The sequence below is a fragment of the Enterococcus sp. DIV0546 genome, from assembly GCF_051712785.1.
Lineage (GTDB): Bacteria > Bacillota > Bacilli > Lactobacillales > Enterococcaceae > Enterococcus > Enterococcus faecalis.
Genome location: NZ_JBIOPO010000001.1, coordinates 623,701 through 832,500, shown reverse-complemented (window position 1 = coordinate 832,500; position 208,800 = coordinate 623,701). Strand labels below are relative to the sequence as shown.

The window sequence follows — 208,800 nt, the reverse complement described above, 5'->3', positions numbered from 1 at the left end:
GTGTGACGGGCGGTGTGTACAAGGCCCGGGAACGTATTCACCGCGGCGTGCTGATCCGCGATTACTAGCGATTCCGGCTTCATGCAGGCGAGTTGCAGCCTGCAATCCGAACTGAGAGAAGCTTTAAGAGATTTGCATGACCTCGCGGTCTAGCGACTCGTTGTACTTCCCATTGTAGCACGTGTGTAGCCCAGGTCATAAGGGGCATGATGATTTGACGTCATCCCCACCTTCCTCCGGTTTGTCACCGGCAGTCTCGCTAGAGTGCCCAACTAAATGATGGCAACTAACAATAAGGGTTGCGCTCGTTGCGGGACTTAACCCAACATCTCACGACACGAGCTGACGACAACCATGCACCACCTGTCACTTTGTCCCCGAAGGGAAAGCTCTATCTCTAGAGTGGTCAAAGGATGTCAAGACCTGGTAAGGTTCTTCGCGTTGCTTCGAATTAAACCACATGCTCCACCGCTTGTGCGGGCCCCCGTCAATTCCTTTGAGTTTCAACCTTGCGGTCGTACTCCCCAGGCGGAGTGCTTAATGCGTTTGCTGCAGCACTGAAGGGCGGAAACCCTCCAACACTTAGCACTCATCGTTTACGGCGTGGACTACCAGGGTATCTAATCCTGTTTGCTCCCCACGCTTTCGAGCCTCAGCGTCAGTTACAGACCAGAGAGCCGCCTTCGCCACTGGTGTTCCTCCATATATCTACGCATTTCACCGCTACACATGGAATTCCACTCTCCTCTTCTGCACTCAAGTCTCCCAGTTTCCAATGACCCTCCCCGGTTGAGCCGGGGGCTTTCACATCAGACTTAAGAAACCGCCTGCGCTCGCTTTACGCCCAATAAATCCGGACAACGCTTGCCACCTACGTATTACCGCGGCTGCTGGCACGTAGTTAGCCGTGGCTTTCTGGTTAGATACCGTCAGGGGACGTTCAGTTACTAACGTCCTTGTTCTTCTCTAACAACAGAGTTTTACGATCCGAAAACCTTCTTCACTCACGCGGCGTTGCTCGGTCAGACTTTCGTCCATTGCCGAAGATTCCCTACTGCTGCCTCCCGTAGGAGTCTGGGCCGTGTCTCAGTCCCAGTGTGGCCGATCACCCTCTCAGGTCGGCTATGCATCGTGGCCTTGGTGAGCCGTTACCTCACCAACTAGCTAATGCACCGCGGGTCCATCCATCAGCGACACCCGAAAGCGCCTTTCACTCTTATGCCATGCGGCATAAACTGTTATGCGGTATTAGCACCTGTTTCCAAGTGTTATCCCCCTCTGATGGGTAGGTTACCCACGTGTTACTCACCCGTCCGCCACTCCTCTTTCCAATTGAGTGCAAGCACTCGGGAGGAAAGAAGCGTTCGACTTGCATGTATTAGGCACGCCGCCAGCGTTCGTCCTGAGCCAGGATCAAACTCTCATAATAAAAGTTAGAACAATCTTGCGATTGTTAAGCTCAATTTGTTTGCTAGCATATTGCTTGCTTGTTAAAAATGTTTGTTGTCTTGAATTGAATCAAGACGCCCTACACATTTGGTTCGTCTATTCTTTGTTCAGTTTTCAAAGGTCTACGTTACCTCGCAGCAACTTTTATATCATAACAAACTTTCGTTTGAATGTCAAGAACTTTTTTGAAAAAGTTTTTTTAAGTTGTTTCGCTCGGTCGTTGTCGTCTGTTGTGACAACTTCTATATCTTATCATTATCTCAGTTGTTTGTCAACAACTTTTTAAAACTTTTTTGTTATTTTATAACAAGTTTTTTCGATCAAACGATTGATTTAAAAGCAATCTCTTTAACGACTTTGTTATTCTAACATGTTATTTATCTTTTCGTCAAGAAAAATTTTTAACTTTTTAAAACTTTTTTCTTAACGAACTGTTTGTCAGAACAGATATTAATATACCAAGGATTTTTCTAAAACGCAACTATTATTTTGCAGAAAAATAACATTTTTTTCAATTTCGAACGATGAATATTTTCTGCAAAGAAAACATTCGTTTCTTTATCTTATAATCCCTTTTCTCTTACTGAAATGTTCGTTAATCATTCGTAAAAAAAGCAACGTACTTTATTGTACGTTGCTCTCTTCTTTTATTCCAGCGATTGGAATAAAAATTCTAAAGATCGTTCCTTGATGCAATACGCTTTCTGCATCAATACGTCCTTTATAGTTTTCGACTAATTGTTTTGCAATCGATAGACCTAAGCCATTACCACCTTTATTTCTTGCACGGGCTTTATCTACTCGATAGAATCGATCAAATATTTTCTCCAAGTCTTCTTCAGTGATTCCTTCACCAAAATCTTGCACAGCTATTTCAAATTCATTCATCGTTCGAGAAATGGAAATATGCACTTCTTTTCGATCGGTTGAATATTTAATCGCATTATCTAATAGAATAATTAGCAATTGTTCAAAGTGATTACGATAGATTTTCAGCTCAACTTCGGTTGGTAAATCGTCATCTAATGTGATATGAAACTCAGGATAAACCAATTGGAAGTTATTAAATACTTGGTAGACTACTTGTTTAGCATCTGTTCGTTCATTTGCATATTGGGTGTCCACTTGTTCAGCGCGTGAAAGGTCAAGCATTTCTTGGACCAAACTCTTCATACGACTAATTTCTTGTAAACTGGCCTTTAATGATTCATCTAAAATTTCAGGATCGTCTTTCCCCCAACGATTTAAAAGGTTTAAATGGCCTTCCATAATCGCAACGGGCGTTCTTAATTCATGGGAAACATCTTCAACAAACTGCTCTTGTTGTTCGATATAGCGTCTCATACGATCTAACATTTCATTAAATATTTCCGAAATATCTGCTAACTCATCTCTCGTATTAATCTCCGGCATGTGGACATCTGATTGCGGGTCTTTGCGGATTGTATCCATCGTGTCTCTCAATACTTTTAATGGTTTTAAGAAATAAGAAGAGAGGATAAAGCCTAAGACACTACTTACAATCAGAGAAATCACTTCTAAAACTACAAGTGTTAATAATAAATGATTACGAATTTCATAAAAAGAAGAAAGTTCATAAAACGCTTGAATATAGCCAATCTTTTCTCGTGTTTCTTTTGAAAAAATAGGTTCCACGGAATAAAAACCGGTTTTATCAAAAACGGTTCGAACAACAGGTAATTGTCGATCCAATTGTAATAACTTATCATATTCATTTTGTGTTTTAAAAACTAGTTTTTGGTTTGTGTCATACACAGATAAATAAAGTTCTGGTTGTCCTAGTTCAGATATGAAACTGTCCATTTCCATAAACGAACCTTCTACTGCTGTATGCTTATTATAGTAGTTTTCATCTCTTTCACTCGGCGTTTTTAAATAGTCAAAAACGTCTGTTACCGTTAAATTTTCATTGGCATTAGCTAATCGATTTGTTACTTCTGCAATCGTTGCTTCGACATTTTCCTTTTCTTTGGCAACAATAAGACTGACAGAAGACTTATAGGTAATCACCGCAAAAATGGTAAAAACTACAAATATAAAGAAAGAACTTGCGAAAGCCCACTTTATAGTTAAAGATGGGCCTTCCAGTTCTTTTTTAATCGTTCTTTTCATTAATTAGTTCTCACGAACGCATAACGTAGCCAGTTCCACGGACAGTTTGGATGTAGCTTTCTTCTCCAGGTACGTCAATTTTATTTCGCAAGTAGCGGATATACACATCCACAACGTTTGTTTCTACTTCTGTTTCATAGCCCCAAACTTTATTTAGTAACACATCACGTGCCAAGACAACGTTCACGTTTTCCATTAGCGTTAATAGTAATTCGTATTCGCGTTTTGTTAATTCAATCATTTCAGAATTACGACGAACGACACGATTTTCTTTTTCAATTGTTAAGTCACGATATGTAATCGTTGTTTGTTTTGCAACGTTTTTATCGCCCTCAATATCAATACGACGAAGTAACGCACGTAAACGAGCTAACAATTCTTCAATTGCAAATGGTTTAACAATATAATCATCCGCTCCATGGTCTAAGCCAGAAACACGGTCAATTACTGAATCACGCGCAGTCATCATAATAATTGGTGTATTTTTCACTTGGCGAACACGGCGACATACTTCTAATCCATTTAATTCTGGTAACATCAAATCAAGAAGGATAGCATCCCATTCGTTGTTAAGAGCGGCTTCCAATCCTGTACGACCATTGTAGTGTACTTCTGTCGTATACCCCTCATGTTTTAATTCAAGCTCAACGAATCTCGCTAAGTTCTTTTCATCTTCAATAATTAAAATGTTGCTCATTTGATTAATTGTCCTTTCTCTTTAAAAGCTATACTCAAGCTCAACCTTTTTATTCCTTACTACTTATTAGAGAATTACTACTCAATCTATCTGGTTCTTTTTTAAGCCACAGTAAAACCATGAGCATGGTGAGCCACACTCATGGTCTCCAGCGTGTTTATTCTTCGTTGTACCAGCTGTAATGGTAGATTCCTTCTTTGTCTGTGCGTTCGTACGTATGAGCACCGAAGTAATCACGTTGTGCTTGAATTAAATTCGCTGGTAAGCGATCTGAACGATAAGAATCGTAATAAGCAATTGCAGATGAGAATGTTGGTACAGGAACACCTGCTTGAACAGCAATCGCAACAACTTCACGAACGGCTTGTTGATATTTTTTCGTAATTTCTACGAAGTATTCATCTAACAACAAGTTTTCAAGTGCTGGATTTTTTTCATATGCATCGGTAATTTTTTGTAAGAATTGTGCACGGATAATACAACCTGCTCGCCAGATTTTTGCAATTTCACCAAATGGTAAATCCCATCCGTATTCTTCAGAAGCTGCACGGAGTTGTGCAAACCCTTGCGCATAACTCATTAATTTACTAAAGTATAATGCTTCGCGAATTTTTTCAATCAATTCTTTTTTATCGCCTGCAAAGTTAAAGGCTGCAGGTTTTGATAAAATGCCACTTGCTTTTACGCGTTCTTCTTTGTAAGCCGAAATAAAACGTGCAAATACTGATTCTGTAATTAATGGTAATGGTACGCCAAGATCTAACGCACTTTGGCTTGTCCATTTACCTGTTCCTTTGTTGCCTGCTGCATCAAGAATAACATCAACGATTGGTTGGTCGGTTCCTTCATCATCTTTACGTGTCAAAATGTCAGCCGTGATCTCGATAAGGTAACTGTCTAATTCGCCTTCGTTCCATTCTTTGAAAATCTCTGCCATTTCATCAACAGATAAACCTAAGATTTGTTTCATTAAATCGTAGGATTCAGCAATTAATTGCATGTCCCCATATTCAATCCCATTATGAACCATTTTTACATAATGTCCAGCACCATTTGGGCCAATGTAAGTCACACATGGTTCACCGTCTTCTGCTTTAGCTGAAATTTTTTCAAGAATTGGCGCAACTAACTCATACGCTTCTTTTTGTCCGCCAGGCATGATAGATGGTCCTTTCAAGGCTCCTTCTTCTCCGCCAGAAACGCCAGTACCAATAAAGTTAATTCCTGAGTTTGCTAGTTCTTCATTACGTCGCATTGTGTCTTTGAAGAACGTATTACCGCCATCAATTAAGATGTCGCCTTTATCAAGGTGTGGTAACAATTCTTGGATTGTCGCATCTGTTGCAGGTCCAGCTTTAACCATCAACATAATTCGACGAGGTTTTTCAATTGCATTCACAAATTCCTCAATTGAGTATGTTGCTTGAAAGTTTTTGTCAGGATGTTCTTCAACCACTTCTGTTGTTTTTGATCCTGTACGGTTATACAGCGCAACTGTATAGCCTCTGCTTTCAATGTTTAAAGCAAGATTTTTTCCCATGACAGCCATGCCGACTACGCCAAATTGTTGTTTTGTCATTTTATGACCTCCTATATTATAATCAACGAAAATTCTATGAGCATTCTCTTATAATCCTCACTATTATAACGCACTATCTTTCATATGAAAACAATATAGTGCCAATAAATTTCCAATTTCTTCATATTTTCTTAAAAAAATACAAATCCCCTAGGCTCCATGGTTAGCCTAGGGGATTCAACATTTCAAAAAATGTTTTTATGCTTATGCTTCTTTAGACATTACGTCTTTTCCATCGTAGTGACCACATGCTGGACATACGTGATGGCTTTTTTTCATTTCACCACAGTTTGAGCATGCATTTAAGCCTTTGATTGTTAATTTGTAGTGTGTGCGACGTTTTGCTTTTTTCGCTTTAGAAGTTCTTCTAGCTGGTACTGCCATTGTTGTTCCACCTCCTTGTAAAGATGCGTGTATTTACATACACAATATATTCCAACCTAGCTGTTATCTTCCTCTTCAGCATTATCGCTGAGTAATTCTGATAGTTTAGCCAGACGAGGATCCACTGTTTGTTCTGCTGCTTTCTGCTTACTTTCCAAATATGCTTCTTCTGAAATCACTTCCCAGTCATTGCCACTTGGCATTTCTTGACTGTTTTGTTCTTCTTCTGTAAGCACTTGAATTGGAATGGACAATAGAATGTTGTCTTCGACAGATTCATCTAAATCAATTGTTGGCTTGTCCAATAAAATAATCTCTTCATCTGCAAATCGTTCATCCCTTGTATCCATTTGTTCTTTTGTCATAAAGACTTCATCGACCGTGATTTGCATTGGCAAAGCCACAGGTTCTAAAGAACGGGATGAAGGAACGGTTACAGTTACCTGAATAGTGTAATGAAGTAAATATTCTGATTTATTGACTGCTAATAAGCCTTCTACTTTGATTGGACTAACATCCAACAAGGTATCATCTCGTTGAAGAAGCTCTTCTTTAAGATGCAATGTTTCTGAAAACACTAGCGGCTCTTCTTTGTATTTATTTAATTCTAACAAAGACCACTTCATAATTATCACTCCTAAGCAACAAAAGCTATTATACAGGGGTATGAAAGCTTTGTCAATGAAATTTTCTTGACAGCCCTTTCTTATTCCCTGTTTTTCTTTCGTTTTTTTTATAATTGTTTTTCTGTTGAAGATAACTTAGCGCTTATTTAATTAAATAACAAAATTTTTGTGTGAAATAACATAAATAATTTAAAACTCAGACATAATTTTACTATTTGCGCCCAACTCTTTATTTACTGAATACGTGTTTCTGAACATTTCATACTACTGTCTTCCTTGTAAAAAAAGCTGAGACAAACTGACGAATCGGTTTGTCCCAGCTTTGCGTCCGAGTACATATTGCTTAAAATCAAATGATTGAATTAATTAGACTTAGATAGCTGTTGTTGCTCCGCGGTAAACAATACCACGACGAGGATCAACAGTAATCACTTCGTCATTATTAATTAATGATGTTGCATCTGCAGCACCTACGATAACTGGAATATTTTGTGCAATCGCTACAACAGCTGCATGAGAAGTTAAACCACCTTCTTCAACAACTAATGCTGATGCTTTTTCAATTGCAGGCATGTATTCTTTATCTGTTGTTTTTGTAACTAAAATAGCTCCTTCAGTCGCTTTAGCAACTGCTTCTTCAGCAGTTCCTGCCACAACGGCTTTTGCAATAATTGCTTCTTCGCCGACACCTTGACCTTGAACTAATTTAGAACCGATCATTTGAATTTTCATTAAGTTTGTTGTGCCTTTTTCGCCAACTGGAACACCAGCAGTGATAATGATTAAATCACCTTCTGAAGCATAACCTTCTTCTTGTGATACTTTTGAAGCTAAATTAAACATTTCATCTGTGCTTGATGGTTTGTCAGCAACTGTTGCGTAAACACCCCATGATAATGATAAGCTACGTGCTTTTTGTTCTGAGAACGTAATTGCAACGATATGTGCTTTTGGACGGTATTTAGAGATCATACGTGCTGTATGGCCTGATTCTGTTGCCGCAACGATTGTTTGGATACCCAAGTTACGTGCTGTATGGCCAACAGATTGTCCGATTGCTTCAGTCATATCTGTTTTGCTATATAATTTCAATGCGAATGAATCTTGGTTAACTAATGTTTCTTCTGTACGAACTGCAATACGAGCCATTGTTTGAACAGCTTCTAATGGGTAATCCCCTGCTGCAGTTTCGCCTGATAACATTACTGCATCTGTTCCATCGTAGATTGCGTTTGCTACGTCATTTGCTTCCGCACGTGTTGGACGTGGGTTACGTTGCATTGAATCTAACATTTGTGTTGCAGTGATAACTGGTTTACCTAAAGCATTACATTTTTTAATTAAAGCTTTTTGGACAACTGGAACATCTTCTGTTGGAATTTCAACACCCATGTCACCACGAGCAACCATTAAACCATCAGAAACTTTTAAGATTTCATCGATATTATCGATACCTTCTTGGTTTTCGATTTTAGGAATGATTTGGATGTGTGTTGCGTTTTCTTCTTCTAAAATTTTAGTGATTTCTAAAACGTCAGAAGCACGACGAACGAAGCTAGCTGCGATAAAGTCAATTCCTTGACCAATTCCGAAACGGATATCGTTAGCATCTTTTTCAGTGATCCCTGGTAAGTTTACAGAAACGCCTGGTACGTTAACGCCTTTTTTGTTTTTCAAGACGCCTTCGTTTTTAACAACTGTTACGATTTCGTTTGCATCACGGTCGATATCAGTTACTTCTAAATCGATTAAACCATCATCTAAAAGAATGTGTGAACCTACGTTTACATCATTGATTAATTCTGGATAAGTGATTGAGAATTTTTCATTTGTTCCTAAAACTTCTGTCATAGAAATACGTACTGAGTCACCAATTTTCATTGTGATTGCGCCATTTTCCATGTCATTTGTGCGGATTTCAGGACCTTTTGTATCTAGTAAGATCGCTACGCGTTTCCCTGTAATTTTTACAGCTTCACGAATGTTTTTAATACGAGCACCATGCTCTTCGTAGTCACCATGTGAAAAGTTCAAACGGCAAACATTCATACCTGCATTAATTAAGTTTACTAGCATATCAACGGATTCACTAGCTGGTCCAATCGTACATACGATTTTCGTTTTTTTCATTACTAAAACGCTCCTATTCCAAATTTGTTTATACAAAGCTAATAAGATTAGCTAATATACAAGATTAAAAAGAAATTTCATGATTTAACTCATAAAGAGATAAATCTGGTTTGTGTTTATTGTTTTCTAACGTGTCAATAATATCAGCTGCAACTACTTGGTTATCTAACATACCGATACATAAACCGCCTTTACCTTCTTTTAGAAGTTCAACAGCATATGACCCAAATTTACTTGCTAATACACGGTCACGAGCACTTGGGGAGCCCCCACGAACCACGTGTCCTAAAATTGATACACGCGTATGGAAATCACCGTATTCAGAAAGTTTATCAGCAAATTCATTTCCGCCCATTACGCCTTCTGCTAAAATGATTAAGCAATGTTTTTTCCCGCGGTCGCGGCCTTCTTGAATACGTTTGGCAACGTTTTTCATATCAAAATCATGTTCAGGAATAATGATTTCATCTGCTCCGCCTGCCACGCCTGACCACAATGCGATATCACCAGCGTTACGTCCCATTACTTCGATAACGAATGTACGAACATGAGAAGTCGCTGTATCACGAATTCGGTCAATTGATTCCAAAACAGTGTTAATCGCTGTATCAAAACCGATTGTGAAATCTGTTCCAGGAATATCATTATCAATCGTTCCAGGAATTCCAACAGCGGGGAAACCACGTTTTGTCAAAGCCATTGCGCCATGATAAGAACCGTCTCCACCAATAACAACTAAGCCTTCAATACCGAATTTTTTCAATTGTTCGATTCCTTTTAATTGCCCTTCTTCAGTAGCAAATTCAGGATAACGAGCAGAGTACAAGAATGTTCCACCACGTTGAATCTTATCGCCAACGTCAGCAACATCTAAACGACGGATGTCGCCTGCGACTAAACCGGCAAATCCATAGTTAATACCGTAAACTTCGATTCCATCAAAAATACTTTTGCGTACGACTGCACGAATTGCAGCGTTCATTCCAGGGGCATCTCCCCCGCTGGTTAAAATACCAATGCGTTTCATTCGCTATTTCACCTCATATAATATACTTTCAACTGCCAAAAGAAACCTTTTCGCAAAAATTGATATACAAAAATATTACGTCATTCATTTTACCATTAAAGAACCAAAATGTCTTGAGTTAAGAAGAAAAAAATGAAAAAAGTTGAAAACAACTAGTATTTTTTACCGTAAATCATTTGAAAATGACGTTTTGCTCGCCTAAAACGTAAGCTAATTGTTGCTGACTAGCGCTTGTATGAGCGACCCAATTTTCTTCATTTAATACTATTTTCTTTCCTGTTTTTTCAAAATAGACAATCACTGGAATGTGTCCAGCATGACGACTAAGTACCTCTTTCATTTTCTGAAAAACGTCCGTTTGTTCGACATCTTTTGTAATTCTGATAAAACACGTTTCGTCACTAATTGATGTTTCTACTTGTTGCGCTTTTTCTATTCGTTGAACCAATATTTGCAATTCTTGATTGTACGTACTGCGTTCCACTTTTCCTTCCACATAATAAACTTGCCCTTTCTCGACACTCTGTCTTAACTGGCGAAAAACGGTTGGGAACAACGTTAGTGAAATACTTCCTGTTGTATCATCCCCATCAACAAAGGCCATTTGTTCTCCCTTTTTGGTCCGAATCGTCCGAATGTTTTTGACATAAATCAATAATTTCGTGGGCTGATTTTCAACAAGTTCATGAACAAGTTGCGTTTGCTTGGCTAAGCGTGTTTTTTTGAACTCTTCTGTCGGATGTCCTGATAAATAGACCCCTAAATATTGTTCTTCTTGTTCTAGTCGCTCTTCTAGCGGATAATCGGCAATTTCTTCTTCCTTTGGCTTCAATGTTTCTAACAAATCCATACTACCACCGCTGAGAAGAATACTTTGGATATTACTCTCTAAACCTACTGCTAATTGACGGCGATTAGGCGCAATTTCGTCAAATGCACCGATGGCAATCAATGGTTCGATATTTTCAACTTTCAACCACTTACGGTCAATTCGCAAAAGAAACTCATCGAACGTTTTGTACGGTCCATTTTCTCGGCGTTCATTTAAAATATTTTGAATGAAGTCTCGGCGGATTCCTTTTAAAGAACTAAAACCAAATAAAATTTGCTGTTGCTGATTTAGGTAAAAGCTGTAGTGACTTTGGTTAATTGACGGCTGCAAAATCGTCTGCTTGTTTTTTCTAGCTTCGCCAATATATTCTTTAATTTTTGTTGGATTATGACGAACAGAATGCAACAATGCGACATAAAAAGCACTCGGATAATGAACCTTCAAGTAAGCCATTTGAAAACCAATAAAGGAATAGGCAAATGCATGCGAGCGGTTAAAGCCATAATTAGCAAAGCGCTCAATATAATCGTACACTTGGTTAGCTGTTTCTTGAGGATAGCCTTGTTGTAACGCACCATTAACAAAATGATTCCGTTCTTCATCTAGCACATCTTTTTTCTTTTTACTAATGGCCCGACGTAAAATGTCAGCTTGCCCTAAAGAGAAGCCAGCCATTTTCGCAGCAACTTGCATAATCTGCTCTTGATAAACAATAATTCCGTACGTATTTTCTAAAATGGGGGCGAGACTAGGCTCTGGATAACTAATTTGTTCCAAGCCTTTTTTTCGGCGGATGAAAACATCAATATTTTGCATCGGACCAGGACGATACAGGGCATTGACAGCAGCAATATCTTCAATGCTAGTTGGCCCTAATTTTCTTAATACATTCCGAATTCCAGCAGATTCAAACTGGAAAATGCCACTTGTTTCCCCTTTTCTAAATAAAGCCAGCGTTGTTTCGTCATCTAATGGAATCTGATTCAAACGAATGGTTTGATTATAGACGCGTTTAACAGCTGTGAGGGTATCATCAATGATGGATAAATTTCTTAAGCCCAAGAAATCCATTTTCAGAAGACCAATTTTTTCAACATCATTCATAGTAAATTGGGTCAATAAAATTTCATTCGATCCTGGTTGTAACGGAACCAAATTCAAAAGATTTTCATCACTAATTACCACACCTGCTGCGTGCGTAGAAACATGACGAGGCAATCCTTCTAGCTGAACAGCTGTTTTATAGAGCAATTGATTATTTGGTGAAAAATTGACCAATTCTTGCATCCGTTTTGACTCTTGGTATGCTTCTTCTAACGTAATTTTTAGCTTGTTAGGAACAGCTGACGACCAACGATTCGCTTCACTCTGGGACAACCCGAAAACACGTGCAACGTCCCGTAAAACCATTTTCGCAGCCATCGTACCAAACGTGGCAATTTGCGCCATGTGATAATGACCATATTTTTGACTGACATAAGCTAAAACTTCCTCCCGCCGATTATCAGGAATATCTAAATCAATATCGGGCATCGTGTAGCGTTCTGGATTCAAAAAACGTTCAAAAAGCAAATCATATTTGATTGGATCTACATCTGTAATTGATAGCACATAGGACACTAAAGAGCCTGCAGCTGAACCTCGGCCAGCGCCTGTAACAATTTGATTGTTATGACAGAAGTCCATCACATCCCAAACGATTAAAAAGTAATCATCAAAGCCCATATTGTGAATGATGGTTAACTCTTTTTCTAATCGTTTTTGGTAAACTTCATTTAGATGAGGCACTCTTTCTGGTAATTTTTCTAAACACAATGTGCGTAAATAAGAACCAGCCGTTTGATTATCAGGCACAGGAAAATGCGGTAATAATTTTTGATGTAAAGGAATGTCAACTCGGCAATTTTCAGCTAGCTGAATCGTATTCTGGACCACTTCTGAACCAGCTATTTGAAGCATTTGTTCCATCGTCGTCTCTGCTTCGCGCAAGTAATTCAGACCTTCTATTTCCGGTGTTTGGCTTGTAATATTCAATTGATTATTTTCTTTGATGCTCTCAAGAACAGTAACGGCAAAGCCTTCTTCCCTTGTTAAATGACGTACCTCTTGCAAAGCCACGCCAGGTAATTGTTCTCTTTGGTAAAAAGAAAAGAGCGCTGGATTGCGTTGTTGATTCATTGAAAAAGAATGTTCAACAAATAACGACTGGGGATCAAAATATGAAGCAAGTTGTTGGAAAGCGTGAACCGCTTGTTGTTCATCTTCAAAAAATGTTTGGGCGACTTCTCCTTTGGCTGACAAAGTCACGGCAAATAAATCACTTAATAAGGATTGATGTTCCGCTAAGTAAAAGGGACCCTCTGTTGTCATTTTGCTGCTAGATAGTTGCATTAATTGCTGATACCCTTTTAAATTTTTAGCAAATAAAAGCAACTCGGAATGCCCTTCTTTTTCTGCTGGGGTATATTCTAATCTTAAACCGATAATTGGTTGAATTCCCGCTTCTTGGCATGCTTCATAAAATTCAACCGCCCCATGCAAGACATTGATATCGGTAATCGCTAATGTTTGATAACCTAACGCTTTCGCTTGTTTTACATAGGAACGAATCCTAACCGTACTAGATAAAAGCGAATAGGAAGTAACGGTATGTAATTGTGGAAATGACATTGGACAGCTCCTTTTTGAATCCTTGCTATTTTTTTCCTCTTCTCTTATTTTCCTATCGCGGATTCTTTACTTTTAAAGAAAATATGCTAAACTAAGAGCTAGAAAAGAGGTGCTCATATGCGTTATCTTGTTGTATTTTTCTGGACCTTCGCATTAGGCCAAGTCGTTGGATATATCGGCGGTGCATTATCTGGTGGTTCATACGACTTTAAAATGACAACGATTCTATCGTTGGCAACAGCCGTTATTATTTTATTAATTGCACACTTTGCAGTACCGAAAGAAACCAAACCTGTTAAATAAGAAAAAACCAGTTACTAAAGTTATTGTAACTGGTTTTTTTATCTTTTCAACTGTTTAGAGCTTTTTATTTAAAACTTTTCGGAAATTAAAGAAGGACAACCCAATGTTTCCTAAAACGAAACAAGCGGTTACCAGAAAAACAGAAGAATAGCCAAAACCATGGGCAACTGTTGACCCTACCATCGGCCCTAAAACTTGACCGAAATTACTACACATCTGATTGTAACTATAAACTCTACTTACGCCCTCCGTTGGCGTTATTTTACTAATTAACGTATTAATCGATGGCATTAATGCGCCTGTTGAAAAACCTAAAAGGAATCGTAAAACACCTAACTGAAAAGGTGTTTGCACAAACGCCATGGGAATGTAACAAATAAAAGAAAGAATTAATCCGCCTAATAAAACTTTTTGGTTCCCAATGCGGTCCCCAATTTTTCCCAAAGTTGGAGAAGAAATAATTGCTGAAACGCCGGCAATCGAAACAATCAAACCACTAACAAATAATACATTCTCTGTATCGCCACTTAAAGATCGAATATATAGCGTTAAGATTGGGCTGATACTTGTAATTCCTAATTGTAAAATTAACGTAGTCACAAACAAACCAATCAATACTGAAACATGATCCATCTTACTAAAAATTTCTTTCGTCGTTAATAAATCCTTTTTCTCAACTGGTTGAAAATCTTCTTTAACTAAAAAGATAGTCAACAACGTTGTAATGAATAAAATAACGCCGGTAATAATAAAGACATTTTCCATTCCAAACCACTGTGCCAACGCACCGCCAATCGATGGCGCAATTAACGTCCCAGCAATTGCACCTGTTGATAATGTTCCTAGAGCCCAGCCATTTTTCTCTTTTGGCGCCTGCGACGCAATCATCGCTGTTGCGTTAGGAATATAGCCGGATAAAATCCCGTTCATAAAACGCATAATCAACAGCCAGTATACATTAGGGACAAATGCTAACGCCCCCATTGTGATCGTCATTCCTGCTGCAGCGCGAATCATCATAATTTTCCGACCTTTTCGATCAGCTAAATTTCCCCAAATCGGTGCAACAATCGCAGCAGCAAACGCCGTGACAGAAATTGCCAATCCAGAAAACAACTCTACTTGACTCTTAGGCGTCCCTAATTGTTCAACATATACTGGAATAAACGGCATAACTAAGCTAATACTCGCCCCTGTAAAAAAGCAACCAATCCATGCGACTAACAAATTCTGCTTCCATTTTATTTTCATACTTTTATCCACCTTATCACCTCTTCACCTACCACTATACTCTAAAAGAGTGAATCTCTCAAAAGAAAATTCTTTTAAAAAAAGTCTGGCAGACCGGCCAAAACGACCAATCTGCCAGACTTCTTAACACTTGGGCTTAAGATAAATAGCTGAACAAATGCAACACCTTCGAAGCTAACCGCTGTTATCTCAGCCTCACTTCTGTTTACTATAAAATAGCTAAGATTACAAAGTTTAAGATAAACAACGCATCAATGACCCAAATAATTGGTGAAACTTCTTTGGCTTTTCCTTTGACTACTTTCACCACTGCATAAAAGATGAACCCAGCAGCAATCCCATAAGAGATGCTATAACATAATCCCATGAAAATTGAAGCAAAAAATGCTGGAATCGCATCTTCTAAATCCGTCCAATTGATGTCTTTGAAAGAAGCTAACATCATAATTCCCACTAAAATTAACGCTGGAGCCGTAGCTTGTGCTGGCACAATAGCAATAAGTGGTGAAAAAAGACTACTTAGGGCAAATAGAATTGCTACCACTACCGATGTCAAACCTGTTCGACCACCCGCACCGATTCCTGCTGCACTTTCTACATAAGTTGTCGTATTCGATGTACCAAAAATCGCACCGATAGATGTTGCAATAGCATCTGCAAATAGAGCTTTGTCCATTTTAGTGCTGAAGCCCTTACTATCTTCTAAAGCTAATTCATCTTCTTTAGAGAAAATCCCTGTTCGACGTCCCGTACCGATAAATGTTCCAATTGTATCAAACGTATCTGATAAACTGAAGGCAATAATGGTCATTAAAACTTGAGGAATTTTTGAAGAATCGCTAAACAATGACTGTAAGCCCTCAGCACCAAAAGCAGCGCCAAAAGTTGTACCTAATTCTTTAAATGAATTGCCCAACGAATTAGCATGCCAATCAACCGAAGCAGTGTCTACCACCCCCATTGGAATTGCGACTAACGTAGTAACCACAATGCCAATTAAAATAGCCCCACGAACATTCGTGACAACTAAAATCGTTGTTAAAACTAGCCCAATTACCGCCAAAATAATAGCTGGATTATCAAAATTTCCTAAAGCGGGCACGATACTCGAACCATTCACAACACCATTTTGAGGTTCTGCTTGTACTGTGAAACTTAGTAAGCCAGCATTTTTCAACCCTACATAAGCGACAAAAATTCCAATCCCACCACCAATAGCATGTTGCAAACTCTCTGGAATTGCTTTAATAATCATTTTGCGAATTTTTGTCACTGTAATCAAAATATTAATCAAACCACAAATAAAAACCATTGCTAATGCTTGTTGCCATGTATACCCCATCCCAAAAACGACCGTAAACGTGAAGAAAGCATTGAGTCCCATCCCCGGTGCTTGAGCGTAAGGTACATTAGCAAACAGCCCCATAATTAATGTACCGATGATTGAAGCAATAATGGTCGCTAAAAAAACAGCCTGAAAAGGCATCCCTGTTTCTGAAAGAATGGACGGATTAACAAATAAAATATAACTCATTGCAAAAAAGGTCGTAACCCCTGCCATTATTTCAGTTGATACCGTTGTCTTGTTTTCCTTTAATTTGAAAAACGTATTCATAATTGCACTTCTCTCCCTTAAAATCCATGTTTTCGAATAATTACTCTTTGATTATAAGAGAATCGCTATCTTTTTACAACAAAATATTAACTATTATATATATTTTTCTATATAATGTTCGTGTTTTGTAGATATAAAAAAAAGAAAAAGCTTTACATTGCTTCTTCTTTTCCTAATAATTGGATTAGCCCAAACAACAGCATCTGTAGAAACATCATTAATAAAATAAACATTAATTTTTGAAGGGACCAGTCAAAAAAGATAATTTTCACTGTTTCAATTGGACTCATAAAAAGATAGACACTGTGTAATCGATCAAAACGTCCAACATAAATCGCCAAAGCAGACAAGAAATGAAGGCTGGCTTGAAAGACTACAATTGTTCTATAGTCACAATAACTTTGCAATTTCTGACTAACAGTTGTTACTGTTTTCATCCCTAAAAGTCCATATATAACAATCCCGCTAGTTAAGCAAACAAACGCCCACCAATCACCAATTTGGTTTGCAAAAATCGTATTAAAGCCTCGATAAATAGATAGCGTTTCTAAATGAAAAAAATCCGTAAATAGGTACGGCGCATTAGGATAAAAAATTAACCAAGCAAAACCTATCAACCAATCCCTTTTACGTTTTTCTGCGTTTAAAAGATAACTAAGTTCAATTGGAATATAGGCTAACAACACGTTCAACGCCATAAAATGAAAATGCGTAGCAAATAACCACATATAGATACAATAGATTAAGGTGATCACTCGTAAATAATTTCTAGAATTTTTCAAGATGCTCTGCGCTCCTTTTTCAAACGGTTTATTTTAGTGTAGCATACTTCTTAAGCTTTTTTTTAAACCTTATAAATGAACATGCTTCTCCCCTTGATAATCTTCGGTTTTATGCTAGACTGAGTAAAAGGCATTTAGGAGGAATTTTTACTTGAAAAAATTAATTGCTATTGATTTAGACGGCACAACATTAAATGCACAGTCTTTAATCAGTCCAAAAACCGAACAAACACTAAAAAAAGCGATTGACAACGGTCATTACGTCAGTATTGCCACTGGACGTCCCTATAGAATGAGTCATCAATTTTACCAACAACTTGGCCTAACGACCCCTATGGTTAACTTTAATGGCGCTTTAGTCCACATTCCAGAGAAAAAATGGGACTTGGAAAGCGAAGCCAATATTGAACGTGACCTAGTCTTTGATATTTTGGCACAGAAAAAAGAATTACAATTAGATTTTGTTGCTGCTGAAAACAAAGAAACATTTTATATCGATACGTTAGATGGGTTCGATCCGAAATTTTTTGCTTCCAAAGCAACCTTAGATAATTTACTTACTGCTAAAAATTTACGAACAAATCCTACCTCAATGATGGTTCGGACCACACCAAACCAAGCTGAAAAAGTTGCTGATACATTGACAAAACAATATGGTGATTATATTGATGTCCGCACTTGGGGCGGTCCAATGCCTATTTTAGAAATGGTCGCAAAAGGAATTCAAAAAGCCCATGGCGTTGATCAAGTGGCGAACTTTTTATCTGTCAAACCAGCTGATATCATTGCTTTTGGCGATGAACATAATGACGAAGAAATGTTAAGTTATGCTGGTTGGGGTGTTGCTATGAACAATGCCACGGATAAAATTAAATCCGTAGCCAACGATGTCACTGAAAAAACAAATGATCAAGATGGTTTAGCAGATTACTTAGAAAATTATTTAGATCTATAAAAGGCTAAGATAAAAGTATTTCTTTAAAAAGAACTTGCTTTGGTTTAGCTGATAATCTTAAGATTACGAAAGTAGGGCATAAGTCGAAACGACTTATGCCCTACTTTCGTTTTTTTTATTCCTTCAATGAATTTTGAAACGTGCTGATTTTTTCAGCCAATCTTTGATAAGTAGTAAAAGACGGATGCTGTAGCTCTTGTTCTTCGTTAACGGATAAAGTTTGTTGTGTCGTAATGGCCTTTGTTAGTGCATCTACAAAATGAATAAAAGAATTGTTGGTTTGTTTATTGTATCCTGGTGAATAATATTTCGATTGACGATAAAAAGGCCGCAGAGCTGTTTCTGTGATTTTTTCCTGTTCATCTGAAAAGTATTCATCATAGCTGACATGTTTTATTTTCTGCTCTTCTGTTATCACTTGAAGTCGACCGATTAGGCCATTGCCTAAATCTTCTGCGTAACCGATATACGTTTCTTTCGCTGGCTCTTTTAGCCAAGTGTCCATCTCTGCTGCTAAAGGCATTAATCCTTCACGCGCAGAAGTTGATGAACCGCGTACCGTATAAAAATTACCTGTGACACGATTTTCGTCACGCATTTGTTTTTCTACATAAGTAATACCATTAACAACGGTGACTAACGTATCGTCTGTGCGCGTGTTGCTTGCTTGAAATTCAGGATAATCTGACAGGCGTTTGTTGACACCCGAATAGCGTGTATCATAATAAGGATCACTAGCAAACTCTGTAAACTCAACATTCAGAATCCGTTGCGTTTCAGGTTCCGTAATAATCTCTACAATGCCGTAATTTCCGCCAGTAAATACACCTTCATTTTTATAATAGTTACCCGTCATTAATCCCAAAGGCGGTTGATTGGACCAAAACATTTTTTTCTTTTTTTCTTCTGGTGTATATTTTGCTGGTGGGGTTGTCCCAAATGTCGTTTGCGTGGCCCCTGTAACCACTTCGTACGTGTATTCATGAGAATCAAAAGTCAATTGATTAGCAATCAGTTCGTCATTTTTAGTCGGCGCTTGTTTTTCCACCGCAGAAGTCGTTTGATTGGTGACGGTAACTTGCTTCACTTGCTTTGTCTCTTGCGGACCACTTGTTGTTTGTTTCGTTGCCTCTTGATCTGGCGCACAACCAATCAAAATAAATAATCCGATAAAAACCAACATTCCTTTAATATGTTTCATTCACTTCTCTCCTTTTTATAAACGCTTAATTTCCTCTTATCTCCAGTGTAGCAAACATTTATAAACCAAAACTGACGGAAAAATGAATAAATAATAAACAAAAACGCTAAGCCTCCTGCAGATTGAGAGACCTAGCGTTTTTTTATTTAATTGCTTGGCGCTTTTGGCGCAACCACTCTTCTTTAATGTGTTCAGATAGGCGAATCATTCGTTTACCAACTTCACTATATTGGTTAGTAGCTAAATTGGCTAAAGAAATTCGAACTGACCATTTGTCACTCCCGAAAGCATCCGCTTTTAAAAGCATTAATTTTTCTTTTTCTGCTAAAGAGGTTAATACTTTTGTGATCGTCCACGATTTCGTTAAATAACTTGAAAATTCTGGGCCATAACGTTTTTCTGTCCAATCTCTAAAGTTAATTTCACAATAGTATGCTGTATTTAAACTTGCTAAAGGCTCTTCAATGCCTAAGGTGCGGAACAAGAGCTTTTCACGCGTATGACAAATATCCATCACTTCGTCTTTATATGCTTGACCGTCTTTTAACAAAGCATACAAACTAAATAAAGCCATCATCGCTTGCTGAATAGAAGAAAGTCCCGCTGCATGGTTCAACGCAATATCGCGGCTGTCTGCGACTAAGCGGCTGGTAAAGTTAATTTGGCTTGTGTCTGCATTCAATGTAGCATAACGTGCCTGTAATTCCATTTTTTGAGCCACTGGCAATTCTTTTAATAATTGGTCAAAGATGTTCTCTTGGCTGACCGCAATGGTCCCCACACGCCAACCGGTAGCGCCAAAGTATTTAGAATAAGAATAGATACAAGCTGTATTGTAAGGTAACTCCGTAAATAGTGAACGGAAAGCTGGCACAAAGGTTCCGTAAACGTCATCTGTTAAAATCATTAACTTAGGGTTATCCACTGCAACGATTTGTTTGATTTGTTCAATGGTAGGTTTTCCCATAGCATTGGCAGTTGGATTGCTGGGATTTACGACAAAAACCGCTTTGATGGACGGGTCTTTTAGTTTATCAATTTCCTTGTTTGAGTATTGATACGTCGTTTTTCCATCAATAATCATTTGCTCTGCTTTGATTTTAACCACGTCAAAATCATAACGTGGTAGTTCTGGAATTTCTAGATAAGGAGCAAACGTTGGTAATAACAACGCAATACGATCACCTTTTTCTAGTAAATAATTATTTGCCAACGTATCAAACAAGTAACAAATCCCTGCTGTACCACCTTCAACGGCAAAAATATCAAACGGTTGTGCTTCGCTGGAAAATAATTCTTGATTTAAATATGCTTTAATCGGTTGTTCACACGCCTTCAAGCAACGAACAGGATTCGGATAATTATCCCCAATCACATAGTCTAACATGGCATCTAACCACATTTCCTTATCCATCCCAAAATAGTTATGCTCTGCTGTCCAAATTTCTTGTAAGAAAGTTGCCCCTTTGCTAGGATTTTCTGCTAAAAAGTTTAAGAAGCGTTGCGTTCTACCAAAGCTTGGCTGAATCATACCAGCCGTTTGTTCGCTCCCCTCTCTTAAGGTTTCTTTTGTAGCAAATTGACCTAATAAAAAAAAGGCTTCCCTTGGTGTTGGCGCCGTCCAATTAGGATTGCCTCGCCCTGCATTTAGCAATGTTTCTAAATTATGATTTTCTTCATGTAATTTCTTCTCTAAAAATAGACTTAATTCAAACGGACTAAGGTTTTCTGTCAATTCATCACTTGTTATCATTTTATCCTCCTGAAGCACACGCAGTCATTTAGTATTTAGTATGTAGTCTATACTACTCTTCTACCTCCAGATGTCAACCATTTAAGCGGAATATTCTGACAATTAATAAAAAAGAAACAATCCTTTATAAAAAATAAAGGATTGCTTCTTTTTCGCTGATTAACCAAAGAACCGTTGCATCTCAATTTTTGCTGATTGAACAGAATCAGAAGCATGGATTAAATTTTTGGTGACAGACAACCCATAATCCGCTCGTAAGGTGCCACTTTCAGCATCTAACGGATTCGTTGCTCCAACTAATTTACGCACTTTTTTAACCACATTGTCCCCTACAACGACCATCACAACCACTGGGCCACTTGTCATATAGGCTAATAATTCAGGGAAAAATAGTTCATCTTTTAAATGCTCATAGTGTTCCTTCACTGTTTCTACTGTTAGTCGTTCGAATTTAAGGTGCAATAAGTCAATACCTTTATCTTCAAAACGTTGAATGATTTTGCCAACTAACTTCCGTTCAACGCCATCTGGCTTAATAATTACTAAACTTGTTTCCTTCATTTTTTCCATCCCTTTCAAAACTTCCTTTTGCCCTTTCCCAAGGGGTAGCTACAGAATAAAATGAAAGCGGATACTTTGTCAATGATAAATTTTCTTTTCCTTTTGATTAAATAAAAAATTAAAGATTATTCACAAGGTTTGTGAATTGTTCTTTCAGTTCTGTATTGCTTGTTTCTTTTAAAAACAAATAAGGTTGCTCCTCTACTGGCTGTTCTTTACTCACATAGACTTTGGCTTCACCATTCACTAAAGTAAATAAATAGACATGCTTCTGGGCAACTTGTGTCGCACTGTCAGAGTATACTGCCACCAGACAATAACCCCCTTCGCTGCCTGTTTCTGACCAATTTAACCAAATGGGATTGTTCCCAATAGCTGGTTGTATTTTAGGTTCATAACTCAATAAATCATCAGGCACTTGAATCGTGTAAAAAGCTACAGAGTGACCTGGTTGGTACGCTTGATAGTTCTGATTGCGTTCTTGACCCCAGGTTTCCATGTATTGTCCTAACTGTTTTGCTTTTTGCTGATTCCAAATCGTCCCTTCTTCTGTAACTAATTCAGTTAATTCTTGTGTTTGCGTTGTTTGCTCTAATTCCAACGCCGTGGTTTGACTAACTTCGGTTGCTGAAATTGCTCTTGTTTCTTCAGTATTTACATTGTTTGTTTGTACGGTTTGTACTTTTTGTGATTCCTCTTTCGATTTTTGCCAACCACAGCCAGATAAAACGCTTCCAACAACCGCTATCATAATAATCCCGTTTAGTTTCATTCCTTAAACTCCTGTTTTTATTTTTATTCTATCGAAATAAACCTAAAATCTCAATCCCTTTCTTTGAATAGTTGAAAACCATTTGGGAACTAGTAATTCTCCACAATTATAGTCCTCTAGTAATTGTTGGTATTGCTGTTCCATAGTCCTGATTTCTTTTTCACCAAAGCTCAGTGCCCAAACTAAAGAATAGAGTCCTGCGTGAAAAGTATAAAGCTTTTGAAACTGCCAAAATAAGGTAGGAACTTTCCCAGCAAAATAACCTTGTAATTGACCATAAGCAAACCATGGCGAAACATTTCTTGAAAAAAATTGTAACTTGTAAAATTCTTCATAAGGATCCCCAAAATCCCATCGATTAAAATCAATCACACCGACCTGCCTAGTTGGCAAATAAATAAAATTTCCCACATGGAAATCTCCATGCTGATAAACTACAGGCCGTTGTTGCAATAAAGGTAATTGTTTTTCTAAATATGAAATTATTGGCTGTTGGTACGGCATACAAAATTGAGATTCCTTATACTTATTTAGTTGGCTCTGCTTTTTTTCGTATAAATTTCGCGCAATCTCTCTTTGACTAATCCTTTCAGGCAACAAAAGCTTATGGATTTTGTTTAAATAGCGGCCTGCCTCTACGCCTAAGTTCAGTTGTCTTTTAGGAGAAATAGCGGGTAAAACATCGCTTAAGTCTTCACCTTCTAGATACGTTAATAACATGTATCCTTGTTCACTTTCAGGAATAGGTGCACATAAAAAAGGTTTAGAACTGGGAAATCCTAACGCCGCTACTTTTTTGATAAATTGATATTCTTGTTGTTTGGCTAATAACTCTTCTTGTTGAAAAATTCGCAATAAAAAGGTTTCTTGATTTTTGGTAACTTTAAACTTTAAATCAGTTGACCAACCACGGTGAATAGCTTCAACTTTTTGCCATTGCTGAAACTCTGGAATCTTCTCAAACGCCCTCATTACTTTCGCCTCCATTTCCCTATTGGTTTTAGTATACCAAAGAAAAAAGGCTGGAGACAATTGGGGATAAATTGTCTCTAGCCTTCACTGGTTATTGTTTTCTAGTTTTCCTTATATAAATCGTTCCACTCGTTACTAAGAAAGCTCCTCCTAAAACAATCCAGAAAGTACTAGGTACTTCTGCACCTGCTTTTGGTAATACTTTTTTGGGAAGCTGTTCTTGTTTCCCAATCATATTTTTATCAGAAAAAGCATGTGTACTTCCTGTTGATTTGGTTCCCTGATTTGCTGATGAATTCAGCGAATTAGCTAAGGATGACTCACTAGTAGTTTTTCCAGATTTGTCTGGGTTTTGGTTTTGGTTTTGGTTTTGGTTTTGATCTTTTCCTTCGATTGGTCCTTCACTTGTTTTTGTTTCTTTGCCTTTATCTGGTTCGCCGCTTGCATTTGGCTCTTTGTCTTTGTCTGGTTCGCCGCTTGCATTTGGCTCTTTGTCTTTCTCTGGTTCGCCACTTGCATCTGGCTCTTTGTCTTTTTCTGGTTCGCCGCTTGCATTTGGCTCTTTGTCTTTCTCTGGCTCGCCGCTTGCATCTGGCTCTTTGTCTTTGTCTGCTTCGCCACTTGCATCTGGTTCTTTGTCTTTTTCTGGTTCGCCGCTTGCATTTGGTTCTTTGTCTTTGTCTGGTTCGCCGCTTGCATTTGGTTCTTTGTCTTTGTCTGGTTCGCCGCTTGCATCTGGCTCTTTGTCTTTGTCTGGTTCGCCACTTGCATTTGGCTCTTTGTCTTTTTCTGGTTCGCCGCTTGCATTTGGCTCTTTGTCTTTTTCTGGTTCGCCGCTTGCATCTGGCTCTTTGTCTTTGTCTGGTTCTTCTACATGTGGTTGATTTATCTTGTGGTTATTTTCAAATAAAGCACCTAATTGTAGCAATGTTCGGTCTTCATTTAATGCACTATTAAATTGAATCCCCAAAGGCAGTCCTTCTTTTGAAACGTAAGTTGGTACACTTAATGCTGGATGTCCAAATAAATTTGCTTGTTGTGTAAACGGTGTATATGTGAACGCCGTCAGCCATTGGTCATAAATCAATTGTTTTTGTTCTGCTGGTGACAATTGATCAATTTTTTCCATCTGTGCCGCATGTTCTGGTTTTAGTAACGGATTATCAATACTAGGTGCCGTGGCAGCCGTCGTTGGTGTTAATAAGATAGGATACTGTTGATAAAATTCGTCCATCGCTTGTGCTTGTAAAGCAATATCTGTCCAAGCCGCAGTTGTCTCTTCACTCGTTATATTTTTTCCTGTTTGAAAAAGCGCCCATGTTAACAGTTCTACATCATTTCGTTCAAGCGGTCTTTTCAATTTCTGCCGCGCCATAAAATCGGCAATTCCTGCTGAGCCAGCAGCTACAGTATAATAATTTTTCATTAGACGTTCCCCATCAACAGGGTGCTTCACTTCAACCAATGTGTACCCTTGGTCTTTTAAAAAAGCAACAGCTTCAGCGACCGCCTCTTTTGCTTCGGCACTTACAGGCGTTCCGGCAGGAGATTCTGTTGTATAAGCAATGGGTTGCGCTTGACTTAAATGTCCCGCAGGAAGATCTTTTTTGGTTAATAAGGTTTCAAATAATGCATTTGTATCCGCCACGGTTCGACTTAAACCAAAGTGAACAGTTTGACCTTTTGCACTATTAGAATTACCAATGATTACTCCTCTAGAAGGTTTCAAGCCTACGGTGCCTGTCCAAGAAGCAGGGATACGGATAGAGCCACCAGCATCACTTCCAGAGGCAATAGGAACAAATGCCGCGGCGATACTAGCACCCGCTCCGCCTGAAGAACCGCCTGAATAATGGTTAGGATTCCATGGATTGACGGAAACGCCATATAACTTTGAATCTGAAATATTCTTCCAACCTAATTCTGGATAATTCGTTTGACCAATGATTATGAATCCGGCATTTTGTAGTGCTTTGACAAAGGTCGATGTCCCACCAGCTACTTGATCTTGGAGAAAACCAAAACCGTTCGTGTTGCTTTCACCTTTCAAGGATTGTCCTAACCCTTTTAGTAAGAGCGGCACACCTAGAAATGGTTGACCTGTATCTTGTAAAGCTTTTGCTTCTGTCAAAGCCGCTTCTTCTCGTAAAGTAATGACCGCATTTAATGTAGGATTTTCACGTTTAGTGATGGCCAACGCAATTTTTACTAATTCTTCGCTCGTCACCTTTTTTTCTCTTACTAAAGTTGCTAACTCCAGTGCAGTTGCTTGTTTATAATCTGCTTCTGAAAAAACACTCTCTGCAGAAACAGCTTTTCCATCTGTATCACTATTTTGTATCTCATTTGTGGTTTCAGTAGTTACTGCAACCACATTTCCGCTACTGCTTTCGGCGATTGCCGAAGAGGATTCTTTTTCCTGCATCACCGTTTGGCTAGTAGTTTCAGATTCCAAGTTAGCTACAGTCTGACTGGTTTCTGTTGTTACTGATTCCGTCTCTGTTTGAACGGTTGTTTCTAGTATACTTTCTTGTGCCAACATTGGTACCCCTACCAGTGTTTGGCTAATTAATAAAATAATCCCTAACTTTTTGAACAAAATCGACTTCTTCATAAGTCACATCCTTTATCTATTAATACAGTCAAAAAATCTGTATTACTTATAGCATAAATGAAAGCGATTAAAAAGTAAAGTTCTCTTGAAAATTCCAATGTTCAACTTTTAGGCTAGGTTCTTTTTATATGCTAAAATAGAATAGAAACGGAGGTTTTTTAATGGAATGGATTGAAATTAAGCACGCAACACAAAATAATTTGAAGAATATCTCTGTCAATATCCCTAAAAAGCAACTAACTGTTGTTACTGGACTTTCGGGTTCAGGAAAGTCCTCCTTAGTATTTGACACATTAGCCGCTGAATCACGTCGTGAACTAAATGATACATTTAGTTCATTTGTTCAAAATTACTTACCCAAATATGGTCGTCCAGAAGTTGAAAAAATCGAGAATCTTCCTGTTGCAATTGTCATTGACCAGAAAAAAGTAGCAGGTAATTCTCGTTCGACAGTGGGAACGTACACAGATATTTATACGTTTTTACGTTTGCTGTTTTCACGAGCAGGTTCTCCATTTGTTGGTTATTCAGATACTTTTTCGTTTAATCATCCGGATGGAAAATGTCCAACATGCGATGGCTTAGGAAAGATTACCGAAATCAATCTTCATCAGCTAGTTGATTATGACAAATCATTAAACGAAGGGCCTATCGATTTCCCCACATTTACAGTTGGCAACTGGCGGTGGAAGCGTTATGCCCATAGTGGTCTATTTGATTTGGATAAAAAAATCAAGGACTATTCTCCTGAAGAGTTAGCATTATTTTTATATGCTCCACAACAAAAACTAGCTAATCCACCCAAAGAGTGGCCTCATACAGCTTTGTATGAAGGAATCGTCCCGCGCATGCAACGTAGCATATTGCATACAGACGAAGGTAAACGTCATCAAAAATACCTTAATCACTTTGTTACCGTAAAAAGATGTCCTGATTGTTTAGGAAGTAGAGTCAATGAACGTGTTCGTAGCTGCAAAATTAATCAGAAAAGTATTGCTGATGCTGTTGACATGCCACTCACTGAATTACATTCTTTTATTCGTTCGATGGACCTTTCCTTAATAAAAAATATTCAAGAAGAGCTACTTGTACGTCTAGAAGCATTAATTAATATCGGTCTCTCCTACCTCACATTAGGACGAGCAACTGAAACACTTTCTGGTGGTGAAGCACAGCGGATTAAAATTGCTAAGTATGTAAACAGCGCCTTAAACGATATTATGTATATTTTAGATGAACCAAGTGCTGGCTTACATCCAAAGGACATCGAACGAATCAGTCGTGCGTTGCTCAATTTAAAAAATAAAGGAAACACCGTGGTTCTCGTGGAACACAATCCACAATTAATTAGAGAAGCTGATTTTATCATCGATATAGGACCTTTCGCAGGCGAAAATGGTGGCCATGTCCAGTTTTCAGGAACGTATGAAGCATTTTTAGCCTCCAAAACCTTGACTAGTCAAGCGCTTCAAGAGCCGCTCCCTTTAAACGACCAACCAAGAAAAGCAAGGAAGTCTTTATCAATCGAACATGCGACACTGCATAATTTAAACAATCTATCTGTCGAAGTTCCGTTAGGAGTTTTGACTGTTATTTGTGGGGTCGCCGGTTCAGGTAAATCATCATTAGCGGAAGAAATTTATCAAAAAGCCCAAGCTGATAACCAAGAAATTATTCATCTTTCACAAAAAAGCATTACCGCAAATTTACGATCCACACCAATGACCTATCTCAATATTTTTGATAAGGTCCGCAAACTGTTTGCGGAAGAAAATCATGTTAGCCCAGCTTTATTTAGCTATAATTCCAAAGGCGCCTGTCCTACTTGCAAGGGGAAAGGAATAATTGTCTCCGATATGTCTTTTATGGAGGATGTTACTAGTGTTTGCGAAACCTGTCACGGAACGCGTTACAAAGAAGAGGTGCTTCATTATCTGTATAACGGAAAAAATATCGTTGAAGTACTAGCTTTAAGCGTTAAAGATGGCTATGATTTTTTCAAAGACCAGCCTTTTGCTCTTTCATTAAAAAATTTACTAGAAGTTGGCTTAAGCTACCTTAAACTCAATCAATCGCTCTCAACATTATCCGGTGGCGAATTGCAAAGGGTAAAATTAGCAGACACACTTCACCAAAAAAAAGCTATCTATTTAATGGATGAACCTACAGATGGCTTACACTTAATTGATATCCAACAAAGTCTTCAACTTTTCAATCGAATGGTAGAAGAAGGAAACAGCTTAATTTTATTAGAACATCACATTGACGTGATTAAAAGTGCTGACTGGTTGATTGAACTAGGTCCCGAAGGTGGAGAAAAAGGCGGACAGCTTCTTTTTACAGGAACACCAACAAATATGCTAAATTCCACTCATTCTATTACTAAAGGCTATCTATAAAATAAAAAGTACAAACGGTGCAAGCAACAAGCACCGTTTGTACTTTTTCTATTTCAACCCAACTTCCATCTTCACAGGTTGGTGATCTGTATATTTAAATTGTTCATCCTTTGTTTTCACGCTATGAACAGCCACATTATCAGAAACAATAAAACCATCAATTACATACACTTGGGATGTTTCATAAGAGCCAGTGTATGGCTTATTAAGCACCCGCACAGTCGGCTGTTGATCATCATAAGCAAGTGAAAAATGTTTAGGTAAGTCTGCTGGATCAATTTCTCCTGGTGCCCAACCAGCTTCCCCTAGGTCAGGATACCGATGACTGCCTTTGAAAACTTGATTAAAGTCACCTCCAGCAATTACATAGTTTCCTTTAGCGTATTCTTGGGATAATACGTCAGCTAACTTTTTGCTTTGAGCAATCTTCCCTTCCCCATTGTCATAGGCTTCCAAATGTAAGTTAAAAACCACTAATTCTTTGTCTGTGCCTTTAATTGGAAAGCGCGTTTCTAGAAGCGCTCGTTTTAAGTTACTAATGCTAACGGGCCAACGAAAGGGATTGGGTAAAGCAATGCGTTTGGCCTCTGTTATTTTTTCATTTGATAATGTTAATAAACCACTTTCTACTCGTCCAATCGGCGGCCAAGGAATGGGCACATAATCTACCTTAAAATTATAAGCAAATGCGCTGTTCAGCTGTAGCTGTTTTTGTAATTCTTCCTCTTGATTGACTTCATAAGAACGTTGCGAGCGACGATCGACTTCTTGGAATAAGTAAATCATCGCTGGTAATTCTTTCAAGGTTTCTTCAATGCCTGTTAAATTCTGTTGAACCATTGCCTTATTAACTGGTTGGACAGTTTTGCCACCGTCCATAAAAAAATCTTCTGTTTGTCCTAGGCCAGCATAGCCTATGTTATACGTGACTAAAGAAATGGATTGCTTTTTTTCGATGGTTTGCTCTGAAAATTGTTTATTTATAGCAACTGGTTCAACCGCTCGTGGTCGAAACTCTCGGAAGGTTAAATATCCTATCAAAATTAAAGCTATGCTTAGAAGAAGGACCATCAAGCTACCGAGATATTTAAAAAACTTTTTCATTGATTCCGATGTTCCTTTCACATTATGTCAAACCAAAAGTAGCAATTATCTTCGTTGCTACTTCTTCTGGTGTCATGTTTGAATTATTTATTTTCGTTATTTTTACATTTGGAAATGTACTTTCTAGTTCACCTTCGTGGCTTACTAATCGATGTTCTTTAAAGGTATTGAGTAATTCTTTTCGAGAAAAATCGACATCGCGTTTTGAAGGTTTTGCCTCTAGCCGCTCTGGATGAACATTTCGTTCTAGGCGGATTGATGTTGAAGAGACGAGTTCGACGAAATAAACGGCCTCATGTTTATTAAGAAAAATTTCTGATATTTCTTCTAAAAATTGAAAATCCTGTTCTTGATCAAAAGCAATCACCACTGTAAAAATAATGTTTTTTGTTGTATTTGTGGCTGGATTTTCTACAAAGGCATGAAAAAGTTCCTTTCTAACGGAATCAGACAATTGAAATGCACGTTCCGTATACCCAAGATAGTTTGCAAATAAGTCAATGGTTTGATGATTAAATAGTAATTTAGCATCTAACTGCTTTTCTAAAGCCTTGCCAACGGTCATTTTCCCGACAGCTTGGGCACCAATTAAAACGATTAAAGACATCAACTTTCCCTCCTCTAGTCTAATTTTTAGGTGGCTATCTTCTACTATATCACACTATATTACAACACCTTACAAAACTGTTCGGAAAATTTTCTGTTTTTTATTACAAAAAAAAGACAAAAGACTCTATAATGAGAGAGGACTCGATTGATTATAGATGAGATAGGTGACGGAGAATGGCAATAGAAAAATATTTTCAAACAATAGATGGCAGTCAAATTTTTTATCAAATTTTTGGCAAAGAAACAAATTACCCCCTTGTGTTACTTCATGGTAATGGCAATGATCATACTTTTTTTAATTATCAAATTTCTTATTTCTCCAAGGAGTATCAAGTTATTGCGGTGGATACCCGCGGACATGGACGTTCCACCAATACACAAAGTCAATTAACTTTTCCGCTTTTGGCAGAAGATTTAGCTGGTATTATACAACAAGAACACTTAACAAAAATTAATTTATTGGGTTTTAGTGACGGAGCAAATATTGCCATGGTTTTTACCCATTTATATCCTGATTTCGTCAACAAACTCGTCTTGAATTCTGGAAATGTCACCATGTCTGGTCTGAAAAAATATGTAACGATTGCCACTTATTTTCAATATTGGTTTTGTCGTATTGGCGCCTTTTTTTCAAAAAAATTGCGCGCACGGCTCCCTATCGTGGCTCTGTTATTTGAAGATACTGGACTGACAAAACAAGATTTAGAACACATCCCCTGTCCTACTCTTGTTATTACTGGCAGTCGAGATTTAATTGCGCTTTCCCATTCACGGGCGATTGCTGATGCCATTCCTGCTGGCAAATTGGTCTTGGTAAATAAACAAGGTCATTTATTTGCCAAAAACTCACCAGATATTTTTAATAAAACAATCGAAAAATTCTTAAAGGAAATGAAGGTGTCTAAATGAAACAAATTATTCATTGGATCAAAACGCATACAGGATTACTAAAAACACTGTTTGTTATTGCGGTCTCAATTATTGTTGTTGCCCAACTTTTATCAATTGGTAAAACGATCTCATTTGAACAGTTAAAACAGATTTTTGATGAGATTCCGCTATGGAAATTGTTATTGATGATGGTTATCGGTTTAGTTTCCGTTACTCCGATGCTAAATTATGACTTAACATTAAATCGCATTTTAAACTTGAAAGTCTCAAAACGGGAACTCCTTGAATCTAGCTGGATTGTCAATACAATCAATAATATTGGTGGATTCGGTGGTTTGGTCAGCATGGGACTTCGTTCTGAATTTTATGGAAATAAAACAGAGGAAAAGAAAATTTTACCTGCGTTAACCCATATTTTACTTTTTGTGTTATCCGGTCTATCTATTTATAGTATTCTTTGCTTTTTCCTTGTTCAGTTTGATCCAAAGATGGCTTATTTACAGCAATATTGGATTTGGTTATTAGGTGGCGGTCTTTATTTCCCATTACTTTATCTTATTTTACATTTCCAAAAAAATAGTTCCTTTGGTAACCTCGATGCAAAAAATCGCTTATCTTTAGTTGTTTCTTCGTTTTTAGAATGGACAGGTGTTTTAATTACCTTTATCAGTATTGGTTACTTATTAGATGTACCGATTCCTTTAATTGATATTGTTCCTTTATATGTAGCAGCTTCGATTATTGGGATTGCTTCGATGATTCCAGGGGCTTTAGGTAGTTTTGATGTCATGATGATTTTAGGACTAAGCAACTTAGGTGTTGATCGTGAAATTATTGTTTTGTGGTTATTGCTCTATCGTTTATTCTATTATATTATTCCTTTCTTAATTGGCTGTTTGTTCTTTACAAAACACTTAAGCCAAAAGTTGGATACTCACTATCGTCAATTGCTAAAACAAATTACTTTGGAAATTGCCCACAAGCTGGAAGTGGTTTTACTTTATTTTTCAGGAATTATGATGGTGCTCCTAGCCACTATTCCAGAAGCCTTCACTCAAGTGCATTGGTTAAGAGATATTAACCCCTTCCGTTCACATATTATTATTCAAATTCCGAGTATTGTTTTAGGCTTTGCATTATTAATTATGGGACGTGGGATTGCTGATCGTGTTAAAAGGGCCTATTATCCAACGATTATTTTATTAATTGGTGCTATCTTGTATTCATTTGTTGTTGACTTTAGTATGTTTTCCATTTTCTATTTAGCTATTTTATTATTTATCGTTATTTTTTCAAAATCAGAATTGTACCGTGAACAACTGGTTTACTCTTGGGAGTGGATGACGATTGATGGGTTTATCTTTGGCTTATTGACTTTGTTATACCTGGTAATTGGTGTTTATAATTTACCGAACTTCCCACACCATCGTCATCATTTTGTGGAATTTTTCTTGTTCCCTTCCGAACGGATCTGGTTGTCAGGATTTATCGCTATCCTCTTAGTTATGAGTTTTAACTTTCTATTTGTTCGCTACCTCCAAGGGAAAAAACACCAAGTTGGTGAGTTTCCAGAAGATAGTATCTTGCATAATATCTTAACAACTTATGGCGGGAATATTGACAGTGAACTTGTCTTTCTTCATGATAAACAGGTTTTCTTATATCCCAAAGAAGAACCGACTGTCTTTTTACAATTCAACACCATTAATAATAAATGCGTTGTGATGGGCAACCCTTCTGGGAACAAAGAAGATTTTCCTGCGGCGATCGATGCATTCCTTAAAGAAACAGATCGTTTCGGCTATGTACCCGTCTTTTACGAAACCAATGAGGACAGCGTGATGTTACTACACGAATACGGCTACGAATTTATCAAAATGGGCGAAGAGGCCTTAGTTAATCTAGAAACATTTACGATGTCTGGGAAAAAATTCAAAGGTACCCGCGCAGTGTTTAATAAAATTACCAAAGCCGGCTATTCATTTGACGTACTCCAACCTCCTTTTAGTGCCGAACAAATGCACGAATTAAAAGCTATTTCGGATAGTTGGTTAGACAATCGAAAAGAAAAAGGCTTTTCACTAGGATTTTTCGATGAAGCGTATCTTCAAAGAAACCCAATTGCTGTTGTCCGAAATGCTGAAGGAGAAATGGTCTCTTTCGCTAATATCATTCCTAGTTACACAAATGAAGTTGGTACCATCGACTTGATGCGTCACCATAAAGAAAAAGCCCCTTCTGGAAGTATGGATTTCTTATTTATTCATTTATTTGAATATATGAAAACAGAAAATATTCATTATTTCAATTTAGGGATGGCTCCGTTAGCCAACGTTGGTCAATCAAGAAAAAGTTTTATTCAAGAACGGATTGCTGCGTTAATTTATGAATTTGGTTCAGAAATTTACTCCTTCCAAGGATTACGCGAATACAAGGAAAAATTTGCTAGCAAATGGCAACCCCGCTATACACTTTATTCTAAAAGCAGCTGGATTGTCTACGTGATGATCGCTTTACTCATTGTCGATCAAAAAAATATTGACTAACAAAAAGAAGCCCAATTAAGTATAAAAAACTTGGCAACTCCACTGAAATTTAGTGAGGTTGCCAAGTTTTTTTTTAATTTCTTTCATCTAGTTTTTCTTTAATTAAAAAGGCTGTTTCTTCGACAGATTTTGCGGTTACATCAATCACTGGGATGCCATACTTCGCAAAAATTTCTTCAGCATAAGCTAATTCTTGTTCAATCCGTTCAACATTGGTATAACTGGTCTCATTACCTAAACCTAAGGAAGCCAACCGACTGCTACGAATCTGACCTAATGTTTCTGGCGAACAAACTAAACCAATCATTTTTTGTGGATCCATTTCTTCCAAAATTGGCGGCAATGGAACTTCTGGAATTAATGGTAAGTTAGAAACGCGGTAGCCTTGATTTGCTAAATACATACTGACTGGCGTTTTTGAGGTCCGTGAAACGCCTAACAACAATATATCAGAATCAAGAAACCCTTGAGGATTTTTGCCATCATCATATTTTACAGCAAATTCAATCGCTGAGATTTTATCAAAGTAAGCACGATCTAGTTGGTGGCGTCGTCCAGGCTCTTCAATAGGATCTACTCCGGCTTTCGCTTGAATTAATTCAAAAAATGGCGCCATTAAATCTAAATATAACAACCCTGTTCGTTCACTAAATTCTTTCGCCGCTGTGATTAGTTGTTTACTGACTAATGTACTGACAACTAAGGCTTTATCTTTTAAGGCATCTTTTAAAATCTCTAATAATTCTTCTTCTGTTGTGACAAAAGAAAAATTGTATCGATTAAGAAAAGAAATATCTGGATATTGTGCGCTTGCTGCAGCTAACAATTTTTGTGATGTTTCTCCAAGTGAATCGGAAATAGTATAAACAATGATCTCTTTTTTCATAATTAAGCTCCCTTATCTATTTTGTGCGGCTTCTTTCGCTTGTTGCGTAATATAGGTTAAAATTTTCGTTTTCGTAATTTTTCCAATAACTTTTTTAGGATTTTCTTTTTCAACGACTGGCAAAGAATCCACTTCGTATTTTTGCAAAGTGTCAGCAGCTTCAAGAATAGTAAATTCTGGTGTGCAGGTTTTCACATGTGGCACTCTTGTCATACAAACAGCAACAGGTGTGCCATCAATATTTGTATTTAAAGAGGCCCGTAATAAATCTTTTCGTGACAAAACCCCTAATAATTCTTTTGCTTCATCCATGACATAAAGAGAACCGACATCATACATAAACAAGTTGGTAATCGCATCTCGAATTGAGGTTTCTTGGGCAACCATCAATGGTGGACTCATGATCTCCTGAACTTTTGTTTGAAAAACATCAAAAAAGAAAAAAGCCTCCATATTATCACTTTCGTAAGTATAACCAACTTTCGGACTTGCTTTTAAAATTCCTGAAAGTGTTAAAAAAGACAAATCAGAACGCAATGTCGCACGTGAAACGGCTAGTATGTCCGAAATGCGTTCACCACTAACTGGCTGATGCTCTTTTACAACAGCGATAATTTGCTCTTGTCGTTTACTTAATTTCATCATTTCCTCCTCAATTCCTCTTAAACAAATTGTACATTCGCTTACAATTATACACATATTTATTGTTTTTTCAACATATTGATAAGAATTTTTTTCTATTGACAAACTTATTTCCGTCTATTATGATGTTTATTGAACATATAAGACACATATTAAACGGAGGTCACGCATGAAAAAGTTTATTTATTCTTTTAACGAAACACACAATGAAGGTAAAGAGACTCTTGGTGGTAAAGGGGCAAACTTGGCAGAAATGACACGCTTAGGTTTGCCGATTCCGCAAGGATTCACGATTACAACCCGTTGCTGTATGGACTATTTGGCAGATGCTACTTTCTTTGAAGAACACTTACAATCAGAAATTTTGAAAGCGGTTAAAAATCTAGAAACTGAAACAGGCAAATCTTTTACCGCGGACAATGAGATTCTCTTAGTTTCCGTTCGCAGCGGTGCTGCCTTCTCGATGCCTGGTATGATGGATACTATTTTAAATTTAGGTTTAAATGATCAACGTGTGAAAAAATTTGCGACCTTAACCTCTCCTGGTTTTGCTTTTGACTGTTATCGCCGACTTATTCAAATGTTTGGAGACGTCGTCTATCACATTCCCAAAGAATTATTTGACCAACAAAAAGAGCGCTTGGAACAAGAGCTAAACAAAAAAATCACCGCTTTTCAAGAAGAAGATCATTTTGCCTTGATTGTCCGCTACCAAGAAGTTTTTGAACAACATCAGGTGGTCTTCCCGCAAGACCCTGTCGCACAACTTTTTGAAGCAATCAAAGCTGTTTTTGATTCATGGAATAATCAACGTGCGGTGGTTTATCGAAACTTACATCATATTGCACATGATTTAGGTACAGCTGTCAACATTCAAGAAATGGTTTTCGGCAATCGTGGACTAGACAGTGGCACTGGCGTTGTTTTCACTAGAAATCCGGTCACAGGGGAAAATCAATTGTTTGGAGAGTTTCTTTTGAACGCACAAGGAGAAGATGTAGTGGCTGGTATTCGGACACCAGAACCTATTCGTCGTTTACGTTTGACTATGCCAAAAGTTTATCAAGATTTTCGCCATTACGCAGAACTTTTAGAATATCATTATCGTGACATGCAAGATATTGAATTTACCATTGAAAATGAAAAATTATATATTTTACAAACAAGAAACGGGAAACGAACCGCCGCAGCTACGGTTAAAATTGCTTTAGACTTAGCCAAAGAAAATCGTATTACTAAACAAGAAGCACTGTTGCGTGTGACACCTGATACGATTGATCAATTAATTCATCCCGTGTTTGATCAAGAGAAACGACAACACATGGAACGCTTAGCTATGGGACTTCCTGCTAGTCCTGGTGCAGCAAGTGGCCAAATTGTTTTTACAGCAGAAAAAGCCAAAGAACTAACCAATCTAGGAAAGAAAGTCATTCTTGTTCGTCAAGAAACTTCACCAGAAGATATTGAAGGCATGGTTGTAAGCGAAGCAATTGTGACCAGTCGTGGCGGAATGACTTCTCATGCCGCTGTGGTTGCACGAGGAATGGGAACTTGCTGTGTGACTGGTTGTGAAAGTTTAACCGTTAATGAAGAAACCAAGCAACTACACTGCGGGCCACAAGTCATCTTAGAAGGAACAATCATTTCCGTCGATGGCTCAACGGGGGAAATTTATCTTGGCGAAATTCCTACAATTTCTGCTGATAATAACGATGACCTTCAAGAGCTCTTGTCTTGGGCAGATGCGTATGCTGATTTAACTGTTCGTGCCAATGCAGAAACTACACAAGATTTAGAGACTGCTATCCGTTTTGGCGCAGCGGGGATTGGTTTAGCGCGAACAGAGCATATGTTTTTCGGTGAAGAGCGTGTCTTGGAAATGCGTCGCCTGATTTTAGCAGAGTCTGAAAAGGAAGCAACCTATGCGTTGGAGCAACTTCTTCATTTTCAACAGGAAGACTTTTATCAAATGCTGAAAGTAGTTCAAGACAAGCCCATGGTGGTCCGCTTGTTAGATCCGCCGATGCATGAGTTTTTACCTCATGAAAAGAATGATATTCAATTATTGGCGAAGCAACTACAACGGTTCCCAGTGACCATCGCCAAACAAATTGAACGGTTACAAGAAACCAATCCAATGTTGGGCCATCGTGGTTGTCGCTTAGGTGTGACCCAACCACAAATATACAAAATGCAAGTTACAGCCTTATTTACTAGTGCCATTCGATTAGTCAAAGAAGGAATTACTGTTTATCCAGAAGTGATGATTCCTCTAATCGCCGAAAAAGAAGAACTTCTCTATCTCAAACGCATTTTAAAAGAAACGATTGACGGTCTCTTTGAAGAACATAAAATGACTCCTTTCCCTTACGAAATCGGGACAATGATTGAACTACCTAGAGCTTGTCTGATTGCGGATCAGTTAGCAGAAGAAGCAGACTTTTTCAGCTTTGGAACAAATGATTTAACACAAATGACCTATGGTTTTTCTCGTGATGATATCGGTAAATTCATTAATACGTATCGGGAAAAGAAAATCATTACCCAAGATCCGTTTCAATCACTAGATCAAACAGGTGTTGGTCAACTGATTCAATTAGCTGTAGAGAAAGCGCGTCGCACTAAACCAAACATGAGTATTGGCGTATGTGGAGAAGTCGGTGGTGATCCGCAATCCATCACATTTTTCCAAACACTTGGCCTAAACTACATCTCTTGCTCACCTTATCGGGTACCTATTGCGAAACTCGCAGCTGCCCAAGCCAAAATTTTAACCGAACCGGCTGTGACTGAAGAACAAATGGTCCTTCTTTAATTTAACGTGTGTAACAAATGATTCATCCTTACAAGATAAAAAGTGCTAGGAACATCAGTCGAAACGGCTGATGTTCCTAGCACTAAATTTTAAGATCAATGATTGCACTCTGGTTATTTTCTTATAAACGCAGCATCTTTTATCAAGGGGTCTGTTACATCTGATACATATCTTTCTACTTTCATATGCAAATCATATTTTTCTCTAAGTTCCGTAATACGGGTCATCATTGGAGAAGCGTGGTGTTTGTCTAATGCTTCCTGATCTGTCCAACTATCAATCAGCAGAACTGTTTCTTCATCGTCCATTGGAAAAAAGTATTCATAGCGACTATTCCCTTTTTCTGCACGAATTGCCTCTACAATTCCGCTGGCAATCATTTCTTTGGCAAATTCTCTTGCACCCCCATTTGTCCCACTATAATAAATATTTATAGTAATCGCCATCTGTCTTCCCCCCTAAATTTACTTGCCTTTTTACGTTCCCGACTGGAATTGAACCAGCGACCTACCGCTTAGGAGGCGGTTGCTCTATCCTACTGAGCTACGAGAACAATCTGTTTTAATTTTAGAAGTCTTCACTACATCTGTCAATAGACAAAAAGAAAGTATCCTGCATAAACAATTATGCGAGATACTTTCTTTCAGTGAAACACGTCGTTCTTTTATCTATTATTTTTTTTGCCGCCGATCAAGAATCATTTTTCCTAAATAATAAAGTCCTGTCGCAATAGCTATATATTGCCCAATTTTATTATTGCGTGCAACTTTTTCTTGTTTCGTTTTCGCCATTGTCCCCATCACCTTTCTAAAATAATTCTTTTTACATTTTTATTATAGTAGGTTCTGTCATTTTTTGCGAATAAACACACTTTTAAAAATAATCTTCTAAAATTGGCATACCTTTGACTAAACGTTGGCCTAAACGTTGAACTGTCGTTGCGTCTCCTTGCAAGCGTTCATAAAAAGATAACGTCTCTGCTGAACGATAGCCCAAGAATAATTGCGTCCACGTTTGGATATCTGCTTTCAAAGCAGCAGTCCCTTCCTTTTCCACAGCACCTTTAGTCACTGTCGCTTTTCCTTGTTCGTCAATTGTGATTGTCCAAATACCTTCATTCCATGGCCCATAGGAATCTTCAATCTCTAAAGAATACGTTTCTTTTTCTCCTGATTGAAATGGATACTTTTCCAGAAATGTTTGTAACTCAACAATTCGTGCCATCATGTAAGGTAAAATTTTTACAGAAGCTGCTGGCGTTGGCATTAAATCATTTAAATCTTTTCCAGCAAAACCATTAATCCAATGGAACGATTGAACGGAACCACTATGTGAGCCAATAAACCCAGCTAAAGCTTTAAAAGCTGTATTAGTTAAATAGTTCCATTCTACGATTTCAAAGGTGCCAGCAGCTATCCGATAAATCACATAGCCTTCTGCTTTCCCTTCTGACGAATAATATATCGCTTGATTATTTGGTTTACTGGCACGATTCAGCGTATAATCCAGCCACCAAGTTTCACGGATCACACCACCAGAGTGCGCTCTTTGATTTTCAAGGTATACGTCTTTAATGACCTCTTTACCGTCAGCCCAAGAAACTCGTTTAATGGTACCTGGAACTCGTTTAACACGTGGCCAATCTTCCGTTTTAATTGTATACTCCGCTTGTTCAAATGTTTGTTCATAGCCATATTGACGATAAAATGGATATGAAAACGGTGCTAAGTAAGAAAGGGCAACCTTTTGTTTCGCTAAATCAGCCAACATTTCTTTCATAATAGCAGAGATGCCGCCTTCACCACGATATTCTGGATAAGAAGCCACATAGCCAATTCCAGCCATGGGATAGCGGACACCATGGAAATTCACTTGAAAAGGTGTCGCCATCACTTGACTTGTTAATTGCTCATCAATTAGGAAGCCATAGCTTTGCGTATGTGACAACAATTTTTCAAAACGTTCTTGGCGTTCCGCCGTGGGTTCCTGATTAAAAGCATAGATGACAAGATCAAACATCTCTTTCATTTCTTCTTTGCCCATTTTTTTGACTCTTTTAGTTGTCATTTTCTTTCCTCCTCGCACATTGTATCAATTCATTTTATCACAGAAACGGTTCTCTTTCTAAAAGCCGTTATTTGCTGTCATTTCTTTGAACCAACGACCGCTTTTCTTAATGGTCCGTTTCGCATCATCATCTAAATCCACAGCGATGAAGCCGTAACGATTTTTATAGGCATTGAGCCAAGACCAGTTATCCATACACGTCCACATATGATATCCTTGAACGTTACTACCTTCTTGAATCGCTTGATGCACCCATTTCAAGTGATCCTGCACGAATTCAATCCGATAATCATCTTCAATGACTCCTTGTTCATTGACAAAGCGTTCTTCTCCTTCTACGCCCATGCCATTTTCTGAAATGTAGCAGCGAATGTTGCCATAATTTTCTTTTAAATTCATTAATGTATCATAAATACCTTTTTCGTAGATTTCCCAGCCACGGTAAGGATTCATTTTTTTGCCAGGCATATCGTAGACATCATAAAAATCTTCTGGAAGTAAGCCTTCTGGTCGTGTTTCAACAGGTGTTTCTTTTGCTTTGGCACGACGTGGTTGATAGTAGTTTACTCCTAATAAGTCCACAGTATTTTCAGCAATTATTGCTAAATCTTCTGGCGTTGTTTCTGGCAACAAGTCATTTGCTTTCGCCCAAGCAACCATATCTTCTGGAAAATGACCTTTAACAGCCGGGTCTAAAAACGAACGGTTAAAGAAACCATCGACAAATTTAGCCGCATTTACATCGGCTTCGTTGTGCTCATCACGAGGATAAGTCGGCGTTAAGTTTAAAATAATGCCAATTTCACCTGATAAGTTCATAGAGTGATAGACGGCAATCGCTTTGGCACTAGCTAAAGCTTCATGATAGAGTACTTGAATCCCTTCTTTTAGATTCACTTTATCAGGATAATGCCAGCCATAGAGATAACCACCTTCAACTGGTACAATTGGTTCATTGTGCGTAAACCATTTTTTCACGCGATCGCCAAACAATTCAAAACAGGTTTTGGCAAAGTCAACATACAAATCAACCACTTCACGGCTTTCCCAACCGCCTTTTTCTTGAAGTACCATCGGCATATCAAAATGATACAAGTTCATAAAGGGCTCAATCCCGTGTTCTAATAAATCATCAATGACTTGATTATAAAAATCAACTGCTGTTTGATTGACTTTTCCTGTTGTAGGATCTGGAATTAAACGGCTCCATTGAATGGATGTTCGAAAAGAGTTATGTCCCGTTTCTTTCATTAACTGAATATCTTCTTGGTATTTTTTATAAAATTGTGAGGTCTTATCTGGACCGACTTGTTGAAAAAATTTTTCTGGCGCTTCTTGATACCAAAAATCCCAAATATTTTGACCTTTACCATCACCTTCAAAAACGCCTTCTGTTTGAGGACCGCTGGCTGCAGAACCCCACCAAAAATTTTCTGGAAATTGATATTTCATGTTGTTTGCTCCTTTACGATTTAATCATTAAAAAAAGGATTGAACCCTCCGTAAGAGTCCGGACGATTCAATCCTTCGATTTTTTACTCAGCTGCTTCTGCGGCTGCTTCTTGTTTCAAGTATTGATCTGTTGCTACTTTTACGAAAGGCATGTAGATCAAAATAGAAATCAATAAGTTAACAGCTGCTAAAACTCCGCCGGCGATACTCTTCGTTGCTAAAAATCCGCCAATAATTGGTGGTGTTACCCAAGGTGGCATAAAGGTTGCAGCTGGTACTAAACCAGTTGCTGTCGCCACATACGCAACAGTTACAAGAACCATTGGGACTAAAATGAATGGGATAAACATGATTGGGTTTAAAACAATTGGTAAACCGAACATGACTGGTTCATTAATATTAAATAGTCCTGGTGCTAAACTTAAGTTTGTAATGACTTTGTATGGTTTGTTACGACGACCTACGATAAAGATAGCAATTAACAGACCTAATGTTGCTCCTGTTCCACCTAAGTTTACAAATGAATCAAAGAAAGGTTTGTTTACAATGTAAGGAATTGCTTTACCTGCTTCTAAAGCTTTAATGTTCGCATCAATCGCTGGTACGTTGATTGTTTGCATTAATGGGTCAACCATGTTGGCACCATGTAAACCAAAGAACCATAAGAATGGTGTAATGAAAGCTAACAATAATGCTGATGGGTAGCTGTTTGCAAGTCCCATAAATGGTTGTTGAACTGCTTCATAGAATGAAATAACGATATTGTCAATTCCTAAAGCAAATAGAATTGATGTAATTAAACTAAATAAACTGATTGTAATCATTGCTGGTAATAATGCCGCAAATGATTTTGCTACTGCTGGTGGTACACCATCAGGCATTTTGATAACTAATTTAGGATTGCCAGATAAACGTTGGAATAGTTCTCCTGAAATAAGTGCAATAATCAAAGCAATAAATAATCCAGTTGCGCCCATGCCTTCTAAGCCGCCAACTGCGAAGAATGAAGCTACAGAAACTGTACCGGCTGCAATGCCGTCTTTTCCATAAGATTTAACTAAATTGTGTGCTACTAAAAAGGCTACTAAAACGGCAAAGATTGCGAATGTACCGTTCCAAATGTTGCCACCAAAGCTTTTCCAAATTGGTGCATCGTTATACATCATTGGGAAAATTTTGTTTAAAAAGTCCTCATATCCTGGAATTGGAATATTATTAATTAATACCGCCAAAGCCCCTAAAATCATTAATGGCATCGTTACGACAAACGCGTCACGAATTGCTACCAAGTGCCGTTGCGCTGCGATTACTGACGCTTTCGGCATAAAGTGTTTCTCCATCCATTGAACAAATCCGTCCATTGTTATTCCTCCTAATTAACGCTTTCTCAAGCGCGTTTTTCTTATAAGACGTATTGACAACGAGATTACTCGTTATCAATACGGCGATAAAGATCGATAATTTCTTTTGCTAAATCTGTAAATGCAATCGCAGTCATTAAATGATCTTGACTGTGCACTGTTAACAATGTTACTTGCATGTTATTGCCTTTTGCTTCTTCTGTTAACATTCCTGTTTGCGAATGATGTGCATGTACAAGTGATTCTTCTGCATCTGCAATTTTTTTGTCTGCTAATTCAAAATCCCCCGATTTTGCTGCGGCAATCGCTTCCATTGCATCGCTTTTAGCATTTCCGCCATACATGATTAAACCCATGATTGCTTCTAAGTTCTGTTGTCCGTCCATTACCTCTACCCCATTTTCTGCTCTAGTTTGATGATCCCATTAATGAAATTGCTTGATCTAAAACTTTTTCGCCATTCATCATGCCATAGTCCGCCATGTTAATTACATCTAAAGGAATCCCTTTTGGTTGTAATTTTTGTTCAAATTGTCCTTTCATGAAACGAACTTGTGGGCCTAATAATAAAACATTTACCTCTTTATTTTCCAAGTTTGTATCTGCTTCAGAAGCCGATACTGCAAAGATGTCTGCTTCCATGCCACGATCTTCTGCTGCTTTTTGCATTTTTGTTACTAATAAACTTGTGCTCATTCCTGCGGAACAAACTAACATAATTGTTTTTTTGGCCATTTTCCTTCATCTCCTAAATTCTCTTTGTTTTGCTTTACACCTTTATATAAGCAAGAAGCGTGCCAAGTTTTAACACATTGAAAACCTTGATATGACAACGTTTTTCAACATAGAAAGCGTGTACACACTAAAAATAAAACGATTACACACAGCTTTTTTGTGTGCGTTTCCAAAATAATAGGGCAACAAAAGAAAGTGAGCGATAAGTCGAAACGACTCATCGCTCACTTTCTAAAGCTGAAGAGAATCAACTGGACAAAAGCCGCTTTTTCCCTTTAAGCAGTTTCCATCATTTTAAGCATTTTATAAAACTGTTTCTTTTTAAAATAACTTAAAAAGATACCTAATACTGCATCATTCAGTTTTTGTAACGCCCCATAAGAAACCATTGTTTCTGTATAACGCAGTTCACAGCTTTTTTCATCAATTGGCTGGAGCTCATACCGCACCGAGAAATCATTTTTAGTTGTGGATGTTCGAAATTGATAGGTCTTATTTTCTACAGCTTCTTCAATAACTATTTTCGCGCGACTATTTTTACTATATTCTTTGATATATTCAAACTTACGTAACTGCTTTCTTGTAAGAGTTTTGCCTGTTTGCTTACGGATATCAAAAATAACAGAATTCATTAATTGCGTGTAAAATTCATCTGCTGAAATAGTTAATGTTTTCGTAATTTCCATTACCGTTTCACCTCATCCTTTGTCGCCTCTTCTTCAGCAACTTTTTTTCCTTTAAAAAACAGGTAACCACCAAGTCCAATGAAAAAAATTCCCGTTGTCAGACTTAATAAATCATAGTTTAAGGAGCTGGGATTCAACGAATACAAAACAATCAAGAAGCCAATACTACATAAAAATAATCCATTTCTAATCATTTTCATCCATCCTATCTTTTTAGACTACCGTTGCTTGGAAGTATAAAACGCCACCCCAAGGTTGTTCCTTAATCAGCTGTTTTGCAACTTGTGCAGCAGTTTCAGGGTCTCCTTCAACTTCAAAAAATAACTTAATACCATTCTTTTCTTTAAAAGTAAATGTTTCATTTTCCCCTTGATATGCCTCTAATAAAGTAATAATTTCCTCTTGCTTCATTGCACTTGCAATCGAAATCATGCCGCTCGCTCCTTTCTATACAAGTAATTGCTGTTTTTATTGCCTATTGCTCACTTTCGCCTAATGCAGGATCCATTTTGTTAGCAGCGATAACAAACGGTGTCCAAATCAAGAAAGTGACTACCATACATACCAACGCTACGATTGGTGCGCGCCAGTCGGCACCTGTCGCTAAGAAAGATAATAGCAACGGCGGTGTCACCCATGCGACTTGTTGAGAAACTGGGGCGACTAGCCCAAGATACGTTGCAACCCAGCCAATTGTAGTAGCAACTAATGGCGCAATTACAAATGGAATAAACATAATTGGATTCAGAACAACTGGTAAACCAAACATAATCGGTTCATTGATATTAAAGATCCCAGGTCCTAATGATAATTTACCGACTGTTAAATAATCTGCTCGTTTGGAGAATAACAAGATTGCAATAATTAGGACGATTGTACCGCCTGAACCACCAAACCAAGCAAAAGCATCAAACGAACCACGGACCCACATGTAGGCTTTACCGTCGTCAATAGCGGCTAAAACCGCAGCTGTTCCTGTTTTTCCTTCATAACCTTTTTGGAAAATATCAATATTGATTAATTGTGCTTGTCCCCAAATTCCTTCAAGAACTGGTGCCAAAACGTTTGGACCGTGAATACCAAAGAACCAGAAAATTTGAACAAAAACCGTTACGATTAACACAGCGCCTAGTCCTTGTGATAACCCAAGGAACGGTTCCGCGATATATTTTTGAATTAAGTCAATTAATAATTGACCGCCTGAAAGTTTTGACACCGTAAAGTTAATAATTGCTACGACATACAATGCGATTGTTGCTGGTAAAATTGCCGCAAACGCTTTTGAAACTGCTGGTGGAACAGAATCAGGCATTTTTATTGTTAAATCCGCTTGCATTAATTTACAAAAAATAATGGTTGATAAAGCGCCCATAATCATCACTGTAAAGAAAGCGTTACCATTTAAATGATTGAGATTTAACCAACCCCATGGATTGACAGTCAATTGATTATTAGCAATTGACGCACCAATTTCTGCCCCATTAATTGCGTTGGCAATCTTTTCTGGCACTTTTACAGCTAATTCAGCTGTGTTATTTGGTGCAAAAGCAACACCTGAAATTAAGGTAGCTAAACTCACAATCCCACCAGCTAGCTCATTCACATTGTATGCTTTCGCTAAGTTATAGCCCCAAGAAAAAGCGAAAATCAAACCAGCGATAGCCAATGTACCATTCCAAACAAAACCATTAATCCCAATGATGACATTCAATACTGCAAAAATACCTTTGTCTGCTTCCAAACTTGCCGCATAAGTTGAGACAAACTCTTGGGGAAGATCTCGAATAATTGCGTTAATCATTACGGCGACTGATCCAGCCATTGTCGCAGGTAATGTACCAATAAAAGCATCCCTTAGTGCCACCAGATGTTTCTGTGCACCAATTTTTGCGGCAGTTGGTAAGATATATTTTTCCATCCATGCCATTAATCCGTTCATTTTTATTCCTCCTGTATCCATTTATATTTATTAAAAAGGCAGTAGCCTCATTAAACGAATGAATCGAGCGTACAAAATAAAACCTTTGGTAACATGCACTATCCTTATTTGCTATTCACTTTTCTTAAACCTTTTAATTCCTTATCCCATTAATGAGATTGCTTGATCTAAAACTTTTTCGCCATTCATCATGCCATAGTCTGCCATGTTAATTACGTCTAAAGGAATCCTTTTGGCTGTAATTTTTGTTCAAATTGCCCTTTCATGAAACGAACTTGTGGACCTAAAAGTAAAACATTCACCTCTTTATTTTCCAAGTTTGTATCTGCTTCAGAAGCCGATACTGCAAAGATGTCTGCTTCCATACCACGATCTTCCGCTGCTTTTTGCATTTTTGTTACTAATAAACTCGTGCTCATTCCTGCGGAACAAACTAACATAATTGTTTTTTTTGCCATTTTTTCTTCATCCCCTTAAAAGTTATGACGTTATACACTTTATTTATAGCAATAATTGTGCCAAGTTTTTTCTTCATTAAAATGCTGATATAACAGCTTTCATCATCAAAAAAAGCGTGCACACACTAAAAGAAAACGCTTACACACATGAAATTGTGTGTAATTTACAAAAAGAAAACATCAAGAAAAAAGAGAGCGTTTTCTCATTTCTTGATGTTTTTTATTTATTATTGTTTACTTTTAATTTCATTTTCTAAAAACATTTGGGTAACATGCGCAACTTCCGCTTCTGGAATCGTCACACGATACGCCCGTTCAATTAACATAAAATTCGTGCGTACGACATCGATTTCTAAACGATGTGTTTTAACATATTCCGCTAAGTTTGGAAAAGTTCTTGCTTCTTCTCCTTTAATTAAAGCATCTACCAGAAAAGCCAAATGAATCATGATTCCGGCATCCACCCCTGGTTCAACAATAATATGCATGTCTGTTTGTATTTGATGAACTGTTTTTTGTAACATGAGAATTAATTTTTGTAAGGAGTCCACAGAAGTAATGACGCCACTTAGTGAATGAACAATTGTATCAATCGCCACTTCATCACTAGCAATCCGTTTCAGTACATTTAATTTTTCATCATCAAAAATATCATAGACGGAAAAGAAAGGAATATTTTGATATTCAACATCCACAGTGCCCGCAATGGCCTTAATTTCATATTCTTCCATCAAGTTGTCGATATGCTTTTTGAACGTTTCTCGTTCAATAAATTGCATTTGAATCAGTTCCACTTTTGTTTCATCAATAACTGGTAAGATTCGTTGGTATAGTTTTGCGGCAACCCCTTCTCCTGTAAAGCACGTCACGATTACTGCTTTTTTTACGTTTTGACGTTTTTGCAGACTAGAGCGAAATTGTTCTCTCACAACGCTTTCAAAAGAAAGTTGAATATTTTGGTAAATGTCCTCTAAACTTCGTCCCACGCTTGCCATTCGAATAGCTTCTAAGACAATCATTGTACTCGTCATTGTAATCGCCTTCGTTCGGATACCTGTTTCTTCAAACAACATATTTCCAAACGAATTTAATGAACCCATATCCGTCAGTAACAAAATCCCATTATTTAACGATTCTTTTTGCGTAATTACTTGGTTTCGTAATTGTTCATACATTGTTTGAACTTCCATCGTTAACGGCATATTCATCGCTGTTCCGATTGATGTTCCTAAAAGTTCTTGGGCGGTTTTCAACATACTTGAGGCAGTAGAATCCCCATGCATTAAGACGAACACACCAACATTATTTTCTGGAGTTCTTTCTTCTTTACCGACATTAATAGATAAAAACATACTAATAAAGCCAATTTCATCGAAAGGAATCTCTATGTTGTTCTCTTCTTCAATAATAGAAGATAAATCTAAGGCTACTTGAAATTCTTTTTTCATGTTTTTACGGACATTATTTAAATCAGGATGGACAATCACGTGACCTTCTTTGACACGTTCAATCGTACTTTGTAAATGAAGCGCAAAGGCAAAGCGTGCTGTTTCATTGTACGTGTGTTCCAAACGCTCTTCTGCGATATCATAAAGACGATTCGTTAAGTCCCAAATAGCTTCTGGTAATAACTCCTTATGTAAAGAATGTTGGGTTAATTCTTCGACATAATTTTTAAAATACGCATTCATATCTTTAGAAATCAATTCTTCTAAATCAACATTTTCTAAGTCTGCTTCGGACAAATCAGCGACTTTTTCTTCGATTTCATTGTAAACTTGCATGTCTCTAGCTGGATCTTGCGACCAAACAATTTTGTTGGTACCTGGCTGGAAAGATAAATAATTACTTTTACTATCGACAAATTGATCCAAGCGCTCAGGCACTTCTTTAATTTTTAATAATCCTTTTTGGACAGGTAACGACAAATCCCGTTTACGGATAACCAAGTGTTCTAAATTGTGCGTCCGATAATAAAGAAATGACTTAGCACAAACTAATTTTAAGTCCCGCTTCACCTGACCAATATTTCCTTCTGCATCGTATAACATGAACGCCAAAACTGCTTCGCGTTCGATATCAATTTGTTGGCCCAAACGTGTTGCCTCTTGCTGAATAAATAACGAAATGATGGCATAACGCTCATCTAGCGTCCGTGCATCTAAAGATGGTAATGTAATCGACATCGGAATCCGCCGATTAAAAGTGGTTAAAAAGTTTTCTGAGGATTCCGTTGTCGCACCAATAATTTGAACAGAGGCTTCATAGGTTTGACCACTTTCTCCTAATGGACGGTACACGCCTTTATCAATAAACGTAAAGAGCATTTCTTGACCTTCTGGCGGTAAGCGATGAATTTCATCTAAAAAGAGAATCCCGCCATCTGCTTTTGCCATTAAGCCTGGACTATCTTCATTCGCACCAGTATAGGCGCCTTTTTTTACGCCAAAGATATGACCAAATAATAATTGTGGGTTTTGTGCATAATCAGCACAATTAAAAGAGACAAAAGGGGCATCTTCATCTAAGGTTTTTGAATCAATGGCAAAACGGTACATACATTCAGCAAAAAGAGATTTCCCTGTTCCTGTTTTCCCAAAAATAATCGTATGCAAACCTCTTGGTGGATATAAAATAGCCGCCTTGGCCTGCTGAATACTCACTTTTAAAGAATCATTGGCACCTACTAATGTGTCAAAACTAACAGAGGTGGACTCATCTACATGGACTTGTTCTCCTTCATTGATTATTGGCACTGAATAGATAACAGGACGTCCAGTACTTCTAGTAATTTTCTTTTCTTTGAATAATTCATTTAAATAACGGCTGGCATTACTGCGATCAATCATTAACTGTTCTGCTACCGCTCCTGCCGTTAAGCCAGTTTCATTTTTTTGAAGTAACGCTAAGATTTCTTCCTTCCGAGATTTCATGGAATCCTCCTCGATACAACGTTCTGCTTGAAGCTCGTAAAGCGTTATTTCTTCGCTTTACGAGCTCCTTTGTTTTTCGTGTTTTTCTTTTTGTTTTTCTTCTTTTTGCGTGTTTCTTGTGGTTCTTTGACAACAGAATTTACTGTTTCTGGTTTTCTTTCTTTCGTACTCTTTTTTTCTGAATACGTATCTTTGGCTACATTCTTTTTTTCTAGTTCATCTTTGGCTTTTGGCTGCTCATGAAGTGCACCATCATATAAAAAGATTTCCTGATAAGGAATGGCCAATTGTTTCATCAAACGTTGATAATCCCTTTTGGTGCCATCGTTGATAAACGTAATCACTGCCCCTTGTGCACCCATCCGGCCAACGCGACCAGAACGATGAATATAGCTCTCTTCGGTTAAAGGAACATCTACGTTTACGACGTAAGGGACCCCTGTGAAATCTAAGCCCCGTGCCGCAATATCCGTGGTTAATAACAACTTCACTCGTTCTGCTTTAAATTGATCGATCGCCAATTTACGCAACTGTTTACTTTGATCTGAAGCCAGACCAATAGCTGGCACATTCTCATAAACTAATTTTTCTTCTGCTGCACCTAAATCAGCAACTTGATTGAAAAAGACCATGCTTCTGAATGCTTCTGTATGGGCCAAACGACGTAAGTAATCAGCTTTTTTTCTTGGTGCTAACCGAATAAAGTAGTGGGCGACTTGACCTGCTGAAGTATCTTCTTCCGTCACATCAATCACCTGTAATTTTTGGCTTAAAGATTGCGCTTGATTCACGACACGATCAGCAGTCGCTGAATAAAAAACAAGTTGGTATTCGGTTGGTGTGTGTGTCAAAATTTGCTTGGTTAAACTTAGCTCTTCCTCTTGGAAAAGTTGATCAACTTCATCCATTACGATTGTTTTTAACAACTGAGCTTTGACTTTTTTATTCTTCATTAACTCTAAAATTCGACCTGGTGTTCCGATTAACACTTCGGGACGTTTTTTTAACTTGTCAATCTGGCGTGAAACATTTGCCCCACCGATTAACGTTTGAACCGTTAATTGAAGTGGCTTAGCCCAAGTCCGAGCAACTTCAGCAATTTGCATAGCTAATTCTTGAGACGGAGCAATAATCAACAATTGATTTCCCTGTCCTTTTTCAACAGTTAAGAGTAAAGGCAGCATGTAAGCAAGTGTTTTTCCAGTTCCTGTCGGCGAAATTCCTAAAACATTTTCTCCTTCGCGAAGGGGCGTAAAACTTTTTTCTTGAATTGTTGATGGTTCGTTAAAGCCAGAAGCTTGCCACTGTTCTTGCCAAGCCTCTGGAAGTTGTTCTAAAAATCTCATATTGTTCCTTTCCTATCGCTTAATTCTTATTTATCAGCATCAAAAATAATGCCGGCACTATGACGTAAATCAGTGACTACTTTATTGACATTTCGAGCAAGCTCAACCCATTCTTCATACTTGGTGCCCCAATACTTATCTGTTGGGTTATTTAAAACTGCTGCAAAATCACGGGCTTCTTCAATCATTGGATTATCGGCTACTTGAATATCTAAGACATCACGTTCTTCATGTGCGCGATCATGGTACTCAGCCGAAGAAATAGCATTGACACTATCTAAAATCAAGGTCCCATTTTCAAAGTAAATTTCGGATGGCGCAAAAGAATCACTAATTTTCCCAGTGTTTAACGTCACGTCAAACTGATCATATCGTAAAATAATTGTTCCTAAGCCATCGACACCTGTCGCAATTTTACTAGCAAAATAATGGCTTTCGTTTGGTACGCCAAACCAGCCCAAGGCTGCATAAACTAAATAAACGCCTAAATCTGCTAAGGCTCCCCCAGAAAAATGAGGAGAAAAAATATTTGGCTCTTTGCCTTCTAATACTTGATCATAGCGAGAAGAATATTTCATATACGTAAAATTCGCACCTAAAATTTGGTTTTTTAATGGCAATAATTCAGCAATTTTTTGGAAACTTTGCTCATGAATATTACGGGCCGCTTCAAAGAAATACACACGATTTTTATTCGCTAATTCAATAATTTCTGCCATCTCATCAGGTGTTGAAAAAGCTGGTTTTTCAACAATTACATTTTTTTTCGCTAAAATTGCTTGTTTCGCTTGTTCAAAATGTAATGAATTTGGTGAGGCAATATAAACCGTATCCATATGTGCAATACCAAAAAACGTCTCTAAATCAATTGCATATTCCACATCCCCATAGCGAGAACCAAATTCTTGTGCCGTTGCTAGTTTCCGAGAATAAACAGCCGTTAAATCGTACGCACCCGTTTCTAAAGCTGCTGCAACAAATTGATGACTAATCCAATTGGTACCAATTACGCCTAAATGTATCATAATCAAAAACCTCCATTTTTTGTTTATTTACTCTCTTTATAATAGTAATCTCTCGTACAAAAGTCACGTAATTACCCTGCCTTAAAGCGCTAGGAGTTCTTCAAGTTATTTATTAGGATCATCAAATGCCTGTAATAAATCAAAGGTTACCTGTGACTTAAGTTCAATCGTTGCTGGTGTTACGTGGCAATTGTAAGCAAGGACTTGCACACCTTGATCAATTGCAGCACCCAGATTTTCAGCAAAGGCAGGTTGCATCTCTTGGTGAATCGTTGCTTGCTTAATTTCTTCAAATTGGACCACAAACAAAATGTAACAGCGGTAACCCGCTTTAGTTGCAGCCATTAGTTCAGTGACATGCTTCAAGCCACGAAGTGTTGGCGCGTCAGGAAAAGCACCGATGCCTTTATTTTCTAAAGTCATGCCTTTCACTTCGACAAAAGCTTGTTCGTCCGCATCCGTTTCCACTAGAAAATCAAATTTTGAATGTGCAAATCGTTGCTCACGTTTAACAGTTTGGATCGTACCAACTAAACCAGGAAGCACAATTTGACCATTTTTTAACGCTTCATTGACTAATGTATTCGGTACTTGGCTATCAATATTAATCCAAAAAGAACCTTTTTTTACTGCAATCAAATCGTAATCTGTTTTTCTTTTAGGCGATGGTTGATAACTAAGCGCCACAACAGCACCTGGTAAAAAAACTTCTTTCCCTCTGCCAGTATTTTTGACATGTGTGACCACTTCTTCATTTGTTTCCATTAAACGACAGTGTGCAATAAACCGATTGGGTCGTTCGATAAAATAAGCAAGTTGGACATTCGGGTACTTCATACACAGACTTCCTTTCTTACACACTATACCATAAAAAAACAAGGAAAAGTATAGACCAAAACCAACAATTTTACTATCTTGTGTCAATCATTAAATATTTGTCAATTCTCAGCGATTTAGTCGAATATTTTAGACAAGTTCTATATAATAAAGGTAACGAAGACGAATAAATGAAAATGAAGGTTAGGAGGAATTTCTTTGAAAAAACATTGGACTTTCTTGGTTGGTGCATCTTTACTTACTGGATTAGCAGGCTCTATCCTCTGGAAAAAAAATAAACAGCTCCCTGCCCCACAGGAGCTTCAACACAATTATACTGGGCATTGGTGGTTTGTAGACGTGAAAAAAGCCACGCAACACACCTTAGAAATCACCTCATCTTTCAATGTTTTCATTGATGGCAAACAAACGCATGCCTTGCTTGTTGAATTAACCCCTAAACGCTTAGTTATCTTAGACAAGTTAGGTTACCATTTAATCATTCAATGTGAAAATGGTGTCCCTGCGACGCTTTACGATGAAGCCGACGATGAAACCTACACACTAGAACGGGCCATTTACAATTAATAAATCACCCACGACACATAAAACGAAGTATGTGCGGTGGGTGATTTATTTTTTACATCCCTTGCAAAAGCATTCAGAAAGTTTTCTTACAACTTGAATATTATTAAATAGTCAAATGCGCCTTTTTCTGATAAACTTAGGATGATGTTTTTTTGAAAGGATGAGCCCCTATGACACCAAATCGCGAAGACTATTTAAAATTAATTTTTGAACTAGGTGGCGACGAAGTTAAAGTGAATAATAAACAAATTGTTTCTGGACTCGATGTTTCGGCAGCTTCGGTTAGTGAGATGATTTCAAAGTTAGTAAAAGAAGATTTGGTTGAGCATTCTCCTTATCAAGGGGTACAATTAACTGAAAAAGGCTTAAAAAAAGCGAGTACGTTAATTCGCAAACACCGAATCTGGGAAGTCTTTTTAGTAGAGCACTTAAATTACACTTGGAATGATGTGCACGAAGAGGCAGAAGTTTTAGAACATGTTACTTCACAGACGCTTGTGAACCGTTTAGCGGATTATTTAAATCATCCAGAATTTTGTCCACACGGTGGTGTTATTCCCGAAGATAATCAACCCATTCATGAGGAGAAACGCCAAACGTTAACAGACTACCCTGTTGGCACAAAAGTTCGGATTGCACGTGTCTTAGACGAAAAAGAATTACTGGATTATTTAGTTTCCATTGATTTAAATATTCAAGAAGAATATACGATTAAAGAAATTGCTGCATATGAAGGACCTATCACCATTTATAATGAAAACAAAGAATTATCCGTCAGCTTTAAAGCAGCAAACACAATTTTTGTTGAGCCGTTGATTAGAGAAAGTGAGGAAAACTAATGAATGAAAAAGTAGCATTATTTACTATTTTCGGGGGGACAGGTGATCTTGCCAAACGTAAATTGTATCCTTCCCTGTTCCGCTTATATAAAAAAGGATTATTAGCTGAGCGTTTTGCGGTGATTGGTACCGCACGTCGGGAATGGACAGACGAATACTATCGGGAAATCGTTCGTGAAACCATTCAAGACTTAAATCCCACGGCCGAAGAGGCGACTGAATTTTCTAGTCATTTCTATTACCAATCACATAATGTGAATGATACGGAACATTATAATACCTTAAAAGAATTATCTGATCGTCTAAATGAACAATACCACTTAGAAGGTAATCATGTTTACTATCTAGCTATGGCCCCTCAATTCTTTGGAACCATTGTTAATCACTTGAAATCACAACATATTATTTCGGAAGAAGGCTTTGATCGACTAATTATCGAAAAGCCATTTGGTTCTGATTATGAATCTGCCTACGAATTAAATGAAGAAATTCGTGCTGCATTTCCTGAACAAGATATTTTCCGAATTGACCATTACTTAGGCAAAGAAATGATCCAAAATATTTCAGCCATTCGTTTTGCCAATAATATTTTTGAATCACAATGGAACAATCGTTACATTGATAATGTCCAAATCACCTTCGCTGAAAGCTTAGGTGTCGAGGATCGTGGCGGCTATTATGACCACAGTGGCGCACTAAAAGATATGGTTCAAAATCATATTTTACAAGTCGTTGCATTGCTTTCTATGGAGCCTCCTGTTGCTTTTTCTGAAAAAGAAATTCGGACTGAAAAAGTAAAAGCTTTACGTGCCATCCGCCTTTATTCTGAAGAAGAAGCCCTTCAAAATTTCGTGCGTGGACAATACGGCGAAGGTCAGCTAGCTGATCAAACATTTGCAGCCTATCGTGATGAACCGAATGTGGCAGAAACTTCATCCACTGAAACTTTTGTTGCTGGTAAATTTTTAATTGATAATTTCCGTTGGTCTGGCGTCCCTTTCTATGTTCGCACAGGTAAACGATTAACTGAAAAAGGCACACGTATTAACATCGTCTTTAAACAAGTACCTATTAATGTCTTCAAAGATGATACGTGTGAAGAATGCGATAAAACCGATTTACCACCGAATGTTTTAACTATCTATATCCAACCAACTGAAGGATTTTCATTAACCTTAAATGGAAAAGAAATCGGTCAAGGGTTCAATACAACTCCAGTGAAACTTGATTTCCGTCAAAGTGCTGAAATGACTGAAAATAGTCCAGAAGCATATGAAAAACTTCTATTAGACTGCCTAAATGGCGATAGTACAAACTTCTCTCATTGGGACGAAGTTGCCCAATCTTGGCGCATTGTTGACATTATTCGACATGCTTGGGATAAAACAGACGTTTCTTTCCCTAATTATGCCGCTGGCACAATGGGCCCGCAAGCTGCCTTCGACTTATTAGAAAAAGATGGCTTTACTTGGGAATGGCAACCAGATAACTGGTACCGTGACCGCGGTCAACTTGATCAATAAATAAGCCAAAAAAGATCCGCTAGTTAACGACTAGCGGATCTTTTTTCTTGTTTATTCGAATCCTTCAGCAACCGCTTCTGGATAATTTTCTTCAACAATGTGTGCACAACGGCCACAAAGTGTTGGTAATTTTTCATCTGAGCCGACATCTTGACGAACGGAACGACAACGGTCACACGTTTCGCCTTCTGCTTTTTCAACTAAAATAGCCATGTCTTCAAATTGAACAGCTTCACTAGGTGCTACTTCTTTTGATACTTCAAAGTCGGAAACAATTAGTAATTGAGCAATATCTGCATCAACAGCTGTCATTAATTGACGAATTTGTTCATTTGGATAAACGGTCACTTTGGCTTCTAACGATTTACCGATTAATTTAGAATGACGAGCTTCTTCCAACGCTTTTAAGACATTGTCACGGAAATCCATAAAGGCTGCCCATGTATCCATCAATTCTTCTTCATTAGTAAACGTTTCGTAACCTGGGAATTCAGCTAATTGCACATACTCTTCTTCTTCTTGTAAGAAACTCCAAATTTCTTCCGCTGTATGTGGAATAATTGGTGTCAATAATTTTGTTAATGAAACCAATGTTTGATAGAAAACAGTCTGCATACAACGACGTTGATAATCGTTTTCAGCTTCAATATAAACGACATCTTTCGCAAAGTCTAAATAGAAAGAAGATAAATCTACAGTTAAGAAGTTCATAACTGTCCGATAAATATGCATGAAATTATATTTTTCATAACCATTTTCACGGATTTCTTGAATGACTTGATTTAAACGAACCGTCATGTATTTATCTACAGAACGTAAATCAGCATAAGCTACAGTATGCTCAGCTGGATTAAAATCACTCGTATTCGCTAACAAGAAACGCATAGTATTACGGATTTTCCGGTACACTTCAGATACTTGGTTTAAGATATCCATTGAGACACGCACATCGGCTTCCGCGTCAACACTACTTACCCACAAGCGTAAGATATCTGCCCCCATTTGGTTGATAACTTTTTCAGGTAAGATGGTATTGCCTAACGATTTACTCATCTTACGGCCTTCGCCATCGAGAACCATCCCTTGAGAAATGATTGATTTATAAGGCGCTACCCCATTGATAGCAACACTTGTTGTAATACTTGAGTTAAACCAACCACGATATTGGTCAGAACCTTCTAAATACATATCTGCTGGGAAAGTTAACTCTTCTCTTTCTCGTAAAACTCCTTCATGTGAAGAACCTGAGTCAAACCAAACGTCCATGATATCTGTTTCTTTGGTAAACTCGCCATTTGGTGAACCTGGATGTGTAAAGCCTGCTGGTAGTAACTCTTTTGCTTCACGCATAAACCAGATATTTGATCCATGTTCTGCAAATAAATTCGCTACATGTTCAATTGTTTCTGGCGTAATGATGGCTTCCCCGTTTTCAGCATAGAAGATCGGTAATGGCACACCCCACGCTCTTTGGCGAGAGATTACCCAATCACCACGGTCACGAATCATATTATACAAACGTGTTTTTCCCCAAGGAATTAGCCAGTCAACTTTCTCAACTTCATCTAAAATATCTTGACGGAATTTAGAGATTGAAGCAAACCATTGTGGCGTTGCACGGTAAATAACTGGTTTTTTGGTACGCCAGTCATGTGGATAACTATGCGTAAAGAAATCTAATTTTAATAACGCGCCTTTTTCTTCTAATAACTCAGTAATCATTGGATTCGCTTTGTCATAGAAAATTCCTTCAAAACCAGGTGCTTCATCTGTAAAGACCCCACGGCTGTCAACAGGAGAAATAACAGGTAAATCATATTTACGGCTAACGATATAGTCATCTTCACCATGCCCTGGTGCGGTATGAACTAAGCCAGTCCCGGCATCTAGCGTCACGTGGTCGCCTAGCATAACAAGTGATGTTCGATCATAGAATGGATGTTGAGCTGTCATACGATCTAATTTTTCACCAGAAAATTCTCGCAAGACTTCTACTTCTTCCCAACCAATCGCTTCTTTAACTGTTGTTAATAAATCTTTAGCAATTACAAATTTACGACCGTCTGCCTTCACTTCAACATACGTAAAATCAGGATTAACTGAAATACCTAAGTTGGCTGGTAATGTCCAAGGGGTTGTCGTCCAGATGACGAAGGCTGTCTCGTTATCTAAAAGACCTTTACCATCGGCCACATTAAAAGCTACGTAAATAGAAGGTGATTTTACATCTTTGTATTCAATTTCTGCTTCTGCTAAAGAAGATTCACTTGAAGGAGACCAATAAATTGGTTTTAAGCCTTTATAAATATAGCCTTTTTCTGCCATCTTACCAAAAACACGAATTTCTGCTGCTTCATACTCTGGATCTAACGTAATATATGGATGTTCCCAATCGCCTGACACACCTAAACGTTTAAAATCGTTACGTTGTTTATCGACTTGTGATAAGGCATACTCTTTACATTTTTCGCGATACTCAGCGACAGTCATTTCTTTACGTTTAACCCCTTTATTGGTTAACACTTGCTCAATTGGTAAACCATGGGTATCCCAACCAGGCACATAAGGAGAACGGAAACCAGACATTGATTTTGAACGAATAATAATATCTTTACTGATTTTATTCAAAGAATGTCCTAAATGAATATTTCCGTTTGCATATGGAGGGCCATCATGTAAAACAAAGGTTGGTTTTCCTTCGTTTAATTTTTGACGTTGTTCATATAAGCCTTTTTCTTCCCAGTCTTTTTGCCATTCTGCTTCACGGTTTGGCAAGTTCCCACGCATTGGAAAAGCTGTTTTTCCTAATTGCAATGTTTCTTTCATTTTCATATGCATTTGCCTCGCTTTCATTTTATCGATTTAATTGTGTTAGTTCATACTAAAGATGAACGATAGCTGATAAAAGTAGATAAAAAAAGAGTACTCCATCCCAAGGGACGAAGTACTCGTGTTACCACCCAAATTCAAAGTAGAGTTGCCCCTACTTTCTCTGAAATTGATAACGGTAATTATCCGGCAGTTCCTACTCAAGTGTTCAGAACTGCATCTAGGATAGAGGATCTGTTTAATGCCAGTGTCTGTCAAACTTTCACTATCATTGACTCGCTGCTAAGAATAAACATTAAACGTTCTGTTCTATCTATTTTGATTCTTCTTCAATTGTTTCTTCAGTGACTTCAATTACAGGCTTTTTTTCTACTACAGCATCTGTGTTCTCTTCAGAGTTTACAACAGTTTCATTTTCGTTGTCAAGGTCTTGTTCATCAAGAATTTCCTTAACTGCTGTATGTTTGTCTCCGACATAACTAGAAAAAGGCTTTAAAATCTCTTCCCACTCTTCACTCTTCACTTGCTCTAATTGAGTTTCAAGCATTAAGCTTAAGCGTTGATGGAAGACACGTGTTTTCTTCTTCAAGTCTTCTGTTTCCCCAGCTAATTGACGGGCACGTTCAATTGCTTCTGCTAAGATTTGTGTTGATTTCGCTTCAGCATCTGCAATCATTGCATTTGATTTACGTTCAGCTTCTACCAAGGTTTCTTTGGCTTGGTTATCTGCCGAAGTGATAATCATTTCTGATTCTTTATTGGCACTTGATTTCACTTTATCAGCGGTATCTTGTGCAACAATAATTGATTGGTTCAATGCATCTTTCAATTCATTGAAGTATTGTAATTTTTCTTCTGCGTGTTTTAATGATTTCTCAAGTTCACGATTTTTTTGTAATGCATCTTCATAATCACGTGTGACTTGATCTAAAAAGTCATCTACATCGTCTTGGTTATAGCCTCTCATTTTTGTTGAGAAGTCTTTGTTTTGAATATCTAATGGAGTTAATGCCATATTCCTTCACCTCTTTGGATTATTTTTGTAAAACCCCTTATGAACACATTCTCATACTAATCCTGAAATAGCAAATATCTTACTTTTTTTATTATACACAACTTCGTCTGAATGAACAGCCAAAATGGTTTTCTTAAACAAAAGTTCGAGATTATTTTCTCAATACCCCTAAGAGGACACGAAATTTTTCTTTCTTTGTTTTTCCTTCTAATTCTTGAATCTGAAGGCGCCCAAATCCTCGTATCGAAACAATATCTAATAAGTCTAAAGCAAAATCTGGTCGTGTCGTTTCTGTCCAATTGACTTTTACTTTACCAGATTCGATCAATTGTTTTGATCGCTGCCTTGAAATATTAAATACGGCGGAAATTACACTATCCAGCCGCAAAGAGCTCATAGTCGTTCGCTCTTCTTGCCAACCATCCTTCGGTATCAAAATTTGTGTATAATCCCGCTCTTCTAAGCGAACAGTAATTTTACCAATTTTGTCGACTTGGTTAACAACGAAGCCAGCTACTTCTTGTGCTATAAAAACCTGCCACTTATCACCATCGGAAATAATATCTCCAAAGGCTTCCCTACGAACCCCAACATTCATCAAGGTGCCTAAAATTTTCCCATGAGATAATGTCGCAAATTTAGATGGATAAATAATTTCAAATAATACAACACCAAAATCTGTCTCTTCTGGTATGTAATACGCTGGATAAATCAAGCAGCGTTTTCGTTCTGCTTGCTCATAACCACCATAAAAAGTAAACGATAAATCACTGTTTTGTCGAATCAACGTTTCCAAAATATACGCCTGTCTAGGATCAAGAAAGTCTGTCAAATAAGGCGCGTATTGCATCTCCACTTGCTCTAGCCAATCCCCGACAGTGTCAATAAAAGGATGTTCATCTTTGCGGAAATGTTGATACACATTTGCGTTCATAGATAAATCATCCTTTCTAAAAGTTATTAATAAACAATAGCTCGTAAAATGACTGCTAAGCCACCCGCTGCTAGGTTAAGGACAATAATCCCTACCATTACGTTAAATCCAACCATTCCAATCCTTAAATTCAAACGGTCAAACAAACTTAAGTATGGTTCACAAATTCTAGAGAGCAAACGCCCGAAAGCAGAATCATATGCTCCTGGAAACCATGAAAGTAGCGCGTAAATCACTAGTAATCCTGAATAGATTTGAACGCCTTTGTATAATAGAGTAATCAGTGTTGCGATAATAACACCTCCCTAAGGCTTAGAAATCAAAGAATTGTTTGTTGGCTAAAGATTGTGCTGTCGCACTATCAATTTCCATATTCGCTGGTGTGCATAAGAAGATTTCATTGCCAACGCGCTGAATATCTCCGTCTAAAGCATACACAGTACCAGTTAAGAAATCAACGATGCGTCGTGCTTGGTCTTCTTCTACTAATGTAAAATTAACTAGCACAGCTTCTTCAGCAAATAAATGTTTCGCAATGCTCATTGCTTCTGAATACACACGTGGTTCAATAATAGTAATTTTATGTGTTTTTGCATTGGCGGTGCTTTCTTGTGCTCGTCTTGTATTCGTAGTCGCTGATTGATTAGAACTACGCATAGAAACCACTTTTTTCTCTGTGTAAGCAGCTTGTTGTGTGTCTCTTTCTTGATGCGCTTCAGCAGAACGATAGCGTGCAGAAGGCTTTTCAACTACAGGCTCACTTTGTTGTGTATAAGCTGGCTGACTGTAACTTTCCTGTTGTTGAACAGGGCGTTGTGGTTTAGGCCGAGCTGCACGACGCGGTGGTTCATTAACTGCTTTGCGCTCTTCATATTCTTCGTAGTTATCATAATAATCATCTTCTTCGCCAGATAAGCCAAAAAAGCTCGATAACGCATCCTTGTTAAAAATTGACATAAATTCCTCTCCTTTACGCATCTCTGAATAACGCTGTTCCGATTCGTATAAAAGTTGCACCTTCTTCAACTGCGATTGGGAAATCGTTACTCATTCCCATGCTAAGTTCTGTACAAGGAGCAAAAGATAAATGTTTCTCATTTACGGTCATTTGCAGCTCTTTTAATTCTCTAAATGTTGCATGTAATACTTCTTCACTTGCCCCAAAAGGTGCCATAGTCATTAGACCGACGATTTGAATTTTGTCCAAATCAGCAAGTTCTTGAATGAAAGGTAAGACGTCTTCTTTACGAAAGCCGTGCTTGCTTTCTTCCCCAGTTATATTCACTTCAACAAAACAACGAATAACTTTCGTTGCTCTTTTTTGAATTTCTTTGGCTAGACTCAGACTATCTAATGCATGAAAATAATCTATCTCATTAATAATTAATTTTACCTTCCTACGTTGTAAATTACCAATTAAATGCCACTGAATATCATTAAATTTTTCCAATCCAGCTTTCTTTTCTAGTAACTTATCTACTCGGTTTTCAGCTAAATTCTGGACACCAAGCTGAACAAGCTCTGCTGCTTCCTCAATTCCTACTGATTTAGTGACGCCAATCATTGTCACATCAGCAACAGAGCGCTGTGAGCTTTTGCATGCTAGCTGAAGTTGATTATTAATATTTGTTAAGTTTTCAGCTATCATTTCTAATCGATGCTCCTTATCGTTTTCTGCGGAAAAATGGTGGCGTACTTAATTCGTCATCATTGTGATTTGGTTCTTCACGGTGGAATGTGTCAAATTCTTTTTTGTCTACTTGTTCTAATGAAGATTCATCAACTTTTGGACGTGTATTTTGTTCTCTGCGAATATCCCAATCGCCAAAAGCACTTGCTTCTTCTTGTGATTTTGGTTGATCCATTTCCACAGATTGAGTTGTTTGTTGCATTGATTGAACCGCTTGTCTTGTTTGACGGTGCGGTTTTCTATCCTTTTTTGATTCATCAATACCTGTAGCGATTACTGTTACACGAATTTCGTCGCCTAAATCTTCATTGATTGATGTACCTAGGATGATGTTCACATCACCTGAAGCAGCATTTGTAACGATATCTGAAGCATCTTGCGCTTCAAACAAGGTCATGTCTAAGCCACCAGTAATGTTTAATAAGACTTGTTCCGCACCATCGATTGATGTTTCTAACAATGGTGAAGAAATAGCTTTTTTCGTTGCTTCAATTACGCGTTCTTCGCCGCTCGCTACACCAATTCCCATTAAAGCTGTTCCTTGGTTTTCCATCACTGTTTTCACGTCAGCAAAGTCCAAGTTTACGTAACCTGGCGCAGTGATTAAATCTGAAATCCCTTGAACACCTTGACGTAATACATTATCAGCTTCTCTAAATGCTTCAAGCATTGGCGTTTTCTTATCAACAACTTCTAATAAGCGGTTGTTTGAGATAATTAATAGTGTATCAACGTTTTCTTTTAATAAAGCAATTCCTTCAGCGGCAAAACGACCACGTTTTGGACCTTCAAAACTAAATGGACGTGTTACTACACCAACTGTTAAAGCGCCTAATTCTTTAGCGATTTTTGCAACTACTGGGGCAGCACCTGTACCAGTTCCGCCACCCATACCAGCAGTAATGAAAATCATATCCGCGCCTTGTAATGATTCTGAAATCACTTGTTCACTTTCTTCTGCAGCTTTTTGGCCAACTTCAGGTTGTGAACCGGCACCTAAACCTCGAGTGTATTTAGGGCCTAATTGAATCACTGTTTCTGCTTTTGAATGTTTTAATGCTTGAACGTCTGTATTAGCTGTGATAAATTCCACGCCTTTAACGTTTTCTTCGATCATACGGTTTACAGCGTTTCCGCCGCCGCCACCTACACCGATAACTTTAATGACTGCACCGTTGTTAATGTTATTGTCTAATGAAAATTCCATGATATCGTATCCTCCTGTTTGTGTGATTAGTCGAAAATGTTCGAGAAGAAGTCTTTGATTTTGCCTGTCACTTTTTCACCAGACTCACGTTCGTTGAATTCTTCGTATTCTTCTTGAGGCTGTTCAGCATATGTGTCATAGCGAACTTCTTGTTGGACAGCGACTGATTGTGCTGGTTTCGATTTTTCACCAGGGATTGCATATTTGGCAATGTGATAAATATCGTTTAGTTGCGCTGAATATTCCACAATGCTAATGACATTAGCAAAGACTGGGTTACGTAAGCCCATGTGATTTGGTACGTATAGTTTTACGTTGGCTTCAAAAATTTCTTGCGCCAAATCGACAATACCTGGCATACTAGCGGCGCCACCAGTTAATACAACGCCTCCAGGTAATTCAAACGCATCAATTTCATCCAGAACTTCTTTTGATTTTCTCAAAATTTGTTCCACACGCGCTTCAATAATTTCTGAAAGGTAACGTTCGTCCACTCTTACAGGCTCTGACTTACCGATAACATCAACAGGAAACTCTTCGTTTGCTGAAGTTCTTTCTGGATAAGCATCCCCATAATTAATTTTTAAGGCTTCGGCGTTGTTAAAAGAAGTATTCAATACGATTGAGATATCTTTCGTGATGAACTCGCCGCCTTCTTGGTTAACATGAGTAAATTTCAATTGTTTGTCGTGGATAACAGATGTCGTTGTTTGACCGCCACCCATATCAATGACAATTGTTCCAAAGTCTTTTTCGCCATCTGTTAAAATTGTTTCTGTTAAAGCAAGCGGTGTAATCACTAATTCGTTAATTCCTAAGCCAGCTTTTTCAACACATTTACGGATGTTATGGATGATTGTTTTTGGTCCAGTATAGACAACGCCAAACATCTCCATGCGAACGCCAAGCATTCCACGTGGGTCTTTGATGCCTTCAAAGCCGTCGACGGTAAAGTCTTGCGGTAAGATTGCAACAATTTGACGTTCAGGAGGAGTTGAACGAACCAAAGCTGCAGATGCGACGTTGCGCACATCCTCATCTGTAATTTCTTTTGATTCACTGCTAACAGCTATCATTCCTTGACAGCTTTCTACTTCTAATAAATTCGCTGGTAATCCAACATTTACGCTTTTAATTTGAATGCCGGCTTTTTCTTCGGCTTGTCGAACGGCCCGTTGGATTGCTTGAACTGTTTGATCAATATCGACGACAATCCCTCGATTCAAACCGTCTGATTTTGCATTTCCAACGCCGATGATGTTCATTTGACCTTCAATATATTCAGCGACAACTACTTTGACAGAAGTTGTACCAATATCGAGGCCTACATACATTCCTGTTTTTGCCATGAACGGAATTCCTCCTCCTATTAATTCCAATATCTAAGCGGACAAAGGCGTCCGTTTAACTATCTCTTTTTTAGTATTATTCACTTCTTCCAATTTTACCATAAAAATGGGGGTTTTAGAAAGCAGATTATACGAATTTGTTCGTTAATTTTTGAAACATTTTTGTAAAAAACTTATTCTGCTTGTTGCACTTCTTGATTTTCTCCATTTGTCGGCGTACCATTATTCGCTTCATCCGTTGCTGCGCCTGCATTTGGGTCCACAACTTCTTGATTTTCAACCGCTGAATCTTCGGAAACTTCACTGCCCGTTTCTTCACTTTCTTTTTCATACGGATAAGAAAAAATGCCGACTTCCATATCAACGATTCCAGGTTTGTCCATTTGCTCGGCTACTTGTGAATAATAAGCCATTTTTTCACTTAAATCAGAAATATTAACAATCACTCGATTGCCATCATTCATATAGACATTAATCAAGTCTTTATTGGTTTTGGATGGTGCATATTTAATTTCTGAAATTCCTTGTTTAATTTCTTGAGGTAATTTGTTGTAAGAGGCCATTAATTCAGGGATTAATTTATCCTCTTTGAAATTTTCAAAAATTGGTTTGCCACTTTCAGCAGCTTTGGTGGTTTCCGCCAAAGTTTTACCATTCTCTAAAATCGGATGATAGCCGCCTTTAGTCGCAGCAAGAGCGACAATTTGATACTCTTGAATATCAATTTTAAATGAATTAATACCATTTAACTTAATGTTCGCCTTTTTTATAATTGGAAACTTTTTCTGAATATTTGCAGAAAAATAATTTCTATTTGAATACTGCTCCCATAAGCCACTACCCGTTTCAAGTTTTGACTGCTGAATAATCGCTTGACTCTCCACACTTTTGTTGCCTGAAACTGTTACTTCACTCAATCGACTAAGAGGCGAAACAAAATACAATGCCACTAAAATGGCTGTCCCTAAACAAGTTAAAATAAAGGCTAAACGCCTGTATAAGCGCTTGTTCCGTGTTTTCTTAACGTTCGGTAAACGATCTGCAAAATGCTCCTCTTCTTCCACTGTTTCTTGTGGAAGATGTTGTTGAGGCTCTTCTTGACTTTGTTCTTGTAAAGTGATGGTGACTTCTGCTTGTTCGTTTTCACCTTTTGAAGCAGCTTCTTCCGCTTGCTTCTTCAAATATTCTTGGTTTTGTTTTTGCCAAGGTGTCAGTTCAGGTTGAGACTCTTCCGATTTTTTTGGAGGTAATGGTTTTCTTTTTTTGAATATATCGTTCTCGTTACTAATCTTCCACACCTCCTATCTCAGACTAACGTTTTCACAACTTGATACAAACGATCACTTGCATCTGGGATGCCTTCCCCTTTGGACGCCGTTGCCATCTGTTGTCTTTTTTCATTGTTTAATAAAATATCATCAATTGCCGCAACTAAACGAGCGCCGGTCAATTCTGCATCTGGAATCATTTCAACAGCACCAACTTTTACTAAGCTTTGCGCGTTTTTCGTTTGATGATCATTCGTGACGTAAGGACTCGGAATTAAAATTGCTGGTAATCCTAATGCGGTGAACTCCGCAATTGAGGTTGCTCCTGCTCGTCCCACCATTAAATCGGTATTAGCCATCACTTCAACCATTTTATCAATATACGGTTGCACACTTATGTTTGTCAATTTCTTTTCAGAAAGCTTTAGACTTTCTTGAAGTTCCTGATAATATCTTTCTCCTGAAGCGTATAAAACTTGATACTCTCTCTCTTCAAACAAAGGAAAGGCCTGTTCAAACGCTTGATTGATTTTCAAGGCGCCACGACTTCCGCCAAATAAAACCACCGTTTTCTTTGCTGGATCCAAGCCAAACTCTGATAAAATAGCTGACTTTTCCACCGTTACGACTTCTTGTCCCCGCGGGTTCCCTGTTAAAATTGTTTTTTCTTTCGGGAAAAAACTAGCGACATCTGGAAAACAAATCGCAATTTTATCCACATAACGACTTAAAAATTTATTTGTCATTCCGGGGATACTATTTTGTTCATGAATAATTGTCGGTATTTTTAATTGGTGGGCCGCATAAACTACTGCACCAGAAACATAACCGCCTGTACCAATGACCACATCTGGTTGAAATTCACGAATAATTTTTTTTGCTTTATTAATGCTTGTTAAAAATAAATAAATTGTTTTAAAATTTTGAGGACTTAGCGAACGCTTAAATCCTTGAATTTTAATCGTTTTAAATGGAATTTTCGCCTTTGGCACAATTTGACTTTCTAGACCATTTTCTGTTCCCACATACAAGAATTCTGTTGCAGGTGCTTCTTTTTTGACGTGTTCGACGAAGGATAACGCAGGATAGATATGCCCACCTGTGCCACCACCAGTTACTAGTATCTTCATTTTCTCACATTTCACTTTCTTTTAATTGTTGAACAGCTTGCATAAAGGCTTCCCCGCGTACTTCAAAATTCGGGTATTGGTCCCAACTTGCGCAAGCAGGTGATAGTAAAATAGTATCATCTTTTTCCGAATAATCAAAGGCAATGGTAACCGCCGTTTGAACATTTTCAGCAAATAAAATTGTTTCAATGTTCGCTTTTTTAGCAGCTTCCGCCAATTTTTCTTTGGTTTCTCCAAACAAAACAATTGCTTTGAGTCCCAACAGGGCAGGAACCAATTCATCAAATGAGTTACCGCGATCCAAGCCACCCGCAAGTAAAAGTAGCTTTTGGTTGTCAAACCCACTTAACGCCATCTCTGTAGCTAAAATATTGGTTGCTTTTGAATCGTTATAAAAACGTCTTTGCTGAACTTCGCCAACAAATTGCGTTCGATGGGGAACGCCCGAAAAGTTTTTCAAAGTTTGTCTAATCTGAACATTCGATACATTTTTTAATTTAGCTACACAAATCGCTGCGAGTGCATTTTCAATATTGTGACTGCCAGGAATACCTAACTCATCGGCGGGCATAATATATTCTTCATTAAAATATAATTTCCCATCTAAAAGATAAGCCCCTTCTACTGCTTCTTTCGTTGAAAAAGGCAATACGTTGGCCGCTGTGGTTTTGGCTAACGTTTGAAGCTCTACTTGATTCCAATTTAAAATCAAGGTGTCCTCTGCGGTCATGTTTTTTTGAATGGCCCATTTTGCAGCAACATATTCTTTCCGCGAACCATGATAATCCAAGTGTGCTTCAAAAATATTTGTAATTACTGCAATTTGTGGGTGAAACGTCTCAATTCCCATTAACTGAAAACTAGAAAGTTCCATCACAAGATCATCCTTGGCCGTTGCTTCTTGAGCCACCGTACTCGCTGGAAAACCAATATTTCCCGCCAAACGTGCCTCACCAGCCGTTCTGTCAGCATTTAGCAGTAAACCAATCATCGTGGTCGTGGTTGTTTTACCATTGGTGCCCGTAATGCCGACAATTGGACATTCGGCAATTTGACCTGCTAATTCCACCTCAGTTATGATAGGAATTTTCCGAGTTAGTGCTTCTGCCACAAGTGGATTTGTATAAGGAATACCAGGATTTTTAACGATTAGTTCAAATTCTTCATCCAACAATTCAATTGGATGCCCCCCTGTAACAACACGAATACCCAAGGTTAATAAATCTTGGGCGTCAGGGTTTTGATCAAATTGTTTCGCGTCATTAACGGTAACGAGCGCACCTAACTCATGTAAGAGTTTCGCTGCGCTGACACCACTTTTAGCTAGTCCTAAAACCAACACTTTTTTGTTTTGATAGGTTGTTATTTTTTTCATTGTCAATTTCCCCTTTGATAGATTAGAAAAGAATCCATAATGTGATTCCTGAACAGATTAAACCGACAGACCAAAAGACAAAATCAATTTTCCATTCAGACCAACCACACATTTCAAAATGGTGATGAATTGGTGACATTTTAAAAATCCGTCGACCAAATAATTTAAATGAAGCAACTTGTAAAATAACACTTGCTGTTTCACAAACGTAGACAAGTCCAATTAAAAGTAGCGTCCATTCTTGATGCAAAATAATTGAAATTGCTGCTAACAATCCACCTAATGCTAATGAACCAACATCACCCATGAAAATTTTTGCTGGTTTTCTATTATAAGGGAAAAAGCCAATCAGCCCACCAATCACACTTAGGCAGATAATCACAACATCAAATTGTTGTTGTTTCCAAGCAATAATTGCATAAGTACCAAATGAAATTGTTCCTAAACCAGCAACTAAGCCATCAATTCCATCTGTCAAATTCACGGCATTAGAAAAACCGACTAACCAAAAAATAATAAACACGCCATAAAAAATACCTAACGGAACTTCTGCTACTCCAAACAAATCTAAGGTGTCTGAAAAGCCTTCACTTCGATAAACAAAGTAGAAAACCAACCCACCAAAAATTTGACCAATTAATTTTTGACGAGAATTCAAGCCCATATTCCGTTTTTTAAAGACTTTAATGAAATCATCCAAATAACCTAGCAAACCGTATAACACTAAAATAAATAGAATAATTAGTAGAGACGGCGTAAATTGGTGGAAAAATAACCCCATTGCTAGCGAAGTAATCAAGCTGGCTACAAGGAAAACGACTCCACCCATTGTAGGGGTACCTGTTTTCACGCTATGCCAAGTTGGGCCATCTTCACGAGTAACCTGCCCTTGTTTTTTCATTTGAAAATAGCCAATGAATAGTGGCATTACGCTCACTGTAATGGCAAAACTCACCACTATGGGAATAAAAATCTGTGTCCACTCCATGTTATCTCTCCTAATTATTCTACGTTATTATTCTGTGCCTTCTAAAGTCACGGTTAATTTTTTCTCCGTAATTTCAGTTTCAGCAGCGATACTTTGTTTCGTCACATAGCCTTCACCTTTAAACTCGACAGTCAAACCTAATAGATCGCCAAACTTGGTAACATCGCTCTTCGACCAGCCGGTTAAATCAGGCATATAGTTCGTTCCATTTGTGATCAAAATCAATTTTTGATTAGGCATTAATGTTTGACCAGACGGCGTTGATTGTTTCTTGATTTTTTCACCATCGCCGATAATCACAGGATCCACCCCGTTCACTTTGGCATTGGCCAACGCTTCCGCTGGTGTCATATTTTTATAATCAGCAACTGTGACTTTATCAGAAGCTACTTTCGTTGTTTCCGGATCTGCCTCTTTAATGTCTAACGCTAATTTCATTAATGGGTTTGCAATTGCCGCCATTGCTTCTGAAGGCGAACCTGATTTTGCTTGTCTAAGTGTAATATACAAAACATATTCAGGATTATCCGCTGGGACCATTTCCACTACAGAAGACAAGACTTGACTTGCTCCATCAACGTACCCTTTACCATCTGAAATCTGGGCAGTTCCTGTTTTGGCAGCAACATGATAGCCTGGTACTTTATAAATATCATACGCAATCCCGTAAGTCGGGTCTTCAACAGTATCAATCATGTACGTACGAATCTGTTGAGCTGTTTGCGCTTTGATTGGGGTTCCTACGATTTGTGGTTCCGTAATCGTTTCTTTTCCTGTATTTTTGTCAACAATTTTGCTGATGTAATGAGGTTGCAACATTGAACCGTCATTTGCAATAGCTGAGAAACCTTTCATCATTTGGAAATTAGTAACCGTAATTGCTTGACCAAATGCCGACATTGCTCTATCTACAAAGTTTGTTCCTGGCAATTTACCAGCAGATTCACCACTTAAACCTGAATGCGTGCTCGTACCAAAACCAAATTTTTTCAAATATTCCATCCATTTTTCATCACCCATTTTTTGTTCTAGTTTTACCATACCAATATTACTAGACCAAGAAATGGCTTGACGATAATTCAAATATTCTTTGCCGTTCAACCGAGTGTAGTCATGGTCATTCACAGTTACATCCCCAACTTGAATTCCACCAACACGATTGAATAATTCATTAGGATTAAACTGTCCTTGTTCCATAGAAGCAGCTGTTGTAAATAATTTGATTGTTGAGCCTGGTTCATAAGGACTTTCAACTAATAGGTTCTGCCACGTGCCATTATCGTCTAACCCTTGTTTCGTTTCAGGATTAAATGTTGGCCGTTGAGACATGGCAACAATTTCGCCTGTTTTTGCTTCCATTAACATGGCAGTCATAGAAACTGGTTCATATTTTTCATTAACTTGCGTCATTAAATCTTCTAAGGTATTTTGCAAGCGACTATCTAGCGTCGTGTAAATATCTTGACCATCCACTGCTTTTTTCTCTTCCGCCACAGTTCCTGGTAAGGCATTGCCATAAATATCTTTTTCAAAATACACACGGCCATCGGTTCCACTTAAAATATCATTATAGGTCTGTTCTAGTCCCATTGCGCCTACTAAGCCTTCTTTATCATCATCTGGATTGGCTGCTTTTGTATAGCCAATAAAGTGAGAAGCAAACTGACCATTGGGATATAATCTGGCTGGATGTTCATTGAAATAAACACCTGAAATTTTTTTCTTTTTCAAATCTGCTTCAATTTTTTGGCGTGTTTCCAAGGTGATGTTTTGACCACCCGTACCAAATTCCACTTGATATTGTGTTGACCCATCTTCATGGATCCCATTATTCAAGTATTTCAATGCTGTTTTTTTGTCTAGTTTGGTATATTTCGCTAAAATTTCAGCAATATCATCGAAGTCTTTTTTCTCCGCATATAGCTTTTCATTATTTTGTCCCGTATATTTTTTTGATAATACGACATATAACGAATAGGAAGTAGCATCTTCTGCAATTGGATTACCATATCGATCTAAAATTGATCCTCGCTTAGCTTTTACCACTTGGCTTCCTTCATATAGAGAAGCTGTTTTTTCCTTTAGTGATACACCGGCTACTTTGCCTGTTGCCACAATGTATGTCGTTCTAAAGGCAAATAAAAAGAACAATCCAATACTCGTAGCGAATAAAATGATGCCTACTTTTTTACGATTGTTCATCGGATTTAAGTTTTTCTTTTTCATGAATTGTTTAAATTTATGTCTTTTACTCATTATTTAACAGTCCTAACATTGTCGCCGTTATTTTCTAGTCCTTGTTTTTTAGCGACATCTTTGATTCGATCTGATTTAGAAAGTTCGCTTCTTTCTTGTTCCAATTTCAAAGCGTTATCTTCCTTTTCTTTAATGACTGCTTGTGTTTCTGTAATATCGTTCATGGTTTGGACAATTGTCGTTCTTACTTGAATTGTCGCAATTGCAATACCAATCGTTGCACAAACTAATACAACACCGATTAATTTTTCTAGTAAAGAGACATTTTTTAGTTTCTTTTTGGGTAATAGAGTGGGGACAGGTAGTGTTTCCTCTTGCATTTTTCTGTCTTGCTCTGTTGCCACAGTTGGCTGATCCATTTCTGGTGCTTCATAATGGAAATCATTTACTTTCTTCAATTCAGCCATGTGTCTACCCCTCTCTCTATCTAGATTTTATTTTTTCGGCAATGCGTAACTTCGCACTTCGTGAACGATTATTCTCAGATAACTCACTGTCACTTGGTAAAATTGGTTTTCTAGTAATTACTTTTAATTCTGGTTGAAATTCTTCTGGTACCACTGGAATGCCTGGTGGCAAATCTTGTACCGTACTGTATTCTTTAAACATTGTTTTAACGATACGATCTTCTAACGAATGGAACGTAATCACACTGATTCTGCCATTTTTCGCTAGCAAATCAATTGCTTGTTCTAGCGACTCTTCAACTGCCCCTAATTCATCATTAACGGCAATGCGAATTGCTTGGAAAATTCGTTTTGCAGGATGTCCACCTTTGCGTCTTGCTGGAGCTGGAATCGCCGTCTTAATAATCTCAACGAGTTCACCTGTTGTTTCAATTGGTTGCTTTTCGCGAACACGTTCAATTTCTCGAGCAATCTGTTTCGAAAATTTCTCTTCCCCATAACGAAAGAAAATTTTTACCAACTCACTATAACTATACGTATTCACCACTTCGCGAGCCGTCAAGGGTGCGTCTTGATCCATGCGCATATCTAAGGGCGCGTCTTGATGATAGCTAAAACCACGTTCTGCTTCATCTAATTGTGGTGAAGAAACACCTAGATCGTATAGAATCCCATCAACGTGGAACACCCCGTGTTCTGCCAATTCTTCTTTAATATTTCTAAAATTTGATTTGATGAAGGTCACTTGACCTTTGTCTACATATTTCTGCAAACGAGTCTTAGCATGTGCCAACGCTTTTTGGTCTTGATCAAAGGCATATAAATGACCGTGCTCATTCAATTGTGTCAGTAAGTATTCACTATGTCCGGCACCACCGAGTGTGCAATCTACGTATACGCCATCCGGCTTCACTTGTAATCCATCCACTGTTTCTTTTAAAAGAACGGTGTAATGGCGAAATTCTTCAGTCATCATTTGCCTCATTCCTAAAATCCAAAATCAATCATTGTTTCTGCTAATTCATCAAAGTTTTCTTCAGCTTCATCAGAGAATGCATGCCAACGTTCGTCACTCCAAATTTCAATTCGGTTAGAGACGCCAATAACAACACAGCCTTTTTCTAAACTGGCATGTGTTCGTAAATTCGCCGGAATATTGATACGACCTTGCTTATCAATCTCACATTCTGTTGCAGCGGAATAAAAGAATCGTACAAAGGTACGTGCATCTTTCTTAGCTAAGGGCATTTCTTGAAGTTTTGCTTCAAGTTGTGACCATTCATTTAAAGGATAACCAAATAAACAGCCATCCATCCCTCTCGTTACCACAAATTTTTCACCAAGTTCCTCACGAAACTTTGATGGAACGATTAGGCGGCCTTTGGCATCGATATTATGTTGGTATTCACCCATAAGCATAGCCAATACACCCGCTTTTCCACTTGATAGAACAAGTCTACCACATCCCACCACTTTCTACCACTATAAATCTAAAAACTTCTATTTTTTAACTGTTATTTAAAATTTCTGTAATATTTACAGGGTTTTATGTAACAAGCATCACCCAACAAAAAATGTTATTATAACAAGGTTTTTACTATGTTTTTTATAAAATAACCCCACAAATAACAAAAAAACCCCACGGAGTGGGGAGTTGTGGGGGACATTTTCCCACAGCGTATTTCCCCTATCGTCTCCACGCTTTATTACAGTAGATAATGACTGATATTTAGCAAGATAAGCAACACATACAACACAAACGTTAGTAAAAACGTCAACCGCCAAAACATCTTGAAATATCGTCTATATAAAATCTCTCCATAATAATAAGCTTGAAACAGGGCAACAGCGACTCCTAATAACAAAATAGAAATCACAAAATACGGCATAATCGATTCATCATAACTATCTTTGGATAACTCATGGATCCCTATGAATAAAAACGGAATGGCCAAATCCGGTGCTTTTATTTTCCAACGTTCCGTTAGGGAAAAAGTGGACACGAGAAAATTGCACGCAAAGAGCACAATTACCGGAAAAATATACCAAAATAACATTATTGCCGAAAACGACACCATTCTCTCAACAAATCCTTTCATTCCACCTGCTATAACTATACTTCATCAACGTTACACAGATGTTTCATTTCGTTTAAATATATGTGCTAAAAGCCCTTTTTGCTCGCTTTTTCATATAAAAAACGGATTACTTATCAAACCATTTTCAAAACGAGGCCTCACCTATTGCGGCCACTTATTTTTGAATGTTTTTTATAAGCTTTTCTTCTCGTATTGTGTCATACTTCTATTATAATGGATTTAGAACAAAAAATGTTGATTCGGGGTGAATCTTTTGATTAATTATTTATTATTGAAAAATGACTATTTTGAACCTTGTTCACCAGACGATGAAGCCCTAAGTTGGATTTCGGTAGAATCTCCTACAGAAGAAGAAATCGAGCGTCTCGTCAATCAATACCACTTACCAACAGATTATCTTACCGGCGTTTTAGATGATGAAGAAAATGCTCGAGTGGAAGGTTTCCGCCACGAAAAATTACAAACGCCTACGTTACTTTTATTTCGTTATCCCAAAGCTAGTATCAGCCCTAGTGGCTATCTGCAAGTAGAAACGGTGCCGATTGCTTTAATCGCAACCGTCGATAACAAACTAATTACTGTTAGCAATGGGCCTAACGACATCGTTCATGGGATCCAAAAAGAGGCGTTCACGCATCAAGATCTTTCTATTGAGAAGGCCTTAATTTTAGCCCTTTCATGGAAGATGGCCCTTTCCTTCAATAAAAACTTACAAGCACTTATCCAACAAACCAACAAACTTGAAGGAGAGCTCCAAGTAGCCACAGAAAATAGTCAATTGTATCAGATTATGGACATTCAAAAAAGTCTAGTTTATTTCGAAGCAGCTTTAACGGATAATTTAAAAGTATTAAAACGTTTATATAGCGCTGAAATTTTTAATCATCCAGAAAAACATTTGCCATTTTTAAGGGATATTTTGATTGAACTAGAACAAGGACTGAATACGACTAAAATACAACTAAAATTAGTTGATAACATTAGTAATACTTTTTCAGCAATCGTCTCAAATAACTTAAATAATGTCATGAAAATTTTAACATCCTTAACAATTGTCCTAACCATCCCGACCATCATCGGGGGAATCTACGGCATGAATGTGAAACTCCCTTTTGCAGAGCATGAATATTCTTTTTGGATTATTTTTGCTATCACTACCTTAATCTGCGTAATTAGTATTCGAATTTTAAAGAAAAAGAATCTCTTATAACTTTAGGTTGCTGTTTTCAGGAAAAGGTTGTACACTATTAGCAGAAATTAAAAAGGACGTGTCATTTATGAACGACAAAGAACAAAGTCGCTTTTCAAAAATCACGAAAGTCGTGGTTTGGCTAATGCTGATCGCAATTGTAGGTTCAACTGTTTTAACAGCAATTCTTAGTCTTTAAACTGGAGAACTTTTTCACACATTAAAAGTAAAAAAACAGTCCCTTCTATCAATTGAAGGGGCTGTTTTTTTACTTGCTCAAATAGAGCGGCTATTTTTTCGCCATCGCCAACAGCTCTTGTGCATGTTCAATGGTTAATTTCGTAATTTCACTTCCTGCGAGCATACGCGCAATTTCGTTTACTCGCTCTTTTTCAGATAAAATTCGGACGCTTGTTTCTGTCCGACCCGCCACGATTTCTTTTTCAATAAAATAATGTTCATCGGCAACGGCCGCCACTTGTGGCAAGTGCGTGATACACAACACCTGCGAATTTTCTGAAATTTGATAAATTTTATCGGCAATCGCCTGTGCTACTCGGCCACTGACTCCTGTATCTACTTCATCAAAAACAATACTAGTGATCCCTTGCGTTTGAGAAAAGATTGTTTTCATAGCCAGCATCACTCGCGAAAGTTCTCCGCCAGAAGCCACCCGAACTAACGGTTTTAATGGTTCCCCTGGGTTAGTAGTAATATAAAATTCTACTCCGTCTAAGCCATTTTCTTGTAAATGCTCAAGTTCTGTAAAGCGGACTTCAAATTCAGTTCGCTCCAAATATAGTTCTTTTAATTCGGTTAAAATTTGTTGTTCGAGCTCTTTGGCTAGACGCTTTCGTTCTTTTCGTAAAGCTAACGCTTGTTGATGAGCCGCTTGTTGTTTCTCTGCAAGCAACGCTTCTAAGTCACCTGTACCACCTTCCAAAAAATCAGCCTCTGCTAACTCTTTGGTGATTTCTTCATAGTAAGATAAAATCGTTTCGATTGAATCGCCATATTTACGTTTCATTTGACGGATTAATTCCAAACGATTTTCTACTTCATTCAAGCGGCCTTCATCTAGTTCTAAGCCATCAATCAACCTAGAAAGATCTCCACTAGCTTCTTGTAGTAAGTAGTAAGCATTTTGAACAGTATCTGACAATGATTTATATTCTGGATCAAGGGATTCAATCGAAGCGAGTTCATTCATACTTGTTCCGATTTTATCCAAACTACTATCGTCTTCACCATTTAGCGCGGCATAACTAATCGTCAGTGCATCAGCAATCTTTTGAAAATTGTTCAGTTTATTGCGTTCTTCTAGCAATTGTTCTTCTTCGCCAGCGACTAACTGTGCACTAGCAATTTCATCACTTTGAAAATGAAGCATGTCCATTCTTTGGGCAAATTCTTTTTCATTTTTTTGTCGCTTTCTGACTTTGGCTTCGAGTGCGCGATACTCTTGATACGCCTGTGTATATTTTTCTTTGACTGCTAAAAGTTTTTTTCCACCAAATTCATCTAACATATCAATGTGGCGTTCACTTTGCATCAATTCTTGATGTTCGTTTTGGCCATGAATATCTACTAAATATTCCCCAATTCTTTTTAAATTAGTAATGTTGACAATCCGTCCGTTGACACGGCAAACATTTTTACCAGAAGCGGAAATATCTCGTTGAATCACTAAAGAATCTTCTTCTGTTTCAATACCTAATTCTTCTAATAATTGCTTTAATTCTTGACTTTTCGGCATTGAAAAAAGTCCTTCTAAGGTGCATTTATTTGCTCCTTGACGAATATAGTCACTGGAGCCGCGTCCGCCTGTGAGTAATCCCATTGCATCAATAATGATGGATTTCCCCGCACCCGTTTCTCCCGTTAAAACGGTCATACCCATTTGAAACTCTAATTGTAACGAAGAGATAATCGCAAAATTTTTCACGGAAAGTTCTTGTAACATCTTGTTCACCTCATTCTTTATAGATAGCTTAACAGCTCTTTATGAAGTTTTTCTGCCGCCTCCTCAGTTCGTGCAATCATGAGAACACTATCATCATCGTTGATGACGGCAAAAAGTTTCTCTTGGTAATTCTTTTCGATTAAACTACCACACGCCGCCGCATTGCCAGGAATGGTTCGTAATACGACATATTTTTCCATTTGTTCTGCAGCTACAAAGGCATCTTTTAAAAGCTTTGCAAGTTTAGCACTCGTATTAGCTTGTGTTTCTAATGGAAGGCTATATCGATAACCCCCTTCTGCAGATGGAACTTTGATCAGTTTCATATCTTTAATGTCGCGAGAAATTGTTGCTTGTGTTACAGCTACGCCCTTTTCTTGTAAGTAGTTGACAAAATCTTCTTGCTTTTGAATATTTTTTTCAGTCAATAAACGTGTAATTAAACGGTGTCTATCTTGCTTTCTCATGGCGCCGCTCTCCTTTTCAGTTTACTCTTGCCCTCATCATAGCTTATTTTTATGCATTTTAAAAGATGAATTACTAGATTTATACAAAAAAGAAGCTTTCACCCGTAGGCGTCCACTTCTTTCTTCTAACTTTTCTCATCATTCCGCTAATTTTTGATGCGCATGCGCGACAACTTCTTCAATGGATTCTGTTGCTTGATAGGATCCTTCTCCTTCAACAGAAACTAAGTGTGCCAAAAATTCAATGTTTCCTTCGCCACCAGTGATTGGTGAAAAATCTAAGTTTTTCACATCATAACCGTTATTCATGGCAAAGCGTGTAATTTCCTCCACAACCATTTGATGGGTTTCTGGATCACGCACGATTCCTTTTTTCCCAACAAACTCTTTGCCAGCTTCGAATTGCGGCTTAATTAACGCCACCACACTACCGCCTTTTTTCAAAATATCATGAAGAGGTGGCAAAATTAAGCGTAACGAAATAAAGGAAACATCAATCGTTGCAATATTCGGCACCCCTTCGGTGAAATCTTCGGGTTTACTATAGCGAAAATTGGTACGTTCCATTACCACCACGCGTTCATCTTGCCGAATTTTCCATGCTAGTTGGTTATAGCCAACATCTAAAGCGTAACTCAAACGAGCCCCATTTTGTAAAGCAACATCGGTAAAACCACCTGTGGAGGAACCAATATCTAGCATTGTTTTGCCTTGAACGTTGATTGCAAAAACATTTAGTGCCTTCTCTAGTTTTAAGCCCCCACGAGAAACATAAGGCATTACTTGGCCCTTAGTATGTAAGGGTGTCTCCACAGAAATTTTTTCCCCTGGTTTATCTAAACGTTCATTTTTATCATTGTAAACCAAACCAGCCATCACGCTGCGTTTGGCTTTTTCTCGTGTTTCAAATAGTCCTTGATTAAACGCCAAGACATCGACGCGTTCTTTTTTCATAAGTGCCTTCTTTCTATCTCAATTGTAACTGAGTTAACAAGTTTGCTAAATGTTCTTCTGAAAAATTGGGAACATTTGCTTTGATTTTTTCTAAAACAGCGCTGCCTTCTGCTAATTGATGTGTTAGCGCATCTTTCGCGCCAGCAATCCCTAGAAGAGCTGGATACGTACTTTTATTCAACGCTTCATCTCGGCCTACTTTTTTACCTAAATCTGCTTCTGTACTTGTGGCATCTAATAAGTCATCACGAATTTGAAAAGCCAAGCCATAGTGATGCGCAAACTGTGTCAGTAAACCAATGACTTCTTCTGTTTGATTGGCTAATACGCCCCCAGCAATTAAGGCGAATTCAATTAGCGCTCCGGTTTTCTTTTCATGAACAGCCGCTAACTCTTCTAAAGTCAAGCTGACTTTTTCTCCTTCAATATCACCCATTTGGCCGGCAACCATGCCTTGATTCCCCGCTGCCTTTGCCAGTTGTTGCATCAGTAAAACTTTTTCACTTAAGCCTAATTGACTCAAAGAAAGTAACTGAAATGCACCTGTTAATAAGCCGTCCCCTGCTAAAATAGCAGTCGCTTCACCAAACACTTTATGATTGGTTGGTTTGCCACGACGTAAATCATCATCATCCATTGCTGGTAAATCATCATGAATTAATGAATACGTATGAATCATCTCTAAAGAGGCAGCCACTTGGTAGTCTTGTGTTTCCATCTCTTTTTGAAAAGCGGCCACTGTTGTTAACACTAATAGCGGGCGTAATCGTTTGCCACCTGCGTGTATTGAGTAGAGCATTGCTTCTTTCAAACGCTCATTTTCAGTATATTCTGCGATAAAATCGACCATGACTTTTTCAACCAACGGTAAATGCTGTTGACTAAAATTCGTCATTACGCTTCCTCGCTCTCTTCAAAAACAATTTCTTCATTGTTTTCTGTCATCATTTTCGTTAAAGTTTTTTCCGCTTTTTCCAATGTATCTTGACATTGTTTACTTAATGCCATGCCCTCTTGAAAGGCAGCTAAGGCTTCTTCCAAAGGAACATCTCCTCGTTCTAAGCGCTGAACGATTTCTTCTAAGGCATTTAATGATTCTTCAAACGTTTTTTCTTTTGCTGGCATGTTAAAACTCCTCTTTTTTCGCTGTTATTGTTTCGACGTTTGCTTGAACTGTACCGTCAGCATAATGAATCGTTAATTGATCTGCTGGCTGTAACTCGGTAACAGTTTTAACGACACGGTCCTCTTTTGTAGTATAACTATATCCTCGACCCATAATTTTGAGTGGGCTGAGTAAGTCTAATTGTTGAACAGCAGACGTGAATTGCTTTTGTTTGTTTAGGAACAATTGTGTCATTTGTGTTTGCAAGTTTCGTTGTAAAAATGCCAATTGTTGCTGACTTTCTCTTAATTGTCCCTTTGGTGTCTGTTGTTGCAATTGAGCGATAATTCCTTGGGCTTGACGTTGTTTTTGGTGATGAATTGTTGTCATTGCTTGGAAAAGACGTTGCGTCATTCGATCTAATTTAATCGTTTGACCTTCATAAAGTCGCTCAGGTTGCTTAAACACATAAGAATTTTGTAGTCGTTGGAAACGTTCTGTTCGTTGTTGTAAGAGATATAAAAAGCTTTGTTCTAAACGACTACGCCGTTCACTAATTCTTAATAGTTCTTCATTTAAAACTGGTACCGCTAGTTCCGCTGCTGCCGTTGGCGTTGCTGCACGAACATCTGCTACCATATCGGCAATTGTCACATCTGTTTCGTGACCAACCGATGAAATAATCGGTGTGGTGGCAGCATGAATGGCTCGAGCCACTTTTTCTTCATTAAATGGCCATAAATCCTCGATTGAACCACCGCCACGGCCGATGATCATCGTATCAAAATCGCCTTGCGCATCGGCTCGCTGAATGTTCCGCACAATGTCATCCGCCGCCTGCTCGCCTTGGACCAAGGTTGGAAAAAGGACCAGTTGTGCAATTGGGTAGCGTCTTTTGACTGTCGTAATGATATCCCGAATGACAGCACCACTAGGACTTGTAACCACAGCGATTCGTTTGGGATAACGAGGCAACTGTTGTTTAGGCCCTTCAAAAAGTCCTTCTTTTCCTAGTTTTTCTCTTAATTCTGCCAATGCTTGATAAAGTGCACCTACACCATCTGGTTCCATATGTTCAATATAAATTTGATAGGAGCCGCTGTTTTCATAAAGCGAAATCCGCCCCACCACCATGACTTTCATGCCTTCTTTTGGTTGAAACTTCAATTTTTGAAAGGCTGATTTAAACATAATTGCAGAAATCTTCGCATGGTCATCTTTTAAACTGAAGTACTGATGCGCGTTCGCTCGGAAGCGAAAGTTCGAAATTTCACCTGTTAAATAGACACGTCCTAAGTAAGGGTCTGCATCAAATTTACGTTTTAAATACTTCGTTAAGGCTGTTACTGTTAAATACTGTTGCGTCATTTTTTCACCTTACTTTTGTTTTTTTGCTGCCTCGACTGTTTGATACATTAACATGGTAATCGTCATTGGGCCAACACCTTTGGGAACTGGTGTGATATAGCTTGCAATTTCAGAAACTTCATCGAATGCTACATCACCAATCAGTTTTCCTTCTTGATTGCGATTCATACCCACATCAATCACTACCGCACCTGGTTTCACGAACTCTTTGGTGACAAAATGCCCGCGTCCAATTGCTACAACTAAAATATCCGCTTCTTTTGCAACTTCTGCTAAATGTTCAGTTTTAGAATGGGCAATCGTCACGGTCGCATTTTTCATTAACAATAATTGTCCCATTGGCTTGCCAACAATATTACTTCGACCAATAACCACCGCACGTTTACCTGTTAAATCAATATCATAGGCTTCAAACATCTTCATAATTCCATACGGCGTGCAAGGAATCATTTCAGGTTTGCCTACAAACAAACGGCCTAAATTCATTGGATGGAACCCATCTACATCTTTTTTGGGATCAATCGCTAATAAAATCTTTTCTTCATCAATATGTTTTGGCAAAGGTAGTTGTACAAGAATGCCATGAAAGCGTGAATCTTGATTATATTTGTCAATCTCAGCCAATAATTCTTCTTCTGAAATAGTTTCTGGCAGTTTTTCGACCTTTGACAGAATGCCAATTTTGGCTGCTGCACGTTCTTTATTTCTCACATACGTTTGGCTGGCAGGATTTTCCCCAACTAATAAAACAACTAATCCTGGTTGGATGCCTTGTTGTGTCATCTTTTCTACATCTTTTTGAATCTCTGCTTGCATTTGATCTGCTAATTCACGACCGTTAATTACTGTACTCATTCCTTCGCTCCCTCTATTGTTTCTTTACTTCTTTAATAGTATTTATTTTAGCATATAACCCAGTATCTTAACACCAGTTAGATAGTAAAAAAAGATTCAGAGCTTACGCCTCTGAATCAATTTCTTTCATTACATTTGATAACACACCATTAACAAATTTACGTGAACGGTCGTCGCTGTATTTTTTACTTAACTCAACGGCTTCATTTAATGCCACAATGTTTGGCACATCTGAAACGTATAGCATTTCAAAAATAGCTAAGCGTAAAATAACAATATCTATTTTGGCTAAGCGTTGCATAGACCAGTTATTACCTAAATGGTTCGTAATCACTTCGTCTAGTTCTGCTTTGCGGCTACACACACCGCCGACAAGTAAATCTAAATACGTAGGGACTAGGTCTTCGCCATCTTCACTGACGATTTCCCGATTATCATAAGCCAATGCATAATCAATGGCATCTTGTTTGGTTAAATCAGCATTAAAATCTAAAGGAAAAAGGGCTTGGAGCGCTTTTTCACGAATCTCGTGACGGGTTAATTCTGTTTTACTCATTCTCTTCTCCATCTTCATCTTCTGGGAATAATTCATTTAAGTCTGGTTGAGGGATTTTTTCAGGTACTACCGCTACAACATGAATATTCACTTCAACTAAATCAATATCTGTCATAAATAAGACTTGTTGTTTCACACGGTCTTGCATTTCTAATGCAACTTTTGGCACAGAAACACCGTAGTTCAAGTAACAATAGATATCGACTTTTAAGCCTTCTTCTTCTGTTCGTAAATATACACCTTTGCCGTGTGCTGCACGGCCTAATAATTCATTCACATTATTGGCAAACGTGCCGCGCATCCCATAAACGCCCTCTACTTTTGAAGCAACGATTCCGATAATTACTTCAATGACTTCAGGAGCGATCACGATTTCTCCTAAAGAATCGTTTGCATTGATTACAAGATTTTTTTCTTCTGACATTTGGTTGTCCTCCTTATCTATTACGCACAAAATCGTTAAATAAACGATTTATTTGATGAATCACTAAGTCTCTTAAGGATTCTCTTTTAAGCAACGGATGATTCTTAAAAATTAAAACAACACTGGTTTCTTCAGTTAGTTGTGAAAGAACGTCCAAATTTTGCTTATCAATACTCGTTCTTAGTTTATCATTAATTAGCCTATTTCGCTACCAGAAAAGCTAAGTTCTGACTAAAAGAACAGATAATTTCTTGTCATAAATTTCTAATTCAAGCCTTTAGACGTAAAAATAAGAAAGACCAAGTAATTTTGGCTTTCTTATTTTTACGTCTTTATTCTTCAGGATAACGTTCCATTAGTTTCGTCCGATGCTTTTGCATAATCATTTCTAAAGAGATGTCATATTTATCCGCTAGAATAAATAAATTATCCAACACATCGCCTAACTCTTCCGTTAAGTTTTCCAGATTCTCTTCATCCGCCAAAACTGTTTCATCCGGTCGATCACGGCCAATTTCAATTGTCCGAATGGCTCGACACACTTCGCCGACTTCTTCTGTTAAAAAGTTGGAACGAATAAACGGATCATATTGATACCAGTTACGTTTTTTATAAAACGCGCTAATAAACCGCTGATACTCTTGGATATCCATGTTCTCCCAACCTTTATAAAATGATTAATTCTTTTGGCGCATGTGTTAATACACGATTACCTTCAGCAGTAATTAATAAATCGTCCTCAATACGCACGCCACCAATTCCTGGCAAATAAATTCCAGGTTCGTCCGTAATCACATTCCCTGGTACAAACTGTTTATCTGCTCGGAATGAAACATTTGGTCCTTCATGAATTTCTAATCCAATGCCATGACCAGTACTGTGGCCAAACGCATCGCCATAGCCATAGGAAGCAATATGATCCCGTGCAATCGCATCTAATTGAATGCCCGTCAACCCAGGTTTAGCTTCTGCTAACACTTTTAATTGTGCTTCTAAAACAATATCATAAATTTCTTTTAGTTTTGGCTGAATACTACCAATAGCAAATGTCCGTGTCATATCAGAAACATAGCCTTCATAATAACAACCGAAATCTAAAGTGATTAACTCACCTTTTTCGATGACTTTATGGCTAGCAACGCCATGTGGCATCGCCGAACGTAGACCGCTGGCCACAATTGTCTCAAAAGAAACACCACTGGCTCCTTTTGAACGCATGAAGAAATCTAATTGATTAGCCACTTCAATCTCTGTCATTCCAGGTTTAATCATCTCTAAGACAAAGGCAAATCCTTGATCCGCGATGGCACACGCTTTTTCAATAATCGCTACTTCTTCTTCATCTTTCACTTCTCTTAATTCTTCAATCAAACCCATTACAGGAACTAATTCACATGGTAAAATTTCTTCCAATAAGCTATAATCAGCGAAACTAACTTGCGTTTCTTCAAAAGCTAAATTATCTAATTGCAAACGTTCAGCTAAATCTGCTACTTCGTCAAAAATATGTCCTGTGTTTTTAACGATAGTAAAACCAGTTGCTTGTTCCGCAGCTTGTTCCGTATAACGAAAATCCGTTACAAAAAAAGCTTTATCTAATGTAATCATTGCCAAGCCTGTTGTCCCAGTAAAATTGGTTAAATAACGTAAATTATACGGACTTGTCACTAAAAATCCTTGTAAATTATTTTCTTTCATTAACTCCCGTAGCTTTTCGACTCTTGCCATCATTGGTTCGACCTTCTTTCTTTTTTCTCATTTTTCATTATAGCAAATTTGCTTCAGAAAAGCATGAATCACCAAAAAACTTCATCGAGAAAGTTTACTGAAAATTTTACCTTTCCTTATTTTTTGCTTAACACTTTTGTAGTAAACTAATTTAGCGACTTCAAGGAGGAAATTATGAACGTTTATTTATTTCTGGCACTATTTTTCATTATTATCGGCATTTTAAGCTATAGTTTTTTTATTGAACCTAAATGCTTAGTCATACACAAAAATCAAATTAAAGTAACAGAATCAGGGAAAACCTTACGGATTGTTCAACTCTCTGATATTCATTTAAAAAAGAATTATTCTGTGAAGGCCTTAAAACAGATTGTTGAAAAAACAAATACATTACAACCAGACATAGTCGTTTTTACAGGAGACTTATTTGATGATTATGCCCGTTTCGGTATCGAAATTCAGGATGAAGTGAGTCAACTTTTCCGTAAAATTAACGCCCCTTATGGCAAATTCGCTATTTATGGCAACCACGAGTATAGCGGGTTAGATACCAATTTTTACGAAACAATCTTAGAAGCTGCCGACTTTACCGTACTAAAAAACACGGGCAAATTACTGCCTGTCTCACACCGCATCTCCTTGTACGTCGCTGGTTTAGAAGATTCGTTATATGGACAAACCGACTTAGCTGCAGCTTTAGTCAACCGCCCTACTGGAACGCCCACTCTGCTACTAACCCATGAGCCAGATGTCGCAGACTCAGCAGTCAACAAAAACATTGACCTCATTTTAGCAGGACATAGTCACGGCGGACAGATTCGCTTGCCTTTTTTCACTTACAAAAATCAGCTTGCCAAAAAATATACACATGGGCTTTATCATTTAGAAGATGAAACGCCGCTAATTGTTCACCCAGGAATCGGAACCACTAAAATCAGCGCACGCTTTGGTGTCTTACCAACAATTGAACTGATTGAGTTAACTATTTAACTATGCATTAAAAAGACCGCCCCACGTTAGAGAAAAATTCTCACGTTGGACGGTCTTTGATTATGTTCGATTAATGATGAAAATCTTGCTCGTGATCTTCTTCTACTTTCGCTTTTCCTAGCGTATAAAATTTGCTGCCATTTAACCCGAGAATAAATAGCACAACCACTAGTAAAAGAATTGATAAAGATAACAATAAGGTCTGCAAGCCATCGCCATGTGCAACCATTAATTGACGTAAAATTGCGGTTAAACAAATTAAAATCAAATAACGAATCGGAATATGGTGTCCTTCTTGAATATAGCGAAGAATCATCATAATAAACTCAAATAACATAAAGAATGAAATAATTTCTTGCATGATAACTGAAAAATTATCCGGCGTCATTGGCTTCATGAGATATGTAGCGAGGTCAACTAAATAACTAGCCATAAATACTAATAAGAAAACTCCTAAAATCCCTAATACAATATCCAAAATCAAATTCACGTACTTCTTTACTACACTAAAATTCTTCTGCATAATACCCTTCTTTCTTTTGACTCAATTATTTTATAACATGCTTGTTATTACATTAAATATATCATCAATTAACCTTGTCAGACAAGCAGTTAAACCCAATGTGAGATTTTTTTTATTTTGAGATCTTCATTTATTTCCGTCTAACCCTTTCCTTTATGCAAGACAAAAAAAGCTGAATCCGGAGATTCAGCTTTTTAATCGTATTAGTTAGCTACTGGATAAACTGATACTTGTTTTTTGTCGCGGCCTTTACGTTCGAAACGTACCACACCGTCAACTTTTGCAAATAACGTATCGTCGCCACCGATTCCAACGTTTACACCTGGATAAATTTTAGTTCCGCGTTGACGGTATAAAATTGAACCACCTGTAACTGTTTGGCCATCAGCACTTTTAGCGCCTAATCGTTTAGATTCAGAGTCACGGCCGTTTGATGTAGAACCGCCACCTTTTTTATGGGCAAATAATTGTAAATTCATAGTCAATAACATAGTCTGCACCTCCTATTTCTCAGTGATTGTTTTTATTTGAATAAATTCAGTATTTTCGTTCTCTATTGATTGTAAACCTAATAAAAGATTTTCTAATAGAATTTGGGCAATATTTTTTTGTTCCTGATTGACAGTAGTTAACATCTCGACATAAAGGTAGCCACCTTCTACATCATCAACTTCCACAATCGGTTCAAAACCTGCTAAGGCATCAATCCCATTGACTGTGCTGATTGCTAAGGCAGAAACTGCCGCGCAAACCACATCGCTGCCATAAGGACCCGCTTCAGCATGCCCGGTTAATTCGAATGAAACGATTCGGCCGGAGCCTGTTCGTTTAAAAGAACCTTTAATCATTGATAGGCCTTCTTTCCTGTCAACAAGAGAGATTAAGCGTTGATTGCTTCGATCATAACTTTTGTATACGGTTGACGGTGACCTTGTTTACGGTGAGAGTGTTTTTTAGGTTTGTATTGGAAAGTCACGACTTTCTTTTGTTTGCCGTGTTTTTCAACAGTTCCTTCAACAGTTGCGCCTGCAACAGTTGGCGCACCAACTTTTGTAGATTCGCCACCTACTAAGATAACTTCGTCAAAAACAACTTTCTCGCCAGCCTCAACGTTTAATTTTTCAACGTAGATTGCTTGACCTACTTCAACTTTCACTTGTTTACCACCAGTTTTGATAATTGCGTACATGCTATACAGCACCTCCTTCTTCTAGACTTAGACTCGCCATCCCAAGTGATGATTACTCATGCTTAAAAACTTGTTCTGTGCGGTTGTAGCTGTGGAGACCACAATTACAACACTAACTATAATAACAGAACCAGAAAACCTCGTCAATATAAACTCTCTATTTTCTTCACTTTCTCTCTCCAAAAAAACTTCTTCTGTTATTTAAATTTCCGATTGACTTTCTAACACTACTTCCATTATAATTAGCTTTGTTGTGTTACAACTATTGTCATAGTAGCTCAGCAGGATAGAGCATCCGCCTTCTAAGCGGACGGTCGGGGGTTCGAATCCCTCCTGTGACGTAACGATAACAAAAGCGCCTCTTAGAAACAAGGGTTTCTAAGAGGCGCTTTTGTTATTCCAAGTTCATCCTAACCTAGTTTAACTTTCTACCAACTTGAAGTACCTCCACCTCCACCAAAACTACCACCTCCGAAACTGTCACTGTAGCCATCATCAGAAGAACCCTCGTTGCTTGTAACCCACCAATCATGACGATTCGCATACATACTAGTCTTTTTTAGTTGCCTGTCAGAACGTGAACTTGCTAGAAATTTAGCAATAGACACATTTCCATAAGCAAAACGCATATCATAGTATTCAGGATACGTAGTCTTAATAAATCTTATCGGGTAGAAGGATTTTGAAGCTTTTTTGTTGGTAATCTTTTTTTCTCTAATTTTTTTCCGCAATAATTTTTTTTCAATTTTATATTGCTGGTTGTCTAAATCGTTTGCTAATTGTTTTAATGATTTTGATTTTTCTGAACTTACTTGCTGGATATCTTTTAAAAACCTACGGATCATAGAATCCAGGTGCAATCTATTTTGTAAGCCAACACCTATTGATTTTATATAACCAAATAAGAAAAAGACCGGAATCAAAAAATAGACCAGACTAACCATGGGTACTAAAGAGTCTTCGTCTTCTAAAAATGTCAGAATCTCTGTGATTAGTGTGAAAACTGTCGAAGGAAACGACTGCTCTGATAAACTAACTTGAACATAAATAATCAGAGTCGCCGATACCAAAAAAGGATGTTTTAATAAAATCGAAAGAGGAAACAAAATAATTTTTAGGCAAGCAGGTATTAAGTTATCATTAATTCCACTAATCCGACACGCAGGCAGTTTCGTTTCTGGAACTTTTTCCCAATACACTTCACCTATTACTAAGTTCTTGATTAATTTTTTGTACATTATTAATGACTTCTTCGTTCAAAATTTGTGCATTATCTGAAACAAAAAGATGATTTTGATTAATTTTTACTACGACATCGTCTGTTGGAGCTGAATAAGTCCTTTCAAATCGTTTTAAGAAACTCATTCACAAATAGATCCCTATTAAAAGAACAGCTAGATAAACTAAATTCTTCATTACAATACTTTTTACTTTTATTTTTCGATACTCCCCCACGCTCATTTGTAATTCTATCCCTACTTTATTTTTCCCATACACTGATTTTTTCTCCCTTCCACTCCTACCGAATGTTCTAGCTCTGATTTTCCACAGAGCTAAATAAATTTTTTTGTATTAAAAATTTATTTTCTTAATAGTTAGTATACCGAATATAGACGTTCAAATCTCTATCTTTTTAACTAATTTCTGTTAACACGCATAAAAAAGAACGTAACGCTTAGTTGACAAACGTTACGTTCTTTTCAGATAACTAGTTAAACAAACACAAGAATATTGATTTTTACAGCTCGTTTTCTAAAATCTCAATCCGCTCATCAAAACTCAACTCTTGATAGATTTGGTGGAGCATCCACATGTACCCATACGGATCAATAAACAATGAATTTTTGAGCGCTCCTTCCATCATTTCAGTAATAGGCTGTACTTCTTGACAACCGTTTTCCATTGCCAGTTGATGTGTCTCTTCAATATTTTCTACTGTTATATTAAACCAGATAGTATTGGGATGTTCTTGGGTTGGTGATTTTAAACCATATTCTTCATTGGCATCTAACATGTGAAACCTCGTGCCATAAAGTTGAAAAACCGCTTCATTCATTCCGATAGGGTATTCGGTTGCTTCCACTACCTCTATTTCAAACACCTTTTTATATAAGGCAAGCGCCTTAAGGCTATCACTAACAATAAAATCGATTTCTGTCCCTTTAATCATTTGTTTTTCCTCCTTCAAAGCTACTAACTGTTGATTAATTTTTTTAATCTTTTGCTCCTCCATTTGAATTAAATGTCGCGATTGATCTCGTTTTCTTAACAAAATAGTTTCCAAAAAAGAAGCATCCTTAAGTTTTCTCAAAGTTTCTGCCATCTCTTCAACTTTAAACCCTGAATCTCTTAACAGTAAAATTTGTTTCAATAAAGGAATTTGATGTGCGCTATAATAGCGATATCCTGTTTTTTTATCAATTTCATTTGGAACAAAAATTCCTGCTTTTTCATAATGACGCAGCATCCGTGGGGAAATATCCATTAACTTGGCAAATTGCCCAATTTGATACATAGAGTCTCCTTTTCATTCAATTGATATTCTTATCATAAACCTTGACACCATGTGAAAGTCAATGAAAAAGTTTCTATACCATATATTCTATATATTTACACTAGCTATAACCGTAAATTAAACAAACTTATCATTATGGAGCTAAGATATTTGAAGTCTTCTTTTAAGCATTAATTTCTACTTCACCACTTATTATATTTTAATATCATTTTATATTTATGTTTTTTATATGAATTAAAAAATATAAACTAAAAATATATAAATTAATAAATATGTTTTTTAGAAAAACGGTTTAATCTCTATTTTAAAAGCAAATTCACCTTTACATATCAAAAAAAATTTGCTAACATTTAAATACCACTTATGTGGAATAATTATAAAGGAGATATTATTATGAAAGAATTGGAAATGAAAGAATTGGTTGAAAAATCTGAAAAATTAGCAAAAATCAATGACTTATGGTATTTTGTGAAATCCAAAGGTGGCGCTTGGATTGCTGGTTCAGGAAAATAAATCCAGTGAGTGCATTAACAAAATAAAACTGAACAGCTTTCTAAGTGAAAGCTGTTCAGTTTTATTAGATATTAATGAAAGAAGGTGTGAATCTTTTGTATGAAAGTGTTGTTGTGAATTTAGGTGCAAGATGTAATGCTTCTTGCGAGCATTGCTGTTTCTCTTGTTCACCTACAAAAAAAGAAGCATTAGATAAAAACGAAGTGATCAACTTAGTAGAGAATTTTTCAAACAATCCAAAAATAAAAACTATCTCTTTTACTGGTGGAGAAATATTTTTAAATTATCCCTTTTTATATAGCCTATTAAAAATAGTTAATTCCTCTGGAAAAATCAGTACTTTAATTTCTAACGGTTTTTGGGGAAGAGAAATTGAAACAGTAAAAAAATATTTTTTAGATATGAATAGAATGGGAGTTACGAACCTTTCAATAAGCCATGATGATTTTCACTCAAAATTTATTAAAACTGACTACATAAGAAATATTTTAATAGAAAGTAGAAAATATCCCGATATTCAAATCACTGTAAATATAGCTGTTAGTAAAAATAGTACAGGAGATAAAATAATCCACGATTTAGGAGAAGCTATTTTAGGAATACCTGTGACTAAATTCCCTTTAATTCCTGTAGGAGAAGCCAAAAATATAAATGATGATGAATTTCAAAATATTTATTCACTAAGTCATCCTAATCAACTAAAATGTCCAGGTTTTGAACCAGTCTATCATTTTAATGGTAATGTTTACCCTTGCTGTTCACCTGCTATTTTTGATACTGCACTAATTTTGAACGATGAATTATATCAGGATTTTGATAAAACAATAACAAAAATGAACTCAAATTTGTTATTATATATCATGAGAAGAGAAGGTTTCAGTTGGTTCATCAATATAGTTTCAAATAATAATGAATTTTCTCATATAAAAATTAATAAAGAATTTTCATCTATCTGTAGTATTTGTCGTCAATTGTTTAAAACAGAAAATAACATTAAATTACTTACGCCATATATGAGGAAATATTATGAGCAAATGTTATAAATATACAGATGAAAAATATGAGGTTTTTGTTGAAAATTCCGTATTTATTAAAGATAAAGAAAATAATGTATATTTAAAAAGCGAATTGAAAAATTTACCAAAAAGTATACAAGAATCACTAAACGAATATACTCCTAAGGTGACTGTAATCAAGTTCGCATCAATCATCACGTTCTTTATTTTTCTTCTTTTTATAAATGTGATTCTTTTAAACCATTCTGATACAAAAATACAATCAATATCCGCTAATCTACACCTTGCCTATGTCTTCCTATTTTTCTATCTTTCTTTGAATATTTTTATACATGAATTAGGGCATATAAAATCTTTAAACTACATTGGAAAAAAACATCAAAAAATTGGATTTAAGATGAATTATTATATTTTTCCAGCAATCTATGTTGAAATGAATGAAATTTATCTTATTTCAAAAAACGAAAAAATAATAGTTCATTTAGCTGGATTAATTACAAATTATCTAACCATTAACTTTATTCAGGTCATCAATCTCTTATTTTTAAAAAATAAAATACTCGACAGTTCATTCATTTTTTTTTCATATGCGTTGTTATGGAATCTAGTTCCTGTGTTAAACTCTGATGGTTATAAAGTTTTAATCACGTTATTCAGTGTAGATGAATTAGAAAATAAAAGAAAAAATCACTTGATTGTAAAGCTAATACAAGCAATTAGTTTGTTATTGGTCATTGAAACAGTCATTAGTTGGTTTGTGTGAGGTGACTAAGTTGTTAGAACTAAATGATTACACATTGAAAATAAATAATAAATTACTTTTAGAACATACAAAAGTTTCATTTAGAAAAGGGGTGATTAATCATATCTTAGGGAAAAACGGTGTAGGGAAATCACAATTTGCTAAGGATTTATTGTTAAACCGAAGTGGTTTAATCCCTTCTGAAATAAGTAAAAATGTTACGATTATTTCAAGCTTTTCTAATGTCCCTAACGATTTAAAAGTCTGCGAATTATTTATTCTTCTAGAGAAAAGATTTGGTTTAGATTCAGTCGCACACTTGGCTCATTCTTTGCACGCTACAAATATTTCTAAAACTTCCTTAATTGGACAATTAAGTGATGGACAAAAACAAAAACTAAAATTACTTTCTTTTTTTCTGGAAGATAAATCAATTATTGTATTAGATGAAATTACCAACGCCTTAGATAAACAGACAATTAATGAAATCTATCTATTTCTACTTGCATATATAAAAAATCATCCTAAAAAAATTATTCTAAACATCACACACAATTTATCAGATTTAAAAAATTTAAAAGGCAACTATTACTTAATTGAAGATTTCAAAATGATTCGTTTTACTAATCAAACTGAAGTTATTCAGAAGTATATTGAGGGGTGAAATTTTGGAATTAAAAAAAACGATTTCCAACAAAATAATGATTATTTTAATTGCAATTATCGTTGCAATCTTTGCAATGGGATGGATTCTACCTATTGGCATCGATAAAGTAACTAGGTTAAGTTACCGAGAATACTTATTTAGTACATATACTGTATTTACACAATTTGGCTTTCTAATGTTTTCGTTTCTAGTCTCTTTCTTTATTAATAAAGAGTACTCAGGAAAAACAATTTTATTTTATCGTATGATGAATACCAATAGCCTTACTTTTTATATAAGAAAAGTTTTGACACTTACGGTAGAGACCCTAGGCAGTATTCTAGTTCTGTTATTTATCGTTTCCTTTATTTTTATGGATTTTTCTGTAATTCTACAAATGTTTTTTTTATTATCGATGATTTCAATTCAGTATATTTTAATTGTTGCGTTGATCAGTTTTTTATCTGCTAACGTTCTTTTATCTATCGGTTTTAGCATACTCTATTGGATTACAACAGTACTTTTTGTTGCAGTTGGTGGATTTTTACGTTTTTTTGCAATATTTGATGCTTCAAACGAATTATATCTAAACGTCCAGAATTTTTTAGAAGGCTCAGAAAACTCAATTAGTTTTGACCACAATTTATTGATTATCTTGTATATTATAGTTCTAACAATCATCGCGCTGGCTATTGCAAGGGTAAATAATAAACGTTGGCTAAGACTAGGAATATAAACGACACCCACTTCGCAGATAGGATTCATCTACTTATTCGAGACAATAGATTAAATCAAATAAAATACAACTAGTTGAAACTAAAAAAGCATCAATTTTGATACGCCCCAAACTGATATTTTTCTAAACTTTGGGGCGTGTAATCAAAATACAAGCTTCTTAGTGTGGCACTGGATATTTCACCGCATTTTTCTTCAACTTTTCTTCGATAATTTCGTCCAAATCAAACCCTAAATTATCAGCCATCATGTAGGAGTAAATGAGAACATCAGCCAATTCTTCTTTGATTCGTTCTTCTTGTTTGATGCCTTCTTCTGCTGTTTTCCATTGAAAAAGTTCTAACAATTCTGCTGCTTCTAAACAAATTGAGAGCGCCAAATCTTTTTCATTATGGTGGGGGCGCCAATTTCTTTCATCTCGAAATTGATTAATTTTTGCCATTGTATCCATCTGTTCTCCTGCTTTCTTATTCATTTGATGGCAACTGAAACCCATCGAACGTTTCACCATCATAGTATTTTAATAACTGCTCTGTAGACAATAACGAGGAAGTTATTTCTTCCTCTTCAACAACTGCTTGATTCTCTTCTCTATACAACAAATAAGCCTGTAAAAGCTGTTGGTAAAGTTTTTTTCGTGAAGAGGCTTCCGCTGAAAGAAACGTTAATTCTTTTAAGTGTCCGCGATAGACAGGCAAATCATCAACGAATTCGATTGGTAATTCTACTACAGTTAACTGAAATTCTTCAAAGATTTCTTCGTACATCTGCCATTCCTTCTTTCTGTCTATATTGTTTTGGGGTCATGCCCATTTCTTCTTTAAAACGTTTATAAAAAAAGGCTTTGTCTTGATAGCCGATTCGTTCAACAATCGTTTGAATCGATAAATCTGTTTGCTTCAAGTAGTTTTTCGCCAATTGGATTCGGTAGGCTAAGACAATTTCCGTAAACGTTTTGTTTGTTTTTTCTTTTAAAAAATTCGATAAGTAATTCGGATGAAAATGAAATTTAGCGGCGACTTCTGCTAAAGTGACATGTGCAATCTGTTGTTCAATATACGCTAAAATCACCTCAACACGTTGATGATTCGACAAATAATTATCTTGCATCTTTAAAGCTTCTCTAGGCAGTTGACCTAGTTCCACCATCAGCAAAATAAAGGCCGCTTTGGTCACTTTATTATTAAAATAGGCCATTTTCACAATTTGTTTCAGTAATAATAGCGAATAGACGTGAACATCCGAATTTGGCTGGCTGGCAAAAACGAAATATCGAGGAATGTTTTCAAATTCACTGCTAGCAATTTCTGTAAAAAAACGATACATGACTGGCTCTTCCGCCAGCTGATTTAAGAGCGTATCAAGAAAATAGTGCTTTTTAAAATAAAATATAATCATAGACATTCCTTGCCCCTGATAGCTAACAGAGGTGGCCTCATTGACAATCATGACTTGGCCAGCCGAAAACGAACACCTTTGTTGATCCAAATAAGCATAGCCGTCTTGCTCTAAACAATACAGCATCCGAATAAATCCTTTCGGAACGTCAATGGTTTCCGAAGATGCCAGCATAAAGCCCGCAATTTCTCGATGTGGATTTTCCTTAAATTGCGCTACTTCATTCCCAAGAGCATTAGTAGTGGTTAAATAACAATCTAAGGTCTCTAAAAACTGATAAAATGCTGCATATTGCTCTTCTTTGCTTGCCAATTAATCACCTCATAATCAAACACTTTTTACTTTACTCCCTCTATTTTTTTCTTTGGCGTTTCCTTCTATACTAGATACATGGTAACACGAAAAAAGAGATTCAACAGTTTTTAGGAGGAATTTTTTATGAAAATTAGTTTTATCGGTGCTGGAAATATGGCATCCGCCATTGCCAAAGGTGCGCTAAAAAAGCAATTTATTGCCGCAGAAAACCTTTATTTTTATGATATTCAAGTCGAAAAAACCGCCGTTTTTGCAAAAGAAATTGGTGCACATGCGGTTGCATCACCACAAGAAGCTATTGCAGTAGCTGACTTAGTTATTTTAGCGGTGAAACCACAATTCGTTCAAGCAGCTTTACTTGAAGCTAAAGAAGCAATTTTAGACAAGCAACCGCTAATTGTTTCCATTGCAGCAGGTACGACTATTGCAGAATTGTATCAACTGTTTGAGACTACCCAACCGCTTCGTCTTGTTCGTGTGATGCCCAATATGAATGCATTGATTGGCGCAGGTGCAGCCGCTGTTTGTGGCAATGCCTTTACATCCACTGAAGACATCCAGACTGTTTTATCGTTGTTTCGAGCAGTTGGCCAAGCCTGGGAATTAGAGGAACAGTATTTTTCGATTTTTACTGCTATTGCAGGTAGCACTCCTGCGTATGCTTTCTTATTTATTGATTCGATTGCCCGAGCAGCCGTTAAAAATGGTATGAACAAAGAGTTAGCCTTAGAAATTGCCACACAAGCTGTACTAGGCAGCACTCAAACTTTGGCAAATAGCACAGAGAATCCTTGGACTTTAATCGACCAAGTCAGTTCTCCTGGTGGAACCACGGTTGCTGGGATTGTCGAATTAGAAAACAATGCGTTTATTTCAACAGTCATCAAAGGGATTGAGGCCACCATCCTTCGGGATCAAGAATTAGCCAAACAAGACTGAGAAGAATAGTTACATGAGCGAATAAATAAGAAAAAGCGCTGAAAATTCAGCGCTTTTTCTTATTTTAGTTGAATGAGTAAGCCAAAATGATCACTGACTATCGGTGTTTTCCTACCATCAAAAATTACTTCATATTTTCGTACGTGCCACTGTTTTGGAACAAATGCGTAGTCAATCCGCAAGGCTGCTTCATTTTCTTCCCAGCCATCTATTTTTTTCTCTACTGTAGCTTCACCGCTTATCTCTTCCGCTACAACAAATGCATCTTGAATCGGCAAGTAACTATTTTCCACTAATTGATAGCCAGTTGTACCAGCTGGGTTGTTTAAATCGCCTAAAATGACTAACGGTTGTTGCCCCATCGCTAAGTATTTCTCTAATTGTAGCCATTCATAGGCAAAACCTGTACAGGGTGTTTCCCACCAAGAAAAGTGACCAGAGACAACAGTAAGCGTACCTTTTGAACTCTCTGTCTCCGCTACTAAGATTTTTCTTGTTCGATAATTCGTTGGTTCTTGGCTTTCTGAAATAAGGAGAGCTTCACTAGTCAACGGACATTTCGAAAGTAGTGCGTTCCCTTCTTCATAAATAGCGTAACCAACGTGGCTCATTTCCCAACTCCAATAATAGTATTGGCCTTTTTCAGCTAGATATTGAACGATTAGATATGCAAAATTATCTTCATGGATCGGCGTTTGGGTCGCTATGGGACAAAAAGTAGTTAACTGTTCTAACGGCACTTTCTTGGAAGCGACTTTCTGATTCACTTCTTGTAAGGCAATTATTTCACTTTCAGAAGATAAAATCACCTTGGCAATCTCCTCTAATTTTTTTAATGGTTCTTCTTCTAACCAGCTATGAGTATTGATTGTTAAAAGATTCATCTTTTCCCCTTCTCTTACATGTTATTAGGTCTGTGAGTGGGACAAAAATCACTTTGGATTTTTGCTTCACGCGCAAAACCTGATAAACGGCGGGAACAGAACCAACTCCTTCGGAAATAAGCCGAAATTATCCAAAAATTAAAAAGCAATTTCCGGAAATTCCTTCTTATTTCTCGGAGTTAAACGGTTCTGTCCCGACCTCATACCTAATCATTTAAATTTCAATCTGTCCGATCACAGTTCCCGCAGTGGTGGTTCCTAGTTGATTAATAACTACTTGTTCCACTTTGTCGCTGTTTGTAAAAGCGACAATAATCGTTGTTTCTTTGCCAGCTTGTTCAATCACATCCAAGTTCATTTTAGCTAGTTTCGTCCCAGCTTTCAATGATTGTCCTTCTTTAACAAAAGATTCAAAAGCAGGTGTTGCCATTTCAACTGTATCAATTCCCATATGGACAAGTACTTCAATACCTTCTTCTGTTTGTAGCCCAATCGCATGTTTGCTTGGGAAAACACTTAGGACTTTCCCCGAAATTGGTGCCACCACCTCTCCTTCTAGAGGCTTAACTGCAAATCCATCCCCCATCATTTTTTGTGAAAAGACAGGATCATTGACTTGCGCCATTGGAATAACTTCCCCTGTCGCTACAGCCACGAAATCTTTTTTCTTGCCTAAGAAATTCGTTGTTGGCACTCCTGCTGTACTTTCTGCTATAACTGGTTCTGGAATGTCAACGCCGGAAGCTAATAAATCTTCAATATCGGATTTTAAAACATCGGCTTTTGGTCCATAAACGGCTTGAACGCCATTATCTTTCACAATCAAGCCCATTGCACCTGCCCGTTTCCACGCCTCTTCCGAACCGACTTTTTCTCGATCCTTTACACTGACACGTAAGCGTGTCATACACGCATCAACTTCTTTGATATTTTGTTTACCGCCAAGTAAGTAGACAATTTGCGCGATTTGCTGATCGACAACGCCTGAACCAGCCGCGCCAGATGCGATTTCTTCGCCGTTATCATTGTCATAGTTTCCATTTCTTCCAGGTGTTGCGTAATTAAATTTTTTAATTAAGAAATTCGCTAAGAAATAAGTGACAACACCAAAAATGATGACCATTAAAACAAAATTGATTAAATCGCCACCTAAACCAGCTTTTATTGCTAGCGGTGTTCTTGTTAACAATTCAATATTTCCAAACGAATGCACACGCAATGGTAAAATATCAGCCATTGCAAAAGCAGCACCTTGGATCACGGCATAAATCACATAAAGCGGCACTGCAGCAAACATAAACATGAATTCTAGCGGCTCTGTCACACCAGTTAAGAAAACAGCTAAAGCAGCAGAAAAATACATTGATTTATATTTAGCTTTTTTATCTGCATCGACATTACGATACATCGCCAAAGCCATCCCCATTAAAATCCCTGAAGAACCAATCATTTGGCCTACTTTGAATCGAGCTGGTGTCCAATTTTCTAAGACAAACTGATACTTGCTCATATCACCAGCGCCTTTAAGATTCACTAAGTCTGTTGCCCAAGCCAACCATAAAGGATCTTGACCAAAGACTTGGGTTCCAGCTTGTGCGCCAGATAAAATTTCATACGTTCCACCTAATTGTGTATAGTTGATTGGAATCGTCAACATATGATGTAACCCAAAAGGTAATAACAAACGTTCCAACGTTCCATATAAGAATGGCGCTAAAATAGGTGCACTGTCTTGAGATTGCGCAATCCATAACCCAAAATTATTAATTCCCGCTTGAATATTTGGCCAAATAAGTGCTAATGCAATTGAGACAATTGTTGACCACAAAATAACGACAAATGGGACAAACCGTTTACCATTAAAAAATGATAGCGCATCTGGTAATTTCCGATAATTGTAATACTTGTTGTAAGCCATCGCACCGACAAAACCAGCAATAATCCCTACAAAAACACCCATATTTAATGCCGGAGCTTCTAAGACACTTGTAAAGAATCCCTTCACCATAATCTTGGTGCCAAATAAGGTATGCGTGAAAGCTTGTTCATCAGCCAACATTTCATTTGTTACACCAAAAATGGCTCCAGTAATACGGTTGATTAAAACAAAAGAAATCCCCGCTGCAAATGCGCCACCTGCACGATCTTTGGCCCAACTGCCACCTATTGCTAACGCAAATAGTAAATGTAAGTTGCCAATAATTGCCCAACCGATACTCTCCAGAACTCCGCCTGTTGTTACTAACAAGCCTAAATTAGGATCGATTAAGGGAAGCGATTTCCCAATACTAATCATTAAACCCGCTGCGGGCATTACTGCCACAACGACCATTAAAGCTTTCCCGAATTTTTGCCAAAACTCAAAACTAAACATTTTTTTCATTCCTGCCACTCCTTACGCAATCGGTTTCGTTATGTTGCCATTATATACTCCTGTTTCCTTTTTGTAAATGCTTTAATTTCAAAAATATTGTGGAAAACAACTCCCTACTACTTAATCCTTTTTTTATTTTGTCTTTTAATAAAGTAAATAAAGCTCCTTCTATCCTACCTTTGTTTCAGCTTTTATTCATAAGATTACACTTTTTAAGCATTGACTATTGACTAATGCAATCGGTTGCGTTTATGATAGACCTATCAATAAAATCACTGAGGGGGATTCTCATGAAACAAATCAAACGTTTATTCCAAATTGATCCTTGGATAATCCGTACTACACACTTAGATAAAGAAAATTTACGTTTACAAGAATCATTAACGAGCATTGGCAATGGCTATATGGGGATGCGGGGAAATTTTGAAGAACACTATTCTGGCGACCACCATCAAGGAACCTATTTAGCAGGTGTTTGGTATCCAGACAAAACACGTGTTGGTTGGTGGAAAAATGGTTATCCTGAATATTTTGGCAAAGTGATTAACGCAATTAATTTCATCGCAATGGACTTACAAATTGATGGACAAACAATTGATTTAGCCACTACACCTTACGAAGATTTTTCTTTAGAATTAGACATGCAAAATGGGGTCCTTTCTCGGCAATTCACCATCCAAACACCGAAGAACAAAGTGCGCTTCTCTTTTGAACGTTTTTTAAGCTTAGAAAAAAAAGAAGCAGCTTACATCCACTTAACAATTGAAATGTTGGAAGGTACAGGCACAATCACTCTTCACTCAAAATTGGATGGCGATGTTCAAAATGAAGACAGCAATTATGAAGAACATTTTTGGGAAGAAATGGCTATTGAAACACAAGAAACACTTGGCTTTGTTACGACTAAGACCATTCCTAACAACTTTGAAATAGAGCGTTTTACAGTGACTGCAGGCATGCGCCATTTCATCGATGGAGCCTCTGTTGTGCCTACATATACACAACAGCCCTTGGCTTTAACCGCAGAATTGACAGTGTCTTTAAACGAAGGCGAAACGACCGCCATCACAAAAGAAGTGCTTGTCGTTACCAGTCGTGATGTGCCAGAAACGCAACAAATCACACGAGTAAACGAATTATTTTCAGAAATGACTACCTTGTACCCTGAAGCAAAAGCTGGGCAAGCTGCCGCTTGGGCAAAACGTTGGCAATTAGCTGATGTTGTTATTGAAGGAGATGACGAAGCCCAACAAGGCATCCGTTTTAATCTTTTCCAACTTTTCTCAACCTACTATGGTGAAGACGATCGTTTAAATATCGGACCAAAAGGCTTTACTGGTGAAAAATATGGTGGTGCCACATATTGGGATACTGAAGCATATGCTGTCCCACTTTACTTGGCGTTGGCTAAGCCCGAAGTTACTAAAAATCTACTGAAATATCGCCACAATCAATTGCCTCAAGCCATTCATAATGCCCAACAACAAGGGTTAAAGGGTGCGCTTTACCCAATGGTTACTTTTACTGGTGTCGAATGTCATAATGAGTGGGAAATCACTTTTGAAGAGATTCACAGAAATGGTGCGATTGCTTATGCGATTTATAATTATGTCAACTATACAGGAGACGAAGATTATCTAAAAGATGCTGGTCTAGAAGTACTTGTGGCAATCGCTCGTTTTTGGGCAGATCGGGTCCACTTCTCCCAACGTCATAAACAATATATGATTCATGGCGTAACGGGGCCAAATGAATATGAAAATAATATCAACAATAACTGGTATACCAATACCATCGCTGCGTGGGTTCTACGTTACACCCGTGAGTCTTATTTAAAATTCCAAGAAGAAACAACGCTCAAAATTGCAGACGACGAATTAGCTAAATGGGCAGACATTGTAGAAAATATGTACTTCCCAGTGGATAACGAATTAGGCATTTTTGTACAACATGACACTTTCTTAGATAAAGATTTAATGCCAGTTTCTGATTTACCACTTAGTGAGCTGCCTTTAAATCAACATTGGTCATGGGATAAAATTTTGCGGTCTTGTTTCATTAAACAAGCCGATGTTCTTCAAGGAATTTATTTCTTCAATGATGCCTTTTCTTTAGAAGAAAAACGCCGGAACTTTAACTTTTACGAACCAATGACTGTCCATGAATCTTCCCTTTCACCAAGCATTCATGCTGTGTTAGCTGCTGAATTAGGCATGGAAGAAAAAGCAGTGGAAATGTATCAACGAACAGCGCGCCTTGACTTAGATAATTACAATAATGATACAGAAGATGGCTTACACATTACCTCAATGACTGGTAGTTGGCTAGCGATTGTTCAAGGTTTTGCCCAAATGAAAACGGACCATCAACAACTAAAATTTGCACCCTTTTTACCAGCGACATGGACAGCCTACTCGTTCCACATTAATTACCGGAATCGTTTACTATTTGTTGAAGTTGCAGCAGACCAAGTGGCCTTCACTTTACTCGACGGCCCTGCAATTCCATTAACTGTTTACGATCAAAAATACACATTAAAAGATCGATTAGTTTTACCGATCAGAAAGGAAGAAGTTCATGTTTAAAGGCGTTTTGTTTGATTTAGATGGCGTTATTACTGATACAGCAGAATTTCATTACCACGCTTGGAAAAAATTAGGGAACGAAATTGGAATTTCCATTGACCGTGTTTTCAACGAACAACTGAAAGGTGTAAGCCGCGAAGATTCTCTGCAGTTACTGTTAAAATACGGAAAAAAAGAAGGCACGTTTTCTTCTGAAGAATTTGCCCAGTTAGCGCAACGGAAAAACGATTATTACTTGGAAATGATCCAAGCGATTACGCCTGAAGATGTCTACCCAGGAATTCTTTCTTTATTAACGGAATTACGTGAAGCCAATATTAAAATCGCCTTGGCTTCTGCAAGTAAAAATGGGCCTTTTCTTTTAGAAAAAATGCAATTGACGCCCCTTTTTGATGCCATTGCTAATCCAGCAGACGTCCAGGCAGGTAAACCCGCTCCAGATATTTTCATTTTAGCTGCGAAAGAAATTGATTTGACACCAGCAGAATGTCTTGGCATTGAAGATGCCAAAGCTGGGATTCAAGCGATTCTTGCTAGTGGAGCGCAACCTGTTGGCGTTGGCCGCAAAGAAGAGTTAGGCGAAGGGTTGCCTATCGTGCCAGAGACGAGCGCTTTAACGTTTGATTACTTAAAAAAAGTGTGGCTTGATCATGAAGGATAATCGTATCACCGTAACCGATATTCCAAACACAAACTTAAAAAAAATTACTTTGAAGAACGACTTTTTAGAAGTCGTTCTTCTCAATTATGGCGCGCGCCTCCATCAACTTTTGATGCCAAACAAAAATAATCATTGGGAAAATATCCTTTTATCGTATGATTCGTATCAAGATGTATTAAAGGATCAAAGCTTTTTTGGTGCCACTGTTGGACCAGTTGCTGGACGCATACGTAATGGCCATTGGCAAAATGGAATATTAGAACAAAACAGCGACGGTCATCATATCCATGGTGGCTCAAAGGGGTGGTCTTTTCAATATTGGACAGTCGAGCCCTTTGAAAAAAAGGATATCATTGGCGTTGCTTTTCATTTAACCGACACCATTTCTGGCTATCCTGGACCAATTGAGGCCACCATCACTTATCAGCTAGAGGATAATCATTTACGAATGATCAGTACTGGACGGAGTAAACAGGAAACACTTTTTAATCCTACGAACCACGCCTACTTTAATTTATCTGGCGATGGAAAGTTAGACATTCTGTCACATTTGCTATCTTTGAACTGTCAAGGTATGTTAGAATTAGACGATAATAAGCTGCCTACTGGACGGATTTTACCAGCTTCTGAACTATCCATACGTTTTAATGAACTGACACCTATCGAAACAATCCTCCAACGCTATCCAACTGGGTTAGATGATGTTTTCTCCTTAGTTGGCTCTGACTTAAGACAGCCACAATTATGCTTACAAGAGCCTACTTCTGGAAGAAAAATGACGATAGCAACAACGAACCAAAGTATGGTATTATTTTCTACGACTGGTTTTGAGGCTCCATTTTCTATTAATGGACAAGCGATGCATTCAAACTATGGCTTAGCAATTGAACCACAAGAGTATCCTGACATTGTTCATCATCCTCAGTGGGGCTCTATTTTATTACCAGCTAATAAAAAGCAAACCTACCAAACGGTTTATCAATTTAACCTTCTATAATCACTAAGAAAGGCGTGGCAAAAATGGCAATTACAGTAAAAGATGTCGCTAAGAAAGCGGGGGTTGCAACTTCAACCGTTTCGCGTGTCATTAACGATCATCCAAGTATTTCTGAATCGACAAAAAAGAAAGTGCGAAAAGTCATGGATGACTTAGGCTATGTGCCAAATATGACGGCACGGAATTTGGGTAAACGAATTTCAAGTGCCATTGGCGTAATTTTACCTCCTTTAGATTCGAAAGAACGGTTAGGGAATCCATTTTATTTAGAAATTATGGAAGCCATCAACGAGGAAGCCCGTCTTTATGATATGACTACTGCTATTGCAACTGCCAAAAGCTTTGATGTACTATTGGAAAACGTTAAAAGAATGCATCTTCAAAAACAAGTGGACGGTTTTATTCTTGTGTATTCAGATAGTAAGGACCCCGTCATTGATTACTTATATGAAAACAACATTCCCTTTACTTTAATTGGTCAACCTTACCAACATGAAACGGAAATAGTTTACGTGGATAATGATAATCAATTATTAGGGAAACAAGCGACGGAATTTTTAATTGAAAACGGCCATAAAAATATTTTATTTGTGACCAATACAACGCATGAAAGTTTGTACTTTGAACGTTACTTTGGTTATCAAAAAGCAATGATGATGCAAGGATTAACTGTTTTACCAAGCGTTGCGTTAGAAAAACCTGAAGATTACATGGCTTTCGATGACATTCTTCATCAAAATAATGCCACGGCGTTGGTGGTGATTGATGATATCTTTGCTTTGCGGACGATGCAACTTGCGCAAATCTATGGTTATCAAGTTCCTGAAACGTTATCCATTATTAGTTTTAACAACTCAATCTTTTCAACATTGACACATCCTTATCTAACAAGCATTGACATCGACACGTCAGAATTAGGTCGAATGGCGATGAAAAAATTATATGAATTAATCCACGAAGAATTGACGAATGGTGTCCGTCTCGTTATTCCTCACAAATTAATTAAGCGTGAAACAGTTATTCCTATTCATTAAAAAAGAAGCGTAAGCAGTTTAACACTGCTTACGCTTCTTTCTATGTGTACGCTCTTATTCGTATGTATTACTTTTATAAAATAACTTTTTGCGAAATTTTTTTCCAAAACGTTTCTTCTTTTGCATCAAATTGAGCTGGTTCCCCGTCAGACAATTTTTCATTTAATAATGATAATTTTTCTTGATGTTTTGCATACTCATCTTTTTTTATTAGCTCTAAACGATACGCACGATCCAAGATCGACTCTCGATAGTTAACATTCATTTTCGTTGCCTTCGCCATTTCTTACATTCCTTCCCAAAATAAATTTTCATTTTTTCGTTAAATTCTTCTATAATTATAACAAAAATATCAGAAAAATAAATATGAAACAAACGATAATTGCGAAAATTTTGTTTTTTCATGCAATTATCGTTCGATTATTTAAGAAATTAAAATTATTAACCAATAATTAATCAATCAGCAAACGCATTAAATGAACATCTAAAAATTCACCTTGGTTTGTTTTGGCACCCCGAGGCATAATTGCCTCTGTTTCAAACCCTAATTTTTTATAGACATGAATCGCTCGTTGATTGCGATCCTGTACCGTTAATTCCAAGCGACGAATAACATGACTTTCATGCGCCCAGCGAATAAGTTCTTCCATTAGGATACTGCCTAGTCCATAGCCCCAGTATTCTTTTAAAATACTAATGCCAATTTCACCAATATGCTCCATCCGCTTTTTAGAAGAAGCAGACACAGAAGCGGTGCCAATGATCGCTTCTCCCGCTAATGCCACCAATAAAACATTATTTGGCGATTCATAGAGTGTTGCTAGATTTTCAGCCAATTCTGTTGTCGACATGGCCATTCCTCGCTCATCCATCACCAAATAGGGCGTTTCACTCCCAATTTTTGACATCACAGATAGTAATTGATCCGCATCAGTAGGCACTGCTTCTCGAATAGAAAATGTTTGTTCAGTCATATTCGCGAGCCTCCCACGTTTTCAGAATCTCTGCTATTCTTTCTTCTGCCAATGGACCAGTTCCGCGGAATTCAAGAACTCTCTTGTCCGCTTCTTGAGAATCTTTATTTAAAATAATTTCTAAATAATCTTCTGGCAATTCTTCTTCAATCAAGCTGCCCCATTCTACAACGGATAGCCCATCTCCTTCAAAATACTCATCTAACCCTAATTCATCCGCACCCTCTTCAACACGATAGACATCCATATGGTATAACGGAAGTCGTCCTTGTGGATATTCGCGGATAATCGTATAGGTGGGACTTTTAATCATTTGGGAAATGCCTAATCCTAAAGCAATCCCTTTCGTCATTGTCGTCTTACCGGCCCCTAAATCACCAGTCAGGACAATTACATCACCAGCTTGTGCCTTTTGTCCAATGATTTTAGCAATCGCTTCTGTTTCCAATGGATTGTTCAGGACAATGTTCATTTTTTTGCCTCCCATCTGCAAGAATCTATGTATGAAAGTATACCGAAAACTCAATAAGTTGACTAGTGGCAGCTTCAAAAAAATAAAGTTGAGGCCCAAGTGTCCTGGGAACCTCAACTTCTACTTTGCTTATTTATCATGCTTCGACATAGTTAATTAGTCGTTCATTAATGTTTGAGCAGCTGTAATGATTGATAATTTATAAACATCTTCTTCGTTTGCACCACGTGATAAGTCAGAAACTGGTTTGTTCAATCCTTGTAAGATTGGGCCAATTGCTTCAAAGTTACCTAAACGTTGAGCAATTTTGTAGCCAATATTTCCTGATTGTAAATCTGGGAATACAAAGACTGTTGCTTCTCCAGCAACTTTTGAGTTGGGCGCTTTTAATTGTGCAACAGAAGATACATAAGAAGCATCAAATTGTAATTCACCATCAATCGCATATTCAGGTGCTAATTCTTGCGCAATTTTTGTAGCTTCAGCAACTTTTGTTACTTCTGGTGCTTTTGCAGAACCTTTTGTTGAAAAACTTAACAATGAAACTTTTGGTTCAATGTCAAATAATTCAGCTGTTTTGGCACTATCAACAGCAATTTCAGCTAATTCTTGTGCAGTTGGATTCACGTTAATCGCGCAGTCTGAGAATAAATATCTTTCTTGGTCACGACCACGAATCATTAAGAAAGCACCACTTGTACGGCTCACGCCTGGTTTTGTTTTAATGATTTGTAACGCAGGGCGAACTGTATCACCTGTTGAGTGGATAGCACCACTAACCATACCATCAGCAATACCCATGTAAGTTAACATAGTACCGAAATAGTTGACATCTTTTAAGATTTTTTCAGCATCTTCTTTAGTAGCTTTTCCATTACGGCGTTCAACAAATGCTTCGACCATTTCATCCCATTTTTCATAATCATTTGGGTTGATAATAATAAAGTTTGATGTGTTGATTCCACGAGCCATAGCAGCATTTGCAATATCTGTTGGATCACCAATTAAGATTGGTTCTACTAATTCATCAGATTTTAAGCGGGCAGCAGCACCTAAGATTCTAGGATCTGTTGCTTCAGGGAAAACAATTTTGATATTACGGCGTACGACTTTAAATTTTAAGCTATCGAATAATTCCACGATAAACCCTCCAGTTTTATATTTACAAAATCCATCATACACTATTCTCAAAGAAAATAACAGTTTTTTCTAGCTGTATTAGTCAAAAAAACCAATAATCCGATAAACTTTTCACAAACTAACTCTTCTACACTATAACAGCATACACTGTTACACTACACTGTTTCAGGAAGTTGCCAATCAATCGGCGTTTCCCCTAAACGTTCTAGAGCGGCATTCGCTTGAGAAAACGGACGTGAGCCAAAAAAACCACGATGTGCTGACAATGGACTTGGGTGTGGCGATTTGATAATCACATGCCGAGTCGTATCAATCATTTTAATTTTTTCTTGAGCAGGACGTCCCCATAAAATGAAAACAACAGGTTTTTCACGCTCATTCAACTTTTCGATAATGACATCTGTCAGTTGCTCCCACCCTTTACCTCGATGGGAATAGGCTTGACCTGCCCGAACGGTCAACACAGTATTTAATAATAACACGCCTTGTTTGGCCCAGCTTTCTAAAAAGCCATGGTTGACGGGTTGGTACCCTAAATCAGCTTGTAATTCTTTGTAAATATTCGCAAGAGATGGCGGCACTTTCACACCTGGCTGGACAGAGAAACTTAGTCCGTGTGCTTGATTGGGTCCATGATATGGATCTTGTCCCAAAATTACTACTTTTACTTCTTCAAAAGGGGTTAGTTCTAACGCTGAAAATAAATGATACATATCTGGATAAATCGTTTGTGTCTGATATTCTTTTTTCAAAAATTCCCGCAATTCTTGATAATACGGTTTTTCAAATTCAGCAGATAAAATGTTTTGCCAACTATTGTGAATAATTTCTTTCATAATGCTCACTCCTTCGCTCTCTAAGCATAACGAATTTCTCCAAACCTGACAAGAAATTTCTGGGTACTTTCTCTTGGAAAAACGTGGTAAACTATAGGTAAGCTTTAAATAGATAATGAGGTGTAGAGAATCGATGATTAAATTAATTGCTTCAGATATGGATGGAACACTTTTAGATGCAAAAATGAGCATCACAAATGATAACGCTTCAGCAATTCGCGAAGCGGAACGTTTAGGAATCGAATTTATGGTTGCTACTGGCCGCGCATATACCGAAGCGAAACCCGCGTTAGAAGAAGCTGGAATTGACTGCGCCATGATTACTTTAAACGGCGCCCAAGTGTTCGACAAAGATGGACACTCACTTTTCACGGCTGGGATCGAAAAAGAAACAGTAACAGAAGTACTAACTATTTTGAGTCAACACAATGTTTACTATGAAATCTCTACAAATAAAGGTATTTTTTCTGAACATCAAGAAAAAAGAATTGAAAACTTTGCCGCTCATATTGCAGAATCCATGCCCCATTTAACTTATAAAGTGGCGATTGCCATGGCTTCAGCACACCTATCTTTATTGCATATTACCTATGTTGATCGTTTGGACGACATTTTAAAAGATGATTCGATTGAAGTCCTTAAAATTATTGGCTTCAGTATGGATGGGCCGAAAGTATTAGGTCCTGCTGGGATGGAAGTAGAAGAACTAGATGATTTGGTTGTTACCTCTTCTGCGCTTAATAATATTGAAATTAACCACCGCCTAGCACAAAAAGGGATTGCGGTTGCGCGCGTCGCTAAAGAACGTGGGATTCCCGCTGAACAAGTCATGACTATTGGTGATAATTTAAATGATGTCAGCATGATTCAATGGGCCGGAGTAAGTTTTGCAATGGGCAATGCCGAACTGGAATTAAAAGAATACGCTAAATATGAAACAGCCACTAATTTAGAAAATGGTGTTGGCGAAGCCATCCTGCGTGCAATAAGAGAAGATTTGTAATAAGCACTACCAGTTACAGCACTCATTTATATATAGAAAGGAGATCGTGTCGTGTCTGAATTTTTTATTCAAGAACAACAGTTAGGAAAAGTTACGCGAACCATCGTGAAAGACCAAGCAGGCCGTTCACTTTTTCTATTGGTGGGGCGCTGGGGTACACGAGGAGATGCGCTTTCTTTATATGCAATGAACGGAGAAATTTTAGCCAGTATTAAACAAGTTTCTTGGACTTTTGGTACACGATTTGAGTTATATCAGCGTTTTGAAAAAGTGGGTACTCTACGAAAACTGTTCAATTTGAATGCTGATTTCTATTATGTTCAAGGCCTTCACTGGGCAGTTGTTGGTGATATCAAAGCGCATCAATATTCAATTTATCAAGTCCATAAAAAAATTATGTCAATGGATAAAACCATGCTTTGTACAGGCGACTATTTTGTTTTAACTGTTGCCAATGATGAGGACGCACCGTTGTGCATCTGTATAGCAGCTGTCCTTGACTACTGGTTATATAATAAGAAAAAACAAAAAACTTCCGATGATTTTGGATTAGATTTTGATCCTTTAACGGATTAATGAAAAATAACGAAGCTAAAGTGATTGACTTTAGCTTCGTTATTTTTACACTTCTTTTTGCATATGATTGTATAAGTGACCACTAATAGTCATTGTTGTGACATCTTTAAAGCCTTTACTTGCGTATAACTTTCTCGCCCCTGGATTGTCAAAATCAACATTTAGACCCAAGGCTTGCTTCCCGCTAGCTTTAGCTACTTCAGGTAAAGCATCTAATAACTTAGAACCAATTCCCATTCCACGGAAACGTTCATCCACAGAAATCGTGTCTAAATACCATTCATTAGGCAAGGTTTCTTCTTCAATAAATAGCCGAACATCTTCTGCTAAGCCATGTTTTTTAAAGACTTCTCTTAAAGGTTCATCAATAATCTTTTCATCTTCCGCAGGATAGCCGACAGCAATCCCTGCAACTTCACCTGCATGTTCATAAACTAAAATTCGTTGATAGCCATAGCGATAGGTTGGATACGCCGTTGCCTCTGCTAATAGGTCAATCATTTGTTCTTCTGAGACTTCTTCTAAAATTGGTAACTCCATATCTTTTAAAATAACTAAGACCAGCCGAGCAATCGCTTGACCGTCTTCTTTTGTTGCCGAGCGAATCATTGTAATTCTCCTTTACATTTAACTAAAAAAGAACTGGCTACTATCATTACTGACTTAGCCAATTCCTTTTATCTTGTCTTTAGTATAACAAATTTATTATTGAATTTCTACTGTAACCTGACGTCGTCCCCAAACATGACATTGGTCTACTGAATCAAAATGAACATCAATAATATTTCCTTGAATAGCGCCACCTGTATCTCCAGCAATAGCAAAGCCATAACCAGAGACTTTCACTAATGACCCCAGAGGAATTACGCTTGGATCAACTGCAACTACATTGCTTTGTTTACTTAAGTCAATACCAGTAGCACTTAGATTACTTGCACCTGGCTCACGCCAAGAATAAGCGGTTGATTCCATCTGAAGCACACGACCAGAGCCAGTTCCTGGTGTTGATGATTCGCCTGTCGATGATTCTGTCGTTGATGACGATTCGGATGAACTAGCTGAACTTGAAGATTCAGTGCTACTGCTTTCCGTACTTGTAGAAGAGCTTGATGCTTGACTGCTTGACTCTTCAGCAGCTTCGGCTTCTAGTTTAGCCGCCGCATCTGCTTGCGCTTGTTTGTCGGCAGCTGCTTGTTTCTTCGCTGCTTCTGCTTTGGCAGTTTCTGCCGCACGTTTTTTCTGTGCCTCAGCTGCTGCTTTTTCGCTGACTAAGCGTTGTTGCTCTTTCTGTTTGTCTGTCGAAATTTGAGCCAATAATTCTTCATTATCCGCCATTTTTTCTTTTAACTCAGAGACTTTATTATTCATTGAAGAAGCTTCAACTTGTAATTTCTCTTCATTTTGTTTTAAAGTTGTTTGCGTATTTTCAACTTTTTCTTGTAATGCAGCTAACTTTTCTTTTTCGCTAGTTAAGCTTTCAATCTTTTCCCGTTCAAAGTTTTGTAAAACGGTCATGGCGTAGGCCCGATTAAAGAAATCTGATAAATTTTCTGCATCTAATAAGGCTTGCCAAGTACGTTGGTCGCCATTTAATTGAATATCCTTCATACGATCGCCAACAGCTTCTTTACGACGAGAAATATTTTTTTCTGTTTTTTCTATTTCCTCTTTCGAAGTTTTCAACGTATCTTCCGCTTTTGAAATTTGCGTTTTTAAACGTTCGATTTCCGCATATTTAGCATTTACATCGTCTAAGGCTGAATTGATTTCTTTACTAATTAACTCCCCAGATTGTTTCGCTTGCGCTTCTTTTTCTTGCAACGAATCAAGTGATTCTGCTGCCGCAGCGACTGGAAGTCCAAAATTGATAAGCATCATTGTTGTTAAAAATGGTATCAACTTTTTAACCTTCACTAAATCCAACACCTTTCCTAACTTATCTAAAACACCTACTCATTATACTAGTCAGGAGGGCTTGTTTTATTTCAATCATGTTACAATTTATTACAATTTAAATGCAACTCTTTTTTTATCCTGCGTTTATTCATTAGTCCATTTCTATCTCAATTCTTTAAGAATTTCTTAAGACGGCTTAAAAACTAGCTTTTGACGATTTTTCTTTTTTTCATCCCATTAGACCATTGATTGAAATATTTTGTAATATTTTTTGTTAATTATTGGCCCTTTTTCTTCAAATCTTCTAAGAGATGCCGAACTTCTTTGGAATTTTTAATGTTTTTTAAAGTTAGTTTTGGGTAATTGTTAATAAAACGACGTTGTTGGAAATTTAACCGATTTTGGAAATGCTCTTTTTTGGTTCGTTCTTTTAACTTCTGCCAATCAGCTGTAGCGATTTCCATTTTTGTGTTCAACCGTTGCTTAAATTCTTGTTGGTTCGTTTCCAACGTTTGGCCCATCTCGGTAATAAGTTTTTTGAAACCTTGCATGTTCAGCAACGTATAAATTAAGTCAAGCCCCATTACAATCACTATGCAAAGGGCTAAGTAGTTGCCAAAGGTTGCTTGTAAAAAGCTGACAACTTTGGCGATTTCTGGTTGAATAACTTTGACAATCAAGACACAACCCAATCCCCAAAAAAGAGAAACCGGTAAAGCCACACGACCGTTTAAATTAAAAGGTACATCATGATAATCCCACCAAGAGGCATGGAACAGTTTTTCCAAGCCATAACTAGTGACATATTCTAAAATCGTCACTAAAACAGCCGATCCGACATACAATACCAAGAGATTGTTCTCAAAGGGTTCCACAAAATAGAGAACGCTTAAGACCCCAAATCCATAAATAGGACAATAAGGCCCTACCAAAAATCCTCGATAAACAAATTTTTTGGCTTTTAATGAACAATACACCGTTTCCCATAACCAGCCGATAAAGGAATAAATAAAAAATAACAAAATAACCTGACTCATTTTTTCCACGTTTCTGTCACACTCCACTTCTTTGCGCTTTTCTTCTATTTTAACAGAAGTTGAGAAAATGTAGCGAACAACTTTCTTTCATTGAAAGATTAGGCTACAATGAGAGCAGCAAAGGGAGGAATCTTATGTTTGGTTTATTGAAATACGCAAAAAATTATCGAAAACAAATTATCCTCGGTCCAGTCTTCAAATTTTTAGAAGCTTGTTTCGAGTTAGTCTTGCCCTTATTCATGGCTCACTTAGTCGATGTCGGTATTCGTCAAAACGACCGACAGACTGTCATAGAAATGGCCCTCTGGATGCTTGTTATGTCGTTAGTTGGTTTATTTTTTGTCATGATTTGTCAATATTATGCTTCAGTCGCTTCGCAAGGTTTTGGGACGGAGCTAAGAAATCAATTAATGAAGAAAATTAATCAGCTTTCACACAAAGAATTGAATAGTTTTGGTACAGATACCCTCATCACCCGGATCACAAACGATATCAACCAGCTTCAATTGGCTTTAGCGATGTTTATTCGGTTGGTCATTCGGACACCTTTTTTAAGTATCGGTTCTGTGGTCATGGCTTTTTACATTGACGTGCAGATGGGTTTTCTTTTCCTATTACTTTTACCAATTTTTAGCCTTATTCTCTTTATTATCATTAAAGTGACTGTGCCTTTATATCAAAAAGTCCAAGAATATTTGGATCGGTTAAACCGTCAAATCAGTCAAAACTTAAGCGGTGTCCGTGTGATCCGTGCGTTTGCTAGAAAGGAAACAGAGCAACGACATGTTGATAAAGCTTCAGATGATTTAGGCGATATTTACATTCGCGTATCGAATGTCTCTGCTTTATTAACGCCTTTAACCACTTTGATTATGAATGTTGGAATTTTATTTTTACTTTATTTTAGTGGCTTAAAAGTTTCTTTTGGTTCCTTGCAACAAGGGGAAGTTTTAGCATTGATCAATTATATGAATCAAATGATGCTCGCTTTAATTGTTGCTTCTAATCTCGTGGTAATTTTTACGCGAGCTGCCGCTTCCGCAAACCGTGTCAATGAGGTTTTAACTGTAGAAAGTCAGTTAACAGATACACCAGAATCAGCAAAAACATCTCCACAATTTGGTGATATTACCTTTGACCATGTAGATTTTCGCTATGAACCAGAGGCCGGTTTGGCTTTGGAAAATATCAATTTTACGATTCCTAAAGGCTCAATTCTCGGCATCACAGGACCTACCGGCAGCGGGAAAAGTACCTTAACCCAACTCATTCCCAGATTTTATGATGTGAGTGCAGGAAACCTTTTTATTAATGGTGTAAATGTGCGCGATTGGCCGCTCTTTACTTTACGCCAACAAGTTGCAAGTGTTCCACAAACTGCCGTCTTATTTACAGGGACTATTCGAGAAAACTTACAATGGGGCAAACCAAATGCAACTGATGAAGACTGTTGGGAAGCATTAGCTATCGCCCAATGTAAAGAATTTGTTGAACAATTAGACCAAGGGTTAGACACGCCTGTTAACGAAGGCGGAAAAAACTTTTCTGGTGGACAAAGACAACGGTTGACCATTGCCCGTGCCTTGATTAGGAAACCGCATTTACTTATTTTAGATGATTCCTTGAGTGCCCTCGACTATCAAACAGATTTGAATCTGCGCCGTGCTTTACAAAAAGAACGAGCAGAGACAACCGTTATTTTAATTTCACAACGCGTGAGTTCGATTGCTACGGCGAATCAAATTTTAGTCCTAGATAGTGGAAAAGTCGCTGGCCTTGGCACCCACGAAGAATTACTTACTTCTTCTAAAGAGTATCAAGAAATCGTTGCGTCACAGGAGGAGGATACCCATGCAAACTAAAAAAATTCATTTTGGTGCCTTCTCACGTTTTAAGCCGTATTTACTACGCTATCCAAAAGAAATTATTGGCGCCTTAATCCTAGGAATTCTCAGTGGTTTTTCGACTGTCCTCATGACTTATTATATAGGTAAATCCGTTGATACAATGGTTGGTAAAGGACAAGTCAATGCTGCGCAACTCATCAAAATTTTAGGTTTATTAGCAGGGATTTTACTCGTAACCGTTCTAAGTCAATGGCTGATTCAACGTCTCGGTAATCGCGTGTCTTATTTATCGACCACACAGCTGAGAAAAGATGCCTTTGCCCATTTAAATCAATTACCGTTAAGTTATTATGACCAAACGTCACACGGAAATATCGTCAGTCGCTTTACCAACGATATTGACAATATTTCAATGGCTTGCTCGGCTGTCTTCAACCAATTATTTTCTGGCATGGCCACCGTCGTTGTTGCTTTGCTCTTTATGATCCGGCTAAGTCCCCTGCTCACATTAGTGGTTCTTATCAGTACGCCGATTATTTTTATTGTAAACTGGCTTGTTGCAAAAGCTTCACAAAAAAACTTTGCTGCACAACAAACGATTGTTGGTGAAATTTCCGGCTTCGTTTCAGAAATGGTTGGCAACCAAAAAATTGTTAAAGCCTTTCAACAAGAACAAGCTACGCAAGAAACATTTGAAGCATTGAATCAAACGTTGTATGAAAAAGGACAGAAGGCTCAGTTTTCTTCCTCCTTAACCAACCCACTTTCTCGATTTATCGACCATTTATCTTATTTATCGATTGGATTAGTCGGTGGCTTGTTAGTTTTAAGTGGCAATCCTTTAGTCACAGTTGGTGTTATTTCCAGTTTCACCATTTACTCTAGTCAATTTTCTAAACCTTTTATTGAACTCTCAGGAATCACCAACCAAATCCAAGCCGCCTTAGCTGGATTGGAACGTACCTTTGATATGATGGATCAACCAGTTGAACGTCCTGATGCCCCGAACGCAATTGTTTTGAAAGAAGCGCGAGGCCGTGTTGAATTTAAAGACGTTGATTTTTCTTACACGCCGACGCGACCTTTAATCGAAAACTTTAATTTAATTGCTGAACCAGGAGAAACAATTGCCATTGTTGGGCGAACCGGTGCGGGTAAATCAACATTAGTGAATTTGTTAATGCGCTTTTACGAGGTCGACCATGGTCAAATTACGGTTGATACTCACGACATTACTCAAATTACTCGGGATAGCTTGCGAAAAAGTTTTGGTATGGTTCTCCAAGATACTTGGCTATTCGATAGCTCCATTCGGGAAAATTTAACGTACGGGAATCCTGAAGCCTCTGACGAAGAAATTATAGAAGCCATGAAAAAAGCCCATATTTTTGATTTCGTCATGCGTTTACCTCAAGGACTAGATACCGAGATTGGTTCTCAAGGCGTTAAAATTTCTGAAGGACAACGACAATTAATGACTATTGCACGCACGATGATTAGTAATCCGCCGATGCTTATTTTAGATGAAGCGACCAGTTCAGTTGATACATTGACCGAGCAAAAAATTCAGGATGCTTTTTTACAAATGATGACTGGCCGGACCAGTTTTGTTATTGCCCATCGCTTAGCAACAATCAAAAGTGCTGAAAAAATTCTAGTTATGGACAATGGTCAAGTGGTTGAAATTGGCACCCATGACGAATTATTGCAAAAAGAACAGGGTTATTATCGTGACCTTTACGAAGCACAGTTTAATCAAAAAGCACAATAAAAAAGAGTCACTTTTCTGGGATGATGAAAAGTGACTCTTTTAATTTTAAATTTATTGATCTAATTCAGATAATGGCTTTCCAAATAAACGTTTAAAGGGAATTTTATTGCCTAAATAATAAGTGGCAATTACTTGAATAGGAAAGAAAATAACTGTTTTAATTAAGCGTGGCACCCACCAAGCAAAATTTGCTAGGTTGACTCCATACATTAAACTTAACCACAAAGGAGTTAAAATGATATTAATTAAAACGGTGACCAACAATGTCGCCAAAATCACTCGTTGCCATGTCATTTCTTTCTTATAATAGAAATAACCATAAATAGCACCAGCCAAAAAGGCATTTAAAGTAAACCCAGGAAAATAGCCTGCCTTTGGAAAAAGCAACATTCCTACCACATCAGCCACCGCCGTGCCGATTCCAGCCCAAAAAGGTCCGAAAATCATCCCAATCAATGATTCTGGGATAAACGTGAAACTGATTTTTAAAAACGTTGTTTCATACGCAAAAAAGCGTGAAAAGACAACGACCACCGCAATGAGTACGCCCATTAACGCAATGGATTTTGTGCCAAATTTTTTCTTTGTCATTTTTAGCATCTCCTCTAAGAGCTGCTACATGACGAACCATGCAGCGAATGCGAAAACAAAACCGCGAACATTAAAAAGCTGAACGTGTTGTTCTGATGATAAGCAAAGTAAGAACCTTTGCTTTCTAGCAACACACTGTTCATGTTCTTCGTCCAAAAGGCAACATCCCATCCTTTTAGCACTTAACGCTTTGTCTCCTACTCTGTTATTTTATTTGGACAAAAGTCCTCATAAAATATACCACAAAATAGTCAAAATAACCATTAAGGTTCTCTAAAAAGCTAACGGTCGACGATCGCCTTCATGGATAACCTCACGGAAGTCCGCAAACCCCGCCTCGACACCTCTCAAAAGAATTTCAGCACTGCCGATATTGGTTGCTAAAGGAATTTCATAGACATCACTTAGACGAATCAAAGCTGTCACATCTGGTTCATGCGGTTGCGCGGAAAGAGGATCTCTTAAAAAAATAACTAAATCAATGTTGTCTTCTGATATCATTGCGCCAATCTGTTGATCCCCACCTAATGGCCCCGATTTAAAGCAATGCACGGGTAAGCCAGTTGCTTCCATCACTTTCATGCCTGTCGTTCCTGTTGCATACAATTCATGTTTTTCTAAAATATGTTTATAAGCGGTTGCTAGTTTGATCATTAATGTTTTTTTACGATCATGAGCGATTAAAGCGATTTTCATGTTATCCAACTCCTGTCTTTGTTATATTATAACAAAAGTTTATCGATAAATCCGCTGAGAGTGTTTGCCCTTTGTCACCTTGACGAAAAAGTCTTCTTTTTCTTGTGCAACTCTCCCTTGCCGAAAGATAGCGTTTTCATTTAAACTATGAGTAACAAATCAAAAAGAAAAGAGTGACGTATCAAATGGTGGAAATGGCGCTTAGAAATGTGTATAAAAAATATGACAATGCAGAACATTATTCTGTTACAGATTTTAACTTAGAAATTACAGACCGTGAATTTATCGTCTTTGTCGGACCTTCTGGTTGCGGTAAATCAACAACATTGCGCATGATTGCTGGCTTAGAAGATATTACTGAAGGTGAATTATCAATTGGGGACAAAGTCATGAATGACGTTGCACCGAAAGATCGTGATATTGCCATGGTTTTCCAAAACTATGCGCTTTACCCGCATATGACTGTTTTTGATAACATGGCCTTTGGTTTAAAACTAAGAAAATATGATAAAGCTGAAATTAAAAAACGGGTGGAAAATGCTGCGGATATTCTGGGCTTAACAGAGTACTTACAACGTAAACCTGCGGCGCTTTCTGGTGGACAACGCCAACGTGTTGCACTTGGCCGGGCAATTGTCCGTGATGCCAAAGTCTTTTTAATGGATGAACCTTTATCAAACTTGGATGCAAAATTACGTGTAGCCATGCGTGCTGAAATCGCTAAACTACACCAACGTTTAGAAACTACGACAATTTATGTGACACATGACCAAACCGAAGCGATGACCATGGCTGATCGAATCGTAATTATGAAAGATGGCTTTATTCAACAAATTGGTTCACCAAAAGAAGTTTACAATACACCAAAAAATATGTTCGTAGCTGGGTTCATCGGCTCACCTGCCATGAATTTCTTCAAAGTTACCTTAAACAATGGGGTTATTTCTAACCAACATGGTTTAAAACTAGCAATTCCTGAAGGAAGAAACAAAGAGCTTGTTGAACATGGTTATGAAGGCAAAGAATTAATTTTCGGTATTCGTCCAGAAGATATTCATAGCGAACAAGTGGCTTTAACGGCAATGAAAGATGCGGTGATTAAATCTGAAGTCGTTGTTTCTGAATTATTAGGGGCTGAATCCATGCTTTATACAAAAATTGGTGATACAGAGTTTATCTCAAAAGTAGATGCTCGTGACTTCCACCATCCTGGTGAAATGATTGACTTAGCTTTTGATATTAACAAAGGACATTTCTTCGACCCTCAAACAGAAGAAGTCATTAAATAAAAAAATCTCGAGGCATCCGTCGCAATGACGGATGCCTCGATTGTTTCTCTTTATGCTAATTTAACCTTCTTCTTTATCACTTTGGGTTGTTTCGCTTCTGTAAAAGTTGGAATATCTACATGTTTACTTAAGGTACTTGCTAAAAAGTAGGCAATACTGAAATCCACCAAACTATGAATTAATCCACCAACGCCCATCAAAAGAAAAATAGAATACATGAAGCCGGCTGTATAATAGGTTCCTGGCAAGTTGCCCATTGTGTAAAATACAGAAACAACCACTAGCTCGGCAGCGGAATGAATCACTCCAATTCCCACGTTAAACAACTGTAATTTCCCATTTAATAAAGTGAATTTCCCCTCTTTATTGATTAAAATTTCTGGATGCTTTTGTAAAATCACTGCGCCAATGACTGCAAAAATCAAATGAGATAAGGCCCGCAAAGCAATAATCGGTGTTGCGGATAAGAAAAAACCAAAACCTGTTCCTAGACTAACCGCAATTGCCACCACTGGAGAAATAAACATGGCAATAAAAACTGGGACGTGACTTGCTAACGTAAAACTGGCTGGACCAATGGTAATTCTTGGCATAACCATTGGAATGATAATCCCCATTGCAATTAAAAGTGCTGAAATTGTTAAACGTTTTACTGAGTTTGTTTTCATTAAAACTGCCTCCTAAAGGTGTCATGACACCTTTTGTTTTTCTCAAGTGTAGCTGAACAGCCGCAATGTGTCAAGACACATAAAAGAACTTTCTGTTATTTCTCATAAATAACAGAAAGTTCTTTTTTATACTGGTTTATTTTTTTCTAAAGCATTACTTAAACGAGCGAATTCTTCTAAAGACAATGTTTCACCACGTCTAGAAGGATCGATTTCTGCTTCAGCCAGGCTTTCTTTTAGCCAAGCCACCGTTTGTCCATCTTTCCCATAAAAATGCGTTAAGTTATTCCACAATGTTTTACGTCTTAATTGGAAACTGGCTTTGGTTAATTTGAAAAATTCTTTTTCATTGGTCACTGTCACTGCTGGTGTAGCACGGCGCGTCAATTTAATAATCGCCGAGTCAACATTGGGCTGCGGCACAAAAACCGTTTTTGGCACAATAAAGGCGACACTTGCTTCCATAAAATATTGAACAGCAATTGATAATGAGCCATAAGCTTTCGTTCCTGGTTTAGCAGCAATTCGATCAGCGACCTCTTTTTGCATCATCACAACCATTTCAGCTACATCTAAAGAAGATTCTAAAAAATGCATCATAATTGGCGTAGTAATATAGTAAGGTAGGTTAGCCACCACTTTAATCGGATACTTCTCTTGAAAAACTTGGTTGGTTGTCTCGACCAAATCAGCTTTTAAAACATCCTGATGCACCACTGTTACATTATCATAGCGACTTAAGGTATCTGCTAAGACAGGAATCAAGCGATCATCAATCTCAAAAGCCACAACTTGTGCCGCGTTCATCGCTAATTGCTCTGTTAATGCACCAATTCCAGGCCCGACTTCGACAACATTTGTCTGCTGATTGATTCCCGCTGTTTCTACAATTTTTCTTAAAATATTAGGCTCTGTCAAAAAATTTTGACCTAAACTCTTTTTAAATGAAAATCCATGCTTTTTTAGTATTTCTTTGGTTCTGGATGGTGTGGCAATTTCTTTATAGTCCGTCACGCTTGTTCCTCCATGTAGTTATTCTTCGTTTGCAAGTTCTTTTAAAATACGTGTCATGCTTTCTTTCAATTCTGCTTCTGTAATCCGAAACATGCTTAACCGTTTGACTAACTGTTTGCTATTTGTATAGCCAATTCTTAGGTCATCTCCTAATAATTCACGGTATTTTTTTGCATTTGCTCCCGCTATTAAACCATATTCAACTAGTGTTTGTCTAGGAATTTCTTGATAGTCTTCACCAGCTTGAACAGGTGTTACGACTTTTTTTAAGGCTTCAATAATTGCTTCATCACTAGCATGTTCAACCCCTAGGCTACCACCATTTTTTTTAGGAACTGCAACTTTTCTTGATAAAAAAGCATGCTTTGCATCAGGGACGACTTCCATTATTGTTTTACGAATTTTTTCGCCCGAATAATCTGGATCTGTAAAAATAATCACGCCTCTCGTTTCTTGTGCGTGTTCAATTTGTGTCAAAATTTCATCATTGATAGCAGAGCCAATCGTTTCAATCGTATCTGCTGTAACTACCTCTTGAATGCGGCGTGTGTCGTCTTTTCCTTCAACGACAATGATTTCTGCAACTTTCATTTTTTCCTTCATTTATCTATCCGAAACAAGCGATGAGCGTTGACTCTCGTTTGTTCTGCCACTTCTTCAAAGGTTAGTTGACGCAATTCAGCAATTTTTTCCACTACGTATCGTGTATAGCCTGGTTCATTGCGTTTACCACGATAAGGAACAGGGGCTAAATAGGGTGCATCTGTTTCCACCAACATTCGTTCGAGTGGTACCGCCATCGCCGCTTCTTGAACATCCAACGCCTTTTTAAACGTTACGACTCCACTAAAAGAAATATGCAAACCTAAATCTAAAAATTTCTTCATCCACTCGGCATCACCACTGAAACTATGCATGATTCCACCAATATCTGAAATTTTTTCATCTTTTAAAATTCGATAGGTATCTTCTAATGCCTCTCTCGTATGCACACTAAACGGTAAATTCATTTCCCGAGCAATCGCAATTTGACGGCGAAAGACTTTTTCTTGCACCTCTTTAGGATCCTCCATCCAGTAATAATCAAGACCGATTTCACCTAATGCGACAATTTTTGGCAACGTTAATTGTTCTTGTAATCGTCGTTCAACCTCTGGCCTATAGCTACCCGCTTCTGTTGGATGCCAACCAATGATACTATAAATATTGGCATATTCCTGACTAAGTAAAAGAGATTTTTCAATCGTTGGTTCATCAAAACCTACCACGGCCATCTCTGTAACACCCAATTCTTGGGCATGTGCAATCGTTTCTGGAATATCATCATTAAATTGTTCTGCATTCAAATGTGTATGTGTATCAAAAATCATTATGATTGCCTCCTTTATCTCCTCTCTACTTTATCATATTTCTTGAAAAATCTGAATGACTCGGCGACAAGATTCGCCATTTCCTCATAAACAGCGCTTGCATTTATGCTAAAAGTAACGTATACTATTCAGTCATGTTATTAAAAGGAGGAATCTCCATGACCGATGAAAAAATTTATGAACAACAGCATTTAACAACGGTTTATCATGAGCTGCAAGCGGCTAAAAAAGTTTACGAAGAGCAATTGGCGAACACAATGAAAGATGGCAAACATATGCTAGAGGAATTTGGTCGCGATTCTAAGCTGAATTTTGATAGTTATGCCGATAATCTAGAGACGTTTGCCATGTTGGAAATGAAGAACCGTGAAATTGATCAGTGGAACTTAAAAAATGAAGCAACGGCTAAAAATTTAGACAAAGTGAAACGCCTATTACAAGTTCCTTATTTTGGCAAAATTGGCGTGACTTTTGAAGACAGCCCTGAAGAGCCAGAAAACTTTTATATTGGCGTAAACGATTTTACTTCTTTAGAAGAAGAAACGCGCATTCACGATTGGCGCTCACCGATTGCTTCGTTATTTTATGACAATGTTTTAGGAAAAACAGCCTACATGGCACATCAACAAACCATTCCTGTACAACTTGATTTGAAAAGACAGTTAATTATTGAAAAAGATCAATTAATCAACTATTTTGACACAACCATTGCGATTCAAGATGATGTGTTATTGCATTCTTTAGAAGAAGATGCTTCTCCTTATATGAAGGACATTACGACAACCATTCAACAAGAACAAAATCAAATAATTCGTGACGAAACGCAGCCACTCCTACTAGTCAATGGGATTGCTGGTAGTGGGAAAACGTCTGCGATTATGCAACGGATTGCTTATTTACTTTATCAACATCGAGCAGAAATTACAGCGGATAATATTTTATTACTTTCACCAAATTCAACATTTATTGATTATATTTCTCAAGTTTTACCGAATTTAGGCGAACGAAATCCCTTGAATTTGACTCTTTTACAATTTTTGCGCTTCACTACCAAAGAATCATGGCCAATGGAAGAAGAAACGGACTATTTCGAACGCATTACTCGCTCTGAGGCAACGGAGCAAGAGCACGTTATTCGTTCAAAAGAATTTGCAACGTTTCTTTTAAGCAATCCTGAAAAAGCGGTTGTGCAGCCACATTTTTTCCGTCCTTTAACTTTTAAAAAGCAGACCTTATTTACTTCAGAAACAATTTTTAAACTTTATCAAGAAACACCAGCTGACTTGAGTATTCGCCAACGAATTTCAGCCACAAAAGAAAAATTAACCAGTCTTTGGACACGGTACTTATTAAAACAAGCCCATTCTAAAAAAATGTTGGATCAATTCCAAGATTTAACAGAAGCTGAACAAGTTCGTTATTTTGGCACAGTGATTACCGAAGATAATGAAAAACATCTGGCTGATTTTGCTTTAAAACGTTTGAAGAAAAAATATCGCTCCATCACTGCCGCTATCAAAAATGATGCTTGGCTAGATCAATGGGCCTTTTTTGAAACGTTTTATTCTTTATTCACTGAAAAATCGTATCAAAAAGAGACAGCTGTTTTCACAGCCGATGAAATTGTGGCCCTTATTTTGGTGAAACATGCATTTATTGAAAACCTCGCCAACCAGCAAATGGCTTTTATCCTAGTCGATGAAGTCCAAGATTATACAGAAGCCCAATTATTATTACTGCTGACACTTTTCCCTAAAGCTAGTTTTACTTTAGCTGGTGATGAAAATCAAGCCATTTTTAATACAGCCATTGAATTTTCTGAAGCCCATGATCTATTGGTTAACGAAACCAGCCGTTCTGTTGGAACCTATCAATTATTAAACAGTTACCGTTCAAGTAAAGAAATTACACGACTCTTCCAAACATTAGGCACTCAACCAGAGCAATTAACCATTGTGCCCATCCGGCATGATGGAGAAAAGCCGACATTTATTCCTTGTGACTCTGCGTCTGACTATCTTAAAGCAATCGTCACTTCCATTGCAACTTTTGATCCGAAAGAAAGCACCGCCATTATTACTAAAACATTTGCAGAAAAAGAACAATTAACAAAAGAACTCAGTGCTTCTCTTTCATTGGAAGAGCATCCGTCACTGCAAGTTTTATCAATTGATATGGCAAAAGGTCTAGAATTTGATAATGTAATTCTTCATAACCCAAATGTTAATCATTATTCCGACAATAAACGAGATAAAAAAATCCTGTATACTGCTATTTCTCGTGGAATGAAACGGGTCGTTTTACCTTATACCGGCACACTTTCTGAATGGTTTACACCTTACTTGGCAGCCCAGTAACTGAGACTTAAGGCGGATTTTATTTTTAGAAAAACCACTTATAATAGACGAGTAGGTACTGCTTTTTAATTAGCAGACCTACTCGTTTGTTGTCTCTTAAGTTGAGAGGAGTGTGAGAAAGTGAAACAATCACCTGATTTAGAAAATTTTTTAAAAACCTCTATCCAAAAAAATGTAACTATTGAGCGAAAACAACAAAACCAAACCATTTGGCACTGGCTACTGCTTATTTTATTTGGCTTACTAACTTTTGGCTCACTGACACAGCAGTTACTCCTAATTGGCTTGTTTACACTTATTGCCGCTATTGTTAAAGGTCCCTTAATGCTCGTCTGGGGAACCATCTATTCGGCGTTAGTGGCTTTGTTTCCACCTTTTGCTTTAGTCCTATCTTTACTTTTTTTTATAATTAATTTAGGCACCGTTATGAAAAGTTGGCGGATTACTTTAACAAGTGCTTACTTTTATCTAATTCCTTTAGGTTTTAGTCTCTTGAAAACGACCGACTGGGTATCAACGCCTTATTTCCTGACAGGCTTGGCTTTGTTAAGTATTTTAGGACTGCATTTTATATTAGAGTGGCTCTATAAAAATAATAGCTTAGGCCGTTTACTCACGTGGCAAATTATTAGTGTCCCTTTTTCACTCTTACTGATTATTTTACCAAGTCGCCTAACGAAAGGCCGTTTTGGTAAAAAACGAATACCTAAAAAAGTGAAACTCTAAAATAGAAAAGCCTAGGAAAAATCGCAAATGATTTTTTCTAGGCTTTTCTTCGATTCTTTTAATTTAAAAATTCGTTGATTTTCGATTTTAGGACGTCGATAAAACTGGAGAAAGAGAGTTCATTTGTTTGTGAATATGTCCAATGAGCCAATAACAGAAAAACTAAAATAACCAGTATCGCAACCACTAAAAAGGTTCTAATTCTTGCCCTTCTTTTTCTACGTTGAACTGTTAGCCGTGCTTGTTCCCTTACTCTCATAGCTTCTAAATAATACGGACGCCATTTAGGATCATTTTTTCGTTGCTCATAAAACTTAAATTTATGATAAGCCATCAAACTTCCCCCACATCAAATCACTTTTCTTCTAGTATACAAAAAAAGTAGTAAAGATAAAAGGTTACAATTTACCTTTTATCTTTACTACTTATGCTTTTATGCGATTCCTGCACCATTTGGCATTTCTTTTGGTGCTTCAACAATTTGAAGTTTCCCTTCTGGTGATTCAGCTGAAAGAATCATTCCTTGGCTAATTTGACCACGCATTTTTCTTGGTTTTAAGTTAGCCACAATGACTACTTTTTTGCCAATTAGCGCAGCTGGATCTGGATAAAATTCAGCAATACCTGAAAGAATTTGACGATGGTTTTCATCTCCAGCATCTAAACGGAATTGCAATAATTTATCTGCTCCTTTGACTTTTTTACAGTCAATAACTTCGGCAACTTTTAATTCCACTTTATCGAAATCATCGTACTTAATTTGTTTTTCTTTCGTTGAAACCAAAGTTGTTTCTTCTGGATTCCATTTAATATCCTCTTCTGTAGCACTTTCGCTTTGGGACATTTTCTTTTGAATATACGTTACTTCTGTTTCAATTTCTAAACGTGGGAAAATAGGTGTTCCTTTACTTGTTACTGTTACGTCTGTTGGGAACTCACCAAAATGAATATTTTCCATGTTCATTGTTTCTGGATCTAAGCCTAATTGTTCGAAAATTTTCCCTGGTGTTTCTGTCATGACTGGTTGCAATAAGATTGCCACAATTCGTAAGCTTTCCGCTAAATGGATCATGACACTTTCTAATTCGTTGCGTTTCTCTTCTTCTTTAGCTAATACCCAAGGCGCTGTTTCATCAATATATTTATTGGCACGAGAAACTAGCGTCCAGATTTCTGCAATGGCCGTGTTAAATTCCATTTTTTCCATTGCTTCATGATATTTTCCAATAACATTCGCCGCAGTTGTCGATAGTTCACTATCAAATGGGGTAACTTTTGAAGCATAGGCTGGTACTTTGCCATCACAATATTTATTAATCATCGCAATTGTTCGATTCAACAAGTTTCCTAAGTCATTAGCTAAATCATAATTTAAGCGAGAAACGAAATCTTCTGGTGTAAAGACGCCGTCACTACCAAATGGAATTGCTCGTAATAAATAGTAACGTAACGCATCTAGACCGTAGCGTTCTACTAACATTTCAGGGTAAACAACATTTCCTTTAGATTTAGACATTTTTCCGTCTTTCATCAATAACCAACCATGTCCAAAGACTTTTTTCGGTAATGGTAAATCCAAGGCCATTAACATAATTGGCCAATAAATCGTATGGAAACGCACTATTTCTTTCCCAACCATTTGCACGTTCGCAGGCCAATATTTTTGGAATAATGAATCATCTTCTGAGCCATAACCTAGTGCTGTAATATAGTTTGATAACGCATCAATCCATACGTAAACCACATGTTTTGGATCATTTTTTAATGGAATTCCCCAAGAGAAAGTCGTTCTTGAAACGGCTAAATCTTCCAATCCTGGTTTGATGAAGTTATTTAGCATCTCATTTTTACGAGATTCTGGTTGAATAAATTCTGGATGTTCTTCGTAATATTGTACCAAGCGATCCGCATATTTACTCATGCGGAAGAAATAGGATTCTTCTTTAACTAATTCGACTTCGTGACCACTTGGTGCTTTCCCACCAATGACATTGCCTTCATCGTCACGATATACTTCAGCTAATTGTGTTTCAGTGAAAAATTCTTCATCAGAAACTGAATACCAACCTTCATATTCTCCAAGGTAGATATCTCCTTGTTCTACTAAACGATCAAAAATTTGTTGCACGGCTGCCATGTGATAATCATCCGTTGTCCGAATAAATTTATCATAGCTGATATCTAATGTTTTCCATAATTTTTGAACATCTGCTGCCATTTTATCAACGTACTCTTTTGGTGTCACATTCAACTCAGCAGCTTTTTTTTCAATTTTTTGGCCATGTTCATCCACACCTGTTAAATAAAATACATCAAAACCCATTAAACGCTTATAACGGGCCATTGCATCGCAGGCGATTGTTGTATATGAATTCCCAATATGTAACTTCCCACTTGGGTAATAAATTGGGGTGGTAATATAAAATGTTTCTTTCTGTGACATACAGAAAAAACCTCCTTTAGTCATTTTCCTAAACCCTCAGGATTTACTCCTAAACAGTATACCATAATTAGACATTATTAAACTATATTTCTTGTCGGTTTTCTCTTGAAAATGAAGAAAATGCCAGAAAGAAAAGAGAGAAACACCTGTCTATTTGACAAGTATTCCTCTCTTTTTTCGTTCATTTTTATTCTTTTGTCTCGAAACGAACAATACTATGGTGTCGTCCATAAAAGAAATAAATAGCCAAACCAATCACTACGGCTACGCCAAATACTTGCCAAGTAGCTAAAGACAATTGGAACATTAGAGCCGCGCAAACCACGATTGAAATTAATGGTAGAACCGGCACAAGAGGCACTTTAAATTCACCTGCTTGCGGTTCTCCTTTCATTGTCCGTAATTTGATAATTCCTAAAGCGAGAAACATCAGATAAAAGAGTGTCACGATATTTGTAAGTTCAGCCAACATCTCCATTGGAACAACACCAGCAAAAACCATTGCTAAAAATCCAGCTACATAGGTTGCATTCTTAGGTGTGTGCCGCTTCTCATCGATTTTGCTCATAAACTGCGGCAATAATCCATCTTTACTAATCGCATAAATCACACGGGCTAAACTGTACATCATCGCAATCGTCACTGTTAATAAGGTTAAAATAGCGCCAACTGAAATGATTGTCGCAATTGCGCCATGATTAATGAAACGCATCGCAAAAGCCACCGGATCTTTGACCCCTAAATCCGTAAATGGAACAATCCCAGTTAAAACTAACGTAACAACAATATATAACAATGTTGAAATAATAATGGAACCAATAATCCCTTTTGGAATATCTTTTTTCGGATTCTTCACTTCCTCCGCGGCCATACTGACCGCATCAAACCCTAAAAAGGCAAAGAAAACTAAAGCAGCGCCACTGAAAACGCCTGAAAAACCATAAGGAATAAATGGTTGCCAGTTCGTTGGTTTTACATAAAAGATCCCAACGAGAACAAATAATAAAATAATCCCAAACTTCACGAAAACCATTAAGTTATTTAAACGTAACGCTGTTTTCGCTTCTAAGGATACCCAAAAAGTTACAGCTACAACGACCAACATGGCAATCAAATCAATATATGTACCATTTGTTGGATTATAAGCGCCACTTAACGCTTGCGGCAAAGAAAAACCTAAGCTATCCAAAAAGCCATGGACATAGCCTGACCAACCTGAAGCAACGGATGAAACCGCCAAGAAAAACTCACAAATAATCATCCAACCAGTCATCCAAGCCACAATTTCTCCAAAGACCACATACATGTAGGCATACGGCCCGCCAATGACCGGAATACGTGATGCAAATTCTGCATAGCATAAACCAGATAAAATAATTGCGGCTGCTGCTACCAGAAATGATAAGACGAGCCCTGGACCTGCATAGCGTTCCGCTGCGACACCTGTCACAACAAAAATCCCTGTTCCTACTACAGCCCCAATTCCTAGAAAAATTAAGTCCATCGTCTTAAGATTTTTTTTCATCCCACTACTGTCATTGACAGGCACAGTGATTTCTTTTTTTCTGAAAATAGACATGTGTTTACCCCCGTAAAAAAAATAAGCGTAAATAAACTATTTACGCTTTCATATACCCTAAAAGAATACCACCTAGAATAACAAAAATGCAACCAAAAATAACATAAAACATTTCTTTTTTTGATTTTCTTTCGCCTAAAAGGAAGATGCCCCCAAGAGTCGAAATAATAATCCCCATTTGTGATAAAGAGAAGCTAATAGCTAAGCCAATTTCACGCATGGTTAATAACATACAAATATTTCCTAAGCCCCAAAGCAGACCCGTCGTCATATTCATCCAAACAAAACGATCAACTTTGACTTTTTTGAAGGCAAAGAAACTAGCCCCCACTAACATACCAATACTTTGTGGCAAAATAATTCCCCACGGATCTAAACCAGTGGCATTAATAATGATGGTATAGACACCATACCCAACTGTTGAGAAAATCAAGGCCCGAATCCCTTTATTAAAATCTAACATACTGTTTGAGGTTTTCGGTTGACTATCATCATCTTGTCGAGCTGTTAAATACACCCCAAAAACTAAAAAGGCTAAAGCGATAAAGCCCACAACAAAGTCTTTTGTTTTTGTCCATTCATGGAAAAAAACAGCCCCTGCAACGGTATTAACAACTAACTGCATCCCAGTTGAAATTGGTAAGCCAACTGAAACGCCCATATATTTCATGCTATGAAATTGTTGATTCTGTCCCAAACTCCAGAATAAACCAGATATAAATCCAACAATTAATGTGGCTGTCGTCAACGTAGGCTGGATGACAAAAAAGACAACAATTGAAAATAGTAATGCGCCGATTGTCATACCTAACGTTTGTTGATTGGCGCTTCCACCAATTTTACCGCTGACTAAACCAATACTGCCCCACGCAATCATGGGCACTAAAGCGATAAGTAAACTCATAATATTCTCCTAACAAATTTATTTCATTTCATTCTAACAATAAAAACGTTTTCTAAACAACTAAGAAGAGTAAGAGAAGTTAGCAAGAAAGTTTTAATAAATAAAAAAGGCCTATCACCTCTTTAGTTTGCTGATAGACCTACTTTTTATTTCACTTCATTATAATAACTGAGGGAAGGGAAAAACAATGTCATCGTCGTACCTTGCCCTTCTGTCGATTCGACTGTTAAATCATGACCTAACTTTTTCGCTAAGCTATGGGCCAAATACAGGCCAAGACCAGTCGAATGCTGTTCGCTTTTTCGCCCGTTTTCACCAGTAAATCCTTTATCGAAAATGCGTCGTTGATCTTGTGTCGGAATGCCAATCCCAGAATCTTTTAAAGATAAATAAATACCTTGTTTATTTTTGGAAATTAGAACCGTAATCGTGCCGCCTTCTGGCGTATACTTGACTGCATTACTTAATAATTGGCGGAAAATAAAAATGACCCATTTTCGGTCGGTTAAAACCGCTTCATCTTCCCCTTCAATTGAGAATTGCAATCTTTTTTGGATAAAATAATTTGCTTGCGTACGAACAACAGATTGCACAATTTCTTTTAAAGAATATTCTTGGAGTAAATAATCTCGAGAAAAGCTGTCCAATCTAGCATAATATAGGACTTGCTCGACATATTCATCAATTTTCCCTAACTCATTTTCCAATAGATAATATTTTTTCTCTGGAATATCATCTTCGACAGATTGTACCAGTAACGTGATAGCCGCTAGGGGGACTTTGATTTCATGAACCCAAGAGTCAATGTAATCTTTTTGGTCCTGTTGGTTGTTAATTGCTTGCTGCATGGTTTGTTGGTGCTCTTGCAATAAACCGTTAATATACGTTTGGACAAGTAGTTCTTCTTCTTTTTCTGCTGTATTCAAATATTCTTGTAAAGAAGGCGGCTCTTTTTCCGTTGCCAACGAAAGCCACCACTTACGTTTTAAATAATAATCAATTGTTAAAAATAGCGATAAAAAAACACTTTGCAGTAAAAAGATATAGCCAACCACTGTCCAATCTAAGCGGACATTAGGAGCCAACCATAAAATAAAACAAGTTAAGAACAGAAAAAATAACCAACCAATTAGTAATAACCAGCGATCTTTTAAATACTTTAGAATGGTCATTGTCTACTCCTATCTAGGGCACCATATAACCGACGCCCACTTTGGTTTCAATATAGCCAGCAATCCCTGCTTGCTCAATTTTTTTTCGTAAACGATTGATATTTACCGTCAACGTATTGTCATCCACAAAACGTTCATCGTCCCATAAAGCGCGCAATAATTTTTCACGTGTTAAAATTTTTCCGTGCTTTTTCATTAAAAGATATAGTAATCGGTATTCATTTTTACTTAAATCGATCATTTCACCTTTGATTTCCATTCGTCCATTGTCCACATTTAAAGTAATGCCATTATGTGAAAGCACTTCACTATCCGTATCGGAATAGTTATAAGAGCGGCGCAACAAAGCATTGATTTTAGCAATTAAAACATCTATCTGGAACGGTTTTGTAACAAAATCATCCGCGCCCATGTTCATCGCCATAATCATATCCATATTGGTACTACGACTCGAAATAAAAATAATTGGTACTTTAGAAACTTCACGAATTTTTTGACACCAATAGTACCCATCGTACACAGGTAAATTAATATCCATCAAGACTAATTGGGGATTCTCCTCTTGAAAATCATCCAATACATCATTAAAATCGGTTGTTCCAATCGTTTCAAATTGCCATTTTTGTAATTCCTCGCTAATTAATTCTCGAATGGTTGTTTCATCTTCGACAATCATGATTTTAGCCATGCAATCCCACCTCTTTTATTTCTAAATTTTCATCTTTCTTATCCTAACAAACTTCATTCTTTTTGGATATAGGACTTTATGATGATTTTTACACTATTTCAAAAATAGGCGCTAATAATTCCCATTCTGATAACATGATGAATTTGCCAACGAAAGCAAAAATACCATCTAATAATAACACAGACATATTAATTCCTAATATAATAGAAGCTTTTTCGACAATTGGCATGGACTTTTTATTTTTCAAAATAAGATATAAAACAAAGTTCGTTCCATAAGTAAAAACTGTTAACAACACAATTAACTCAATCATTTTACCACTTCCTATTTCGGACTTTTCATTTTTCCTTCAATAATTGCTACTCTTAATTATAGCATAATCTTATAAAAAAATCGGCAGAGTCCTAACCATTAAGTAAACAACAAAATAGAAGTGGCTTCTTTGGAACTCGCAAGAATCGAGCCTTTTTTAAGAGTTGAAGGTCTTGATCCTTAAAAGACAAGCCCTTCAACTCTAGTATGTTCCATGTATTGGAATTGATACCAACGTAACGAAGTGTAGTCGATCAGACAACCTCAGTTTTTCTAATGATTATATTTGTCATACACTTCTTTTAACTGGTTTAAATCTATTTTTTTCATTTGGTACAATTTTTTGGTCACTTCATTTGCTCTAGCTGGATTTGAGTCAGATAAATAACGTTTCAGTTCAGGATTGCCTGTTTGCCAACTGACTCCAAATTGATCTTCCATCCAGCCACACGGCCATTCTTTCCCTTTAGCAGTCACTTGTTGCCATAGCCGATCTATTTCCTCCTGATTTTCACAATCAATATAAATGGAGAAGGCCATGGTAAAATCAAAATCATGTTTATCTCGTGCATCCATTACTCGAAACGGTTGCTCCTGTAATGTGAAAAGTGCTTGCGCAATGTTCCCATCTTCATATTCAACTTTTTCAATTATTTCGCCTGGACCGAAAATCGCCAACCATTCTGATAGAGCTTTGGCTGCTTCGCCATATTTTTCATTAGCAAACATAAAGGTTGGTACAATTGTTTGTTCTTTTCCTGAAAAAGACACTTGCCAAGAGACACCAAATTTGTCCACTACCCAACCATATAAAGGACTAAAAGGATATTCCCCAAAAGGCATCAATATCTGTCCATCTGTTGTTAAATTTTTCCACAACGTTTCTGTTTGTGATAATGTTTTACATTCAACAAAAAATGAACTAGCTGGCGTAAAGGAAAATTCTGGTCCGCCATTTAAACCAATGATTGTTTGGTTCGCCAAGGTAAATTCAATGGTCATTAATGATGTTCCTTGAGGTTGGTGCTCCTCATTAACGTAGTTCGTTTTACTTAGAATTGCACCTTTTTCAAAGATTGTTGTATAGAAGTTAGCAGCTTCTTCCGCTTGTGTGTCAAACCATAAACAAGGTGAAAATTTAGGCATTGTGGTTCCCTCCTTCGTTTTCTTTAGTGTAGTCAAAGATTGATAAATAAACAAAGAGAACGTTTTAGTATTTATTCATTTCCGTCTGATAGAATCGATAAATTGCTTGTTTTACTTCTTGAAGCAAGGAGGATTTTAAATGTCCCCGTGTCAAAAAATAAAAGGAACGCCAGTACTTTTCACCTAACGTTTGGAAGGGGATTTTTTCAGTAATCGCCTTTCTTGAAAGCAACGATTGCCCCATGCCCAATTCCAACATTTTAACAATCATTTCATTATTTTTAACCGTCATGAGTGTTGGGCTTTGATTACTTTCTTCTAAATACTGTTGGGTATAATGAAAGACCCCAGAATCCTTTTCACGTACCAACCAATTCTGATTGGCAGGGTCCCCAGCTAAAACCAATTGATCCTGAATAATTTCTTCACGAGAGGCTCCTTTCGTAATTAATGGTTTTTCGATAAAGCCAAAATCAACTTGATGTTTTTCAACTTTTTCCACTACTTCTTCTGAATTGTTCATTTCTAAAACAAAATTGATTGTTGCATACTGTGTCTGTAAATGCTGCATCAGTTGCGGCAAATAATAAACTGCAAAAGTATTAGACGCAGCAATTCGGCAAGTTTCTTTAGGTAATCTCGCCTGATGAAGAGCTGTTAATGTTTCTTGCCAATCATCAGCTAAATTTAGCAAACGATTATACAAGACTTCTGCTTGCCTAGTAGGGACTACATCTTGTCGACCATTTCTTAAAAACAATGAACAGCCTAATTCTTCTTCTAATTGTTTGATTTGATTAGAAACGGCTGGTTGTGAGATATATAGGCAGGTAGCTGCTTTGGAAAAGTTCATTTGCTCATACACAATTTGAAAAGTCTTTAATAATTTAAACATAAGTATCCTTTCGATAACTTTCTATTATAAATATTATTTTAACTATTTATTTCTCAAATGTAAAAAATTTCGTTATACTGGAAGTAATGAACAAGAAAGAGAGATTTTTTCAATGAAAAATTCAGAAAATGATTATATCCAATCTTTATTCCAAATTCTTCTCGGCTTGCTAACAGCTTTCCTTGTCGCCTGCCTTAGCAAGTTTCTTGCCATCTGGTTACCTAGCTTAGGCGCCGCAACGATCGCTATTTTACTAGGAATCTTTTTGGGAAATACCTTTGTTCGCGGTGCCAATTTAAATCGCGGAACCAAAGTAGCCGAAAGTAAATTACTAGAATTTTCTGTTGTTTTATTGGGAACCACCGTGACCTTTCAAACGATTGCCCAAATTGGCTTACAAGGTGTCGCATTTATTCTCATTCAAATGTCGCTGACCATTATTGTCGCCTATTTGATCGGTAAAAAACTGGCTTTTTCTGATAATATGTCTTTATTGATGGCTGGTGGTAATGCCGTTTGTGGATCCTCTGCCATTGCCTCGATTGCTCCAGCAATTCAAGCAGACGAGGAAGAAAAAGGCCAAATCATTACTTTAGTAAACTTATTAGGAACCGTTTTAATGTTGACCTTACCCATTTTAAGTGGGATTCTCTATGGTACCAATTTGTTGGCTCGTAGTGCACTAATCGGAGGGACTTTACAATCAGTTGGTCAGGTTGTCGCCAGTGCCAATATGGTCAATGAGAACGCAGTTCAACTTGCGATGCTCTTTAAAATTATGCGGATTGTCCTACTCGTAGCAGTTGTCTATTTATTTGGACGTTTCAAGCAAAGTAAGACGGCAGAATCAGAGGCTGAGTTGGTAGAAGTCACCAAAAAAAGCAGCGCCCTACCTTGGTATGTAGTTGGCTTTTTCATTGCCTGTGTCTTTAATAGTTTGATTCATTTCCCCGTCGTGATCAGTGAGACTGCTCATTTCTTTAGTTCTTGGTTTGAAATTACTGCCTTGGCAGCAATCGGGTTACGACTCGATTTTAAAAAGTTTTTCCAAGAAGGCAAACGTTTCTTAATCTATGGTTTATCAGTAGGAACTGTTCAAGTCGTCCTAGCCATTTTGTTGTTGGCACTGCTACAGTTCTAATAAAAAAGTTTGACGTTAACACGTCAAACTTTTTTATTTCAGCTTATTCATGCTATTATGAATAAGGTTTTATTAACTTAAAGGAGTTTTTCGATGTTATTTAGTATTAAAAAAAGCGAATGGTTAGGCAATGAACGAAATGATCTATTTGCGGGTCTCGTTTCTTCTGTCGCCATTTTACCAGAAGTAATCGGGTTTGCGATTATTGCTGGTGTTCACCCGCTTTCTGCAGTGTTTGCTTCAGCTGTTACTTTACTTGTGATTACTTTTACGGGCGGCCGTCCGGCAATGGTTTCGGCGTCTGCTGGCTCAATGGCCTTAGTCCTTGCAGGCTTAATTCAAGCACACGGTTTGTCATACATGCTTGCTGCGACTATTTTAACAGGCTTTCTGCAATTTATTTTAGGTTATTTGGGTATCCATAAATTGATGCGCTTTATTCCCAAGACAGTGATGTACGGATTCGTCAATGCGTTAGCTATTTTAATTTTCATGGCGCAAGTACAACAATTGCCTCATCAAACACTGTGGTCCTACGGCATGATTATCTGTAGTATCTTACTTATTTATCTATTACCTAAGTTTATTACAATTGTGCCTCCTGCTTTAATTGTTATTTTATTCATGACTATCCTGTCCTATTTTTTAAAAGGTCATTTACAAACGGTAGGTGATCTTGGTGAAATGAGTCAGTTTCATCCAGCGATCCGTTGGCCTAATGTACCCGTCAACTTAGAAACGTTGTGGATTATTTTACCTAGCTCTGTCGCCTTAGCAATGGTCGGGTTAATTGAATCTTTATTGACAATCCCCATTGTGGACAAAATGACAGCGAGCCAAAGTGATAGCCAACGAGAAGTTAAGGCGCAAGGATTCGCTAATATAATTACCGGCTTTTTTGGTGGCCAAGCTGGCTGTGCGATGATTGGGCAAGCGGTCATTAATGTTAAATCAGGGGGACGAAAACGGCTTTCTACTTTGATTTCAGGTATTACCCTCCTTCTATTCATTTTTGTTTTTAAATCCGTGATGGTCGCCATTCCTACAGCTGCATTGATTGGAATCATGATGACAGTGGCAGTCGACACCTTTGATTGGGAAAGTTTGCAGCTTTTCCGAACTTTTGAAGTTACTGAAATTGTTATTTTACTCGTGACAGTGAGTGTGATCGTCTATACGCATAATTTAGCGATTGGAATTATTTTAGGTGGTATTTTAAGTGGTCTTCTTTATCATTTTTTCAAAAAAGAACCAAAAAAAAGTTGCTAGCTTTAGCAACTTTTTTTATTTTTCCCAATATTTCTTCAACGCTTCTTTTTCTATTTTCTTAATGAACGCATCTTTGCCATCCATATATTTATCAATGCTATCGGGGTGTGCTTGGGCCAATTGCTTTTTTAATGTACCATAGGTTGTAGCAATTGCCGGATTTTCTCGTAAATAATTTCGAAAAGCAAGATGGCGCAAAATTTCTTGCGTATTGTCAAACTGATAAATATGCACATGATGTGTTCTTTTTATCGGGCCTTTTCGTAAATAACGACGTCCTGATAGTCCAAATTCCCCCATATATTCATAACCGATTCTTTCAAATTCCCCTTGTAACAGGTCTACTTTTTCAATTTCTTCAACAATGACCAAAAAATCAATAATTGGTTTGGCTGCTAAATTAGGCACAGATGTGCTACCGATATGTTCAACTTTAAGACAATTTTCCTTTAGAATCTGTTTCAACGCTTGGGCTTCTTCTTCAAACTGTTCCACCCAGGCTGGTTGGTATTCAGTAACGATTACCCGCATGATTTCTTCCCTCTTTTCTATATCCGTTTCATATGTAAAATAGGAAACGGATTTCCTTGAGGATCTTCCTTTGATTCACCAATTACTTGAAACCCTTGAGATTGATAGAACTTCACAGCCCCTTCATTTTGTTTATTGGCATCAACAAAGACAATTGATTCTTGCTCTATTAACTTTTTGATAATTTCTCCACCATAGCCTTTACGAAAATAGACTGGGTCAATAAATAACATTTCCAACGTTTGTTGATTTGTTCCACTAAAACCCACACATTTCTGTTCTTCATTTAACCACATACTTAATTGAACTTGTTGAAAATAATCAGGTAAAACCACTTCGATTTTATCAATATCTGCCTGACTCAAAAACAAATGGGTAGCTTCTACTGAAGAACGCCATAGAGAAATTAATTGAGGATAATCGGTTTTTTTTACTTCTTTTTGGTTCAGCATTTTTAATTCCTCCCTATCTAATAAACAAAGTATACCATATTTTGTCTCTCTCAATTCCATAAAAAATAGTCAAATCAACCGTGTTTTTTCTGTCGATTTGACTGTCTCTCTCTATTAACTCTGATGGCTAAATGAGTAAACTAATCAAAGCCACGATAGCTAAACCGCCTTGTGTTAAAATGATTTTTTTATCACTAGTTAAGCTACCGTACGCCGCCACTAAAATAATATAAATCAATAAAAATTTTGTCATCTCCATCGTTGCTTGCGCAAAATAGGCACTATAAATAAGTCCTGCACCGATTAATCCATTATAGATTCCTTGATTTTTAAACAATGTAGTGACTGATTTTCTTTGTAACTCTTGCTTATCCATTTTAAAAACACGGCTTGTTGTCTCAGATGTTGGTACAATCGTTTCTAAATACATAATGTAGAAAAATTCTACAGCCACCAAGGTTACTAAAATTGTTGAAATTAATGTCATCTGCTCCCTCCTCCCATTCCTTTGAACGAAGTAATTTTATGTAATTTTTGCTATGATGTAAATAGATATGCCTAGCCTTAACGAAAGGAAGAAACCTATGACTTTTCAAGAAACTATTAGCGCCTATATCCAAGAACGTTATCAGATAACGCCCGATTTTCCTTTTAAAAAACACCCAGACTATCTCGTCTTTCGTCATCCTAGAAATGCGAAATGGTTTGCTTTAATTATGCCACTGGATGCACAACTGCTCGGCGCTACCGAGAATAAGCAGCTCACTATTTTAACCGTTAAACTTGCGCCTGAATTGATTGCCTTATTAAAGAACCAACCTGGCTATTTTCCTGCCTATCATATGAATAAAGAGCATTGGTTAAGTCTTTCTGAAGAAATTCCGCTCTCACAAATTTTTTCATTTATAGATGAAAGTTACCAACGGAGTTATTAAAAAAACACCCTACTCAATGAGTAGGGTGTGAAAGATTATTTAAGCTTATTTGCTTAAAGCGTCTTTTGCTTGTTCAGCTAACGCTGTAAATGCTGCTGCATCGTTAACGGCTAAGTCAGCTAACATTTTGCGGTTGATATCAATCTCTGCCAATTTCAAACCGTGCATTAATTTAGAATAGCTTAAGCCATTCATGCGAGCTGCCGCGTTGATACGTGCAATCCATAATTTACGGAAGTCACGTTTCTTTTGACGACGGTCTCTGAATGCATAGTAATAAGAGTTCATTACTTGTTCTTTTGCTGATTTAAATAAAGTATGTTTTGATCCGTAGTAGCCTTTCGCTAACTTAAGGACTTTTTTACGACGTTTACGGGTTACTGTTCCACCTTTAACACGTGCCATGTTGAATTCCTCCTAATATCTTGTTTCTCTTGACGGTAATCTAAAAGTCACCGAGTTGTTTTATTTCATTCTTGCTAATTGTTGGCGGATACGTTTGTAATCGCCTTTTGCAACCATGCTTGCTTTACGCAATTGACGGCGTTGTTTTTTAGTTTTACCGTGGAAACGGTGAGATGTAAAGGCACGGCCACGTTTTAAGCCGCCTCCACCAGTACGTTTTACACGTTTTGCTAATCCGCGGTGTGTTTTTTGTTTTGGCATGACTAATTTTCCTCCTCAAAATCTTTGCTTCAAGTGAAAGACTCTAACAGTCACAACTGTCGAATATCCTTCTTGTAGAAATTACCAAAAGTCCGAATGCTCGGTCTCTTCGTTTACTTGTCGTTTTTCGGTGCCAGCGTTAGAAACATGCTGCGTCCGTCCATTTTCGCTTTTTGTTCCACTGTGGCGATGTCCGCAGTTTCTTCAGCTAAGCGATCAAGAACTTTCTGACCAATCTCTTTATGGGTAATGGCACGGCCTTTGAAACGGATAGAAGCTTTCACTTTGTCTCCTTTTTCTAAGAACTTACGTGCATTACGAAGTTTTGTATTGAAGTCATTTACGTCAATTGTTGGACTTAAACGAACTTCTTTGACGTTGATCACTTTTTGTTTCTTGCGAGCTTCACGCTCTTTCTTTTGTTGTTCGAAACGGAATTTTCCATAATCCATAATTCGCGCAACTGGTGGTTTCGCTCCTGGCGCTACAAGTACTAAATCCAAGTTTGCAGATTCAGCGATTTGTAATGCTTCTGCTTTGGTTTTTACACCTAATTGTTCACCATCTTGTCCGATCAAACGTAACTCGCGTGCACGAATGCCGTCGTTAACCATCATATCCTTTGCTATGGTCATTCACCTCCAAAATTTTTAAGAGAAAATCCTAACGGAAGTCTGCTTTGTTTGCTAAATGCAATAAAAAAACAGGTTCCTATCCAGAACCCGCCAACAGTCTGCCTTACTTAAAAAAATAAGGAATACTTTATCTAGCCCAGCGATATACTCAACTAAGGCGAGAAGCGGGTGCTTCTGCTTTCATTTCTCAACTTCACTAGTTTACCTTAGATTATCCTAGTTGTCAATATATTTCCTCAAAAAAAAACGAATCTAGTACTAGATTCGTTTGAACTCGTATTTTGATCATTAATAATTAGTGGACTGTCCCAATGTGACTTCCTAGAAACAAATGGTTCAACACATGGTGTACATTTTCTATCCCCTAGGCGATCCCTGTAGTCCCTACAGTTCTTCTATTTATAAGGTTTCTCGTTTAGACAAGCCACGTTCTAAGATTTTTTGGCTTCTAAGATACTCTGAATTTTCTGTACTTTCAGAAAAAGACAACTCTGTTTTGATCTCCTCTGACTCAATACAAATGAGTTCTTTGCCATACCATTGTGCTTTATACAACAGTTTAGCTAAAAATAAAGACCAAGCTAGTTCAGAACGATCATGTTTTGGCGGCCGCTCATTACTGTGATGGGCTTTTTCAATACAAATAACATCGTAACTTGAAACCAATTCCGTTGTAATTTTGTTTAAAATATCCGTCCGTTGGTTGGCTATTTTTTCGCGAATTTTTGCGACTTTTATTTTTTGTTTTTGATAATTTTTTGCTTGCGAAAGATCGACACCTTTTTCTAAAGCAATCATTTTACGCTTGTTTAATTTTCGTTCTTCTTGACGTAGTTTTTGCTTTAAATGCTTTGAACAATAGCTTTTTTCGAAGCTTTCACCATTCGAAAGCAGCGCAAATTTTTCCCTACTGCTACAAATTCCCACCATTTTTTGTTGCTTTGTTTTCGTTTCAATCGGCGCTTCACACAAAATGGAAACATAATAATTGTGACTCGCACTCATAGAAATAGTTACAGATTTTATCTCCCCCAGCGGTTGGCGGTGTACCTTCATTTTAATTAAAGATTTCAATTTAGGTACTTTCAAATAACGATTATCCAAAATTTTGACCGTGCCATGTTGATTGTTCGTAGTGTAGGAATGCACCGTTTCTTTCTTTTTCTTTTTTGGAAAGCCCATCCCTTTTTCCCGATAAAAATTTTTAAAGGCTCGATCCAAATAAACTTGTGCATTTGCCAAGGCTAAACTATCAACTTCTCTGAGGACAGGGTATTGTTTCTTATATTTAGCTGGCGTTGGCATTTTAAACGTTTGTTGAGGATTTTTTCGCATCTCTTTGTAGATATCAATCCGGTCTTGTAACATTAAATTATACACCAATCGAACACAAGAAAATGTTTTTTGAATAAACTCTTCTTGTTTTGAGGTTGGATAAAGTCTGTATTTATAAGCTTTCAGAGCCTTCATCTCATAACCACCCTACCAAGATAGTTAGAAAAGAAGCTGGTTATAAACCAGCTTTTCTTTTCTTCTCTTCAATTTTTTCACGGTACATTGCAACTTCGTCTTCAGCACAATAAACATAGTGTCCATTGAGAATTTCACGGAGCTCACGATCTTTCCCATCTGCCGCTGCAGGCTGGTAAACGATCCGTTTACGTGTGCGTTCATAGTCTGGATCTGGTAATGGAATCGCAGAAAGTAAACTTTCTGTATAAGGATGAACGCCGAAATTATAGACATCATCACTTGTGCCCATTTCCAATAATTTCCCACTGTGCATTACGCCAATTCGGTCACTGATATGTTTTACCATCGATAAGTCATGTGCAATAAACAAGTAAGTTAAGCCTTGTTCTTTTTGTAAATCTTGTAATAAGTTTACTACTTGAGCTTGAATCGACACATCCAAAGCCGAAATCGGCTCATCACAGATAATGAAACGTGGATTAACCGCTAAAGCACGAGCAATCCCAATCCGTTGACGTTGCCCACCGGAAAACTCATGAGGATAACGCGTACTGTGACTTGGATTTAATCCCACCGTTTTTAAAAGTTCATTGACTTTTTCTTCCCGCTCTTTTGGTGTTTTAGCTAATCCATTGACATCGATTCCTTCAGCAATAATATCATTGACTTTCATTCTTGGATTCAATGAAGCATATGGATCTTGGAAGATCATTTGGACATCGCGGCGGAATGCTTGCATGTCCGCTTTTGATTTAATTTTGCTAATGTCTTTTCCATCGAAAAGAATTTCACCAGCAGTTGGATCATATAAACGAATGACACTGCGACCAGTTGTTGATTTTCCACTTCCTGATTCGCCAACTAATCCAAAGGTTTCGCCTTCAAAAATATGAAAACTAATGTCATCAATGGCTTTTACTTCGTCTTTACGACCAACATTGAAATACTGTTTCAAACCAGTGACTTCTAATAGGACTTTTTTCTCTTCTGCCATTAATTACTACCTCCTGGATTTTTTTGACGCTCTGCATAAATTGCCCAACGACGAACAATCTCTGCTGGAGGCGTAACTTTTGGTGCTTGTGGTGCTAATAACCACGTTGCTGCTTTGTGGGTTGGTGATACTTCAAAATAAGGTGGTTCTTTTTCTGTATCAATTTTTAAAGCAAACTCATTCCGTGGATAGAAGGCATCTCCAGTTGGTGGATCTAATAAATCTGGAGGTGAACCTGGAATCGCATAAAGTTTGTCTTCTGTTCCTTCCATCGTTGGCATTGACCCTAAAAGTCCCCAAGTATATGGATGTTGTGGATTATAGAAAATTTCTTCTGCTGTTCCCACTTCAACCAGACGTCCACCGTACATGACAGCGACACGGTCAGCCACGTTCGCTACTACCCCTAAATCATGGGTAATGAAAATAATCGAAGTGCTAATTTTTTCTTGTAAGTCTTTTAATAACTCTAAAATTTGTGCTTGGATGGTTACATCCAACGCTGTAGTTGGTTCATCTGCAATTAGAACTTCTGGATAACAAATTAAAGCAATTGCAATGACAATCCGTTGACGTTGTCCACCAGAAAATTGGTGCGGATAGTTTTTCAAACGTTTTTCAGCATTAGGAATGCCGACTAATTTTAGTAATTCTAATGCTTGCGCTAAGCCTTCTTTTTTTGAGACTTTATTATGTTTGATTAATGATTCCGCCACTTGTTTGCCAATTGGCATCGTTGGGTCTAATGAAGTCATCGGATCTTGGAAAATCATTGCGATTTCTTTACCACGAATGGCTTGCATTTGTTTTTCTGTTTTATGAACAATATCTTGCCCTTTAAACAAAATTTCCCCGTTATCAATATTGGCATTACTGCTCAACAAACGCATAATACTGCGAGTTGTAACAGATTTACCACTCCCTGATTCACCTACGATGGCTAACGTTTCACCTTTATAAAGATCAAAACTCACACCACGAATGGCGTTGACTTTACCTGCAAACGTATCAAAGGAGATTCTTAAGTCTTTAACTTCTAATACTTTTTCCATAGTCATTCACCACTCTTACTCTTTCATCTTAGGATCAAATGCGTCACGTAAACCATCAGCTAACAAGTTGAAACAAATCATGATAACTGAAAGTGTTGCCGCTGGAATCCACATTAAATATGGAAGGAAACGGAAAGTTTTGTATCCTTCGTTTAACAAGGTTCCTAAAGATGCGGTTGGTGGACGTAAGCCTAACCCAATAAAACTTAGGAACGCTTCAAAGAAAATTGCCGATGGGATACTGAACATCATTTGGACAATAATGACACTTGAGATATTCGGTAAAATATGTTTAATAGCAATTTTCCAACGAGATTCGCCCAATGTTTCTGCTGCCATGACAAACTCTTGGTCTTTTAGTTTCATGGTCTGGGCTCGCACAATCCTGGCCATTGATATCCAGTTTGTAATAACCATGGCTAAAACAATCGAAACAATCCCTGGATCAAAGACTGTTAGCATCAAGATCATAACAACTAAGTTAGGAATACCAGAAAGAACTTCTAAAATACGTTGCATCACTGTATCGACACGACCGCCGACCAACCCGGAAATCAGTCCATACGTTACCCCAATCGTAATATCTAGAATTGCCGCGATAAACGCAATTAACAAGGAAATACGTGTTCCCATAAATAAACGACTTAGGACATCACGACCTAAACCATCTGTTCCTAGATAAAAGTTTACGTTATCCGGAACATTTGCTTGTGCATATTTATCAACTAATTGACCAGCAACTGTTGTTTTACCATTTAAACCATTCACGCTTTCCAAGCCAGGAATTCGTGGTGGTAAGTTAATGTAAGAAACATTTTGTTTCGTTGGGTTATGTGGTGAAACCCAAATGGTAATAATAGAGATAAAGATAATAACTGCTAAGAAACTCATTGAGATAACTGCAGCTTTATTCTTTTTCAAACGACGCCATGAGTCTTGTAAGAAACTTAAAGACGGTGTGGCAATACGCTCTCTTTCTTTTAGAGTTGAAGTGTTTAGAGGCTGAAACTCATCTGCCGGAATATCTTTAATCGCTTGTGGTAGATTATTTTTATTGACTGTTTCCATTAGCCTTTTGCACCTCCTGATACGCGAATTCTTGGATCAATTAAACCATAAAGTAAGTCAACAATCAGAATTACAACAACTAACATTGTTGAATACAAAATAGTTACTGCCATAATTGTTGGATAGTCGTTTGTCATAATTGATTTTACAAACTGTTCCCCAATTCCAGGGATGGCAAAAATATTTTCTACTACTAAAGAACCTGTCATTAAACCAACGGCTAAAGGTCCTAATAAGGTAATCAATGGAATTAAACTGTTTCTTAATCCGTGGCGGAATGCAACTTGCCAGCGACTCAAGCCTTTTGCTTTGGCTAATTCGACATAATCACTATGCAAGACCTCTACCATCTCGGTTCGAATAAACCTAGCCGAATCGGCCATTGGACTCATTGCCAAGGCAATAGTTGGCAAGATTGTGTATGCAAAACCATTCCACATAGCAATTGGTAAGATTCTTAATTTCATTGCAAAAATGTATTGTAATAATACCGCGAAAACAAAGTTTGGAATAGAACGACCTAAAATGGCTAACAATGTTGCCAACGTATCTACCCAAGTATTTTGACGCATCGCTGCGATAATCCCCAATAAAATACCGACTAACGTACCAAAGATAATCGCTTGTCCTCCCAGTTGAAGGGATGGTCCAATTCGACCAGCTAATAACTTAGCAACAGGTTGGTTTTTAAATTGGAATGAAATACCAAAGTCTCCCGTTACCAGGTTCTTTAAGTAAATTCCGTATTGAACAATCACTGGTTTATCTAAGCCAGATTGTTTATTCAACATAGCGATTGTTTCTGGACTAAGTTTTTCTTGGTTGGTATAAGGCGTACCTGGTAATAATTGCATTAAGAAAAACGTAATCGTTGCGATTAACCACAAAGTGATAATCATGAAAAAGATCCGTTTAAGAAAATATTTTCCAAAACTATTCAATAATGACACCTCCGAGATTTTTTTGACTTCCTCAGTTATTTTCGTTAAAGTAATGACTAGATAGACCACAATAATAGATAGGGTGAACACATGAAAACTTTTAAATGGCCAATTATTACAGCCGTTATTTCCAGTATCGGCATTTTTCTTTACTTATTAATAAGTAAAGAACCTATCACTACCTCCTCATTATCAGATACCTTCTTTATCGTTTCGCTTTTCTTTTTAATTATCGGCATTGCTTTATGGATTATGTCCTCTGGCTTTTTCGATAACTTTCAGCGCTCAATGAAAAACGCGTTTCGTTTTAAAAAGAAAAATGAACCGAAAGAGTTTATCCCGCTTTCAGTCATTGGCGATGCACATCGCTCTTTCTGGCTAAAAACTGGGGGCATCTTACTGATTCTGTCTTTAGGCTTTCTACTATTTTACTTGGTCTAAGACAAGATAGCAAGAGGACCGTTGCCTTTTATTCCATGGCAAAGGTCCTTTTTTGTTTGCTATCGATCTTTTGTCAGGTTATTCTGAAATGTATGCCCATTTGTAGTCATACGTTGCGCCAGCAGGATGAACTGCGACATCTTTGACTTTTTCAGCACGTAAATGCGCTTCTGATTTTTGGAATAATGGTACCACACCCATGTCTCCCATAATCGTTTTCTCTGCATTTAACATATCATCCCAACGTTTTTCAGGATTTGTCGCATCTGCGCTACTTGCTGCTTTCACTAACTTGTCAAACTCTGCATTGTTATAACGTCCACGGTTATATGAGTTATCTGAAGCAAATAAGTCTAAGAAACTACTTGGATCAGCATAGTCAGCACTCCAACCACCGATTACTGCATCAAAGTCGCCTTTGTTTGAACGATCTAAACGAACAGAGAATGGAACCGGACTAACCGTTACCTTCACACCATCTAAAGCATCTTGAATTGACCCTTGAACAAATTCAACTGTTTTCTTAGAAGAATCTGCATCTGAAGAAAGAATATCCATTGTTAAGGTTGAAATCCCCAATTCTTTTTTCGCTTTTTCCCAGTATTCTTTAGCTTTTTTCGTATCATATTCAATTTGACTACCTGCTTCTTTAGCAAAGTCTTTGCCGCCACTTGGGTCTTTTGCCATATCTGCTGGTACTAAACCGTTTGGCTCGATAGAACCATCCCCTAAGATTGATTCAACTAACGCTTTACGGTCGATTGAGTAAGAAATTGCTTTACGTAAGTTTGCATTTCTAAATGGTGATTTTTCATCACGTTGATTTAGTTCCATATATTGTGTTGATGCTTCTTTTTGACTAACAAAAGCTGGGTCATTGGCCATTTGTTGGGCTAATTCACCAGAAAGAACGACATCGTCTGTTTGTCCATCTTGGAACAAGTTCAACGCGGTTGGTGATTCTTTCACGACATTCACATCTACTGAGTCCAGTTTCACTGTGTCTTTATCCCAATATTGATCGTTTTTCTTGAATGACCATTTTGTATCTGTACCAGGACCATCAAAGCCGTCTAAGACGAATGGACCATTGTAGACAGCACTTTCGCTGTTTGATGCATAATTTTTACCATATTTTTCCACAATATCTTGACGTTGTGGGAAGAACGATGGGAAAGCTAATAAGTAATCAAAGTATGGTGTTGCTTTTTCTAAAGTGATTTCTAATTCTGTATCACTGACTGCTTTAATTCCTAATTCTGATTTATCTTTTTCCCCTTTAGCAATGGCATCACCATTTTTTACAGAGGCATACAGATAAGCATATTCAGAAGCTGTCGCTGGATCAACTGTTCGTTGCCATCCGTAAACATAGTCATTAGCAGTCACTGGTTTACCGTCTGACCATTTTGCATCTTTATTTAATTTAATTTTGTATGTTAGTCCATCTTCAGAAACTTCTGCTTTTTCCGCTGCACCTGCAGGTTGGACTTTGTTATCTTTGTCTAAACGATAAATTCCTTCATATACATTATTTAATGCAATAAAACTAATTCTGTCTGTTGCTAGTGATAAATCAGCTGTTGGCATTTCTTGTTGTTCTGTGACACGTAAAACTTGTTCGCCACTTGCCTTACCGCCACCAGACGCGCTTGAGCTATCTGACGTTCCGCCGCCTCCACAAGCCGCTAAAGTTGTTACGCTAAATAATGTAATCACACCGAATGTTAATGACTTTTTCAATTTCATAGTGTTGCCTCCTAAAATAATACAATCTGTATTTTCTGAAAAATCAGAATTTAATAATTATTTATTGCTATGGAATATATCTTACATTTTTCATATTAAAATTGCAAGTCAAAATGTTAACTTTTTTTAATTTTTCTTCTCTTCCTATCAGAAACCACTCTTTTTCTTCCTGTCTTTTATTGCAATTCTTTTGTCAGTTTTCTAAACATTATGGTAAATTAGGAAGTAAAGGAGTGACAAAATATGAAAAATTCTACGTTTTTAAAGGATTTGTTTGCTATTGATAAAGCAAATGACGAATTATTTCGGTTAGTTGGTGTCGCAATTTGTATGGCAATTCCATTATTAATTGGTTATTTTTCCAATAATTTACTCATTGGGACCTTTGGCTCGATGGGCATTTATACGTTTATTTATTATCAGCCGCTTCCTTTGCCTCAATTATTGCGCAGACTGAATATTGTTGGCTTTTTTATTGTTCTGGGCAACAGCTTAGGAATGCTAAGTCACCATGTACCTTGGTTGATTCCTATTACAATTGCCATCGTCGCTTTTTTTGCACGCTTACTTTTTAGATTGTATGGCATTGAGAAGCCTGGTGCTTTGTTAGTTATCATGTCAACCGCAATGGGAACAAGCAACAATTTTCCTTTACATAAGATTCCCATCATGGCCAGTTTTGTTCTTTTAGGAGTAGTGACCGGCATTATCATGGGCATTGTGCTTCATTTCATCGACAAGCGCCCCTACGTTTTTCAAAAACGGATGTCTCTTCAAGAACGACTTTATATTGATCCCGCTTCTTTATTAGATGCTTTGCATTATGCGGCCATTTTATTTTTAGCGGCTTATTTAAGCCAATCGCTTCATTTAGTCAACGCCTATTGGATGACGTTTACTTGCGCAGCCATTTTACAAGGGGAAAATTTACATTCTGTGATGCAGCGAAATGTTCAACGGATTCTAGGCACGAGTCTCGGTTTGTTGCTTTCTGCAATTTTATTAACGATTCCCTTTACACCTTTACAAACAATCGGTATCATTAGTATTCTATATGCAGCTTTTGAAGGATTCATTAACAGAAACTATGCGATTGCCAGCTTTTTTATTACCCCGATGTCCTTATTATTATCAAATCTTGCACGACAGCAAGTCATTAGTAATCTTTTAAACTATCGATTAGTCGGGATTGTGTTAGGTAGTTTACTTGGTTTTGCCGGCGCTTATGTTTTCACAACTGCGCTACGTTTCTATAATCGGGCCTACTCAATTGATGAAACCTTTGAAAATCAACAAGAAGAAAGAGGCGTTTTATGAAAATAACTTATCCCTTGCCACCAAATCTACCAGAACAACTTCCTCTATTAACGAACTGTCAATTAGAAGATGAGGCAATCTTAGAAAATCATTTGTATCAGCAGATTGATTTATCGAATCAAGAAGTTCGTAACTTAGTCTTTCGGGATGCTGTTTTCGATCATCTTTCATTAGCAAATGGCCAGTTTGCTTCTTTTGATTGTAGTAATGTGCGTTTTGAAGCTTGCGATTTTTCTAACGTCGAATGGCTGTCTGGCAGTTTTCATCGAGTGACTTTCCTTCGTTGCAATTTGACAGGAACGAATTTTGCAGATAGCTATTTAAAAGATTGTCTATTTGAAGATTGCAAAGCCGATTATGCTTCTTTTCGTTTTGCAAATTTTAATCTTGTTCACTTTAATCAGACACGTTTAGTCGAAAGTGAATTTTTCGAGGTCACCTGGAAGAAACTCCTGCTAGAAGCTTGCGATTTAACCGAAAGTAATTGGCTAAATACTTCTTTAAAAGGATTGGATTTTTCCCAAAACACCTTTGAACGCTTGACTTTCTCGCCAAACTATTTATCAGGTCTCAAAGTCACCCCTGAACAAGCCATTTATTTAGCAAGTGCCCTTGGTTTGGTGATTACCTAAGAAAATTTTAAAAAAATAGCCGAATAACTGGTTCTGTCGGTTCTTTCTTATTAAATTGTTATTAATTTTTTGGAAAAACCAACGGAACCATTTTACTTGTGCCTTATTTTTAGGTAAACTATCTTAGGTTAAGCAATCTCTTTTTTTGGAACAAGAGAAACTTTTGGAATCATTTCCTATAAATCATGAAGAGATTATGACAAACGTTCTTCTAATCCAAGAACGTCTTTTGTCCTATACTCGATTCTACTCAAAAGGAATGTCAGTGAATGAATATAAAAAAACAAGGCCTCGGTCAAGCGACGGGAAAAATCATTTTAATGGGGGAACACGCCGTTGTTTACGGCGAACCAGCAATCGCCTTTCCTTTTCAAGCGACAGAAATCACAGCCGTCTTTACCCCGGCAAAAACTATGCAGATTGATTGTGCATATTTTACAGGATTGCTTGAAGACGTGCCCCAAGAGCTAGCAAATATCAAGGAAGTTGTTCAGCAAACCTTACATTTTTTAAAGGAAGATACAGTTAAAGGCACTTTGACCTTAACAAGTACGATTCCCGCTGAACGAGGAATGGGTTCAAGCGCAGCAACCGCTGTGGCCATCGTTCGAAGCCTTTTTGATTATTTTGATTACGCTTATACATATCAAGAATTGTTTGAGCTTGTTTCTTTAAGTGAGAAAATTGCTCATGGCAATCCTAGTGGTATCGATGCCGCAGCAACAAGCGGCGCTGATCCATTATTTTTTACTAGAGGATTTCCGCCCACACATTTCTCGATGAATTTATCTAATGCCTACTTAGTAGTAGCTGATACGGGAATTAAAGGTCAAACACGTGAAGCAGTGAAAGACATTGCGCAGCTAGCTCAAAATAATCCCACAGCAATCGCTGAAACAATGAAACAATTAGGTTCTTTTACTAAAGAAGCGAAGCAGGCAATTTTACAAGATGATAAACAAAAATTAGGTCAGCTAATGACGTTAGCGCAAGAGCAACTCCAGCAATTAACCGTCAGCAACGATATGCTGGATCGACTAGTGGCTCTCTCTTTAGAACATGGCGCTCTAGGAGCAAAATTAACCGGCGGCGGTCGCGGTGGCTGTATGATTGCCTTAACAGATAATAAAAAGACCGCACAAACCATTGCACAGACTTTAGAAGAAAATGGAGCTGTTGCTACATGGATTCAATCATTAGAGGTGAAAAAGTAATGCTTTCAGGAAAAGCACGAGCGCATACAAATATTGCTCTGATTAAATATTGGGGAAAAGCCAATGAAGAATACATTTTACCAATGAATAGTAGTTTATCATTAACATTAGATGCCTTTTACACAGAAACAACTGTGACATTTGATGCCCATTATTCAGAAGATGTATTTATTTTAGATGGTATCTTGCAAAACGAAAAACAAACAAAAAAAGTCAAAGAATTTTTGAACCTTGTTCGTCAACAAGCCGATTGTACTTGGTTTGCAAAAGTAGAAAGTCAAAATTTTGTGCCTACTGCAGCTGGTTTGGCTTCTTCAGCGAGTGGTCTAGCTGCTTTAGCTGGGGCCTGTAACGTAGCCTTAGGATTAAATCTTTCAGCAAAAGACTTATCACGTTTAGCGCGACGTGGTTCAGGTTCTGCTTGTCGTAGTATTTTTGGTGGTTTTGCTCAATGGAACAAAGGTCACTCTGATGAAACGTCGTTTGCTGAAAATATTCCAGCCAATAATTGGGAAAACGAATTGGCCATGCTCTTTATCTTAATTAACGATGGCGAAAAAGATGTTTCCAGCCGTGATGGAATGAAACGAACAGTAGAAACTTCTAGCTTTTATCAAGGCTGGTTGGACAATGTGGAAAAAGATTTATCCCAAGTTCATGAAGCAATTAAAACAAAAGACTTCCCTCGTTTAGGAGAAATCATTGAAGCCAATGGGTTAAGGATGCATGGAACCACCTTAGGCGCTGTCCCTCCATTTACTTACTGGTCCCCAGGCAGCTTACAAGCGATGGCTTTAGTTCGCCAAGCACGGGCCAAAGGAATTCCTTGCTACTTTACAATGGATGCAGGTCCGAATGTCAAGGTCTTAGTCGAAAAGAAAAACCTAGAAGCATTAAAAACATTTTTAAGTGAACATTTTTCAAAAGAGCAGTTAGTCCCAGCTTTTGCTGGTCCCGGAATTGAATTGTTTGAAACGAAAGGAATGGATAAATAAGCATGATTGAAGTTACTACGCCAGGAAAGTTATTTATTGCAGGAGAATATGCCGTTGTTGAACCTGGCCACCCTGCCATTATCGTTGCTGTGGATCAATTCGTAACTGTAACTGTCGAAGAAACAACAGATGAAGGCAGTATTCAATCTGCACAATACAGCTCGTTACCTATTCGCTGGACACGCCGAAATGGTGAGCTTGTATTAGATATTCGCGAAAATCCTTTTCATTATGTTTTAGCGGCGATTCATCTAACTGAAAAATATGCGCAAGAGCAAAACAAAGAATTGTCATTTTATCATTTAAAAGTGACGAGTGAATTAGATAGTTCAAATGGACGAAAATATGGTCTTGGTTCAAGCGGTGCAGTAACCGTTGGAACTGTCAAAGCCTTGAATATTTTTTATGACTTAGGTTTGGAAAATGAGGAAATTTTCAAATTATCAGCATTAGCTCACTTAGCCGTTCAAGGAAATGGTTCTTGCGGAGATATCGCCGCCAGCTGTTACGGGGGCTGGATTGCCTTTTCAACCTTCGATCATGATTGGGTCAATCAAAAAGTAGCCACTGAAACATTAACTGATTTGTTAGCAATGGACTGGCCTGAATTAATGATTTTTCCGTTAAAAGTACCGAAACAACTACGTTTACTAATTGGTTGGACAGGTAGCCCTGCGTCCACTTCAGACTTAGTTGATCGAGTCCATCAATCAAAAGAAGAAAAACAAGCGGCTTATGAGCAGTTCTTAATGAAAAGTCGGCTTTGTGTCGAAACAATGATTAATGGCTTTAACACAGGAAAAATTTCTGTTATTCAAAAACAAATTACTAAAAATCGCCAATTGCTCGCCGAATTATCTTCACTGACTGCTGTGGTAATCGAAACAGAAGCCTTGAAAAATCTTTGTGATTTGGCTGAATCTTATACAGGAGCTGCGAAATCTTCTGGCGCTGGCGGGGGCGATTGTGGGATTGTAATTTTCCGCCAAAAATCTGGGATTTTACCATTAATGACAGCTTGGGAAAAAGACGGAATTACCCCACTGCCACTTCACGTCTATACCTATGGTCAAAAGGAGTGTAAGGAGAAGCATGAATCGAAAAGATGAACATCTATCATTAGCTAAAGCGTTCCACAAAGAAAAAAGTAATGACTTTGATCGTGTGCGTTTTGTTCACCAATCGTTTGCTGAATCCGCTGTTAACGAAGTGGATATTTCCACTTCGTTTCTTTCTTTTCAGCTTCCCCAACCTTTTTATGTCAATGCAATGACAGGTGGTAGTCAGCGTGCAAAAGAAATTAATCAGCAATTAGGCATTATTGCCAAAGAAACTGGCCTTTTAGTTGCGACAGGATCTGTCTCGGCAGCGTTAAAAGATGCTAGTTTAGCGGATACGTATCAAATTATGCGAAAAGAAAACCCAGATGGACTCATTTTTGCCAATATTGGTGCAGGCTTGGGTGTGGAAGAAGCAAAGCGAGCGCTTGATTTATTTCAAGCGAATGCCTTACAAATCCATGTAAATGTGCCCCAAGAATTGGTCATGCCTGAAGGAGATCGTGATTTCACTAATTGGCTAACCAAGATTGAAGCTATCGTACAGGCCGTAGAAGTGCCTGTCATTGTCAAAGAGGTTGGCTTTGGCATGAGCCAAGAAACCTTAGAAAAACTCACCTCTATCGGCGTTCAAGCAGCGGATGTGAGCGGCCAAGGCGGAACGAGTTTTACACAAATTGAAAATGCCCGGCGGAAGAAACGAGAACTTTCTTTCTTAGATGATTGGGGGCAATCAACGGTCATCTCTCTTCTGGAATCACAAAATTGGCAAAAGAAACTAACTATTCTCGGCTCTGGCGGTGTGCGTAACTCTCTTGATATTGTCAAAGGACTCGCTTTAGGTGCCAAAAGCATGGGAGTTGCTGGGACTATCTTAGCTTCCCTTATGAGTAAAAATGGTTTAGAAAATACCCTAGCCCTTGTACAGCAATGGCAAGAAGAAGTGAAAATGCTTTATACTCTTTTAGGAAAAAAGACGACAGAAGAATTAACGAGTACCGCACTTATCCTCGATCCAGTTTTAGTTAATTGGTGTCATAACCGTGGTATCGACAGCACTGTTTTCGCAAAACGTTAAAGAGACCAGAACATTAATGTTCTGGTCTCTTTATTTGAGTTCTTTTATCCTACATAAGCATCTAAGATAATTTGTTTTAGTTCACTAATTAATGGTTCTTTCGGATTTGCAGTTGTACATTGGTCTTCATATGCAAGTTCTGCCATACGATCAACCGTTGTGTCTAATGTTTCTTGTGAGACACCTTGGGCTTTCAAGTTCATGTCAATTCCGACTGATTTACCTAAGTCTGCTACTGCTGTTGCTAAAGCTTCTACTAATTCTGCGGTAGTATTTCCTTTTAAGCCTAAGAATTTTGCAATGTCGGCATAATCAGTATCGGCGCGGAAGTAATCATATTTAGGGAACATTGCGTGTTTTGATGGATCTTTCGCATTGTAACGAATAATATGTGGTAATAAAATCGCATTTGTACGACCATGTGGAATGCCATATTCCCCACCAATTTTATGAGCAATAGAGTGACAAATACCTAAGAATGCATTAGCAAATGCCATCCCTGCCATGGTTGATGCATTATGCATTTTTTCGCGAGATTCCATATCTGGACGTTTCACTGAATTTTCTAAATGATCGAAAACTAACTTGATTGCTTGTAAACTTAAACCACGTGTGTAATCTGAAGCCATCACGGAAACATAAGATTCAATAGCATGTGTTAAAACATCCATACCTGTATCTGCAGTGACTGAAGCTGGCACAGACATTACGAACTGTGGATCAACAATCGCTACATCTGGTGTTAACGCATAGTCTGCTAACGGATATTTCACGTGTGTTTCACTATCAGTGATAACAGCAAATGGTGTAACTTCTGAACCAGTTCCTGAAGTAGTTGGAATACAAACAAATTGTGTTTTTTCTGGTTTGGCAATTTTATATGTCCGTTTGCGGATATCTAAGAATTTTTGTTTTGCACCAAAGAACTCTGTATCTGGGTGTTCATAGAACATCCACATGCCTTTCGCCGCGTCCATTGCAGAACCGCCACCCAAGGCAATCACGGTATCTGGTTGGAAATCAACCATCATTTTGGTACCTGCATAAACAGTATTTGTTGATGGGTTTGGTTCAACATCAGAAAATACTTCGATTTTCACATCATTTTTACGTTTTTGTAGCTCTTTACGTACGATATCTGCATAGCCAAATTGAACCATACCTGGGTCACAAACTAACATGACACGTTCAACATTTTCCATTTTTTGTAGATATTGTAAAGAATTTTTTTCAAAGAAAATTTTTGGAGGTAATTTAAACCATTGCATATTATTTCTCCGTTTCGCTACCGTTTTAATATTAATTAAGTTAATGGCTGATACGTTTTTAGAAACAGAGTTTTTCCCGTATGAACCACAACCAAGTGTTAAGGATGGAATCATTTCGTTATAAATGTTACCGATACCGCCTTCTGCTGATGGAGTATTCACTAAAATACGACAAGCTTTCATACGTAAACCAAAAGCAACTTGTAACTCTTCATCTTCTGTATGAATTACTGCTGTATGTCCTAAACCACCTAAGTTTAACATCGCTTCACATAGTTCAAAAGCATGCTCTGCATTGTTTGATTTCATCATTGCTAAAACTGGCGATAATTTTTCTCTTGATAATGGATATTCTGGACCTGCACCTTCTAATTCAGCGACTAAAATTTTTGTGCCTTTTGGTACGCTAATTCCTGCTAATTCAGCAATTTTTTCTGCAGAGTTACCGACAATCGCTGGATTTACTGCGTATTTGCCTTCATTCATCACTGCATCTTCTAGTTTTTGTAATTCATTCGGTTTCACGAAGTAAACATTGTGTGCTTCAAACTCAGCTTTGACAGAAGCATAAATTTCTTTATCCACAATGACCGCTTGCTCAGAAGCACAAATCATTCCATTATCAAATGATTTTGAAACAATTAAATCATTAACCGCACGTTTCACTTTAGCCGTTTTTTCAATATAAGCTGGTACGTTCCCAGGACCAACGCCTAGTGCTGGTTTACCTGTTGAGTACGCAGATTTTACCATGCCTGCGCCACCAGTTGCTAAAACAATGGCAATCCCTGGATGATTCATCAAAGCAGAAGTTGCATCAATCGATGGTTGTTCAATCCATTGAATACAATTTTCTGGTGCACCTGCTGCAATCGCCGCATCCCGTACAATACGTGCCGCTTCTGCCGAACATTTTTGTGCGCTAGGATGGAAAGCAAAAACAATTGGATTTCTTGTTTTTAAGGCAATTAGTGATTTAAAAATAGTTGTTGACGTTGGGTTCGTTGTTGGTGTGACCCCACATACCACGCCAACTGGCTCAGCAATTTCCATTAAGCCGGTTTGTTCGTCTTTTTTAATTACACCCACAGTTTTATCATGTTTAATATTATTCCAAATGTATTCAGATGCATACATATTTTTGATTGCTTTATCTTCATAGATTCCACGGCCAGTTTCTTCGACAGCCATTTTTGCTAAAGGCATATGTTGGTCTAACGCCGCCATCGCCATTTGATGGACAATGTGATCTACTTGTTCTTGTGTAAAATCTTCCATTGCTTTTAAAGCGACATTCGCTTTTGTTGCTAATTCATCAATCATTGATGAAACATCAACTGTTTCTGTCTTTTCTTTTTTTACTGTTTTAACCATGTTCATCCTCCTAAGAGTTTCATTTTAAAAAAACTTTGTTAACTATTTCACATTCACATCATACAACATAAAACGAATCTTGTAAATAGTTTTTGTGATATTTTTCACAACTATTTATAATTTTTTTTATCTCAAAAAAAAAGACCTATTCTTTTTTCTAGAATAAGTCTTCAATATCATGCCAGTCCCTTAAAGGATTTTTTGATGTCTGTGCCAATAATTGTTGATAGTCAAAAAATTCATTCGGCTTAACCTTCTGAATGTCTTTACGACAGTCTTTGACAGATAAATGGGTTTGTTTTTTCCAACGATAGGTGAGTAAATAAGTCAATAAATCTTCTTCGTTGATGGAAGAATAACCTAGTTCACGAAAATTTTGGCACTTCTTTTTAATACTTTTATTGAGCATTTTTTGTTGTAACCAACTTAATTTTTCCTTTGTCATGGGCTCTTCTCCTTCCAACCAAGCGAAAGATTGCTCACTTTTTAACTATCTTTCAACACTATAAAAAGGAACCTTTTTTGTAAACTTAATAGTTAAAAAGGACTTAGGGCGTAAGTCAAAATGACCTACCTTCCTAGTCCTACATTTTAAGATAAACGACACGAGCGGAATAGGAATTATCTCTTCTTATTGGCTTTCTCGTGTGACTACTGGTCACAGTTTCGCCTTTGAAAAGCCTGTTCCGCTCTCTTTAACCATTAAATAAATCAGTTGATTCGTTTAGTCTTTCTTTTCTTTTGAAGGATCTGATGTTTCAGGAACTTCAGTTACTTCTTCTGTGACTGTCTCTTCAACTTCTGTGACTGGTACACTAGTTACTGCTGAATCATTTGTAACGGCAGTTCCAGATGTTACAGTTCGAATTGCTGCACGGTCAAATTCTAAGACAATACCTTCGCAATCGATTAAAACTGTTTTTTCGTTGATTTCACTTAAAACACCATGTAAACCACCAATTGTGACAACACTATCGCCAGTTTTCATTGCGTTTAGTTGTTTTTGACGTTCTTGTTGTTGTTTCTTTTGAGAACGTGTCATGAAAAACATCATTCCTCCTAAAAGGACTAATGTAAAAATCATTGTAAATCCGCCACCCATTTGTTTCACCTCACTCTGCATTATTCACACTACTAACTGTATCAAAAAAATGCTTGAAGAACTAGTTTTTTCCTCTAATTTTTAGAAACTTTTTGCATTCGCTTTATTAAAGCCATATTCTTCAAAAAACGCTTGTCGGAATTCTAATAAATTGTCGTCCATAATTGCTTGACGGACATTTTTCATTAAGTCTAACAAGAAGTATAAATTATGATACGATGTTAAACGGATTCCGAATGTTTCATCACATTTAATCAAATGACGAATATAGGCCCGCGTATAATTACGACAAACATAACAATCACATTTTTCATCAAGCGGACGAAAATCTCTTGCATATTGGGCATTTTTAACAACCAAGCGACCTTGTGAAGTCATACAAGTACCATTGCGCGCAATACGTGTTGGTAACACACAATCAAACATGTCAATCCCACGAATCACTCCATCAATTAATGAATCAGGGGCACCCACACCCATTAAGTAACGTGGTTTATTTTCAGGAATTAACGGTGTCGTAAAGTCTAAGACTCGGTTCATTTCTTCCTTAGACTCACCAACAGATAAGCCACCAATCGAATAGCCAGGAAAATCCATACTCACTAAATCTTTGGCACTTTGACGACGTAAATCTTCAAATCCCGCACCTTGAACAATACCGAATAATCCCTGTCTATCAGGATTCGCATGGGCTTTTAAGCCACGCTCAGCCCAACGAGAAGTCCGTTCAATCGAGCGTTTGACATACTCATAGCTTTCATCAAATGGTGGACATTCATCAAAGCTCATCATAATATCTGATCCTAATTTATTTTGAATATTGATCGCTTTTTCTGGAGAAAGGAACATTTTTGAACCATTTAAATGATTTCTAAAATGCACACCTTCTTCTTCGATTTTCCGCATATCACTTAATGAGAAGACTTGGAAGCCACCTGAATCAGTTAAAATAGGTTGATCCCAGTTCATAAATTTGTGTAAACCGCCTGCTTCTTCGACTAAATCTTCACCTGGGCGTAACCATAAATGGTAAGTATTACTTAAAATAACACCGGCACCCATTTCTTTTAATTCTTCTGGTGACATTGTTTTAACTGTCGCAAGTGTACCTACCGGCATAAACATTGGTGTTGGAAATGTGCCGTGAGGAGTAATTAATTCACCTAAACGCGCACCTGTGTGTTTATCTTTTTTGATTAAACGATAACGAATGGCTGGTTCCGTCATTCATTTCCCTACTTTCTACTATAATTTGTCCTCCCATCATCATACTTTTTTTTTATTGAATTTGCAAGGATTTCTCAAGGTTTCTTTTTTCAAAAAAGGATCCTTAAAAAACAGCAACTAGTTCAAATAATTCAAATGAACTAGTTGCTGTTTGGCACTTATTTTGTCGCTGTATATTTTTCTAAATCTTGCATCGCTGTTTTCACAATTTCAGGGGTAATTTTTTGTTTCATATAATGAATCGTTTCGCCTTCTATACAAGCACGTTCTGCTACTTCTTGATACTCGGCTTCAGTTAAGTCCATCTCCATTTCTTTTAAAGAAATAGGCAAACCTAGTTGGTGATAGAAAGGAATCAATTCAGCGATTTCTTGCCATTTCTCTTCAATGGCTAATTGAACAAACACACCATACGCCACTTTGTTTCCATGCAATTGTTGATGGCTAGCTGGCAGCAAAGTTAGTGCATCATGAATGGAATGGGCACCCGCTGTCCGACCATAATCATCGCCAAAGCCACCCACCATTCCACCAATAATTAAATTTGTTTCGATGACATCAATAAACGATTGATTTAATTGTTGCTCTTCCATCGCTTTTAAAGCATTGATACTTTCATTTAACAAAATATCGCGGCATTTTTCCGCGGCAAAATGAGAAACTTGAATAGGTAACACTTGGACGTCTAACTGCGAAATAATCGCATCTGCTTCGTACCATTTAGCTAATGTATCCCCAATACCTGCCACCATTAAGGACCGAGGCGAATGCAATAACACTCTTGGTTCTACCAACACCAAAGCGTTTGCTTGCGGAAAAACGTCATACCGTTCCATTGCTCCATCTTCTCGATACATTACACTCAATGGTGTGCACGGTGCACAAGTAGCTGCTAAAGTGGGCAAAATAATTACCGGTAACGCCATTTTGTGTGCTAAGGCTTTGCCCAAGTCGGCCACTTTTCCCCCACCAACAGCGACGATGGCCTCTAAATGATTGTCCAGCACTTGCGCTTCTAACTCTTGCACACGTTGATCTGTACAAACACCTCCATAGTTTTCAAAAACAGCTGTTACTTTTTGAAACGTCGGAAAATACGGTTTTGCCGCTTGCCATGACTCGGTCCCGTGTAAAATGAATACACGATGAATATTTCTGCATAATAGTTGTCCTTCTAATAATTCCCACGAACCAATTTCGCAAAGATACTCTTGTGGTGTCCCTCTCACAATTAATGATTGTTCCATCTTGAAAATCCCCTTCATTTTTGACTTTTGAAAATTTTTTTGAAAAAGTTGTTTTTTTTCAACTCTACTACTTTTCCTTTTACATATTCTATGATATGATAAACCACATCATAACACAATAAATTTTTATACATTTATTCGCTTTTTTTGAATATTTATAAAAATAATACAAAAAGGAGTTTACGCAAATGACCAAATGTAAAAAATGGCTACAGACGATTTTACCAATTTTATTCTTGTTGCTCTCATTATTACCTATTAAAGAAACTTTTGCAGCCGAAAACGATCCAGTCTATGACAAAATCATCCAAAAGGGAGAACTAGTTGTCGGCTTATCCGCAGACTATGCCCCTTATGAATTTCATGCAAAAGTAGATGGTGAAGATAAAATTGTCGGTTTTGATATTTCTATTGCTCAAAAAATTGCCGACGATTTAGGCGTTAAGTTAAAAATCGAAGAACTAGGCTTCGATGCTCTGTTAGGGGCCTTAAAAACTGGCAAGATTGACATGGTCATCTCTGGCATGTCGCCAACGCCTGAACGATTAAAAGAAGTAGCTTTTTCTCAACCATATATGAACGTTCAACAAAGAGTCATTGTTCGGAAAGAAGACAAAGATAAATTTCATTCCACTAAAGATTTCGAAGGCGTTCGTGCAGGTGCCCAAAAGCAAACGACACAAGAAGAATTAATTAAAACCGAATTAACCGGTGCTGTCCCTACTTCTCTTCAAAAAATTCCAGATTTAATTATGAATCTAAAAAATAATAAATTAGATGCAGTCGTTATGGAAGAACCGGTTGGCGAAGCCTATGTTTCTCAAAATGAGGATTTAGCTTTTGCTGATGTTACCTTTGAAAAAGGCTCAAAAGATACTGCCGTTGCTTTTCCTAAAGATGCGCCCGTTTTGACGGAGAAAGTAAATGCCTCTATTAAACAAATTAATGATCAAAAATTAATGGACGGTTATAAAAAAGAAGCCAATCAATTAATGTTCCAAAAAGATCAAAGCTTTTTACAAAAGTATGGAAAGTTCTACCTTAACGGTGCAGGCTATACCATTTTCCTAGCTTTCATTGGTGTTTTGTTTGGTGCCATTTTAGGGGCATTACTTGCCTTAATGAAGTTAGCCAATTCCAAAATTTTACGTGGTATTGCCATTGCTTATATTGAATATGTTCGTGGCACTCCTTTGCTTGTTCAAATTTTTATTGTCTATTTCGGGACAGGCGTTCTTGGTTTAGACTTATCAAAAGTAGCAGCTGGTTGTATTGCCCTTTCTCTAAACAGTGGTGCATATGTAGCAGAAATTATTCGTGCTGGTATTCAGGCGGTTAATAAAGGACAATTGGAAGCTGCTCGTTCTTTGGGAATGAATCAAAACCAAGCAATGCGATACATCATTTTCCCACAAGCTATTAAAAATATTTTACCAGCGTTAGGCAATGAATTTGTTACAGTAATTAAAGAATCTTCCGTTGTTTCAGTCATTGGTGTTTCAGAACTAATTTTCCAAGCTGGCAACGTTCAAGGAGCAAGTTTTAAACCCTTCTTACCTTACTTAATTGTATCGTTGATTTATTTCGTCCTAACCTTTACTATCTCGCGTCTATTAGGTGTTGCTGAAAGGAGAATGAGTACTAGTGATTAACATTAAAAACTTACAGAAAACATTCGGAAAAAATGAAGTACTTAAAGGAATTGACTTAGAAATTGAAGCTGGTGAAGTTGTCGTAATTATTGGCCCTTCTGGCAGTGGTAAAAGTACTTTTTTACGTTGCTTGAACTTATTAGAAACACCAACTGGTGGCAACGTTGAATTTGAAGGAAAAAATTTATTAGATAAAAATACCAACATTGATCAACTTCGTCAAAAAATGGGAATGGTATTCCAAAATTTCAATCTTTTCCCGCATAAAAATGTCTTGGAAAACTTAACGATTAGTCCTGTTAAAGTAAAAAAAGAAGCCGCTGCTGAAGCCACAGAACATGCTCTTTCCTTACTGGAACAAGTTGGTTTATCAGATAAAAAAGAAAATTATCCCGCTCAACTTTCTGGTGGGCAACAACAACGGGTAGCGATTGCTCGTGCTTTAGCCATGCGCCCTGACGTGATGCTGTTCGATGAACCAACTTCTGCCTTAGACCCTGAAATGGTGGGCGAAGTGCTATCCGTTATGAAAAATTTAGCTATTGAAGGGATGACAATGGTAGTGGTTACCCATGAAATGGGCTTCGCAAAAGAAGTCGCGGACCGTGTCATTTTTATGGATGCAGGAATCATTCAAGAAGAAGGCACACCTGAAGAAATTTTTGATGCGCCACAAAACCCAAGAACACAAGATTTTCTAAGAAAAGTTTTATAAAAAGGAGCACCTGGTATGGATCGCAAGAATATCGCAACACGTTACCAACAACCTACTGAAAATTTACTCATGGATATTGCAACATTAGCGAAAAAGACCCCAAATTTAATCGATTTATCGATTGGTGACCCTGACTTAATTACCGATGAGCGGATTATCGAACAAGCAGCTAACGATGCCAAAAATGGGCATACAAAATATACCGCTTCTGATGGTAGCGAGGCATTCATTGAGGCGGTCATTCAGTTTTATCAGTCACATTATCAATTATCTTTTCAACCGAATCAAGTCCGGGCCACAGTTGGCGCTCTGCACGGAATGTACCTTGCCTTACAAGTGATTCTAAATCCTGGAGATGAAGTGATTATTCATGAACCTTATTTCTCTCCTTATAAAGACCAAGTCCTTTTAGCAGATGGCGTTCCGGTCTTTTTACCAACCTATGAAGAAGATGGTTTCCAAATTGATGTAGCTCTTTTGAAAGAAAAAATCACGCCTAAAACCAAAGCGATTATTCTTAATTCACCGAATAACCCAACAGGCGCTGTTTTCTCTGAAGAAACTTTCAGAGAAATCGCACAGGTAGCGATTGAACACAACTTATACATTCTTTCAGATGAAGTTTATGAAGCCTTTTGTTTCCAAGAAACGTTTACTCCCATGGCTACGTTTGCTCCAGAAAATACTATCACTTTTGGTAGCTTTTCAAAAGCCTTTGCAATGACTGGTTGGCGTATTGGTTATATGATTGCCCCAGACTATATTAACGAAGTAGCCAAATTAATTAATGAAGGCGTTACGTATTCTGCGCCTACGTTGTCACAGCAAGCAGGAATCTATGCGTTACAACATTTTGACGAATTTGTAGACCCAATCGTTGAAGTGTTCCAAACACGTTTAGAGTATGTGGCCCAGCGAGTAGCAAAGATTCCTTTCCTTTCGCTTCATCCAGTCAAAGGAAGTATTTACGCCTTCATTAATATTCAAAAAACTGGACTAACTTCCGTCCCTTTTGTGGAAAAGCTTTTAAAAGAGACACAAGTATTAGTGATTCCCGGAAAAGCATTTGGTGAAACAACGGGCGATGAGTACATTCGTTTAGCCGCAACACAAAATTTAGATTTATTAAAGGAAGCGTTCGATCGAATTGAAAGAATGACCTTTGAATAAAAAAGCTTCTGCATTAGCTAATAATCATAGCTAATGCAGAAGCTTTTTAGATTTCTTCTATCAATTCAATCGCTTGCCCACCAACATGCGGTGGAATCGACATAGTCATCGGCGGCAAGCCCACGACTGTGAAACGGACTTTGGTCCCTTTTTTCAAGTGAGACAGCGGGATACTTTCCTCTAACTGTTCAACAAGTATGTTTAAAATTACCCCATGAGAAAATAAGGGCACAATGGATTCTGGATCACTTTCTGCTTGGATATTTTCTAAATGTAATCGCATTGACAATGGCTGCGTCTCATTTAACACACCAGCCTCTGCTAATTTCCCTGTAAAAACAGCAAGTTTTTCAGTCATTTGTTTGCCTCCTTTTTAAACATCATATTGAAGAGAATTAATTCCATCCCCTAAAAATTCTGAAGCGTTGTTAAATTCGGCAGGATCATATTTGGTATAGGAAACTTGTAATGTCAAAGTAATATTCCTTAAGGTTTCAGAATGGGCAAATTTCTCTTGAGCTTGTTGTTTGAATTCTTTTCTAGTAGTATATCCATCATCCCCATCGCGGAAAATTAATAACGCCCAAGTCGGCGGTGTGCCGTCGATAAAGTATGGTAAGAAGCGATCATCCGTTGTCTCTTTAATCGCCGCTGTCACGATTTGTAGCAATTCATTCTTTTGTTCAGGACTTAATAAGTTACGAATACTTTCCCAATAGGCCACTCGGATCACGACTAAATATAACGGCGCTTCATAACGTGTAGAAATGTCAGAAAATAAATCGAATCCTTCCTCGTACATTTTTGCTGTTCTTAAATTAGTTACTGCATCTAACGCATTTAACCGTGAAGTTTCTTTACGTAAGCGAATATTTTCTTCTTCAATCGTACGAATTTGATAAGTCACTGCATAGATTGTTAAACAGTAGAGCGGCGGCATGATTAGCCAAAATAATGAGCCATAGCTAAACAAATCATGATAGACATACTGATATACAACATAAGTCAATTGTAGAAAAATAAATATAAGCGAAAATGTTAACCCCGCTGTAATTCCTACAAAATAGGTAACGATAATTAAGATAACTGAAATTAATAGACAACTTAAGTCCACAAAGAAATCATTCGTTCCTAAGGCCATAAAGATGGTTGTGCCGACAACCAAAACAATTCCTACTAACAAAGTTAAATCCAAAAGTAAGGTCACTCGTTTTTGATTCACTCTATTCCCCACCTTTCAAATTCTTCTTCACGATGAAGAACGCACTTAATCCAATAATAGTCATACCAATTAAGAAGACAAATAGATAAATCATTAATTTATGATTATTGACAATTCGTTTACCTAATGATTCGTTGCTAACGTTGCTTACACGTTTTTTGAAACGATAATCATAGCGACGATAGTTCGGATCGACCACAATGGCATCTCCTTTGTACATAGAAGTATTCTTCTCTGTATTCACTTGTGTAGAGGCTAAAAAGACACCTTGTGATTTAGCTCCTGTTAAGATTAACGCCGCGGCTTTCGCATTATATGGAGAAAACATTAACTGCGCCGTACCGATTTGTTTACCATAATCTTTTTCAATGCTCAGTTTCTCGTTTGAAACAAAACGTGTGAAGTCCTTATCATAATGGAAATATAACTGATCGTTTAACTTACGAATCATCGGATTATCCTTAGGCGTACCAAAAATAATCAAGTTATGATTTTCTAATGCCGCATTTTTAGGCGCTTTTTTATAATACGTAATCTCACCGACATTACTTTCGGCATAATTACCAATTAAGTTAAATAAATTGGTCAACACTTTAAAATAGTTGTCGTCCATTTTTTCTGGTAATAAAATCGCTAAATCAGCAAAAGAACGGCTTCTGATAAAAATGTTCGGATAGTTGTTAAATAATATGTCATTAAGTTCTTCTGTTTGAATAAACGCATTCGAATTATTTTCAATAAAGGCCCATGGAGTCTGACCATTTCGCAAAACTTCTGGTGATTTAACATTCAAATCAAAAGCAACTTTTAAAACAAAACTATCAGCAATTTCTAAGTTCTTTGGAAATTCGAGATTTAATTCATCACCGTTCGCACGAGCAGCGGTTAATTTCTTGCTGCCAATTGGTTTATCATTGGCATAGACCGTCACTAAAGAAGAATCAAAATCTAAGTTTTCAGCGTATTTAAAATGTAAATGCACGCGACTTCCATTGGCATTGTTTCGATCCACTGGTAAATTGACAAAGTACGTTTGTTCTTGGTGATAGGCCCCTTCTAGTTTGTCCCCCGTTGAGGTTAATGGATAATTTCCATCAAATTCTAAAGTTGAACTAAACGTATCGGTATTCTCATCAACTGTTGTCTCTTCTTTATCTGTTTGGGTCATTAATTCATAGTTTGCTAAATAACGTCCCGCACGAACAAGTAAGTCCTCATCTTTAGAAGTAGCTACTAAAACATGCTTATCTGGTTGATTGAAAAATTTTAAGACAGCCTGGTCCTCCACACGTTTGCTATCAATTTGACTTTTATACTGATCTGGTAATTTATCATAGCTGACAATAATCAACTGATAGGGTGCTGACTGTTCTTTGTTCAAAGAAGCCATTGGCAACAATTCTTCTGAAGTAGTAATCAAACGAGCAGCGCCAGCTAACGCATGGGTCGCTGCAGCTAATTCTTTTTCCGATGCATTTTCTGGTGTCAAAATAACACTGTGTTTATTTGCAATCGTGTCTGCTCCCACAAAATGATTATAAAAAGAATGAATTGTATTCTCTGGTAATTGTAAATCGTATTGGAAGTTTACGTTAGATCCTTCATACATCGTTAACCAATTTGCCGGAGTTTCAATTAAATTATACATATCGTTTCCTGCCTGATTAATAATTTGGCCCTCAACAGTCAATGTATTTGTCTCTTTAATCAGTTCCAAAGGGATTTCAATCGTCTTTTGTTGAATACCAGTCGTATTTTCAGGACGCCAAGAATAAAACTTCACACCATTCACTGCCACAGTTAAATCTGAGGTCTGATTATTTTTTAATTGTGTGATTTGGTAAGTCATATTGAATGATGCTTTTTTTACGTCCCAATAATCAATTTTTGTAAAATACATGGTGCTACGGACAGAAGTACCTGTTAAAGAGATTGTTTTATTTTGAAAAGGTTGTGTAAAGGTATGGTTGTCTTGTTCTTTATTTTCGGCGTATACGGTCGGACTTGCGACACCAATCAGAATTGCCAGAAAGAACAACCCTATTAAAGTGACTGTTTTTTGTTTCATTGCACGTTTCCTCCTTATTTAAATCGTTCAGTTTTGTACCATTTTGTTTGTGTTTGTTTATGAAAAACATTTTCTTTAATATACATCACCATGCCATAAGCGGCGACTACTAGCCACATCTGACTGTATGTAATATACATCAAGGCAATAATTAAGATATTCTCTAAAGTCATTTCGCCTTTTTCGGTTGTAATACTGACAAAAGTACTGAAAATAAATAACAAAATCGCTAACAACCATAAGGAATTGCTAAATCCTTGCAGGGTCGTTGTTAAGTAACCAGACATTGATAAAACTAACATGATGTCTGACAAAACGAGCGATGTCATTAAGAGAAAATAAATGGACAAGAAATATAAAATATCAAAACGGATCCGACTCGCTTTAGGATTAAACAATAATTTAGCATTTTTAACAATGACATAAATATTGCCTTTGACCCATCGCGTCCGTTGCCGGAACCAAACTGACAAAGTTTGTGGCTCTTGCTCCCACGTCACTGCTTTTGGTTGAAACTTAATTTTATAGCCCATCATATAGATGCGGAAACTGATTTCTGTATCTTCGGCTAACGCTTTGTCATCCCAGCCGCCAATGGCTTCAATAATACTACGACGAACAATGAAATTTGTGCCAGGAATCGTGCATAACTTAAATAATTGAAAACGACCGGCTTGTGCCATCCATTGAAAGGCCAGTGTCTCGATATTAATAAAGCGTGTCAACAAGCTTGCATTGCGATTTCTCGTTCTAAATTTACCAATAACCGCGCCGTATTCCTCACTAGCGATTAACTCTCCAACTAAATAACGGAGTGCATTCGGTTCAGGTGTATTGTCCGCATCATAAATGGCAATCACGTCCCCCTTGGCTTGCTTGAAACCAATGTTTAAGGCATTAGACTTACCTTTACCACCTGTTATATTGTCTGTATTAATAATCTGCAAATTTCGATTAACCGCCTTTTTTTGGACATTCGCTAAAAGCTCAGCACTATTATCACTTGAGTTGTCATTAATCACAATAATTTCATAGCGATCTTGCGGATAATTAAAATTCAATAACGCTTCAACTGTCCGCACAATGACAATTCCTTCATTATGGGCCGGCACCATAATTGAAACAAACGGCGCGTCTTCGTCCTCTACAGGTGGTGGTGCGACAGGATCTGTTTTTAAATAATAAACATAGCCAAAAATAACTAAGAGAATATTTACAATTAGTAGACTCCAAATAATGATAGTTGCTGTTAACATTACAATGTCAGCAATGGTCATTTGTCTTCCTCCTTATTAATATATTTCGACCGATAATTCTTTCGTCCAATCATAAACAAAATAATCAGGATGATTAAAGTCAGCGTGACAACGCCAATCAAAATATTGTTTGTAATACTGAAAAAGAATGAAAATAAGCCTGTAAATCGTTGTTTTTCAACTGTTGAGGCCCCTGTATCAGCCAAACCATTGACAATTTGATTGTTTAAGAAGAACCGATTATTCCGAAATTCGATTTTCTGCGTTTGTGTTTGAACAGTGAAATGTTGATCCGCTTCTGAAACACTAAACACTATTGGTGCTTCCTTGACTTCTTGAATTAGATGATCCACTTCTTTTTTAGAATTTGGAAATGAAAAACTAATGGTGGTCGGCATTGGAAATCGATAGTCATTCGGATTATCTTTATCCGTCCATTCAATCCCCGATAAATAATCATACGGTAAATCAAACAAAGCATTCTTATAAGTGATTGATTCTCCCGTTTGGTTCCGATAAAAAACGCGTTCAATCGGCGGATTTTCTCTTAGAATCACTGTATCACTAATTGCTAGACCATCCTCTTGGTATTGAAGGTCTTGATTCCAGTATCCTGGAGCAGAAATGCCTACTGGATAGACATGTCTGTCGACCAATAAACTAATCTGCTGCTCCATCAATTGTTTCAAAGCACGTTGGTCATTTAAATCAACATTGTTAACGACCGGTGTTTCTAAGAAAATAACCCCCGTCGAAGCAAACGCACGTAACGCATTCGTAAATAGTTTATAAGGTAAAATCGTATTGTTTTGTGAAACGCTCGTACTGGATAAAATATAAGGATACGTGGTTTTAACTAATTCTTCTTGCAAATAGGTTGCCACAGACATATCTCTTAACGGGTTAAAATCAGAAATCGTCAAAAACGGCCGTGACATTTTTTCACTTTCCAGCCATTGACTAATTACGTCCAAGCTTTCTAAAAAAACAGCGCCTTTGCGTTCAAACATTGGGAGAAAAGCATGCCCATTCTCAATTACACCAAATGGATATTCTTCTGGTGCTAATTCTTGTGTTTTTAATCGACCAACTGTCTGACCTTGCGTATTTTCCAGCACAACTGATTGATCTTGAAAAGGCAATACTTGAGAAAAGCGGTTTTTTTCATCTTCTAACCGATATTGACGATGACTTAATTCTTTCCATGTACCGCTAAAATATTGTTTTTCATCGTCACGCATGTTTCGACCAATGTGTAATTGTTTACCTTTAAAATGAACTCGATCTGCTAGAAAATCAGAGGCAATAACGCCGGCTTGTTCAGGCCAATTCACCATAGAAATCAAACTGTCATAGCCATCATTTAGCAATTCGCCAGGTACATAATCTGATACCGCCACACTCTGAACTTCTACTCCAAAACTCGTCAACACTCGTTGTAAAGCATCCACATCATTTTCTTTTTTCCCAGCAATATTCAAGCTGTCATAGACAAGTAAGACATGTTTACTTGGTGCAGCCAGCGCCGGTTTGGCAAAGCCACAAAAAACGAAAAAGAGTAAGAAACACACCCAGCCAATAAGATATTGTTTATTTTTCAATTCCCTCTACCTCCCCAATGACTTGTGGTGTTGTATCTTGCCACATTCGTTTACCAATAACATCAGAAACAATTTGTAACAAGAGAAAATCTAAAAATACTGAGACTAAAAACAAATGACGTACTAAGTCACTATCCCCATCAATAATAATTGTTGAAATGAAAACAACTAATAAATTTAGATAAATCCCTGTCATTAAAAAGAAGCGAAAAACTAATCTGGGTTCGTTTCTCTTGAGTCCTCTGTATAAACCAACGCCATATAAACCAAACAGAATCACGCCTAATAATAGATAGAAAGCAAAGTTTTTAGGGAAAAAACTGGCTTTAATACGGTTATACACCATAAAAAATTTAGATTGTTCCAGTGGTGCACGCCCTGTCGTTTTCTCAAAATTCCCCACATTATTAGGCTTTACTAAGTAAACATTTGGTACCGCTGAATTCAGTCCTTGCCATAATTCAGATGGATAATTTAAATAATTCAAGAACACCCATCCAAAACTCGTTTTATCAAAAAAATCTTTTTTCATTTGTTCAGAAGTTGGTGACACAGGACTGTATTCTTCAAAGTAGGAACGTCCCTTTTGCAACCCATATTGCGGGTTGATTCCGCCCTCTGACATCCGTTTATCCGGAACCTTACTATCCTTCATTACACCGCGCGTCATACTGTGGTAGACATCACGTTCATAGATATCGTTAGGAACGATAAAAGCCGCTAACGTTGTAAAACCAATCAACGCAATTAAAAAGGCCGTCATTGACAATCGTTGGTAACGTTGTGACAAGTAGACAAAAAATCCTAATCCAGCAATAATTACGCCAATAATCAGCAAATATTCTTGGCGTGTTGTTCCTATTAAAAGTACTACTGCTTGTGCCAAGATAACTAAAACTATTCTTCTGAGCCAAGTTCGTGGTTTCGTCACCCGATAAAAATAGACTGAATATGCTAAAACACTCACAGAAAGTAAAAAACTCGTCGCTTCTGTATAAAAGGAATTAAAATAAATCGTATAGGAGGTATCCCCCAAGATGAAAATAACCAACAAGGAGATAAGATAACTTTTTTTCAAAGATACGCCTTCGGTTAAGCCTCGTACCAGAATATAAATTGACACTAAAAAACAACTAAGATAAACGAAACCTAAGAAACGAATATCGAAAAGTGTTTGACTATAAAAAAGTTTATTAAGCCAAATGGCAATGGTGATGAAAAATTGTTGAGTGGAAACAAAGTGCGTCGTTGTTTCATTAAAATAACGCATAATTGAAAAGTCCTTAACAAAATAGGCCACATTGTCGTAGCTATCACCATTGACACGATAAAGACTATTTGAATTTAACACACGAAAATACTCGCCATTATCTCCCAAGCCATTAATCGGATAAACAAATAACAAAATGCTTGTCACTAACCCAATCCCTAAAACGGTCAAAAGACTTGGAGAAATATAACGACTCAACCATTCAAAAGCCGAGTTCATGTGTTTTTTGATCTTTTCCATGCTTTCACCTCATCTAGAAATCATAGGCCAAAAGAGCCATTAAGTTATTATAGGAATAGACTTGTTTCGTAACTTTATCACCAAATCCTCCATAAATCGGACTGCTTGAATCCATAATTTGAAAATTATTAAGTACTGTAATTGCCGCACGATACAACTCTTTGTCATTTTCGGCAACACCAATTAAAGCCGCTATCGCATAACTGGCTGCAGATTGATTTTTATCCACGGGCGATCCATTTAAATCATACGAGTTAAAAAGCGTTCCTTGCTGAACTTGTTTTCGTACAAAATCAATACTAGTCTGCTTCGCCATACCCACTTCACTTAAATGGACAATCGTTAATAAAGATTCAATAATATTAAGTGTTCCGTTGTTTTCGTATTTATTTGTCTGATGATTAAACTTCGTTTGATAAAGAGGTAAATCATCAGAAATATAGCCATCGTCTATTAATTGGTAATGATACTGCAAGTAGTCTGCTGAAATCCCAAATTCTTTGTATAGATAACCCAGCGTAATTAAGTCAATATAAAACAAAGAAGTTTCTGAAGACTGTTGTTTTGATTTACTATCGTAAAAATCAATTAGAATATTATCTTTCATAGAGGTTTTCATAAAACTCTTGCCTAATTTTTTAATTTCTTGATCATACTGATCTGTTTTAAAATGACCCCCTGCTTCAATTAATGAACGAATGATCCGTAAATCATCAATCGAGGCATTGACATTGTATTTATTGCCTTGCTCGTCAATTCGGTAACTAAATTGGACGCCGTCGTAAAAGGTGTCTTTCGTCTGCTTGTAAAAATTATCAAAACGTCCCTGCGTATCAAAAGCTAAATTACGCAAATATAGACCCGAAGACTCACTTAGCAACTCATGTCCTGTGGCGACATCTTTGCGTTCAGCATCTGGTAAATAATTGGTTAAAAAGCCGCCGTCTGTTTTGAGCCGGGTTTCAATAAAAAACTTCAACAAATCTTTGCGTTCAGCTGTTTCTTTTGTGTGAAATTCATGTTTTGTTAAAAAATGTTGTTTGTCTGTCGACATTAAGCGTTGAATTTTTGGATTCACTTTTTCCACCTCTATTTTATAGGATTTTTCTCTAAACAAAAGAAAATATCCTCCCAGAAGCACCACGAATACCCCAATAAAAATCCAAAGTTTTCTCTTCATTGTTACGCCTCTTTTCCTCACTTCTTTATTGTCAGTGTACACAAAAGTACTTGTTTTTGCGAAACTTACGCTACATCTTCAAGCGCAAGAAAAAAAGCAATCCATAAAAATAAAAGGATTGCTTTAACCGTTTCGTCGATCATTTCCTGTCATCGTAATCTCTTTTGACAGATAACGCACACGTTCCATAATTCGTCTGGCTTTTAGCGGCTCTTGTTCTCCTCGTTGCGTCACGGTTAAATGCTCTTCTAAAGCTTTTAAATCTAGATTGGAAGAGAAAAAAGTAACTAATTGTTCTTGCATTCGGTATTGCAAGATTACGCTTAAAACGTCGTCACGAATCCAACTAGTCATGGATTCCGCACCAATGTCATCAATCATTAATATAGGGGATTTTTTTACTGCATCGAGCTTTTCACCAACTTGATCGCGACCAATGGCTTGCTTCATTTCTACTGTAAATGTTGGAAAATGAACAATTGTCGTAGTAAATCCACGTTCTGCTAAAGCATTAGCCATCGCACCTAATAAGAAAGATTTTCCTACACCGAAGGGGCCTTGTAAATAGAGCCCTTTATGAAATTCTTTTGGTGTCGCAGGATATTCTCTTAAAAATTGCATTGCTTCTGCTAACGCTTTGGCTCGACCTTGAGAAGATGGATCGAAATCTCGTAAATTTGCTTCTCGGACATCTTTTGGCATGTCCATTGCCCTTACTCGATTACGAATTTCTTCTTCCTTCTGACGGGCGATTAAATCAGCCGTTGGGACATACGTTACATCAATGTAATGAAAATTCAACATTAATCTTGGCTCATAGCCGGGGGCAATCATTGCCGGATCGTTTAATTGAAATTTCTTTTTTTCTTGAACAAATTCATACAGCTTAGCATAACTTTTACGAATATCTTCATCGGTTAAACGCTCTCGGTTTGCTTGTATAAAGGCTTGAACATCTTGATCTTTCAATACTTCGTTAACCAGCTCTTCATATCGTTCATTGATGTCACGCTTCTGGATAATTTTTGACATTTCTTTTCCTACGTCTTCCATCATTGGTCACCTCCTTGGTTTAAAAATTCTTGAATTTGTCGATCTAACTCGGCTTGTTCTTCTGGGGAAAGTTTTGTTTCATCGTTTGGCTGATCGGCCCATTCTGGCAATCGCTCTTGTCGAACAGTTTGGCGTTTCCCTGAATAATTTTGTTGTCGCTGTTTTTGTTTGGTTTGGCTTTGTTTTGCCAATTCTCTGACATGTTCAATTGCTTTTTCTGGTGAATGAATGCCACTTTGTCCCCATTCATTCGCAATTCGATTCACATACTCCGCTTTTAAAGTCGGTTGTTGTTGAATATTGTAAACATAGTTAATCAAAATATTAATCACACTAGTCGGTAAGCCTGATTTAGCAACCAAATATTTCACTAATGAACGTTCTTGTGGTGTCGTATAGCCGCCTCGACTATTTTTTAAAGCTTCTAAATATTGAATAGGCGGATTCTTTTCACTATCCATAATCATTTGAATATCCAGTTCAGAAAAACCATTCATTTTTAATGCGTTATATCGATACGTTTGTTGCTCTTCCACCGTCAATTGTGCTTGCTTGTTTGTCACTACGTTTGTTGATTGTGGTTTTTTATCAGGATCAAACGCTTGATGAATCGTTCGCACTAATTCCTTAGGCAAAATTCGACTTGTATAATAGTCAAATGATTTCGAAGCAAAGTCTACCATATCTAACTCATTGATGCCATATAATTGATGAAAAACATAGACTTCTTCTTGAAAACTAGCCTCATCTTCAGGCAGTTGTAAACCTAAACGGTGCAAACCTTCCACAAAATAGTGCCAATCAAAAGAATCCGTTGATACAGAAATTTTCTTCGCTTTTTCTTTTTGAGAAAAAGTTTCTTGAATCGTTGTCAATCGGTTCGCTTCGGAAACAATTTGTTCTTCTTTAAAGGCATAAACCTCTTGAAAGCTAGCGGAAACATTTTGATAGCCCTCTGTTTTGGTAGGATGCGGTTGGAACTTTTGCACTAATTGATCAAATTTCCGTTGTCCAACCCGATTAAATAACACTAAAGCTAACACTTCATCTTTAAAAAAACGAGCGGCTGTTTCAGGTGCTTTTAAATAATATAAATAACAATCTCCTAATTCCCGATCTGTTTTTTTATACGTTTCTAGCAACCCAATGCCTTCTAATTTGTAGCAAGCTTCTTCTAATTGTTGACAACTCAAGTCCAGCAAACTAATTAAATCTGCATGAAACAGCGAGCCATTCTCCTCTGAGTCTGTTGTTTCAGATAACAAAAGCCAATATAAACTAAACGCATTGGCGCCGACAATTGGTTGATATAAAAAGGTTAAAACCTCTTTCTCTTGATCAGAAAGCGGTGAATCAATAACCGCTTGAAAAATATTTTTTGGTTGGATTCTTTGCCGATTTCTTTTCAAAGAAAGACCTCCTTTTTAATTTTCTGAGTCAGGAGAAGAAGATTTTGCTTTGTCGACAATGTCCTGTAACTCTTTCAAAAACACGCTCATATCTTTGAATTGTCGATAAACACTCGCAAAGCGGATGTAGGCAATTTCATCTAGATTGACTAAATCTTCCATCACATATTCACCGATAAGCGTTGTAGAGACTTCATTTTCCCCTAAACTACGCACTCGATTTTCAACATTATCGACAATTTGAACCATTTGTTCCATAGCAACGGGTCTTTTTTCCGCAGAGCGAATGAGCCCACGCAAAATTTTATCACGATTAAATTCTTCACGATCCCCATTTTTCTTGATTACAAGTAATGGCGCCGCTTCAATTCTTTCAAATGTAGTGAACCGATAACTGCAATTTTCACATTCACGACGACGGCGAATTGCACGTCCATCATCTGCTTGACGGCTATCAATAACACGGGAATTATTATGATGACATCTTGGACAACGCATAACGTTCACCTCTTCTATTCTGTATAATTTTTGTTGCCTATATTATAACATGAAATTGCGCTATTACTAGGTCTTTAGAACTGGTTCTTAGTTGAATCTTTGCCATTCTTTAATAAAAACAAAGACTTTCACTGTTTTTTCTGAAATTTTCAAAACATTTTACGCCATTTAAAAAATATTCACTTCTTTCCAGTTTGTTCCTCTAGCCACTTCTTCACTTGTTGTTCCGTTTCTTCTCTAGTTCCTTGATTATCAAACACGATATCTGCTCGTTCTTTTTTCATTTCAATCGGCCATTGGCTAGCAATTCGTTGTTGCGCTTCTTCTTCTGTTAATTGGTTTCGGGCCATCAGACGCTCTTTTTGAATCTTTTCTGGTACATATACCACAGCAACTTGATCCATAATCGCCTCATAATGAGCTTCATAAAGCAGAGGAATATCAACAATAACAAGGGCGGCTTTCTTTTTAGCTTCTTCAATTTGACGTAAAATTTCTTTTCTTAAAAAAGGTTTCAGCGTTTCATTTAACAGCTCTCTTTTTTGAGGACTAGCGAAAATTAATTGTCCTAACTTTTTCCGATCCAATTCACCAGTTGTTAATACTATTTCTGGTCCGAAAGTTTCAACGATTGCGGCTAAGGCTGGTTGCCCTTTTGCAACAATTTCGCGGGCGATAATGTCGCCGTCAACAATTGGATAACCTGCTTTTTTAAAAAGAGCAACAACCGTACTTTTACCTGTCGCAATCCCTCCTGTAATGCCTAAAACTTTTGTCATTTCAATCGACGACCTTTCAATTGTTGGCATTGTGGACAATAATGCGTACCACGTTGTGCCACTTTTGTTTTAACAATTGGCGTACCACAACGATTGCAAGGTAAGCCTGTTTGCCCATAGACATTCAACGCTACTTGAAAAGTCCCTGCTTCTCCTAACGCGTTTAGATAGGTGCGGATGGTGGTTCCACCTGCTTCAACAGCGCGTGCCAAGACGTCAATGATTGCTTGATACAACGTAGCAACTTCCGCAGGTTTTAAGGAATCTGCTGGTTGTTCTGGATGGATTTGCGCTTGCCAAAGTGCTTCATCTACATAAATATTCCCCAAGCCCGTCACTAGCTTTTGATCTAACAGCAATGGCTTAATTGCCTTATGATGCTTTTTCAAGCCTTGTTGAAAAGTAGCTAATTGGAAAACGTCTGGTGTTGGCTCTGGGCCCAAAGCTAAAATCCCTTTATATTGATGACCTTGATTCTTAGGAACCAATGTCATACGGCCAAATTTCCGTACATCTAAATAACGTAATTGCGTGCCATCTGTAAAAGTAAACATTACATGGGTATGTTTGGCAATTTCATCATCAGCCTGATGAAACTCATATTTTCCTTCCATCCGTAAGTGAGAAATCATATCATTATCAGACAATTTAAAAATCAGAAATTTTCCTCTTCGCTCAATCCCTTCAATCGTTTGACCAGCTAATTGACCTTGAAATACATCAACTTCTGGTGATTCAATAATTCTTGGCCAAAAAACAATGACTTCTTGAATGGTTTTTCCTACAACAAGTTTTTCAAGTCCTTTTCGCACTGTTTCTACTTCTGGTAATTCTGGCATTATTTTTGCTCCTTTATATAAAGAGGTCTGAACGCTTAGATATCAACGTCCAGATCCTACTTATCCTTATTTTATTCATCGTTCTTAATAGGTAAGCTATTATTTTGCTTCATACCATGTTTTTCCCCAACTACTATCGGTGATAAGTGGCACATGTAAGGAAACTGCGTGCTCCATCACTTCTTTGACGAGTTGATTTAATTGTTCTAATTCTGATTCTGGTACTTCAAAAACTAATTCATCGTGCACTTGTAATAACATTGTCGCTTGTAATTTTTCTTCTTTTAAACGACGCGCCATTTCAATCATCGCAATTTTTAAAATATCTGCGGCACTTCCCTGAATCGGTGTATTAATCGCTGTACGTTCAGCGAACGAACGTAGATTAAAGTTTCTTGAATTAATATCACTTAAATAACGACGGCGATGATACAATGTTTCCACATAACCTTTGTCTTTGGCATCGCGGACTATCTCTTCCATATACTGCTTCACGCCTGGATATTTTTCAAAATAGGTGTCAATATATTGTTGTGCTTGCTTCCTAGTAATGCCTAAGTTTTGGGACAAGCCATAATCACTGATACCATAGACAATTCCAAAATTCACTGCTTTAGCTTGACGACGCATGTTAGGTGTGACATCTTCTGCTTTTTCAACACCGAAAACTCGCATTGCAGTGCTGGCATGGATATCTTGTCCTTCCACAAACGCTTCTTTTAAATGCTCATCATTAGAAATATGCGCGAGCACACGTAACTCAATTTGAGAGTAATCAGAAGAGAAAATCAACCAATTATCCTCTCTTGGTACGAACGCTTCTCTAATTTTTCGGCCTTCTTCTAAACGGATAGGAATGTTTTGTAAATTAGGATCTACTGAGCTTAATCGTCCTGTTTGTGTTAGTGTTTGTACATACCGAGTATGAATTTTATTATCTGGCTGAATTACTTTTAAGAGTCCTTCAACATAGGTTGATTGAATTTTGGCAATTTGACGATAAGTTAAAATATCTGCCACAATTGGTGCTTGTTCTTTTAGTTGTTCTAAAACATCCACCGCTGTTGAATAACCAGTTTTCGTCTTTTTGATCACAGGTAAGCCCATTTTTTCAAATAAAATAACGCCTAATTGTTTAGGTGAGTTTAAATTAAATTCTTCGCCAGCTTCTGCATAGATTTTTTCTTCGATTTCTTTCAAGCGTTCTGAAAATTCTACTTGCATTTCTTTTAAGCGCGTGGCATCAACACGGATCCCAGTTATTTCCATATCGCCTAAAATACGAGAAAGTGGTAATTCCATTTTATAGAATAAATCAGCTTGATTCTTTTCTGTTAATTCGCTATCTAATTTGCTTGTTAAAAATTGAATTGCTTTAATCTTACGTGCTAAATGACCAAAGAAAACTTCTTCGTCCTCTGGCAAGCCTTTTTTGGCCCCTTTTCCATAAATAGCTTCATCAGATTGAATCGCATCATATCCGTAATGTTGTGCTACACCTTCAATATCAGCGTTATTGTCATTGGTATCAAGTAAATAAGCAGCCAATAAAACATCAAAGGCAATCCCTGTCATTTTTCCTACATAGCGATTTAGTGCAACGTACGTCCGTTTTGCATCGTAGACATTTTTTTTACGTGTCTCATCCATCAACCAGTCGATAAATGGCTGACTTTCAAAAACAGCTAAATTATTCGTGGTATAAATCTTCTTGTTGTTGCCCCAAGCAAGGCCGACAATCGGTGACGTATGATAGTTATCTTCCATCATCTCAACATAAAGAGCCATATCGTCTGTAAACATTTCATTGGTTAACTGATCTTCGACTACTTCAAATAAAATATCTTCCATTTCAACAGGTTCTTCTGTAATGTCCAACTTAGCTAAAAATTGTTTAAAATCCATTTCTTTATAAAAAGGAACCAATTTTTCTAAGTTTTTCCCTTCATATGCCAAGTCTTCCACATTGACTTCGACTGGTGCATTGACTTCAATTGTCGCTAAACGTTTAGAAAGAAAGGCTTGCTCTTTATCATTAATCAAGTTTTCTTTCATTTTGCTTTTTTTCATTTCATCGATATTCTCATAAACCCCTTCAACTGAGCCATATTGTTTTAACAGCTTAATCGCGGTTTTCTCACCGATTTTCGTTACACCTGGAATGTTATCCGACGTGTCGCCAGCCAACCCTTTCATATCAATAATTTGCTTAGGCGTTAACCCATCATATTTTTCAGCAATATGCTCAGGTGTATATGATTCAATATCGCTAACTCCTTTAACAGTGATATCTACTTTGACAGTGTCCGTCGCTAATTGTGTCAAATCTCGGTCCCCTGATAACACGACAACATCAAATTCATCTTTATCAACTTTGTTGGCTAATGTACCAATAATATCATCTGCTTCATAGTTAGGTAGTTCATAATATTTTACGCCTAAACCTTCTAAAAGTTCACGAATATACGGCATTTGTTCTTTAAATTCCCCCGGTGTTTTTGAACGTCCGGCTTTATATTCTGAATAAAATTCTGTTCTGAATGTGGTTTTCCCTGCATCAAAAGCGACTAAAACATGAGTAGGCATTTCTTTTTGCATTACATTTTCAAACATATTGTTAAACGCATAAATAGCATTTGTATGCAAGCCGTTCTTATTTTTGAATCGTTCTAATGAGTTATGTAGCGCAAAAAATGCACGAAAGGCTACACTGTTTCCATCAACGAGTAATAATTTTTTTTTGGTCATTTTTTTCCCCTCATCTTTAGCAAACTAGTTTCCTTTCTATTTTAACAAAAAACTACAGAATTTGCAGTAGACGGCGATTGCAGAATGAAAGAAAAAGGTATTTGACATAGTTCCTTAGTGACAACTATATCAAATACCAAAATCAATCAGCAATACACGCTGGATCTTCACAAGTATGAGAATCTTTTTACGGCAAAACATTTCCCGCTGCACGATAAATATCGTACCAATCTTCGCGACTAATCACAATGTCTGCTGCTTTAGCAATTTCTTCAATTCTACCAAGATTCATACTTCCTGCGATGACTTGCATATTAGCAGGGTGGCGCAGAATCCAGCTGCTGGCTAAACCAGTTGGCGTTGTTTGATATTTTTCAGCCAATTCGCTTAATTTTTGATTTAACTCAGGGAATTTTTCATTTCCAATAAAGACACCTTCAAAATAACCATATTGGTACGGCGACCATGCTTGAATAGTCATTTGTTTCAACCGTGAATAATCTAAAATACCATGATCATAATCAATGCTTCCTGATATTTCCATATTTGTTTGTAAGCCTTGATCCACCATGCCAGTATGCTTGATGCCAAATTGTAATTGATTGGCTAATAACGGTTGTTTAACAGCTGTTTTTAAAAGTTCAATTTGTCCTGGCGTTTGGTTACTTACACCAAAATAGCGAACTTTTCCTTGTTTTTCTAATAAATGAAAAGCTTCAGCTACTTCTTCTGGTTCCACTAAAGTATCTGGACGATGCAACAATAATGCATCGACTGAATCTACACCTAAACGCTGTAAACTCCCTTCGACCGCTTCTAAAATATGTGCTTTTGAAAAGTCAAAAAAGCCTTGACGAATCCCACATTTCGTTTGTATAAAAATATCTTCACGACGAATGGTACTTTCTTTTAAAGACTTACCAAAAATGGTTTCGCAGTCGCCGCCACCATAAATGTCGGCGTGATCAAAAAATGTAATGCCATGATCATAAGCAGTTTCAATTACCTGTTGAGGATTTTCAGCACTATTTAAGCGCATACATCCTAAGATAACCGAAGAAACTGTTTCGTCACTTGTACCAAATTGCAGTTGTTTCATTTTAATATCCTCCTCATCCATTCCTCTTACTTCTTCATTTTAACACTATTTAGACAAAATTGGACTTCTTACGATAGATTCGCTTCGACTTTTTCAAAAAAAGCAGGAGATAATTCCTCTGGCAAATAAACAACTGTCTCAGAAGAAAGCGCTACGTTCATCTGAAACAAATGATTGACAATTAAGAGGTGTGCTTGGTGAAGTTGATACGTTGGTTTTCCATGAATAATTGTAATATTCTTTTTTTCACTGAAATAGCTTTTTATAGATTGCCCCAGCGCTTGTTCCTTTTCTGGAGGAAAGTCCGTCAACAGGCAAATAATATATTTTTTTTCATATAAAATCGGGTTAAATAAATCTAGGATGTGATAAAAATAGCAACTCGTCAATTCCCGTTCTTTTACTGAAGTAAAGACTGGATATAGGCGTTTTAAAAGCCTAATAAGTTTTTGTAATCTGTGCCAGGTTTGTTGATAACGAGCAGCGAGTGTTTGTTCCTGTTTATGAGCTGGCAACCATGCTTGTCCGTCTAATAAACTATTCATATGCGTACTTAAAAATCGACATAAATGAATTTCTTGATAATTAAAATGATGTTGTGTAAAATTTCTCCTAATTTCTTTCATAATAAAAATAGCTGTTTTTAAGCATAAACTTTCTATTTTCATTTGCTCATGAATAAAATACTTTCGCGCTCTCTTGCCAAAGCAACCACCAAAATGTGCTTCAAGAATCACAAATAACGCTTTTTGTTCTTTAAGAGACATAAAAGAAGTGCTCAACACTTCCACACGAAATAAATAAAAAAAAGCACTTGTTTGTTGAAATAAATTAGCCTTTGGCACTGAAATTTCATGCCCGCCTCTATATCGTTTCTCCCAAATATAAATTAGCCAACTAAGATGATTCTGTTGTGCTACATTTAAATCCAACTCAAAAAAGGTAATGATTTTCCGAGTCATGTCTCTGTTTTCTTCCAGACAGTTTTCTTGAAAAAACAAATAAAAACAAAGGATTAACTGTCGAATTTGCCATTCATTGCCAGTTAAATCGTAATGTTTTTGACGTACAATAATATCAAAATTAACTAGCCAACGTCGAATATTAGAAAGTTTCTTCCGAAGAGTTGATTCCTGTAATCCCAATACCTGGGTCAATTGCGCATAATTGATTCGCTCTTCAATTAGACAACGTAAAATATAAAATTCGGGAATAAAATAACAAAATTTTTGTCTAAATCGAGCCAAGCCACAAACGCATAATTCACGATATTTTACAATTCCTTTGGTCGTTGTATAAATCTTACAAAGCCCTTCTATCTTAAACGTTTCCTGCTTTTTTTCAAAACGTTGAATGTAACAATGGATGGTTTTGTCGCTCACCTTTAGTTTTTCTGCAGCCATCAAAACAGAAAATGTCTGCTCTTGTTGCAGTAAATCCAACAATTCCAACATATTTTTATGTTCAAAAGACAATAATTCCTTGAAATCCATATATCGTCCCCTTTTACTCCCTTGTTATAAGAATACGTCAAATAAGGCAAAAATTTTTTTAAGAAGAAAAAAATAGAGAACAAAAAGTATTGATTACTTTCCGCTCTCTACAATTATATCGAATTATTTTTTTGAAATATGCAGTGTCATAGCATTTGCTGCTACAATAATTGTACTTAATGACATCAAGACAGCACCTACAGCTGGATTTAAAACAATCCCAATTGGTGCAAGAACCCCAGCCGCTAAAGGAATGGCGACAATATTGTACCCAGCTCCCCACCAAAGATTTTGGATCATTTTACGTCGTGTTTGTTTGGCTAAATCTAAGAACCTTAAAATATCTTTAGGATCACTATCCGTCAGTACAACATCTGCCGAATCAATTGCTACATCTGTACCAGCGCCTATCGCAATGCCGATTGAAGCACGGGCTAAACTTGGTGCATCGTTAATACCGTCTCCTACCATCATGACCTGATGTCCCTCAGTAAGATATTGTTGCACAATTTTTTCTTTATCTTCTGGTAAGAGCTCTGCGTAGTATTCCTTCATTCCTAAATAATTAGCAACTGCACTGGCGGCTGTTTGATTATCCCCTGTTAACATGACTGGCGTAATTCCTTGCGCTTGTAACTCTGCAATAAATGTTTTAGCTTCTGGTTTGACTTTATCTCCTAAAGCAAGCAGTGCGACTAATTGACCAGCGATGATTAAATAGCTCAAGGTATTTCCTTGCTCTTGATAGTTTGTTTTAATTGTTTCATCGAAGGTTAACTGTAACCGTGCAACTTCTTTTTCATTGACTATTTTGACTTCTTGGTTTTGAACAGTAGCAACCAGTCCTACGCCTGATAAAGCTTGCAGATTATGGGCTTCATAAGGTTGAACGGCTTGTTTATTTAAATAGTTCATGATCCCAATTGCCAACGGATGATTTGCATTTTTTTCCAATGCCCCAATATATTTAAGTGCTTCTTCTCTAGTAAACTGCTTACTCATTAATTCTAAGCCAGTAACTGTAAATTGTCCTTCTGTTAAAGTTCCAGTTTTATCCAGCAACACATATTCAACCTTATTAGCTTGTTCTAATGCATTCCGATTTTTTAAAAGTAAGCCATTTTTAGCAGCAATGGAGGTACTTCTAGCAATCACTAAAGGAATTGCTAAGCCTAACGCATGGGGACAGGCAATAATAAAAACTGTAACCATTCGTTCAAATGCTAGAGACAAATCTTTCGTTACGAGTAACCAACCGATAAATGCTAACACACCTACGAATAAGGCAATATAGAACAACCACTTGGCTACACGGTCTGAAATGGATTCTAGTTTTGATTTTTCCGATTGCGCTTGTTTAACCATCTCCATAACTTTTGACAGGTAACTATTTTCACCCGTGCCAGTTACCGAAATTTCAATCATTCCGTTGCCATTGACAGCTCCACCAATCACGGAGTCACCAATGTTTTTTTCTACTGTTTTTGATTCCCCTGTAACCATCGATTCGTCGACTGTTGTGCTTCCTTTCAAAATTTTACCGTCTGTCGGAATTTTATCTCCCGAACGAACAATCAAGCGATCGCCTTCTTGGACATCTTGCAAAGGAATTTCTTCTTCCCCATGTTCAGTCATTCGCTTGACTGTGTCAGGCAACAGTTCAGCCATTTTTTTCAAGGCATCACCAGCATTGGAAATAGCATTCATTTCAATCCAATGACCTAAAAGCATAATAACAATCAGAGTGGCTAATTCCCAGAAAAAGTCCATCACGTGGGCCTGATTCGTAAAATGATTCATGTAAAACGCATATAAGCTGTAAAAATATGATACCGAAATCCCCATCGCAATTAACGTCATCATTGCTGGACTCTTTTGCTGTAATTCCATTTTAGCGCCACTTAAAAATGGTTGTCCACCATAAAAAAATAGCACTGTTGCTAAAATTAAGACCAACCAATCAGAACCTGGAAAAGTAAATTGAAAAGGTAATTGAAAACCCATCATTGGTGAAAGAACAATAATCGGAATAGCTAAAATCAATGACAGCCAGAATTTTTGTTTAAAATTCCCCATATGCATTGAATGGTCCATTCCCTTCATTCCTTCATGTTGGTGTGACATAGCCATTTGTTCATGCGCCATATCATGATTCATGGGATTCATTTTATCGTGGGACATTGTTGGCTGTTTTTCCTGGTGTTGTTCATGATTATGTTTTGCTGACATATGATCCCTTCTCTTCTTAAGTATTTTCATCTTAAGCATAGCACAAGATGAAAATTGTTAGAAATAATTACTTTTTTTAGTTTAGAAAAAAAAGAGCTGAATTTTGCGTATGTATATTTTAAGAACACCTTATCTTCATATTTATTCCAAAAGGAGTGTTTCAATGAAAATTACTACAAAGCAAGTCGGGGCACGCATGCGTGAAGCTCGAAAAAAGAAGAAGTACACTTTACGTTATTTAGCCAATAAAATTGGTTTATCTAGTGGAAGTACAATTAGTAACTGGGAATTAGGTTTGAATTTACCCAATAAACGATACTTAAAAAAAATCGCTAAAGCCTGTGACACAACAGTAGATTGGCTACTTTATGGTGATTTTGATCGATTTGTGCGCCAGCTATTAAAAGAAAATTTTCAAAATAAACAACTGCTAAAACCACCTTTTTTTACTCAGTTGATGGGACGTTTATCTGAAGAACAGCTATCCTATCACGATTCCTTAAAAATTATGATTCAAGCGCAAAAGTTACAGCAGTCCTTTTATGCTTTTCCTTTAACAGTAGAAGCCCCCTCTCATTCCCAAGAGAGTATTTCTATTTATGAACCAACAACTGCAGAAGAACAGTCTGACCAATCTTATTATCATCCGTTTATTTTGTCAGAACTCCATGAATTATTTACACATTCTCAAAATCCAGAATTGGATTATTCTCTGATTATCGCTTTTCTTCCTTTGTTAAAAGTAGATCAATTAACTGAGCCACAAAAAGAAGTCTTACTGGCCATCTTTAAGCGGATGAATTCCTTTAAAGACCAAACGCTTTTAAATGAATTCTTTGTGGAATTACAGTATTTACTCTGATTCTACAAAAAAGATTGAGCCATGTATCTCAAGGACTTAGGCTCAATCTTTTAGTTAAATTTCTTCTATTTATGAACGATTCTTTCGTTCGACTAAGTGCGTTTTCCGTTGTGGGCCAATGATTAAAGGAACGGATTCATATTTGACTTCACTGTATTCCAAGCCAAACCAACTTTCAGGAGAGGTAGTTAAGTTTTTGATAGCTAATTTTGCCTGCATAATTTGTCGATCCCATTTTTTCAGTTCAGAAACGTTAGATAATTCTTCTTGAATTAATACAAATTGGAAATCGCCAACTTCTCTTCCTGGCGTTAATGAATAACGTTGTGGCTGTTTTGGCAAGCGGCCTGTTTTCATCAAGTCATGAACAATTTGTCTTAAATATACATTCACTTCTTGAGAAATATGGAAGCCTAAATATAGCTGAACTTGCACAATAAAATCAGTCCCTAACATATCAACAGAATATTCTTGAGTAAAGGGTTCATCTGTTACCTGAACATTAACAAACCAATAAACATTCGCTCGTTTTGGTTGTTTGTCCAAAATCGAATAAATAATATTACGATTAATTTCGCCATCCACTCGATCGGAGGTTAAAAAGACCACGTTGGTTTGATACATAGGTACAGATGTATCTTCTTTCAAAGCTTTAAGTTGTGGTACATATTTTTTCAACGACACTTGTTCCGCCGTCGCTTCCTTAATCTCGTTGCCGCGTTCCCAAATAATCATGATGCATAACAAGAAGACTGCCATTCCCACAGCAACATATCCACCATGGAAAAACTTCGCAGCACTTGAAAAGAAAAAGACAACTTCAATGGCAGCAAAGAACAAGGAAATTAGATACGCAGACCAAGCTGGAATTTTATCCAAAAGATAAAACAACAATAAAATGGTTGTCATTAACATCGTAATCGTAATCGATAGACCATACGCAGCTTCCATGTGTGTCGATGTTCTAAAAGCCAGCACGATTGCTGAACAAGCTAGCCACAAAATTAAATTTACCGCCGGAATATACATTTGACCGATATTGCTCCCAGGATAAATAATTTTAAGTCTTGGTAATAACTTCAATTTAATCGCTTCAGAAACTAAAGTATACGAACCTGATATTAACGCTTGCGAAGCAATCACTGCGGCGATTGTTGCAAAAACAACGCCAAATACGAGAATACCTCGTGGAATCATTTGGAAAAATGGGTTAATTTCAGCTAATGCCTGCATTTCAGGGTTTTCTTTGACCGTTAACAACCACGCAGCTTGCCCTAAATAATTAAGAATCAAACAAATCTTAATATACGGCCAGCTAATGCGGATATTCATTTTTCCTACATGCCCTAAATCAGAATATAAAGCTTCAGCACCAGTTGTAGCCAAGAAAATATTACCTAAAATAAATAGACCTAATTTATTTTCTGGACTGACTAGTAATTGCAAAGCATAATATGGATTTAATGCACGAATAACCGTCCAATCTTGGCTAAAATTCATTAAACCAATGATGCCTAAAAAAGTAAACCACAAGAACATAATCGGCCCAAAAGCTTTCCCGACCAATTCTGTTCCAAATCGTTGAACAGAAAAAAGAATTAAAATAATCGTCAACGTAATAACCACTATAATCGTTTGGTCATTGCCAAAACGTTCAAAAAATGCCGGAATTCCCCGTAAGCCTTCAATCGCTGTCGTCACTGTCACAGCTGGGGTCAAAACGCCATCAGCCAGTAAAGCGGCGCCGCCAATCATTGCGGGAATAATCAAATACTTACTTTTTTTACGAACCAATGTATAAAGAGAGAAAATCCCACCTTCTCCATGGTTATCAGCATTTAAAGCAATAACAACATATTTAATCGTGGTTAAGATAGTTAATGTCCAAAAAATTAATGAGACCGAACCTAAAATAAACGATTCAGAAACCCGTGCCAAGCCACCATTATCTCCTACAATGGCTTTCATTACATATAAAGGGCTCGTTCCAATATCTCCATAGACAACGCCCATGGCAACTAAGATCCCTGCCATCGTAAATTTCCGACGATCAAACCCCTCTGCTTTGTGTAACACAATACTTTCCTCCTACAAAAGAAATGACTTCGTTTAGTTTAACCAACAGCTCCATAAAAACTTTTAAAACTCTTTATTATATAACGTTTTATATATCTTTTTCATTAGTCAAAAAGCGCTTTTTGACTAACGATGCTACTCACTATAATACGTTTTAAATCGTTTAGCAAGTCTTTTTATTAGAGAATGTTCATCTTAGATAAGAAACCCACCTATTTTGAAAAAAGGAAAATCAAAAATAAGTGGGGCAGCAGTCGAAACGACTGCTGCCCCACTTGCTAACTATTAAGATAATTTTCTGAACAAAGGTAGCTCCTTTTATTCCTGTTAAATTTAAATCACTTCTTCTTCCTCTTCGACTTCAGAGAAATGGAACTTAATCATTTCATTGACGAAAATTGGCACAAAGGATAGGAAAATTGCTAACATCCAATGATTTAAACTAATATGCACTAATCCAAATAGTTCTTGTGTGAATGGTAATAAAGCAATGGTTGTGGTAATTAGTAATGCTAAAACGACCATTTCAAAGAGCGACTTGTTGCTTGATAATTTTACACGGAAAACAGAGTTCGCACTACGAACATTAAAGACATGTAAGATAGAGGAATAAGCTAAGATTAAAAATGCCACCGTTTGTCCAACTTCATAGCTGTTTGAAACATAGGCTGAAACGCCTGGTACAAAAGCACCTAGGTAAAAACCAAACAAAGTAATGACTGTGAACACTGCTGCATTAATCCCAATCTTTTGCCATAAGCCTCGTGCAAAAATCCCTTCATTTTTAGGGATTGGTGCCTCATCCATAATTCCTTTTTCCGCTGGTTCTTTTCCTAATGCAAAACCAGGTAACCCATCTGCGACCACGTTAACAAACAACAGTTGAACCGCAGTAAATGGCGCACCCCAACCAAGTAACATGGCAATTAAAACAATAAAAATCTCAGAAATATTACAGCTTAACAAGAAGTTAATGGCTTTACGAATATTTCGGTACACGGCACGTCCTTGCGCCACTGCATCAACAATGGTTGCAAAGTTATCGTCCGTCAAAATCATATCTGAAGCGCCTTGGGCCACATCTGTTCCAGTAATCCCCATTGCGCAACCGACATCACTAGCTTTCAAGGCTGGCGCATCATTCACGCCATCTCCGGTCATTGCTACAACAGCGCCAGAACGTTGCCATGATTGAACAATTCGAATTTTATCTTCAGGGGTTACACGTGCATAAACGGATAAATCTTTAACCCGTTTATCTAATTCTTCATCACTCATTTTTTTCAGTTCTGAACCAGATAAGGCTTCACTTTTATCTTTTAAAATTCCTAATTCTTTAGCAATTGCACTGGCTGTTACCACGTGATCACCAGTAATCATCACTGTTTTAATTCCAGCTTTTTTCGCACGAGCAATGGCGCCCTTACTTTCTGGACGTGGTGGATCAATCATGCCAATTAAGCCTAACAAGCGAAGATTTTTTTCTAAAGCCTCCGATGTAATTTCCTTGGGTGGTTCATCATATACGGCATAACCGACAGCAATAACTCGTAACGCTCGTTTTCCGAAACGATCATTAACAATAGCCGCTTGATCGACATCTCCGAAACCAAAACGAGGTAGTAACACATCAAAGGCTCCTTTAGTAATTGAGATGTACTTTTTCCCCCATTGATGGACCGTAGTCATCATTTTTCGTTCTGAATCAAAGGGAATTTCACCAATACGAGGATATTTTTCTTCAAGTTCTTCTTTAGTATGATAATTTTCTTCGACAGCACGAACAATTGCCGCTTCTGTCGGATTCCCTGTAACAGTTAGTTCATCGCCTTCTTTTTCCACAATGACATCTGTACATAAAGCAGCCATTTTCAGTACTTCCATGGCTTCATCGGTCATGGCATCTTCCGTATCCGTTACTTCATCACCACGATGCCATACTCGGCGGACGCGCATTTTATTTTGTGTCAGTGTTCCTGTCTTATCAGAACAGATAACATTCGCAGTTCCTAGCGTTTCTACTGCTGGCAATCGACGAATAATCGCATGTTTCTTAGCCATTTTTTGAACACCATATGCTAAGGTTAACGTTACAATCACGGTTAGTGTTTCTGGTACAGCTGCCACCGCTAAGGAAACGGCTGTCATAAACATTTCAAGAAGCGGTTCTCCTTGCAGTTCACCAATAATGAAAACAATTGCTGCAGCCCCTAAGGCTAACAAACTAATACGTTTGCCTAATTGATTCAAGCGTTTTTGTAATGGTGTTTTTTGCTGATCGCTGTTATTCAGTAACCCAGCAATTTTACCCATTTCTGTATTCATTCCTGTTGCAGTTACTACTGCTCGTCCGCGGCCATTCACAACGGTACAGCCTTTGAAAATCATATTTATTTGATCTCCTAAGCCATCATCGTCATGCCCCACGTATGTAGGATCTTTTTCAACAGGTTCACTTTCACCTGTTAGTGCTGACTCTTCTACGCGCATTTGAGAAGCTTGAATAAGTCGTGCATCGGCTGTAATCATTGAACCAGCTTCAAGAACTAGAACATCTCCTACTACTAGTTCTTCAGCATCGACTTCGATTACCTTGCCATCTCGTAAGACTGCACTACTTTGCTTGTTCATGTCTTGTAAAGCCGCCAGAGATTTTTCAGCATTTCCTTCTTGAACAATGGCTAAAACAGCATTGATAATCACAATTGCAATAATTAAGATTCCTTCAAAATATTCGCCATGTTCTGTTACGATTGCTGTATAAAACGAAATTGCCGCAGCAACTAATAAAATAATCGTCGTAAAATCAGATAAACTGTGAATGAATTTCTTTAACACAGAATCCTTCTTAGCCTCTTCAAATTGATTGCGGCCATTTTCTTTCAGCCGTTGTTGGGCCTCTTGTTGTGTTAAACCAGTTTCAGTATTGACTGAAACTTCTTTTGTGACAGTATCGACAGTTTGCTTGTAAGCTTCCATCCTATTCCCCCTCTAATTTTTTCTTCCTATATAATAGTGTCTCTATTAAATATAACATGATTTTTTTTGAACACGCAACTTTTTTCATCTTTGGCTTAGCGTTCTCTCATATGTATGAAAAAAACTGGTATTTTCGTTGTTGCTACAGCAATGTTTCTATTTAATTATGGGAATTTTATGAAAAAGGAAACGAATTCAGCCAAAAAGCAATGGACATTTTTTTCATTTTGTCTGATAAAAAAATAGTTTATTTCTATATATTCAACACAAAAACAACAAAAAAATACAATGTTATTTGGTTCACACGATTATTTATTTTACATGTTATAAAATAACCAGAAAAATATTATATTTAATCTTATTAATAAGTGTTATAACTTGCAAACGCTTCCAAAAGGTGCTATTCTTTAAGTGTAAGGAGGACATGCAAATCAATTGGTTGAAGATTTTCTCAGTAGATAAAAATCGGTAAACTCAAAGTTGTTAGAATTGCAAGATTCACCTGTAAACAATACGTGTAGAGTAATTGTTAGTGATAACTCGTATCGGAAAATAGGGAAAGGTTATAGAAGGATGGAGTTTCTATAAAGCATTTACCCTATCTGTTATCACCTAACGCAAGTTATCCACCATCCAAGCGTCGAAACTGTATGAAAACAAGGTTTTAGTTTCACCACATCACGTTCACCTTTTGCTTTACATGTATCGCGAAATGTAAACACTTATTCAACCAATTGATGTCCTCCCGTTAACAAGGCCGAGCTTAAATTTAAGCTCGGTTTTTTCTTTTAGGCAATAAAATATATTTGTATCAAATAATCATATGTGTTATATTCAAGGTGCACATTCTATTTTATCTTCTTTTAAAGGAGGGAATGCTATGCGAAAAAAGAAAAAATCTTCGTTTGAAAGTTCAATTCATGTTTATCGTGCTATGGCTCGTATGACCCAGCAAGATTTGGCCAATCGAGTCGGTGTCTCTCGACAAACAATTATTCAACTGGAACGAAACAAGTACAATCCTTCATTACTTCTTGCGCATGACATCGCGAACGTCTTTGGCGTAACCATTGATGATGTGTTCACCTTCAAAGAAACACTGAATGACGATGTAGAACAAGAAGCCTAAACAGTATAAGCTGTACTTAACAAGACAATTTTTCTGATTGTACTTGGAGTTGCCGAGGTACAACTTAGTACCGGCAATACGAAGAAAGCACTTCTTCGTATTGTTGTTTCAATAATTAATCTTTGCTTACATAAAAAAAGAACGGCGCAACCGTGGTTGCGTCGTTCTTTTTATTCTAAGATTGTCTACTAAGCATTTTTGTCCTAGTAGCGTTTTGGTTTCTAACTTTATTATTTACAGGGGAAGAAAAAATAAAGCACACCTTTACTGTGATTCCAAAAATCACGTGTTTATCATAATATATTTTTGTTTCAATCCCAAGTATTCTGCTCACAAAGTGTCGCTTATTTAATAAACATTGCATCGCCAAAACTAAAGAAACGATATTTTTCCTCAATTGCATGTTGGTAAGCAGCCAATGTTAAGTCTTTTCCTGCAAAGGCACTCACAAGCATCACTAACGTAGATTTTGGCAAATGGAAGTTCGTTGAAAAAGCCTCTACGACTTTAAATTGATACCCTGGTGTGATAAAAATATCGGTCCAGCCACTGTCAGCCTGGATTTCACCATTAAATTTTGTGCCAATTGTTTCCAACGTACGAATAGAAGTTGTTCCAACGGCAACAATCCGACCGCCTGCTTGGCGCACTTCATTTAATTGCTTAGCCGCTTCTTCAGTTAAACGATAGAATTCGCTATGCATATGATGTTCTTCTATATTATCAACGCTCACGGGACGGAATGTTCCTAAACCGACATGTAAAGTTAAATAAACGAGATGAACACCTTTTGCTTTGATCTCTTCTAATAGTTCTTTTGTAAAATGCAAACCCGCTGTTGGTGCTGCAGCTGAACCATTTTCTTCAGCATAAACCGTTTGATAACGATCTGGGTCATCTAGACGTTCTTTGATATATGGCGGCAATGGCATTTCTCCTAACGATTCTAAAATTTCTAAGAAAATACCATCATATTTAAATTCAATGATTCGACCACCATGTTCCAACTCTTCTTTAACCACCGCTTTTAGGCGACCATCGCCAAATTGAATTTCCGTGCCGACTTTTGCACGTTTCGCGGGTTTAATCAAGGTTTCCCATGTATCGCCTTCTGTATTTGTTAAAAGTAAAACTTCCAAATGACCGCCTGTTTCAGGTTTTTCTCCATATAAACGGGCCGGCAGTACCCGTGTATTATTCATGACTAATGCATCCCCAGGCTGTAATTCATCAAGAATATCATGGAAATGTTTATCCTCCATGTCCCCTGTTTCTTTATTTACAACTAATAATCGTGAACTAGCGCGATCTTTTAGTGGGGTTTGAGCAATTAATTCTTCTGGTAAATCAAAATCAAAATCTTCTGTACTTAGCATTTCCGTCACTCTTTCTACTAGTTTTTATCTTGGTTATTCTAACACTTTTTCTTGTTTCTGGCTATGTCAGCCTTCTGAATCAAACTAAATAGTTGTCAAAAAATGTCAGAAGCACTATACTTACTTTAAGTAAGTATACATAGTTATTTAGAGGAGGAACTCAAAATGCATGCTCAATTTCATCATGTTTCACTATTAGCGCGTCATGGCCAAGAAAACCAATCATTCTATACAAAATTGTTAGGCTTACGTTTTGTCAAAAATACCGTAAATCAAGACAATAATCGCATGCCTCATTATTTTTATGGCGATTATCAAGGCACACCGGGAAGCTTAGTAACTTTTTTTATCGTGCCCTTATTAGGCAACCGCTATGAAGAAAAAAATTATTTAGCCACGATTGGCTTAAAAATTCCCCAAAATAGCCTTTCCTTTTGGGAACAACGTTTAACAGAAAACAAAATTCCATTTAACAAAAAAGAAAAGAGCCTACATTTCAGTGATCCAGATGATACGCATATTATCCTGACAGAAGTTCCTGAAAATCCATTAAAAGAAACACTCGTTGTTTCTAACGACATTCCAGCAGCGGTTCAAATTATCGGTTTGACCTCTACTGAATTTCATGTGCCAGATTCTGAAAAAACCTTGGCCTTTTTTGAAACATTTCTTGGTTGGCAAGCAGTTGGCAATACGATTATTTTAAGTGAGACGGAAAGCTTTTCTGTTCATCAAACAACGTCGGATAAAACAAGCCGAATGGGGCGTGGCAGTATGGATCATATTGCTTTTTCTGTGGCTGATGATGAAGCATTACAAGAACTACACACGCGCGCTTTAGCACAAGGCTGGGAAATTGAAATGTATGTAAGTCGTGGATATTTTAAAAGTTTATACATTCGTGAACCAGGCGGGAATCGGGTTGAATTCGCTACTTTGGCTCCTGGCTTTACATTGGATGAGCCTCTAGAACATTTAGGGGAAACGTTGGCTTTACCGCCTTTTTTAGAACCAAAACGGACTGCAATCGAAGCCAACCTCTACAAAGATATGTAACCAACGCTTTAGAAAACAACGGAAGACGGACGTAATAATCGGTGACAAAATTACGTCCGTCTCTCTTCCCCTATGTTTGAATGTTTGAACAAGAGAATAAAAAATGACCTTCAGATTTTTCTGAACGTCATTGCACATTCCATAAAAAGCATCCTTCGTTCTTCCACTTCTTACTTCTTAAAAAAACTGGTAATTTTTTCAAAAATTCAGTAAAATAAAAGTGATCAATGGTTTCCATTGATTGAACGGGCAACTTGATGGTCCACTTGCACAGGTGACTATTCAAGGCTTCGTGATTTAGTTGCCGCTAAATCATGAAGCGCCTTTTTTTATTTTATTCCCTTGTTCTCTTTCCATTCTAATGAAAAACTCAGCTCCCGTCAACTTGCTATAAAGGACACTTTTCTTTGTTATAGCGGCTTTTTCCCCTTCTCAGAACACTCTTTTTAACATCTTGTTTCGTTCAGACAACTTTTACTAAACAATAGTTGTCTTTTCTTTTTTTTAGAACGAATTAAAAAAATTTTACCGCCTTCTTTTTCCCATTAAAAATAGATTACATTTGTCGAAATCGCATTTTTATAGCATACTAGTAATAAGATACATTTTCAAAATATTTAGTTGAGGTGAGTAAGTTGATAGAATTTCAGCATGTATCAAAATTTTATAAAGGCGGAAAAGTCGCCGTTGATGACATTAATTTGTCTTTCGATAAAGGTGAATTTATCTGCTTCATCGGAACAAGTGGTAGTGGAAAAACAACATCAATGCGGATGCTTAACCGCATGACCGACCCTTCAAAAGGAAAAATTTTAATTGATGGCCAAGATATTCAAAAAATCAATCCTGTAGAGCTACGTCGCCAAATTGGCTATGTCATTCAAAATATCGGCTTGATGCCTCACATGACCATTCGTGAAAATATCGTTTTAGTGCCTAAATTATTAAAAGTACCTGTAGAAGAACGCAATAAGATAGCCGAAAAAATGATTGATTTGGTTGAGTTACCACGAGAAATGTTAGACCGCTATCCCAATGAACTTTCTGGGGGACAACAACAAAGAATCGGCGTTGTGCGGGCTTTAGCTGCCAATCAAGATATTATTCTAATGGATGAACCTTTTGGTGCTTTAGATCCTATCACCCGTGATTCATTACAAGATTTAGTGAAAGATTTGCAAGAACGTTTAGGAAAAACTATTGTCTTTGTTACTCATGATATGGATGAAGCGTTGAAATTAGCAAATAAAATTGCCATTATGAGCGAAGGCAAAGTAATTCAATTTGACACACCAGATAATATCTTACGTCATCCAGCCAATGAATTTGTAGAAGAACTCATCGGAGAAGATCGCTTATTACAAGCCAAACCTGATTTCACCACTGTTGATGAAGTCATGTTAAATTCAGCTATTACTATCACGCCGGAAAAATCTTTACAAGAAGCGATTAAATTGATGCGTGAAAAACGGGTTGATACCTTATTAGTTGTTGATAATTCCCATGTGCTTAAAGGCTTTATCGATGTTGAAACATTAGATCAGCAACGGGGCAAAGCTTCTAGTGTTGGTGATATCTTGAATAAAGATGTCTTCTTTGTTCAAAAAACCGCTCTTTTACGTGATGCTTTACAAAGAATCTTAAAACGCGGCTTAAAATATGTGCCAGTCGTTGATGAACAAAAACGAGTGGTGGGCATCTTAACACGTGCTTCCCTTGTTGACATTGTTTATGATGTTATCTGGGGCGATGAAACAACGATTAGTGAAGCTGTAGAAGCAAAACAAAGCGAGTCCGAAACTGATAAAGAGGAGGCGTAAGCAATGAGTAGCTTCTTTCAAGAATATGGATCAGAAATGATTTCAAAAAGTATTGAACATATTTATATTTCATTCTTTGCACTTTTATTAGGGGTCGCTATCGCTGTGCCCGTTGGCGTTTGGTTAACACGTTTGCCCAAAGTAGCCAATATTGTCATTGGTTTAACAAGTGCCTTACAAACGGTTCCTTCGTTGGCTTTATTAGCTTTGATGATTCCAATTTTTGGTGTCGGCAAAACACCCGCTATTATCGCGCTATTCATCTATTCCCTTCTACCTATTTTAAGAAACACGTATATCGGAATGAAAAATGTCGATGAGAATTACCGAGATGTTGCTAAAGGCATGGGCATGACCAATTTACAGTCTATTTTTAGTGTTGAATTACCCATTGCCATGCCAACAATTATGGCCGGCATTCGTTTAGCTGCTGTCTATGTCATTGCTTGGGCTACACTGGCTTCTTATATTGGTGCAGGTGGTCTTGGTGACATGATTTTCAGTGGATTAAATAACTATCAGCCAGAATTAATCTTTGGCGGGACTATTCCAGTAACTATTTTAGCGCTTTTAGCAGATGTTCTTCTTGGATTATTAGAAAATCGTTTAACGCCAAAAGCTTTAAGGGAGGGCGAATAATGATGAAAAAGAAACTCAAGTTAAGCTTACTCTTCTTAAGCAGTTTACTTTTATTGGCAGGTTGTTCTTTACCTGGTCTCGCTTCAACTTCTGATGATAACACTGTTGCCATTACAGGTGGGATTACTTCAGAAGCGCAAATTTTAGGGAGCATTGTAGCGGATATGGTTGAGCACTACACAGATAAAAAAACAAATGTGATTAACAACTTAGCCACTACGACCATCAATCACCAAGCAATGTTAAACGGAGATGCTTCAATTTCTGCAGCTCGTTATACTGGTACTGACGTGACTACTACGCTTGGCTTACCAGCGGAAAAAGACCCTAAAAAAGCGTTCAATCTAGTTCAATCAGAATTTGAAAAACGTTATCAACAAACTTGGTTCCCTTCATATGGTTTTGAAAATACTTATGTATTCTTAGTTACAAAAGAAACGGCTGAGAAATACAATTTAAAAACAGTCAGTGATTTAGGGAAAGTCGCAGACAAATTAGTTGCTGGTGTCGATACTGCGTGGATCACACGTGAAGGCGACGGTTATGAAGGCTTTAAAAAGGAATACAACTTCCAATTTAAATCTATTTTACCAATGCAAATTGGCTTGGTGTACGATGCAGTCAACGCTGGAAAAATGGACGTTATCTTAGGTTACTCAACAGATGGCCGGATTGGTAGTTACGATTTAGTCATGTTAAAAGATGACAAGCGCTTCTTCCCGCCTTATGATGCCGCTCCTGTGGTTAGTGACAAATTATTAAAAGAAACGCCGGAAATTAAAGATGTATTAAATCGCTTAGATGGTAAAATTTCTACCAAAAAAATGCAAGAATTGAACTATCAAGCAGATAATGATTTAATTGAACCTGCGGTCGTAGCCGAACGTTTCTTAAAAGAAAATAACTATTTTGAGGGGGAGTAACAGATGAATAATATGAATTTATTCCAACAATTTATCTACTATTTCCAACAAAATGGCGGCTACGTCTTTCAACAATTTTTACGTCACTTTTTAATTTCGATTTATGGCGTAATCTTTGCTGCAATTGTCGGGATTCCTATCGGGATTATGATTTCACGTAAACGTAGCTTAGCCAACTGGATTATCCGTTTAGCGAACATTATCCAAACAGTACCAGCTTTGGCAATGCTTTCGATTTTAATGTTGGGGATGGGCTTAGGTGTCAACACGGTAGTTGTAACAGTCTTCCTTTATTCTCTCCTGCCAATTATCAAGAATACGTACACTGGCATGATTCAAGTGGATCGCAATATTTTAGATGTTGGTAAAGGAATGGGTATGACAAAAGTACAACTTCTTTATATGGTCGAGTTACCTTTATCTGTTTCAGTAATCATGGCAGGTATTCGAAATGCGTTAGTCGTCGCAATCGGGATTACTGCGATTGGTGCTTTCGTTGGTGCTGGTGGTTTAGGGGATATTATTATTCGTGGAACCAATGCCACAGATGGTGCTTCTATCATTTTAGTCGGTGCCTTACCAACGGCCTTTATGGCGATTATCACAGATTGGGTTCTAGGGATTATTGAACGGCGTTTAGACCCAGCTAGCAAACATTCCAATTAATAAAAAATGCAGAGCAGATCCAACATTGTTTCTTTTCAATGGGATCTGTTCTTTTATCTAGGAGATTAATAATGTCTAACTATACTATTATCGATTTAAACCAACAACCACACTTAATTCCGTCAGCTGCTCAATGGTTTAGCCAAAAGTGGCAAATCCCCGCTGAAGCGTATCAAGCAAGTATGCAGGAAATGCTAACTAGCGAAAACCACGTACCACATTGGTGGGTCTGCTTGAATAAACAGCAGGACATCGTTGCAGGCGTGGGCGTAATTGATAATGACTTCCACAATCGTGCAGACCTTACGCCAAACCTTTGTGCATTGTATGTCGAACCAACATTTCGTCACCAAGGCTTAGCAGGAATTCTTTTAACAACAGTTGGTGATTTTCTTGCTAATTCTGGATTTAAAAAGCTTTATCTGCTTACAGACCATACTACTTTTTATGAAAGATATGACTGGGAATTTTTGACAATGGTAACCACCGAAGAGCAGTCTTGCGCTAGAATTTATCAAAAACAATTACGTCAATAAAAAAATCTGCCATCAAAAGATGGCAGATTTTTTTATTTATTTTTTCAAGTGATAACTATAGGTAGCCACAATAATATTTTCCCGCCACGCTAAACGAATCCGCAAGCGTAAACTTGTTTGGTTATGCAAAATATTTTGCCAACGTTTATTTGGTACAAATTGTGGTACTAAAACTGTTGTACTGTAGTTATGCTTCGTGGCATTTTTACTAACTAAATCAACATAACGTAAGATAGGGTTTTGCAGTGAACGATACGAAGAGTGGACAATTGATAGACGAACGTCTGGGAAGTGTTTTTTAAACTCTTCCTGAATTTCTTTTTCCTTCTCAACATTTTCATCCATTGAGACATGCATGGCAACGACATAATCGCCAATGGAACGCGCATAATTCAAGGCGCCGACATTTGCCTTGGTTACGTTCCCTACTAGAACAATAACTGTATTCCCATCAAACTCATGCAACTGTGCCCCATCTTCTAAACGTAGCTGTTCCGCCACATTCTTATAGTGAGTATTGACCCGATAAAATGCATAAATCAACACTGGCATAATAATAAAGAACGGCCAGATGTCCCCTAATCGATAAATAAACAAAATGGCGATAATCGCGAAAGAGATAAAGGCGCCGACAATATTAGCAATTGATTTTGGCAACCAATTTTTAGTTTCTTTTCGCCATTTTACAACCATCCCCGATTGAGACAAAGCAAACGGAATAAACACACCAATGGAATACAATGGGATTAAACGTTCTGTGGAACCTTGGAAAATCAATAATAAAACAATCGAACCAGCAGCTAAAGTTAAAATACCATTTGAATAGCCTAAACGGTCGCCACGATCCATATACATATGCGGCATAAACTTATCTTTGGCTAAGTTATAAGCCAAAACTGGAAAGGCTGAGAATCCTGTGTTAGCGGCAACTGCTAAAATTAAGGCTGTCGCAAACTGTAATAAATAATATAAAATATTTTGACCAAAGACCGCTTTCCCAATTTGTGAAAGAACTGTCACTTCTTCTTTGGGCACAATCCCATACCAATAGTTAATAAACGTAATCCCCACGAAGAAGAACCCTAAAATCGTTGCCATTAACGCTAACGTCCCAGCAGCATTTTTTGCTCGTGGTTTCTTAAAGAATGGCACTGCATTACTGATTGCTTCAACCCCTGTTAAGGAAGAAGAACCAGATGAAAACGCCCGTAAAACTAAGGCAATAGAAATTCCTGGAACCACGGCTCCTGGTAAAGCTGTCGCATTCAATGGCTGTGCGCCAGTCACAATTTTAAATAGCCCAACAACAATCAGTAAGGTAATAATTGCGATAAAACTATACACTGGCAACATTAAGAACGAAGCAGATTCTCGCAGGCCTCTCAAGTTCATTAAGGTGATCAATATCACAATCCCAATAGAAATTGCTACTTGATGACCATATAACGCTGGAATCGCCGATATAATCGCCTCTGCGCCCGCTGAAACTGAAACGGCTACTGTTAGCATATAATCGACTAACAACGAACCACCAGCCAATAAACCTGCATTTCTGCCAAGGTTTTCACTACTAACAACGTATGCGCCGCCGCCATGCGGATACGCATGAATAATTTGTCGGTACGACAATGTTAAAGAAATAAGTAAAATAATAACAAATGCAGCAATTGGCAATGAATACCAAATCGCAGCCGCCGACAAAGTAACCAGAACCACCACTATTTGTTCTGTACCATACGCAATGGATGAAAGTGCATCAGAAGATAACAACGCAAGCGCTGCAAATCTGCTTAATTTATGTTCATCATTTTCGGCTGATTTCAATGGTTTCCCAATGAACAGTCGTTTTAAATCCGCCATTTTTTTCTACTCCTTTTCTCTAGAGTGACCCGCTCACTTTTTTCATTATTTTTTATCAAACAAATCCATATGCTACGCTTCTCACAATGAAAAGTCAATTGATTTTTGTTACTGAAAAAGATAAAAAAATCACCATTTTTTTTTAATCAGACACTCATTTACAGTCCCCCGCTTCCTTTATCTTATCAAGAGAATCCAGATAACAAAAGGATTTGCATTCTCTAAACAAAAAAGCGAGAGCTAAAAGTCTATTTGACCTTTTGGCTCTCGCTTGAAAACTTAGTTAATTATTCCCTTTTATTGTAACAAATACGTATGATCGAAGGTAATTTCCACTTTATAACGACCAATTTTTTCATAAACTTGCCGCTGAATTTCCACACCCAGTTCAAATTCAGATAATTTTGATTCTGTAGGTAAAACCAAGTCGAACAAAATCTTCGGTTCTTCACCATGGGTAACTAAGCGGATATCATGGACTTTTAAAGACGCATCAAAAGAACGAATAATCTTTTTGATTGTTTGATGAACAAATTGTTGTGTTGGGTCATACAAATTCACTGGATCAATATGACAAACAAGATTAACATCCAACTCTTCTTTAAACTTCGCTTCAATCGCATCGATTGTCTGATGGGCTTTATTTAAATCCCAGCGATCATCAATTTCAATGTGAACAGACGCAAACGTTTGGCTGGGACCATAATTATGAATCAGTAAATCGTGATACCCTACAATTGTTTCCATTTTTGATAAGACATTCTTCATTTCATCAATTTCTGTTTGGCTCGGACGCATGCCCATCAACTCATTAATAAATTCGCGAATTAACTGCAGCCCACTATAAATAATATATGCGGCAATTAAAAAACCAATATATCCATCAATTCGCAAACCAGTGACGCCTTCAATAAATGCAGAAATCAAAACAGCTAATGTAGTATAAACATCATTAAAGCTATCCTTAGCAGAAGCAACTAATGCTTGAGAATCAATTTTTGCTGATACTTTTTTGTAAAACAGCCCTTGCCAAATTTTAATCCCAATTGATAAAGCTAAAACAGCAAATAAAATGGGTGTCACCTTGATTGATTCTGGATGCAGGATGCGATCCACGGAGGTCGTTAGAAACTCAAACCCAATAAACGTAATCACTAATGATACAAGCATTCCACTAATATATTCAAAACGTTCATGGCCATAGGGATGTTCTTTATCCGCTGGCTTACCAGCAATATAAAAACCGACTAATGTTAAAACTGAAGAAATAGTATCGGACAAGCTATTAATGGCATCTGCCATGATTGAAACACTACCTGAAAGCAAGCCAATCATAAATTTACTAACGAATAAAAATAAATTAGAAACAAGCCCAATCCGCCCGGCAAAAGCACCGAATGCTGTTCGTTTTTCCAATTTACGACGTTCAATTTTTTTCTCATATCGTTGAAGCAATGCTTGAATCATTTTACAACCCCTACCCACTTTTTATTTCTTAAAAAAATACTATAAAACCTTTTTATACATTTGTACACAAAAAACCTCACTTTCTGAGGGAGATTTTATTATTTAGCATTGCCAAAAAGTCAAAAGCAAGAGCCCCCAAAACTTCTTTGTTAGGGTTGCCTTGAAAATAAAGAAAAACAAAAAGCCGAAAACGCTAGAGACGTTTTCAGCTTTTTGTTTTTTAATGGAATAAATGGCTCTTTTGTGCTAAAGCCGCAAATTTTTTCGATCTGTGTTCCAGATGTGGATAAAGAATTGCACCGCCAATACTAAAGACGACTGAAATCCCCACCATAATCCAAATTGCAAACCAAGCATTTGGCCAGTAAATGCCTCCTGCTGATTCCCTTAGCAAGTTCACGGCATGCGTAAACGGCAAGAACGGATTAATCATTTGGAAGAATTTACCTGAGACTTGAATTGGGTAGTTCCCACCCCCACCAGAGATGGATAGTACCAAGATTATTATCGCAATTCCTTTCCCTACATTGCCAAAGAGAGCAACGAGCACATAAACCATTATCATAAACGTAATGGCAATCAATACCGCAAACCAGACACTATACGCTGGATTACGGACATCTACGCCTAACGCAAAGTAATTACCTAGCGTTACAATCAGCGCTTGACCAATCCCCATGACAATGAAGGTAAACATCCGTGCTGAAAATTGTTCCCGTTTAGAGAAGCGTTTTTTATCTTTTCCTTCAAGATAAACATCCGTTGTCGCAACACTTGAGAATAATACAGCACCAACCCATAAACACAAAGCTGTATAGAATGGCGTACTTGCCGAACCATTATTAGCAATCGGATAAACAGCATGTTCTTTGACTTCAACTGGTTGTGTAAAGAAGTCACTTTCTTTATTGGCATCTAATTTTAGTAATTTAAGAATTTCACCTAAATCAACTTCTTTTTCACCTTTACGGATTGCATTCGCTGCTTTGTGTAATCCTGTTTTGATATTTGGCCAATCATTAATAATCAGCTCGTTGGCTTTGTCTAAGGCCGCTTCAACATCTGGCATTTTCTCATTGACTGTTTTCAAGGTATTCGTTAAATCTTTTCGGATACCTGGATAGTCATTTTGCATAAAGGCTGCCGCTTTGCTGACTTTGTCTTGAATGACTGGTAAATCGTTTTTATACAAATCAGCACCACGATTAATGCCATTGACAATGGTTTCCATATTGCCATTCAACATCGTATTCGCATCATGAATTTCTTGTTTAATTGCCGGCATTTCGGCTTGATATTTTTCTAATAAAGAAATCGCATTAGTGACCGTTTGACTTGTTGAGCTCAATAACCCTTCAAAGTCAATTTGTTGCGCTTTGTTTAGTTGACCTTGAGCGTTTTGGATGGTAGCAATTAATTTGTCTAAAATCGTTTTTACTGTGTTTTCAATTGCATCAGGGTTAATACTATTGACGGTTGCTTCTACTTGTTGAGCTTCATTTTGAATTTCTTCCAATCGTTTATCAGTTACCGCATTCACATCAATGTTATCAACATCAGTTTTTAATCTAACTACAATACCATCAATCGTATTCAATCTATTTATTGTGTCTTGTAAATCAGTGTTACCTGTGGCTTCTTGTATTTGCGTAAACAGTTGAATCAGCTGTTGGATATTTTCATGTTGTTTTCCTAAGCTTTCAGACAGTTGTTGCTTAATTGCTTCTCTTTCTTCAACTGGTAAACGATGATTTTTTAAATCTTCTAGTGCTGTATTTACACCAGCGCTAATTGTTCCAATTGCTTTTAAAATCGTCCCCACACTTTGAGTAATTCCAGGTAAAGCCTTTTCCAATTTATTAGCGCCATCTAATGTGACATTCCCTAAATCATTGGCTTGATCACCTAGTTTACGAATATCTGGCAACGCCGTTTGAACTTGTTGAATGATTTCTAATCCTTGTTTTGCTTCTTGGATTCCTTCGCTCATTGTTTGTTCCACAGAGGCAAAGTCTTCATCAATCATAGCAATTTGTCGGCCAGCGTTTTGAATTTCTGGAATTTTTTCTTGTAACGTCAAAATAACACTAGCTTGTTCTTTGATGCTTGGCATTTTGCCATTTAGCTCAACAATCTTCTCTCCTAAAGCATCAACTTCAGGTAAATATTTCATCGCATCGTTGGCTTTCGCTAATTTTTCTTTTAGCTCAGGCATCTTACCATGTAAGTCTGTGACTTGTTTTGCATACGTATCAATGGTTCCAATGTTGGCATCTGTATCTAAAATCATGCTCTTAACTTTTTGAATGCTGACCATGTTTTTATCAATATCATAGCCAATATCATTGAATGTTTTGATTAACGTACTACTTGCCGTTTTAATGAATTCTTCCGAAATTTGTGACTGAATGGAAGAAGCGCCTTTTGACGTAATTTTCGGTGCAATTGCATTAATTTTTTCATTGATTGAGTATTCAATTTTAGGTTTATTGATATCACCAGAAGTAAAACTTAGCAAATCTTTGGAAAAATCTTTAGGTAAATAAATCCCGGCAAAATATTTTCCTGATTGGACTCCTTTGTCTAATTCCTTTTTTGAATCAACAAAACGCCAACCTAATTGCTTATTTTTCTTCAAGTTTTTCAGGACTTCATCACCAATATTGACCGATTTATCTTGAAAAGTTGCTGTTTGGTCATCACTATAGACCGCTATTGGTAACTCTCCTGTATTTGAATACGGATCCCATAGCGCTTTAATGTTAAACCATGCATATAATGATGGAATAATCATTAAGGCAACAATCAAAAATGTTGCTACTGGGTTTTTAAAAATTCTTTTCCAATCTAAAATAAATAGTTCCCATGTATTTTTTATATGTTTCATAAAATCACCTGCTTTTTTTTGTGCCTGAATAACTTTAGCATAAAATACAAGAGAATAACAAACAAAAGCTTGAATGTTACGACACATTTTTAAAATGTCGTAAGTTCAAGCTAAGTTTGTTTATTTCATATTTTTAGAAAATTCCGAAACGACTTGTTTAACTTCATCAATGGCTTCTGGTTTTAAATAAGCCAAAAGTTTTGGTGCTTTTGTCATCAAGTACATTTTATCTAATTTGCCTGTTTGTTGGCGTTCAAACATTTCTGCAAGTAGCGCTTGCATTTTTTCTTTTTTATCTTCTTTTGTTCGATCTAGTATGAACGTTAAGAATTGTTCTTGTCCTTCTTTCATTCCCTATCCCTCCTTACAAACAGATTCTTTTCTATTATAAAACTTCTTTTTTAGAAAGGATAGTCCTTTTTTTAGGATCTATGATTTTGTGTACAGACTTAGCATGTCTTTTTTGGCGGATAAAGGTAAGCCGAGTCCCTCTTTTAAATAGCCCTCTACCGAACCAAATTCTTTTTCAATCGCCTGTAAAGCGGTCGCTAAGTACTCTTTTTTCACATAAAGCAGCGTTTCTAATTGTTGAATTTCTGCTGGAGGCGTTCCATTTGCTTGATATTGCACAATAATTTGCTCGTTAGCGGTTTTTCTTTGCTCATTCGTCTTTAAATAATCTTCTAAAATATAAGAATGTTCCACACCTAAAGCACTTAATATCAAGGCTGCGCCGATTCCTGTTCGATCTTTTCCTGCGAAACAATGAAATAAAATAGCTTCCTGTGGATAACTTAAAAAGTTTTCAAAAAATGTTTGGTAGCCTTTGCGCCCCGAATTGGAAAGAACCATTTCTTTATAAGCCATGTCCATTGCTTCATCGGGTGAACCAACCGTTTTAAGCATTCCTTCTAATGAAGCGGTCTGTGCCTGAATATCGGCCAAAATATCTATATGTAAATAGTTGGTTCCTTGAATTGAATCATCTGGTCGTTCTTGCGTTTCTGCTGCACTTCTAAAATCATAAATCCGTTTAATTTGATAATCCTCTACTAGCATCTGTTGATCCTCTTGTGCAACATTAACGAGTTCCCCACTCCGAAAAAAATGCCCTGTCTTGACGGATGTGCCTTGTTTCGTTGGAAATCCTCCGATATCTCTAAAATTCACTACGCTGTTCATATTCTGTCGCTCCTTCATTTTAATTATTTTGTTGTCATTTAAATGCTTTGTTTTTTTTCTTTTATTTCTTTTTTTCAATGATAATAAAAAACACTTCAAAAAACAATCTTTTTATCAGTTGTTTATTGCCATTTTATCATAGATGCAGTATTCTTAAAAGAGAGGTGAGCAACGATGTTAAAAAGAGATTTTTTAGAGAAACCTTATGATTATATGAATGATATTTTATTATTCCTATATAATAATAAAGGCCAAGCAACACGAAATGAATTAATAGATTTTTTCAATATTAGTTTACCAACATTGAATGAATACCTTTCTTTTTTAGAGCAATTTTTGAAAGAAGAGCAACTTCAAGAAAGCCTCACCGTGACTGCATTAGGTGATACCCTTTATCTAAACAAAGCACCAACCTTTTCCATGAAATCAATGATCATGTTGTTCTTGGATAAATCTATTAAGTTTCACATGGTCCAGCAGCTCTTCCATAAGAATGAAATAAATGGCGGGTATTTTCAACAGAATTATGCCATTAGCTCTGCTACGTATTATCGAAAAATTGTTGAATTAAATGATTTACTCAATGAGTTTAATTTACGTATCAAACGAGGAAAACTTGTTGGCGAAGAAAAACAAATTCGCTTTTTCTTTTTTAATTTTTTCTGGTTTATCTTTGAAGAAAAAACAGATTTGGAAAAAGAGCTGGCCAATCAATACCTAGGATTAATTGAGATATTACAAGAAATTCCCAGAATTACCTTTGATCATACAGAAATTCTCCAAATTAAACTTTGGATGAAAATTTCTTTTCGTCGCATGGTTTTAGAACCCCTGCCAACGATTAGTCCACAGGATGCCCAACTCGATCGACCTTTATTTGAAGAAATTAATTTATCTATACATACATATATGAAAAGAATCGACCGTCCATATACAAGCAACGAAGCCTATATGTTTTATGACTTTTTTTGTTCCATGCATAATTATTCTGCGAATGCTGCTTTCGCCTTTCGTTTAGCAAAACAACAACGAATCGAAAAAACGTATCTTAACGAAATGAACCGAGTTATTTTAACTTATCTTAAAGCACATGGTTATCTATCTCATTACGTACTGCCTATTCGATTACTTTATATTGAAAATTTACTTTTTCAATTACATGCGCAACTCTACTATTTTTCTGGATTTATTTTACCCTTTGATTATTGGACAATTCAGTCACTTTTGAAAGTCTTACGTCATCCTTTTAGTGAAAGTGAAGTTTACGAATTAGTGGAAATCGCTACAACGAACTTTGCCACAGAAGCCACTATTTCTAAATACCAAAATCAATTTACTGAAATTAATTATACGCTTATTTTGAATCACATTGCTGAATTAAATGAAAAAAAAATAACGATTGGTGTTTATCACTCACTGAGCAGTGCCTATAGCGAGTTGGTAGCACAAAAAATACAACAGAGTATCGCTGGAAAATATCCGCTGAAAATTGAGCCTTACAACGCAGAAAACCATTATGATTTGCTTTTAATGAATACCAATAATGAACAGCTCGTTGCCCAGTATGACCATTACTATATTTTTTCGGATATTAGTAATCGTTATGACCTGCAATCAATTGAAAAAATCATTCAATTGTTATTGGGCAAATAACCTCTAATAAGAAAAGCTTAAGTGCCCTACTCTTAAATGGCTGACTTAAGCTTTTTATTTTACTTTCCCTATTTCCTTAAACGGCGCCATTTTAAATATCACGATTCCTTCAATCGCTTGTATCTCGACAAAGCCGAACGTACGACTATCACTTGAATGCGTACGATTGTCCCCTAAGACAAAGTAATGACCGGCTGGAATCTTCTGAAACAGGCGAAATTGGGCTGCTTCTTCTTCTGATAAGTCAAAACGACTGGCATTCTCAGTTAAGCGTTCCTCTAATTCGCGATAAATCTCAAGTACTTCTACTTTTGATGCTTCGACTTCATTCGAAATACTTTTCGCTCGGTTACCAATATTTAACATTTCTAATTCTGCGGAATTGATTAGGTGTTTTGCTTCTACTTTCGCTTCATTAACAATCCGATTGGCTTCTTTTTTGGCAGAAACCATCACTTCGCCAATTTCTTGTTGCGATTTTAAAGCCTCTTCTTGTAATTGCTGATTTTTCATTAATAAATCGTTAATTTGCTGTTTTGCGCGTAGCAATTCTGTTAACTGCTCACTACTCGGTTCAATATTTTTTGAAACGGCTTGTAGTGTCTTCAATTCTTTTTGAACTTGTTCTAAACTGTCTTCTTTGGACTCTACTTCTTTTCTTAGAGCAGCTAATTCCCCTTCGTAAACTTGCTTTTCAGCAAGATGTTTGTCATTGACACCTTGCAGTCG

At 37.3% G+C, this 208,800-nt stretch carries 190 protein-coding genes, 2 tRNA genes, 1 rRNA gene, 2 pseudogenes, 1 riboswitch and 2 other annotated features (2 of these 198 cut by a window edge); of the genes and pseudogenes, 52 read left to right on the top strand and 143 right to left on the bottom strand.

The genetic code is table 11. The features are described 5' to 3' along the window. The 9 genes from IGJ24_RS03990 to dnaE form a co-directional block, all read right to left on the bottom strand. Positions 1-1,429 (bottom strand): 16S ribosomal RNA (locus IGJ24_RS03990) (it extends 132 nt beyond the left edge of the window). 644 nt (positions 1,430-2,073) lie between these two features. Further along, positions 2,074-3,582: a HAMP domain-containing sensor histidine kinase gene (locus IGJ24_RS03985; RefSeq protein WP_002363430.1), complete on the bottom strand. Its 1,509-nt coding sequence runs from the start codon at positions 3,580-3,582 to the stop codon at positions 2,074-2,076. A 10-nt stretch (positions 3,583-3,592) separates the two neighbouring features. Further along, positions 3,593-4,279, bottom strand: coding sequence for a response regulator transcription factor (locus IGJ24_RS03980; protein WP_002355954.1), 687 nt, complete (start codon positions 4,277-4,279; stop codon positions 3,593-3,595). A 157-nt stretch (positions 4,280-4,436) separates the two neighbouring features. Next, positions 4,437-5,858: an NADP-dependent phosphogluconate dehydrogenase gene (gene gndA / locus IGJ24_RS03975; RefSeq protein WP_002355953.1), complete on the bottom strand. Its 1,422-nt coding sequence runs from the start codon at positions 5,856-5,858 to the stop codon at positions 4,437-4,439. A gap of 204 nt (positions 5,859-6,062) precedes the next feature. Beyond that, positions 6,063-6,242: a 50S ribosomal protein L32 gene (gene rpmF / locus IGJ24_RS03970; protein ID WP_002355952.1), complete on the bottom strand. Its 180-nt coding sequence runs from the start codon at positions 6,240-6,242 to the stop codon at positions 6,063-6,065. 56 nt (positions 6,243-6,298) lie between these two features. Beyond that, positions 6,299-6,868, bottom strand: coding sequence for a YceD family protein (locus IGJ24_RS03965; RefSeq protein ID WP_173951002.1), 570 nt, complete (start codon positions 6,866-6,868; stop codon positions 6,299-6,301). Positions 6,869-7,240: 372 nt separating this feature from the next. Beyond that, complete coding sequence (gene pyk / locus IGJ24_RS03960) at positions 7,241-8,998, bottom strand: pyruvate kinase (RefSeq protein ID WP_002355949.1); 1,758 nt, start codon at positions 8,996-8,998, stop codon at positions 7,241-7,243. 64 nt (positions 8,999-9,062) lie between these two features. Further along, positions 9,063-10,025 (bottom strand): 6-phosphofructokinase, encoded by a 963-nt coding sequence (pfkA, locus tag IGJ24_RS03955; RefSeq protein ID WP_002355947.1) that lies wholly within the window; start codon positions 10,023-10,025, stop codon positions 9,063-9,065. 172 nt (positions 10,026-10,197) lie between these two features. After that, positions 10,198-13,527, bottom strand: coding sequence for a DNA polymerase III subunit alpha (gene dnaE / locus IGJ24_RS03950; protein WP_174090302.1), 3,330 nt, complete (start codon positions 13,525-13,527; stop codon positions 10,198-10,200). Positions 13,528-13,644: 117 nt separating this feature from the next. Here dnaE and IGJ24_RS03945 point away from each other — a divergent pair, with 117 nt between their 5' ends. Next, a complete protein-coding gene (locus tag IGJ24_RS03945) occupies positions 13,645-13,830 on the top strand; it encodes a YjzD family protein (protein ID WP_002355945.1) in 186 nt (61 codons plus the stop codon). A 54-nt stretch (positions 13,831-13,884) separates the two neighbouring features. Here IGJ24_RS03945 and IGJ24_RS03940 read toward each other — a convergent pair whose 3' ends face one another. The 3 genes from IGJ24_RS03940 to IGJ24_RS03930 form a co-directional block, all read right to left on the bottom strand. Next, positions 13,885-15,081, bottom strand: coding sequence for a multidrug efflux MFS transporter (locus IGJ24_RS03940; RefSeq protein ID WP_002381323.1), 1,197 nt, complete (start codon positions 15,079-15,081; stop codon positions 13,885-13,887). Between the two features lie 208 nt (positions 15,082-15,289). Then, positions 15,290-16,696 carry an NCS2 family permease gene (locus IGJ24_RS03935; RefSeq protein WP_002355943.1) on the bottom strand — a complete coding sequence of 469 codons (1,407 nt, stop codon included), beginning with the start codon at positions 16,694-16,696 and terminating at the stop codon, positions 15,290-15,292. Between the two features lie 152 nt (positions 16,697-16,848). Then, complete coding sequence (locus IGJ24_RS03930) at positions 16,849-17,424, bottom strand: DUF1361 domain-containing protein (RefSeq protein WP_002386206.1); 576 nt, start codon at positions 17,422-17,424, stop codon at positions 16,849-16,851. A gap of 205 nt (positions 17,425-17,629) precedes the next feature. On the opposite strand from IGJ24_RS03930, the gene IGJ24_RS03925 reads away from it, so the two are divergent. Then, positions 17,630-18,433, top strand: coding sequence for a Cof-type HAD-IIB family hydrolase (locus IGJ24_RS03925; RefSeq protein WP_002355941.1), 804 nt, complete (start codon positions 17,630-17,632; stop codon positions 18,431-18,433). Between the two features lie 115 nt (positions 18,434-18,548). Here the strand turns inward: IGJ24_RS03925 and IGJ24_RS03920 are convergent, their stop codons facing one another. The 6 genes from IGJ24_RS03920 to IGJ24_RS03895 form a co-directional block, all read right to left on the bottom strand. Then, entirely contained in the window at positions 18,549-19,634 is a 1,086-nt protein-coding gene (locus IGJ24_RS03920; RefSeq protein ID WP_289865476.1) for a hypothetical protein, read from the bottom strand. 142 nt (positions 19,635-19,776) lie between these two features. After that, positions 19,777-21,387 (bottom strand): aspartate 4-decarboxylase, encoded by a 1,611-nt coding sequence (gene aspD, locus IGJ24_RS03915; RefSeq protein ID WP_289865475.1) that lies wholly within the window; start codon positions 21,385-21,387, stop codon positions 19,777-19,779. Between the two features lie 159 nt (positions 21,388-21,546). Then, the gene (ndk, locus tag IGJ24_RS03910; protein ID WP_002381321.1) at positions 21,547-21,957 is read right to left on the bottom strand and encodes a nucleoside-diphosphate kinase; all 411 of its coding nucleotides are present in this window, start codon (positions 21,955-21,957) and stop codon (positions 21,547-21,549) included. 109 nt (positions 21,958-22,066) lie between these two features. Then, positions 22,067-22,720: a DUF4767 domain-containing protein gene (locus IGJ24_RS03905; protein WP_002409092.1), complete on the bottom strand. Its 654-nt coding sequence runs from the start codon at positions 22,718-22,720 to the stop codon at positions 22,067-22,069. A gap of 42 nt (positions 22,721-22,762) precedes the next feature. Continuing rightward, complete coding sequence (locus tag IGJ24_RS03900; protein WP_164980871.1) at positions 22,763-23,707, bottom strand: aminoglycoside phosphotransferase family protein; 945 nt, start codon at positions 23,705-23,707, stop codon at positions 22,763-22,765. Positions 23,708-23,783: 76 nt separating this feature from the next. Beyond that, on the bottom strand, positions 23,784-26,306 hold the full coding sequence (locus IGJ24_RS03895) for an amidase family protein (RefSeq protein ID WP_438775356.1): 2,523 nt from the start codon (positions 26,304-26,306) through the stop codon (positions 23,784-23,786). A 161-nt stretch (positions 26,307-26,467) separates the two neighbouring features. On the opposite strand from IGJ24_RS03895, the gene IGJ24_RS03890 reads away from it, so the two are divergent. Next, a complete protein-coding gene (locus tag IGJ24_RS03890) occupies positions 26,468-28,705 on the top strand; it encodes an excinuclease ABC subunit UvrA (protein ID WP_289865473.1) in 2,238 nt (745 codons plus the stop codon). A 48-nt stretch (positions 28,706-28,753) separates the two neighbouring features. On the opposite strand, the gene IGJ24_RS03885 is transcribed toward IGJ24_RS03890, so the two are convergent. Together IGJ24_RS03885 and IGJ24_RS03880 are read right to left on the bottom strand one after the other, a co-directional pair. Continuing rightward, on the bottom strand, positions 28,754-29,809 hold the full coding sequence (locus IGJ24_RS03885; protein ID WP_002402994.1) for an endonuclease/exonuclease/phosphatase family protein: 1,056 nt from the start codon (positions 29,807-29,809) through the stop codon (positions 28,754-28,756). A gap of 22 nt (positions 29,810-29,831) precedes the next feature. Next, positions 29,832-30,416 carry a hypothetical protein gene (locus IGJ24_RS03880; protein WP_010823532.1) on the bottom strand — a complete coding sequence of 195 codons (585 nt, stop codon included), beginning with the start codon at positions 30,414-30,416 and terminating at the stop codon, positions 29,832-29,834. A 176-nt stretch (positions 30,417-30,592) separates the two neighbouring features. On the opposite strand from IGJ24_RS03880, the gene IGJ24_RS03875 reads away from it, so the two are divergent. Both IGJ24_RS03875 and mprF read left to right on the top strand, forming a co-directional pair. Then, positions 30,593-31,327: an alpha/beta fold hydrolase gene (locus IGJ24_RS03875; RefSeq protein WP_002358908.1), complete on the top strand. Its 735-nt coding sequence runs from the start codon at positions 30,593-30,595 to the stop codon at positions 31,325-31,327. Continuing rightward, a complete protein-coding gene (gene mprF / locus IGJ24_RS03870; protein WP_002358907.1) occupies positions 31,324-33,855 on the top strand; it encodes a bifunctional lysylphosphatidylglycerol flippase/synthetase MprF in 2,532 nt (843 codons plus the stop codon). Before IGJ24_RS03875 ends, mprF begins: the two co-directional genes overlap by 4 nt. A gap of 73 nt (positions 33,856-33,928) precedes the next feature. Here the strand turns inward: mprF and IGJ24_RS03865 are convergent, their stop codons facing one another. Then, on the bottom strand, positions 33,929-34,741 hold the full coding sequence (locus IGJ24_RS03865) for a pyruvate, water dikinase regulatory protein (RefSeq protein ID WP_002355927.1): 813 nt from the start codon (positions 34,739-34,741) through the stop codon (positions 33,929-33,931). Between the two features lie 12 nt (positions 34,742-34,753). Further along, positions 34,754-35,383, bottom strand: coding sequence for a helix-turn-helix transcriptional regulator (locus IGJ24_RS03860; protein ID WP_002366401.1), 630 nt, complete (start codon positions 35,381-35,383; stop codon positions 34,754-34,756). Between the two features lie 169 nt (positions 35,384-35,552). Between IGJ24_RS03860 and ppdK the strand changes: the two genes are divergently transcribed. Then, complete coding sequence (ppdK, locus tag IGJ24_RS03855; RefSeq protein ID WP_002361422.1) at positions 35,553-38,198, top strand: pyruvate, phosphate dikinase; 2,646 nt, start codon at positions 35,553-35,555, stop codon at positions 38,196-38,198. A gap of 113 nt (positions 38,199-38,311) precedes the next feature. Here ppdK and IGJ24_RS03850 read toward each other — a convergent pair whose 3' ends face one another. The 16 genes and pseudogenes from IGJ24_RS03850 to sfsA all read right to left on the bottom strand — a co-directional run bounded on the left by IGJ24_RS03850 (position 38,312) and on the right by sfsA (position 53,037). Continuing rightward, a complete protein-coding gene (locus tag IGJ24_RS03850) occupies positions 38,312-38,644 on the bottom strand; it encodes a putative quinol monooxygenase (protein ID WP_010777500.1) in 333 nt (110 codons plus the stop codon). A gap of 33 nt (positions 38,645-38,677) precedes the next feature. Continuing rightward, positions 38,678-38,751 (bottom strand) — tRNA-Arg (locus IGJ24_RS03845). 320 nt (positions 38,752-39,071) lie between these two features. Continuing rightward, complete coding sequence (locus IGJ24_RS03840; protein WP_002378142.1) at positions 39,072-40,265, bottom strand: GNAT family N-acetyltransferase; 1,194 nt, start codon at positions 40,263-40,265, stop codon at positions 39,072-39,074. 57 nt (positions 40,266-40,322) lie between these two features. Then, positions 40,323-41,717, bottom strand: coding sequence for a glycoside hydrolase family 1 protein (locus IGJ24_RS03835; protein ID WP_002355921.1), 1,395 nt, complete (start codon positions 41,715-41,717; stop codon positions 40,323-40,325). A gap of 83 nt (positions 41,718-41,800) precedes the next feature. Beyond that, positions 41,801-43,078 carry a PTS sugar transporter subunit IIC gene (locus IGJ24_RS03830; protein ID WP_002355920.1) on the bottom strand — a complete coding sequence of 426 codons (1,278 nt, stop codon included), beginning with the start codon at positions 43,076-43,078 and terminating at the stop codon, positions 41,801-41,803. Positions 43,079-43,143: 65 nt separating this feature from the next. After that, entirely contained in the window at positions 43,144-43,464 is a 321-nt protein-coding gene (locus IGJ24_RS03825; protein WP_002355919.1) for a PTS lactose/cellobiose transporter subunit IIA, read from the bottom strand. Positions 43,465-43,486: 22 nt separating this feature from the next. Beyond that, positions 43,487-43,813 (bottom strand): PTS sugar transporter subunit IIB, encoded by a 327-nt coding sequence (locus tag IGJ24_RS03820; RefSeq protein WP_002355918.1) that lies wholly within the window; start codon positions 43,811-43,813, stop codon positions 43,487-43,489. A gap of 275 nt (positions 43,814-44,088) precedes the next feature. Beyond that, the gene (locus IGJ24_RS03815; RefSeq protein ID WP_002355917.1) at positions 44,089-44,499 is read right to left on the bottom strand and encodes a DUF3284 domain-containing protein; all 411 of its coding nucleotides are present in this window, start codon (positions 44,497-44,499) and stop codon (positions 44,089-44,091) included. Beyond that, positions 44,499-44,699 carry a DUF3188 domain-containing protein gene (locus IGJ24_RS03810; protein WP_002355916.1) on the bottom strand — a complete coding sequence of 67 codons (201 nt, stop codon included), beginning with the start codon at positions 44,697-44,699 and terminating at the stop codon, positions 44,499-44,501. The genes IGJ24_RS03815 and IGJ24_RS03810 overlap by 1 nt, the downstream gene beginning before the upstream one ends. Positions 44,700-44,712: 13 nt before the next feature. Beyond that, a complete protein-coding gene (locus tag IGJ24_RS03805; protein WP_002355915.1) occupies positions 44,713-44,931 on the bottom strand; it encodes a hypothetical protein in 219 nt (72 codons plus the stop codon). 43 nt (positions 44,932-44,974) lie between these two features. Continuing rightward, a complete protein-coding gene (locus tag IGJ24_RS03800; RefSeq protein ID WP_002364646.1) occupies positions 44,975-46,438 on the bottom strand; it encodes a PTS sugar transporter subunit IIC in 1,464 nt (487 codons plus the stop codon). Positions 46,439-46,579: 141 nt separating this feature from the next. Beyond that, positions 46,580-46,896 (bottom strand): annotated as a pseudogene (locus tag IGJ24_RS03795) (PTS sugar transporter subunit IIB). Between the two features lie 227 nt (positions 46,897-47,123). Next, positions 47,124-49,829 carry a sigma 54-interacting transcriptional regulator gene (locus tag IGJ24_RS03790; protein ID WP_002395747.1) on the bottom strand — a complete coding sequence of 902 codons (2,706 nt, stop codon included), beginning with the start codon at positions 49,827-49,829 and terminating at the stop codon, positions 47,124-47,126. Positions 49,830-49,873: 44 nt separating this feature from the next. Continuing rightward, on the bottom strand, positions 49,874-51,175 hold the full coding sequence (locus IGJ24_RS03785; RefSeq protein WP_002366395.1) for a DEAD/DEAH box helicase: 1,302 nt from the start codon (positions 51,173-51,175) through the stop codon (positions 49,874-49,876). 26 nt (positions 51,176-51,201) lie between these two features. Beyond that, on the bottom strand, positions 51,202-52,200 hold the full coding sequence (locus tag IGJ24_RS03780; protein WP_002355910.1) for a Gfo/Idh/MocA family protein: 999 nt from the start codon (positions 52,198-52,200) through the stop codon (positions 51,202-51,204). A gap of 105 nt (positions 52,201-52,305) precedes the next feature. Next, a complete protein-coding gene (gene sfsA, locus IGJ24_RS03775) occupies positions 52,306-53,037 on the bottom strand; it encodes a DNA/RNA nuclease SfsA (RefSeq protein WP_010712190.1) in 732 nt (243 codons plus the stop codon). Positions 53,038-53,235: 198 nt separating this feature from the next. Here sfsA and IGJ24_RS03770 point away from each other — a divergent pair, with 198 nt between their 5' ends. The 3 genes from IGJ24_RS03770 to zwf all read left to right on the top strand — a co-directional run bounded on the left by IGJ24_RS03770 (position 53,236) and on the right by zwf (position 55,966). After that, positions 53,236-53,604: a DUF4828 domain-containing protein gene (locus tag IGJ24_RS03770; RefSeq protein ID WP_002396484.1), complete on the top strand. Its 369-nt coding sequence runs from the start codon at positions 53,236-53,238 to the stop codon at positions 53,602-53,604. A 170-nt stretch (positions 53,605-53,774) separates the two neighbouring features. Next, positions 53,775-54,443 carry a metal-dependent transcriptional regulator gene (locus tag IGJ24_RS03765; protein ID WP_002355907.1) on the top strand — a complete coding sequence of 223 codons (669 nt, stop codon included), beginning with the start codon at positions 53,775-53,777 and terminating at the stop codon, positions 54,441-54,443. Further along, a complete protein-coding gene (gene zwf / locus IGJ24_RS03760) occupies positions 54,443-55,966 on the top strand; it encodes a glucose-6-phosphate dehydrogenase (RefSeq protein WP_002355906.1) in 1,524 nt (507 codons plus the stop codon). Before IGJ24_RS03765 ends, zwf begins: the two co-directional genes overlap by 1 nt. A 51-nt stretch (positions 55,967-56,017) precedes the next feature. Here zwf and ileS read toward each other — a convergent pair whose 3' ends face one another. The 17 genes from ileS to IGJ24_RS03675 all read right to left on the bottom strand — a co-directional run bounded on the left by ileS (position 56,018) and on the right by IGJ24_RS03675 (position 74,513). Further along, positions 56,018-58,798: an isoleucine--tRNA ligase gene (gene ileS / locus IGJ24_RS03755; RefSeq protein WP_002381313.1), complete on the bottom strand. Its 2,781-nt coding sequence runs from the start codon at positions 58,796-58,798 to the stop codon at positions 56,018-56,020. A 310-nt stretch (positions 58,799-59,108) separates the two neighbouring features. Continuing rightward, positions 59,109-59,810: a cell division protein DivIVA gene (divIVA, locus tag IGJ24_RS03750; RefSeq protein WP_002355904.1), complete on the bottom strand. Its 702-nt coding sequence runs from the start codon at positions 59,808-59,810 to the stop codon at positions 59,109-59,111. A 151-nt stretch (positions 59,811-59,961) separates the two neighbouring features. Beyond that, complete coding sequence (locus IGJ24_RS03745; RefSeq protein ID WP_002355903.1) at positions 59,962-60,744, bottom strand: RNA-binding protein; 783 nt, start codon at positions 60,742-60,744, stop codon at positions 59,962-59,964. Between the two features lie 26 nt (positions 60,745-60,770). Continuing rightward, positions 60,771-61,028, bottom strand: a complete 258-nt coding sequence (locus IGJ24_RS03740) for a YggT family protein (protein WP_002355902.1) — start codon at positions 61,026-61,028, stop codon at positions 60,771-60,773. Positions 61,029-61,056: 28 nt separating this feature from the next. After that, positions 61,057-61,701: a cell division protein SepF gene (locus IGJ24_RS03735; RefSeq protein ID WP_002355901.1), complete on the bottom strand. Its 645-nt coding sequence runs from the start codon at positions 61,699-61,701 to the stop codon at positions 61,057-61,059. 13 nt (positions 61,702-61,714) lie between these two features. Continuing rightward, entirely contained in the window at positions 61,715-62,392 is a 678-nt protein-coding gene (locus IGJ24_RS03730) for a YggS family pyridoxal phosphate-dependent enzyme (protein WP_002358890.1), read from the bottom strand. 16 nt (positions 62,393-62,408) lie between these two features. Then, positions 62,409-63,641, bottom strand: coding sequence for a cell division protein FtsZ (gene ftsZ / locus IGJ24_RS03725; RefSeq protein WP_129194219.1), 1,233 nt, complete (start codon positions 63,639-63,641; stop codon positions 62,409-62,411). A 26-nt stretch (positions 63,642-63,667) separates the two neighbouring features. After that, a complete protein-coding gene (ftsA, locus tag IGJ24_RS03720) occupies positions 63,668-64,990 on the bottom strand; it encodes a cell division protein FtsA (RefSeq protein WP_002355898.1) in 1,323 nt (440 codons plus the stop codon). 173 nt (positions 64,991-65,163) lie between these two features. Next, positions 65,164-66,288, bottom strand: coding sequence for a cell division protein FtsQ/DivIB (locus IGJ24_RS03715; RefSeq protein ID WP_002355897.1), 1,125 nt, complete (start codon positions 66,286-66,288; stop codon positions 65,164-65,166). Positions 66,289-66,296: 8 nt separating this feature from the next. Continuing rightward, the gene (gene murG, locus IGJ24_RS03710) at positions 66,297-67,388 is read right to left on the bottom strand and encodes an undecaprenyldiphospho-muramoylpentapeptide beta-N-acetylglucosaminyltransferase (RefSeq protein ID WP_002355896.1); all 1,092 of its coding nucleotides are present in this window, start codon (positions 67,386-67,388) and stop codon (positions 66,297-66,299) included. Between the two features lie 4 nt (positions 67,389-67,392). Continuing rightward, positions 67,393-68,763 carry a UDP-N-acetylmuramoyl-L-alanine--D-glutamate ligase gene (gene murD, locus IGJ24_RS03705; RefSeq protein ID WP_002415087.1) on the bottom strand — a complete coding sequence of 457 codons (1,371 nt, stop codon included), beginning with the start codon at positions 68,761-68,763 and terminating at the stop codon, positions 67,393-67,395. Positions 68,764-68,785: 22 nt separating this feature from the next. Continuing rightward, positions 68,786-69,751, bottom strand: a complete 966-nt coding sequence (mraY, locus tag IGJ24_RS03700; RefSeq protein WP_002355894.1) for a phospho-N-acetylmuramoyl-pentapeptide-transferase — start codon at positions 69,749-69,751, stop codon at positions 68,786-68,788. A 27-nt stretch (positions 69,752-69,778) separates the two neighbouring features. After that, the gene (locus IGJ24_RS03695) at positions 69,779-72,007 is read right to left on the bottom strand and encodes a penicillin-binding protein (RefSeq protein WP_289865472.1); all 2,229 of its coding nucleotides are present in this window, start codon (positions 72,005-72,007) and stop codon (positions 69,779-69,781) included. Beyond that, complete coding sequence (gene ftsL / locus IGJ24_RS03690; protein WP_002358883.1) at positions 72,007-72,414, bottom strand: cell division protein FtsL; 408 nt, start codon at positions 72,412-72,414, stop codon at positions 72,007-72,009. Before ftsL ends, IGJ24_RS03695 begins: the two co-directional genes overlap by 1 nt. 16 nt (positions 72,415-72,430) lie before the next feature. Then, positions 72,431-73,387: a 16S rRNA (cytosine(1402)-N(4))-methyltransferase RsmH gene (gene rsmH / locus IGJ24_RS03685; protein WP_002355891.1), complete on the bottom strand. Its 957-nt coding sequence runs from the start codon at positions 73,385-73,387 to the stop codon at positions 72,431-72,433. 14 nt (positions 73,388-73,401) lie between these two features. Then, on the bottom strand, positions 73,402-73,887 hold the full coding sequence (gene mraZ, locus IGJ24_RS03680; protein ID WP_002383402.1) for a division/cell wall cluster transcriptional repressor MraZ: 486 nt from the start codon (positions 73,885-73,887) through the stop codon (positions 73,402-73,404). Positions 73,888-74,120: 233 nt separating this feature from the next. Further along, positions 74,121-74,513, bottom strand: coding sequence for a DUF3397 domain-containing protein (locus tag IGJ24_RS03675; RefSeq protein ID WP_002383401.1), 393 nt, complete (start codon positions 74,511-74,513; stop codon positions 74,121-74,123). A gap of 244 nt (positions 74,514-74,757) precedes the next feature. On the opposite strand from IGJ24_RS03675, the gene IGJ24_RS03670 reads away from it, so the two are divergent. Both IGJ24_RS03670 and IGJ24_RS03665 read left to right on the top strand, forming a co-directional pair. Beyond that, on the top strand, positions 74,758-75,723 hold the full coding sequence (locus tag IGJ24_RS03670; RefSeq protein ID WP_002383400.1) for a magnesium transporter CorA family protein: 966 nt from the start codon (positions 74,758-74,760) through the stop codon (positions 75,721-75,723). Positions 75,724-75,790: 67 nt separating this feature from the next. After that, positions 75,791-75,901 (top strand): DUF4044 domain-containing protein, encoded by a 111-nt coding sequence (locus tag IGJ24_RS03665; RefSeq protein ID WP_002383399.1) that lies wholly within the window; start codon positions 75,791-75,793, stop codon positions 75,899-75,901. 90 nt (positions 75,902-75,991) lie between these two features. Here the strand turns inward: IGJ24_RS03665 and recN are convergent, their stop codons facing one another. The 11 genes from recN to IGJ24_RS03610 all read right to left on the bottom strand — a co-directional run bounded on the left by recN (position 75,992) and on the right by IGJ24_RS03610 (position 85,125). Further along, entirely contained in the window at positions 75,992-77,665 is a 1,674-nt protein-coding gene (recN, locus tag IGJ24_RS03660) for a DNA repair protein RecN (RefSeq protein WP_002386195.1), read from the bottom strand. A gap of 17 nt (positions 77,666-77,682) precedes the next feature. Then, entirely contained in the window at positions 77,683-78,132 is a 450-nt protein-coding gene (locus IGJ24_RS03655) for an arginine repressor (protein WP_002358881.1), read from the bottom strand. Positions 78,133-78,270: 138 nt separating this feature from the next. Continuing rightward, complete coding sequence (locus IGJ24_RS03650) at positions 78,271-79,086, bottom strand: TlyA family RNA methyltransferase (RefSeq protein WP_289865471.1); 816 nt, start codon at positions 79,084-79,086, stop codon at positions 78,271-78,273. A 13-nt stretch (positions 79,087-79,099) separates the two neighbouring features. After that, positions 79,100-79,981: a polyprenyl synthetase family protein gene (locus IGJ24_RS03645; protein WP_002355879.1), complete on the bottom strand. Its 882-nt coding sequence runs from the start codon at positions 79,979-79,981 to the stop codon at positions 79,100-79,102. Further along, positions 79,981-80,211, bottom strand: a complete 231-nt coding sequence (locus tag IGJ24_RS03640) for an exodeoxyribonuclease VII small subunit (protein ID WP_002355878.1) — start codon at positions 80,209-80,211, stop codon at positions 79,981-79,983. Before IGJ24_RS03640 ends, IGJ24_RS03645 begins: the two co-directional genes overlap by 1 nt. A gap of 1 nt (position 80,212) precedes the next feature. After that, positions 80,213-81,559: an exodeoxyribonuclease VII large subunit gene (xseA, locus tag IGJ24_RS03635; protein WP_002355877.1), complete on the bottom strand. Its 1,347-nt coding sequence runs from the start codon at positions 81,557-81,559 to the stop codon at positions 80,213-80,215. Positions 81,560-81,568: 9 nt separating this feature from the next. Further along, on the bottom strand, positions 81,569-82,414 hold the full coding sequence (locus IGJ24_RS03630; protein WP_289865470.1) for a bifunctional methylenetetrahydrofolate dehydrogenase/methenyltetrahydrofolate cyclohydrolase: 846 nt from the start codon (positions 82,412-82,414) through the stop codon (positions 81,569-81,571). A 103-nt stretch (positions 82,415-82,517) separates the two neighbouring features. After that, positions 82,518-82,970: a transcription antitermination factor NusB gene (gene nusB / locus IGJ24_RS03625; RefSeq protein WP_002355875.1), complete on the bottom strand. Its 453-nt coding sequence runs from the start codon at positions 82,968-82,970 to the stop codon at positions 82,518-82,520. Continuing rightward, complete coding sequence (locus IGJ24_RS03620) at positions 82,963-83,394, bottom strand: Asp23/Gls24 family envelope stress response protein (RefSeq protein ID WP_289865469.1); 432 nt, start codon at positions 83,392-83,394, stop codon at positions 82,963-82,965. The genes nusB and IGJ24_RS03620 overlap by 8 nt, the downstream gene beginning before the upstream one ends. A gap of 332 nt (positions 83,395-83,726) precedes the next feature. Then, positions 83,727-84,047 carry a MazG nucleotide pyrophosphohydrolase domain-containing protein gene (locus IGJ24_RS03615; protein WP_002355872.1) on the bottom strand — a complete coding sequence of 107 codons (321 nt, stop codon included), beginning with the start codon at positions 84,045-84,047 and terminating at the stop codon, positions 83,727-83,729. Positions 84,048-84,060: 13 nt separating this feature from the next. After that, on the bottom strand, positions 84,061-85,125 hold the full coding sequence (locus tag IGJ24_RS03610; protein ID WP_002391500.1) for a M24 family metallopeptidase: 1,065 nt from the start codon (positions 85,123-85,125) through the stop codon (positions 84,061-84,063). Positions 85,126-85,296: 171 nt separating this feature from the next. On the opposite strand from IGJ24_RS03610, the gene IGJ24_RS03605 reads away from it, so the two are divergent. Beyond that, positions 85,297-86,112: a metallophosphoesterase gene (locus IGJ24_RS03605; protein WP_002363393.1), complete on the top strand. Its 816-nt coding sequence runs from the start codon at positions 85,297-85,299 to the stop codon at positions 86,110-86,112. Between the two features lie 70 nt (positions 86,113-86,182). On the opposite strand, the gene psiE is transcribed toward IGJ24_RS03605, so the two are convergent. From psiE to rplU, 4 genes are all read right to left on the bottom strand, one after another. Next, complete coding sequence (gene psiE / locus IGJ24_RS03600; RefSeq protein WP_002355869.1) at positions 86,183-86,635, bottom strand: phosphate-starvation-inducible protein PsiE; 453 nt, start codon at positions 86,633-86,635, stop codon at positions 86,183-86,185. Positions 86,636-86,838: 203 nt separating this feature from the next. Beyond that, the gene (rpmA, locus tag IGJ24_RS03595) at positions 86,839-87,126 is read right to left on the bottom strand and encodes a 50S ribosomal protein L27 (protein ID WP_002355868.1); all 288 of its coding nucleotides are present in this window, start codon (positions 87,124-87,126) and stop codon (positions 86,839-86,841) included. Positions 87,127-87,138: 12 nt separating this feature from the next. Next, entirely contained in the window at positions 87,139-87,483 is a 345-nt protein-coding gene (locus IGJ24_RS03590; RefSeq protein ID WP_002355867.1) for a ribosomal-processing cysteine protease Prp, read from the bottom strand. A 32-nt stretch (positions 87,484-87,515) separates the two neighbouring features. Then, positions 87,516-87,824 carry a 50S ribosomal protein L21 gene (gene rplU / locus IGJ24_RS03585; protein WP_002355866.1) on the bottom strand — a complete coding sequence of 103 codons (309 nt, stop codon included), beginning with the start codon at positions 87,822-87,824 and terminating at the stop codon, positions 87,516-87,518. A gap of 19 nt (positions 87,825-87,843) precedes the next feature. After that, positions 87,844-87,919, bottom strand: a sequence feature (ribosomal protein L21 leader region). 172 nt (positions 87,920-88,091) lie between these two features. Here rplU and IGJ24_RS03580 point away from each other — a divergent pair. Further along, positions 88,092-88,165, top strand: a tRNA-Arg gene (locus IGJ24_RS03580). An 87-nt stretch (positions 88,166-88,252) separates the two neighbouring features. Here the strand turns inward: IGJ24_RS03580 and IGJ24_RS03575 are convergent. From IGJ24_RS03575 to IGJ24_RS03565, 3 genes and pseudogenes are all read right to left on the bottom strand, one after another. After that, on the bottom strand, positions 88,253-89,062 hold the full coding sequence (locus IGJ24_RS03575; protein WP_289865468.1) for a hypothetical protein: 810 nt from the start codon (positions 89,060-89,062) through the stop codon (positions 88,253-88,255). Positions 89,063-89,562: 500 nt separating this feature from the next. Further along, entirely contained in the window at positions 89,563-89,994 is a 432-nt protein-coding gene (locus tag IGJ24_RS03570) for a VOC family protein (protein WP_002370677.1), read from the bottom strand. A 144-nt stretch (positions 89,995-90,138) separates the two neighbouring features. Continuing rightward, positions 90,139-90,339: pseudogene (locus tag IGJ24_RS03565) on the bottom strand (MerR family transcriptional regulator); the annotation flags it as partial. Between the two features lie 363 nt (positions 90,340-90,702). Here IGJ24_RS03565 and IGJ24_RS03560 point away from each other — a divergent pair. From IGJ24_RS03560 to IGJ24_RS03540, 5 genes are all read left to right on the top strand, one after another. Continuing rightward, positions 90,703-90,852, top strand: a complete 150-nt coding sequence (locus IGJ24_RS03560) for an epipeptide YydF family RiPP (protein WP_002383388.1) — start codon at positions 90,703-90,705, stop codon at positions 90,850-90,852. 86 nt (positions 90,853-90,938) lie between these two features. Continuing rightward, positions 90,939-91,895 carry a YydG family radical SAM peptide epimerase gene (locus IGJ24_RS03555; RefSeq protein ID WP_002378121.1) on the top strand — a complete coding sequence of 319 codons (957 nt, stop codon included), beginning with the start codon at positions 90,939-90,941 and terminating at the stop codon, positions 91,893-91,895. Next, positions 91,879-92,631, top strand: coding sequence for a hypothetical protein (locus IGJ24_RS03550; protein ID WP_241689676.1), 753 nt, complete (start codon positions 91,879-91,881; stop codon positions 92,629-92,631). Before IGJ24_RS03555 ends, IGJ24_RS03550 begins: the two co-directional genes overlap by 17 nt. Before the next feature lies 1 nt (position 92,632). Continuing rightward, positions 92,633-93,274, top strand: a complete 642-nt coding sequence (locus IGJ24_RS03545) for an ATP-binding cassette domain-containing protein (RefSeq protein ID WP_002385078.1) — start codon at positions 92,633-92,635, stop codon at positions 93,272-93,274. 37 nt (positions 93,275-93,311) lie between these two features. Further along, the gene (locus tag IGJ24_RS03540) at positions 93,312-93,992 is read left to right on the top strand and encodes a peptide ABC transporter permease (protein WP_164980838.1); all 681 of its coding nucleotides are present in this window, start codon (positions 93,312-93,314) and stop codon (positions 93,990-93,992) included. 159 nt (positions 93,993-94,151) lie between these two features. Here the strand turns inward: IGJ24_RS03540 and IGJ24_RS03535 are convergent, their stop codons facing one another. Genes IGJ24_RS03535 through IGJ24_RS03525 form a run of 3 tightly spaced genes read right to left on the bottom strand, consistent with a single transcriptional unit; the run spans position 94,152 to position 95,701 of the window. Beyond that, positions 94,152-94,466, bottom strand: coding sequence for a nucleotide pyrophosphohydrolase (locus IGJ24_RS03535; protein WP_002363321.1), 315 nt, complete (start codon positions 94,464-94,466; stop codon positions 94,152-94,154). Then, on the bottom strand, positions 94,459-94,758 hold the full coding sequence (locus IGJ24_RS03530; RefSeq protein ID WP_002395680.1) for a hypothetical protein: 300 nt from the start codon (positions 94,756-94,758) through the stop codon (positions 94,459-94,461). The genes IGJ24_RS03535 and IGJ24_RS03530 overlap by 8 nt, the downstream gene beginning before the upstream one ends. Beyond that, positions 94,739-95,701: a helix-turn-helix domain-containing protein gene (locus tag IGJ24_RS03525; RefSeq protein ID WP_061100746.1), complete on the bottom strand. Its 963-nt coding sequence runs from the start codon at positions 95,699-95,701 to the stop codon at positions 94,739-94,741. Before IGJ24_RS03525 ends, IGJ24_RS03530 begins: the two co-directional genes overlap by 20 nt. Positions 95,702-95,827: 126 nt before the next feature. Here IGJ24_RS03525 and proC point away from each other — a divergent pair, with 126 nt between their 5' ends. After that, positions 95,828-96,643, top strand: a complete 816-nt coding sequence (gene proC / locus IGJ24_RS03520) for a pyrroline-5-carboxylate reductase (protein ID WP_129194094.1) — start codon at positions 95,828-95,830, stop codon at positions 96,641-96,643. Positions 96,644-96,702: 59 nt separating this feature from the next. Here proC and mapP read toward each other — a convergent pair whose 3' ends face one another. Next, entirely contained in the window at positions 96,703-97,527 is an 825-nt protein-coding gene (mapP, locus tag IGJ24_RS03515) for a maltose 6'-phosphate phosphatase (RefSeq protein ID WP_129194093.1), read from the bottom strand. A 214-nt stretch (positions 97,528-97,741) separates the two neighbouring features. Next, positions 97,742-99,910 carry a PTS transporter subunit IIBC gene (locus IGJ24_RS03510; protein ID WP_002368190.1) on the bottom strand — a complete coding sequence of 723 codons (2,169 nt, stop codon included), beginning with the start codon at positions 99,908-99,910 and terminating at the stop codon, positions 97,742-97,744. A gap of 281 nt (positions 99,911-100,191) precedes the next feature. Here IGJ24_RS03510 and IGJ24_RS03505 point away from each other — a divergent pair, with 281 nt between their 5' ends. Genes IGJ24_RS03505 through bopD form a run of 4 tightly spaced genes read left to right on the top strand, consistent with a single transcriptional unit; the run spans position 100,192 to position 105,178 of the window. Further along, positions 100,192-102,486: a glycoside hydrolase family 65 protein gene (locus IGJ24_RS03505; RefSeq protein WP_289865467.1), complete on the top strand. Its 2,295-nt coding sequence runs from the start codon at positions 100,192-100,194 to the stop codon at positions 102,484-102,486. Further along, positions 102,479-103,147 (top strand): beta-phosphoglucomutase, encoded by a 669-nt coding sequence (pgmB, locus tag IGJ24_RS03500; RefSeq protein ID WP_002355844.1) that lies wholly within the window; start codon positions 102,479-102,481, stop codon positions 103,145-103,147. Before IGJ24_RS03505 ends, pgmB begins: the two co-directional genes overlap by 8 nt. Beyond that, the gene (locus IGJ24_RS03495) at positions 103,137-104,144 is read left to right on the top strand and encodes an aldose epimerase family protein (protein ID WP_002379196.1); all 1,008 of its coding nucleotides are present in this window, start codon (positions 103,137-103,139) and stop codon (positions 104,142-104,144) included. Before pgmB ends, IGJ24_RS03495 begins: the two co-directional genes overlap by 11 nt. Positions 104,145-104,167: 23 nt before the next feature. After that, positions 104,168-105,178 carry a LacI family transcriptional regulator BopD gene (bopD, locus tag IGJ24_RS03490; protein WP_002358859.1) on the top strand — a complete coding sequence of 337 codons (1,011 nt, stop codon included), beginning with the start codon at positions 104,168-104,170 and terminating at the stop codon, positions 105,176-105,178. 73 nt (positions 105,179-105,251) lie between these two features. Here the strand turns inward: bopD and IGJ24_RS03485 are convergent, their stop codons facing one another. The 5 genes from IGJ24_RS03485 to IGJ24_RS03465 form a co-directional block, all read right to left on the bottom strand. After that, positions 105,252-105,461: a hypothetical protein gene (locus IGJ24_RS03485; protein ID WP_002355840.1), complete on the bottom strand. Its 210-nt coding sequence runs from the start codon at positions 105,459-105,461 to the stop codon at positions 105,252-105,254. A 169-nt stretch (positions 105,462-105,630) separates the two neighbouring features. Further along, positions 105,631-106,152, bottom strand: coding sequence for a GNAT family N-acetyltransferase (locus IGJ24_RS03480; RefSeq protein WP_438775355.1), 522 nt, complete (start codon positions 106,150-106,152; stop codon positions 105,631-105,633). After that, complete coding sequence (gene tsaE / locus IGJ24_RS03475; RefSeq protein ID WP_002387026.1) at positions 106,145-106,639, bottom strand: tRNA (adenosine(37)-N6)-threonylcarbamoyltransferase complex ATPase subunit type 1 TsaE; 495 nt, start codon at positions 106,637-106,639, stop codon at positions 106,145-106,147. The genes IGJ24_RS03480 and tsaE overlap by 8 nt, the downstream gene beginning before the upstream one ends. Before the next feature lie 141 nt (positions 106,640-106,780). Further along, complete coding sequence (pta, locus tag IGJ24_RS03470; RefSeq protein WP_002355836.1) at positions 106,781-107,764, bottom strand: phosphate acetyltransferase; 984 nt, start codon at positions 107,762-107,764, stop codon at positions 106,781-106,783. Between the two features lie 155 nt (positions 107,765-107,919). Next, positions 107,920-108,600, bottom strand: coding sequence for a uracil-DNA glycosylase (locus IGJ24_RS03465; RefSeq protein ID WP_002387025.1), 681 nt, complete (start codon positions 108,598-108,600; stop codon positions 107,920-107,922). A gap of 133 nt (positions 108,601-108,733) precedes the next feature. Here IGJ24_RS03465 and IGJ24_RS03460 point away from each other — a divergent pair, with 133 nt between their 5' ends. Next, on the top strand, positions 108,734-109,603 hold the full coding sequence (locus IGJ24_RS03460) for a Cof-type HAD-IIB family hydrolase (protein WP_002383369.1): 870 nt from the start codon (positions 108,734-108,736) through the stop codon (positions 109,601-109,603). Between the two features lie 51 nt (positions 109,604-109,654). Beyond that, entirely contained in the window at positions 109,655-110,179 is a 525-nt protein-coding gene (locus IGJ24_RS03455) for an LURP-one-related/scramblase family protein (protein WP_002355833.1), read from the top strand. A 45-nt stretch (positions 110,180-110,224) separates the two neighbouring features. Here the strand turns inward: IGJ24_RS03455 and IGJ24_RS03450 are convergent, their stop codons facing one another. From IGJ24_RS03450 to IGJ24_RS03440, 3 genes are all read right to left on the bottom strand, one after another. Continuing rightward, the gene (locus IGJ24_RS03450; RefSeq protein ID WP_002355832.1) at positions 110,225-110,788 is read right to left on the bottom strand and encodes a GNAT family N-acetyltransferase; all 564 of its coding nucleotides are present in this window, start codon (positions 110,786-110,788) and stop codon (positions 110,225-110,227) included. A 96-nt stretch (positions 110,789-110,884) separates the two neighbouring features. After that, complete coding sequence (locus IGJ24_RS03445) at positions 110,885-112,105, bottom strand: 3D domain-containing protein (protein ID WP_016615275.1); 1,221 nt, start codon at positions 112,103-112,105, stop codon at positions 110,885-110,887. Between the two features lie 248 nt (positions 112,106-112,353). Continuing rightward, complete coding sequence (locus tag IGJ24_RS03440; protein ID WP_002387023.1) at positions 112,354-113,121, bottom strand: putative ABC transporter permease; 768 nt, start codon at positions 113,119-113,121, stop codon at positions 112,354-112,356. Between the two features lie 125 nt (positions 113,122-113,246). Here IGJ24_RS03440 and IGJ24_RS03435 point away from each other — a divergent pair, with 125 nt between their 5' ends. Continuing rightward, positions 113,247-114,974 (top strand): ABC transporter ATP-binding protein, encoded by a 1,728-nt coding sequence (locus IGJ24_RS03435; protein WP_002364705.1) that lies wholly within the window; start codon positions 113,247-113,249, stop codon positions 114,972-114,974. Next, positions 114,964-116,730, top strand: coding sequence for an ABC transporter ATP-binding protein (locus tag IGJ24_RS03430; protein WP_002361379.1), 1,767 nt, complete (start codon positions 114,964-114,966; stop codon positions 116,728-116,730). Before IGJ24_RS03435 ends, IGJ24_RS03430 begins: the two co-directional genes overlap by 11 nt. A gap of 51 nt (positions 116,731-116,781) precedes the next feature. On the opposite strand, the gene IGJ24_RS03425 is transcribed toward IGJ24_RS03430, so the two are convergent. Together IGJ24_RS03425 and mgsA are read right to left on the bottom strand one after the other, a co-directional pair. Next, on the bottom strand, positions 116,782-117,330 hold the full coding sequence (locus tag IGJ24_RS03425; protein ID WP_002385065.1) for a folate family ECF transporter S component: 549 nt from the start codon (positions 117,328-117,330) through the stop codon (positions 116,782-116,784). A gap of 30 nt (positions 117,331-117,360) precedes the next feature. Continuing rightward, positions 117,361-117,528: riboswitch (THF riboswitch) on the bottom strand. A 66-nt stretch (positions 117,529-117,594) separates the two neighbouring features. Continuing rightward, a complete protein-coding gene (gene mgsA / locus IGJ24_RS03420) occupies positions 117,595-118,017 on the bottom strand; it encodes a methylglyoxal synthase (RefSeq protein WP_002355823.1) in 423 nt (140 codons plus the stop codon). A gap of 185 nt (positions 118,018-118,202) precedes the next feature. Here mgsA and IGJ24_RS03415 point away from each other — a divergent pair, with 185 nt between their 5' ends. Beyond that, positions 118,203-119,306, top strand: a complete 1,104-nt coding sequence (locus IGJ24_RS03415) for an ABC transporter ATP-binding protein (protein ID WP_002355822.1) — start codon at positions 118,203-118,205, stop codon at positions 119,304-119,306. Between the two features lie 50 nt (positions 119,307-119,356). On the opposite strand, the gene IGJ24_RS03410 is transcribed toward IGJ24_RS03415, so the two are convergent. From IGJ24_RS03410 to IGJ24_RS03395, 4 genes are all read right to left on the bottom strand, one after another. Next, positions 119,357-119,974, bottom strand: a complete 618-nt coding sequence (locus IGJ24_RS03410) for a hypothetical protein (RefSeq protein ID WP_002355821.1) — start codon at positions 119,972-119,974, stop codon at positions 119,357-119,359. A 126-nt stretch (positions 119,975-120,100) separates the two neighbouring features. Continuing rightward, positions 120,101-120,988 carry a 16S rRNA (adenine(1518)-N(6)/adenine(1519)-N(6))-dimethyltransferase RsmA gene (rsmA, locus tag IGJ24_RS03405; protein ID WP_289865466.1) on the bottom strand — a complete coding sequence of 296 codons (888 nt, stop codon included), beginning with the start codon at positions 120,986-120,988 and terminating at the stop codon, positions 120,101-120,103. Between the two features lie 18 nt (positions 120,989-121,006). Further along, on the bottom strand, positions 121,007-121,591 hold the full coding sequence (gene rnmV, locus IGJ24_RS03400; RefSeq protein WP_002366308.1) for a ribonuclease M5: 585 nt from the start codon (positions 121,589-121,591) through the stop codon (positions 121,007-121,009). After that, a complete protein-coding gene (locus IGJ24_RS03395) occupies positions 121,588-122,358 on the bottom strand; it encodes a TatD family hydrolase (RefSeq protein WP_173950956.1) in 771 nt (256 codons plus the stop codon). The genes rnmV and IGJ24_RS03395 overlap by 4 nt, the downstream gene beginning before the upstream one ends. Positions 122,359-122,492: 134 nt before the next feature. On the opposite strand from IGJ24_RS03395, the gene IGJ24_RS03390 reads away from it, so the two are divergent. After that, positions 122,493-124,715 (top strand): HelD family protein, encoded by a 2,223-nt coding sequence (locus IGJ24_RS03390; RefSeq protein WP_289865465.1) that lies wholly within the window; start codon positions 122,493-122,495, stop codon positions 124,713-124,715. Positions 124,716-124,835: 120 nt separating this feature from the next. Further along, the gene (locus tag IGJ24_RS03385; protein WP_002383359.1) at positions 124,836-125,441 is read left to right on the top strand and encodes a hypothetical protein; all 606 of its coding nucleotides are present in this window, start codon (positions 124,836-124,838) and stop codon (positions 125,439-125,441) included. 58 nt (positions 125,442-125,499) lie between these two features. Here the strand turns inward: IGJ24_RS03385 and IGJ24_RS03380 are convergent, their stop codons facing one another. The 9 genes from IGJ24_RS03380 to IGJ24_RS03340 all read right to left on the bottom strand — a co-directional run bounded on the left by IGJ24_RS03380 (position 125,500) and on the right by IGJ24_RS03340 (position 134,580). Then, the gene (locus IGJ24_RS03380) at positions 125,500-125,775 is read right to left on the bottom strand and encodes a hypothetical protein (protein ID WP_002361374.1); all 276 of its coding nucleotides are present in this window, start codon (positions 125,773-125,775) and stop codon (positions 125,500-125,502) included. A 99-nt stretch (positions 125,776-125,874) separates the two neighbouring features. Further along, positions 125,875-127,884 (bottom strand): methionine--tRNA ligase, encoded by a 2,010-nt coding sequence (metG, locus tag IGJ24_RS03375; protein WP_002355813.1) that lies wholly within the window; start codon positions 127,882-127,884, stop codon positions 125,875-125,877. A gap of 187 nt (positions 127,885-128,071) precedes the next feature. Then, positions 128,072-129,463 carry an amino acid permease gene (locus IGJ24_RS03370; RefSeq protein ID WP_141417226.1) on the bottom strand — a complete coding sequence of 464 codons (1,392 nt, stop codon included), beginning with the start codon at positions 129,461-129,463 and terminating at the stop codon, positions 128,072-128,074. Positions 129,464-129,503: 40 nt separating this feature from the next. Beyond that, on the bottom strand, positions 129,504-130,367 hold the full coding sequence (locus IGJ24_RS03365; protein ID WP_002355811.1) for a GRP family sugar transporter: 864 nt from the start codon (positions 130,365-130,367) through the stop codon (positions 129,504-129,506). A 146-nt stretch (positions 130,368-130,513) separates the two neighbouring features. Further along, positions 130,514-131,539, bottom strand: coding sequence for a two-component system sensor histidine kinase SapS (sapS, locus tag IGJ24_RS03360; protein ID WP_002361370.1), 1,026 nt, complete (start codon positions 131,537-131,539; stop codon positions 130,514-130,516). 13 nt (positions 131,540-131,552) lie between these two features. Further along, positions 131,553-132,227: a two-component system response regulator SapR gene (sapR, locus tag IGJ24_RS03355; protein ID WP_002355809.1), complete on the bottom strand. Its 675-nt coding sequence runs from the start codon at positions 132,225-132,227 to the stop codon at positions 131,553-131,555. Positions 132,228-132,315: 88 nt separating this feature from the next. Then, complete coding sequence (locus IGJ24_RS03350; protein WP_002368169.1) at positions 132,316-132,540, bottom strand: hypothetical protein; 225 nt, start codon at positions 132,538-132,540, stop codon at positions 132,316-132,318. Between the two features lie 272 nt (positions 132,541-132,812). Then, positions 132,813-133,685 carry a VOC family protein gene (locus IGJ24_RS03345; protein ID WP_010713823.1) on the bottom strand — a complete coding sequence of 291 codons (873 nt, stop codon included), beginning with the start codon at positions 133,683-133,685 and terminating at the stop codon, positions 132,813-132,815. A gap of 64 nt (positions 133,686-133,749) precedes the next feature. Next, positions 133,750-134,580 carry a LysR family transcriptional regulator gene (locus IGJ24_RS03340; RefSeq protein WP_002358839.1) on the bottom strand — a complete coding sequence of 277 codons (831 nt, stop codon included), beginning with the start codon at positions 134,578-134,580 and terminating at the stop codon, positions 133,750-133,752. A 112-nt stretch (positions 134,581-134,692) separates the two neighbouring features. On the opposite strand from IGJ24_RS03340, the gene IGJ24_RS03335 reads away from it, so the two are divergent. Beyond that, positions 134,693-135,721 carry a YeiH family protein gene (locus tag IGJ24_RS03335; RefSeq protein WP_289865464.1) on the top strand — a complete coding sequence of 343 codons (1,029 nt, stop codon included), beginning with the start codon at positions 134,693-134,695 and terminating at the stop codon, positions 135,719-135,721. 93 nt (positions 135,722-135,814) lie between these two features. Continuing rightward, entirely contained in the window at positions 135,815-136,990 is a 1,176-nt protein-coding gene (locus IGJ24_RS03330) for a SulP family inorganic anion transporter (protein WP_289865463.1), read from the top strand. A gap of 15 nt (positions 136,991-137,005) precedes the next feature. Here IGJ24_RS03330 and IGJ24_RS03325 read toward each other — a convergent pair whose 3' ends face one another. The 3 genes from IGJ24_RS03325 to IGJ24_RS03315 all read right to left on the bottom strand — a co-directional run bounded on the left by IGJ24_RS03325 (position 137,006) and on the right by IGJ24_RS03315 (position 138,460). Beyond that, on the bottom strand, positions 137,006-137,521 hold the full coding sequence (locus IGJ24_RS03325) for a GrpB family protein (protein ID WP_002361365.1): 516 nt from the start codon (positions 137,519-137,521) through the stop codon (positions 137,006-137,008). A 17-nt stretch (positions 137,522-137,538) separates the two neighbouring features. Next, on the bottom strand, positions 137,539-138,033 hold the full coding sequence (locus IGJ24_RS03320; protein WP_002385050.1) for a GNAT family N-acetyltransferase: 495 nt from the start codon (positions 138,031-138,033) through the stop codon (positions 137,539-137,541). A gap of 67 nt (positions 138,034-138,100) precedes the next feature. Further along, positions 138,101-138,460 carry a DUF1304 domain-containing protein gene (locus IGJ24_RS03315; protein ID WP_289865462.1) on the bottom strand — a complete coding sequence of 120 codons (360 nt, stop codon included), beginning with the start codon at positions 138,458-138,460 and terminating at the stop codon, positions 138,101-138,103. Positions 138,461-138,527: 67 nt separating this feature from the next. Between IGJ24_RS03315 and IGJ24_RS03310 the strand changes: the two genes are divergently transcribed. Next, on the top strand, positions 138,528-138,908 hold the full coding sequence (locus tag IGJ24_RS03310; protein ID WP_002409311.1) for an MmcQ/YjbR family DNA-binding protein: 381 nt from the start codon (positions 138,528-138,530) through the stop codon (positions 138,906-138,908). Between the two features lie 45 nt (positions 138,909-138,953). On the opposite strand, the gene rplT is transcribed toward IGJ24_RS03310, so the two are convergent. The 8 genes from rplT to opp1B form a co-directional block, all read right to left on the bottom strand. Further along, positions 138,954-139,313: a 50S ribosomal protein L20 gene (gene rplT, locus IGJ24_RS03305; RefSeq protein WP_002355799.1), complete on the bottom strand. Its 360-nt coding sequence runs from the start codon at positions 139,311-139,313 to the stop codon at positions 138,954-138,956. Positions 139,314-139,373: 60 nt separating this feature from the next. Further along, positions 139,374-139,574: a 50S ribosomal protein L35 gene (gene rpmI, locus IGJ24_RS03300; RefSeq protein ID WP_002355798.1), complete on the bottom strand. Its 201-nt coding sequence runs from the start codon at positions 139,572-139,574 to the stop codon at positions 139,374-139,376. A gap of 113 nt (positions 139,575-139,687) precedes the next feature. After that, positions 139,688-140,209, bottom strand: a complete 522-nt coding sequence (gene infC / locus IGJ24_RS03295) for a translation initiation factor IF-3 (protein WP_002355797.1) — start codon at positions 140,207-140,209, stop codon at positions 139,688-139,690. Between the two features lie 54 nt (positions 140,210-140,263). Then, positions 140,264-140,395 (bottom strand) — a sequence feature (ribosomal protein L20 leader region). A 213-nt stretch (positions 140,396-140,608) separates the two neighbouring features. Beyond that, complete coding sequence (locus tag IGJ24_RS03290) at positions 140,609-141,679, bottom strand: RNA-guided endonuclease TnpB family protein (RefSeq protein ID WP_116495205.1); 1,071 nt, start codon at positions 141,677-141,679, stop codon at positions 140,609-140,611. 40 nt (positions 141,680-141,719) lie between these two features. After that, positions 141,720-142,676, bottom strand: a complete 957-nt coding sequence (opp1F, locus tag IGJ24_RS03285) for an oligopeptide ABC transporter ATP-binding protein Opp1F (protein WP_002361357.1) — start codon at positions 142,674-142,676, stop codon at positions 141,720-141,722. Beyond that, on the bottom strand, positions 142,676-143,734 hold the full coding sequence (gene opp1D, locus IGJ24_RS03280) for an oligopeptide ABC transporter ATP-binding protein Opp1D (protein ID WP_002355794.1): 1,059 nt from the start codon (positions 143,732-143,734) through the stop codon (positions 142,676-142,678). The genes opp1F and opp1D overlap by 1 nt, the downstream gene beginning before the upstream one ends. A 9-nt stretch (positions 143,735-143,743) precedes the next feature. Next, positions 143,744-144,796 (bottom strand): oligopeptide ABC transporter permease Opp1C, encoded by a 1,053-nt coding sequence (gene opp1C, locus IGJ24_RS03275; protein WP_002355787.1) that lies wholly within the window; start codon positions 144,794-144,796, stop codon positions 143,744-143,746. After that, the gene (gene opp1B, locus IGJ24_RS03270) at positions 144,796-145,737 is read right to left on the bottom strand and encodes an oligopeptide ABC transporter permease Opp1B (protein WP_002381304.1); all 942 of its coding nucleotides are present in this window, start codon (positions 145,735-145,737) and stop codon (positions 144,796-144,798) included. The genes opp1C and opp1B overlap by 1 nt, the downstream gene beginning before the upstream one ends. 90 nt (positions 145,738-145,827) lie before the next feature. On the opposite strand from opp1B, the gene IGJ24_RS03265 reads away from it, so the two are divergent. Beyond that, the gene (locus IGJ24_RS03265; RefSeq protein WP_002355784.1) at positions 145,828-146,178 is read left to right on the top strand and encodes a DUF3899 domain-containing protein; all 351 of its coding nucleotides are present in this window, start codon (positions 145,828-145,830) and stop codon (positions 146,176-146,178) included. 78 nt (positions 146,179-146,256) lie between these two features. Here IGJ24_RS03265 and opp1A read toward each other — a convergent pair whose 3' ends face one another. Beyond that, positions 146,257-147,927: an oligopeptide ABC transporter substrate-binding protein Opp1A gene (gene opp1A, locus IGJ24_RS03260; RefSeq protein ID WP_101731802.1), complete on the bottom strand. Its 1,671-nt coding sequence runs from the start codon at positions 147,925-147,927 to the stop codon at positions 146,257-146,259. Between the two features lie 243 nt (positions 147,928-148,170). On the opposite strand from opp1A, the gene IGJ24_RS03255 reads away from it, so the two are divergent. The 6 genes from IGJ24_RS03255 (at position 148,171) to fni (ending at position 154,221) form a co-directional block, all read left to right on the top strand. After that, positions 148,171-149,244, top strand: a complete 1,074-nt coding sequence (locus IGJ24_RS03255) for an FUSC family protein (RefSeq protein WP_289865461.1) — start codon at positions 148,171-148,173, stop codon at positions 149,242-149,244. Next, a complete protein-coding gene (locus IGJ24_RS03250) occupies positions 149,241-149,876 on the top strand; it encodes a pentapeptide repeat-containing protein (protein ID WP_002376088.1) in 636 nt (211 codons plus the stop codon). The genes IGJ24_RS03255 and IGJ24_RS03250 overlap by 4 nt, the downstream gene beginning before the upstream one ends. Positions 149,877-150,145: 269 nt before the next feature. Then, positions 150,146-151,090 carry a mevalonate kinase gene (mvk, locus tag IGJ24_RS03245; protein WP_010828617.1) on the top strand — a complete coding sequence of 315 codons (945 nt, stop codon included), beginning with the start codon at positions 150,146-150,148 and terminating at the stop codon, positions 151,088-151,090. Next, the gene (gene mvaD, locus IGJ24_RS03240) at positions 151,090-152,085 is read left to right on the top strand and encodes a diphosphomevalonate decarboxylase (protein WP_002355778.1); all 996 of its coding nucleotides are present in this window, start codon (positions 151,090-151,092) and stop codon (positions 152,083-152,085) included. Before mvk ends, mvaD begins: the two co-directional genes overlap by 1 nt. A 2-nt stretch (positions 152,086-152,087) precedes the next feature. Continuing rightward, positions 152,088-153,194 (top strand): phosphomevalonate kinase, encoded by a 1,107-nt coding sequence (locus IGJ24_RS03235; RefSeq protein WP_289865460.1) that lies wholly within the window; start codon positions 152,088-152,090, stop codon positions 153,192-153,194. Beyond that, positions 153,178-154,221: a type 2 isopentenyl-diphosphate Delta-isomerase gene (gene fni / locus IGJ24_RS03230; protein WP_002381302.1), complete on the top strand. Its 1,044-nt coding sequence runs from the start codon at positions 153,178-153,180 to the stop codon at positions 154,219-154,221. Before IGJ24_RS03235 ends, fni begins: the two co-directional genes overlap by 17 nt. A gap of 44 nt (positions 154,222-154,265) precedes the next feature. Here fni and adhE read toward each other — a convergent pair whose 3' ends face one another. The 5 genes from adhE to IGJ24_RS03205 all read right to left on the bottom strand — a co-directional run bounded on the left by adhE (position 154,266) and on the right by IGJ24_RS03205 (position 160,457). Continuing rightward, positions 154,266-156,863 (bottom strand): bifunctional acetaldehyde-CoA/alcohol dehydrogenase, encoded by a 2,598-nt coding sequence (adhE, locus tag IGJ24_RS03225; protein ID WP_086317695.1) that lies wholly within the window; start codon positions 156,861-156,863, stop codon positions 154,266-154,268. A 157-nt stretch (positions 156,864-157,020) separates the two neighbouring features. Next, entirely contained in the window at positions 157,021-157,326 is a 306-nt protein-coding gene (locus IGJ24_RS03220; RefSeq protein WP_002355774.1) for a post-transcriptional regulator, read from the bottom strand. Positions 157,327-157,587: 261 nt separating this feature from the next. Further along, on the bottom strand, positions 157,588-157,986 hold the full coding sequence (yajC, locus tag IGJ24_RS03215) for a preprotein translocase subunit YajC (RefSeq protein ID WP_179189098.1): 399 nt from the start codon (positions 157,984-157,986) through the stop codon (positions 157,588-157,590). A 60-nt stretch (positions 157,987-158,046) separates the two neighbouring features. Further along, complete coding sequence (gene tgt / locus IGJ24_RS03210; RefSeq protein ID WP_002355772.1) at positions 158,047-159,192, bottom strand: tRNA guanosine(34) transglycosylase Tgt; 1,146 nt, start codon at positions 159,190-159,192, stop codon at positions 158,047-158,049. Positions 159,193-159,350: 158 nt separating this feature from the next. Further along, positions 159,351-160,457, bottom strand: a complete 1,107-nt coding sequence (locus IGJ24_RS03205; protein WP_025190343.1) for an iron-containing alcohol dehydrogenase family protein — start codon at positions 160,455-160,457, stop codon at positions 159,351-159,353. Between the two features lie 170 nt (positions 160,458-160,627). Here IGJ24_RS03205 and IGJ24_RS03200 point away from each other — a divergent pair, with 170 nt between their 5' ends. The 3 genes from IGJ24_RS03200 to IGJ24_RS03190 are packed head-to-tail and all read left to right on the top strand — an operon-like array spanning position 160,628 to position 163,976. Next, the gene (locus IGJ24_RS03200; RefSeq protein WP_002355770.1) at positions 160,628-162,091 is read left to right on the top strand and encodes an ABC transporter substrate-binding protein/permease; all 1,464 of its coding nucleotides are present in this window, start codon (positions 160,628-160,630) and stop codon (positions 162,089-162,091) included. Continuing rightward, complete coding sequence (locus IGJ24_RS03195; RefSeq protein ID WP_289865459.1) at positions 162,084-162,806, top strand: amino acid ABC transporter ATP-binding protein; 723 nt, start codon at positions 162,084-162,086, stop codon at positions 162,804-162,806. Before IGJ24_RS03200 ends, IGJ24_RS03195 begins: the two co-directional genes overlap by 8 nt. Positions 162,807-162,821: 15 nt before the next feature. Continuing rightward, the gene (locus tag IGJ24_RS03190) at positions 162,822-163,976 is read left to right on the top strand and encodes a pyridoxal phosphate-dependent aminotransferase (protein WP_002355768.1); all 1,155 of its coding nucleotides are present in this window, start codon (positions 162,822-162,824) and stop codon (positions 163,974-163,976) included. A gap of 46 nt (positions 163,977-164,022) precedes the next feature. Here IGJ24_RS03190 and IGJ24_RS03185 read toward each other — a convergent pair whose 3' ends face one another. From IGJ24_RS03185 to IGJ24_RS03110, 16 genes are all read right to left on the bottom strand, one after another. Beyond that, entirely contained in the window at positions 164,023-164,334 is a 312-nt protein-coding gene (locus tag IGJ24_RS03185) for a hypothetical protein (RefSeq protein WP_002355767.1), read from the bottom strand. Positions 164,335-164,349: 15 nt separating this feature from the next. Beyond that, positions 164,350-165,210: a hypothetical protein gene (locus IGJ24_RS03180; RefSeq protein WP_002385041.1), complete on the bottom strand. Its 861-nt coding sequence runs from the start codon at positions 165,208-165,210 to the stop codon at positions 164,350-164,352. Then, positions 165,200-167,266 (bottom strand): cellulose biosynthesis cyclic di-GMP-binding regulatory protein BcsB, encoded by a 2,067-nt coding sequence (locus IGJ24_RS03175; protein WP_016634441.1) that lies wholly within the window; start codon positions 167,264-167,266, stop codon positions 165,200-165,202. Before IGJ24_RS03175 ends, IGJ24_RS03180 begins: the two co-directional genes overlap by 11 nt. A 14-nt stretch (positions 167,267-167,280) precedes the next feature. Next, a complete protein-coding gene (locus IGJ24_RS03170) occupies positions 167,281-168,543 on the bottom strand; it encodes a glycosyltransferase (protein ID WP_002355764.1) in 1,263 nt (420 codons plus the stop codon). Continuing rightward, positions 168,540-170,123 (bottom strand): hypothetical protein, encoded by a 1,584-nt coding sequence (locus IGJ24_RS03165; protein WP_002355763.1) that lies wholly within the window; start codon positions 170,121-170,123, stop codon positions 168,540-168,542. The genes IGJ24_RS03170 and IGJ24_RS03165 overlap by 4 nt, the downstream gene beginning before the upstream one ends. Next, the gene (gene wsfD / locus IGJ24_RS03160) at positions 170,113-171,633 is read right to left on the bottom strand and encodes a glycan biosynthesis hexose transferase WsfD (RefSeq protein WP_289865458.1); all 1,521 of its coding nucleotides are present in this window, start codon (positions 171,631-171,633) and stop codon (positions 170,113-170,115) included. Before wsfD ends, IGJ24_RS03165 begins: the two co-directional genes overlap by 11 nt. Positions 171,634-171,646: 13 nt before the next feature. Further along, on the bottom strand, positions 171,647-172,855 hold the full coding sequence (locus tag IGJ24_RS03155) for a hypothetical protein (protein WP_289865457.1): 1,209 nt from the start codon (positions 172,853-172,855) through the stop codon (positions 171,647-171,649). An 81-nt stretch (positions 172,856-172,936) separates the two neighbouring features. Continuing rightward, positions 172,937-173,866: a primosomal protein DnaI gene (dnaI, locus tag IGJ24_RS03150; RefSeq protein ID WP_002355760.1), complete on the bottom strand. Its 930-nt coding sequence runs from the start codon at positions 173,864-173,866 to the stop codon at positions 172,937-172,939. Then, positions 173,866-175,275 carry a replication initiation and membrane attachment family protein gene (locus IGJ24_RS03145; RefSeq protein ID WP_289865456.1) on the bottom strand — a complete coding sequence of 470 codons (1,410 nt, stop codon included), beginning with the start codon at positions 175,273-175,275 and terminating at the stop codon, positions 173,866-173,868. Before IGJ24_RS03145 ends, dnaI begins: the two co-directional genes overlap by 1 nt. Positions 175,276-175,290: 15 nt before the next feature. Beyond that, complete coding sequence (gene nrdR / locus IGJ24_RS03140) at positions 175,291-175,773, bottom strand: transcriptional regulator NrdR (protein WP_002381296.1); 483 nt, start codon at positions 175,771-175,773, stop codon at positions 175,291-175,293. Positions 175,774-175,952: 179 nt separating this feature from the next. Beyond that, positions 175,953-176,552, bottom strand: a complete 600-nt coding sequence (coaE, locus tag IGJ24_RS03135; protein WP_002385031.1) for a dephospho-CoA kinase — start codon at positions 176,550-176,552, stop codon at positions 175,953-175,955. Further along, entirely contained in the window at positions 176,549-177,391 is an 843-nt protein-coding gene (gene mutM / locus IGJ24_RS03130; RefSeq protein WP_002355756.1) for a DNA-formamidopyrimidine glycosylase, read from the bottom strand. The genes coaE and mutM overlap by 4 nt, the downstream gene beginning before the upstream one ends. A 99-nt stretch (positions 177,392-177,490) precedes the next feature. Beyond that, positions 177,491-180,139 (bottom strand): DNA polymerase I, encoded by a 2,649-nt coding sequence (gene polA, locus IGJ24_RS03125; RefSeq protein WP_002355755.1) that lies wholly within the window; start codon positions 180,137-180,139, stop codon positions 177,491-177,493. A 187-nt stretch (positions 180,140-180,326) separates the two neighbouring features. Beyond that, positions 180,327-181,238, bottom strand: a complete 912-nt coding sequence (locus IGJ24_RS03120) for an aldo/keto reductase (protein ID WP_048736949.1) — start codon at positions 181,236-181,238, stop codon at positions 180,327-180,329. A 68-nt stretch (positions 181,239-181,306) separates the two neighbouring features. Continuing rightward, positions 181,307-182,731, bottom strand: a complete 1,425-nt coding sequence (locus IGJ24_RS03115; RefSeq protein ID WP_289865455.1) for a helix-turn-helix domain-containing protein — start codon at positions 182,729-182,731, stop codon at positions 181,307-181,309. 123 nt (positions 182,732-182,854) lie between these two features. After that, entirely contained in the window at positions 182,855-184,999 is a 2,145-nt protein-coding gene (locus tag IGJ24_RS03110; protein ID WP_016615265.1) for a heavy metal translocating P-type ATPase, read from the bottom strand. A gap of 124 nt (positions 185,000-185,123) precedes the next feature. On the opposite strand from IGJ24_RS03110, the gene IGJ24_RS03105 reads away from it, so the two are divergent. Next, positions 185,124-185,822 (top strand): helix-turn-helix domain-containing protein, encoded by a 699-nt coding sequence (locus tag IGJ24_RS03105; protein WP_002381295.1) that lies wholly within the window; start codon positions 185,124-185,126, stop codon positions 185,820-185,822. Positions 185,823-185,891: 69 nt separating this feature from the next. Here IGJ24_RS03105 and IGJ24_RS03100 read toward each other — a convergent pair whose 3' ends face one another. Together IGJ24_RS03100 and IGJ24_RS03095 are read right to left on the bottom strand one after the other, a co-directional pair. Then, positions 185,892-187,898, bottom strand: a complete 2,007-nt coding sequence (locus IGJ24_RS03100; protein WP_002387003.1) for a KUP/HAK/KT family potassium transporter — start codon at positions 187,896-187,898, stop codon at positions 185,892-185,894. Between the two features lie 333 nt (positions 187,899-188,231). Next, positions 188,232-190,877: a calcium-translocating P-type ATPase, PMCA-type gene (locus IGJ24_RS03095; protein WP_002358801.1), complete on the bottom strand. Its 2,646-nt coding sequence runs from the start codon at positions 190,875-190,877 to the stop codon at positions 188,232-188,234. An 823-nt stretch (positions 190,878-191,700) separates the two neighbouring features. Between IGJ24_RS03095 and IGJ24_RS03090 the strand changes: the two genes are divergently transcribed. Next, positions 191,701-192,006, top strand: coding sequence for a helix-turn-helix transcriptional regulator (locus IGJ24_RS03090; RefSeq protein WP_002355748.1), 306 nt, complete (start codon positions 191,701-191,703; stop codon positions 192,004-192,006). 344 nt (positions 192,007-192,350) lie between these two features. Here IGJ24_RS03090 and queA read toward each other — a convergent pair whose 3' ends face one another. Next, positions 192,351-193,382, bottom strand: coding sequence for a tRNA preQ1(34) S-adenosylmethionine ribosyltransferase-isomerase QueA (gene queA, locus IGJ24_RS03085; RefSeq protein ID WP_002355747.1), 1,032 nt, complete (start codon positions 193,380-193,382; stop codon positions 192,351-192,353). 165 nt (positions 193,383-193,547) lie between these two features. On the opposite strand from queA, the gene IGJ24_RS03080 reads away from it, so the two are divergent. The 6 genes from IGJ24_RS03080 to IGJ24_RS03055 all read left to right on the top strand — a co-directional run bounded on the left by IGJ24_RS03080 (position 193,548) and on the right by IGJ24_RS03055 (position 199,022). Beyond that, the gene (locus tag IGJ24_RS03080; protein WP_010821484.1) at positions 193,548-194,438 is read left to right on the top strand and encodes a ring-cleaving dioxygenase; all 891 of its coding nucleotides are present in this window, start codon (positions 193,548-193,550) and stop codon (positions 194,436-194,438) included. Positions 194,439-195,064: 626 nt separating this feature from the next. Next, a complete protein-coding gene (locus IGJ24_RS03075) occupies positions 195,065-196,258 on the top strand; it encodes a betaine/proline/choline family ABC transporter ATP-binding protein (protein WP_002355745.1) in 1,194 nt (397 codons plus the stop codon). 3 nt (positions 196,259-196,261) lie between these two features. Continuing rightward, positions 196,262-196,897, top strand: coding sequence for an ABC transporter permease (locus IGJ24_RS03070; RefSeq protein ID WP_002355744.1), 636 nt, complete (start codon positions 196,262-196,264; stop codon positions 196,895-196,897). Between the two features lie 2 nt (positions 196,898-196,899). Next, positions 196,900-197,820, top strand: a complete 921-nt coding sequence (locus IGJ24_RS03065; RefSeq protein WP_002355743.1) for an osmoprotectant ABC transporter substrate-binding protein — start codon at positions 196,900-196,902, stop codon at positions 197,818-197,820. A 3-nt stretch (positions 197,821-197,823) separates the two neighbouring features. Further along, positions 197,824-198,486, top strand: a complete 663-nt coding sequence (locus IGJ24_RS03060) for an ABC transporter permease (RefSeq protein ID WP_002363261.1) — start codon at positions 197,824-197,826, stop codon at positions 198,484-198,486. 71 nt (positions 198,487-198,557) lie between these two features. Further along, on the top strand, positions 198,558-199,022 hold the full coding sequence (locus IGJ24_RS03055; RefSeq protein ID WP_002361333.1) for a GNAT family N-acetyltransferase: 465 nt from the start codon (positions 198,558-198,560) through the stop codon (positions 199,020-199,022). A 36-nt stretch (positions 199,023-199,058) separates the two neighbouring features. Here the strand turns inward: IGJ24_RS03055 and IGJ24_RS03050 are convergent, their stop codons facing one another. From IGJ24_RS03050 to IGJ24_RS03030, 5 genes are all read right to left on the bottom strand, one after another. Then, complete coding sequence (locus IGJ24_RS03050) at positions 199,059-200,882, bottom strand: APC family permease (RefSeq protein WP_002379167.1); 1,824 nt, start codon at positions 200,880-200,882, stop codon at positions 199,059-199,061. A gap of 297 nt (positions 200,883-201,179) precedes the next feature. Continuing rightward, positions 201,180-202,349 (bottom strand): cation diffusion facilitator family transporter, encoded by a 1,170-nt coding sequence (locus IGJ24_RS03045; protein WP_002386999.1) that lies wholly within the window; start codon positions 202,347-202,349, stop codon positions 201,180-201,182. 220 nt (positions 202,350-202,569) lie between these two features. Continuing rightward, positions 202,570-205,236: a YhgE/Pip domain-containing protein gene (locus IGJ24_RS03040; RefSeq protein ID WP_289865454.1), complete on the bottom strand. Its 2,667-nt coding sequence runs from the start codon at positions 205,234-205,236 to the stop codon at positions 202,570-202,572. 120 nt (positions 205,237-205,356) lie between these two features. Beyond that, complete coding sequence (locus IGJ24_RS03035; protein WP_002355737.1) at positions 205,357-205,587, bottom strand: hypothetical protein; 231 nt, start codon at positions 205,585-205,587, stop codon at positions 205,357-205,359. Between the two features lie 78 nt (positions 205,588-205,665). After that, positions 205,666-206,418, bottom strand: a complete 753-nt coding sequence (locus IGJ24_RS03030; protein WP_438775354.1) for a tyrosine-protein phosphatase — start codon at positions 206,416-206,418, stop codon at positions 205,666-205,668. 174 nt (positions 206,419-206,592) lie between these two features. Here IGJ24_RS03030 and IGJ24_RS03025 point away from each other — a divergent pair, with 174 nt between their 5' ends. Further along, a complete protein-coding gene (locus tag IGJ24_RS03025; protein ID WP_289865452.1) occupies positions 206,593-208,071 on the top strand; it encodes a helix-turn-helix domain-containing protein in 1,479 nt (492 codons plus the stop codon). Between the two features lie 54 nt (positions 208,072-208,125). Here IGJ24_RS03025 and lepB read toward each other — a convergent pair whose 3' ends face one another. Beyond that, positions 208,126-208,800, bottom strand: partial view of a signal peptidase I gene (gene lepB, locus IGJ24_RS03020; protein ID WP_438775353.1) — the 3' portion only. The gene runs 798 nt beyond the window's last position; only the last 675 of its 1,473 coding nucleotides appear in the window; its start codon lies off the right edge, out of view; its stop codon occupies positions 208,126-208,128.

Coding starts and splice junctions, on each gene's coding strand:
- IGJ24_RS03880 (WP_010823532.1), bottom strand. CDS start 30,416: ATGTCTTTAATCGTTTTAATTGGTGCCCAAGCTGTCGGGAAAATGACC.
- IGJ24_RS03040 (WP_289865454.1), bottom strand. CDS start 205,236: ATGAAACATATAAAAAATACATGGGAACTATTTATTTTAGATTGGAAA.
- IGJ24_RS03695 (WP_289865472.1), bottom strand. CDS start 72,007: ATGAGTAAAAGACATAAATTTAAACAATTCATGAAAAAGAAAAACTTA.
- pyk (WP_002355949.1), bottom strand. CDS start 8,998: ATGAAAAAAACGAAAATCGTATGTACGATTGGACCAGCTAGTGAATCC.
- IGJ24_RS03425 (WP_002385065.1), bottom strand. CDS start 117,330: ATGCTAAAAATGACAAAGAAAAAATTTGGCACAAAATCCATTGCGTTA.
- IGJ24_RS03485 (WP_002355840.1), bottom strand. CDS start 105,461: ATGGCGAAGGCAACGAAAATGAATGTTAACTATCGAGAGTCGATCTTG.
- rpmF (WP_002355952.1), bottom strand. CDS start 6,242: ATGGCAGTACCAGCTAGAAGAACTTCTAAAGCGAAAAAAGCAAAACGT.
- mprF (WP_002358907.1), top strand. CDS start 31,324: ATGAAACAAATTATTCATTGGATCAAAACGCATACAGGATTACTAAAA.
- murG (WP_002355896.1), bottom strand. CDS start 67,388: ATGAAGATACTAGTAACTGGTGGTGGCACAGGTGGGCATATCTATCCT.
- IGJ24_RS03615 (WP_002355872.1), bottom strand. CDS start 84,047: ATGGATATCCAAGAGTATCAGCGGTTTATTAGCGCGTTTTATAAAAAA.
- IGJ24_RS03945 (WP_002355945.1), top strand. CDS start 13,645: ATGCGTTATCTTGTTGTATTTTTCTGGACCTTCGCATTAGGCCAAGTC.
- aspD (WP_289865475.1), bottom strand. CDS start 21,387: ATGATAACAAGTGATGAATTGACAGAAAACCTTAGTCCGTTTGAATTA.
- IGJ24_RS03530 (WP_002395680.1), bottom strand. CDS start 94,758: ATGTACGAAGAAATCTTTGAAGAATTTCAGTTAACTGTAGTAGAATTA.
- dnaE (WP_174090302.1), bottom strand. CDS start 13,527: ATGTCATTTCCACAATTACATACCGTTACTTCCTATTCGCTTTTATCT.
- IGJ24_RS03185 (WP_002355767.1), bottom strand. CDS start 164,334: ATGACTGAAAAACTTGCTGTTTTTACAGGGAAATTAGCAGAGGCTGGT.
- IGJ24_RS03605 (WP_002363393.1), top strand. CDS start 85,297: ATGAACGTTTATTTATTTCTGGCACTATTTTTCATTATTATCGGCATT.
- ftsZ (WP_129194219.1), bottom strand. CDS start 63,641: ATGGAATTTTCATTAGACAATAACATTAACAACGGTGCAGTCATTAAA.
- IGJ24_RS03110 (WP_016615265.1), bottom strand. CDS start 184,999: ATGCTTAAGATGAAAATACTTAAGAAGAGAAGGGATCATATGTCAGCA.
- IGJ24_RS03980 (WP_002355954.1), bottom strand. CDS start 4,279: ATGAGCAACATTTTAATTATTGAAGATGAAAAGAACTTAGCGAGATTC.
- IGJ24_RS03765 (WP_002355907.1), top strand. CDS start 53,775: ATGACACCAAATCGCGAAGACTATTTAAAATTAATTTTTGAACTAGGT.
- IGJ24_RS03540 (WP_164980838.1), top strand. CDS start 93,312: ATGATTATTTTAATTGCAATTATCGTTGCAATCTTTGCAATGGGATGG.
- IGJ24_RS03850 (WP_010777500.1), bottom strand. CDS start 38,644: ATGGCGATTACTATAAATATTTATTATAGTGGGACAAATGGGGGTGCA.
- IGJ24_RS03875 (WP_002358908.1), top strand. CDS start 30,593: ATGGCAATAGAAAAATATTTTCAAACAATAGATGGCAGTCAAATTTTT.
- IGJ24_RS03070 (WP_002355744.1), top strand. CDS start 196,262: ATGAGTAGCTTCTTTCAAGAATATGGATCAGAAATGATTTCAAAAAGT.
- IGJ24_RS03535 (WP_002363321.1), bottom strand. CDS start 94,466: ATGAATAAGAAAGCAGGAGAACAGATGGATACAATGGCAAAAATTAAT.
- IGJ24_RS03060 (WP_002363261.1), top strand. CDS start 197,824: ATGAATAATATGAATTTATTCCAACAATTTATCTACTATTTCCAACAA.
- IGJ24_RS03365 (WP_002355811.1), bottom strand. CDS start 130,367: ATGAGTTTACTTATCGCTTTAGTGCCCATGATTGCGTGGGGCAGTATT.
- IGJ24_RS03430 (WP_002361379.1), top strand. CDS start 114,964: ATGCAAACTAAAAAAATTCATTTTGGTGCCTTCTCACGTTTTAAGCCG.
- sapS (WP_002361370.1), bottom strand. CDS start 131,539: ATGACCATTCTAAAGTATTTAAAAGATCGCTGGTTATTACTAATTGGT.
- metG (WP_002355813.1), bottom strand. CDS start 127,884: ATGTCACAGAAAGAAACATTTTATATTACCACCCCAATTTATTACCCA.
- IGJ24_RS03630 (WP_289865470.1), bottom strand. CDS start 82,414: ATGAGTACAGTAATTAACGGTCGTGAATTAGCAGATCAAATGCAAGCA.
- adhE (WP_086317695.1), bottom strand. CDS start 156,863: ATGGTTAAAACAGTAAAAAAAGAAAAGACAGAAACAGTTGATGTTTCA.
- IGJ24_RS03825 (WP_002355919.1), bottom strand. CDS start 43,464: ATGGACGGACAACAGAACTTAGAAGCAATCATGGGTTTAATCATGTAT.
- IGJ24_RS03810 (WP_002355916.1), bottom strand. CDS start 44,699: ATGAAAATGATTAGAAATGGATTATTTTTATGTAGTATTGGCTTCTTG.
- IGJ24_RS03315 (WP_289865462.1), bottom strand. CDS start 138,460: ATGACATTAATTTCAACAATTTTAGTAACCTTGGTGGCTGTAGAATTT.
- proC (WP_129194094.1), top strand. CDS start 95,828: ATGAAAATTAGTTTTATCGGTGCTGGAAATATGGCATCCGCCATTGCC.
- IGJ24_RS03235 (WP_289865460.1), top strand. CDS start 152,088: ATGATTGAAGTTACTACGCCAGGAAAGTTATTTATTGCAGGAGAATAT.
- IGJ24_RS03050 (WP_002379167.1), bottom strand. CDS start 200,882: ATGGCGGATTTAAAACGACTGTTCATTGGGAAACCATTGAAATCAGCC.
- IGJ24_RS03380 (WP_002361374.1), bottom strand. CDS start 125,775: ATGGCTTATCATAAATTTAAGTTTTATGAGCAACGAAAAAATGATCCT.
- IGJ24_RS03575 (WP_289865468.1), bottom strand. CDS start 89,062: ATGTACAAAAAATTAATCAAGAACTTAGTAATAGGTGAAGTGTATTGG.
- IGJ24_RS03860 (WP_002366401.1), bottom strand. CDS start 35,383: ATGAAATTAAGTAAACGACAAGAGCAAATTATCGCTGTTGTAAAAGAG.
- IGJ24_RS03590 (WP_002355867.1), bottom strand. CDS start 87,483: ATGATTAAAGGTTCTTTTAAACGAACAGGCTCCGGCCGAATCGTTTCA.
- IGJ24_RS03205 (WP_025190343.1), bottom strand. CDS start 160,457: ATGAAGGGGATTTTCAAGATGGAACAATCATTAATTGTGAGAGGGACA.
- IGJ24_RS03665 (WP_002383399.1), top strand. CDS start 75,791: ATGAACGACAAAGAACAAAGTCGCTTTTCAAAAATCACGAAAGTCGTG.
- ppdK (WP_002361422.1), top strand. CDS start 35,553: ATGAAAAAGTTTATTTATTCTTTTAACGAAACACACAATGAAGGTAAA.
- IGJ24_RS03560 (WP_002383388.1), top strand. CDS start 90,703: ATGTGGAATAATTATAAAGGAGATATTATTATGAAAGAATTGGAAATG.
- nrdR (WP_002381296.1), bottom strand. CDS start 175,773: ATGCGTTGTCCAAGATGTCATCATAATAATTCCCGTGTTATTGATAGC.
- IGJ24_RS03675 (WP_002383401.1), bottom strand. CDS start 74,513: ATGAAAGGATTTGTTGAGAGAATGGTGTCGTTTTCGGCAATAATGTTA.
- IGJ24_RS03045 (WP_002386999.1), bottom strand. CDS start 202,349: ATGATTCAAGCATTGCTTCAACGATATGAGAAAAAAATTGAACGTCGT.
- IGJ24_RS03170 (WP_002355764.1), bottom strand. CDS start 168,543: ATGACCATTGCTGACATTGTAATGTTAACAGCAACTATCATTATTTGG.
- tgt (WP_002355772.1), bottom strand. CDS start 159,192: ATGACGGAACCAGCCATTCGTTATCGTTTAATCAAAAAAGATAAACAC.
- coaE (WP_002385031.1), bottom strand. CDS start 176,552: ATGACAAAAGTTTTAGGCATTACAGGAGGGATTGCGACAGGTAAAAGT.
- opp1D (WP_002355794.1), bottom strand. CDS start 143,734: ATGACTATGGAAAAAGTATTAGAAGTTAAAGACTTAAGAATCTCCTTT.
- nusB (WP_002355875.1), bottom strand. CDS start 82,970: ATGAGTAAAACAGAATTAACCCGTCACGAGATTCGTGAAAAAGCGCTC.
- IGJ24_RS03345 (WP_010713823.1), bottom strand. CDS start 133,685: ATGCCTAAATTTTCACCTTGTTTATGGTTTGACACACAAGCGGAAGAA.
- IGJ24_RS03435 (WP_002364705.1), top strand. CDS start 113,247: ATGTTTGGTTTATTGAAATACGCAAAAAATTATCGAAAACAAATTATC.
- IGJ24_RS03250 (WP_002376088.1), top strand. CDS start 149,241: ATGAAAATAACTTATCCCTTGCCACCAAATCTACCAGAACAACTTCCT.
- IGJ24_RS03310 (WP_002409311.1), top strand. CDS start 138,528: ATGCCTAGCCTTAACGAAAGGAAGAAACCTATGACTTTTCAAGAAACT.
- mutM (WP_002355756.1), bottom strand. CDS start 177,391: ATGCCAGAATTACCAGAAGTAGAAACAGTGCGAAAAGGACTTGAAAAA.
- IGJ24_RS03035 (WP_002355737.1), bottom strand. CDS start 205,587: ATGAAAGAAGGACAAGAACAATTCTTAACGTTCATACTAGATCGAACA.
- rpmI (WP_002355798.1), bottom strand. CDS start 139,574: ATGCCAAAACAAAAAACACACCGCGGATTAGCAAAACGTGTAAAACGT.
- dnaI (WP_002355760.1), bottom strand. CDS start 173,866: ATGGAAGACGTAGGAAAAGAAATGTCAAAAATTATCCAGAAGCGTGAC.
- IGJ24_RS03325 (WP_002361365.1), bottom strand. CDS start 137,521: ATGCGGGTAATCGTTACTGAATACCAACCAGCCTGGGTGGAACAGTTT.
- sapR (WP_002355809.1), bottom strand. CDS start 132,227: ATGGCTAAAATCATGATTGTCGAAGATGAAACAACCATTCGAGAATTA.
- murD (WP_002415087.1), bottom strand. CDS start 68,763: ATGAAAAAAATAACAACCTATCAAAACAAAAAAGTGTTGGTTTTAGGA.
- IGJ24_RS03920 (WP_289865476.1), bottom strand. CDS start 19,634: ATGAAACATATTAAAGGAATGTTGGTTTTTATCGGATTATTTATTTTG.
- IGJ24_RS03030 (WP_438775354.1), bottom strand. CDS start 206,418: ATGAACAGCGTAGTGAATTTTAGAGATATCGGAGGATTTCCAACGAAA.
- mgsA (WP_002355823.1), bottom strand. CDS start 118,017: ATGAAAATCGCTTTAATCGCTCATGATCGTAAAAAAACATTAATGATC.
- IGJ24_RS03495 (WP_002379196.1), top strand. CDS start 103,137: ATGAAGGATAATCGTATCACCGTAACCGATATTCCAAACACAAACTTA.
- IGJ24_RS03620 (WP_289865469.1), bottom strand. CDS start 83,394: ATGTCAGAAGAAAAAAATCTTGTAATCAATGCAAACGATTCTTTAGGA.
- IGJ24_RS03785 (WP_002366395.1), bottom strand. CDS start 51,175: ATGAGATTTTTAGAACAACTTCCAGAGGCTTGGCAAGAACAGTGGCAA.
- rpmA (WP_002355868.1), bottom strand. CDS start 87,126: ATGTTATTGACTATGAATTTACAATTATTTGCCCATAAAAAAGGTGGC.
- IGJ24_RS03480 (WP_438775355.1), bottom strand. CDS start 106,152: ATGACTGAACAAACATTTTCTATTCGAGAAGCAGTGCCTACTGATGCG.
- IGJ24_RS03895 (WP_438775356.1), bottom strand. CDS start 26,306: ATGAAGAAGTCGATTTTGTTCAAAAAGTTAGGGATTATTTTATTAATT.
- IGJ24_RS03460 (WP_002383369.1), top strand. CDS start 108,734: ATGATTAAATTAATTGCTTCAGATATGGATGGAACACTTTTAGATGCA.
- IGJ24_RS03320 (WP_002385050.1), bottom strand. CDS start 138,033: ATGGAATTGAGAGAGACAAAATATGGTATACTTTGTTTATTAGATAGG.
- IGJ24_RS03815 (WP_002355917.1), bottom strand. CDS start 44,499: ATGGAAATTACGAAAACATTAACTATTTCAGCAGATGAATTTTACACG.
- rnmV (WP_002366308.1), bottom strand. CDS start 121,591: ATGAAGGAAAAAATGAAAGTTGCAGAAATCATTGTCGTTGAAGGAAAA.
- IGJ24_RS03840 (WP_002378142.1), bottom strand. CDS start 40,265: ATGACAACTAAAAGAGTCAAAAAAATGGGCAAAGAAGAAATGAAAGAG.
- IGJ24_RS03930 (WP_002386206.1), bottom strand. CDS start 17,424: ATGTGGTTATTTGCTACGCATTTTCATTTTATGGCGTTGAACGTGTTG.
- IGJ24_RS03965 (WP_173951002.1), bottom strand. CDS start 6,868: ATGAAGTGGTCTTTGTTAGAATTAAATAAATACAAAGAAGAGCCGCTA.
- IGJ24_RS03175 (WP_016634441.1), bottom strand. CDS start 167,266: ATGAAACAAAAAACAGTCACTTTAATAGGGTTGTTCTTTCTGGCAATT.
- yajC (WP_179189098.1), bottom strand. CDS start 157,986: ATGCAGAGTGAGGTGAAACAAATGGGTGGCGGATTTACAATGATTTTT.
- mvk (WP_010828617.1), top strand. CDS start 150,146: ATGAATATAAAAAAACAAGGCCTCGGTCAAGCGACGGGAAAAATCATT.
- IGJ24_RS03340 (WP_002358839.1), bottom strand. CDS start 134,580: ATGTTTAAATTATTAAAGACTTTTCAAATTGTGTATGAGCAAATGAAC.
- mraY (WP_002355894.1), bottom strand. CDS start 69,751: ATGGAGTGGACACAGATTTTTATTCCCATAGTGGTGAGTTTTGCCATT.
- psiE (WP_002355869.1), bottom strand. CDS start 86,635: ATGCAGAAGAATTTTAGTGTAGTAAAGAAGTACGTGAATTTGATTTTG.
- infC (WP_002355797.1), bottom strand. CDS start 140,209: ATGACCATAGCAAAGGATATGATGGTTAACGACGGCATTCGTGCACGC.
- IGJ24_RS03080 (WP_010821484.1), top strand. CDS start 193,548: ATGCATGCTCAATTTCATCATGTTTCACTATTAGCGCGTCATGGCCAA.
- IGJ24_RS03510 (WP_002368190.1), bottom strand. CDS start 99,910: ATGAAAAAAATGTTTAGTTTTGAGTTTTGGCAAAAATTCGGGAAAGCT.
- divIVA (WP_002355904.1), bottom strand. CDS start 59,810: ATGGCATTAACTCCATTAGATATTCAAAACAAAGACTTCTCAACAAAA.
- IGJ24_RS03780 (WP_002355910.1), bottom strand. CDS start 52,200: ATGATACATTTAGGCGTAATTGGTACCAATTGGATTAGTCATCAATTT.
- IGJ24_RS03120 (WP_048736949.1), bottom strand. CDS start 181,238: ATGAAACAACTGCAATTTGGTACAAGTGACGAAACAGTTTCTTCGGTT.
- IGJ24_RS03025 (WP_289865452.1), top strand. CDS start 206,593: ATGTTAAAAAGAGATTTTTTAGAGAAACCTTATGATTATATGAATGAT.
- fni (WP_002381302.1), top strand. CDS start 153,178: ATGAATCGAAAAGATGAACATCTATCATTAGCTAAAGCGTTCCACAAA.
- IGJ24_RS03940 (WP_002381323.1), bottom strand. CDS start 15,081: ATGAAAATAAAATGGAAGCAGAATTTGTTAGTCGCATGGATTGGTTGC.
- IGJ24_RS03055 (WP_002361333.1), top strand. CDS start 198,558: ATGTCTAACTATACTATTATCGATTTAAACCAACAACCACACTTAATT.
- IGJ24_RS03890 (WP_289865473.1), top strand. CDS start 26,468: ATGGAATGGATTGAAATTAAGCACGCAACACAAAATAATTTGAAGAAT.
- IGJ24_RS03290 (WP_116495205.1), bottom strand. CDS start 141,679: ATGAAGGCTCTGAAAGCTTATAAATACAGACTTTATCCAACCTCAAAA.
- ileS (WP_002381313.1), bottom strand. CDS start 58,798: ATGAAAATGAAAGAAACATTGCAATTAGGAAAAACAGCTTTTCCAATG.
- sfsA (WP_010712190.1), bottom strand. CDS start 53,037: ATGAAGTACCCGAATGTCCAACTTGCTTATTTTATCGAACGACCCAAT.
- opp1C (WP_002355787.1), bottom strand. CDS start 144,796: ATGGAAACAGTCAATAAAAATAATCTACCACAAGCGATTAAAGATATT.
- IGJ24_RS03065 (WP_002355743.1), top strand. CDS start 196,900: ATGAAAAAGAAACTCAAGTTAAGCTTACTCTTCTTAAGCAGTTTACTT.
- ftsL (WP_002358883.1), bottom strand. CDS start 72,414: ATGGCTGAATTGAAGAAAGTAAATGATTTCCATTATGAAGCACCAGAA.
- IGJ24_RS03800 (WP_002364646.1), bottom strand. CDS start 46,438: ATGAACGGATTAATGGCATGGATGGAAAAATATATCTTACCAACTGCC.
- IGJ24_RS03820 (WP_002355918.1), bottom strand. CDS start 43,813: ATGGCCAAAAAAACAATTATGTTAGTTTGTTCCGCAGGAATGAGCACA.
- wsfD (WP_289865458.1), bottom strand. CDS start 171,633: ATGGAAAAGATCAAAAAACACATGAACTCGGCTTTTGAATGGTTGAGT.
- IGJ24_RS03330 (WP_289865463.1), top strand. CDS start 135,815: ATGTTATTTAGTATTAAAAAAAGCGAATGGTTAGGCAATGAACGAAAT.
- IGJ24_RS03645 (WP_002355879.1), bottom strand. CDS start 79,981: ATGACGAATTTTAGTCAACAGCATTTACCGTTGGTTGAAAAAGTCATG.
- IGJ24_RS03390 (WP_289865465.1), top strand. CDS start 122,493: ATGTTATTAAAAGGAGGAATCTCCATGACCGATGAAAAAATTTATGAA.
- rsmH (WP_002355891.1), bottom strand. CDS start 73,387: ATGACTGAAGAATTTCGCCATTACACCGTTCTTTTAAAAGAAACAGTG.
- IGJ24_RS03505 (WP_289865467.1), top strand. CDS start 100,192: ATGAAACAAATCAAACGTTTATTCCAAATTGATCCTTGGATAATCCGT.
- zwf (WP_002355906.1), top strand. CDS start 54,443: ATGAATGAAAAAGTAGCATTATTTACTATTTTCGGGGGGACAGGTGAT.
- IGJ24_RS03650 (WP_289865471.1), bottom strand. CDS start 79,086: ATGAAAAAAGAACGCGTCGATGTCTTGGCGTTTAATCAAGGACTATTT.
- IGJ24_RS03730 (WP_002358890.1), bottom strand. CDS start 62,392: ATGATAGCTGAAAACTTAACAAATATTAATAATCAACTTCAGCTAGCA.
- rplU (WP_002355866.1), bottom strand. CDS start 87,824: ATGTACGCAATTATCAAAACTGGTGGTAAACAAGTGAAAGTTGAAGTA.
- IGJ24_RS03450 (WP_002355832.1), bottom strand. CDS start 110,788: ATGATTCGCTCGGCAACAAAAGAAGACGGTCAAGCGATTGCTCGGCTG.
- opp1F (WP_002361357.1), bottom strand. CDS start 142,676: ATGGCAGAAGAGAAAAAAGTCCTATTAGAAGTCACTGGTTTGAAACAG.
- queA (WP_002355747.1), bottom strand. CDS start 193,382: ATGCTAAGTACAGAAGATTTTGATTTTGATTTACCAGAAGAATTAATT.
- IGJ24_RS03835 (WP_002355921.1), bottom strand. CDS start 41,717: ATGAAATATCAATTTCCAGAAAATTTTTGGTGGGGTTCTGCAGCCAGC.
- IGJ24_RS03115 (WP_289865455.1), bottom strand. CDS start 182,731: ATGGATTTCAAGGAATTATTGTCTTTTGAACATAAAAATATGTTGGAA.
- IGJ24_RS03830 (WP_002355920.1), bottom strand. CDS start 43,078: ATGGACGGATTTGTTCAATGGATGGAGAAACACTTTATGCCGAAAGCG.
- IGJ24_RS03095 (WP_002358801.1), bottom strand. CDS start 190,877: ATGGAAGCTTACAAGCAAACTGTCGATACTGTCACAAAAGAAGTTTCA.
- IGJ24_RS03655 (WP_002358881.1), bottom strand. CDS start 78,132: ATGAGAAAGCAAGATAGACACCGTTTAATTACACGTTTATTGACTGAA.
- rplT (WP_002355799.1), bottom strand. CDS start 139,313: ATGGCACGTGTTAAAGGTGGAACAGTAACCCGTAAACGTCGTAAAAAA.
- IGJ24_RS03370 (WP_141417226.1), bottom strand. CDS start 129,463: ATGTCTATTTTCAGAAAAAAAGAAATCACTGTGCCTGTCAATGACAGT.
- IGJ24_RS03985 (WP_002363430.1), bottom strand. CDS start 3,582: ATGAAAAGAACGATTAAAAAAGAACTGGAAGGCCCATCTTTAACTATA.
- IGJ24_RS03885 (WP_002402994.1), bottom strand. CDS start 29,809: ATGAAAAAGTTTTTTAAATATCTCGGTAGCTTGATGGTCCTTCTTCTA.
- IGJ24_RS03570 (WP_002370677.1), bottom strand. CDS start 89,994: ATGATTAAAGGGACAGAAATCGATTTTATTGTTAGTGATAGCCTTAAG.
- IGJ24_RS03745 (WP_002355903.1), bottom strand. CDS start 60,744: ATGAACGCAAATGTGTATCAACATTTCCGCAAAGATGAACATCCTTTT.
- IGJ24_RS03190 (WP_002355768.1), top strand. CDS start 162,822: ATGGATCGCAAGAATATCGCAACACGTTACCAACAACCTACTGAAAAT.
- pfkA (WP_002355947.1), bottom strand. CDS start 10,025: ATGAAACGCATTGGTATTTTAACCAGCGGGGGAGATGCCCCTGGAATG.
- IGJ24_RS03465 (WP_002387025.1), bottom strand. CDS start 108,600: ATGAAAGAAATTATTCACAATAGTTGGCAAAACATTTTATCTGCTGAA.
- opp1A (WP_101731802.1), bottom strand. CDS start 147,927: ATGAAATTGAAAAAGTCATTAACATTCGGTGTGATTACATTATTTAGC.
- IGJ24_RS03105 (WP_002381295.1), top strand. CDS start 185,124: ATGAAAATTACTACAAAGCAAGTCGGGGCACGCATGCGTGAAGCTCGA.
- IGJ24_RS03900 (WP_164980871.1), bottom strand. CDS start 23,707: ATGGAGGCGAAAGTAATGAGGGCGTTTGAGAAGATTCCAGAGTTTCAG.
- IGJ24_RS03905 (WP_002409092.1), bottom strand. CDS start 22,720: ATGAAACTAAACGGGATTATTATGATAGCGGTTGTTGGAAGCGTTTTA.
- IGJ24_RS03335 (WP_289865464.1), top strand. CDS start 134,693: ATGAAAAATTCAGAAAATGATTATATCCAATCTTTATTCCAAATTCTT.
- IGJ24_RS03550 (WP_241689676.1), top strand. CDS start 91,879: ATGAGCAAATGTTATAAATATACAGATGAAAAATATGAGGTTTTTGTT.
- ndk (WP_002381321.1), bottom strand. CDS start 21,957: ATGGAAAAAATGAAGGAAACAAGTTTAGTAATTATTAAGCCAGATGGC.
- IGJ24_RS03415 (WP_002355822.1), top strand. CDS start 118,203: ATGGTGGAAATGGCGCTTAGAAATGTGTATAAAAAATATGACAATGCA.
- IGJ24_RS03805 (WP_002355915.1), bottom strand. CDS start 44,931: ATGATTTCGATTGCAAGTGCAATGAAGCAAGAGGAAATTATTACTTTA.
- tsaE (WP_002387026.1), bottom strand. CDS start 106,639: ATGGGAGGCAAAAAAATGAACATTGTCCTGAACAATCCATTGGAAACA.
- IGJ24_RS03265 (WP_002355784.1), top strand. CDS start 145,828: ATGAAAACTTTTAAATGGCCAATTATTACAGCCGTTATTTCCAGTATC.
- pgmB (WP_002355844.1), top strand. CDS start 102,479: ATGTTTAAAGGCGTTTTGTTTGATTTAGATGGCGTTATTACTGATACA.
- IGJ24_RS03865 (WP_002355927.1), bottom strand. CDS start 34,741: ATGAAAAAAGAGATCATTGTTTATACTATTTCCGATTCACTTGGAGAA.
- IGJ24_RS03640 (WP_002355878.1), bottom strand. CDS start 80,211: ATGCCAGCAAAAGAAAAAACGTTTGAAGAATCATTAAATGCCTTAGAA.
- recN (WP_002386195.1), bottom strand. CDS start 77,665: ATGTTACAAGAACTTTCCGTGAAAAATTTTGCGATTATCTCTTCGTTA.
- IGJ24_RS03735 (WP_002355901.1), bottom strand. CDS start 61,701: ATGTCAATTTTTAACAAGGATGCGTTATCGAGCTTTTTTGGCTTATCT.
- xseA (WP_002355877.1), bottom strand. CDS start 81,559: ATGACGCAACAGTATTTAACAGTAACAGCCTTAACGAAGTATTTAAAA.
- IGJ24_RS03255 (WP_289865461.1), top strand. CDS start 148,171: ATGAAAAATTCTACGTTTTTAAAGGATTTGTTTGCTATTGATAAAGCA.
- ftsA (WP_002355898.1), bottom strand. CDS start 64,990: ATGGCAAAAACAGGAATGTATGTAGGCCTCGATATTGGTACAACTTCT.
- IGJ24_RS03090 (WP_002355748.1), top strand. CDS start 191,701: ATGTGTTATATTCAAGGTGCACATTCTATTTTATCTTCTTTTAAAGGA.
- IGJ24_RS03790 (WP_002395747.1), bottom strand. CDS start 49,829: ATGAAATCTCGGAAGGAAGAAATCTTAGCGTTACTTCAAAAAAATGAA.
- IGJ24_RS03610 (WP_002391500.1), bottom strand. CDS start 85,125: ATGATGGCAAGAGTCGAAAAGCTACGGGAGTTAATGAAAGAAAATAAT.
- IGJ24_RS03395 (WP_173950956.1), bottom strand. CDS start 122,358: ATGATTTTTGATACACATACACATTTGAATGCAGAACAATTTAATGAT.
- IGJ24_RS03200 (WP_002355770.1), top strand. CDS start 160,628: ATGACCAAATGTAAAAAATGGCTACAGACGATTTTACCAATTTTATTC.
- bopD (WP_002358859.1), top strand. CDS start 104,168: ATGGCAATTACAGTAAAAGATGTCGCTAAGAAAGCGGGGGTTGCAACT.
- IGJ24_RS03935 (WP_002355943.1), bottom strand. CDS start 16,696: ATGAATACGTTTTTCAAATTAAAGGAAAACAAGACAACGGTATCAACT.
- gndA (WP_002355953.1), bottom strand. CDS start 5,858: ATGACAAAACAACAATTTGGCGTAGTCGGCATGGCTGTCATGGGAAAA.
- mapP (WP_129194093.1), bottom strand. CDS start 97,527: ATGAATCTTTTAACAATCAATACTCATAGCTGGTTAGAAGAAGAACCA.
- mvaD (WP_002355778.1), top strand. CDS start 151,090: ATGCTTTCAGGAAAAGCACGAGCGCATACAAATATTGCTCTGATTAAA.
- polA (WP_002355755.1), bottom strand. CDS start 180,139: ATGACCAAAAAAAAATTATTACTCGTTGATGGAAACAGTGTAGCCTTT.
- IGJ24_RS03410 (WP_002355821.1), bottom strand. CDS start 119,974: ATGAAAACAAACTCAGTAAAACGTTTAACAATTTCAGCACTTTTAATT.
- IGJ24_RS03350 (WP_002368169.1), bottom strand. CDS start 132,540: ATGATTGAGTTAATTGTGTTGTTAACAGTTTTTACTTATGGAACGAAC.